At 62.0% G+C, this 226,120-nt stretch carries 209 protein-coding genes, 5 tRNA genes and 4 pseudogenes (2 of these 218 cut by a window edge); 113 read left to right on the top strand and 105 right to left on the bottom strand.

Translation table 11 applies throughout. The features are described 5' to 3' along the window. The 5 genes from C8C93_RS10725 to serB all read right to left on the bottom strand — a co-directional run. Positions 1–603, bottom strand: partial view of a helix-turn-helix transcriptional regulator gene (locus C8C93_RS10725; protein WP_121506884.1) — the 5' portion only. 432 nt of this gene lie to the left of the window's left edge; the window shows 603 of its 1,035 coding nt (coding positions 1–603); it begins with the start codon at positions 601–603; the stop codon falls past the left edge of the window. A gap of 195 nt (positions 604–798) precedes the next feature. Continuing rightward, on the bottom strand, positions 799–2,907 hold the full coding sequence (locus C8C93_RS10720; protein WP_121506883.1) for a xanthine dehydrogenase family protein molybdopterin-binding subunit: 2,109 nt from the start codon (positions 2,905–2,907) through the stop codon (positions 799–801). Then, complete coding sequence (locus C8C93_RS10715) at positions 2,904–3,368, bottom strand: (2Fe-2S)-binding protein (RefSeq protein ID WP_121506882.1); 465 nt, start codon at positions 3,366–3,368, stop codon at positions 2,904–2,906. The genes C8C93_RS10720 and C8C93_RS10715 overlap by 4 nt, the downstream gene beginning before the upstream one ends. A gap of 166 nt (positions 3,369–3,534) precedes the next feature. After that, positions 3,535–4,122: a redoxin domain-containing protein gene (locus tag C8C93_RS10710; RefSeq protein WP_121506881.1), complete on the bottom strand. Its 588-nt coding sequence runs from the start codon at positions 4,120–4,122 to the stop codon at positions 3,535–3,537. Between the two features lie 26 nt (positions 4,123–4,148). After that, positions 4,149–4,862: a phosphoserine phosphatase SerB gene (gene serB, locus C8C93_RS10705; RefSeq protein ID WP_121506880.1), complete on the bottom strand. Its 714-nt coding sequence runs from the start codon at positions 4,860–4,862 to the stop codon at positions 4,149–4,151. Between the two features lie 230 nt (positions 4,863–5,092). On the opposite strand from serB, the gene C8C93_RS10700 reads away from it, so the two are divergent. Together C8C93_RS10700 and C8C93_RS10695 are read left to right on the top strand one after the other, a co-directional pair. Next, positions 5,093–6,751, top strand: coding sequence for a serine hydrolase (locus tag C8C93_RS10700; protein ID WP_121506879.1), 1,659 nt, complete (start codon positions 5,093–5,095; stop codon positions 6,749–6,751). 417 nt (positions 6,752–7,168) lie between these two features. After that, positions 7,169–7,387, top strand: a pseudogene (locus tag C8C93_RS10695) (hypothetical protein). 201 nt (positions 7,388–7,588) lie between these two features. On the opposite strand, the gene C8C93_RS10690 reads toward C8C93_RS10695, so the two are convergent. From C8C93_RS10690 to mfd, 3 genes are all read right to left on the bottom strand, one after another. After that, positions 7,589–7,777, bottom strand: a complete 189-nt coding sequence (locus C8C93_RS10690; RefSeq protein ID WP_055393653.1) for a DUF3149 domain-containing protein — start codon at positions 7,775–7,777, stop codon at positions 7,589–7,591. A 94-nt stretch (positions 7,778–7,871) separates the two neighbouring features. Further along, positions 7,872–8,531, bottom strand: coding sequence for a hypothetical protein (locus C8C93_RS10685; protein WP_121506878.1), 660 nt, complete (start codon positions 8,529–8,531; stop codon positions 7,872–7,874). Positions 8,532–8,604: 73 nt separating this feature from the next. After that, positions 8,605–12,069 carry a transcription-repair coupling factor gene (mfd, locus tag C8C93_RS10680; RefSeq protein WP_121506877.1) on the bottom strand — a complete coding sequence of 1,155 codons (3,465 nt, stop codon included), beginning with the start codon at positions 12,067–12,069 and terminating at the stop codon, positions 8,605–8,607. Positions 12,070–12,165: 96 nt separating this feature from the next. Between mfd and C8C93_RS10675 the strand changes: the two genes are divergently transcribed. Beyond that, a complete protein-coding gene (locus C8C93_RS10675) occupies positions 12,166–13,080 on the top strand; it encodes a 2-C-methyl-D-erythritol 4-phosphate cytidylyltransferase (RefSeq protein WP_121506876.1) in 915 nt (304 codons plus the stop codon). Between the two features lie 110 nt (positions 13,081–13,190). Next, the gene (ispF, locus tag C8C93_RS10670; protein WP_055393645.1) at positions 13,191–13,670 is read left to right on the top strand and encodes a 2-C-methyl-D-erythritol 2,4-cyclodiphosphate synthase; all 480 of its coding nucleotides are present in this window, start codon (positions 13,191–13,193) and stop codon (positions 13,668–13,670) included. 214 nt (positions 13,671–13,884) lie between these two features. On the opposite strand, the gene C8C93_RS10665 is transcribed toward ispF, so the two are convergent. Together C8C93_RS10665 and C8C93_RS10660 are read right to left on the bottom strand one after the other, a co-directional pair. Beyond that, on the bottom strand, positions 13,885–14,880 hold the full coding sequence (locus C8C93_RS10665) for a tripartite tricarboxylate transporter substrate binding protein (RefSeq protein ID WP_233559333.1): 996 nt from the start codon (positions 14,878–14,880) through the stop codon (positions 13,885–13,887). A 14-nt stretch (positions 14,881–14,894) separates the two neighbouring features. Beyond that, on the bottom strand, positions 14,895–15,935 hold the full coding sequence (locus C8C93_RS10660; RefSeq protein ID WP_233559331.1) for a porin: 1,041 nt from the start codon (positions 15,933–15,935) through the stop codon (positions 14,895–14,897). 210 nt (positions 15,936–16,145) lie between these two features. Here C8C93_RS10660 and C8C93_RS10655 point away from each other — a divergent pair, with 210 nt between their 5' ends. Beyond that, on the top strand, positions 16,146–17,495 hold the full coding sequence (locus C8C93_RS10655; protein ID WP_233559329.1) for an adenylosuccinate lyase family protein: 1,350 nt from the start codon (positions 16,146–16,148) through the stop codon (positions 17,493–17,495). Here C8C93_RS10655 and C8C93_RS10650 read toward each other — a convergent pair whose 3' ends face one another. The 4 genes from C8C93_RS10650 to C8C93_RS10630 form a co-directional block, all read right to left on the bottom strand. Beyond that, complete coding sequence (locus C8C93_RS10650; RefSeq protein WP_121506872.1) at positions 17,496–18,650, bottom strand: GntR family transcriptional regulator; 1,155 nt, start codon at positions 18,648–18,650, stop codon at positions 17,496–17,498. It abuts the gene before it with no gap. A gap of 86 nt (positions 18,651–18,736) precedes the next feature. After that, positions 18,737–19,717, bottom strand: a complete 981-nt coding sequence (locus tag C8C93_RS10645; RefSeq protein WP_121508742.1) for a LacI family DNA-binding transcriptional regulator — start codon at positions 19,715–19,717, stop codon at positions 18,737–18,739. A 169-nt stretch (positions 19,718–19,886) separates the two neighbouring features. Beyond that, positions 19,887–20,138 carry a hypothetical protein gene (locus C8C93_RS10640; RefSeq protein ID WP_055393637.1) on the bottom strand — a complete coding sequence of 84 codons (252 nt, stop codon included), beginning with the start codon at positions 20,136–20,138 and terminating at the stop codon, positions 19,887–19,889. A gap of 541 nt (positions 20,139–20,679) precedes the next feature. Continuing rightward, positions 20,680–21,234 carry a hypothetical protein gene (locus tag C8C93_RS10630; RefSeq protein ID WP_147433763.1) on the bottom strand — a complete coding sequence of 185 codons (555 nt, stop codon included), beginning with the start codon at positions 21,232–21,234 and terminating at the stop codon, positions 20,680–20,682. Between the two features lie 363 nt (positions 21,235–21,597). Between C8C93_RS10630 and C8C93_RS10625 the strand changes: the two genes are divergently transcribed. Then, positions 21,598–22,572 (top strand): tripartite tricarboxylate transporter substrate binding protein, encoded by a 975-nt coding sequence (locus C8C93_RS10625; protein ID WP_121506869.1) that lies wholly within the window; start codon positions 21,598–21,600, stop codon positions 22,570–22,572. A 50-nt stretch (positions 22,573–22,622) separates the two neighbouring features. Beyond that, on the top strand, positions 22,623–23,975 hold the full coding sequence (gudD, locus tag C8C93_RS10620; protein ID WP_121506868.1) for a glucarate dehydratase: 1,353 nt from the start codon (positions 22,623–22,625) through the stop codon (positions 23,973–23,975). Positions 23,976–24,078: 103 nt separating this feature from the next. Here gudD and C8C93_RS10615 read toward each other — a convergent pair whose 3' ends face one another. Together C8C93_RS10615 and ompR are read right to left on the bottom strand one after the other, a co-directional pair. Then, entirely contained in the window at positions 24,079–25,620 is a 1,542-nt protein-coding gene (locus C8C93_RS10615; RefSeq protein ID WP_233559328.1) for an ATP-binding protein, read from the bottom strand. A 19-nt stretch (positions 25,621–25,639) separates the two neighbouring features. Next, positions 25,640–26,371: a two-component system response regulator OmpR gene (gene ompR / locus C8C93_RS10610; protein ID WP_010460834.1), complete on the bottom strand. Its 732-nt coding sequence runs from the start codon at positions 26,369–26,371 to the stop codon at positions 25,640–25,642. 217 nt (positions 26,372–26,588) lie between these two features. Between ompR and C8C93_RS10605 the strand changes: the two genes are divergently transcribed. Next, positions 26,589–27,302: an SIMPL domain-containing protein gene (locus C8C93_RS10605; protein WP_121506866.1), complete on the top strand. Its 714-nt coding sequence runs from the start codon at positions 26,589–26,591 to the stop codon at positions 27,300–27,302. A gap of 121 nt (positions 27,303–27,423) precedes the next feature. Here the strand turns inward: C8C93_RS10605 and C8C93_RS10600 are convergent, their stop codons facing one another. Further along, the gene (locus C8C93_RS10600; protein ID WP_121506865.1) at positions 27,424–28,206 is read right to left on the bottom strand and encodes a 3-hydroxybutyrate dehydrogenase; all 783 of its coding nucleotides are present in this window, start codon (positions 28,204–28,206) and stop codon (positions 27,424–27,426) included. A gap of 115 nt (positions 28,207–28,321) precedes the next feature. Here C8C93_RS10600 and C8C93_RS10595 point away from each other — a divergent pair, with 115 nt between their 5' ends. From C8C93_RS10595 to C8C93_RS24995, 4 genes are all read left to right on the top strand, one after another. Next, positions 28,322–29,293 carry an alpha/beta fold hydrolase gene (locus C8C93_RS10595; protein WP_121506864.1) on the top strand — a complete coding sequence of 324 codons (972 nt, stop codon included), beginning with the start codon at positions 28,322–28,324 and terminating at the stop codon, positions 29,291–29,293. Continuing rightward, positions 29,290–31,506 carry a bifunctional (p)ppGpp synthetase/guanosine-3',5'-bis(diphosphate) 3'-pyrophosphohydrolase gene (locus tag C8C93_RS10590; protein ID WP_121506863.1) on the top strand — a complete coding sequence of 739 codons (2,217 nt, stop codon included), beginning with the start codon at positions 29,290–29,292 and terminating at the stop codon, positions 31,504–31,506. Before C8C93_RS10595 ends, C8C93_RS10590 begins: the two co-directional genes overlap by 4 nt. Before the next feature lie 114 nt (positions 31,507–31,620). Beyond that, positions 31,621–31,697 (top strand) — tRNA-Val (locus C8C93_RS10585). Between the two features lie 45 nt (positions 31,698–31,742). Then, positions 31,743–32,186 (top strand): hypothetical protein, encoded by a 444-nt coding sequence (locus C8C93_RS24995; RefSeq protein WP_147433762.1) that lies wholly within the window; start codon positions 31,743–31,745, stop codon positions 32,184–32,186. Positions 32,187–32,273: 87 nt separating this feature from the next. Here the strand turns inward: C8C93_RS24995 and C8C93_RS10580 are convergent, their stop codons facing one another. Next, a complete protein-coding gene (locus C8C93_RS10580) occupies positions 32,274–33,362 on the bottom strand; it encodes a mechanosensitive ion channel family protein (RefSeq protein ID WP_121506862.1) in 1,089 nt (362 codons plus the stop codon). Between the two features lie 236 nt (positions 33,363–33,598). Between C8C93_RS10580 and phaR the strand changes: the two genes are divergently transcribed. After that, on the top strand, positions 33,599–34,159 hold the full coding sequence (gene phaR / locus C8C93_RS10575) for a polyhydroxyalkanoate synthesis repressor PhaR (RefSeq protein WP_121506861.1): 561 nt from the start codon (positions 33,599–33,601) through the stop codon (positions 34,157–34,159). 182 nt (positions 34,160–34,341) lie between these two features. Beyond that, positions 34,342–35,733, top strand: coding sequence for a 30S ribosomal protein S12 methylthiotransferase RimO (gene rimO / locus C8C93_RS10570; RefSeq protein ID WP_121506860.1), 1,392 nt, complete (start codon positions 34,342–34,344; stop codon positions 35,731–35,733). A 133-nt stretch (positions 35,734–35,866) separates the two neighbouring features. Here rimO and efp read toward each other — a convergent pair whose 3' ends face one another. From efp to C8C93_RS10555, 3 genes are all read right to left on the bottom strand, one after another. Continuing rightward, positions 35,867–36,421, bottom strand: a complete 555-nt coding sequence (efp, locus tag C8C93_RS10565) for an elongation factor P (protein WP_008906801.1) — start codon at positions 36,419–36,421, stop codon at positions 35,867–35,869. A gap of 140 nt (positions 36,422–36,561) precedes the next feature. Continuing rightward, entirely contained in the window at positions 36,562–37,716 is a 1,155-nt protein-coding gene (gene earP / locus C8C93_RS10560) for an elongation factor P maturation arginine rhamnosyltransferase EarP (protein WP_121506859.1), read from the bottom strand. Further along, positions 37,713–38,615, bottom strand: coding sequence for a LysR family transcriptional regulator (locus C8C93_RS10555; protein ID WP_121506858.1), 903 nt, complete (start codon positions 38,613–38,615; stop codon positions 37,713–37,715). The genes earP and C8C93_RS10555 overlap by 4 nt, the downstream gene beginning before the upstream one ends. Before the next feature lie 405 nt (positions 38,616–39,020). Between C8C93_RS10555 and C8C93_RS10550 the strand changes: the two genes are divergently transcribed. The 12 genes from C8C93_RS10550 (at position 39,021) to C8C93_RS10490 (ending at position 50,300) form a co-directional block, all read left to right on the top strand. Further along, complete coding sequence (locus tag C8C93_RS10550; protein ID WP_121508741.1) at positions 39,021–40,226, top strand: CaiB/BaiF CoA-transferase family protein; 1,206 nt, start codon at positions 39,021–39,023, stop codon at positions 40,224–40,226. After that, positions 40,223–41,203 carry a hydroxymethylglutaryl-CoA lyase gene (locus tag C8C93_RS10545; protein WP_121506857.1) on the top strand — a complete coding sequence of 327 codons (981 nt, stop codon included), beginning with the start codon at positions 40,223–40,225 and terminating at the stop codon, positions 41,201–41,203. Before C8C93_RS10550 ends, C8C93_RS10545 begins: the two co-directional genes overlap by 4 nt. A 46-nt stretch (positions 41,204–41,249) precedes the next feature. Continuing rightward, the gene (locus tag C8C93_RS10540) at positions 41,250–42,230 is read left to right on the top strand and encodes a tripartite tricarboxylate transporter substrate binding protein (RefSeq protein WP_055402157.1); all 981 of its coding nucleotides are present in this window, start codon (positions 41,250–41,252) and stop codon (positions 42,228–42,230) included. An 85-nt stretch (positions 42,231–42,315) separates the two neighbouring features. After that, on the top strand, positions 42,316–43,296 hold the full coding sequence (locus C8C93_RS10535) for a tripartite tricarboxylate transporter substrate binding protein (RefSeq protein ID WP_121419688.1): 981 nt from the start codon (positions 42,316–42,318) through the stop codon (positions 43,294–43,296). A gap of 97 nt (positions 43,297–43,393) precedes the next feature. Further along, positions 43,394–45,385, top strand: coding sequence for an excinuclease ABC subunit UvrC (uvrC, locus tag C8C93_RS10530; RefSeq protein ID WP_121506856.1), 1,992 nt, complete (start codon positions 43,394–43,396; stop codon positions 45,383–45,385). Positions 45,386–45,427: 42 nt separating this feature from the next. Further along, positions 45,428–45,994, top strand: a complete 567-nt coding sequence (pgsA, locus tag C8C93_RS10525; RefSeq protein WP_055400785.1) for a CDP-diacylglycerol--glycerol-3-phosphate 3-phosphatidyltransferase — start codon at positions 45,428–45,430, stop codon at positions 45,992–45,994. Positions 45,995–46,362: 368 nt separating this feature from the next. Next, positions 46,363–46,635, top strand: a complete 273-nt coding sequence (locus C8C93_RS10520) for an HU family DNA-binding protein (RefSeq protein ID WP_008906675.1) — start codon at positions 46,363–46,365, stop codon at positions 46,633–46,635. 15 nt (positions 46,636–46,650) lie between these two features. Beyond that, a tRNA-Val gene (locus C8C93_RS10515) sits at positions 46,651–46,726 on the top strand. 60 nt (positions 46,727–46,786) lie between these two features. Continuing rightward, entirely contained in the window at positions 46,787–48,718 is a 1,932-nt protein-coding gene (locus C8C93_RS10510; protein WP_121506855.1) for a SurA N-terminal domain-containing protein, read from the top strand. A gap of 48 nt (positions 48,719–48,766) precedes the next feature. Further along, positions 48,767–48,842: transfer RNA gene (locus tag C8C93_RS10505), tRNA-His, on the top strand. A 192-nt stretch (positions 48,843–49,034) separates the two neighbouring features. Then, positions 49,035–49,238, top strand: a complete 204-nt coding sequence (locus C8C93_RS10500) for a hypothetical protein (protein ID WP_010460906.1) — start codon at positions 49,035–49,037, stop codon at positions 49,236–49,238. Between the two features lie 378 nt (positions 49,239–49,616). Then, positions 49,617–50,300: an IPTL-CTERM sorting domain-containing protein gene (locus C8C93_RS10490; protein ID WP_121506853.1), complete on the top strand. Its 684-nt coding sequence runs from the start codon at positions 49,617–49,619 to the stop codon at positions 50,298–50,300. Between the two features lie 312 nt (positions 50,301–50,612). Here C8C93_RS10490 and C8C93_RS10480 read toward each other — a convergent pair whose 3' ends face one another. Together C8C93_RS10480 and C8C93_RS10475 are read right to left on the bottom strand one after the other, a co-directional pair. Continuing rightward, on the bottom strand, positions 50,613–50,891 hold the full coding sequence (locus C8C93_RS10480) for a hypothetical protein (RefSeq protein ID WP_147433761.1): 279 nt from the start codon (positions 50,889–50,891) through the stop codon (positions 50,613–50,615). 317 nt (positions 50,892–51,208) lie between these two features. Further along, entirely contained in the window at positions 51,209–51,691 is a 483-nt protein-coding gene (locus C8C93_RS10475; protein WP_147433760.1) for a hypothetical protein, read from the bottom strand. A 243-nt stretch (positions 51,692–51,934) separates the two neighbouring features. On the opposite strand from C8C93_RS10475, the gene C8C93_RS10470 reads away from it, so the two are divergent. Then, positions 51,935–52,276: a hypothetical protein gene (locus C8C93_RS10470; RefSeq protein ID WP_199727014.1), complete on the top strand. Its 342-nt coding sequence runs from the start codon at positions 51,935–51,937 to the stop codon at positions 52,274–52,276. Positions 52,277–52,436: 160 nt separating this feature from the next. Here C8C93_RS10470 and C8C93_RS10465 read toward each other — a convergent pair whose 3' ends face one another. The 17 genes from C8C93_RS10465 to C8C93_RS24985 form a co-directional block, all read right to left on the bottom strand. After that, positions 52,437–53,129, bottom strand: coding sequence for a hypothetical protein (locus tag C8C93_RS10465; RefSeq protein WP_233559321.1), 693 nt, complete (start codon positions 53,127–53,129; stop codon positions 52,437–52,439). Next, a complete protein-coding gene (locus tag C8C93_RS10460; protein WP_121506849.1) occupies positions 53,126–53,416 on the bottom strand; it encodes a hypothetical protein in 291 nt (96 codons plus the stop codon). The genes C8C93_RS10465 and C8C93_RS10460 overlap by 4 nt, the downstream gene beginning before the upstream one ends. A gap of 191 nt (positions 53,417–53,607) precedes the next feature. After that, complete coding sequence (locus C8C93_RS10455) at positions 53,608–56,019, bottom strand: DUF3987 domain-containing protein (protein ID WP_121506848.1); 2,412 nt, start codon at positions 56,017–56,019, stop codon at positions 53,608–53,610. Continuing rightward, positions 56,012–56,305, bottom strand: coding sequence for a helix-turn-helix domain-containing protein (locus C8C93_RS10450; RefSeq protein ID WP_121506847.1), 294 nt, complete (start codon positions 56,303–56,305; stop codon positions 56,012–56,014). The genes C8C93_RS10455 and C8C93_RS10450 overlap by 8 nt, the downstream gene beginning before the upstream one ends. 11 nt (positions 56,306–56,316) lie before the next feature. Beyond that, a complete protein-coding gene (locus tag C8C93_RS10445; RefSeq protein ID WP_121506846.1) occupies positions 56,317–56,601 on the bottom strand; it encodes an AlpA family transcriptional regulator in 285 nt (94 codons plus the stop codon). A 10-nt stretch (positions 56,602–56,611) separates the two neighbouring features. Beyond that, positions 56,612–56,815, bottom strand: coding sequence for an AlpA family transcriptional regulator (locus C8C93_RS10440; protein ID WP_121506845.1), 204 nt, complete (start codon positions 56,813–56,815; stop codon positions 56,612–56,614). Between the two features lie 551 nt (positions 56,816–57,366). Then, positions 57,367–58,611 carry an integrase arm-type DNA-binding domain-containing protein gene (locus C8C93_RS10435; protein ID WP_121506844.1) on the bottom strand — a complete coding sequence of 415 codons (1,245 nt, stop codon included), beginning with the start codon at positions 58,609–58,611 and terminating at the stop codon, positions 57,367–57,369. Positions 58,612–58,786: 175 nt separating this feature from the next. Then, a tRNA-Arg gene (locus tag C8C93_RS10430) sits at positions 58,787–58,863 on the bottom strand. Between the two features lie 88 nt (positions 58,864–58,951). Then, entirely contained in the window at positions 58,952–59,959 is a 1,008-nt protein-coding gene (locus tag C8C93_RS10425) for a tyrosine-type recombinase/integrase (protein WP_121506843.1), read from the bottom strand. 2 nt (positions 59,960–59,961) lie between these two features. Next, positions 59,962–60,186 (bottom strand): DUF4224 domain-containing protein, encoded by a 225-nt coding sequence (locus C8C93_RS10420; RefSeq protein ID WP_121506842.1) that lies wholly within the window; start codon positions 60,184–60,186, stop codon positions 59,962–59,964. After that, on the bottom strand, positions 60,183–60,401 hold the full coding sequence (locus C8C93_RS24990) for a hypothetical protein (RefSeq protein WP_147433759.1): 219 nt from the start codon (positions 60,399–60,401) through the stop codon (positions 60,183–60,185). The genes C8C93_RS10420 and C8C93_RS24990 overlap by 4 nt, the downstream gene beginning before the upstream one ends. A 64-nt stretch (positions 60,402–60,465) precedes the next feature. Next, positions 60,466–60,966 (bottom strand): DUF1643 domain-containing protein, encoded by a 501-nt coding sequence (locus C8C93_RS10415; RefSeq protein ID WP_121506841.1) that lies wholly within the window; start codon positions 60,964–60,966, stop codon positions 60,466–60,468. A gap of 56 nt (positions 60,967–61,022) precedes the next feature. Continuing rightward, complete coding sequence (locus C8C93_RS10410; RefSeq protein WP_121506840.1) at positions 61,023–61,520, bottom strand: hypothetical protein; 498 nt, start codon at positions 61,518–61,520, stop codon at positions 61,023–61,025. Positions 61,521–61,562: 42 nt separating this feature from the next. Continuing rightward, on the bottom strand, positions 61,563–62,090 hold the full coding sequence (locus C8C93_RS10405) for a hypothetical protein (RefSeq protein ID WP_121506839.1): 528 nt from the start codon (positions 62,088–62,090) through the stop codon (positions 61,563–61,565). Positions 62,091–62,125: 35 nt separating this feature from the next. Continuing rightward, a complete protein-coding gene (locus C8C93_RS25140) occupies positions 62,126–62,263 on the bottom strand; it encodes a hypothetical protein (RefSeq protein WP_158603266.1) in 138 nt (45 codons plus the stop codon). 211 nt (positions 62,264–62,474) lie between these two features. Continuing rightward, the gene (locus C8C93_RS10400) at positions 62,475–62,726 is read right to left on the bottom strand and encodes a hypothetical protein (protein WP_121506838.1); all 252 of its coding nucleotides are present in this window, start codon (positions 62,724–62,726) and stop codon (positions 62,475–62,477) included. After that, entirely contained in the window at positions 62,726–62,998 is a 273-nt protein-coding gene (locus C8C93_RS24985; protein WP_147433758.1) for a hypothetical protein, read from the bottom strand. Before C8C93_RS24985 ends, C8C93_RS10400 begins: the two co-directional genes overlap by 1 nt. Here C8C93_RS24985 and istA point away from each other — a divergent pair. From istA to C8C93_RS10285, 23 genes are all read left to right on the top strand, one after another. Next, positions 62,997–64,529 carry an IS21 family transposase gene (gene istA, locus C8C93_RS10395; protein WP_108500128.1) on the top strand — a complete coding sequence of 511 codons (1,533 nt, stop codon included), beginning with the start codon at positions 62,997–62,999 and terminating at the stop codon, positions 64,527–64,529. The genes C8C93_RS24985 and istA overlap by 2 nt on opposite strands. Next, positions 64,522–65,418: an IS21-like element helper ATPase IstB gene (gene istB / locus C8C93_RS10390; protein ID WP_121506336.1), complete on the top strand. Its 897-nt coding sequence runs from the start codon at positions 64,522–64,524 to the stop codon at positions 65,416–65,418. The genes istA and istB overlap by 8 nt, the downstream gene beginning before the upstream one ends. A gap of 376 nt (positions 65,419–65,794) precedes the next feature. Further along, positions 65,795–66,079, top strand: a complete 285-nt coding sequence (locus tag C8C93_RS10385; RefSeq protein WP_147433757.1) for a hypothetical protein — start codon at positions 65,795–65,797, stop codon at positions 66,077–66,079. Beyond that, positions 66,076–66,225: a hypothetical protein gene (locus tag C8C93_RS25135; protein WP_158603265.1), complete on the top strand. Its 150-nt coding sequence runs from the start codon at positions 66,076–66,078 to the stop codon at positions 66,223–66,225. Before C8C93_RS10385 ends, C8C93_RS25135 begins: the two co-directional genes overlap by 4 nt. Before the next feature lie 112 nt (positions 66,226–66,337). Continuing rightward, complete coding sequence (locus C8C93_RS10380; protein ID WP_121506836.1) at positions 66,338–66,745, top strand: hypothetical protein; 408 nt, start codon at positions 66,338–66,340, stop codon at positions 66,743–66,745. Between the two features lie 10 nt (positions 66,746–66,755). Further along, positions 66,756–67,754: a hypothetical protein gene (locus tag C8C93_RS10375; protein ID WP_121506835.1), complete on the top strand. Its 999-nt coding sequence runs from the start codon at positions 66,756–66,758 to the stop codon at positions 67,752–67,754. A 3-nt stretch (positions 67,755–67,757) separates the two neighbouring features. Further along, the gene (locus tag C8C93_RS10370; protein WP_121506834.1) at positions 67,758–68,444 is read left to right on the top strand and encodes a hypothetical protein; all 687 of its coding nucleotides are present in this window, start codon (positions 67,758–67,760) and stop codon (positions 68,442–68,444) included. Continuing rightward, on the top strand, positions 68,438–69,601 hold the full coding sequence (locus C8C93_RS10365) for a hypothetical protein (RefSeq protein WP_121506833.1): 1,164 nt from the start codon (positions 68,438–68,440) through the stop codon (positions 69,599–69,601). The genes C8C93_RS10370 and C8C93_RS10365 overlap by 7 nt, the downstream gene beginning before the upstream one ends. Then, positions 69,598–71,577 (top strand): hypothetical protein, encoded by a 1,980-nt coding sequence (locus tag C8C93_RS10360; protein WP_147433756.1) that lies wholly within the window; start codon positions 69,598–69,600, stop codon positions 71,575–71,577. Before C8C93_RS10365 ends, C8C93_RS10360 begins: the two co-directional genes overlap by 4 nt. Positions 71,578–71,579: 2 nt before the next feature. Beyond that, a complete protein-coding gene (locus C8C93_RS10355) occupies positions 71,580–72,017 on the top strand; it encodes a hypothetical protein (RefSeq protein WP_121506831.1) in 438 nt (145 codons plus the stop codon). Between the two features lies 1 nt (position 72,018). Further along, on the top strand, positions 72,019–73,839 hold the full coding sequence (locus C8C93_RS10350) for a hypothetical protein (RefSeq protein ID WP_121506830.1): 1,821 nt from the start codon (positions 72,019–72,021) through the stop codon (positions 73,837–73,839). 50 nt (positions 73,840–73,889) lie between these two features. Continuing rightward, positions 73,890–74,327 carry a hypothetical protein gene (locus C8C93_RS10345; RefSeq protein ID WP_121506829.1) on the top strand — a complete coding sequence of 146 codons (438 nt, stop codon included), beginning with the start codon at positions 73,890–73,892 and terminating at the stop codon, positions 74,325–74,327. Between the two features lie 1,301 nt (positions 74,328–75,628). After that, positions 75,629–76,486, top strand: a complete 858-nt coding sequence (locus C8C93_RS25405; RefSeq protein ID WP_233559614.1) for a hypothetical protein — start codon at positions 75,629–75,631, stop codon at positions 76,484–76,486. Continuing rightward, positions 76,483–77,055, top strand: a complete 573-nt coding sequence (locus C8C93_RS10330) for a DUF4376 domain-containing protein (RefSeq protein ID WP_121506827.1) — start codon at positions 76,483–76,485, stop codon at positions 77,053–77,055. Before C8C93_RS25405 ends, C8C93_RS10330 begins: the two co-directional genes overlap by 4 nt. Beyond that, on the top strand, positions 77,018–77,344 hold the full coding sequence (locus tag C8C93_RS10325; protein WP_199727013.1) for a hypothetical protein: 327 nt from the start codon (positions 77,018–77,020) through the stop codon (positions 77,342–77,344). Before C8C93_RS10330 ends, C8C93_RS10325 begins: the two co-directional genes overlap by 38 nt. Positions 77,345–77,384: 40 nt before the next feature. Continuing rightward, a complete protein-coding gene (locus tag C8C93_RS10320) occupies positions 77,385–77,696 on the top strand; it encodes a hypothetical protein (protein WP_121506825.1) in 312 nt (103 codons plus the stop codon). Further along, positions 77,693–78,241, top strand: coding sequence for a lysozyme (locus tag C8C93_RS10315; protein WP_121506824.1), 549 nt, complete (start codon positions 77,693–77,695; stop codon positions 78,239–78,241). The genes C8C93_RS10320 and C8C93_RS10315 overlap by 4 nt, the downstream gene beginning before the upstream one ends. Further along, positions 78,238–78,444, top strand: coding sequence for a hypothetical protein (locus C8C93_RS10310; protein ID WP_121506823.1), 207 nt, complete (start codon positions 78,238–78,240; stop codon positions 78,442–78,444). Before C8C93_RS10315 ends, C8C93_RS10310 begins: the two co-directional genes overlap by 4 nt. After that, positions 78,444–78,626: a hypothetical protein gene (locus C8C93_RS10305; protein WP_121506822.1), complete on the top strand. Its 183-nt coding sequence runs from the start codon at positions 78,444–78,446 to the stop codon at positions 78,624–78,626. The genes C8C93_RS10310 and C8C93_RS10305 overlap by 1 nt, the downstream gene beginning before the upstream one ends. Positions 78,627–78,672: 46 nt before the next feature. Next, on the top strand, positions 78,673–79,194 hold the full coding sequence (locus C8C93_RS10300; protein ID WP_233559318.1) for a hypothetical protein: 522 nt from the start codon (positions 78,673–78,675) through the stop codon (positions 79,192–79,194). A gap of 8 nt (positions 79,195–79,202) precedes the next feature. Then, positions 79,203–79,826 carry a hypothetical protein gene (locus C8C93_RS10295; RefSeq protein ID WP_121506821.1) on the top strand — a complete coding sequence of 208 codons (624 nt, stop codon included), beginning with the start codon at positions 79,203–79,205 and terminating at the stop codon, positions 79,824–79,826. Positions 79,827–79,911: 85 nt separating this feature from the next. Then, a complete protein-coding gene (locus C8C93_RS10290) occupies positions 79,912–80,163 on the top strand; it encodes a hypothetical protein (RefSeq protein WP_121506820.1) in 252 nt (83 codons plus the stop codon). 5 nt (positions 80,164–80,168) lie between these two features. Then, entirely contained in the window at positions 80,169–80,357 is a 189-nt protein-coding gene (locus C8C93_RS10285; RefSeq protein WP_121506819.1) for a hypothetical protein, read from the top strand. A gap of 44 nt (positions 80,358–80,401) precedes the next feature. Here C8C93_RS10285 and C8C93_RS10280 read toward each other — a convergent pair whose 3' ends face one another. From C8C93_RS10280 to C8C93_RS10270, 3 genes are all read right to left on the bottom strand, one after another. After that, positions 80,402–80,710, bottom strand: a complete 309-nt coding sequence (locus tag C8C93_RS10280; protein WP_121506818.1) for a hypothetical protein — start codon at positions 80,708–80,710, stop codon at positions 80,402–80,404. A gap of 10 nt (positions 80,711–80,720) precedes the next feature. Continuing rightward, positions 80,721–81,314: a GspH/FimT family pseudopilin gene (locus tag C8C93_RS10275; RefSeq protein ID WP_121506817.1), complete on the bottom strand. Its 594-nt coding sequence runs from the start codon at positions 81,312–81,314 to the stop codon at positions 80,721–80,723. Between the two features lie 189 nt (positions 81,315–81,503). Then, on the bottom strand, positions 81,504–81,782 hold the full coding sequence (locus C8C93_RS10270; protein WP_121506816.1) for a hypothetical protein: 279 nt from the start codon (positions 81,780–81,782) through the stop codon (positions 81,504–81,506). Positions 81,783–82,217: 435 nt separating this feature from the next. Here C8C93_RS10270 and ybaL point away from each other — a divergent pair, with 435 nt between their 5' ends. Next, positions 82,218–83,972 (top strand): YbaL family putative K(+) efflux transporter, encoded by a 1,755-nt coding sequence (gene ybaL, locus C8C93_RS10265; protein ID WP_121506815.1) that lies wholly within the window; start codon positions 82,218–82,220, stop codon positions 83,970–83,972. A gap of 210 nt (positions 83,973–84,182) precedes the next feature. On the opposite strand, the gene C8C93_RS10260 is transcribed toward ybaL, so the two are convergent. The 4 genes from C8C93_RS10260 to C8C93_RS10245 all read right to left on the bottom strand — a co-directional run bounded on the left by C8C93_RS10260 (position 84,183) and on the right by C8C93_RS10245 (position 89,817). Then, positions 84,183–86,057, bottom strand: coding sequence for a M14 family metallopeptidase (locus C8C93_RS10260; RefSeq protein WP_199727012.1), 1,875 nt, complete (start codon positions 86,055–86,057; stop codon positions 84,183–84,185). 132 nt (positions 86,058–86,189) lie between these two features. Then, positions 86,190–87,305, bottom strand: coding sequence for an endonuclease/exonuclease/phosphatase family protein (locus tag C8C93_RS10255; RefSeq protein ID WP_121419697.1), 1,116 nt, complete (start codon positions 87,303–87,305; stop codon positions 86,190–86,192). 33 nt (positions 87,306–87,338) lie between these two features. After that, entirely contained in the window at positions 87,339–87,839 is a 501-nt protein-coding gene (locus C8C93_RS10250; RefSeq protein ID WP_233559316.1) for a nucleoside-diphosphate sugar epimerase, read from the bottom strand. Positions 87,840–87,987: 148 nt separating this feature from the next. After that, positions 87,988–89,817: a DEAD/DEAH box helicase gene (locus tag C8C93_RS10245; protein WP_121419699.1), complete on the bottom strand. Its 1,830-nt coding sequence runs from the start codon at positions 89,815–89,817 to the stop codon at positions 87,988–87,990. A 243-nt stretch (positions 89,818–90,060) separates the two neighbouring features. On the opposite strand from C8C93_RS10245, the gene ettA reads away from it, so the two are divergent. Together ettA and C8C93_RS10235 are read left to right on the top strand one after the other, a co-directional pair. Beyond that, the gene (ettA, locus tag C8C93_RS10240) at positions 90,061–91,722 is read left to right on the top strand and encodes an energy-dependent translational throttle protein EttA (RefSeq protein ID WP_055400762.1); all 1,662 of its coding nucleotides are present in this window, start codon (positions 90,061–90,063) and stop codon (positions 91,720–91,722) included. A gap of 60 nt (positions 91,723–91,782) precedes the next feature. Beyond that, positions 91,783–94,221, top strand: a complete 2,439-nt coding sequence (locus C8C93_RS10235) for a DUF1631 family protein (protein WP_121506813.1) — start codon at positions 91,783–91,785, stop codon at positions 94,219–94,221. 115 nt (positions 94,222–94,336) lie between these two features. Here C8C93_RS10235 and C8C93_RS10230 read toward each other — a convergent pair whose 3' ends face one another. The 11 genes from C8C93_RS10230 to C8C93_RS10180 form a co-directional block, all read right to left on the bottom strand. Further along, on the bottom strand, positions 94,337–95,659 hold the full coding sequence (locus C8C93_RS10230) for a TAXI family TRAP transporter solute-binding subunit (protein ID WP_121508737.1): 1,323 nt from the start codon (positions 95,657–95,659) through the stop codon (positions 94,337–94,339). Positions 95,660–95,793: 134 nt separating this feature from the next. Beyond that, complete coding sequence (locus C8C93_RS10225; protein ID WP_121506812.1) at positions 95,794–96,324, bottom strand: EF-hand domain-containing protein; 531 nt, start codon at positions 96,322–96,324, stop codon at positions 95,794–95,796. A 10-nt stretch (positions 96,325–96,334) separates the two neighbouring features. Next, positions 96,335–97,132: a lectin gene (locus tag C8C93_RS10220; RefSeq protein ID WP_055400756.1), complete on the bottom strand. Its 798-nt coding sequence runs from the start codon at positions 97,130–97,132 to the stop codon at positions 96,335–96,337. Positions 97,133–97,274: 142 nt separating this feature from the next. Continuing rightward, entirely contained in the window at positions 97,275–98,282 is a 1,008-nt protein-coding gene (locus C8C93_RS10215) for a P1 family peptidase (protein WP_121506811.1), read from the bottom strand. A gap of 66 nt (positions 98,283–98,348) precedes the next feature. Next, positions 98,349–98,705 carry a copper-binding protein gene (locus C8C93_RS10210; RefSeq protein ID WP_121506810.1) on the bottom strand — a complete coding sequence of 119 codons (357 nt, stop codon included), beginning with the start codon at positions 98,703–98,705 and terminating at the stop codon, positions 98,349–98,351. Then, the gene (locus C8C93_RS10205) at positions 98,702–99,241 is read right to left on the bottom strand and encodes a DUF411 domain-containing protein (RefSeq protein ID WP_121506809.1); all 540 of its coding nucleotides are present in this window, start codon (positions 99,239–99,241) and stop codon (positions 98,702–98,704) included. Before C8C93_RS10205 ends, C8C93_RS10210 begins: the two co-directional genes overlap by 4 nt. A gap of 18 nt (positions 99,242–99,259) precedes the next feature. After that, positions 99,260–99,757 (bottom strand): plastocyanin/azurin family copper-binding protein, encoded by a 498-nt coding sequence (locus C8C93_RS10200; RefSeq protein ID WP_121506808.1) that lies wholly within the window; start codon positions 99,755–99,757, stop codon positions 99,260–99,262. Between the two features lie 21 nt (positions 99,758–99,778). Beyond that, positions 99,779–101,161, bottom strand: coding sequence for a multicopper oxidase family protein (locus C8C93_RS10195; RefSeq protein WP_121506807.1), 1,383 nt, complete (start codon positions 101,159–101,161; stop codon positions 99,779–99,781). Position 101,162: 1 nt separating this feature from the next. Beyond that, entirely contained in the window at positions 101,163–102,614 is a 1,452-nt protein-coding gene (locus C8C93_RS10190) for a TolC family protein (protein ID WP_233559590.1), read from the bottom strand. A gap of 14 nt (positions 102,615–102,628) precedes the next feature. After that, positions 102,629–103,045 (bottom strand): hypothetical protein, encoded by a 417-nt coding sequence (locus tag C8C93_RS10185; protein ID WP_121506805.1) that lies wholly within the window; start codon positions 103,043–103,045, stop codon positions 102,629–102,631. A gap of 163 nt (positions 103,046–103,208) precedes the next feature. After that, complete coding sequence (locus C8C93_RS10180; RefSeq protein ID WP_121506804.1) at positions 103,209–103,691, bottom strand: hypothetical protein; 483 nt, start codon at positions 103,689–103,691, stop codon at positions 103,209–103,211. A 198-nt stretch (positions 103,692–103,889) separates the two neighbouring features. Here C8C93_RS10180 and C8C93_RS10175 point away from each other — a divergent pair, with 198 nt between their 5' ends. Next, positions 103,890–107,438: an EAL domain-containing protein gene (locus C8C93_RS10175; RefSeq protein WP_121506803.1), complete on the top strand. Its 3,549-nt coding sequence runs from the start codon at positions 103,890–103,892 to the stop codon at positions 107,436–107,438. 13 nt (positions 107,439–107,451) lie between these two features. Here the strand turns inward: C8C93_RS10175 and C8C93_RS10170 are convergent, their stop codons facing one another. Further along, complete coding sequence (locus C8C93_RS10170; protein ID WP_055402949.1) at positions 107,452–108,111, bottom strand: YitT family protein; 660 nt, start codon at positions 108,109–108,111, stop codon at positions 107,452–107,454. Positions 108,112–108,433: 322 nt separating this feature from the next. Between C8C93_RS10170 and C8C93_RS10165 the strand changes: the two genes are divergently transcribed. The 4 genes from C8C93_RS10165 to C8C93_RS10150 are packed head-to-tail and all read left to right on the top strand — an operon-like array spanning position 108,434 to position 113,166. Further along, complete coding sequence (locus C8C93_RS10165; protein WP_121506802.1) at positions 108,434–109,249, top strand: DUF3348 family protein; 816 nt, start codon at positions 108,434–108,436, stop codon at positions 109,247–109,249. Continuing rightward, a complete protein-coding gene (locus C8C93_RS10160) occupies positions 109,246–111,924 on the top strand; it encodes a DUF802 domain-containing protein (RefSeq protein ID WP_121506801.1) in 2,679 nt (892 codons plus the stop codon). The genes C8C93_RS10165 and C8C93_RS10160 overlap by 4 nt, the downstream gene beginning before the upstream one ends. Next, positions 111,921–112,580, top strand: a complete 660-nt coding sequence (locus C8C93_RS10155) for an OmpA family protein (RefSeq protein WP_055393450.1) — start codon at positions 111,921–111,923, stop codon at positions 112,578–112,580. Before C8C93_RS10160 ends, C8C93_RS10155 begins: the two co-directional genes overlap by 4 nt. Then, complete coding sequence (locus C8C93_RS10150; protein ID WP_121506800.1) at positions 112,573–113,166, top strand: DUF2894 domain-containing protein; 594 nt, start codon at positions 112,573–112,575, stop codon at positions 113,164–113,166. The genes C8C93_RS10155 and C8C93_RS10150 overlap by 8 nt, the downstream gene beginning before the upstream one ends. 11 nt (positions 113,167–113,177) lie before the next feature. Here the strand turns inward: C8C93_RS10150 and C8C93_RS25650 are convergent, their stop codons facing one another. Beyond that, positions 113,178–114,053 (bottom strand): DUF3703 domain-containing protein, encoded by an 876-nt coding sequence (locus tag C8C93_RS25650; RefSeq protein WP_370108731.1) that lies wholly within the window; start codon positions 114,051–114,053, stop codon positions 113,178–113,180. Between the two features lie 3 nt (positions 114,054–114,056). Next, positions 114,057–114,704, bottom strand: a complete 648-nt coding sequence (locus C8C93_RS10140) for a cation transporter (protein WP_121506799.1) — start codon at positions 114,702–114,704, stop codon at positions 114,057–114,059. Between the two features lie 71 nt (positions 114,705–114,775). On the opposite strand from C8C93_RS10140, the gene C8C93_RS10135 reads away from it, so the two are divergent. The 4 genes from C8C93_RS10135 to C8C93_RS10120 all read left to right on the top strand — a co-directional run bounded on the left by C8C93_RS10135 (position 114,776) and on the right by C8C93_RS10120 (position 118,047). Further along, the gene (locus C8C93_RS10135) at positions 114,776–115,237 is read left to right on the top strand and encodes a Cd(II)/Pb(II)-responsive transcriptional regulator (protein WP_121506798.1); all 462 of its coding nucleotides are present in this window, start codon (positions 114,776–114,778) and stop codon (positions 115,235–115,237) included. A 196-nt stretch (positions 115,238–115,433) separates the two neighbouring features. Further along, positions 115,434–116,234 (top strand): ABC transporter permease, encoded by an 801-nt coding sequence (locus C8C93_RS10130; protein ID WP_121506797.1) that lies wholly within the window; start codon positions 115,434–115,436, stop codon positions 116,232–116,234. 59 nt (positions 116,235–116,293) lie between these two features. Next, positions 116,294–117,331 carry an MlaD family protein gene (locus tag C8C93_RS10125; RefSeq protein WP_199727010.1) on the top strand — a complete coding sequence of 346 codons (1,038 nt, stop codon included), beginning with the start codon at positions 116,294–116,296 and terminating at the stop codon, positions 117,329–117,331. Positions 117,332–117,366: 35 nt separating this feature from the next. After that, a complete protein-coding gene (locus C8C93_RS10120) occupies positions 117,367–118,047 on the top strand; it encodes a hypothetical protein (RefSeq protein ID WP_121506796.1) in 681 nt (226 codons plus the stop codon). A gap of 11 nt (positions 118,048–118,058) precedes the next feature. Here C8C93_RS10120 and C8C93_RS10115 read toward each other — a convergent pair whose 3' ends face one another. The 3 genes from C8C93_RS10115 to C8C93_RS10105 all read right to left on the bottom strand — a co-directional run bounded on the left by C8C93_RS10115 (position 118,059) and on the right by C8C93_RS10105 (position 119,282). Then, complete coding sequence (locus tag C8C93_RS10115; RefSeq protein WP_228894763.1) at positions 118,059–118,436, bottom strand: hypothetical protein; 378 nt, start codon at positions 118,434–118,436, stop codon at positions 118,059–118,061. A 126-nt stretch (positions 118,437–118,562) separates the two neighbouring features. Beyond that, complete coding sequence (locus C8C93_RS10110; RefSeq protein ID WP_055393434.1) at positions 118,563–118,745, bottom strand: hypothetical protein; 183 nt, start codon at positions 118,743–118,745, stop codon at positions 118,563–118,565. A gap of 210 nt (positions 118,746–118,955) precedes the next feature. Further along, positions 118,956–119,282 carry a hypothetical protein gene (locus C8C93_RS10105; protein ID WP_121506795.1) on the bottom strand — a complete coding sequence of 109 codons (327 nt, stop codon included), beginning with the start codon at positions 119,280–119,282 and terminating at the stop codon, positions 118,956–118,958. A 406-nt stretch (positions 119,283–119,688) separates the two neighbouring features. On the opposite strand from C8C93_RS10105, the gene C8C93_RS10100 reads away from it, so the two are divergent. Then, complete coding sequence (locus C8C93_RS10100; protein ID WP_121508734.1) at positions 119,689–120,957, top strand: integrase arm-type DNA-binding domain-containing protein; 1,269 nt, start codon at positions 119,689–119,691, stop codon at positions 120,955–120,957. 64 nt (positions 120,958–121,021) lie between these two features. On the opposite strand, the gene C8C93_RS10095 is transcribed toward C8C93_RS10100, so the two are convergent. From C8C93_RS10095 to C8C93_RS10065, 7 genes are all read right to left on the bottom strand, one after another. Continuing rightward, a complete protein-coding gene (locus tag C8C93_RS10095) occupies positions 121,022–123,208 on the bottom strand; it encodes an SNF2-related protein (protein ID WP_121506794.1) in 2,187 nt (728 codons plus the stop codon). Next, the gene (locus C8C93_RS10090) at positions 123,208–124,929 is read right to left on the bottom strand and encodes a hypothetical protein (protein ID WP_158603263.1); all 1,722 of its coding nucleotides are present in this window, start codon (positions 124,927–124,929) and stop codon (positions 123,208–123,210) included. Before C8C93_RS10090 ends, C8C93_RS10095 begins: the two co-directional genes overlap by 1 nt. A 65-nt stretch (positions 124,930–124,994) precedes the next feature. After that, a complete protein-coding gene (locus C8C93_RS24975; protein ID WP_147433754.1) occupies positions 124,995–126,002 on the bottom strand; it encodes a hypothetical protein in 1,008 nt (335 codons plus the stop codon). 371 nt (positions 126,003–126,373) lie between these two features. Continuing rightward, a complete protein-coding gene (locus C8C93_RS10085; RefSeq protein WP_121506792.1) occupies positions 126,374–127,366 on the bottom strand; it encodes a YafY family protein in 993 nt (330 codons plus the stop codon). 1 nt (position 127,367) lies between these two features. Next, positions 127,368–128,903 carry a DUF2779 domain-containing protein gene (locus C8C93_RS10080; protein WP_233559312.1) on the bottom strand — a complete coding sequence of 512 codons (1,536 nt, stop codon included), beginning with the start codon at positions 128,901–128,903 and terminating at the stop codon, positions 127,368–127,370. 10 nt (positions 128,904–128,913) lie between these two features. After that, the gene (locus tag C8C93_RS10075) at positions 128,914–131,004 is read right to left on the bottom strand and encodes an ATP-binding protein (protein ID WP_121506790.1); all 2,091 of its coding nucleotides are present in this window, start codon (positions 131,002–131,004) and stop codon (positions 128,914–128,916) included. Between the two features lie 736 nt (positions 131,005–131,740). After that, positions 131,741–132,445: an SOS response-associated peptidase gene (locus C8C93_RS10065; RefSeq protein WP_121506788.1), complete on the bottom strand. Its 705-nt coding sequence runs from the start codon at positions 132,443–132,445 to the stop codon at positions 131,741–131,743. Positions 132,446–132,481: 36 nt separating this feature from the next. On the opposite strand from C8C93_RS10065, the gene C8C93_RS10060 reads away from it, so the two are divergent. From C8C93_RS10060 to C8C93_RS10050, 3 genes are all read left to right on the top strand, one after another. After that, the gene (locus tag C8C93_RS10060) at positions 132,482–132,931 is read left to right on the top strand and encodes a LexA family transcriptional regulator (RefSeq protein ID WP_121506787.1); all 450 of its coding nucleotides are present in this window, start codon (positions 132,482–132,484) and stop codon (positions 132,929–132,931) included. Between the two features lie 27 nt (positions 132,932–132,958). Further along, entirely contained in the window at positions 132,959–134,257 is a 1,299-nt protein-coding gene (locus C8C93_RS10055) for a Y-family DNA polymerase (RefSeq protein ID WP_121506786.1), read from the top strand. A 133-nt stretch (positions 134,258–134,390) separates the two neighbouring features. After that, positions 134,391–135,353: an IS5 family transposase gene (locus tag C8C93_RS10050; protein ID WP_121506761.1), complete on the top strand. Its 963-nt coding sequence runs from the start codon at positions 134,391–134,393 to the stop codon at positions 135,351–135,353. Between the two features lie 336 nt (positions 135,354–135,689). On the opposite strand, the gene C8C93_RS10045 is transcribed toward C8C93_RS10050, so the two are convergent. The 4 genes and pseudogenes from C8C93_RS10045 to C8C93_RS10035 all read right to left on the bottom strand — a co-directional run bounded on the left by C8C93_RS10045 (position 135,690) and on the right by C8C93_RS10035 (position 138,404). After that, the gene (locus C8C93_RS10045) at positions 135,690–136,817 is read right to left on the bottom strand and encodes a hypothetical protein (protein ID WP_121506785.1); all 1,128 of its coding nucleotides are present in this window, start codon (positions 136,815–136,817) and stop codon (positions 135,690–135,692) included. 48 nt (positions 136,818–136,865) lie between these two features. Next, the gene (locus tag C8C93_RS10040) at positions 136,866–137,525 is read right to left on the bottom strand and encodes a hypothetical protein (protein ID WP_121506784.1); all 660 of its coding nucleotides are present in this window, start codon (positions 137,523–137,525) and stop codon (positions 136,866–136,868) included. Positions 137,526–137,813: 288 nt separating this feature from the next. Beyond that, positions 137,814–137,885 (bottom strand): annotated as a pseudogene (locus tag C8C93_RS25645) (IS3 family transposase); the annotation flags it as partial. Next, the gene (locus tag C8C93_RS10035; protein ID WP_121506783.1) at positions 137,886–138,404 is read right to left on the bottom strand and encodes an IS3 family transposase; all 519 of its coding nucleotides are present in this window, start codon (positions 138,402–138,404) and stop codon (positions 137,886–137,888) included. 333 nt (positions 138,405–138,737) lie between these two features. On the opposite strand from C8C93_RS10035, the gene C8C93_RS10030 reads away from it, so the two are divergent. The 13 genes and pseudogenes from C8C93_RS10030 (at position 138,738) to C8C93_RS09975 (ending at position 153,445) form a co-directional block, all read left to right on the top strand. Next, on the top strand, positions 138,738–140,177 hold the full coding sequence (locus C8C93_RS10030) for a hypothetical protein (RefSeq protein ID WP_121506782.1): 1,440 nt from the start codon (positions 138,738–138,740) through the stop codon (positions 140,175–140,177). Beyond that, entirely contained in the window at positions 140,177–140,989 is an 813-nt protein-coding gene (locus C8C93_RS10025; protein ID WP_121506781.1) for a hypothetical protein, read from the top strand. Before C8C93_RS10030 ends, C8C93_RS10025 begins: the two co-directional genes overlap by 1 nt. Positions 140,990–141,000: 11 nt before the next feature. After that, entirely contained in the window at positions 141,001–142,791 is a 1,791-nt protein-coding gene (locus C8C93_RS10020) for a hypothetical protein (RefSeq protein ID WP_121506780.1), read from the top strand. A 20-nt stretch (positions 142,792–142,811) separates the two neighbouring features. Continuing rightward, the gene (locus C8C93_RS10015) at positions 142,812–143,924 is read left to right on the top strand and encodes a hypothetical protein (protein WP_121506779.1); all 1,113 of its coding nucleotides are present in this window, start codon (positions 142,812–142,814) and stop codon (positions 143,922–143,924) included. After that, positions 143,924–144,490, top strand: a complete 567-nt coding sequence (locus C8C93_RS10010) for a thermonuclease family protein (RefSeq protein ID WP_233559311.1) — start codon at positions 143,924–143,926, stop codon at positions 144,488–144,490. The genes C8C93_RS10015 and C8C93_RS10010 overlap by 1 nt, the downstream gene beginning before the upstream one ends. A 449-nt stretch (positions 144,491–144,939) precedes the next feature. Beyond that, positions 144,940–147,153 (top strand): hypothetical protein, encoded by a 2,214-nt coding sequence (locus C8C93_RS10005; RefSeq protein ID WP_121506778.1) that lies wholly within the window; start codon positions 144,940–144,942, stop codon positions 147,151–147,153. Positions 147,154–147,352: 199 nt separating this feature from the next. Continuing rightward, positions 147,353–147,919 (top strand): annotated as a pseudogene (locus C8C93_RS10000) (DNA/RNA non-specific endonuclease); the annotation flags it as partial. Between the two features lie 193 nt (positions 147,920–148,112). Next, the gene (locus tag C8C93_RS09995) at positions 148,113–148,445 is read left to right on the top strand and encodes a hypothetical protein (RefSeq protein WP_121506777.1); all 333 of its coding nucleotides are present in this window, start codon (positions 148,113–148,115) and stop codon (positions 148,443–148,445) included. A gap of 104 nt (positions 148,446–148,549) precedes the next feature. After that, the gene (locus C8C93_RS09990; protein ID WP_121506776.1) at positions 148,550–149,524 is read left to right on the top strand and encodes a DUF932 domain-containing protein; all 975 of its coding nucleotides are present in this window, start codon (positions 148,550–148,552) and stop codon (positions 149,522–149,524) included. Between the two features lie 141 nt (positions 149,525–149,665). After that, positions 149,666–150,694, top strand: a complete 1,029-nt coding sequence (locus C8C93_RS09985; RefSeq protein WP_121506775.1) for a YqaJ viral recombinase family protein — start codon at positions 149,666–149,668, stop codon at positions 150,692–150,694. Between the two features lie 110 nt (positions 150,695–150,804). Then, positions 150,805–151,827 (top strand): phage capsid protein, encoded by a 1,023-nt coding sequence (locus C8C93_RS09980; RefSeq protein ID WP_121506774.1) that lies wholly within the window; start codon positions 150,805–150,807, stop codon positions 151,825–151,827. Between the two features lie 352 nt (positions 151,828–152,179). Further along, on the top strand, positions 152,180–152,716 hold the full coding sequence (locus C8C93_RS24970; protein ID WP_147433753.1) for a hypothetical protein: 537 nt from the start codon (positions 152,180–152,182) through the stop codon (positions 152,714–152,716). Between the two features lie 363 nt (positions 152,717–153,079). Continuing rightward, the gene (locus tag C8C93_RS09975) at positions 153,080–153,445 is read left to right on the top strand and encodes a hypothetical protein (RefSeq protein WP_147433752.1); all 366 of its coding nucleotides are present in this window, start codon (positions 153,080–153,082) and stop codon (positions 153,443–153,445) included. 102 nt (positions 153,446–153,547) lie between these two features. Here C8C93_RS09975 and C8C93_RS24965 read toward each other — a convergent pair whose 3' ends face one another. The 4 genes from C8C93_RS24965 to C8C93_RS09965 all read right to left on the bottom strand — a co-directional run bounded on the left by C8C93_RS24965 (position 153,548) and on the right by C8C93_RS09965 (position 156,448). Then, on the bottom strand, positions 153,548–154,444 hold the full coding sequence (locus C8C93_RS24965) for a hypothetical protein (RefSeq protein WP_147433751.1): 897 nt from the start codon (positions 154,442–154,444) through the stop codon (positions 153,548–153,550). Between the two features lie 194 nt (positions 154,445–154,638). Next, on the bottom strand, positions 154,639–155,184 hold the full coding sequence (locus C8C93_RS09970) for a hypothetical protein (protein ID WP_121506772.1): 546 nt from the start codon (positions 155,182–155,184) through the stop codon (positions 154,639–154,641). 551 nt (positions 155,185–155,735) lie between these two features. After that, positions 155,736–155,897, bottom strand: coding sequence for a hypothetical protein (locus C8C93_RS25130; RefSeq protein WP_158603262.1), 162 nt, complete (start codon positions 155,895–155,897; stop codon positions 155,736–155,738). 11 nt (positions 155,898–155,908) lie between these two features. Then, a complete protein-coding gene (locus C8C93_RS09965; RefSeq protein WP_121506771.1) occupies positions 155,909–156,448 on the bottom strand; it encodes an SHOCT domain-containing protein in 540 nt (179 codons plus the stop codon). Positions 156,449–156,737: 289 nt separating this feature from the next. On the opposite strand from C8C93_RS09965, the gene C8C93_RS09960 reads away from it, so the two are divergent. Beyond that, positions 156,738–156,971: a helix-turn-helix domain-containing protein gene (locus C8C93_RS09960; protein ID WP_121506770.1), complete on the top strand. Its 234-nt coding sequence runs from the start codon at positions 156,738–156,740 to the stop codon at positions 156,969–156,971. A 293-nt stretch (positions 156,972–157,264) separates the two neighbouring features. On the opposite strand, the gene C8C93_RS09955 is transcribed toward C8C93_RS09960, so the two are convergent. The 5 genes and pseudogenes from C8C93_RS09955 to C8C93_RS09935 all read right to left on the bottom strand — a co-directional run. Then, positions 157,265–158,716 carry a nuclease PIN gene (locus C8C93_RS09955; RefSeq protein WP_121506769.1) on the bottom strand — a complete coding sequence of 484 codons (1,452 nt, stop codon included), beginning with the start codon at positions 158,714–158,716 and terminating at the stop codon, positions 157,265–157,267. After that, positions 158,716–160,605, bottom strand: coding sequence for an SIR2 family protein (locus C8C93_RS09950; RefSeq protein ID WP_233559310.1), 1,890 nt, complete (start codon positions 160,603–160,605; stop codon positions 158,716–158,718). Before C8C93_RS09950 ends, C8C93_RS09955 begins: the two co-directional genes overlap by 1 nt. Before the next feature lie 195 nt (positions 160,606–160,800). Continuing rightward, a complete protein-coding gene (locus C8C93_RS09945) occupies positions 160,801–162,063 on the bottom strand; it encodes a YiiX/YebB-like N1pC/P60 family cysteine hydrolase (RefSeq protein ID WP_121506768.1) in 1,263 nt (420 codons plus the stop codon). Positions 162,064–162,065: 2 nt separating this feature from the next. Then, positions 162,066–162,461 (bottom strand): GNAT family N-acetyltransferase, encoded by a 396-nt coding sequence (locus C8C93_RS25125; protein ID WP_233559307.1) that lies wholly within the window; start codon positions 162,459–162,461, stop codon positions 162,066–162,068. Positions 162,462–162,484: 23 nt separating this feature from the next. Next, a pseudogene (locus C8C93_RS09935) lies at positions 162,485–162,957 on the bottom strand (transposase); the annotation flags it as partial. Between the two features lie 102 nt (positions 162,958–163,059). Here C8C93_RS09935 and C8C93_RS09930 point away from each other — a divergent pair. After that, positions 163,060–164,214: a PIN domain-containing protein gene (locus tag C8C93_RS09930; protein WP_121506766.1), complete on the top strand. Its 1,155-nt coding sequence runs from the start codon at positions 163,060–163,062 to the stop codon at positions 164,212–164,214. A gap of 424 nt (positions 164,215–164,638) precedes the next feature. Here the strand turns inward: C8C93_RS09930 and C8C93_RS09925 are convergent, their stop codons facing one another. From C8C93_RS09925 to C8C93_RS09910, 4 genes are read right to left on the bottom strand one after another with little or no spacing between them, the layout of a single operon-like run. Further along, the gene (locus tag C8C93_RS09925; protein WP_121506765.1) at positions 164,639–167,782 is read right to left on the bottom strand and encodes a type I restriction endonuclease subunit R; all 3,144 of its coding nucleotides are present in this window, start codon (positions 167,780–167,782) and stop codon (positions 164,639–164,641) included. Between the two features lie 28 nt (positions 167,783–167,810). Next, complete coding sequence (locus tag C8C93_RS09920) at positions 167,811–168,677, bottom strand: GIY-YIG nuclease family protein (RefSeq protein ID WP_121506764.1); 867 nt, start codon at positions 168,675–168,677, stop codon at positions 167,811–167,813. Next, a complete protein-coding gene (locus tag C8C93_RS09915) occupies positions 168,674–170,002 on the bottom strand; it encodes a restriction endonuclease subunit S (RefSeq protein WP_121506763.1) in 1,329 nt (442 codons plus the stop codon). Before C8C93_RS09915 ends, C8C93_RS09920 begins: the two co-directional genes overlap by 4 nt. After that, positions 169,999–171,744 carry a class I SAM-dependent DNA methyltransferase gene (locus tag C8C93_RS09910; protein WP_121506762.1) on the bottom strand — a complete coding sequence of 582 codons (1,746 nt, stop codon included), beginning with the start codon at positions 171,742–171,744 and terminating at the stop codon, positions 169,999–170,001. Before C8C93_RS09910 ends, C8C93_RS09915 begins: the two co-directional genes overlap by 4 nt. A 156-nt stretch (positions 171,745–171,900) precedes the next feature. Here C8C93_RS09910 and C8C93_RS09905 point away from each other — a divergent pair, with 156 nt between their 5' ends. Both C8C93_RS09905 and C8C93_RS09900 read left to right on the top strand, forming a co-directional pair. Beyond that, positions 171,901–172,863: an IS5 family transposase gene (locus tag C8C93_RS09905; protein ID WP_121506761.1), complete on the top strand. Its 963-nt coding sequence runs from the start codon at positions 171,901–171,903 to the stop codon at positions 172,861–172,863. Positions 172,864–173,366: 503 nt separating this feature from the next. After that, on the top strand, positions 173,367–173,957 hold the full coding sequence (locus tag C8C93_RS09900) for an inovirus-type Gp2 protein (RefSeq protein ID WP_121506760.1): 591 nt from the start codon (positions 173,367–173,369) through the stop codon (positions 173,955–173,957). A gap of 337 nt (positions 173,958–174,294) precedes the next feature. Here the strand turns inward: C8C93_RS09900 and C8C93_RS09895 are convergent, their stop codons facing one another. The 4 genes from C8C93_RS09895 to C8C93_RS09875 all read right to left on the bottom strand — a co-directional run bounded on the left by C8C93_RS09895 (position 174,295) and on the right by C8C93_RS09875 (position 178,009). Then, a complete protein-coding gene (locus C8C93_RS09895; RefSeq protein WP_121506759.1) occupies positions 174,295–175,719 on the bottom strand; it encodes a YfjI family protein in 1,425 nt (474 codons plus the stop codon). A gap of 724 nt (positions 175,720–176,443) precedes the next feature. Next, positions 176,444–176,533: transfer RNA gene (locus tag C8C93_RS09885), tRNA-Ser, on the bottom strand. An 80-nt stretch (positions 176,534–176,613) separates the two neighbouring features. Next, positions 176,614–177,531 carry an SPFH domain-containing protein gene (locus C8C93_RS09880; RefSeq protein WP_121506757.1) on the bottom strand — a complete coding sequence of 306 codons (918 nt, stop codon included), beginning with the start codon at positions 177,529–177,531 and terminating at the stop codon, positions 176,614–176,616. Positions 177,532–177,583: 52 nt separating this feature from the next. Continuing rightward, entirely contained in the window at positions 177,584–178,009 is a 426-nt protein-coding gene (locus C8C93_RS09875; RefSeq protein WP_176885629.1) for an NfeD family protein, read from the bottom strand. 146 nt (positions 178,010–178,155) lie between these two features. Between C8C93_RS09875 and C8C93_RS09870 the strand changes: the two genes are divergently transcribed. Both C8C93_RS09870 and C8C93_RS09865 read left to right on the top strand, forming a co-directional pair. Further along, complete coding sequence (locus C8C93_RS09870) at positions 178,156–180,525, top strand: arginine/lysine/ornithine decarboxylase (protein WP_121506756.1); 2,370 nt, start codon at positions 178,156–178,158, stop codon at positions 180,523–180,525. Between the two features lie 180 nt (positions 180,526–180,705). Then, on the top strand, positions 180,706–181,266 hold the full coding sequence (locus C8C93_RS09865; protein WP_121506755.1) for a fasciclin domain-containing protein: 561 nt from the start codon (positions 180,706–180,708) through the stop codon (positions 181,264–181,266). A gap of 89 nt (positions 181,267–181,355) precedes the next feature. On the opposite strand, the gene C8C93_RS09860 is transcribed toward C8C93_RS09865, so the two are convergent. Both C8C93_RS09860 and fabI read right to left on the bottom strand, forming a co-directional pair. Continuing rightward, positions 181,356–182,201, bottom strand: a complete 846-nt coding sequence (locus tag C8C93_RS09860; RefSeq protein ID WP_121506754.1) for a DNA ligase — start codon at positions 182,199–182,201, stop codon at positions 181,356–181,358. A gap of 77 nt (positions 182,202–182,278) precedes the next feature. Next, positions 182,279–183,079, bottom strand: a complete 801-nt coding sequence (fabI, locus tag C8C93_RS09855; protein ID WP_055401808.1) for an enoyl-ACP reductase FabI — start codon at positions 183,077–183,079, stop codon at positions 182,279–182,281. A gap of 104 nt (positions 183,080–183,183) precedes the next feature. Here fabI and C8C93_RS09850 point away from each other — a divergent pair, with 104 nt between their 5' ends. From C8C93_RS09850 to C8C93_RS09835, 4 genes are read left to right on the top strand one after another with little or no spacing between them, the layout of a single operon-like run. After that, positions 183,184–185,010 (top strand): extracellular solute-binding protein, encoded by a 1,827-nt coding sequence (locus C8C93_RS09850; protein WP_121508730.1) that lies wholly within the window; start codon positions 183,184–183,186, stop codon positions 185,008–185,010. A gap of 18 nt (positions 185,011–185,028) precedes the next feature. Then, entirely contained in the window at positions 185,029–186,060 is a 1,032-nt protein-coding gene (locus C8C93_RS09845; protein WP_121506753.1) for a microcin C ABC transporter permease YejB, read from the top strand. 22 nt (positions 186,061–186,082) lie between these two features. Beyond that, positions 186,083–187,129, top strand: a complete 1,047-nt coding sequence (locus tag C8C93_RS09840; RefSeq protein WP_121508729.1) for an ABC transporter permease — start codon at positions 186,083–186,085, stop codon at positions 187,127–187,129. 11 nt (positions 187,130–187,140) lie between these two features. Then, positions 187,141–188,760 (top strand): ABC transporter ATP-binding protein, encoded by a 1,620-nt coding sequence (locus C8C93_RS09835; protein ID WP_121419725.1) that lies wholly within the window; start codon positions 187,141–187,143, stop codon positions 188,758–188,760. 257 nt (positions 188,761–189,017) lie between these two features. Here the strand turns inward: C8C93_RS09835 and C8C93_RS09825 are convergent, their stop codons facing one another. Then, entirely contained in the window at positions 189,018–189,614 is a 597-nt protein-coding gene (locus C8C93_RS09825) for a lipocalin family protein (RefSeq protein WP_121506751.1), read from the bottom strand. Between the two features lie 527 nt (positions 189,615–190,141). Continuing rightward, the gene (locus tag C8C93_RS09820; protein WP_233559305.1) at positions 190,142–191,125 is read right to left on the bottom strand and encodes a PhnD/SsuA/transferrin family substrate-binding protein; all 984 of its coding nucleotides are present in this window, start codon (positions 191,123–191,125) and stop codon (positions 190,142–190,144) included. A gap of 221 nt (positions 191,126–191,346) precedes the next feature. Between C8C93_RS09820 and C8C93_RS09815 the strand changes: the two genes are divergently transcribed. From C8C93_RS09815 to C8C93_RS25400, 5 genes are all read left to right on the top strand, one after another. After that, positions 191,347–192,219, top strand: coding sequence for a hypothetical protein (locus tag C8C93_RS09815; RefSeq protein WP_121506750.1), 873 nt, complete (start codon positions 191,347–191,349; stop codon positions 192,217–192,219). A gap of 23 nt (positions 192,220–192,242) precedes the next feature. After that, positions 192,243–192,713: a hypothetical protein gene (locus C8C93_RS09810; RefSeq protein WP_121506749.1), complete on the top strand. Its 471-nt coding sequence runs from the start codon at positions 192,243–192,245 to the stop codon at positions 192,711–192,713. Between the two features lie 127 nt (positions 192,714–192,840). Then, positions 192,841–194,061, top strand: coding sequence for a hypothetical protein (locus tag C8C93_RS09805; protein ID WP_199727009.1), 1,221 nt, complete (start codon positions 192,841–192,843; stop codon positions 194,059–194,061). Continuing rightward, positions 194,046–195,029, top strand: coding sequence for a hypothetical protein (locus tag C8C93_RS25640; protein WP_370108681.1), 984 nt, complete (start codon positions 194,046–194,048; stop codon positions 195,027–195,029). Before C8C93_RS09805 ends, C8C93_RS25640 begins: the two co-directional genes overlap by 16 nt. 71 nt (positions 195,030–195,100) lie before the next feature. Beyond that, positions 195,101–196,249, top strand: coding sequence for an ATP-binding protein (locus tag C8C93_RS25400; RefSeq protein WP_370110818.1), 1,149 nt, complete (start codon positions 195,101–195,103; stop codon positions 196,247–196,249). Positions 196,250–196,292: 43 nt separating this feature from the next. Here the strand turns inward: C8C93_RS25400 and C8C93_RS09795 are convergent, their stop codons facing one another. Further along, positions 196,293–196,718 carry a hypothetical protein gene (locus C8C93_RS09795; protein WP_147433749.1) on the bottom strand — a complete coding sequence of 142 codons (426 nt, stop codon included), beginning with the start codon at positions 196,716–196,718 and terminating at the stop codon, positions 196,293–196,295. A 174-nt stretch (positions 196,719–196,892) separates the two neighbouring features. Between C8C93_RS09795 and C8C93_RS09790 the strand changes: the two genes are divergently transcribed. Next, positions 196,893–197,426: a 2'-5' RNA ligase family protein gene (locus tag C8C93_RS09790; RefSeq protein WP_158603259.1), complete on the top strand. Its 534-nt coding sequence runs from the start codon at positions 196,893–196,895 to the stop codon at positions 197,424–197,426. A gap of 82 nt (positions 197,427–197,508) precedes the next feature. Here C8C93_RS09790 and C8C93_RS09785 read toward each other — a convergent pair whose 3' ends face one another. After that, positions 197,509–198,402: a LysR family transcriptional regulator gene (locus tag C8C93_RS09785; RefSeq protein WP_121506745.1), complete on the bottom strand. Its 894-nt coding sequence runs from the start codon at positions 198,400–198,402 to the stop codon at positions 197,509–197,511. 105 nt (positions 198,403–198,507) lie between these two features. On the opposite strand from C8C93_RS09785, the gene C8C93_RS09780 reads away from it, so the two are divergent. The 3 genes from C8C93_RS09780 to C8C93_RS09770 are packed head-to-tail and all read left to right on the top strand — an operon-like array spanning position 198,508 to position 201,287. After that, a complete protein-coding gene (locus tag C8C93_RS09780; protein WP_121506744.1) occupies positions 198,508–199,872 on the top strand; it encodes an acyclic terpene utilization AtuA family protein in 1,365 nt (454 codons plus the stop codon). 14 nt (positions 199,873–199,886) lie between these two features. Next, complete coding sequence (locus C8C93_RS09775) at positions 199,887–200,249, top strand: hypothetical protein (protein ID WP_121506743.1); 363 nt, start codon at positions 199,887–199,889, stop codon at positions 200,247–200,249. A 45-nt stretch (positions 200,250–200,294) separates the two neighbouring features. After that, entirely contained in the window at positions 200,295–201,287 is a 993-nt protein-coding gene (locus C8C93_RS09770) for a tripartite tricarboxylate transporter substrate binding protein (protein ID WP_121506742.1), read from the top strand. Between the two features lie 263 nt (positions 201,288–201,550). On the opposite strand, the gene C8C93_RS09765 is transcribed toward C8C93_RS09770, so the two are convergent. Beyond that, on the bottom strand, positions 201,551–202,444 hold the full coding sequence (locus C8C93_RS09765; RefSeq protein ID WP_121506741.1) for a LysR family transcriptional regulator: 894 nt from the start codon (positions 202,442–202,444) through the stop codon (positions 201,551–201,553). A gap of 124 nt (positions 202,445–202,568) precedes the next feature. On the opposite strand from C8C93_RS09765, the gene C8C93_RS09760 reads away from it, so the two are divergent. Genes C8C93_RS09760 through C8C93_RS09750 form a run of 3 tightly spaced genes read left to right on the top strand, consistent with a single transcriptional unit; the run spans position 202,569 to position 204,409 of the window. After that, a complete protein-coding gene (locus C8C93_RS09760) occupies positions 202,569–203,435 on the top strand; it encodes an MBL fold metallo-hydrolase (RefSeq protein ID WP_121506740.1) in 867 nt (288 codons plus the stop codon). A gap of 53 nt (positions 203,436–203,488) precedes the next feature. Next, positions 203,489–203,761 carry a hypothetical protein gene (locus C8C93_RS09755; RefSeq protein WP_233559301.1) on the top strand — a complete coding sequence of 91 codons (273 nt, stop codon included), beginning with the start codon at positions 203,489–203,491 and terminating at the stop codon, positions 203,759–203,761. A gap of 3 nt (positions 203,762–203,764) precedes the next feature. Then, on the top strand, positions 203,765–204,409 hold the full coding sequence (locus tag C8C93_RS09750) for a DsbA family protein (protein WP_121506739.1): 645 nt from the start codon (positions 203,765–203,767) through the stop codon (positions 204,407–204,409). A 256-nt stretch (positions 204,410–204,665) separates the two neighbouring features. On the opposite strand, the gene C8C93_RS09740 is transcribed toward C8C93_RS09750, so the two are convergent. Then, complete coding sequence (locus C8C93_RS09740; protein ID WP_121506738.1) at positions 204,666–205,556, bottom strand: LysR family transcriptional regulator; 891 nt, start codon at positions 205,554–205,556, stop codon at positions 204,666–204,668. Positions 205,557–205,691: 135 nt separating this feature from the next. Between C8C93_RS09740 and C8C93_RS09735 the strand changes: the two genes are divergently transcribed. The 4 genes from C8C93_RS09735 (at position 205,692) to C8C93_RS09715 (ending at position 211,496) form a co-directional block, all read left to right on the top strand. After that, on the top strand, positions 205,692–206,690 hold the full coding sequence (locus C8C93_RS09735; RefSeq protein WP_121508727.1) for a DMT family transporter: 999 nt from the start codon (positions 205,692–205,694) through the stop codon (positions 206,688–206,690). A 181-nt stretch (positions 206,691–206,871) separates the two neighbouring features. Continuing rightward, the gene (locus C8C93_RS09730) at positions 206,872–207,240 is read left to right on the top strand and encodes a hypothetical protein (protein ID WP_147433748.1); all 369 of its coding nucleotides are present in this window, start codon (positions 206,872–206,874) and stop codon (positions 207,238–207,240) included. A gap of 584 nt (positions 207,241–207,824) precedes the next feature. Continuing rightward, positions 207,825–209,168, top strand: coding sequence for a sorbosone dehydrogenase family protein (locus C8C93_RS09720; protein WP_199727008.1), 1,344 nt, complete (start codon positions 207,825–207,827; stop codon positions 209,166–209,168). 159 nt (positions 209,169–209,327) lie between these two features. Beyond that, positions 209,328–211,496, top strand: coding sequence for a TonB-dependent receptor (locus C8C93_RS09715; RefSeq protein WP_121506734.1), 2,169 nt, complete (start codon positions 209,328–209,330; stop codon positions 211,494–211,496). Positions 211,497–211,570: 74 nt separating this feature from the next. On the opposite strand, the gene C8C93_RS09710 is transcribed toward C8C93_RS09715, so the two are convergent. The 5 genes from C8C93_RS09710 to C8C93_RS09690 all read right to left on the bottom strand — a co-directional run bounded on the left by C8C93_RS09710 (position 211,571) and on the right by C8C93_RS09690 (position 215,786). Further along, complete coding sequence (locus C8C93_RS09710; RefSeq protein ID WP_121506733.1) at positions 211,571–212,116, bottom strand: AAA family ATPase; 546 nt, start codon at positions 212,114–212,116, stop codon at positions 211,571–211,573. Positions 212,117–212,324: 208 nt separating this feature from the next. Then, complete coding sequence (locus C8C93_RS09705; protein ID WP_121506732.1) at positions 212,325–213,311, bottom strand: dienelactone hydrolase; 987 nt, start codon at positions 213,309–213,311, stop codon at positions 212,325–212,327. Next, positions 213,308–214,183, bottom strand: a complete 876-nt coding sequence (locus tag C8C93_RS09700) for a GyrI-like domain-containing protein (protein WP_121506731.1) — start codon at positions 214,181–214,183, stop codon at positions 213,308–213,310. Before C8C93_RS09700 ends, C8C93_RS09705 begins: the two co-directional genes overlap by 4 nt. A 192-nt stretch (positions 214,184–214,375) precedes the next feature. Continuing rightward, positions 214,376–215,320, bottom strand: a complete 945-nt coding sequence (locus C8C93_RS09695; protein ID WP_121506730.1) for an NAD(P)/FAD-dependent oxidoreductase — start codon at positions 215,318–215,320, stop codon at positions 214,376–214,378. Then, positions 215,298–215,786: an Rrf2 family transcriptional regulator gene (locus C8C93_RS09690; protein ID WP_121506729.1), complete on the bottom strand. Its 489-nt coding sequence runs from the start codon at positions 215,784–215,786 to the stop codon at positions 215,298–215,300. The genes C8C93_RS09695 and C8C93_RS09690 overlap by 23 nt, the downstream gene beginning before the upstream one ends. A gap of 247 nt (positions 215,787–216,033) precedes the next feature. On the opposite strand from C8C93_RS09690, the gene C8C93_RS09685 reads away from it, so the two are divergent. The 8 genes from C8C93_RS09685 to C8C93_RS09650 all read left to right on the top strand — a co-directional run. Continuing rightward, positions 216,034–216,777, top strand: a complete 744-nt coding sequence (locus tag C8C93_RS09685; protein WP_121508726.1) for a class I SAM-dependent methyltransferase — start codon at positions 216,034–216,036, stop codon at positions 216,775–216,777. A 184-nt stretch (positions 216,778–216,961) separates the two neighbouring features. Beyond that, positions 216,962–218,668, top strand: coding sequence for a trypsin-like peptidase domain-containing protein (locus C8C93_RS09680; protein WP_121506728.1), 1,707 nt, complete (start codon positions 216,962–216,964; stop codon positions 218,666–218,668). A gap of 130 nt (positions 218,669–218,798) precedes the next feature. Continuing rightward, positions 218,799–220,049: an ROK family transcriptional regulator gene (locus C8C93_RS09675; RefSeq protein ID WP_370108663.1), complete on the top strand. Its 1,251-nt coding sequence runs from the start codon at positions 218,799–218,801 to the stop codon at positions 220,047–220,049. After that, positions 220,046–221,536, top strand: a complete 1,491-nt coding sequence (locus C8C93_RS09670; RefSeq protein ID WP_121506726.1) for a sugar ABC transporter ATP-binding protein — start codon at positions 220,046–220,048, stop codon at positions 221,534–221,536. Before C8C93_RS09675 ends, C8C93_RS09670 begins: the two co-directional genes overlap by 4 nt. Further along, on the top strand, positions 221,517–222,533 hold the full coding sequence (locus C8C93_RS09665) for an ABC transporter permease (RefSeq protein ID WP_199727007.1): 1,017 nt from the start codon (positions 221,517–221,519) through the stop codon (positions 222,531–222,533). The genes C8C93_RS09670 and C8C93_RS09665 overlap by 20 nt, the downstream gene beginning before the upstream one ends. Positions 222,534–222,726: 193 nt before the next feature. Then, positions 222,727–223,704, top strand: coding sequence for a substrate-binding domain-containing protein (locus tag C8C93_RS09660; RefSeq protein WP_121506725.1), 978 nt, complete (start codon positions 222,727–222,729; stop codon positions 223,702–223,704). Between the two features lie 331 nt (positions 223,705–224,035). Further along, entirely contained in the window at positions 224,036–225,046 is a 1,011-nt protein-coding gene (locus C8C93_RS09655) for a sugar phosphate isomerase/epimerase (protein WP_121506724.1), read from the top strand. A 57-nt stretch (positions 225,047–225,103) separates the two neighbouring features. Beyond that, a protein-coding gene (locus tag C8C93_RS09650; RefSeq protein ID WP_121506723.1) for a Gfo/Idh/MocA family protein crosses the window boundary here: on the top strand, positions 225,104–226,120 show its 5' portion. Its footprint extends 168 nt past the window's final position; the window shows 1,017 of its 1,185 coding nt (coding positions 1–1,017); its start codon is at positions 225,104–225,106; its stop codon lies beyond the right edge, outside the window.

Raw genomic sequence — 226,120 nt, 5'->3', positions numbered from 1 at the left:
CCAGTGCAAGGTCCAATGGCCTAGCAACCTTCGCGCGGCCAGCGGTGCCAGTTGCGCGTGCAGTTCCGCCGGGGTGGCGACAGGGGCTTCCATCCGCAGGTTCACGCGGTGGCCTGCGGCCTCGGGCGCGCCGATCTCCACCCGCACCCCGCGCACGCCCAGGGCCTGGCTGGCACCCACCAGCACGCCCAGCACGGCCAGGCTTTCGGTGGGGTGGGGTTCTTCCGGCACACCGGGGCGCGCGTGGTGGCGCAGTGCCAGCGTGCCCGGGGCGCTGGCGGTGACGCTGACCTGGTGGCGCGAATGCACATATCGCTCCAGCCGCTGCCAGCGCGCCAGTAGCTCTGGCGGGTGGGTGGCGCCCAGCAGCGCACGGTGCACCGGGTCGCCCGCCAGCAGGTCCACCCGCTGCGCCAGCTGCAGCAGTGTGCCCAGGCCGCCCTGGTGCAGCACGGCTTCGACCACGCTGCGTTTGTAGGCCAGGGGCACGTGGCTCGCGGCCAGCCCGTCGGCACCCGGTGGGGGCGGTGGCGGCACCAGCCCGTGCGCGGCCATGGCGCGCACCAGCAGGCGGACCATGGCGGCGCTGGCAAAGTCTTGCATGGGCGGATTGTGCCGTTGGTGCTGCCCCGCTAGGGATGTCCTGCATAACCCTCGCGAGTCGGTGGTAGTGCGGATCGGGATGGGCCGCAAGGCGTCTTTTCGCAGCCAATAGCCCGGCTATTGGCAAGAAAAGCAACGCAGCGGATCGCCCGAGGCCGCGCTATCACGGACCGCAGGGAGTTATGCAGGACATCCCTAGTCCCGCGTGCTCAAGGCCTGCAGCACATCCGCGCTGCGCACCGGCAGGCGGGCAAAACGCACGCCGGTGGCGTCGCGCAGCGCGTTGGTGATCGCTCCAGCCCCGGCCACCATGGCGGTTTCTCCGGCACCGGTGGGCGGCGCGCTGCTGTCGATCAGGTGCACATGCAGCGGCGGCACGTCGCCCATGCGTGGCAGCGGGTAGTCGGCAAAGCTGGCAGCGGCCACGCCCGAGCGGGCCACGGGCAGTTGCTCGTGCAGCAACATGCCCACGCACCACACGAGGTTGCCCTCGGTCTGCGCACGCACGCCGTCAGGCTGCAGCACCAGGCCGCAGTCGTGCGCGCACCACAGCGCCGTTACGCGCACCTGGCCGGTGGCGCGTTGCACCTCCACGTCGGCCACGGCGGCGGCGTAGCTCACGCCCTTGTAGATACCGCCTGCGATGCCGCGCCCGCGCAAGGTGGTGGCGTCGCTGGCGGGGCGCTCTGGCCAGCGGGCCTCGGCGGCGGCGCGGCGCAGCACCTGGGCCAGGCGTGCATCGGTGGTGTGCTGCAGGCGCCAGTCCAGCGGGTCGGCCCCAACGTGGCGCGCGCATTCGTCCATGGCGCTCTCGACCACCAGGGTGTTGGGCCCCGCACCCAGGCCGCGCCAGGGGCCGGTGTGCACGGGCAGGCGCTGGGCGGTGAACTCGATGCGCTGCTGGGGCACGTCGTACGGCATGTGTGCGCCGCGCGCCACGCCGCTGTCGCCCGCCAGGTCGGCCAGGGTCTGCATCCACACCGGCATGGCGGCGGGTGTGAACAGGATGTGGCTGCTGGCCAGCGCATGCCACCAGTGGGTGATGCGCCCGCCCTGCACCCGTGCCCGCACGCGGTGGCTGGAGGGTGGGCGCTGGAAGCCCTGGGCAAACTCCTGCGCGCGGCTCCATTGCACCTTGACGGGCGCCCCCACAGCCTGGGCGAGCACGGCGGCCTCCAGCTCCACCGTGCACAGCGTGCGGCCGCCAAAGCCGCCGCCGATGCGGCAGGCCTGCACCTCGATACGTTCGGCATCCAGGCCCAGCTGGCGAGCGAGCACGTCGCGCATGTAGAACAGGTCTTGGGTGCCCGCCCATACCTTCAGGGCGATTCCTTGGTCTGCGGCAGCCAGCCAGTGCGCCGTTGCGCTGCGCGGCTCGATGGGCGCGTGGGCGGCCAGGGGCACGTCCATGCGCAGGTCCAGCGTCCATGCTGTGTCTGTGGGCAGCTCGTCCTTGCGCAGCCGGTGCTGCAGCGCGCCCCGGCGCAGGTGGGTGTCGATGTCGATGCGCTCGTCGATGGCGGCCTGCTCGAACGCACTGCCATCGTCCACCTGCCACTGCACGGCCAGCGCGGCCTCGATGCGGTCGAGCGCCGAGGGCGTGCGCGCCACGATGCCCAGGCCCAGGCTGCCCATCTGCGCGAGGCGCGGGTGCTGCACCACGGCCACGCAGGCCGGGTCGGCGCGGGCGGCCGCCGCGTCCCACGCCTGTGGGCGCGAGGTGATTTCGGCCGACACCGGTGCGCGCAGCACGCGGCCATAGAGCAGGCCGGGCAGGCGCGTGTCGCCCGCAAACAGCGGCTGGCCGGTGACGAGGGCGTGCAGCTGGCCAGGTGCCGCCGCAGCTTCTTTGGCGGCCCCCGTGCGCGCCTGCAGGCTGCGCAGCGCGCTGGCCGGGATGTCGCGCGGGGCCAGAGTTCCCGTGGTCTGGCCTTGCGCCAGGGCCTCGCGCAGCGTGGCGCAGGCGCGGGCCAGGGGCAGGGCAAAGTCCTGCACGCTGGCGCTGCCCACGGTGGCGCGCACGCGGGCGATGTGGCGGGTGCTGGGCAGTTGCAGGTGCACCTGTGCGGGCGGCACACCCAGCTCGGTAGCGGCCAGGCCCTGCATGGCGGCGCTGATCTGCTGGCCCATTTCGGCGCTGGGCAGCCACAGGGTGTAGCGGCCGTTTTCGTGCCGTATCCAGCCCAGCGCGTCGTCGGCGGTGGAAGTGGGGCGCTTGGGGATCACCGGCACCAGGCTGCAGCCCGCCAGCGTGACGGTGAGTACCCCGGCGCCTGTCGCTGCCAAAAACTGGCGGCGCTTCATGGCTTCGCACCTTCAGCAGCCTGGTGGATGGCCGCGCGCACCCGGTGCTGGGTGCCGCAGCGGCACAGGTGGGCCGACATGGCGGCGTCGATCTGCGCATCGCTCGGGCGGGGCGTGGCGCGCAGCAAGGCCACGGCGCCCATGATCTGGCCGCTCTGGCAGTAGCCGCACTGGGGCACGCGCAGGTCCAGCCAGGCCTGTTGCACGGGGTGCAGCGTGCCGTCGGGTGTCGCTAGGCCTTCGATGGTGGTAATGGAGCGCCCTTGCAGCCCGCGCGCCGTCTGCAGGCAGGCGCGTTGCGCTTGGCCGTCGATGAGGACGGTGCAGGCGCCACATTGGCCCATGCCGCAGCCAAAGCGGGTGCCCGTGAGGCCTAGGGGCTCGCGCAGCAGCCAGAGCAGGGGTTCGTCCTCCCAGCCGGGAGGCACCGGCTGGGCTTGTTGGTTCAGGGTGATGTGCATGGGGCATCCGTGGGTGTGACGGGGCCAGTGTGCAAAGGACGGGGGGAGCGCGTCTTGAAGATTTGCGCCAGACGCAGCGCGGGGCGCATCAGGGCATAGGGCGCCCGGTGGAGCAAAAAATAGTGGTCAAAATGGCCGTCTGCGCGCGTCCATAAAGCGCAAGCAGCTATTGTTTTGGAAGCAATGCTTTCCACTGCGGCATGGTCTGCGCCCACCACAGCCGCAGGCGCATGGCCCATTCGGGCGTGTAGCCCGAGGTGGCAAACCGCACCTGGCCGTGCGCGTCGATCACCACCAGCGCGGGCACGGAACGCACGCCCCAGCTGCGCGACAGGGTGCCCTGCGGGTCCACCGCCGTCTGCCAGGGCATGCCGCGCTGGCGCTGCACCTGGGCCACCTTGTCGGCGTTGCCCGACTGCATGGCCACACCCAGCACGGGCCAGTCGGTGGACAGGCTGGCGATGCTGGGCTCCTCCAGCTTGCAGATGGAACACCATTCGGCCCAGAAGTGCACGGCCACGGCCTGGCCTGGATGCTGGGCGCGCCAGGCGGCCAGGGTGGTTGCGGGAGGGGTGCCAGCGGCGGCTGCGGCCATCACCAGCACTGCATCGGGCGCAGGGCCCTGGGGCAGGTCGCGTGTGCGCCAGGTGTCCACCGCCACGATGGCGATCCAGGCGAGTGCGAGGGTGGCCAGGTGCTGCTTCCAGCCCCGGCGCAGGGCCTGTGCGGCGCGGGTGATGCGGGCTTTCAGCATGACTGGATGGGCGATGCCGTCGTGGATCAGCGCAGCACTTCGAGCAGCCGATCCAGCCCGCCCTGGTTGATGGCCACCTTGGCCTGCGCGCGCACGGCGGGCTTGGCGTGGTAGGCCACCGACAGGCCCGCCGCGCCCATCATGGGCAGGTCATTGGCGCCATCGCCCACGGCAATCGCCTGCTGGGGCGAGATGCCCATGAGCGAAGCCACTTCCAGCAACGTGCGGCGCTTTTCGGCGCCATCACAGATGTCGCCCCAGGCCTGGTCCACCATGCGGCCGGTGAGTTGGCCATCTTGCACTCCGAGCATGTTGGAGCGGGCGAAATCAATGCCCAGCCCGGCCTTCACGCGGTCGGCAAAAAAGGTGAAACCGCCAGAGACCAGCAGCGTCGTCAGGCCTGCAGCCTTGGCGGCGGTGATCAGCTCCTTGGCGCCTGGGTTAAAGCGCAGGCGCTCGGTGAACACCTGTTCCATGTGCTGCACCGTCACGCCCTTGAGCAGGGCCACGCGCTGGCGCAGGCTTTCCTTGTAGTCGGTGATCACGCCTTGCATGGCCGCTTCGGTGATGGCGGCCACCTCGGCCTTGCGGCCTGCGGCGTCGGCGATTTCGTCCACGCACTCGATGTTGATGAGGGTGGAGTCCATGTCAAACGCGATGAGCTTGTAGCTCGACAGGGACAGGGGGGCTTCAATGCCCTGGACAACAAGGCCGGGCGCGAATTCGGTAGCGTGGGTCATGGCAGAACGTGGGAGTCGATTTTTTGGGGGAGCACAACCTGCAATGGTATCGCTCGCGCCTGCGTACTCGACAGCCCCAAACCGTATCGCCCCGCAGGGCATAAATTCCGCGGCTCGCGGCCGAGAGCGGTTGCTTCCAGCTCTTGGGTTTGCCTTGGATGCGGACGATGTGCAGTACGGGCCCCTGGGCGCATATGATTTCTGCACAACATGCACTGAGGGTACTGACGATGGCCATGCACAGAGACGGCAACGCGGGAGAGAAAGTCTCCGCGACATGGATCAACCGCAGGCAGGCCACGGCCGTACTGCTGGCCAGCGCGGCGGTGCCTTTTACCCCAGCGGGAGCGCAGGATGCAGCGGCCCCCGCATCACCTGCCGCATCCCCCGCTGCATCGGCTGCCGAAGCCCCTCTCGCCGCTATCTGGCCTGCTGACGACTGGGCAGAAAGCACGCCCGAGGCGCAGGGCATGGACTCCGCAGCGCTGGCCAAGCTCGTCGACTTTGGCGCAGCGCAGGGCATGGACAGCCTGCTCGTCACCCGACACGGCAGCCTGGTGGCCGAGGCCTTCTATGCCCCGTACCGCGAGGGGCTCAAGCATGCCGTCAACTCCACCACCAAGGGTGTCGTCGCCACGCTCACCGGCATGGCCATCCAGGACGGGCTGATCGCCTCGCGCGATGCGCCCGTGCTCGACTTCTTTGCTGACCGCAAGGTCGCCAACGCCGATGCCTCCAAGAAGGCCATGACTGTGGGCCACCTGCTGGACATGACCTCGGGCCTGAACTGGATCGAGCCGCTCAGCGACGCCGTGCCCGAGACCATGCTGCAGCTGACCCGCACGCGCGACTGGCAGGGCTTTGTGCTCGACCGGCCCATGGCCCAGGCGCCCGGCACGGGCTTCAACTACAACAGTGGCAACACCCATCTGCTCTCGGCCATCCTGGCGCACAAGACCGGCGGCAGCACCCTGGCCTATGCGCAAAAACGCCTGTTCGGCCCCCTGGGCATCACCGACGTCCGCTGGCGCAAGGACCCGCAGGGCCTGGAGGTCGGCGGCTGGGGCCTGTACCTGCACCCACGCGACATGGCGCGCATCGGCTACCTCTACCTGCGCAAGGGCCAGTGGAACGGCCGCCAGCTGCTGCCCGCCGCCTGGGTGGAGCAGGTCTTCAATCCCGTGGTGGACATGGGCTTTGGCACCAGCAACGGTGCGCCCGCCTTCAAGTACGCCAACGGCTGGTGGAGCATCCCGTCCAAGCGCGCGTACTTCACGGCCGGCTTCAACCGCCAGCTCATCGTGGTGCTGCCCGACCTCGACGTGGTCGTCGCCGTGACCGGCCGGCGCCACTACCCGCTGCCCCTGTTCATCGACCACATCACCGCCGCCGTGCGCTCGCGCGAGCCCCTGCCTGCTGACGCTGCCGGGCAGGACCATCTGGCCGCCCGTATCCGCGACGCCGGGGTGGAAAAGCCCAGCGCCATCCCCACCACCACGCCCGAACTGGCCGCCACCGTTTCGCGCAAGGCCTGGCTGCTGGAGCGCAACGGCATGGGCATCCAGCGCCTGGTGCTGGATCTCACGCCTGCCAACCCGCGCTATGAGGTCACCTTCGACAGCAGCCGCCCCGATTTGCCGCGCGAGCCGGTTGCCGGCCCGCTGGGCCTGGACGGGAAGTACCGCACCGCGCAGCAGGGACCCAATGCGGTCATCGCCATCAAGGGCCACTGGCTTGATGCGCAGACCTTTCAGCTCATCTCGCGCTCGGTGGCGGATGGCGAGGTCACCGTGGTCACGCTGAAATTCGAGGACGGCGGGAAGGCGGTGAATGTGGGGTTGGAGAACAACTGGGGGTTCAGGGCGCAGGTGCGGGGGCGCGGGGAGTAGCGTTTCGGCATTGCAGGGCCGTGGGCAATGACGCTGCCAGGTTCACCACCACGGCGACCAGCCCGGCTCTGGCCAGGTTCTTCCATGATCGTGGCTGGATGGTCGCGTTTCCCGAGCGCCGTGGGCTCGCCATGCCCCGGTTGTTATTGGCGCTCTCGGCCGCATGTTGATGGTTGTCAGGTAGCCTTGGGCTTCCACTCCCCAGCGCCAGCGGGGCATTCGCCAGCTAGGAGGCTGTCGGACTTGGAGCGTCGAAAGCGAAAATCGGCCCCAGCGAGGACAGTTTTTGCCGGATTTGCAGCCCCATAGCCCGGCTATGGGGCAAAAAGACGGTAAAAAATGGACCGCTGCGGTCGATTTGCAGCCGACGATTTCCAAGTCCGACAGCCTCCTAGACCCGTCACCGATAGACCACCGATGAAGACCATTGACGAAATGCTGCACCTGGACTTGCTCACCGCCGAGCAGCACGTTGACATCAGCGCATGGATTGCGCAGTCAGCCTCTCCCGAAGAAATACTGCAGATGCCTGCGCCCCTGTGGCAGGCCCTGTAGCGCGCCAGCAAAGTGATGGGCATCGACGAGGACCTTTTGCGGCCACCGTCGTTCGATGCGGACAGTCTGGCGCTGGGCTAAGACGTTTGTGCCGCTGGCGGCAAGCTTGGCTGGGTGTCCGGGTCGAAAAGGGCGGCATGCACTGCGCGCTGGAGTTTGTCGGCAACGGGCCGTGGACCATGGCAGAACGTGGGAGCCGTTTTTAGGGGCTACGGCCCGCAATAGCATCGCCTCCTCGGCTTCCCAGTGCCGGGCTACGGCGCTCAGACCGTGCGGGCCGGATCAGCGCGAAGGCGGCAGGCTCTTGCCGTTGCCCGCGCGCCCGGCGGTGGCGGGGTTGGGCGTAGGTGGTTCGTTCATCTTGACCAGGAACATGCGCAGGAAAAACGCGGCCATGCACAGCATGAACCCGATGCCAATGATGCTCATCAGCCCGTAGTCGGTAGAGAAAAGATCGTTCAGCAGCTTCATGGTGGGGCACTCCTTGTTGGTGTGATGTCCACTATCGCGCTGCAAAGGCGGATACCCCTTGCGCTGTGTCAACCATCGCTGCAGCAGCCGAGGCTCAGTCCGGCCGGGGCAAGTACAGCCGGTCCGACCATGTGGCCAGCCACTCGGGCTTGAAGGCTACAAAAATCGCCGCGAGCATGCCGGTGACAAACCCATCGCCCCAGGCCATGAGCCAGCGCGCCACCAGCGACAGCTCATCGCCCACGCCGGGCAGCAGGTGGCCGCTCCACTGCGACAGGACACCCGCCGCAAACACGCAGACCACCGTGCCCAGAAACGCACGGCCCAGCACATAGACAAACGGTTTGGTGCCGGTGTAGCGCCGCAGCAGCGCACCCAGGCCCAGCGCCAGCGTGGCAGGCACCACGCCCAGCCACACCGTGGCACCCAGCGCATCGGCCCAGGCCATCGCTGGGGAGATCAGGCAGGCCACGATGCCCACGCCCATCAGCACCGGGATCGCCAGCGGCCAGCCCAGCATCAGCACCACTAGGCAGGCGCCCGACCATTGCAGCTGCAGCGGCATGGCGTGCAGTGTGGGCAGGGCCCACAGCCAGGGCAGGAAGACCAGCGTGGCGAGTAGTGGCGTCCACAGCGCAGACGGCGCGCCCTGCGTCTCGTGTGCCAGAGGCTTGCGGTTGGCCAGCATGCGCCAGGGACGGGCCGCCAGAGCGGCAACCAGAGCGACGAGGACGAGGGCGGCTTCCAGCCACATGGTTCTGTTTGCTATGCTATTAATAGCTGCTAGCGATTGCCAGATAAGCGCTAGAGGCCAATTTCATTAAAAATCAAGCAACCACCAGTGGCTGCCCCAGGCTGCGCAAGATGTCCCGCACCATCTGCGCCCGGTCCTTGGGTTCTTTCAGCTCGCGCTCGATGCGCAGCTTCTCGTTGCCCGCCAGCTTGATGTGCTTGTTTTTCTGGATCAGCTCGATGATGCGCATCGGGTCGATGGGCGGCTGGGGCTTGAAGGTGATGTTGATGACGCCAGGGGCCGCATCCACCTTGACCACTCCGTAGGGCTGGCTCAGCACGCGCAGGCGGTGCACGTCAATCAGGGTCTGGGCCTGCGGCGGCAGCTTGCCGAATCGGTCCACGATCTCTTCGAGCAGGCCGTCGATCTGGTCGGGGTTCTTGGCCGTGGCCAGCTTCTTGTAGAACGACAGGCGCAGGTGCACGTCGCCGCAGTAGTCGTCGGGCAGCAGGGCGGGGGCGTGCAGGTTGATGTCGGTGGTGACGGACAGGGGCGACAGCAGGTCCGGCTCCTTGCCGGCCTTAAGCGCCTTGACGGCTTCGTTGAGCATCTCGTTGTACAGCTGAAAGCCCACCTCCAGCATGTTGCCGCTCTGGTTCTCGCCCAGCACCTCGCCCGCGCCGCGAATCTCCAGGTCGTGCATGGCCAGGTAGAAGCCGCTGCCCAGTTCTTCCATCTGCTGGATGGCTTCGAGCCGCTGCTGCGCTTGCTTGGTCAGTCCTTCCACGTCGGGCACCATGAGGTAGGCATACGCTTGGTGGTGGCTGCGGCCAACGCGCCCGCGCAGCTGGTGCAGCTGCGCCAGGCCGAACTTGTCGGCGCGGCTCATGATGATGGTGTTGGCGGTGGGCACGTCGATCCCGGTTTCGATGATGGTCGAGCACAGGAGGATGTTGTAGCGCTGGGCCACGAAGTCGCGCATCACGCGTTCGAGCTCGCGCTCGGGCATCTGGCCGTGGGCCACGGCGATGCGCGCCTCGGGCAGGATCTCCTCGAGCTTCTGGCGGCGGTTCTCGATGGTCTCCACCTCGTTGTGCAAAAAGTAGACCTGCCCGCCGCGCTTCAATTCGCGCAGCACTGCCTCGCGGATCACGCCCGTGCCCTCGTTGCGCACGAAGGTCTTGATCGCCAGGCGCCGCTGCGGCGCGGTGGCGATGACCGACAGGTCGCGCAGGCCTTCCAGCGCCATGCCCAGTGTGCGCGGGATGGGCGTGGCTGTCAGCGTCAGCACGTCCACCTCGGCGCGCAGGGCCTTCATCTGCTCCTTGTGGCGCACGCCGAAGCGGTGTTCCTCGTCGATGATCAAGAGGCCCAGGTTGTGGAACTTGGTGGATTCGGAGAGCAGCTTGTGCGTGCCGACCACGATGTCCACCGTGCCGTCGCCGATGCCCTTGATGGCCGAGGTGATCTCCTTGCCGGAACGGAATCGCGAGACCTCGGCCACCTTCACCGGCCATTTGCTGAAGCGGTCCACCAGCGTCTGGTAGTGCTGCTCGGCCAGCAGCGTGGTGGGCGCGAGGAAGGCCACCTGCTTGCCGCCCGTCACGGCCACGAAGGCTGCGCGCAGCGCCACCTCGGTCTTGCCGAAGCCCACATCGCCGCAGACCAGGCGGTCCATGGGGCGGGGGCTGATCATGTCCTGGATCACCGCGTGGATGGCGGCGTTCTGGTCGGCCGTTTCTTCAAAGCCGAAGTCGTTGGCAAAGGTCTCGTAGTCCTGCGGGCTGTAGCGGAAGGCATGGCCCTCGCGCGCGGCGCGGCGGGCGTAGATGTTGAGCAGCTCGGCCGCGCTGTCGCGCACCTGCTCGGCCGCCTTGCGCTTGGCCTTTTCCCACTGGCCGCTGCCCAGCTTGTGCAGCGGCGCCTCGTCGGCGCTCACGCCGGTGTAGCGGCTGATGAGTTGCAACTGGCTCACGGGCACGTAGAGCACGGCCTTGTCGGCGTATTCCAGGTGCAAGAACTCCTGCATGGCGGGCGTGCCGTCGGGGTTCTTGTTGCCCACGTCCATGTTGACCAGGCCGCGGTAGCGGCCGATGCCGTGGGCGCTGTGCACCACGGGGTCGCCCACGTTGAGCTCGGCCAGGTCCTTGATCAGGGCCTCGACGTCGCTCACCTGCTCCTGCTTCTTGCGCCGGCGCGTCGTGGGGCCGGCGGCGAGCAGCTCGGTCTCGGTGACGAAGTCGATGCCGTCCTCGATCCAGCTGAAGCCCACGGTGAGGCCGGCGGTGGCGATGCCCACCTTTTCGTCGGCCGTGCCCTGGAACTCGGCCAGCGAGTCGAAGGCCGGCGGGTTCACGCCACTGGCACGCAGGAAGTCGAGCAGGCTCTCGCGCCGGCCATCGCTTTCGGCCAGCAGCAGCACGCGGTGCTGGGTGTTGCGGATGTGGGCGTGCAGGCGGGCCAGCGGGTCCTCGGCACCGCGCACCACCGAGAGGTCGCCGAGCTTCTGGAAGTGGGGGTTGTCGGCAATGTCCTCTACCCCGGGGCGGATGGACAGCTGGGCATGCTCCTTGGCGCGCGTGTAGAACTGATCGGCCGACAGGAATAGCGATTCGGGCGGCAGCGCCGGGCGCTCGGGGTCGCCCTGCACCAGACGGAAGCGGTCCTTCGTGTCCTGCCAGAAGCGCTGGAAGGCGGGTTCCAGGTCGCCATGGAGCACCACGGTGGCTTCGCCGCCCAGGTAGTCGAACACCGTGGCAGTTTCGTCGAAGAACAGCGGCAGGTAGTACTCAATGCCGGCCGTAGCCACGCCCGCGCCCATGTCCTTGTAGATGCGGCTCTTGGTCGGGTCGCCTTCGAGCATCTCGCGCCAGCGGCTGCGGAATTTCGCGCGCGCGTCGTCGTCCATGGGGAACTCGCGGCCGGGCAAGAGGCGCACCTCGGGCACGGGGTACAGGCTGCGCTGGCTGTCGGGGTCGAAGGTGCGGATGCTGTCGATCTCATCGTCGAACAAATCCACCCGGTAGGGCACCAGCGAGCCCATGGGAAACAGGTCGATCAGCCCGCCGCGCACCGCGTATTCGCCAGGGCTGACCACCTGGGACACGTGGCTGTAGCCCGCCAGCGTGAGCTGGGCCTTGAACTTGGCTTCGTCGAGCTTTTGCTTGACCTTGAAGTGGAAGGTATAGCCCGCCAGGAAGGAGGGCGGCGCGAGGCGGTACAGCGCTGTGGTGGCAGGCACCAGCACCACGTCGGCTTCACCCTGGGAGATGCGCCACAGCGTGGCCAGCCGCTCGCTGATCAGGTCCTGGTGCGGCGAGAAGGTGTCGTAGGGCAGCGTCTCCCAGTCCGGGAACAGCGCGCAGCGCAGGCCAGGCGCAAAAAAGGCCATCTCGTCGATGAGCCGCTGCGCATCGGTGGCGTCGGCCGTGACGATGGCGGTGGTGCGGCCCCCTGCCTTGTCACGTTCGGCCAGACGGGCCAGTAGAAGGGAATCGGCGCTGCCCACGGGGCGGGGCAGGGTGAAACGTTTTCCGGGGGAGAGTTTGGGCAGTTCCATGCGGACGGTGTCGTCTGGGCCCACCGCATCCCCAGGGGCGCGAAACACGCACGGGCTGGATCGGAGGGCAACGGAGGATTTTAGAATGAGCGCTTCATGATTGCTCCCTTGCTCCAACCCCCGCTCGCCCCTTTGTCTGCCCATGGGCGATTCTGGGCGCTGGTGCCCTGTGCCGGAATGGGCTTGCGGGCTGTTGCGGCGGGCGCTGCTGCCCCCGCGTCCGCCTCCGGCAATGCTGCGCCATCGACCTCGACCGTGGCTGCGTTTTCGGATGTGGGCGTTGCTGTGCCTCTGCCCACAGCCCCTTTGCCCAAGCAGTACCACCTGGTGGCGGGCCAACCGATGGTGCTGCACACGCTGGCGGCCTTTGCCGGTGTGGGGCGGCTGCTGGGCACCCTGGTCGCGGTGGCCCCCGGGGACCGGTTTTTGGACACGCATGCGCACCCCACCTTTTTTGTGGTGGAGTGTGGCGGCCCTACGCGGGCCGATACGGTGCTGGGCGGCCTCAAGGCGCTGCTGGAACGGGGCGCGCAGCCGGATGACTGGGTGCTGGTGCACGATGCCGCGCGTTGCCTGGTCACGTCCGAGCAGATCGACTCCCTCATCGACCAGTGCGCTGGCGACAGTGTCGGGGGCCTGCTGGCGCACAAGCTGGCCGACACGCTCAAGACCTCCATCGACGGCCCGGGCGGCGTGCGTGTGGCCTCCACGGTGGATCGCAGCGACAAGTGGCTGGCCCAGACGCCGCAGATGTTTCGCATCGGCCCCCTCATGGATGCCATCGACAAGGTGGGTTCCAACGTGACCGACGAGGCCAGCGCCATGGAGGCCATGGGCCTGCACCCGCGCCTGGTGCCGGGTGGGGCGCAGAACTTCAAGGTCACCTACCCGGACGATTTTGCGCTGGCGGCGGCTGTACTGGCTGCGCGTGCGCACGGCACGACGCTGGAGCGTTTTGGGGGCGACCGTGGCCAGGTGACCACCGCACCGGGCAAAAAGAATCTGTTCTAGAACCGTTTCCTTCAGTGCTTTAACCCCGGCCTCACGGCGCCGTGGATGAGTGCGGCGGGGGGCGCAAGGCAATACAACGCCGCAAGGCACGCAACAACAAAGGCAAGCGGATGAATTTCAGGATTGGTGAAGGTTGGGACGTGCACGCCCTGGTGCCCGGTCGTCGGCTGGTGATTGGTGGCGTGGACATTGCCCACCCCACGGGGCTGCTGGGCCACTCGGACGCCGATGTGCTGCTGCACGCCATCACCGATGCGCTGCTGGGCGCAGCTGCCCTGGGCGACATTGGCAGCCATTTCCCCGACACCGACGCTGCCTTTCGCGGTGCCGACTCCGGTGTGTTGCTGGCCGAAGCAGCGCGGCGCGTGCGTGCGGCGGGCTATGAGATCGGCAACATCGACAGCACCGTGATCGCGCAAGCTCCGCGACTGGCTGCGCACATTCCCGGCATGCGCGCCGCCATTGCACGGGCCGTGGGCATCGCTGAGGGGCAAGTCAATGTGAAAGCCAAGACGGCCGAGCGCCTGGGGCCCGTGGGGCAGGGACTGGCGATGGAGGCTCGGGCGGCGGCGCTGATCTATGCGTCCTGAATTTTTGCGCTGACCGGGCCGGGCGGCATTGTCTGTTCGCAGCCTGCGCGGCATCCCCCGTCCGGGGGGATGCCTGTCTTGCCCACGCTGCGAGGAGTGCGGGGCCTGAACCACCAGGAGAGGGCCACACACTTCGCAATCCGGTATCCAGAGCAAAAAAGAGCGTTGGGGGCCGCGCTGCGCCCCATGGTTCTGCCACGCTTGCCGCGCGACTTCACTCCATCGTGATCTGGGATGTCGTCACGATATCGCGGTACAGCTTCGCCTGCGGTTTGATGAATGTCTTGAATTCAGGTCCGTTCAAGGGGGCGACCGTAATGCCTGCTTCCTGCAGCTTCTGCCGCAGCTCGGACTGCGCAAGCGCTTCCTGCAGTGCCTTGTCGGCGGCGTTCACAGTCGCGGCGGGCGTGCCCGCCTTCATGAAGAGGCCTTGCCACAATGGCAGAGCCATGCCGGAGAAACCCTCCTCCTCTCCAATGCGCTTGACGTCAGGCAGCTGCTGCACCCGTGCGGTGTCGGAGACCGACAGCGCCCTGATCTTGCCGTCCTTGAGAAATGGCATGGCCGTGGAGAGCACCAACATGGCGCTGTCCACCTGTCCGCCGACCAGGTCGTTGGTGATGTGGGTGCCACCTCGGTAGGGTACGTGCAGCATGGACACCTTCGCCTGCTTGTTGATCAGCGCGCCGTACAGGTGCTGCATCGTCCCGATGCCCGGCGTGGCGAAGTTGATGCTGTCCTTGCCACCCTTGCGCAGCGCGGCGACAAGATCTTGCAGGTTGGCGTAGGGAGACGCCTTGCGCACGGCAAAGATCATCGGGACGGTGGTCATGCGCCCCACCGGAACGAAGTCATTCTCCCAGTCGAGCTTGACCTTGGGGTTGACCATGGGCACGACCACTGTGTCGGTGCCTCCCATGTAGATCAGACTGCCATCGGCCGGGCCGTTGAGCACCCGCTGTGCGGCCAGCATGCCGCTGGCGCCCGCCACGTTCTCGATGATGACGGTACGGCCTAGGCGCTTGCCCAGCTCGGTCGCAACAATGCGCGCGACAAGATCTGCGCTTCCGCCAGCGGAATAGCCCACGATCAGTGAGATGGGTTTGGTATTTCCGCTGTCGCTCTGCGCCTGCGCGGTGTGCGTGATAAGAGTGCCCGTGCTCAGAACTGTCATCGCGGCGGCCTGACGGAGGAGTTGTCTGCGTTGCATATGGTGACTCCTGTTCAGAACGTGTGCTTCACGCCAAAGTCGATGGCTGTGGTGCGTGTGAGGCCGTAGCGCTTGGCGGTGCCGAGGTTGGTGTAGAGCAATGTGCGTTTGCTCAGGTCGTACTGAAGACCAGCGCCGATCATCTGCGAATCGAGTTGGGTGGCGGGTTTCAGGTGCCCAACCATGAGGTAGGTACGACCAAAACTCAGCGGCACCATGGCCGACACGCTGTAGGCCGTGGCATCGCCATTGACCCCGCCTTTGGCGCGGCTGTAGCTGGCCTTGGTGTGAACCATGCCGAAGTCGTACCCGCCTGCCACCAGAGCCAGGTGGGTGCTGGAGTCAAGCCGATCGAACGCAGCGCCCACCCATACAGGCCCGTTCTTGTACTGCAGGTTGCCCGAGGTGGCGTTGCTGCGCACTCCTTCGCCAAAAGCGCCTGCAATCTCCATGCTCACGCCAGAGATCACGGGCGATTTGTAGCCTACGGCGTTTGCCCAACGGATGTTGGATGCTTCTGCGGGAGCCGCCACTGGCGTGTAGTTGGCATAGGTGTAGGCAGAGCCCAACTGGCTCACGTAGCTCCAATAGGTGGGGTCTGCGTTGAGAGCCACTGTGTAGGCAGCCGAGTATTCGCGCCCCGCATACACCTCGCCCCACTGCTTGCTGCCTACTGCCACCACCGAGCGGCCCAGCCAGTAGATGCTGGGATTGCTTGGCGCGCCCGTGTCAGCGGCAAAGCGGTGCTCGATCTGAAAGCGCGAGTAGAGACCGCCGCCCATGTCCTCGCGGCCCATGAACCCCAGGCGCGACGTGTTGCCGGCCTTCATGGTCCAGACCCGCGGCGCCACGCCGCGCCCGGGTAGCAGGGCGCCGGGGGTTGTGCCCCCATTGGCACGGGCCAGGCCCTGGTCGACGATGCCATAAATGGTCAGCGAGGACTGGGCCTGCGCTGTACCGCAGGCCCCGAGGCTGGCCAAGGCGACGCACACAAGTGCGGAGTAGGGCGCTGAAGAGGTTGGGCAAGCCGTGCTTGCCAGGAAATGCCGTGTCATGGATTTGTCTCCGTGGATTGTGGTTTGGCGGTTGCATGTGAATTGTATGTATTGAATTTTCTTAATGCAATACAATGCAATCAGTGGGTGGTCGCAAATTCGCTGGCACTTGGCGTTTGGAATGCGGCTTGCCCTCGATGGACAACGCAATACAACACAATCTACGGATATACCCGTAGTTGTATGGATGGAGCACACATGGCGATCGGTATGTTCGAATCTTTCATCACGGGTCACTGGTTCAGTGCACCTGCCAAGGCCATCTGGAGCGATTCGGCCACTCTGCAGGCCTGGCTGGACGTGGAGGCGGCCTTGGCCCACGCCCAGGCCGGGCTGGGCGTGATACCTGCCGAAGTGGCACCGGTGATCGCTGCCCATGCTCGGGCAGAACTGTTCGACCTGCCGCATTTGGCAAAGGCCATCGCTTTCGCACAACACCCGCTGGTGCCAGTGCTCCACCGGTTCGAGGAGCTGTGCGGTGAGCCTGCGGCTGGCTTCATCCACTGGGGCGCGACCACGCAGAACATCTTCGACACGGCCAGCGCACTGCAGATGGTGCGAACCCACAGGCTGCTGGCAGGGCACCTGGATGCCGCCATAGCAGCATTGGCCGCGCTGGCGTTGGAGCACCAGGCCACGCCCATGGCAGGTCGCACGCATGGCCAGCACGCGTTACCGATGACCCTGGGCTTCAAGCTCGCGGGCTGGGTCGATGAACTGGACCGTGGCCGCCGTCGCCTTGCCGAGCGGCTTGCCTCCTCGTTTCCAGCCAGCATGGGGGGCGCCATCGGCACCTTTGCTGCCACCGGGCCGCTCGGGCCCGCAGTGCAGGCGCTGATGGCGCAGCAACTGGGCCTGCTGTCGGCCGACATGCCGCTGCGGTCGTCCTATGACCGGGCCAGCGACTATCTGGCCGCACTGGGCCTCCTGGCGGGCACGGCACAGAAGATCGCGCAGGACGTGGTCTTCCTGCAGCGCACCGAGGTCGGTGAAGTGGCGGAAGCCTTTCACATCGGGAAGGTGGGCAGTTCCACCATGGCGCAAAAGCGCAACCCTTCCTTGGCACTGCTGCTGGTCAGTCTGGCGCGCATGCTGCGTACGCGCACCCAGGCCGCGCTGGAGACCATGGTGCGCATGGACGAGGGTGACTCATCGGCCACCAACGTGGCCGATACGCTGCTGCCCGAGATCGCCATCATCGCCACCTCGGTGGCCGAGACGCTGGCGCGGCTGGCGCAAGGCCTGGCGGTCAACCCGCAGGCAATGTCCCGCAACCTCGCAATGACGCGGGGGTTGATCGCCTCTGAGGCTGTGATGATGCGGCTCACCCGCCTTATGGGCCGGCATGAGGCGCATCGCCTGCTCTACGCGGCGGCGCAGCGCTCGCAGTCTGAGGGCGTGCCTTTCATCGACGCGATCCGCGCACAGCCGCCGTTCAATGGCGGTGCCTTGCCGGATGACTTGCTGCAGGCGCTGGATGCACAAGCCTATGTCGGCGAATCGGCGCGGCTCGTGGTGGACACCGTGGCGCGCGTGGCACCCGGCTGCGTGGAGCCATAGCTACCGCGCAGGGGCTGCTACCGATGTGCCCGCACGGTGCGTGACCGGCGTCAGGTGCACGCCGTAGGGTGTCCCTGCGTCAGCCCAGCGCGCCGTGATGGCGCGGTGCAGGGCATCGACCTGGTCAGCCACGCTGCAACCGATCACCTCGAAAAAGTCCGCATGTTCGCTGGCCAGGTCCGTGCGGCCGAGCAATACCACGCTCAGCTGCGCGGGCACCGAAATCCCGCTGTGGGCCAGCAGGCGCTGGAAGAGGGCGCCATCCTCGATGCCCCAGGCCACCAGGGCTGTAAAGGGCAAAGCGCTCGCGCTGTCGGCGCCCTTCGCGCGGACCTGGATCTGTTCCACCAGTCGGGCGGTGTAGTCCTCGTGCGGCAGCATGTCCAGCGTGATTTCCTGCAGCACCACATCGGACAGCGTCGCTTGCAAATACTTAAAGCGCCGACGCCCGAGCTGAGTGGCCAGAAAGGGGTGCGAGGTGCATGCGTAGGCAATGCGCCGGTGGCCTTGCTCCATCAGCAGGGCAATGGCGGCTGCCAGCGGCTCGCCCCACTCGGTGCCCACGGCCTCGACGTCGGCACCCACCAGCGCCGCCCCGTCCACGGCCAGCACGTCGCACTTGTCGCGCAGAGCCGCCAGAAGGGCGATGGGAATGGCCTTGAAGGTGGATTGCACCACGCAGGCATCGAAGCGCGGCAGGCCCTTGAGCACCGTGAGCGCATGGTCCGGGTCGTTGTACGACAGCTCCAGCACCCGGTGCCCGTCGGCCGCCAGGCGGTGCTGCAGACTTTCGATCAGCACGCGCCCGCGCGCAATGCTGATGGAGCGGCGCAGCAGCAGCACCGATTTCACAGTGGAGGTGACTGCCGCAGGGGCTTTGGGATGCGGGCTTTTGCTGGGTAAGGGACTCGTTTCAGTCGTCGTCACAGGTTGCGAACCTGCGCCCAGGAAGTAGGTGCCCCGACCCACCTGGGCATCAATCAGCCCCTTTTCCTTGAGGCCTTGGAAAGCCCGCTGAACCAGCATTTGCGATGCGCCAAAGCGCTTCATCAATTCGCGGATGGTGGGGAGTCGGTCGCCCGGGCGGGCTTCGTGGGCGAGTTGTTCCAGGAATTGCTCGAGATCTGGCGAGGGGCTGCTGCGCATGGTGTTCATACAATACACCACAAATTGAACGGTATTGGCCTGTAGAGGTATGCCCGTGCGTCCGGCCCGGATCTCTGGTGGTGCCGGGCTACCCGCTATGCGCTCTCGCGCTCCATGATCGAAAAGCCGATATCCACCACCGGCTCCGCCACGGTCTTTCCCTCCGCGCGGTCGGCAATGAAGCCTGCCGCCGTCTGGCCCATGCGCGTGCCATCGATGCGCACGGTCGTGAGGCTGGGGATCACGGTCTGGGCGAACTCAATGTCTCCGAAACCGACGACGGCCAACTGGTCGGGGACCGCCATGGCGCGCGCCCGCGCCTCGGTGAGGACCCCCAAGGCCAGCATGTCGGAGCTGCAGAACACGGCATCGATGTCTGGCTGGGCGGCCAGCAAGGCCGCCAGACCCGCACGCCCTTCGGTGTGGGAGGTGGGTGATTTCTCCAACTGCAGGGCGGGCTCGCGCAAGCCCAGTCGGCCCGCTTCGGCATAGAAGCCTTTTCGCCGCCGCGCGGCGCGCTCATCGTCGCCGCTGAGCAGCGCCAGCCGGCACCGACCTTTGGCATGCAGGTGCTTGCACACGGCGGCGCCCAGTTGTTCGTGCGACAGCCCGACCAGCATGTCGATGGGGTTGGGGGTGAAGTCCCAGGTCTCCACCACAGGGATGCCAGAGGCCTGCAGCAGCCGCCGCCCTTCGGGCGAATGCATGATGCCAGTGAGCACAATGCCGTCGGGCCTGCGGCCCACGATGGCGCGCAGCAGCTCGTCTTCGCGCGAATGTGCATAGCCCACCTGGCCCAGCATCACCTGGTACCCGCGCAACTCCAGCGCGTCGGTGAGCGATTGGACCATCTCGCCGAACAGCTGCCCCGTGGTGGTGGGCACGAGGGCCGTGACCAGGTGGCTGCGCGCCGAGCGCAGGCCCCCCGCAATGAGGTTGGGCACATAGCCCAAGCTGGAGATGGCCGCCTGCACCCGGGTGCGTGTGGGCTCGGACACCTGGCCGGGCGTATTGATGGCGCGAGAGACGGTGATCATCGACACCCCCGCCTGCTCGGCCACTTCGCGCAAGGTCACCACCGGTCGGTTGCGAATAGGTTCCGGTGTCTCTGGCAGGGTACTTGGGGGAGGGCGCGGCATCCGCCGAGTCTATCCACGAAGCGATGATTCCTCAGGACGGGCGCCTCGCTGTTGGTGAGAAACCGCCCAGCAGTCCATCCTGTGGGCGCCCGGCGAACCAGTCCTGCTAGATGGCGTACACGTTGATAACGATAGCCCCGGCAGCATGTCCAATCATTGACTGAAATTTGACCGAAATATCGGGCGTGCCAGCGCCGTTGCTCAACTTGTAGATTTCCTCTGTGCTGAATACCGGGATGCCAGGAACGAGCGTCACGTTGGTGAGGCGGTACTGGCCAGGTTGCAGGGTGTCGTAGTTGTTGGGGCTGTTTGCCAAAATGCCTGTCTGGCCAAAGCCGGTAGAGAGAGTGCTGGGCATGGTGCTTCCTTGAAAGTGAATAAGTAATGCGGAGACAGCAGTCAAATGCAATTGCATTGACTCTTGTGTACTGCAGGGCCTTTGAAAAAGAGGCCCTTGAGGATGACCTGCACAACTCCCTGCGGTCTGTGATGGCGCGGTCTCGGGCGGTCCACTGCATTGCTTTTCTTGTCAATAGCGCGGCTATTGGCAAGAAAAGACGCCTTGTGCCCCATCCCGATCCGCACTACCACCGCCTCGCAAGGGTTATGCAGGTCTTCCTCAACAGCACGACTTCAGAATATCGAGCGGGTTGGGTGTAAGCGATTACAGTCCATTACGCAGGCTGGAAATCCACGCGCGCGAGCGCAACCATCTGGACGGCGGCAAGCTGCGATGCTGTGTACACCCACCCGGGTGCGATGGGCCGCGAGCCTCTTTTTTTTTGCACAGTGGGCGCAGATGGCTTTGGCTGAGGGCCACAGGTTCAAAGAAGCGCGGTCCGCTGATACCGCTGCTACCGGTTCCGCCTTTTCGCTGATAAGCGAAGTAGGGCGTGTAGTTACCCAGCCTCAGGTAGATATGCCTTGAAAAGCTGCTCGTGCAAGGCTGCCGGGGAGGGCGTGACCTGCGGATTGCCGAGGTCATAGGGGTAGGCGGGCAGGGCGGTCAGCCCCAGGCGCAGAAACCATTGGCGGGTCTCGTCGAACGTTCCGCCGTAGCAACACTGGGTCAGGATGGCTCCCGCGATGTTCGCGGTTCCGCACACCGAGAACTGCGCTTCGTTGCTCAGTTGCACCACCACACTGTCGGCAATGGGTGTTGACGACGGCCCGCGCCAGTAGCCAAAGTAATTGCCTTCATCATCGGCCACCACAAAAGCAATATGGCGGCAGACCTCGGCGATGGCCCGAAGGTTCGCAGCAATCTCGGGGTCGGCCCGCTCGGCTTCGCTCAGGTCGCTGGTGTCCAACCAGGGGGCCCAGTCGGCCGCTGTGCCCATACAGACGCCGGTGCGGCGTTGCAGCTCTTCCTGGTGATGGAGAAGGACTGCAAGGTCCTGTGGCAGAGGCTCGCCCTGCAATCGGAGAAGAGAGAACTGTGTTTGGATGCTCATGGGCTGGTTAGGCGGGTGGATGCCTAGCGTAACGCAGACTGCAGGCCAAACGCTCCGGGGCTTCCAAGCGCTTTTCCCATCAATGGGTTGGTGGTCCTATAACTAAGGGTTTTCCATGGTCTTTGATGCGACTGTTAACGTTAACATTTGCCCATCCCGACATTCAGAATGCGCCTGTTAATAGGTGTTTGAGGCTTGAATCCGGGTTGATTGAATGAATAGCTGCTTGTATGACCTCTTGCTTTTGGTGAGTGGATGTTCACGTTGGTGCCAGCTCGTCGTCAACCTGGGCACACCCCGGTTCACTTTCCCCAACCAAGGCCCCGTAGAAGGCCCTTCCACAACTGTTCAGGAGACCTCCCCATGTTCAAGAAACTGCTGCTGATTGCCAGTACCTGCACCATCGCTCTGGCTGCATCGGCCCAGACCGCCGCCACCCCCTGGCCCGAAAAACCAGTCACCGTCGTCGTGCCTTTTCCGGCAGGGGGCTCCACCGACATGGTGGCCCGCGCCATGGCGCAGCACATGGGCGACAAGCTGGGCCAGAACTTCGTGGTGGACAACCGCCCCGGTGCCACGGGCACGCTGGGGGCCGGTGCGGTGAAGCGCGCCGCACCCGACGGCTACACGCTGCTGGTGTCGTCGCTCGGTGCGTTTGTGGTGGCGCCGCACTTGCTCAAAAGCGTGCCGTACGACGCCCTCAAGGACTTTGACTACATCACCGTGCCCGTGCAGGCACCCAACGTGCTGGTGGCTGCCCCCAATCAGAAGGCGCGCACCGTGCAAGAGGTGATTGCCCAGCTCAAGGCCAATCCTGGCAAGGTGAGCTTTGCAAGCTCGGGCAACGGCTCGTCGGACCACCTCTCGGCCGAGGTCTTTTGGCAGCAGAGCGGCACCGAAGGCCTGCACATCCCCTACAAGGGCGGAGCACCGGCCATCAACGACCTGCTGGGCGGGCAGGTGGAGTTCTCGTTCCAGAACGTGAACGCCGTGCTGCAGCACATCCGGGCGGGCAAGCTGCACGCGATTGCCGTCACCGGCGACAAGCGCAGCCCCGTGCTGCCCGACGTGCCCACCTTGGCCGAGGCTGGCGTGGCCGGTGCCGAGGTCTACTCGTGGCAAGGCATGGCCGCGCCCAAGGGCCTGCCCGCCGCCGTGAAGAAGAAGCTTTCGGACGCAGCCATCGCCGCCATGAACGACCCCGCCGTGAAGAAGCGCATGCTCGACCAGGGCCTGGAGATCGTGGCCAGCACGCCCGAAGCCTTCACTGCCTACCAGGCGCGCGAATTCGCGCGCTGGAAGACCGTCATCGAAACCCGAAAAATCACTGCCGATTGAGCCTTGTCACGGGGCGCCTTTGCCCGCCCCATCTTCGTTTCCAGACCACCATGACCACCTCCTCCATCCCTTCCGTCGCCAGTACCCCCGTTGTCACCGAGCTGCGCGTGGTGCCCGTGGCGGGCCACGACAGCATGCTCATGAACCTGAGCGGCGCACACGGCCCCTTCTTCACGCGCAACCTGATCATCCTGCGCGACAGCGCGGGCAACACCGGGGTGGGTGAGGTGCCCGGCGGTGAGAAGATTCGCCAGACCATCGAGGACGCGCGATCGCTGATCATGGGCCGCCCCATCGGGCACCACAACGCCGTGCTCAACGCCATGCGCGCGCAGTTTGCCGACCGCGATGCAGGCGGACGCGGCCTGCAAACCTTTGACCTGCGCATCACCATCCACGCCGTCACGGCCGTGGAGTCCGCCTTCCTGGACCTGCTGGGCCAGCACCTGGATGTGCCCGTGGCCGCGCTGCTGGGCGACGGCGTGCAGCGCGAGGCGGTGCAGATGCTGGGATACCTGTTCTACGTGGGCGACCGCGAAAAGACCGACCTGGCCTACCGCACCGAGCCCGGTGCCGACAACGACTGGTTCCGCCTGCGCAACGAGAAGGCGATGTCGGCCGACGGCATCGTGCGCCTGGCCGAGGCGGCGTACGAGCGCTATGGCTTTGCCGACTTCAAGCTCAAGGGCGGCGTGCTGCGCGGCGAGGAAGAGGTCGAGGCCATCCGCGCGCTGCATGAGCGCTTTCCCGAAGCGCGCGTCACGCTGGACCCCAATGGCGGCTGGTTGCTGAAAGATGCGATTCGCCTCACGCGTGATCTGCACGGCGTGATGGCCTATGCCGAAGACCCCTGCGGTGCCGAAGGCGTGTTTTCGGGCCGCGAGGTGATGGTGGAATTTCGCCGCGCCACGGGCTTGCCCACCGCCACCAACATGGTGGCCACCGACTGGCGCGAAATGGCGCACAGCCTGGCCCTGCAGTCGGTGGACATCCCGCTGGCCGACCCGCACTTCTGGACCATGGCCGGGTCGGTCCGCGTGGCGCAGATGTGCCAGGCCTTCGGCCTGACCTGGGGTTCGCACTCGAACAACCATTTCGACGTCTCGCTGGCCATGTTCACCCACGTGGGCGCCGCCGCCCCTGGCCGCGTGACGGCGATTGATACGCACTGGATCTGGCAGGACGGTGAGCGGCTGACGAAGGAACCGTTCCAGATCAAGGACGGCTTCATCCAGCTGCCCAAGAAGCCCGGCCTGGGCGTGGAGCTGGACATGGACGAGGTCGAGCGTGCCCACCGCCTGTACTTGCAGCATGGCCTGGGCGCACGCGACGACGCAGTTGCCATGCAGTTCCTGATCCCAGGCTGGAAGTTCAACAACAAGGCGCCCTGCATGGTGCGCTGAGGGCTCTTGCGGTCTGGTCGCCGCCACCTTCGGATGCCGAGAGGATGCGCCAAAAACAAAGCCCTCCAGGTGAGGGCTTTGTACATGGGGCAGTGCGGGGCGATCACGCCATCCGGTCTTCGGCGCGACGCCGCGGCAGCTGGCGTTTGACGGACGGGCGCTGCAGCCGCTGCTTGGGGTCTGCACCATCGGGCAGATCAGTGGCCCGCTGCAACTGCAGGTGGGCTACCAGGCCGCCGGTGCTGGAGTTGGCCAGTGCAAAGATGCCGCCCATGCGCTGCACGGTTTTGTCCACGATGGAGAGCCCCAGCCCCGCGCCTGCCGCTGCGGTGCGCGCAGAGTCACCGCGAAAGAAGGGCTTGGTCAGATTCGACAACTGCTCGGGTGGCACGCCGGGGCCATGGTCGCGCAGTTTGACCAGCACCCAGTTCTCACGGCCTTTGGCGGCAATGTCCACGTTGGTGATACCGGTGTCCTCGGCCTTGCCGTAGCGCCGCGCGTTTTCGAGCAGGTTGGAGATCACGCGGGCCAGTTCCACTTCGTCGGCCAGCACGTTGAGGTCTTCGGGCACGGACATCGTGATCTGCAGTTCGCGATGGTCTTGCACGGCATAGACGCAGGACGACACCACGGCATGCAGGTTGACCGGTGTCAGCGTGACATGGTCCGGCCGAGCGTAGTCGAGGAACTTGTCGATCGTGGCGTCGAGCTGCACGATGTCTGCCACCATGTGCTCGCGGGCCACTTCATCGGTCACGCTCATCTCGGTTTCCAGCCGCAGGCGCGCCAGCGGCGTGCGCAGGTCGTGCGAAATGCCCGCCAGCATCACAGCGCGGTCCTGCTCCAGCTTAGCAAGTTTTTGCGCCATGCGGTTGAAGCCGATGTTCACTTCGCGGATTTCGCTGGTCACCACTTCCTCGTCGAGGTGGCTCGCTGCGAAGTCGCCGTCCTTGACGCGGTTGGCCGCGTAGGAGAGTTGCTTGAGAGGCCGGTTGATCAGCCGCGCAATGGCCGCCGCACCGGCCAAGGACAACGCCCCTGCCGTGATCAGCCAGATCAGCCAGGTGCGGCCGCCCGCCGGGCTGAAGCGCGAGCGGTCCATCAGCAGCCAGTTGGGATCGCCATTGATGTTGAAGCCGACCCACAGGCCGGTTTCCCCATTCACGTTTTGCGCCACGATGGTGTCGGGCCCCAGGCGCTGGGTGAGTTCGTCGGTCAGGCGGTTGCCCAGGGCCGTGCCCTCCAGAAGCTCGAACTTGTCGCGCGGCTCGCGCGGCAGGATGCGCACGCCTTCCTGGTCGGCCATGGTCTTGATGAGCGACACACGAGCAATGGCGTCGGAATGCACCAGCGCCGCGCGGCTCAGGTTCACCAGCGATGCGATCTGCTGCGCGGTGTGCAGGGTGCGCGGCTCGAACTCCAGCGCCCGCAAGGTCTGCAGCCACGCCAGAATGCTCCCCACCAACAGCAGCGCCAGCAGGAAGAAAGTGCGCCAGAAGAGATTGAGGCCCACACGCGCCCGCTGCTCCCGGGCCTGTCGCAAGGACTCCAGGGGGGCGGGGCTGGTGGCGTCGGGGGAAGCGGTCACGGACTGCCGGACCGATGATGAAGATCTCGACCTCGAATTGCCGTCGGAATTGTGCATACAGGCAAGGAAAGAGGGGTCAGCTGGTTCCGTCCGGCACGAACACGTAGCCTACCCCCCACACGGTCTGGATGTAGCGCGGGGCGGCGGCATCCACCTCCACCAGCTTGCGCAGGCGCGACACCTGCACATCCAGGCTGCGGTCAAACGGCTCAAACTCGCGGCCACGGGCCAGCAGGGCCAGCTTTTCGCGCGAAAGGGGCTGGCGTGGGTGGCGCACCAGCGCCTTGAGCATGGCAAATTCGCCGGTGGTCAGGGGCAGTTCTTCGCCATTGCGCTGCAGTGCTCGGGTGCCCAGGTCGAAGGTAAAGGGACCAAAGGTCACGACCTCGTTGTCGCCCGAGGGGGCGCCAGGCGCTTCCTGTGCGGGGCGGCGGCGCAGCACAGCGTGGATGCGGGCCAACAGTTCGCGGGGGTTGAAGGGCTTGCCAAGGTAGTCGTCGGCGCCCACTTCCAGGCCCACGATGCGGTCCACGTCCTCGCCTTTGGCGGTGAGCATGATGATGGGGGTGCGGTCATTGGCGGCACGCAGGCGGCGGCAGATGGAAAGCCCGTCTTCGCCCGGCATCATCAGGTCGAGCACGATGATGTCCACGGTTTCGCGCAGCAGAAGGCGGTTAAGCGCCTTGCCGTCTTCGGCGACCATGACTTCAAAGCCTTCCTGCGTGAGGTAGCGGCGCAGCAGATCACGGATTCGTGCATCGTCGTCCACCACCAGAACTTTGTCGGTGCGATTGGTTGTTGTGGCCATCTTGATCCCAAGTCCAATTTGTAACAGAGCCGATTCTGACCACTTGGAACGCCGAAGTTCGGGTTTTGGGGCTGGGTTTGACCAACTGTTACAAGTTTTGCCCAGCTTCGCACGCGCGGTGGAGGGGCTTCATCGCAACGCATGGGCAGTGCGGTTAAGGTGGTGCCCCGCATGGCCCGGCCCCGGGCCGTGCACCGATATCAAGGACACCTTTGTGATGAAAATTACTACTAAATTGATAGCTGCTGGCGCTTTGATTGCTTGCGCTGGTGCCTCTTTTGCTCAAAATTCTCCACCCCCCGAGCTGCGCAATGTCGTGCAGCTGTCGGCCACGGGCACGGTGGAGGTGCAGCAGGACCTGCTGGTGCTCAACCTTGCCACCAGCAAGGAGGCTGCCGACGCCGCCACGGTACAGACACAGCTCAAGCAGGCGCTGGACGCAGCCCTGACCGAAGCCAAGCGCAACGCCCAACCCGGACAGCTCGATGTGCGTACCGGCCCGTTCGGGCTGTACCCGCGTTATGGCAAGGACGGGAAGATCAACGGCTGGCAGGGTCGTGCCGAGCTGGTGCTGGAAGGCCGCGACTTCGCGCGCATCACGGCCACGGCCGGCAAGATCCAGACGCTGGCCATCAGCAATGTGGCTTTCGGCCTGTCGCGCGAGGCCCGGGCCAAAGTGGAGGGCGAAGCCCAGACCCAGGCCATCGAACAGTTCAAGGCACGCGCGGCCGAACTGGCCAAGGGTTTTGGCTTCAGCAACTACAGCCTGCGCGAGGTGGCGGTGAACAGCAATGAGATGGTGCCCGGGCCACGTCCGCGCATGATGGCCATGGAGGCCAAGGCGGGCTCGTTCTCTGATTCCGCCGTGCCGGTCGAAGCGGGCAAGGCCCAGGTCATCGTGAACGTGTCGGGTTCGGTGCAGATGCGCTGATTTTTTAGGAAATATTGGCCGCCAGCGCTTATCTGGTAAGCGCTGGATGCTATCAATTTTGCAGTTTACCGGGCGCCTGTGCTGGCATGCCACCAGCGATCAGACGCTCGCGCATGCTTTCTCACTGCGCTGCCCAGCCGCCATCCATGTTCCATGCCACGCCACGCACATTGTTGGCGGCGGGGGAGCAGAAGAACACAGCCAGCTCGCCCAGTTCTTCGGGCGTGGTGAACTGCATGGACGGCTCTTTTTCGCCCAGCAGCAGCTTCTTGGCGTCTTCGTTCGACAGGCCGTGTTCGGCCGCCTTGGCATCCACCTGTTTTTGCACCAGGGGCGTCAGCACCCAGCCAGGGCAGATGGCGTTGCAGGTCACGCCGCTGGTGGCGTTCTCCAGCGCCGTCACCTTGGTCAGACCCACGATGCCGTGTTTGGCCGCCACGTACGCAGCCTTCTGTGCCGAGCCCACCAGGCCGTGCACCGATGCCACGTTGATGATGCGGCCCCAGTTGGCACTCTTCATGGCCGGCAGCGCCAGGCGCGATGTGTGAAAGGCGCTTGTGAGGTTGATGGCGATCACTGCATCCCAGCGCTCCACGGGGAAGTCTTCCACATTGGCCACGTGCTGGATGCCTGCGTTGTTCACCAGGATGTCCACGCGCCCGAACTGCGCGGCGCTGTACTTCATCATGTCCTCGATGTCGGCCACCCGGCTCATGTCTGCACCGTGGTAACCCACTTTGGCGCCAGCGGCTTCGCCAGCTGCCAGCACTTCGGCGCGGGGGCCATCCACATCGCCAAAGCCATTGAGCACGATGTTGGCACCTTGGCGGGCCAGCGCCTTGGCGATGCCAAGACCAATGCCACTGGTGGAGCCGGTGACGAGGGCGGTTTTGCCTTTCAGCATGTGAGTCTCTCCGAATGAATTACGATGCAACGCAAGAAAAAGTCGGCACGCATGAACGAACAATGGGTGCCGACGGCTCCTGCATTATCGAGCGCTGCCCCCGGATTTCGCACCCATGATTGAACCTACGCTGAACTACGTACTGTGCCCTGGCCCGGGGGCGCCTGTGGTGTCTTCCGGTAACTCCTCCGCATCTGCGGCTACACACCATCGCATGGCGTATTGGGAGTGGAATGCCACGGGCAACCCGGCGCATCCCCATGTGGTGGTCTGTGTGCATGGCCTCTCGCGCCAGGGGCGCGACTTCGACACCCTGGCCCGTGCGTTGAGCCAGCATGCCCGCGTGATCTGCCCCGACGTGGTCGGGCGCGGCCAGAGCGACTGGCTGGCTGACCCCATGGGCTACCAGATTCCCCAATACGCCGCGGACATGCTGGCCATGCTGGCCCAGGTGCACCAGCAGGCACCCATCACCACCCTCGACTGGGTGGGCACCAGCATGGGGGGGCTCATCGGCATGGGCATTGCGGGCCAGCCGGGGCTGCCTTTGCCGGTGCCTGTGCGCAGGCTGGTACTCAACGACGTGGGCCCCGTCATCCAGTGGGAGGCCCTGCAGCGCATCGGCTTGTACCTGGGGCAACAGGCGCGGTTCGAGTCGCTCCAGCAGGCCGCCGACGCCATGTGGGCGATTTCCACCAGCTTTGGCCCCCATACACCCGAGCAGTGGCTGGACTTGTCGCGTGCCATGGTGCGCGCGTTGCCGGAATCTGCCGGTGGTGGCATCACGCTGCACTATGACCCGGCCATCGCGGTGCCGTTCAAAACACTCACGCAAGAGTCCGCAGTGGCTGGTGAGGCCATGCTGTGGCAACTGTATGACCACATCACGGCCCGCACCTTGCTGTTGCGAGGTGCACAGTCTGACCTGCTCTTTCGCGAAACCGCGCAGGCTATGGCGCAGCGCGGGCCCCGGGCACACGTGGTCGAATTTGAAGGCGTGGGGCATGCTCCCACGCTGGTGGCGGGCGATCAGGTGGCTGTGGTCACCGGCTTTTTGCTTTCGGCGGAAGGTGTTGTGGCCGGATGAAAACCTACCCTCCCGCACAGGCGTCCCACACCCCCCAGGCCGACGCTGTCCCCCAGCTCATTGCCGCTACCGCACACACCCTGCCTGAGCAGGTGAACGCGCTGGCGCGTGCGCGCGCGTTTGCCGAGCCCTTGATGGCTGGCGAAACGCTGGATTCCGGCGAAAACACGCTGGCCCACGCCGATGCCGTGGCTGCCATCCTCAAGGGCATTGGCGGCTCCGAGGCCATGCAGGCCGCCAGCTACCTGGTGCATGCGTGCATTCATCTGAACAAGCCTGAAGAGGTGATCGCCAAGGCCTTTGGTGCCAACTTTGCCGCGCTGGCGGTAGAGACCACCAAGCTCATGCGCGTGCAGCAGCAGGCCCGCACCGCAGAGCACCTGGAAGACCCCGCCGTGCAGACCGAGAACGTGCGCAAGATGCTGCTCGCCTTCTCGCGCGACCTGCGTGTGGTGATGCTGCGCCTGGCCTCGCGCCTGCAGACGCTGCGCTTTCATGCGGCCAGCAAGCGCCCCGTATCGCCCAGCCTGGCGCGCGAGTCGTTGCAGGTGTTTGCACCGCTGGCCAACCGCCTTGGTATCTGGCAGGTCAAGTGGGAGCTGGAGGACCTGTCCTTTCGCTTCCTGGAGCCTGACACCTACAAGGAAGTGGCCCGCCTGCTCGACGAAAAGCGTGGCGAGCGCGAGGTCTACATGGAGCAGCTGCGTGGGCGGCTGGAGGCCGATTTGCGCGCGCGCAGCATCAGCGCCAGCGTGCAGGGGCGCCCCAAGCACATCTACAGCATCGTCAAGAAGATGCGCGGCAAGTCGCTCAACTTCGATCAGGTGTTTGACATCCGCGCGCTGCGCGTGGTAGTGCCCACGGTCAAGGACTGCTACGCGGCCCTGAGCTGGGTGCACGAGCAGTTCAAGCCCATCGTGGAGGAGTTTGACGACTACATCGCCAAGCCCAAGCCCAATGGCTACCAGTCGCTGCACACCATCGTGCGCGACGACAACGGCAAGCCCATCGAGATCCAGATCCGTACCCAGGCCATGCACGACCATGCGGAGCACGGAGTGGCGGCGCATTGGGCCTACAAAGAGGCAGGCAGCAAGGGCTATGCAGGGGTTTCGGCCACGGGTGAATACGACGCCAAGATTGCGGTGCTGCGCCAGTTGCTGGCCTGGGAGCGCGATCTGTCGGGTGCCTTGCCCAACCGGGGCCTGTTTGAAGACCGCATCTATGTGCTGACCCCAGATGCTGCTGTGGTGGAGCTGCCCCAGGGCGCCACACCGGTGGACTTTGCGTATGCCGTGCACACGAGTGTCGGGCACCGTTGCCGGGGCGCCCGGGTGGACGGGGCGATGGTGCCGCTCAACACACCGCTGCAAAACGGACAGACGGTGGAGATATCCACCGTCAAGGAAGGCCGCCCCTCACGCGACTGGCTCAATGCTGAGCTGGGCTACCTCACCAGCAACCGCGCCAAAGCCAAGGTGCGAGCCTGGTTCAACGCCCAGGCCACGCACGAAACCGTGGCCCGTGGGCGTGAGGCGGTCGAAAAGCTGCTGCAGCGCGAGGGCAAGACTGCCATCAAGCTCGACGATCTGGCGGTGCAACTGGGCTTCAAGTCCGCCGATGCCTTGTTCGAAGTGGTGGGCAAGGATGAATTCTCGCTGCGCAACATCGAAACGGTGCTGCGACCGCCCGAGCCGGTTTTGCAGCCCGACGACTATTTGTTGCTCAAGAAAACACGCACCAACGATGCCGCACCCAAGGGCGGCGTGCTGGTGGTGGGCATTGACTCGCTGATGACCCAACTGGCCAAGTGCTGCAAGCCAGCCCCGCCGGACCTGATCCGTGGTTTTGTCACGCGGGGCAAGGGCGTGAGCGTGCACCGGGCTGACTGCGGCAACTTCCGCGAAATGGCCGCACGCAGCATTGAACGGGTGATCGATGTGGAGTGGGGTTCCACCTCCAAATCGGCTGCACTGGCTGCCGTGTACCCCGTGGACGTCGCCGTGGAGGCCGCCGACCGTCAGGGCCTGCTGCGCGATATCTCCGAAGTCTTTGCGCGCGAGAAGACCAATGTGATCGGCGTGCAGACGCAGTCGGTGAAAGGCACGGCGTGGATGACCTTCACGGTGGAGGTTGCCGATTCGGGCCGGCTGAACAAGGTGTTGGGCATCGTGGCCGGCGTGCCCGGTGTGCGCTCCGCGCGCAGACGCTGAGTGGCGGGACGGTAGGCATGGAACAAGAGCCACGAACATCTCTTTGCCGTTTGCTGTGCTGTTTTGATCGAAGCACCCGATTTTTATGGCTATAATCGTGGTCTAAACAACGACAGGCGCGTAGCTCAGCTGGTTAGAGCACCACCTTGACATGGTGGGGGTCGTTGGTTCGAGTCCAATCGCGCCTACCAAGTTTTTCCCTGAAAGAAACCAGCTTTCAGACCACTGAAAAACTTGTGGAAACCTTGACCAGGTTTCACAAAGCACAAAGCCACCTTTTTACAGGTGGCTTTTTCTTTGGTCGCGCTCGAATCAGTCCTCTTTTTTATGCGATGTCGGGCGTCGCGGTCGTTCATCGCCCTGGGGATACCGACGAACTTCTTTGTTGGCTCCTTGCACCCATTGGGTTCACCGAGGGTGGCGGCGCCTGCGTGTCTGGCGGCAAATCAATGAATTGGTTTTTGTCTGACACGAAGACGCACGGGGTCGCGATAACTTTGGTGCCTTCAAAGAGAAGGGATGCCACCATGAACACTCCATCCAATTCTTCAAGTGTCCATCAGGGTTTTGTGGACACTGATCCTGAACTGGGTCTGTACGACATCCGGATCTTCTGGCTTGCTGCTCTCGCCGCCATCGTTGCGGTGCTTGCCGTGGCGTACTTCAAGATGGGCTATTGAGGAAGAATGCCCATGTTCCGGCATGGTTGCTACCGTGGAGAAATCCGGCGGGGCTTCTTGTGGGTGCACCCATAGCGCTGCCTTGGCTCAGGCCTTCAACAGGGGCTCTTGCTCGAGCGGTCTCGTCGGTGCTTCAGCCCCCTGTGCAGGCAAACGCACTTGTGGAAGGCAGTCCGGGTATTCGCGTTGGATGAAGGTCACAAGCGCTTCGCGCACCCGGCACCGCAGGTCGAACGCCAGGCTGGATGATCGTGCGGAGACCAGCACGCGGATCTGGATGGTGCGCTCGGTCACATCGGTGAGCTGCAGCACGTTCACTCGCCTGTCCCACTCTGGTGCGGTTTCCAGCACCCGCTGCAATTCGGCCCGCAGCGGGTCCAGCGGCAGGCGATAGTCGGCAAACAGGAAAACGGTTCCCAGGATTTCAGAGCTGGTGCGTGTCCAGTTTTGAAACGGGTTTTCTATAAACCACTGCAGCGGGATGATCAAGCGCCGCTCGTCCCAGATGCGCAGCACCACATAGGTGCTGGTGATTTCTTCTACCCGCCCCCATTCCCCTTCGACGATGAGCACATCGTCGATACGGATGGGCTGGGCCAGTGCGATCTGCAGGCCGGCGATCATGTTGCTGAAGACCGGGCGCGCTGCAATACCCGCCACAATCCCCACCACCCCGGCCGACGCGAGCAAACTGGCACCTACTTGCCGGGCCCCTGGAAAAGTCATGAGCATGAGCGCGAGGCCCGCCATCACCACACCGGTCATCGCCGTGCGCGACAGCACGCGTGCCTGGGTGGCGATTCGTCGGGCGGTCAGGTTGTCTTCCACATCTGCGGGGTGTTGGGCAATGACGCCATTGGCCAGGCCGCCAATTGCGGCAATCAGCAGCCAGCAGGCCCCGCCAATCACCGCCAGGCCATTGAGATGGCGGATACCGCCGATGTACGGCAGATCATCGCTGGCGGCTTGCCATACCAGTTGCAGCGCGATCAACGGCAGCAGAATCCGCATGACCGGTATGCATGCCAACACCACGGTCTGCACCACGGGGAGGGGGGTTATTGCGCGGCGCAGAATGATGGCGACCATCCGATGGGCGATGGCTGCCAAGGTCGTGGCAAACAAGGCCGCTACCGCCGTAGCGAGCCAGGGGGAGAGCTGCAAACTTTCGAGCATCGTGTGGAAAGGAGGGCAAACGCCCACTATCGCACCGGCAAACGTATTCAGCTGTCAGACGGTGCGCCGCACCGGTTGATGGGCTGGTGCAGGCCTGTGACGGCTGCGCCTAGCGTGGTGACGCTACCGGGTCTGGCAAGTGTCACCCCGGCGACAGTGGCGCGCAGCTAGTCATCAGGGTATTCCTTTGCTGGTGCCGGGCTGCCCGTTCCCTAGAATGTGCTGCACTGCAATACATGGGCTTCCAGCCCGAGGAGTTCGTCGTGTCCGAACAGAAAAGTGCCGCGCCCAAGTCGGCGCAGCGTGTCATCAAAAAATACCCCAATCGCCGTCTGTACGACACAGACACCTCCACCTACATCACCCTGGCCGAGGTGCGCCAGTTGGTCATGTCCAACCAGCAGGTGGTAGTGCGCGACGCCAAGACGGGCGAAGACCTCACGCGCAGCATTCTGCTGCAGATCATTCTGGAAGAAGAGGCCGGTGGCGCACCCATGTTCACCGAGGCGGTGCTGGCCAACATCATCCGTTTTTATGGCCATGCCATGCAGGGTTTCATGGGCGCGTACCTGGAGAAGAACGTACAGGCGTTTACCGACGTTCAGGCCAAACTGGCCGAGCAGTCGCAGAGCGTGACGCCAGAGATGTGGGCCCAGTTCATGAGCCTGCAATCGCCCATGCTCAAGGGCATGATGGGCAACTATGTGGAGCAGTCGCAGTCCATGCTCACGCAGATGCAGGAGCAGATGCAAAAGCAGACGGAGCAGATGCTGGGCGCGTTTGGACTCAAGCGGTAGCCCCCCCGGAGCCGCTTCGCGGCTTCCCCCCAGGGGGACGCCGCCAGCGCGGCGGGGCGGCCCTTGCGCGACGGCCGCTGGCCTAGGATCGCGCCAGTTTCATAGGTCGCGGCGAGTCGCAGGCATTGCAGGCAATTGCCCGTCCCACCGGTCTGACGCCGGAACTGGGACAATACGGGGATATGAGCGAAGCAATTGCCCCCACCAAAACACCCAAAGTCGGATTCGTCAGCCTGGGCTGCCCCAAGGCGCTGACCGATTCCGAGTTGATTCTCACGCAGCTGAGCGCGGAGGGTTACGAAACCTCCAAGACCTTCCAGGGCGCGGACCTGGTCATCGTCAACACCTGCGGCTTCATTGACGACGCCGTCAAGGAAAGCCTGGACACCATTGGCGAAGCCTTGGCCGAGAACGGCAAGGTCATCGTCACCGGCTGCCTGGGCGCCCGCACGGGCGACGACGGCGGCAACATGGTGCGCCAGATGCACCCCAGCGTGCTGGCCGTAACCGGTCCGCATGCCACACAAGAGGTCATGGACGCCGTCCACCTGAACCTGCCCAAGCCGCACGACCCGTTTGTGGACCTGGTGCCGGGCAGCTTTGGTATTGCGGGCATCAAGCTCACGCCCAAGCACTATGCGTACCTCAAGATCAGCGAAGGCTGCAACCACCGTTGTACCTTCTGCATCATCCCGTCCATGCGCGGCGACTTGGTGTCGCGGCCCATTGGCGATGTGCTCAGCGAGGCCAAAGCCCTGTTTGAAGGTGGCGTCAAGGAGTTACTGGTCATCAGCCAGGACACGTCGGCCTACGGTGTGGATGTGAAGTACCGCACCGGCTTCTGGGACGGCAAGCCGGTCAAGACGCGCATGCTGGAGCTGGTGCAGACGCTGGGCGAGATCGCCGAGCCCTACGGCGCCTGGGTGCGGCTGCACTACGTGTACCCGTACCCCAGCGTGGACGAGGTGATCCCGCTCATGGCCACGGGCCGCGTGCTGCCCTACCTGGATGTGCCTTTCCAGCACAGCCACCCCGACGTGCTCAAGCGCATGAAGCGCCCGGCCAGCGGCGAGCGCAACCTGGAGCGCATCCAGCGCTGGCGCGAGGCCTGTCCCGAGATCGTGATCCGCAGCACCTTTATCGCTGGCTTCCCTGGCGAGACGGAAGAAGAGTTCCAGCACCTGCTCGATTTTGTGCGCGAGGCGCAGATCGACCGTGCGGGCTGCTTTGCCTACAGTGATGTGACGGGTGCTGCTGCCAATGAGCTGCCGGGCATGTTGCCTCTGGAAGTGCGCGAAGAGCGTCGTGCCCGCTTCATGGCTGTGGCCGAAGAGGTGTCGATTGCCAAGCTGCAGCGCCGCGTGGGCGCCACCATGCAGGTGCTGGTGGATTCGGCTCCCGGCCTGGGCCGCAAGGGCGGTGTGGGCCGCACCTATGCGGATGCGCCCGAGATCGACGGCACCGTGCAGCTGCTGCCGCCCGAGAAGATCAGCAAAACCATGAAGGTGGGCGAGTTCACCAAGGCGCGCATTGTCGGCGTGCGCGGGCACGATCTGGTGGCGCAACCCATTTGATAGCTATGTAATTGATAGCTATCAGCGCTTTGTAGATAAGCGCGGGCGGCTAAAAATACCATGAAAAAAGGCTTCCCGAGGGAAGCCTTTTTTTGTGGTCGTTCTCCCGCAAGGGAGAACAGCGCAGGGCAGCTTACACGCGCTTGCGGTATTCGCCGGTGCGGGTGTCGATTTCGATCTTGTCGCCTTGGCTGACAAACAGGGGCACGGGCACTTCAAAGCCGGTGGCGATCTTGGCAGGCTTCATGACCTTGCCGGAGGTATCGCCCTTGACGGCGGGTTCCGTCCAGGTGATTTCACGCTCGACGCTGGTGGGCAGTTCGACCGAGATGGCCTTGCCGTCGTAGAACACCACTTCCACGGTCATGCCGTCTTCCAGGTAGTTCAGCGAGTCGCCCATGTTTTCGGCTTCCACTTCGTACTGGTTGTACTCGGTGTCCATGCACACGTACATGGGGTCGGCGAAGTAGGAGTAGGTGCACTCCTTCTTGTCCAGGATCACGTTGTCGATCTTGTCGTCGGCCTTGAAAACGACTTCGGTGCCGAAGTTGCCGATCAGGCTCTTGAGCTTCATGCGCACGGTGGCTGCACCGCGGCCGCCGCGGGCGTATTCGGTCTTCAGGACCACCATGGGGTCCTTGCCGTGCATGATGACGTTGCCGGCGCGGATTTCTTGAGCGATTTTCATAGCAAGTTGCTTGGGTTGGGGCCGCTCAACGCGCGGGCTGGCAAACCGCCTGGTTTGCGCGCCGGTGCATGTTCTGCGGCGAAAGTGCGCGGGGTGGTGGCACTGCTGTGCCGTACCTGATTTGCGCAAAGCCTCGGATTTTACCGTTTTTCGGCGACAAAGCCCAAAAGTTGTGCGACGAGGTTGTCCTGTGTCAGCAGGCGCGCACGGGCGGCCTGGGTGCAGGCCGTCCACTCGGCCAGGGTGTCGTCGCCGGGCCATTGCAGCGGCTCGGCGTCCAGCCCGTTCCAGGTCGCGTGGAACTGCCGCAGCGATGCAGGGGCCCGCAGCCAGTCCAGAAACGCCCAGAGCTTGTCGTGGTGCGCGTTGTCATGCTGCGGGTAGATCTGCCACACAAACGCCTGGCCCGCCCACAGCGCCCGCACCAGCGAGTCCTCGCCGCGTACGGCGTTGAAGTCACAGGCCCAGAGCATCTCGTCAAACGCAGGCTGGGGGCGGTGGGGTAGATATGAAATTGATAGCTGCTCGCGCTTGTCAGATAAGCGCTGGAGACCCTTTTGAGCGATATTTTGATCACAGCCCTCAGCCAATGCAGCCCGCACGGCGGCCGTGGGGCGGCCCGGAGTCACCAGCAACTGTGTGGGCCGCGTCTGGCTGTGCCGCAGCAGCTCCGGCAAGGCGGCGGGTTCGTAGCAGAACAGCGAAACCCAGCGCTGCTCGGCGCAACCATCGCCCAGCCCGAAGGCGGCGGCGTGTTCTGCACGCCAGGCGCTGCGGTCAAACGCCTCGCGCCGTGCCATCAGGTCGGGTTCGCGCAGCAAGCCGCCCGTGCCGGGCGTGAAGCCAGGGTAGAAGAACCAGCGCGTCCACCCTGCGGCGGGGCCGGACAGGATGGGCGACGGCAGCCTGTGGTTGCGCTCCACGTAAGCTTCTGCCGACAGGTATTCCAGGTTGATCCAGACTGGTTTGGCGGATTTTTGGCCTCTAGCGCTTGATGGATAAGCGCTATAAGCTATGAATTCAGGAGCAATATCGCAGCCGAAGGCCTCCACCATCACATCGGGGGCTGGTTCCTCAGGGCTCGGTGGTGGCGAACCCCAGACGCGCAACTCCACGCCGGGGTAGCCTTGGGGCGCCATCCACTGCAGGGCCGAAGCGTCGTCCACCCACAGGCGCACGCGGTGGCCCAGCGCGGCCAGTTGCGCCACGAGGCGCCAGCACACGCCGATGTCGCCAAAGTTGTCGATCACGCGGCAGAACACATCCCACTGGAGCGGGGGCAGAGCGCGGCTCATGGGGATGGCCCCGTTGGCTGCGCGCGCAGGTGCTCCACCAGCAGCCGGGCAACGCTGGAGAGCGATTCTTCAGACCGTACACACAGCGCCAGCCGCCGCTGCGCCCAGGTCTCGTTCAGCGTGACGGTGCGGATGGCCAGCGTGCCCCGGTACAGCGCGGCGCTGCCACGGGGCATCACGCCCACACCCAGGCCCGCGTTGACCATGAGGCACAGCGCGTCGTAGCTCGTCACCTGCATGCGCAGCCGTAGCGGCAGGCCTGCCTCGGCGGCTGCGCGGGTCAGCTGGTTGTTGATGGCGCTGCCCGGGTGTGCACCTACAAAGTCAAAAGGCAGGGCGTCTGCCAGGCGCACGGACTTGCGCCGCACCAGCGCGTGGCCGGTGGGCACCACCAGCACCAGTTCGTCGGTGCGGTAGGGCAGCAGCGTCACGCGTTCGCCGTAGCTGCCTTCGTTGAGGATGCCCACGTCGGCGGCGTTCTCGGCCACGGACTGGGCAATCGCGGTACTGATCTGCTCCTGCAGCCGCACATCCACCTGAGGGTGTTGCTCTAAAAAGCTTTGCAACTCGGCGGGTAAAAACTGCGTGATGGCCGAAATATTGGCCACCACACGCACATGGCCGCGCACGCCCGTGCCGTAGTCGCGCATCTGCGTGGCGATGCCGTCCAGATCGTTCAGCACACCGCGCGCCAGGTTCAGCAGCGCAAACGCGGCGGCGGTGGGCTCGGTGCCTTTGTTGCTGCGGGTGAACAAGGCCACCTGCAGCGCGTCTTCCAAGTCGGCCAGGCGGCGGCTCACGGCCGATGCGGCCAGATGCTCGCGCGCGGCTGCAGCGGCGATGGTGTTTTCTTCCATCACGGCAACGAACAGGCGCAGGGAGACGGGGTCGAGTTTCATGGGGCACCGATGGTAGCAAGCAGCGTAGTCCACTGAATCACAGAAATCGGCGGTGCGTGAGGGGCTGGCAAGGCTGCAATCTAGACGCCGGGCGGAGCCGGGTTGCACACCCGGCGAGCACGGCAACGACGAGTGCGGCCTTGCCAGACACTCACCCTGCGGGCCGGGGTTGCAGCGAGCGCGCGCCGGCGTTGCCTGGCTTGCCAAGGCGGCCTGCCTTGGCTGCCCCAGGCGCCTTGCCGCGCATCCCGCTGCAACCCCGGCGCACCGCTGATTTCTGTGATTCAGTGGACTATTGCCATGCCGGATTGCGATGGTGGCTTGTTGCTTGAGCGTTTTGCAGGAGGGCCGCAGGTGCGCATCATTCCGGCCCAGCATCACCGCCCGCAGGAGACACACAGTTCCATGGATTCCATCGCTTCCCCCGCCGCACTGCAAGGCGTGCGCGTCATCGAAATGGGCCAGCTGATTGCCGGGCCGTTCTGCGGCAAGACGCTGGGCGAGTTTGGCGCCGACGTGATCAAGATCGAAGCGCCCGAGACCGGCGACCCGCTGCGCAACTGGCGCCTGATCAAGGAAGGCACCTCCGTCTGGTGGCAGGTGCAGTCGCGCAACAAGCGCTCGGTGGCGCTGGACCTGCGGCAAAAGGAGGGGCAAACAATAGCCCGCCAGCTGATCGCCGAGGCCGATGTGCTGGTCGAGAATTTCCGCCCCGGCACGCTCGAAGGCTGGGGCATGTCGCCCGAGGAACTGCACGTGCTCAACCCCGGCCTGGTCATTCTGCGTATCTCGGGCTACGGCCAGACCGGGCCGTACCGCGACCTGCCGGGCTTTGGTGCCATCGGCGAGGCCATGGGCGGCCTGCGCCACCTGACGGGCGAGCCCGGTCGCGTGCCGGTGCGCGTCGGGGTGTCGATCGGCGACACGCTGGCGGCGCTGCACGGCACCATCGGCGTGCTCACGGCGCTGTACCACCGCAAGGTCAACGGCGGCAAAGGCCAGGTGATCGACGTTGCGCTGCACGAGGCGGTGTTCAACGTGATGGAAAGCCTGATCCCCGAATACAGCGCCTTTGGCGCCGTGCGCGAGGCTGCGGGCAGCGCGCTGCCGGGCATTGCGCCGAGCAACGCCTATCCTTGCACGGACGGCTGGGTGCTGGTGGCGGGCAATGGTGACAGCATCTTCAAGCGGTTGATGGACGCGATTGGCCGCGCTGACCTGGGCGCAGCGCCCGACCTTGCCAACAACACCGGCCGTGTGGCCCGCGTGGAAGAGATTGATGCCGCCATTGGCGCGTGGAGCGCCCAGCGCACCGTGCAGCAGGTGCTGGACGCGCTGGGCGCCGCCCGCGTGCCGGCGGGCAAGGTCTACACCGCCAAGGACATCGCCGAAGACCCGCACTACCGCGCCCGCGACATGCTGCTGACGCAGCAGACGCGCGACGGCTACAGCGTGGAAGTGCCGGGCATCGTGCCCAAGCTCTCGGGCACGCCCGGAACCATCCGCAGCAGTGCTCCGCACCTGGGCGATGACACCGATGCGGTGCTTGCCGACGCGGGTTTGACGGCCGAACAGATCGCCCTGCTGCGCAGCAAGGGGGTCATTCAATGAGTGCATCCAACACCGTGTGGCAAGGCGCGAACCGCCGCATCCACATGCAGGAGGTCGGCCTGCGGGACGGCCTGCAGATGGAGAAGACCTTCGTTCCCACTGAAGACAAGATCACGCTGTGCAATGCGCTGTCGGCAGCGGGCCTGTCCAAGATCGAGGTGACTTCGTTCACATCGCCCACCGCCATTCCCGCGCTGAAAGACGCCGAGGTCGTCATGCGCGAGATCACGCGAAGCCCGGGCACCGTCTACACCGCGCTGGTGCCCAATCTGCGCGGCGCCGAGCGCGCCATCGAGTCGCGCACGGATGAGCTGAACCTCGTCATGTCGGTGAGTGCCACGCACAACCTGGCCAATCTGCGCATGACGCAGGAACAGTCGTTCGCAGCGTTGGCGCAAGTGGTGGCGCTGGCGCAGGGCGCCAACGTGGCGGTGAATGTGTCGCTGTCCTGCGTGTTCGGCTGCCCCATGGAAGGTGATGTGGCCCAGGCCGACGTGTTCGGCTGGGTGCAGCGTTTTGTGGACCTTGGGGTGTGTGGCATCACGCTGTGCGACACCACGGGCATGGCCTACCCCACGCAGGTGCACCAGCTCACGGCGGCGGCCCGCGCGCGCTGGCCGGGTGTGGAGTTCACGCTGCACTTTCACAACACGCGCGGCATGGGCCTTGCCAACGTGCTGGCAGCCATCGACGCGGGTGCGGACCGGTTCGATGCCTCGCTGGGCGGCCTTGGCGGCTGCCCCTATGCGCCGGGCGCCAGCGGCAATGTGTGCAGCGAAGAGATCGTGCATGCGCTGGCGCTGATGGGCTACGACACGGGCGTGGACCTGGCCCGGCTGGTGGCAGCGGCGCAGCAGTTGCCTGTGCTCATCGGCCACGACATTCCGAGTCAGATCGCCAAGGCGGGTCCGCGCCTGGCGCTGCATTCGGTACCTGCGGATTTCGACGCCATCCGCGAAAGAGCGCTTTCGCGTTGAATGCGGGCGAGCCTGCATTCATTTACAACCACAGGAGACAAAAGCCATGACATTTCAAACGATGCTGTCCCGCCGACTCTTCACGGCTGCTATGTTGTGCTCTGCTGCCTTGGCCGCAGGCGCGCAGGACAAGTACCCGTCCAAGCCCATCACCGTGGTCGTGCCCCAGGCTGCGGGAGGCGCCAATGACGCCATTGCGCGCGTGGTGGCGCAAAAGCTCGGCGAGCAATTGGGCCAGAGCGTGATCGTGGAGAACCGCCCTGGTGCGGGAGGCACCCTGGCCACGGGCACCACGGCCCGCGCGCGCAACGATGGCTACACGCTGCTGCTGACGGCCGACAGCGCCCACGTGATCGGCCCCGCGCTGTACAAGAACCCCGGCTTTGACCCGGTGAAAGATTTTGCCCCCGTGGCCCCTGTCGCCACGGCCGGTTATGTGCTGGTGGCGCACCCGTCTTTTCCCGCCAACAACGTGGCCGAGCTGGTGAACTTGGCCAAGGCCAGCCCTGGCAAGTATTCGATTGCCTCGGCGGGCAACGGCACGCTGAACCACCTGATCGGCGAGATGCTGCAAAAGGCCGCTGGCATCCAGCTGCAGCACATTCCGTACAAGGGCTCTGCCGCAGCCGCCACCGACGTGGTGGGCGGGCAAGTGCCGCTGTCGGTGCAAAGCCTGCCGTCGGCCATTGCCTTCATCAAGGCGGGCAAGCTCAAGGTGCTGGGCGTGGTCAATGAAAAGCGCGTGGCTGCGCTGCCCGATGCGCCCACCATTGGCGAGACGATCAAGGGCTTTGGCCAGGCGCCCTGGTACGCGCTGTTTGCCCCGGCCGGCACGCCCGCGCCCATCGTGGCGCAACTGCAGGCCGAGGTGGCCCGGGCGCTGGAGCACAAGGACGTGGTGGACAAGCTGGCTACCGTGGGCTGTGAACCCTTCAAGGGCACGGCAGCCCAACTGGCGGCGCTGGTGCAGTCCGACCTGCCCAAGTGGAGCCGCGTGGTGAAAGACACCGGCGCCACCGTGGATTGAGCGCCTGAGATGGCTATGGCGGGTGCTGGCTGCCCAGCCGCCGCCCCGGAACGACATTCAACAACAGAGAAAGCGGAGACATCGCATGAACCTGCATCGCAAGCAATTCACGTCCCTGGCCCTGGCGGCCATCGCCACCGGCTTTTGGGGTTCTGCCCTGGCGCAAGGCGCCTACCCTACCAAGACCGTGACCATGGTGGTGCCCACCGCCGCAGGTGGCACCACCGACCTGTCGGCCCGGATGCTGGCCCAGGCCCTGGCGCCGGTGCTGGGCCAGTCGGTCATCGTGGACAACAAGGGCGGTGGCAACGGCAATATTGCCGCCAGCATCGTCAAACGCGCCGAGCCCGATGGCTACACCGTGTTCATGCAGTACTCGGGCTACCACGTCATCTCGCCCCACATCACCAAACAAAAGCAGTGGGACCAGGCCGACTTTCAGCCCGTGGCCAACGTGATCTCGGCCCCGCAGATCATCGTGGTGCGCAACGACCTGCCCGTGAAGACGCTGCCTGAGCTGATGGCCTATGCCAAGGCCAACCCTGGCAAGCTCAACTACGCCTCGTCGGGCAATGGCTCGCTGCAGCATGTCACGGGCGCCATGCTGGAGCAGCAGGGCGGCATCAAGATGGTCCACGTGCCCTACAAAGGAACGGGCCCTGCGCTGCAGGACCTGCTGGGTGGGCAGGTGGACCTGACTTTTGGCACCGCGCCTCCGTTCATGCCCCACATCGCCAGCGGCAAGCTGCGCGTGCTGGCCGTGACGGGCAAGCAGCGGCTGCCCAGCCTGCCCGATGTGCCCACCACGGCCGAGGCGGGTTACCCCAAGGTCGATGCCACGTCGTGGTTCGCGTTGTTTGTACCCGCTGCAGTGCCCAAGCCGGTGGTGGACAAGCTCACTGCCGACATCCGCACCGTGGTGCAAAGCGCGGCCTTCCAGCAAAAGGCGCAAGAGCAAGGCGCCACGGCCGACTACCAGACCCCGGCGCAGCTGGGTGACAAGGTCAAGGCGGACCTTGCCAACTGGGCGCAGGTGGTGAAAAGCTCGAAGATCGAAGCAGAATAGTGGTCAGATTGGCTGCTAGCGCTTGATGCGTAGGCGCTAGTAGCTATTTTTTTCATAGTACACAGGCCAGGCTGCGCGCGGGGCCACAATACGCGCCATGTCCCATTCCGAAGAACTGCTGGCGCAGGTGGCTGCGCTGCCCGCGCTGCCGGGCGTGTACCGCTATTTCGACGCCCAGGGCGCGCTGCTGTATGTAGGCAAGGCGCGCCACCTCAAGCGGCGCGTGTCGAGCTACTTCACCAAGAACCATGGCGGCACGCGCATCGGCCACATGGTCAGCAAGATTGTGCGCATGGAGACCACGGTGGTGCGCTCCGAGGCCGAGGCGCTGCTGCTGGAAAACAACCTCATCAAGACGCTGAACCCCAAGTTCAACATCCTGTTCAGGGACGACAAGAGCTATCCCTATCTCAAGATCACAGGCACGCCCACGGCCAGCGGCAATGCGCCCGCTCAAGTGTTTCCGCGCATGGCTTATTACCGGGGTGCGGTCGATAAGAAGCACCGCTATTTCGGTCCGTACCCCAGCGCCTGGGCGGTCAAGGAAACCATCCAACTGCTGCAAAAGGTGTTTCGCCTGCGTACCTGCGAAGACACGGTGTTTGCCAACCGCACCCGGCCCTGCCTGCTATTCCAGATCAAGCGCTGCACCGGGCCTTGTGTGGACTTGATCTCGCCCGAGGCCTATGCCGCCGACGTGCAGCATGCCGAGGCACTGCTGCGCGGCGAAACGCAGGAGGTGCTTAAGGCCATGGAGGTGCGGATGATGGCGCATTCCGACAAGCTTGAATTTGAGCAGGCCGCCGATGTGCGCAACCAGATCCAGGCGCTGTCGCGGGTGCTGCACCAGCAGTCCATCGAGATTGCGGACGACAAGGATGTGGACATCTTGGCCGTACGCGTGCAAGGCGGCCGCGCCTGCGTGAACCTGGCCATGGTGCGCGGGGGGCGGCATCTGGGAGACCGGCCGTATTTCCCGGTGCATGTGGAAGACGCTGCCGCCGTGTTCGAGGAAGAGGGCGGTGATGGCACCGATGAGAATACTCCGGCCGCGCCCATTCGCCGTGTCGAGGTGCTGGTGCTGGAAGCGTTCATCGCCCAGCATTACATCGGCGTGCCGGTGCCGCCGGTGCTGGTCACCAGCGAACCCGTGGACAAGGCGTTGCTGGAGGCACTGGGCGACCAAAGTGGTGTGCGCGTGACCGCCATCCACCAGCCGCGCGAACAGCGCCGCGCCTGGCTGGACATGGCGCAAAAGAACGCCGATCTGCAGTTGGCCCGCCTGCTGGCCGAAGAGGGCTCGCAACAGGCGCGCACGCGTGCCCTGGCCGAGGCGCTGGATCTGCCGCCCGAAGATCTGGACCAACTCACCATCGAGTGTTTTGACATCTCGCACACGGCGGGTGAGTCCACCCAGGCATCGTGCGTAGTGTTCCATCACCACAAGATGCAGAGCAGCGAATACCGCCGCTACAAGATTGAAGGCATTACGGGCGGCGACGACTATGCCGCCATGCGCCAGGTGCTGACGCGCCGCTACAGCAAGGTGGCCGAGGCCGCGCGCGAAGCTGGGGGCATCGACTTTGCGGCCAACCCCGCGCCCGGGGGTGAAGAGCCCACCAAGCCCAAAGGTGTGGCACGCCTGCCCGATCTGGTGCTCATCGACGGTGGCAAGGGCCAGGTGGGCGTGGCGCGCGAGGTGTTCACCGCGCTGGGGCTCGATCTGACTCGCATCGTGGGCGTGGAAAAGGGCGAGGGCCGCAAGGTGGGCCTGGAAGAGCTGGTGTTTGCAGATGGCCGCGAGAAGGTCTACCTGGGCAAGGACTCGGCGGCGCTGATGCTGGTGGCGCAGATCCGCGACGAGGCCCACAGGTTTGCCATCACCGGCATGCGCGCTGCACGGGCCAAGGTGCGGGTGGGGGGTGGTCAGCTCGAAGAAATTGCGGGGGTGGGCCCCAAGAAGCGTGCACGGCTGCTGCAGCGTTTTGGCGGGGTGCGCGGTGTGGCTGCGGCCAGTGTGGAGGACCTGGTCACCGTGGACGGCATCTCGCGTGAGCTGGCCGAAGAGATCTATCGCGCCTTGCGTTGAGTCCCCGGCCGGACTGCTCGCCTGCCGTGACACAATCGACCCATGTTCTGGACTATCCCCACCTTGATGACCTGGACGCGCATCGTCGCGATACCTTTGATCGTGGGGGTGTTCTACGCGCCGCTGGACCCGGCCACGCGCAACCTTATTGCCACCGTGATGTTTGTGGTGTTCGCAGCCACCGACTGGCTGGACGGCTACCTGGCCCGCAAACTGAACCAGACCTCGTCGTTTGGCGCCTTTCTGGACCCGGTGGCCGACAAGTTTCTGGTGTGTGCATCGCTGCTGGTGCTGGTGCATCTGCAGCGCGCCGATGTGTTCGTTGCGCTCATCATCATCGGCCGCGAGATCGCCATATCAGCCCTGCGCGAGTGGATGGCGCAGATCGGCGCGAGCAAGAGCGTTGCTGTGCACATGATCGGCAAGGTCAAGACTACGGTGCAGATGGTGGCCATCCCCTTCCTTCTTTATGACGGGCGCCTGTTCGGCGTCATCGATACCGGCGTGTGGGGCACCTGGCTCATCTGGGCCTCGGCTGTGCTCACGGTCTGGTCGATGGTGTACTACCTGCAAAAGGCATTGCCAGAAATCCGGGCGCGTGTGAAGTAGCAGGAGTGGGGCGCGCGCATCCCGTCGGTGGTTTTGTGGATGAATGCGAGGGACTGTGGCCTGCGCTGCATTGTCGGAACTGGGGTGTCAATACGGAGTGCTGCCCATACGGCGTGTTTGAGACAAAAACGCCCCACAAGCCCTGTCGCAGCGTGAAATACGACTAGAATTCATCCCAACGCTGCGCCAAACCAGCGTGTTGTATTGACACCCGGAAACTCGATGGCTTTAATCTGATGCAGCAGCCACTGCTGTGTATGCCAGTCATTCCCCCGTCTGTTTTCAACCAGCCTCCGGCTGCGCTTTCGGACGTGTGAAGACCAGATATCCGCGAGACATTCCATCAACTCTTTTCCGAGAGGCTTCTTGTGAACAAAACCGAACTGATTGAGCACATCGCTACCAACGCCGACATCTCCAAGGCCGCCGCTGCTCGTGCCCTGGAATCCACGATCGAGGCCGTCAAGAAGACCCTGAAGAAGGGCGGCACCGTTTCGCTCGTCGGTTTCGGTACCTTTGCGGTCGGCAAACGCGCTGCTCGCACGGGCCGCAATCCCCGTACCGGCGCTACGATTAAAATCAAAGCTGCTAAAGTTCCAAAGTTCCGTCCTGGCAAGGCATTGAAAGATGCCTTGAACTGAGGATCAGTTTAGGTGGGGTCCTTAGCTCAGTTGGTAGAGCGGCTCCTTTACACGGAGTAGGTCGGCGGTTCGAGACCGTCAGGACCCACCACCACCGAACAAAGGCGAACGCAAGTTCGCCTTTTGTTTTTTGCCTTCTGAAAGATCGACCATGTTTGAATCCATCCGCAAGCACTCCAAGATCGTGATGATCTTATTGTTCTTGCTGATCATTCCATCGTTTGTGCTGGTAGGCATTGACAGCAACTACTTCTCTGAAAAGAGCCCAGTGGTGGCGCGCGTCGATGGCGACAAGATCAACCAGACTGACTGGGACAATGCCCATCGCATGGAGACCGACCGCATGCGTGCGCAGTCTCCCTCGGTCGATCCCAAGCTTCTTGACTCTCCCCAGGCCCGCTACGCCACGCTCGAGCGCCTGGTGCGCGACCGCGTGCTGGCAGCTGCCGCCAAGGAAATGCACCTGGTGACGAGTGATTCGCGGCTGGCACGCAGCCTGCAGGAGATTCCCGCCATTGCAGGGCTCAAGCGCGCTGACGGTACGCTGGACGCAGAAGCCTATCGGGCCCTGGTGGGTACGCAAGGTTTGACGCCGGAAGGCTTCGAGGCCAATGTCCGCCGCGATCTGTCGATCAATCAGGTCATTGGTGGTGTGATGGGTACCGCCTTCAGTACCAACGCCCAGGTCAAGCTCGCGCTGGACCCGCTCTATGAGCAGCGAGAAATCCAGGTGGTGCGCTTCAAGTCTGCAGATTTCTCTGCCAAGGTTGCGCCCACGGATGCAGATCTGGAGTCCTACTACAAGGCAAATCCCGCAAAGTTCCTTCAGATGGAGCAGGCTTCGGTGGAGTATGTGGTTCTGGACCTCGACAGCGTGCGTTCCGGTATCACCCTCAATGAGGACGACTTGCGCACCTACTACAAGGAAAACGTGGCGCGCATGGCCGGCAAGGAAGAGCGTCGCGCCAGCCACATCCTGATCAATGCCTCCAAGGACGCATCGTCTGCCGACCGTGAGAAGGCCAAGGCGCGTGCGACGGAACTGCTGGCCCAGGTGCGCAAGGCGCCAGCCACGTTTGCGGATGTGGCCAAGAAGGCCTCGGACGACAAAGGATCGGCCACCGCAGGTGGCGATCTGAATTTCTTCGGACGGGGCGCCATGGTCAAGCCGTTTGAAGACGCGGCCTTTGCCCTCAAGAAGGGTGAAATCAGCGATTTGGTGGAAACCGACTTCGGTTACCACATCATCCAGCTGACCGACATCAAGGCACCCCGCCAGCCTTCCTTTGAAGAACTGCGCCCCACCATGGAAGCCGAACTCAAGCAGCAGCAGGCGCAGCGCAAGTTTGCCGAGGTGGCGGAGTCATTCACGAACAGCGTGTATGAACAGGCAGACAGCCTCAAGCCGGTGGCAGACAAGCTCAAGCTCAAGGTGCAGACCGCGTCTGGCCTCACCCGCACGCCAGCTCCTGGCGCGGTGGGACCACTGGCCAACCCCAAGTTCCTGGAAGCACTTTTCTCTTCGGATTCGGTGCAGAACAAACGCAACACCGAGGCCGTGGAAATAGGTCCCAGCCAACTGGCTGCTGGCCGTGTGGTGCAGTACACCCCCGCCAAAACCCTGCCGCTGGAAGAAGTGCGAGCCCGCGTGCGCGAACTGTATGTGGGGCAGAAAGCCTCTGAATTGGCGCGCAAGGATGGCGAAGCCAAGCTGGCTGCGTGGAAAGCGGCCCCGGCAACCGCCAGCGGCCTCGGTGCCCCCATCCAGATTTCGCGTGAGCAGGTCCAGAACCTGCCCCGTCCTCTGATTGATGCAGCGTTGCACGCGCCGACAGCCGACGCTCTCCCAGCCTGGGTTGGTGTGGACCTGGGGAGCGAGGGTTATGCTGTGGTCAAGGTGAACCGTGTGGTGCCTCGGCCGTCTCCAGAGGGCCAGCGCGCGCAACAGGAGCGGCAGCAATATATGCAGTGGTGGGCTTCGGCGGAAGGCCAAGCGTACTATGAGATGCTCAAGAAGCGTTTCAAGGCAGAGATCAAAGCGCCGCGACCCTCGGCCACTTTGCAGGCCGCTGCAGAAAATTAAGCAAATTGGTCTTGGGGCTCAAATCCCAGGCTATAATACAAAGCTACGGTGGCTGTAGCTCAGTTGGTAGAGTCCAGGATTGTGATTCCTGTTGTCGTGGGTTCGAGCCCCATCAGCCACCCCAAATCAGAAAAAGCGCCGCAACAAATGTTGCGGCGCTTTTTTGTTTTGGGCCTCCAGCATGTGAGGGGCAGTCCGGAGCCATTGCTTCTGCCCACTCTTCGAACAGTCTTTCTTGGCGGGATTTGGGTAGTGCCGGGATGGAGCGCGTCGTATGCAGCGCATACTGCGTCTTTAGCTTTTTCTGGAGTCTTCCATGAGCCTTGTGATCCGCGACGCGTCGCCCAGCGAAAAACGTGGCAACGCCATGTCAGCAGCCCTTGCCAAGGAGCAGCTGGAGTACGCGGTCCAGATCGTTCGGGAGGTTTTGCCTCAGAGTGCGAGCGATGGCGCGCTCATTGGCGCAGTGGTCCAGGCCATTGCCATGAACTACGCTGCGGTCCCGCAGCCAAACCGATAGTGCTCCGAATGTTTTGATGGAAGGGAGTGTCCCTTCAGGCATCAGTGCATGAAATGTCCGTGCCGAAGTAGAACTGAGCCACCGCGCCGCTGGAATCGTGAGCCAGGGGTGGAAGCCGACGCTGTGATGGCCGGCTTGGACCGCATTCCACGCTGTGGCTGTGCGGTCTCCTGATCCATTGAACGCTGATGATCCTGACGCTGAGAATCGACAAGATAGAACCCGGGAACTACCGGGCCCAAGTATTTGACGGCCGTGAGGAGCTGGGTGAGTTTGGAGCCCCGGGAGGACATAGGCAAATTCACCAGCTTGGCGCCTTGCATCGCCCTTCGGGAGCTGGAGGGGCCGACCTCTTCACCACCCCAAAACCGACGTTACATGGGCCGTGCCCGCAACTTTGGCTTAGGCTGGATCAAAGACATCCTCTACACTTCAAATGATACGTATTCTTATGAAGGGGTGGAGATGAATTTGCGAGACGTTGGCGTGGGCTTGATTTTCTTCCTGGGAGCGAACCTAGCTCAGGCTGTTTACACGATCAACATCAATCAGGTGGGTCCTGATGTCGTGATGAGTGGCTCAGGCTCGATAAACACCAGTTCTTTCTCCTCCGTGGGCCTCATTGGACCGTGTCTTCTTGGTGATGGATTCATCGGTACAAATGCCCTCTGCATTGGCTCAGACACAAACGGAGATTGGTATCCTGGGGCGCTGTCGCCTGGCATTTCGCTGCCTGCTGTAGTGCCGACCGCTGGGTCAAGCTCTTCGGGGCCCAACGTGTTTCTCCTGGGAACTGAGCTGTACCTACCGGAAAACTATGTTTCTGCGTCTCCGATCGTCAATCAAACGATTTTTGCAGGCACGACGTTGGCAGCGATTGGCCTTAACGTGGGGACTCAAACGTTGTTCGTGCCATCTGGCGACGAGATCATCATCAATGTGGGGCTAGCGCCACCCGCCGCTCCAGCTAGCATTCCCACGCTCGGTGAGTACGCCTTACTTGGACTGTCGTCATTGCTGGCTATGCTGGGCATGGTAGCTATGCGGCGTCAGCGGGGCTAAGGGACGTCCGCAATCGGAAGAAATCTGGTCCTGGGCGACGGGCCCACAGGATCTGCACCTTCATCCTCAATTTCGCCAACGTAGTCCGGCCCTGATTGGGGGAGCTGGGGCTGCGGGGGGATAGTCGGCGTCTCGGTACTGGGCGGCAGGTCGCCCGGGGGAAGGGGATAGGTCTCGGGGACCTTGTGGGCTGGGTGTTCGTTCGGGTCGGTGGCCATGGCGAGCTCCTTGTGGAAAGAGTCCATTGGGACACTCGCCTGTGTCGGCCGTCGTAGGAGGTCATCCATATAGAACGACCGTCCAGAGCTGGCTTCAGGCGTGAGCTAGTTGGTAAAAGTCCGCCAGCGGCATCTCGGTGCCATCGTGGGCCACAAGAACGCCAGCAGTGGCATCCGATACCTCTATCGGGCTGCCATTGAATTTGCCTTGCTCTGGCTTCACGCCATTCATTGGCACGCAGCCATAGAGGCGGCACAGAAGCAGATCGTCGGCCTGGGCCCTGGTCAGGACCAGCTTCTGCGGTTGCGCTGTACCGTGTGCGCGCCAGTGTGCGCGGAATGCGTTTGTCGCGCGGCGGTGGGTGTCTGCCATGCCTGGGCGGCAGGGTGGGAGGTCTACGATGTTCTGGGCGGCCATGCCTGCGATTTTGTCAGGATGGCGGAGCATCAATCGAAAATTCCTCCCCGATTCTTCCCTGGCGCAATGCAGAAAAGGTGTTTTTCAGAGCCCGGAGGAGTTCACAAAGTGCCTTGAAAACCGCATGAGTGCTGGGTTTCATGTTTTCGATTTAGAAAAGTACCGTCAAAAGTACCGTCATTGGCGAAAGTGTCCCCTTTCCGTTGCAGAAAGTCCACGCCGGATTCGGTGTCGCTCTTGTCTTCCCTTCGCCCGCGTACCTACACGCGCGCTTATCGCGGGAGCAGGTCGAATCGGATTGGATCGCATAGTCCGACCATTACGCTGCTTTTCTCCACTGCAGCTTGTGGGCCTGTTCTACTGGTGAGAACGCTGTACCTATTTCGACCGTCTTTTTCCTGAAAGAACGAATAAATTTCCGTGGTCGCACCTGGGTAGTGCACAAGAATCGAAATTGACCTGTCGGATGACCTGAGCAGTACAAGCTTTGCGCCGTCCTGCGTCATGCTGATAGGTTTGTTGCGAACATCGATGAATAGCATGTCCAGCGTCCCGGTCGGTGTCCGCACGAGCGTCAACACGCCCTCCGAGATTTTGTCATCTGACCACCCCGCATCCGCCTTTTCTGCGGTGCCGCTGAAATGTCGGTACACCTTGCCCGCAGGACTTCTACACGCTGCGATGTCCGCTTGTTGCGAATGTGCACCCGCTGTTGCGAGCAATGCGCTCAGTGCGCAGATGGCTTTGAAGTACACGTTTTTTCTCAATCTGCGTAGGCTCATCAGCGGTGTCTATCGTTGATTGGCGAATTTTCGTTTGATTGTTTTCAAACGGGGGATTTTTTCTGCGAGTGAGGATCGGTGGGGTGTCATCAAAGCCGCGAGTTCAGACTTTGCACGCCCCCCCGTGTGCGTTTCCTCTCGCACGCAAATGAGTACGAGCTCAAATAGCTTGTGTATTTGAAACGTTCCGTTACGATCTGTCGAAGGAGAACTTTCATGACCCCTTCAAAAATTGTGCTGTCAGCCGCTGTTGCAATCTTGGCTTTCGGTGCCCAAGCGCAGACGTATCAACAGATTGGTAATACGACGTACGGGAGCAATGGAACTAGCTACCAACAGATCGGAAACACCACTTACGGCAGCAATGGGACCAGCTACCAGCAGATCGGAAACACTACCTACGGTAGCAACGGAAATAGCTATCAGCAGATAGGAAACACCACGTACGGGAGCAACGGAAGCAGTGCCAGCACGATTGGCAACTCCACGTACATCAACCATGGGAATGGCAAGACTTCCACTTGCAACCGCATTGGGCAGTCGGTGTATTGCAACTAGGTTTTCAAGCGGTGGAACTGTTGAGCCTCTTGCATTCTTGAAGAGCTGTTCTCAGTGTCTCGGCTTCTTTTCGTTCAACGTATCGCGCTGCGACCGCAGCGCTTCGCGCAGCTCTTTGATTGCCCTTCGCATGGCATCCCGCTGCCCACCACGGTCAGCATTACGCGCTGCCACCGCTTTTCCTTCTAGGCTTACGGGGCCTGTGGACTGATTCCAGGGCTTCCACCGCTGGATGGCCTCGCGCTGGCGTTGTCGTTGCTCCTGCGTCCATGTGCGTGCTGCCATGCCCTGAATCCTCTAATAGTTCGTTCTGCAGTGTTTCGGTTTTTCTCACGCGCGTGCTGGTGTTTCTTGTTGTCGTTTTGTTGTTGATCTGTTGCGGCCCGTGGGCAATGTTGGCTTGCTTGGCAAAGATCACCGGCGGGTTCTTGATGGCGGCCAGTGTCTCCAGCGTGGCGCGGCACTGGCCCTGGGCCTTGAGTGCCAGCCGCATATAGCGCTCGGTCGCGTCCAGATACTCGCCCATGTTCAGCGCTGCCCGCCGGGCCATCTCGTTGAAGATGGCGTCCAGCGTTGCGGCCTGCGCCGTGAGGGTGGTTTCTGCGTGCTTGAGGTCGCCGTCGTGGGTGGTGTCCACGCGCTTCTTGAGCGTCATCACGCACTCGGTCACGTCCAGCGCACCAAACGTGCCCTTCGCAAACGTGCGTGCAGTCATTGCGTTGGCTGCAACGCTGCCCAGCGCCATTGCCGCGATCTGGGCGGCGTCAGTCTGCGCTGGGTCTTTGTGTAGCTGCAGGGTGTTGGGGTCGGGGTTGCCACTTGGCGCCGCCGGGGCCTGGGCCTTCTTCTTCATCGTGCTTGCTCCTTGAATCCTGTGCATTGCTGCAGCATCACCACCAGCCCATGCGCCAGCCCTGCGTCTGCTGGGCGGGTGCCGATGGTCGCCTGCTTCCAGTTGCCGCAGCTCCAGCGGTCCACGCCTTGCAGATGTGCGCACTCCAGGCACTGTCGGCGGTGGTCGCCGTCCCTGTCACGCAGTACCAGCTTGTCGGCCAGGGCTTCGGCATCGTCCAGGGTCAGCCCCTTGTCGGTGAAGCGCGCCAGCCGCTCCGTGAAGGTGTCAATCTCTGCCGTGTTCATCGCAGCGCCATGGGGCCAGCACCAGCGGTCAGGGTCTGCGTTTGCTTCGTTGGCCGGTGGCTGTTGTGGGGTTTTGAGGTTTTCAGAAACCCCATCGGGGCACGCTACAAAACCTACGAAACCCGGTTCTGTAGGTTTCGTAGCGTCGGCGTTCGGGGTGGGTGCCGATTTCAGGCGCTGTAGCCACTTCATCACGCGCCCCCTTTCGCCAGAGCAGGGTGCAATGCGTATCGCTCGCTGGGCCTGCCGCCCGTTGTGCCGCTGGGTGTTGCCTCGCGTTCCAGCCAGCCATAGTCGACCAGCAGGTCGGCGGCCTTGCGCACAGCGTCTGGCGTCCCAAGTCCTGCCCAGTGTTTCACCGCAATCTGTCGGGGCGTGAAGGCATCCGGCAAAGCGCCGTCGCTGTCGGCCAGTTTGCCCGCCTTGATCTTGTCCAGCAGCTGCTTGGCTGCGCTGGTTTCCGGCATCACCGCTGCGGCATACAGGCGTTCGGCATGGGTGCGCAGGTAGTCGGCCCATGCCAATGCGCGCATCAGCTCGCGCCCATGGATCAGGTGTCCACTGTCGGGTGTGTCTACCAGGGCAAAGATCAGCGCCAGGGCGGGAACCAGCTTTCGGTATTTGGCTAGGTGAGACACCAGCGCCGGGTGTAGTTCTTCACCGCGCAGCTCGGTTTCAAAAGGGATCAGCCATTCTTCAAACAATGCCTGTGCATCGGAGGTAAAGCGCCATTCCTGTGCATCGCTGTCGGTGACTGGCTGCAGTTGATTCAGGCGCTCAAACACCGCCCATGCAGCTTGTTTTGCGGGGGTGTCGGGCCACCGATCCACATAGACGAATTCGCGGTTCACATCAGGCCACACCGTCAGCCCAAAGCGCTGCAGCAAGCCGTCATCACCTGCGCCACCCGCCACGGCGTCGCGCACGTAGCTTTGCACCTTGCCGGGCTGGATGCCGCCCAGCATTGCCAGACACACGCGGGGCACAAACGATTCACCGCGCCCGATGCGGTCTACAGCATGGCCTTGGTTGCCGTCATAGCCCGTCAGGTAGAAGCCGCGTGCGCCTTCCTGCCCTTGCTTGTCCATGCTGCAAAGCAGGCCGTGGATTTCATCGCGGTAAACCAGCGTGCCCCACGGGTTCACGGTCAGCAGCTCGGCCAGTTTCTCCACCGTGGCATCGTTGACCACATAACGCCGCATGGTCGGCTCTGGTGTCATGTTGTCCGCTGGCTGCAGCAGCGCCCGCGCTTTGGCTGGGTCTTTGGCGGCTTGGGCTGCAGCCTGCTTTTCGTTGGCCTTGGCGGCCAGCTCGGCCACCTTGCAATCGAGTTGCCAGGCTTCGTGCGCAGCCTGCCATTGTTCCCGTTCTGTTTTTTCAAGGCGCTGCAGGGGCTTCAATACCTCGCTGAGTGCGGGCGACTTCATCACGCCGGGTCGCCCCACGATGGCGCCCCACAGGTTGGGGGTCACTGCCCAATCGTCGCGGGCCTTGGGCTTGACCACTGCACGCGCGCCGACCAGGCTGGATAGAGCCACCACAGCCCCCACCGCCGTAAAGTCGGGCGGGCACTGCATACGGTCTGCAATGTCTGCCACCCAGCCGCGCAGGGCCTCGGGAAGTAGCTCGGCATCAAACGGCGCCACGGGTGGCAGGCCACTGGGCAGGGGCGTGGGGTCAGGCCAGCCGCTGTCGGTGGGTGCCGTCGCTGCACTATCAATGCACGCCTTCACCGCATCCAGCCCCAGCAGTTGGTGCAGGTCGTTAAAGTCCGTCGCCTTCTCTGGACGGCTGTCGCCAAAGTCAGGTTTTGACAGGTTGCCGCCCACCGCCTGCGCCGCCTCGGCGGCTTTGGTCAGGCCGGGGTTTCCATCGGTGCGCCTGTCATCGTCGGCTGCCACGATGATGCGCAGCGCAGGGTACTTGCCGTGCAGTACCTGGGCCACGGGCAGCAGGTTGCCCGCGTTGAAGGCCACCGCCACCGCGTGCCCCGTGGCCTCATGGATACTGGCCCCGGTGGCGAAGCCCTCGCACACCACCAGCACGCCCTGGGGCTTGCCCATGGAGTGGTAGCAACCCGCCACACGCCCGCCGGGCATGAATCGCTTGTCGCCATCGGGTGCAATGGTTTGCAGGCTGTGCAATGTGCCGTCCACATCGCGCAAGGGGATCACCAGCCGCTGCCCATCACACCGTGCGCCGTGGGGCTGTATGCCCTTGCGTGCCAGGTACTCATGGTGCATGGCGGGTGCTGCGGCCTTCCACAGCGCCGCCGCTGTCTGGCGCGCCTGCTGCTGGCGTTGGGCCTGCTCTGCATCGCGCTGTGCCTTCATGGCCTTGATGCGCTGGCGGTGTGCATCGCGCTCTGCCTGGGTCATGGCTGTGTCGGGCTTGCTGCTCCAGGTCTGTGACCAGCCATTGCGCCAGCAGCCAAACACGCCCGCTGCGATGCCGTCCGGGTGCAGGACATACCAGCCCGAATCGTCGCCGCGCTTGCCGCTGGTACTGAAGCGGTGCAGGCTGCCATCGGCTTCGATGGTGGGTGGGGGTGGCAGGCCCGCCGCCTCCATCGCAGTGCTGAATCCATCAATGGCGCTATGCATGGTTACCCCCCTTGGGTTCCAGCACGTAGAGCCCCACGCGGTGTTTGCCGCCGCCTTCGGTTTCCACCGTCTGCCAGTGTGTGCGGATCACATCACCGGCATGGCGCAGTTGCATCACCCGTGCGCGCGGGTCGTAGCAGTCCGGATAGCGTGAAGCCTCAAACGTGGTGAGTGCAAAGCGGGCCAGCGCTGCCCGGATGCGCGCGCATTGCGCCGTGGTGTCGGTGCCCGGATGCGCGGCCAAAATCTCGGCCAGTGCCTGCCGCTTGGTTGCGTCGGTGTGCATGGTGTGCCCCCTTACGCATCGGCGGTGTGTTGGTTGATCCACGCGCGCACGTCGCCCACCTTCCAGGCCGTCACGCGCTCAGACAGGCGGTGCGGTTTTGGGAACGTGCCCGCCTTCACTTTGCGCCACAGGGTGGGGGCGCTGAAGGGCAGGGGAGCTAGGCTGTCGGGGCGCTTGGGGCTCTGCACCAGTTGCGCTTCGCGGATAAATGCGCTGTCGGGCAGCGCGTCGAAGCCCGTTGCACATGCTTTGGACGTGTCGCGTCCTGGCTGTTCGCCATAAGTAATTTTCTTCATGGAGCGCCCTTTACTTGCCGATAGAGGCAATGAGCGCGTCGATTTCGCTGGCTTTCCAGACGGTCACGCGGGGGGAGAGTTTGATCCCCGGTGAGAACTTGCCATCTTTCACGCCCTTCCACCAGCTGCTGCGGCTGATACCCATGCGTTGGGTGATGTGGGGTTCTACGCGGAGTAGGCTGTCAGGCTGCGTTAGTGCGGCTGTCGCTGGCATGGTTGGTCTTTCATAGCTGCGTTACAAAAAACCAAAACCCCACTAACACGCCTGTTCCACTGAACAGGTCGGTCGTGATACCCTCAAAGTCCCGTCGCTGGGAGACTTTCAAGGCCCTCGGGTTTTGGCGGTCTAGAAGGCTCCATGTGCTCGAACACTTGGGGCCTTCGCCTTTTCTGGCTTGGGCCTTTGCCTTCTGTGGATTTTCTCAAGTCCACGCAATCATCATATTTGTCTTTGCACGGCTTGCTCTATCCCCTCCGTTAGTGTCTCGGCGGTTTTGCGCCAAAGAATCGGATGGGCTACCGTTCGCTGGCGCCTCATATCGTGCATTTGCTTGCGCTATGGGCTGTTCTTTCCCTGTGCAGTCCTTAAAACGCGGGGGTCAGTTGACACAAAGTATTACTTCTGAACCCTATGAAGAAGTCGAACAGCATGTCGTCTCCGAAGTTGCTGTGAATGTCGTGGTCTTTATCGTCGGATTTGCTTGTTGAACTTGTCGAGGAAATGTTGCGAAAATATTTGCGATCCAGTGTGGGTTGCCGGGTGTTTCATGCCGTGTACCTAAGAGGGACCACGTCTGCCCCTTTGCGCAGCTTGTCCAGATAGTCCGCCCACTCTTTCATCATCCTGCGCCGCTGCTCCATGAATTCCGCCCGGTCGTAGGCTGCCCCCAGCGGCCCCGATTTGCCGTGCGCCAGTTGGGCTTCGATCACATCCGCAGATATGCCATGGATGCGCTCAATCATCAGCGTGCGCGCCATCGCCCGGAACCCGTGGGCGCTCATCTCGTCGGAGGCAAAGCCCATGCGCCGCAGGGCTGCATTGATGGTGTTGTCGCTCATGGCCCGCTCGCCCGTGCGCAGGCTGGGGAATACATAGCGGCCATGGCCGGTGAGGGGCTGTAGCTCTTTCAGGATGGCGATGGCCTGCGGGGCCAGGGGCACAAAGTGCGGCCTGCCGTTGAGCTTCTGCGCCAGCCGCCGCTTCATGTCTTGGGATGGAATGGTCAGCAAGGCCTTGTCAAAGTCGATCCACGCCCATTCCATCTGCCGGATGTTGCCGGGGCGCTGAAAGAGCAGGGCAGAAAGCGCCAGCGCCGCCTTGGTCATGGGCTGGCCGGTGTAGCCATCAATGGCCCGCAGCAGCTCGCCCGCCTTGGCAGGCTCCAGCACGGCAGCCATGTGCTTGACCAAGATGGGCTTTAAGGCGCCGTGCAGGTCGGTCACGGGGCTGCGCTCGCAGCGCCCGGTCTGCACGCCGTAGCGGAACACCTGCCCGGCGGTCTGGCGCAGGGTGTGGGCGGTTTCGTTGGCGCCGCGCTTCTCCACCTTGCGCAGTGCGTCCAGCAACACGGGGGCGGTGATGGCTGGCAAGGTCAGCTTGCCGATGTGGGGGAACAGGTCTTTCTCCATGCGCTCGATCCACCGTGCCGCGTAGCGGGGGCTCCAGCCGCTGGCCTGGGTGGCGTGGAATTCGCGGGCCACGGCTTCAAAGGTGTTGGCTGCGGCTACGCGGGTTGCCAGCTTCTCGGCCTTCTTGGCTGCGCTGGGGTCGAGTCCTTCGGCCAGGAGTTCGCGGGCGTCGTCACGGCGCTTTCGGGCTTTGGCTAGAGAGACTTCGGGGTACACGCCTAATGCAAGTGTTTTGCGTTTTTCTGCGTGGGTGTAGTCCATGCGCCAGTACCTGCCGCTGGCCTTGACCAGCAGGTACATGCCCCCGCCATCGGCGTACTTGTCTCCGCTGGCTTTGCCGCTGTGCTTCACCTGTCTAACGAATGTGTCTGTGAGTGCCATTGCTTCCCCTGCTAACGGTATCTGGGGTGCGGTACTTCAGAGATACCGTCAGAGATACCGTTTTTTTGACGGTATCTCATGGTACGTAGTGAAATGGCCTGAGACAACAAAAAACCCGCGATGCTAGGAAACATGCGGGCTCTGAGAGGTTGTGAGACTGTCTGAAATGCTACTTTGGCCTGCCCGGAGGGACTCGAACCCCCGACCTATAGCTTAGAAGGCTATTGCTCTATCCAGTTGAGCTACGGGCAGTAATGTTTTCAGCGATAGCGCTTACTAACTTATTGCGTATTGCTACGCAAATTCACCTTATGCAGGTGCCGAATCATACCTGTTGCGCCTACCTGGTCGGACCAACAACACGGCCTTTTCGCAGGTAGTGGCGCTGGGTGGTTGTCACGCTGTCGTGGCCTAGGAGCTCTGCCGCCGCCGCCTCGCCCCGCACTTCCGACACATCGTCTGCAGCCTTGGCCCGCAGGTCGTAGAACCGCATGGTTTTGATCTGGTCTGCAAGCTTTGGATTCAGCTTGGCCGCCTTCTTCCGAGCCCGCTTGTAGACCTCTGCCAACGCCTTCTGAGAAAGCGCTTCCCCGGCCTGGTTCACCACAAGCGCAGAGCTCCACATCTTGCAGGCATCCTTGCGGGCCTTGATGCGGTCCAGCAATACAGCCAGTTCTCCTTCTATCCGGATGCGCAGCTTCGCCCCGGTCTTCCCTTGGGTGACTTTCAGCCGACCGTCTTCAATGTCGCCGTCCGTCATGCCCACGGTGTCGGCGGGGCGCTGGCCAGTGAGGTAGGCCAAATCCATCGCGTCTCGCAGCGGCCACGACGCGACGTTCCACACCGCACGGAACACCTCGTCGGTGATGTACTGCTCGCGCTTTTTTACCGGCAGGCCCTTGATCCCCATGCATGGGTTTGCTTTCTCGGTGTAACCCCAGGCCCTTGCCATGTTGAACATGTGCGAGAACGTGCGCTTGAGCCGGTTTGCCGTGGTGGGCTGGTGCTTCTTCCACTGCAGCAGGGCATGGATGTGGCTGGGCTTGATCTCGTCCAGTGGCGCAGGGGATGGCAAGCAAAATAACTCACGAAGCAGATTGATGTCGGACGACTGCAGTACCTGCGTGCTTTTGGCCTTCAATGGCACCACCTCGCGTTCGTACTTGTCCGCCAGGGATGCAAAGTTTGCAACGGCTGCTTTCTCGGTGGTCGCGATCAATTCGGACCACTTGCGCACGGCCAGCACGTAGTCTTTCCCAAGGGGGATCTCCTTGCGAGGCTTCCCGCCCTTGTCGAAGTAGTAGTACGTGATGCCCGAGCGATGGGTTCTTGAGCGGAAATATTGCATGGTCAGGCCAAGGCCGGTTCCCAGCCCTTGTGTTGTTGTGGTGGTTGTTGGGCCCCGCCCTCGATGACGGCGCGCGCCACCACCGGGCAGCCACGGGCGTTGACGAAGTGGGGGATTTTCATGCGCTTGAGCTCGGCAACTTGCAGCTGCTCACGGATCTTGCCGCCTTTTCCGATGCGGACCCCGGTAAGGTCCGCGATCTCGCGCTGATTCAGGAATGTGCTCATGGTGCTACCACCTCCAAAGAATTCCAACGGTCGCAAATTGCCTGCGCCCTGGTTTGGGTTGTGAACTTCGCCCCTGGCTTGTGCGCGAATGAGAGGACGTTGAACCCGTCTGCATTGCAAACGCAGGAGCCGATTGAATAGGTCTCAACGCTGTATGGCGATTTGGCGAGGCCTGGGGAGATCCGCGCGCCATCAATGGCCTGTTGTTCTGTCATGGTGTCTTTCTCCTGTGTTCTCGTTCCGGCTGGCCGCCGTAGTAGATGCGGGCGATTCCGGCTTTCATGGCGCGTACTCAGTGCACCAAGGGACAAGTGGTGTGTCGTACCCGAGCATCAGAGGGTGCAGTGGGTCGCCCGCCTTTGTGAGGCCGAAGCAACGCACGGGCTTGCCAGACGACAGCAGCGCGTCCGCCAGCACGTCGAAGAAATCCTGCAACGCGGGCGGCACCTTCGATGTGTTGCCCCAGCACGGCACAAGGATGTCGGCCTCCGTGATGATGTCGGTGATGTGGTCGCCGATGTCGGGGCCGTGAGGGTCTTCAACTTTGGCAAGTTCCTTCACGTCTGTGGCGCGGTAGGCGAACACGTTGCCCACGACGTAGCGCGATGCGCCCCAGCGCTTGCAGAAGCCAGTCCACTTGCGCACAGTGGCATCGTCAAGGCTGGCATCAGCGGTGCTTGGATTCACGCCGAAAAACGCATAAACGGGGCCATCGCCCATGGTGAGCTGGCGATCCAGGCGGTAGCGGTACAGACCGCAGGGGGACAGGATTGCACTCATGTAGATCTCCAAAAAAATAGGCCCCTCTCGGAGCCCTGGTGTGGTGTGTTTGCCTGTTAGGCGGTGGTGGGTGGTTGATCCTGTGGGGCCGCTCTGAGAAACGGAATCCCGTGCTCACGATGCCAGCCCTCAATTACTGCATCGATGTATTCCTCTGGGACAGCAAGGCGCCCATTGCGGTGCTCCAAAGTCGGCGGCAGCCGCATGTTGTTGCGTGCTGCGTGGTCGCACTCGCTGCGCAGCATCTGGATCAGGCTTTCCTCGCGCTGAGTGATTGCGGGATGGCTGGGCGTTGGTGGCTGAACCCGGTAGCGCTCCGGCATCTGCGAAACCGTCTTGATTTCGTTCAGTGTGTGGCTCGGGTGCTGGTAGGTCCACGTACCCTCTGGCGCTTGCCATTCGACGGGATGACCGTCAGCAATCGCCCGCAGGATCTCCGCATAAGCGACGTATGCGCGTGGGCCGTGTGAACAGGCTTCGGTGTAGGCGTCAAGGGCGGCTTGGTCTTCCACCCTGTAGATCTGCACGCCTGGGATCTTTGAAAAATCATCCATATCGTTCTCCAAAAAATAAAGCCCCTTAGAGGGGCGGTGTGGTTAAGCGGCCTGCTTTTCAAGCCGTTCTAGTTCGGCACACAGTCTGTTGATTTGCGTCTCCGCTCGCGCTTTGGCTGCGTCAATTTCTGCCTTCTTCGCTTCCTTCTCTATCTGAGTCGCTTCCGCTTCCGTCATCAGGCCCGCTGCTACAAGGTCTGCCGGGTTGAGGTAGTCGGCCAGACCCTTTGATGGTGGGCCCCATGCCCGCATGGTGTCTACGCTGATGTAGCTGTCATCGACATCGCGCTGTGATTCAAGCGCCAAGAATGAACCATCAGCGCAAAGGATGACAACTTGCGCGCGGCGCAGATCAGAATCAAAAACATGGCTCACTGTTCTGCCAACCAGGCCGTCAATGCTGCTGAGCTGGGCGCCGCCCGGTTTTCCGACGACCGTGTGCACCTCAAGTGCTGCTCTAGCCTCTCGCATCAAAGAGTCTGGAAGGTGGCTCCTTGCATCAGTCCGGCGCAATCCCTCAACCTCGTCAATGATCGCGCCAAGAATTTCGATTGGTCCGCGCTCTTGCATCTCGCTTCTCCAATAAAAAAGCCGCTCAGTGGCGGCTAGTGAAAAGTGTGAATCGGTTCCGGTTCCTCCGGCTCCGGTGGTGGCTTGTCGGCTTCATCCCGCTGTTCCTGCCAGCGCTGCGCCTCCCAACGGTCGCGCTTGTCGTCTCGGTTATGTTTGTGTTGATGGCTCATTGGATCCACTCCTTAACGTTGCTTGGATCGGTCGATGCATACACTGCGTCAAACTGCGCATCGCCATTCGGATTGCAGGCGCAATTTGCAGCGGGAGCGCCGCAGTTACAGCCGCCCCTTGTCGTTACGGCTGATGGCTGGCCCGGGTGCGCCTCGCATACCCAGCCGGAATCGGCGCAGATTTCACAGGGCTTGGATTTGGCTGCGGATCTCATGGCTTCGCCTCGTCATCAAGATCAATGGTGAACTGCTCACCTGTTTTCGGGTCCGTGCAGTCCACCCCGGTAATGACTCCGGGCCGGTTGTCGTCGCGCCACACCAACCCAGTTGACTCACCGCCAGCAGCTTCGAGCAGTTTGCTGTAGACATACCATGTGTATAGATCAGGAAGCATCCTCGCGAACTGATCCTCTGTCAGCTTGAGCATGTCGGTCACATGGTTCAGTGTGAATTCTTCGTCCATCACTCGCCTCCTTTCTGCGCCGTAGTGGCGTCATTTCCTTCTCCTTTGACTGGGTGTGCGGTTTCGTTTGCTCGCGCATCGCACTTTTCACACCATGTCGGGCGCTTCGGGAAGTGATCGCCAAAGGGCTTGCGCCAGTCGTCCAGAGGTATGGAAGTGTTGGTGCCGATGCAATCTTGACCAGCTAAACCGCAAAGTGCCAATCCAATATTGACCAGGGTGTTCCACTGACCTGCTGAGAATTTCAGCAGGGGATTCAAGGTGATCACCATGGACATGATTGGCAAGGTCAGGCGCATGAGGCTGCGCGACCAACTCTCTCTCAGCGAGATCGCAAAGCGCACAGGCCTGTCGCGCAACACGGTCAAGAAGTGGCTCAAGGCGCCCGGCGATGTTGTGCCGAAGTACGAGCGGGTGAAGCTCGATGGCAAGCTAACTGCGTTCGAGCCGATCCTGCATCAAGCGCTCACGACCGACAGCCATCGCCCCAAGCAGGGACGGCGCAGCGGCCGAGCTTTGTTTGCTCAGATACAGGCCCAGGGCTATCGCGGCGGCTACAGCGCCGTCACCGACTACATCCGGCGCTGGCGGGTGGAGTCCGCAGCCAGTCCGGCCAAGGCGTTCGTTCCGATGAGCTTCGAGCTGGGCGAGGCCTTCCAGTTCGACTGGAGCGTCGAAGCCATGCTCGTCGGCGGTGTGTTCTACAACGTGCAAGTGGCGCACCTGAAGCTGTGCGCCAGCCGGGCCTTCTGGCTGGTGGCCTACCCCAGCCAGGGTCATGAGATGCTGTTCGACGCGCACACACGCTCGTTCCAGGCACTAGGTGGCGTCACCCGACGCGGCATCTACGACAACATGCGCACCGCTGTGGACAAGGTGCAGCGTGGCAAGCAGCGCACCGTCAACGCGCGCTTCGCAGCCATGTGCAGTCACTACCTGTTCGATGCCGACTTCTGCAACGTCGCCTCGGGATGGGAGAAGGGGGTGGTGGAGAAGAACGTGCAGGACAGCCGCAGGCGCATCTGGATCGAAGCCGCGACCCGTCGCTTCGGCTCGTTCATCGAACTCAATGCCTGGCTGAGCGAGCGATGTCGTTCGGTGTGGAGCGACACCACGCACCCGATCCATCGGCAGTTCACCGTGGCCGAGATGTGGGAGTTGGAGAAGCCTCACCTCATGTCCATGCCGGCCCCCTTCGACGGCTACGTCGAACGGTTGGCCCGGGTCAGCAGCACCTGCCTGGTGGCTGCCGCTCGCAACCGCTATTCCGTGCCGTGCGAGTGGGCCGGCCACATCGTCAGCACCCGCGTCTATCCCGAGCGAATCGATGTGGCGGCCGCGGACGCCGTCGTCGCGAGTCACGCCCGGCTGCCGGGCAGCGGCCAGACCAGCTACGATTGGCAGCACTACATCGACCTGGTGCAGCGCAAACCGGGCGCCTTGCGCAACGGCACGCCGTTCCTGGACCTGCCGGCGCCGTTGCTGCGTTTGCGCCAGTCGCTGCTCAGGCACCCTGGAGGAGACCGGGTCATGGCACAGGTGCTGGCCGTGGTGCCGCAGGCCGGGCTGGAAGCGGTGCTGGTGGCCATCGAGCTGGTACTCGAAGGCAGGACCCCCAGCGGCAGCATTAGCGTGGAACACGTGCGCAACGTGCTGGCCCGCTTGAACAACCCGGCCACGCCGGCGCAAGCGCAGACGTCCTTGCAACTCACCCAGGCGCCCAAGGCCGATACCGCGCGTTATGACCGGCTGCGCCCCACCCACCAGGATCATCTAGACGGGCAGGAGGTGGGCCATGCGTGAGACCTCCATCGATGTACAGGCCCAACTGAAGGCGCTGCGGCTCAACGGCATGGCCACGGCTTGGGCCGATCTGACGGAGCAAGGCGGCGATACGGCCTTGGCTGCATCACGCTGGCTGGTGGAGCACCTGCTGCAGGCTGAAGATGCTGATCGGGCGATGCGTTCCATCGCCCATCAGATGAAGGCGGCACGCTTCCCGATGCACCGCGACCTGGCTGGGTTCGACTTCACCGTCGCGCCGGTCGACCGCGCGTTGATCCAGAAACTGGCGGACCTCTCGTTCACGCAGGATGCGCAGAACGTGGTGCTGGTCGGCGGCCCAGGCACCGGCAAAACCCACCTGGCCACGGCGCTGGGAATTGCTGGGCTCACCCGGCACGCCAAGCGAGTGCGGTTCTACTCCACGGTCGATCTGGTCAATGCCCTGGAGCATGAGAAGAGCCAGGGCCGTGCCGGACGCATCGCCATGAGTCTGGTGCGCATGGACCTGGTCGTGCTCGACGAGTTAGGTTACCTGCCCTTCAGCCAGGCCGGTGGTGCCTTGTTGTTCCACCTGCTGTCCAAGCTGTACGAGCACACCAGCGTGATGATCACCACCAACCTGACGTTCGCGGAGTGGTCCACGGTGTTCGGCGATGACAAGATGACCACCGCGTTGCTGGATCGCTTGACCCATCACTGCCACATCATCGAGACCGGCAACGAGTCCTACCGCTTCCGCCACAGCACGCACGAAGCCAAGGGGCGCATCAAGGCTCGTGAGCAGACCAAGAAGGCAGTGGCCGCCCAGGTTAGCGAGACCGCGGAGGAAGGGGCCTCGCCTGACGGCTCGGCAATACCAACCACCAGTTCAAAAAAAGGAGGCCCTACCGAAGCATCCACCCTATAGTTATCCACAGCTGGTTTCTAATGGAACCAGCTTTAGCCCCTGGTCAATGTTCGACTGGCACTGCTGATCACGTTTGCACTGGCACTAACAGAGCATGGCTTTCTGGAGGAGCGCGAGCGCCCATCCTCCAAGGGTGGAATGAAGAAGTTCAAGGTGTGCACCGACATGGAGTACGGCAAGAACCTCACTAGCCCGAACAACCCACGCGAGACGCAGCCACATTGGTACGTCAGCAAGTTCTCTGAGTTGTTGGACTTGGTGCTCCCTGCAAAGCCGCGCGCGGTTGGCGCATGACCTCCACAAAGGCGAAAGCCCCGACGCTTGGACCCGTCGAGGCTTTCTGTGATACCCGAACCAGAACAGAACGGATTTCGCTATGGAACATACGTCAAACAGGACACTTACGCAAGTGTGCGACATCATGAGCGTATTCGCGTGCGCGCAGGCTGACACAGTGCGTGAGTATGTGCACGTACTGCCGAAAGATCGCATTGATGAAATCAAGCGTCTTGGCAGTGAAATGTTGGAGATGATTCAGGGCCTCAAGCAAGAGGCTGCAGCCACGGAGTCTGCACTGAGTGACCCTGCGTTTGTCGCCTTCAAGGCGCAGCTGCTGGCAAAACCAAAGCGCGTGCGGAAGTCTAGAAAGGTTGCAGCATGAGCGCCGCCACCATCAAGCGCTGCGTCATCTTCAAGCGCTCCGGCGTGGAGATGACAACGCCCTGGTACACCAGCATGGATCGGGCGCAGCGGGCTCTGAAAGTGATCCGTCGCCGATACGGCGCGGCTGTGCTCTACCGAGATTGAGTCCTAACCAGCAGCCCGCTTCGGCGGGCTTTTTTGCGCCCCCCAGTAGGGTTCGCGCCTTTCCCCCATCCCCGGAACACTGCAATGCATCCACCTTGCAGGAGTACCGGCCATGGCCAACACGTTTTATCCCAAAGGCGCCGAAAAAATGCTGACGGCCGCCATCAACTACAGCAGCGACACGATCAAGGTCGGCATCGTTTCTGACGCCTACACCTACAGTACCGCACACGAATTCCTGTCCGATGCCGGTACTCTGGTTGGAACAGCCCAGACGCTGGGCTCCAAAGCCATCACTGGTGGTGTGTTCGATGCCGCCGACCCGGCATTCGGCGCCATTGCCCCTGGTAGCACGGCCAAGGCGCTAATCATGTGGAAAGACACCGGCAACCCGGCAACATCGCCGCTGCTGGCCTACCTCGACCAGCTCACCGGCTTCCCATTTGCCACCAACGGCGGTGCTGTCACCGTCCCCTGGTCCAACGGTGCCGGGAAAATCTTCTCGCTGATGCCAGCATAAGGAGCGCGCCATGACGGAGCGCTTCACGGATAACGCGGTAGCAACGCTGGCTGCGGGGATTGACGACACCGACACCATTATTGAAATGATTGTGGATGCCGGGTCTGCGCGTTTCGCGACGCCCTCCGGCAGTGATTTTCAGCGTGCGACGCTCTACTCGGCAGACGATCCTGATTCCTTCGAGATCGTGCGCATAACTGCGAACGACGGCACCAATCTCACGGTGCTACGCGGCCAGGAAGGCACGACAGCTCTGGCGTGGGCCGCAGGCGCAAAGATCGGCGCCCGGATCACTGCGGACATGCTCGAGACCTTCGTGGCAAAAAGCCGCACGACGGTGGAGGGCACTGTTTTGCAGTTTGCCGGATACCCCGTCCTGCCGCTGCTCACGGCCTCGCCCACTACATCTGCAGGCGCATCGTTCCCGCAAGACATCAACTTGTCGCACGAGGTGGTGGGTGGATCGCTGCCAGTTGATCTTGGCGACGCTGTCCCAGACTGGGTTTCGGATGCCTCCTACCCAAATGGCAGCATCGTCGCGCCCACTACACCCACGGGCTTCCACTATGTCTTTCAGGCGGCCGATGGCTGGCAGAGTGCCCAGTCCACCGCAGAGCCTGCGTTTGATAACACCGGCAGCTCTATAGACGCACTGGACAGCAGCGCCAACGTCGTGGGTCTGTGGGTTCCCATCCCGACGCCGCTTGCTTTCGTGATGACATTTCCCAGCAGCCGGGGCCTGGTTGTCACCGAGGTAGGGTTCATCTGCCTGGATCATGACGCGACCACAGACCCTGTGGTCCGCATTGGGACCAGTGCCTTGCCAACGTTGTTCGCCAACGATGTGACGCTGACCCAAATTGCTGGGCCAAGCCAAGTGCACCGCGTCCCGATCACTGCTGGCGGCCCGATGGTGACGGATGGCTTGCGGTTTGCCGTGCAGACGGCGGCCACTGGGCGCTTCATCGGGCGGTTTTACTGGCGCGGCTTCTTCGTACAGACGAGCTGATCGATGAGCTATCCACTCATCAACGGCGCGGCCATCAACGACGACGAGGACTCGGGCGCCACGCGCAGCCTGCGCCCTGTTTTCTTTGGCGTGCCAAGCCTGCTGATGAGCTTGCCAGCGCAGAGCTTGCAGCCGGTCTGGTTCGGGCCGGGCAAGATCCAGCTGGGTGAGGATGTTTCAGCGCAGGCGTACAGCCTGCAGCCTGCATGGTTTGGGCCAGCCCAGATCTTGGTGGGCCAGCCTCCTGACAACGCATCGTTTCCAGCTGCCAGCTTGCGGCCCGTGCACTTTGGCGTTCCGTCTGTTGACATTGGGTCTCCAGACATTGCCGCCGAGAGCCTTGCGCCTGTTTACTTTGGCGTGCCATCGCTTTCACTGGAACTGCCTGCAGAGAGTTTGCAGCCGGTGTACTTTGGCACTCCTGGCTTTGCCATCGACTTCGCGGCGCAGAGCCTGCGCCCAGTTTGGTTTGGCACTCCATCGTTGGGCATGGAGTTTGAAGCCGCAAGCCTGCAGCCGGTGCACTTCGGCACGCCGGGCTTGTCCCTTGGTGGTGTTTCCTTCCCCGCAGAGAGCCTGCAGCCTGTGTGGTTCGGCACATCGGACCCCTTGGGCTGGAGCTTCCCGGCGCGATCCCTTTGGCCCACAACCTTCGGCATTCCATCGCTGGACAGGGGTGATTCATGCTGACGTTTGAGAGCTTCACCGGTATCAACAACGTCTTGCCGGAGCGCCGCATGAGTGGCGCTGACCTGATCACCGCGCTGGACGTGAACATCGGATTGACCGGTGAAATCACGCGCCGCTACGGGTTCACCGAGGCCAGCGACACCTGCCACAAGAACATCTGGCAGTCTGCCGGGTACATGCTGGCCACTCAAGGCAGCGAGCTGGTGGCGCTGCACCCAGGCGGGGCCCGGAATGTCATCGACCCGGCAATCGGTCACTCGCGTATCTGGTACTGCAACCTACCGGACGGGCGAACCACCTACACCAACGGCCTGATCCAAGGTGTCACCGATGGCGTGACGGGCGTTGATCGCACCGTTCGTGCACCGGACAGTTTGGGTGCCCCTGATGTTGCGTTTGGCAGCCTGTTTCCCGGCCAATACCGCTACCACCTGACGGCCGTGCGCCTGTCAGACGGCGCAGAGAGCCCAGCCATCAGCTCGGAGCCCATCGCCATCAATGGCGGGATCAGGCTGGAGAGCCTGCCCGTTCGCGTTGGCCATGCCATCAACGTCTACCTGAGCGGCCAGGACGGGGAGGGCGCTTATCTGGCGGGGTCAACCACTGGGAGCACCTTCGAGTGGGGCGGCGCGAATCATGACCTGGTGCTGCCTTGCCGCACGGTGGGCGCGCAGCCTTTCCCCGTGGGAACCATCACGGCTTGCTGGCGCGGGCGCGTCCTGACTGCTGTTGGTGATGCGCTGTGGGCATCCCGGCCAATGGCGCCACACCTTGCGGACTGGCGCGACTTCAAGCCAATGGGCGCCAGCATCACTGCCATCCAACCCGTGGACGGCGGGATCTATGTGGGCACCGACAACGACTTGATCTGGCTGGCTGGCGACACCTTCGACCAACTGGCCTTTATGCCTACCAAGCGCGGCCCCGTGGTGCTGGGCTCTGGCATAGCCGCCCCTGGCGACCGCCTGAAACTGGGCGATGGCACGGGCGGCGGTGCGGCCATGCTGTGCATCGCAGGCGGCGAGATCGTGGCCGGTTTCAACGGTGGCCAAACCTCCAGCCTGACAGCCGACCGCTACAAGACCACGGCCACAGAGGTGTGCGCGACCTTCCGCGAGGTGGACGGCATCCCGCAGTATATGGCGGTGCCGCAATGACCTTGTGGGATGCATTCACCAGAACGCCGACTGGCGAACTGCTGCCGGGGGCAGTGCCTCCGGCATTGCGGGTCATGGGGCCGGTACAGGCCACCCCGCAACAGTTGGCAGACGCCCAGGTGGTGTTTCACCGCTTCCTGGCCATGGCCCGGCTGTCAGTGGTTCCAAACCCCACGGCGGCCGGTGAGTTGCCCGACGGCTCGCGCTATGAAATCAGCGTGATAGGCCGCGTTAAGACCATGCTGCTCTGGCCGGTGGGCGGCGGTGTTGCTGGTGGTCCATTCATCGCATGGACGGCATTCTTCAACACCATGCACTTCCCCATCTGGGAGCGTCCTATCGTGGACTTCCCGTATGACGATCTGCCTCCGAAGCCGGAACCGCCAGGGCCGGAGCCCGCGTATCCGCCGCTTGCAGAGGCATATTTCACTGCGGTTGGTACGGGCCTGCCCGTCACATTTCCTGTGGGTTATCACCATGTCGTCAAGCTGTATATCGGCTGGGGCTTGCTGACTGACGAACCAACCCTCGTTGTTGAAGGGTCATGGATCATCACGGAAATTGGCCGGGTTACCAACGAATCTGGGAGCTATGGGTACTACCAGCATGTCCGCAATAACTATTACTCTGGGGGCGATTTCTACGAGTCTGTGACAGTTCGGAATCTTAACGGTGGGTCCGTGGATTATTCCAACACGGATATAGACGGCAGTAACAGCGTCCCCGTCACACCTACGCTTACAAGCATAGTAGGTCTGTACGAAGCAGCAGCAGCCTCAGCAGCTGCCTACAACGCAGCCGCCATATCGTCCTGGACTGCAGCCCACGCAGCATGGGTAGAAGAATCCCTGACCTACGCCGACCGCCTTGCGGAATGGAATGCCCTGCGCGAGGAGCTGCTGGCCCTGCAGCGTCCATGGTGGCCCGTGCTGGACATCCGCAAGGCGGCACGCCCGGTGCAGGTGCAGAACGTCAAAGAGCATTTGCTCACCGGCATTGGCGACCGCCACTTGACGGCGCGCATCCTGTCCTTCCCCTACAACGTGGCGTTCCGCACGGTCCCGCCCGTGGGCAGTGGCGGCAGCATCACGCACGAATGGGTTGTGGAGCCCACGCAGCGCGGCTACAAGACCACGCTGGTGAACGCCGAGCCGTACACCACCTGGCCGATTTTTGAAGAGGCCAGCGCGGAGACCTATCCAGCGCACCCGCTGCGCCGCGACTTCATGCCGCCAGAGTGCCTGTTCGGATGGAAGGTGACGGGCGAGATGAAGAGCGTGGACCGCTTCTACGCTGAGCAGCGGGCTGCAGAGAACTTCATGGTCGAACCAACGGGGTTTGCGGGGCTGTTCCCGAGCTACCCGGCCGACTATTTCACCTACACCCGCGTGACGAGCGACCCGACCCCGGGCCTGGTTGTCGCATCGGATGCCTTCGTTCCAGTTGGGTCAACGTTCACCGTGGTGTTCTTTGAGTACCTGACGATTGACCCACGTGGCGGGGAAGAACACTGGGTTATCTGCCCCGAACTGATGCAGCGCGACAGCATTTGGATTCGCAACGGCGGGACCTACGTGGACACCCCACGCTTTGTGGACGAGCTTTTCACGCAGCGAGTGCGCCTGGCTGGCGCCATCACACAACGGCGCACGGGGCAAAGCACTTGGTCCACACCCAAGGTCACATCACGCGCCGGGCTCACGCAGGGAAATTGGGAGGCGGACTTTGTGATCGAAGTGCCTGCCGCCACACCTTGCAAGGCCCCTTCGGCCGTGGTGATTGCCAGCAACCTAAGCCCAGCGGCCAAACCCTCTGCTGTGCAGGACGGAGGTTTTTACCTGGATGCCGCTCACCTTTGGAGTGGTGGCCGCGATGCCCTGAACGCCGCGCGGGCAGCCCCTTGGAATGCAGACGGGGCCACGGCTCCACAAGAGCAATTCATCATCCGCGCGCTGATCGCGGCCGGGAGGATTTAGGCATGAACGCCATCGTCTGCAACACCATCAGCGGCGCCGTGTCGGAATACACGCGCTTCACTTTTCAGAGCATCACCCACACGCATGGAGGGTCCGCGACGGGGCTCTATGCGTTCGGCGGCGATACCGACGACGGCCTAGCCATCGTGTCAAAGATCCGCCTGCCGTCCACGCTGCGTGAAACCACGCTCAAGCAATCGCTGGAAATGGTCTACCTGTCCATGGCTGGAACTGGCTGCGCGCGCCTCACGGTGTATGGCGCTCACCAATCTTGGGACTACAGCTTTCCCCTGCGCTGCAGTGGGCAGACACGGTGCCAGGTGGGCCGGGGCATCCGTGAGAACTACCTTGGCTTCGGCCTCACGACACCCGCCGGACAGGCGTTTACGCTGGATCGCGTGGAGGCCATGAACAAGGCTTCAACAACTAGGAGGGTCTGACATGGCCTCGATTGACGATTTCGACTTTAACGGCCCCGCCTCGATTGTTGAGGACAAATACACGCGCTCCGTGGACCTCGCCGCCGAGGCACGCGCCCGGGTCAATGACTTGCACGATGCGCTGATCAACGGCATTTACCCGGCGCCCACCGTCAATGTGCGCTGGGATTCCTTGCCCGCGCCAGTGCTGCCCGACCTACCGGACCAGCCAGAGCTGCCTGTCGTGGCATTCACTGAGCCTGACAGCCGCCCAACACCCTTGGCTGAATCGCTGCCGTCTGTGCCGATTGATGATTTTGACGTTGAGATGCCAGAGATGAACTTCGGCACCGCGCCAACGCTGACCATCGGCCAGGCCCCGGCGCTGCCAGAAGTCCGGGATGTGGAGGTGCCAGACGCGCCGGACGTTGTGCTGCCCGATGCCCCGCAATTCCTGACCCTGCAGACCCACAGCTTCGGCGGCGTGAATCTGCGCGAGGAATGGCTGGACAAGCTGGACGAGATCCCAGAGCTGTCGATCATGGAGCCCACGCGCTTCGAGTACACGCCCGGCGCGCGCTATGCGTCCCAGCTGCTGGCCAATCTGCAAGCCCAGTTGAACGCCCGCATTCAAGGAGGCACCGGCATTGCACCGGCTGTCGAGCAGCAGATTTTCGACCGTGGTCGCGACCGCGAGACGCAGATTGCCCTGGCGCGGGAGCAGGAGGTGTTGCGCGGCGCCGAAGCTCTTGGATTCCCGCTGCCATCTGGCGTGCTAGCCGGTCAACTGGCCGACGCCCGCCGCGAGTATTACGACAAGGTGTCGAGCCTGTCGCGCGACATCACCATCAAACAGGCCGAGCTGGAACAGCAGAACGTCAAGGACAGCATCCAGGCCGCCCTGCAGCTGGAAACGGTCCTGATGGACAACGTCTACAAGCTGGAAATGCTGGCGTTTCAGGCTGCGAAAGAAGCCGCAGACAACGCCATCGCAGCGCACAACGCCGCGCTGGAGCACTTCAAGGCATTGCTGGACGGCTACCGCACTTACGCGGCGGCGTATGAAACCGTCATCAAGGCAGAGCTGAGCAAAGTTGAAGTGTTCAAGGCACTTCTGCAGGCCGAGCAGACCAAGGCCGACATCAACAAGTCCCTGGTGGACCGTTTCAAGGCAGAGATCGACGGAGCCATGGCGGCGGTCGAGATTTACAAGGTGCGCGTCAGTGCTGCGCAAACATTGGTCGAACTGGAGCGCACACGCATTCAGGCTGGAGCAGAGCAGGTGCGGGCCTTCGTTGCCACCGTCAATGCAGAGACCGCCAAAGCGGACCTGTACAAGGCCACCATCAGCGCAGAGGCCACCAAGGCAGAGGCATTCGGATCACTGACGCGCGCCTACAGCGCAAAGGTTGGGGCACAGGCAGAGCAAGCCCGGGTCTACATCGCCCGCTATCAAGCGCAGATCGCCGCGAAGGGCCTGGAGTGGGAAGGCTGGCGGTCCCGGCTGTCTGCGGAAAGCTCCAAGATGGAGGCTGCGGCCCGGCAGTCGTCCATCATCATGGATGGCTACCGCATGAGCGCCAGCGCCATCGAGGCAAAGGCGGGAATGTTCAGTCGCCAGTGGGAAGCCGGAATCAAGCAATACGAGGCGGCGACTCAGATCACATTCTCTGCAGCAAAGCAAAATGCCGACGCTTTCATGCAAGCAGGGGACGCGCGCCTTGATGCAACGAAGGCAGCACTGACGACTGAAGCACAACAAGTGGCTAGCGCGTGGGCGATGGTTTCTGCCGGTGCGTCTATCTCGGGAAGCTCGTCACTGAGCATTACCCAGTCGGTCTAAGCCCCCAGTAGGGTTAGCGCGCGACGGGCATGGCGGGAACACTGCGTGGCATGACGATCACGCCCGCCATCCTCAACCTGCCCATCATCCAAGGCGCCACCTTCGATGAGGCGTTGGAGCGCAGCTTTTTCCCGTACGACACCGAATGGGTGTGCGGCCAGCTTGTCCGGGCTGACACGGGAGCGCCAGTCGATGAGGCTGACCGCGTGCTGGAGGACTACACGGGCTGCTCTGCGGAGGTGCAGCTGCGGCACCCTGAAACCAATGCGCTGATCAAGACACTTTCGACGGCCAATTCAGGCATCGTGCTGGACGCTTACACGCTGCGGCTGCTCATAAGCCACACCGACACCGCAGCGCTGGTGTACGGAGAAACAGCACCGGCGTGGACGTACGCCGTTGGGCACGTCGAAGTCACGCGCGCTGACGGCACCCGCGAGCGCCAGTATTCGATCACATTCCCCCTGAACCCGGAGCTGACGGTGTGAGCACGGTAGTCGAGCCGTCGCCTGATCCAGTTGTCATACGGCAAACCGCATCGGTTGTCGTTGTGGTGGTGCGCACCCGTGCGGTTGTGGTGACGCCGCAGCTCGGCCGTGGTTCCGTGGTGGTATCGCGAGGGGCTCCCGGCCTGCGTGGAGCTACAGGCGCGACCGGGGCCACAGGGCCAACCGGTGCGACAGGCGCATCTGGCACTGGCATCAACCTGCTGGGCGAACTTGCAAACACTGGGCTTCTGCCGCCAACAGCAAATTTTGGCGACGCCTACATCATTCAGGAGAGAGTCTGGGCTTACACCGACGACGGATGGATTGATGCTGGCCCTATTGGCGCGCCGGGTGAGACGGGAGCAACCGGACCCACGGGCGCCACAGGAGCTACCGGAAGTGACGGCGCAGCAGGGGCAACCGGAGCGACTGGGGCCACTGGCGCCACGGGGCCTACCGGGTCAACGGGCGCGACTGGAAGCACGGGCGCGACCGGCGCGGATGGCGCAGTTGGCCCAACCGGCAGCATAGGAGCGACAGGTCCCACCGGTCCGACTGGACCCAAGGGCGACACGGGCGCGGGCCTTACTGTGCTCGGGGAACTGGCAGACCCTGGCGACCTTCCGGTGTCTGGTGATCTTGGCGACGGATTCCTGATTGCAGGCCATTTGTGGACGTGGAACGGTTCCGCGTGGGTAGATGCTGGAGAGATTCAGGGGCCTCCTGGCGCAGATGGAGCAACAGGGGCCACTGGCGCTACAGGACCTACCGGCGCAACTGGTGCTACGGGCAGTGACGGTGCCGATGGCGCTCAAGGCGCTACGGGAGCCACCGGAGCAACTGGGCCTACCGGACCCACAGGGGCAACCGGCGCAGATGGCGCTGCAGGTAGCGATGGCGCCACGGGCGCAACTGGTCCGACTGGCGCTACAGGGGCCGATGGTGCAGCTGGAGCCACGGGAGCAACAGGAGCCACGGGCCCAACCGGGGCCACCGGCAATGATGGTGCGGACGGCGCTGATGGAGCGACCGGCCCAACTGGCAGTACCGGCGCCACCGGGCCTACTGGTGCGACGGGGAATGATGGCGCAAATGGCGCAAATGGCGCTACAGGGGCAACTGGTCCAACAGGTGCGACCGGCGCAACGGGGGCAACAGGTGGCACCGGCCCTACGGGTTCGACAGGCGCCACGGGGGCTACAGGAGCCACTGGAGCCACGGGTGGCGCTGCAGACATAGCTGCAGAGATTCACGCCGCAACCAGCAAGGCAACCCCGGTCGATGCCGATGAGCTTGGCCTGGTGGATAGTGCGGCCGCGAACGGTCTCAAGAAGCTGACCTGGGCGAACCTCAAGGCAACGCTGTTTGCGTATTTCCAAGGACTGTTCCGCGAAAAGCTCACGGCTGCCCGCACCTACTACGTGCGCACGGATGGCAGCAACAGCAACGATGGGCTGAGCAACACCGGCGGAGGGGCATTCCTCACCATCCAGAAAGCCATTGATGTAGCGAGCGCCCTGGACAACGGCGGCTTCGCGATCACGATTCAAGTGGCGGATGGCACTTACACAGCAGGAAACGCCCTCAAATCGTTTCTTGGGTCTGGAACGATTTCTATCGTTGGCAACGTCTCCACGCCGTCAAATTGCCTAGTCTCCACTACAGGATCATGCTTTGTGGCCAACGGAGTGGTTGGCCGATATAGCCTTTCAGGCTTCAAGGTGCAGACCACTACTAGCGGCTTTTGTGTGGCCGCAATTGGCGGGGTTACATACATTGCACTAGGAGTGATGGACTACGGTGCTGTAGCGGCCAATTTTGCCCATCTGTATTGCGAAGGCGGGGCCAGCATTGCGCAATCGTCAACAAGCTACACCATCAGCGGAGGCGGAGCCGCTCACATTCAATCGGTGCACGGCGGCGCTATCACGCAAAACGTGAACACCGTAACGATCACCGGAACTCCAGCTTTCAGTATCGCTTTTGCTCAAGCTGACAACATTTCTCTTATCCGGGCTGTCAGCAACACCTACAGCGGCTCTGCCACAGGGCCGCGCTACTCCGCAACCGGCAATGCCGTGATCGACACGGCTGGTGGCGGCGCCAGCTATCTCCCTGGTAATTCAGCCGGGTCGGCTCCAAGCGGGCTCTACAGATGACAACCTATCAGCTCACCCATGAAGGCTACGTCATCAAGGATGGCGAAACCAAGGTGCCAACGGCAAAGGTTCCGGGCATCGATGTCCACCCAGAAACCCTGGCGTACTGGGGGTGGCTTGATGCTGGCAATGTGCCGCTTCCTGCAGAGCTGCCACCAATCGCAGAACGCCGCGCTGCAGTGTGGGAGCGCATCAAAGCCGAGCGCGACCGCCGCGCCGCCCTGGGAGTGAAGGTTGGCGCGCATTGGTTCCACAGCGACCAAAAAAGCCGCACGCAGCAACTTGGGCTGGTGCTGCTCGGGCAGGGCATCCCTGCTGAGCTGAAGTGGAAGACGCTCACTTTCACGCCGCCACCTGTCTTTGTGACCATGACCCCGGCCCTGGCTGTGGGCATCGTGCAGAGCACGGCCGCCAGCGACACCGCCATCTTCACCGCAGCCGAAGTGCACCGCATGACCATGGAGGCCAGCGCCGCGCCGCAGGACTACGACTTTTCCACGGGCTGGCCCGTGTCTATCGAGGAGGAAGCCAATGAAGCGGGTATTCAGTTTGATGCGAGCGTACTTTGAGCAAGTCTTTCTGGCGATCGACCAATTGGTCAACGCGCTGATTCCCCCGCTCGACGGCACGATCAGCTACGCCGATGAAACGCTGTCAGCGCGCAGCTACCGCGCGTGGCGCGACGGGAAGATTCTGGGCAGGTTGACCATGAAGCCAATCAACCTGCTGTTCTTCTGGCAAGGGCCGGATCACTGCAAGAACGCCTACACCAAGGAGTTCGACCGCAAGAACTACCCGAGCGAGTACCACCCGCCCAACGGGCCGCGCTACACGTCGCGAAACAACGCCCCCCAGTAGGGTTCGACCCTCGGCGCCACGCCCGGAACACTCCGGGCTCATGGATCAAGCACAGACTCAAGGCGCCCCAGCGGCCCACTCGGAAGAAATTGCCGAGATCAAAGTGCGCCTCGATGCTGGTGATGCCCGCATGGGGCGTATCGAACAGGATCTTGCCGCGAACACAGCGGCCACACAGCAGACAGCGGCAAGCACCGCCGAGCTGGTAGACCTGTTCACATCCTTCAAAGGCGCGTTCCGGGTGTTTGAGTACATCGGAAGGCTCGCCAAACCCCTGGGGTACATCGTCGGGGCCTGCGCATCAGTCGCGGCTCTCTGGACGGCCTGGAAGTCTGGGGTGAACCCAAAATGAAAGAGGCGGTCCGCAAGGTCGTTATCAAGTTTGGCGTGCCGCTGGTGCTCGCCAGCTCGGGCCTAGCGACATTCCTCCACGACTGGGAAGCCGATAAGAAGCAAGCCACCAAGGTCTATGCCGACCGACTGGCGCGCGGCATCCCCACCGTCTGCGACGGCATCACCCCGGCAACCAGTCCTTACCCCGTCATCGTGGGGGATGTTTGGAGCCAGGAGCGGTGCGACGAAGTAAACCGCATGGTGGTCGAAAAGACCCAGCTCAAGCTGCTGGACTGCGTCAAGACCCGCATCAGCCAATACACCTTCGACGCCCTGAGCAGTCACGCGCACAACGTCGGCGTGGGCAACACCTGCGCCAGTAAGGCCCTGGGCCTGATCAATGCCGGGCGACTTGCCGAGGGCTGCCGCGCTCTGGCCTACACGCCATCCGGAGATCCCAACTGGTCGTTCGTGACCGAGAACGGCAAGGCCGTCTATGTACCGGGCCTGCACAACCGGCGCAAGGCTGAAATGGTCATGTGCAGTCGAAAGGACTTGCTATGAAATCGCTAGCTTTTGCCGTGATCGCTCTGGCCATCACCGGCTGCGCCACTACCAAGGGCCTCGAAGTCTCTGCCGACGACGCCAAGGAGTGCGCCGAAGTTGGGTGCACGCCGTGGTCTGAGCGTCAGCTGGAAGGCTTGGCCAAGCACTTCTTCAGCCTGGGCGTGAAGGCTGGCATCCAGCGGCAGAAGGGGAGCATCTGATGCGCGCCCTGGCTCTGGTCATCTTCGCGCTGCTGCCCGGTGCTGCCCTTGCCAGCGGCTTCTATCTGCCATGGTGGGGCGAGGCGTTGCTATTCCTGGCGATCAACCCATGGGGCTGGGCTCTGCTGGCCCTGGTGCTGGCGGTAGTTGGCGGCCTGATTTACAAGGCGGTCCGCAAATGAACCCCATCCTGATCGCAATGTGGTGGTTCTGGTGGAGGGCTTGGCGATGATCTTCGCCCAACTCAAAGCCTATGGCTGGATGGTCGCAGCAATTGCGGCTGGCGGGCTTCTGCTGGTTCAGACCGGCCGCCTGCACTTCGAACAGCTTGCGCACCAGAAGCTGATCACCACCACCACACAGGCCAGCCTCAAGCGCTCCGAAGCCGCGCGCGCCGACGAGACCAAAACGGCAGGCAAGGAATCCACCCACGCCACCGCCACACAGGAGAACTCCGATGCCTTCACCACTTCGCAACCTGTGCGCGATGCCATTGCTCGCGCTGACCTTGCTCGCGTTGAGCGGCTGCGCCTCGACGCAGACCGCAGAGCCGCCACTTATCGCGCGCAAGCCCAAGCCGACGACGCTGCCCGCCGCGATCTCGCAGATCGACTTGAAGCCTTCGACCGACACATTGTCGAGGGGGCAGGAGTGGTTGCAGAACACCGAGAAGCTCTTGCCCGGCGCGACGCAGAAGTAGTGCTGCTGCGCGGACAGATTGATGCAGACCGGGCGCTGATGGCGCCGTAAAGGGAAATATGAACCTCTGGAAACACGAACTCATCAAGCGGGGCTTTGAAGTCATTCAGGCGATAGAAGCCTGCGGCGCATCGCCCGCGATCACCGAAGCTTGCACCAAGGCATCAGCCTTGACAGAAGCAATCGAAAAGTTAATTGATGCCCAAGGCATAGGTAACGAATACATCGACCCAAGCGAGTTGATGGTTATCTATCGCAGATATGCACCACCAACGAAAGATGACCCGCTAGGTGCGACGGAATTGGAAAACGTAGCGGCACCTCTGCGCCGCTTCAACTGCCGAGACGCAGACCAGCTGCAGCCAAGCCGTCAATCCATGCAAGTGATGACCTACGCGGAGCTGCAATTCAAGTACCCGCGTATGCCGGTGATTCGGCCAGATGGGCATTCCACTCCCATGAAACACATCCGTGTGGATGTCAGTGCTCTCAGTGACCACGCGTCTGCAGTGCTGTACCCAGCCATCAAGCGGGCGATGGATGACCTCGATCTGGACCCGCTTTCTTGCAGTGTCAATGTGAACCGGGCCTACAACGATCTGTTCGATGCTTTCTGGAGTGAAACGCCAGCACCGGCATCCGAAGTCGCAAAAAGGCGCCATGTAGTTCGGCCCCGCACCTGATCACGTCGGCAAGGCCCGCCCCGGTGCGCCGGGATGGCCAAGTGGTTCGCCCAGCCAGGCCGACACCAACTCTGAACCAGCTCAAATGCAAAACCAAACCCCATCCCAACACGCGATAGGCGATATCGCGTATTTCCAGCCGGTGCTGTCACGCATTGACGGCAGCACCATGGTTGCCGATGACACAGCCATCCCGTGCAAAGTGGTCCGGGTGTCATTCGACCCAGGCAAGGTGCTGTATGACCTCGCGCTGCCAGACGGGGAGGGCGGCTTTTATGAGGTCTACCCTCTGCGCTGTGTCGATTCCTACTTTGTGCAGAAGGCGCCGAAGGAATAGGCACCATGGCTTGGCTTGTCGCCTCCACCGACGACGGAATCCACGTCACGCCGATGGACGACTACCGCCCGCACGACTACACAAGCAAGTGCTGGTGCAGGCCGGATGAAGACCCGACAGAGCCTGACGTCTGGTTTCACAACAGTCTGGATGGGCGCGAAGCGTTTGAGACGGGCGAGCGGCTTGTGTCGTGACGCAAAAAAGCCCGCACGCGGCGGGCTTCTTGGAGCTGTGGGGCTTAGTCTTTCCGCATGAACGACCATGCAAAGAAAATCACCGCCGACAGAAGCAAGGCGCTCTGCAGAATCACCACACCCATAGCCAGATGGAGACCATTTTTCACCTCGGACAGGTCAGCAGGCAGGAAGTTTGCGAAAACGTTGAACCTCGGCAGCGTCAGATTCATCAGCGAATTCATTGCAAGCTCGCTGCCCAATGCCGCACAGATGAACAGCATGAATGCGCCAATCGCGCTGACGGTGACGGCAACCAGCACGGACATTTTGGCCCGGTTGATGGGGTTTGAGAAATCGGTTTCTTGAATCATGGTGAACTCCTTAGCAGGACTCAGAGCCTTTGACTTGCTTGTATCTCCCCGGCCCAAAGATACAAAGCCGCCTTGAGCTGAGATCAGTCAGCATTCTGTCTTTTGCGACTATATCCATGGAAAGATTATTGAAGACCACCCCGGCTTTATTTGTGATTCGGCCGCTGCCGTCCATAAAAAGACGGCCATTGTCATTGGGGGCGACAACCAGAAGTGTGTTCGGTGCGGCGGTGCTTTCCTGAATAGTGCATTCGGTCGTGTCGGCAGGGGTGCACGCGGCTTGATTGCCGTCTCTGTTCGCATCGAAATAGATCCGCCAGCCGCAAGTCCAATCGTCATTCCCGGTAGAAACGCAACTGCCGAAAACGTCGTTCTTGGCGAGTACGATGTTGCCGCCGTTTGTGATCGCCCTGGACCTAGCGAAATACAGGCTGCTCTGCAGCTCTTCAACGGTTGTCTTGACTCGCCAGCGTTCGATCAGTGGCTGGAAGCTTGGAAGCGCCAGGGCGGCCAATATGCCAAGAACGCTAACAACGACCAATACCTCAATGAACGTGAACCCGCTCTGTCTGCGTGTGTGGGATAGCGATGAAGTGTGAAGCATGGGTCACCCTTGAAAAGAGTCAGCGTGTGCTGGTTTGGTATGCGGGCGCAGGAAGTCCGGCGCAATCCAGCACCAAAGACTTGATTCTGCCCAAAAATAGGCCCGGCGAGTGTGTGGAATAGCGCACACCGGGAGGAACGTGCCGTCTACACGGATCAGCGGTAGGCGGCAGGGGGATGGATGGCCGCGTCAGGCTGGCGGCAGCTGATCGAAGTCCGCCAGCGGCATCTCGGTTCCATCGTGGGCCACAAGAACGCCCGGCGTGGCGTCCGATACCTCTATCGGGCTGCCGTTGAATTTGCCTTGCTCAGGCTTCACGCCGTTCATTGGGACACAGCCGTAGAGGCGGCACAGGTGCAGGTCGTCGGCCTGCTGCTTGGTGAGGACCAGCTTCTTCGGAAGCGCTGCGCCATGGGCGCGCCAGTGTGCGCGGAATGCGTTTGTCGCGCGGCGGTGGATGTCTGCCATGCCTGGGCGGCAGGGCGGTAGGTCTACGGTGTTCGGGGCTGACATGACGATGGATTGTCCATCCGAAACCGATACGCAACGGCCTATCAGGCAACGAAAGAATGCGGCCTAGATCGCTGGTTAAACATACAGGATTGCGAATCGGAAAACGTCTCGCAACCCGCATGAATCCTTGATTTTCCGAACAGCTTAGAAGGCTATTGCTCTATCCAGTTGAGCTACGGGCAGTAGACAAGCTTTTTGCAGAGAAGCGCCTACTTGCTTGTATTGCAAAACATTTCGCAACTGCGCTGTAGCGCAGACCGGGAATCATACCCTGCGTACGGAGCTGGCCCGAAGATGGCGGCTCCGATGTTGGTAGTAGCAAAAGCCCTATGGATGCGGGTATAACGAGGTCACTTACCCGCTAACGCATTCCCCCACCCCGCCTGCACCATGCCGCACAGCGTCACGCTCATACACACCATCGCTGCCGCGCTTGGGCTGGCCCTGGCGTTGGGTTTTGTGGCTACGCGGTTGCGGTTGCCAGCGTTGATCGGGTATCTGCTGGCGGGCGTGGTCATCGGGCCGTACACACCTGGTTTTGTGGCAGATGCGGCAATGGCCAGCCAGTTGGCTGAAATCGGCGTGATGCTGTTGATGTTTGGCGTCGGCCTGCATTTCTCGTGGGGTGATCTGCTGGCCGTGCGCAAGATTGCGGTGCCCGGGGCGGTGGTGCAGATGATGGTGGCCACGGCGCTGGGCATGGCTTTGGCCACCTGGTGGGGCTGGGGCTTGGGTGGGGCTTTGGTGTTTGGCTTGGCGCTCTCGGTGGCTAGCACGGTGGTGCTGTTGCGTGCGCTGGAGACCCTGGGCATTCTGGACAGTCACACCGGGCGGATTGCCGTGGGCTGGCTGGTGGTGGAAGACCTGGCCATGGTGTTGGTGCTGGTGTTGCTGCCGCCGCTGGCAGGCTGGCTGGGTGGCGGCAAAGGGGGGGAGGGTTCCGCCGCCCAGGGCTTGGATGGCGCGGCGCTGTGGCAGACCTTGGGATGGACGTTGCTGCAGGTTGGAGGGTTTGTTGCGCTGATGCTGCTGGTGGGGCGCCGTCTGTTCCCTTGGGTGCTCTGGCAGGTGGCGCGCACGGGTTCGCGGGAGCTGTTCACGCTCTGTGTGGTGGCCGCTGCGGTGGGCATTGCGTTTGGGTCTGCCGCGCTGTTTGGGGTGTCGTTTGCGCTGGGGGCTTTTTTTGCCGGCATGGTGATGCGCGAGTCGGAATTCAGCCACCGGGCTGCGCAAGAGTCCTTGCCGCTGCGCGACGCTTTTGCCGTGCTGTTTTTTGTCTCGGTCGGCATGTTGTTCGACCCCTCCGTGCTGTGGAGCCGGCCAATGCAGGTGCTGGCGGTGGTGGCGATCATCATGCTGGGCAAGACGCTGGCTGCGGCAGCCCTGGTGCTGGCATTTCGCTACCCGCTCAATACGGCGCTCACCGTTTCGGCGAGCCTGGCGCAGATCGGGGAGTTCTCTTTCATTCTCGTGGCGCTGGGTTCGTCACTGGGGCTGCTGCCGCCCGAAGGGGCCAGCCTGGTGCTGGCGGGGGCGCTGATCTCGATGGCGCTCAATCCGATGCTTTTTCATGCCATTGCTCCGCTGCAGGCCTGGCTGCGTGCCCGTTCGGCGTTGGCGCGGCGGCTGGAGCAGCGCGACGACCCCCTGGCCGAACTGCCCATGAGCACCGACGCCCGCTATCTCGCGCGGCAGGTGGTGCTGGTGGGATACGGCAGGGTGGGGCGCCGCGTTGCCAATGTGCTGGTGGCCAACGACATCCCGTTCGTGGTTGCAGAGCAGAACCGCGAACTGGTGGAGTCATTGCGGGAGTCCGGCATTGCAGCAGTGTTTGGTGATGCGGTGGACCCTGCCGTGCTCATTCAAGCGCACATTGCCCGCGCCGCCATGCTGGTCATTGCTACGCCGGACACCCTGAATGTGCGGCAGATCATCACCACCGCGCGCACACTGAACCCCCATATCGAAACCGTGGTGCGCAGCCACAGCGGCGATGAAGCGCGGCGGCTTGCGCAGGAGTGCGACAGCACGGTGTTCCTGGCCGACGAGGCGCTGGCCCAGGCGATGGCCCGCCATGTGCTGGAGCGTACCGAAGCACGCCTTGCGCGGCATACCCGCCCTGCATCGCTGCACGGTGGGGTCTGAATATCAGCGTTTTTGGCTGCTAGCGCTTGATGGATAAGCGCTAGCAGCTATTATTTTTATAGTATTTTCTCTGCCGGGGCACTGGTTGCAGCCTCGTTGGGCTGCTTCTGCGCACTGCCTCCTGCGCCTTGGCCCGTATTTCTGCTGCCTGGACCCACAAGACCTTGCGTTGTTCGGCAGTGGTGGGTTTCAGGCAGGCGCATTCAAGCGCTAGTTGATGTCTTCAAACACCAGGGCAGGGGGCGACATGATGCGCGCGGTATTTCCCAGTTCGTCAATCAGGTGGTTGGCGAAATAGCTGTTCTGCGTGTCGGGCTCCAGGGCGGCCACTGCCAGGTTGGCGCGGGGCTGGTTCAGTGGCACATAGAAGCTGCCCGCAGGCACGTCGATGGCACTGCGCACTGGCGATACCTGCACGCGAACAATGCCTTTGCCGCCAGCGATGGTGCCGATCACGTCTTGCCGGTCGCCGGACTCACGCGCTGTTTCGCGGTAGATATCGGCCAGTGCCGATCCAGATTCGGCCACGCGCATCACCTGCAGGCCGAGCATTTTCAAGCGCTCAACGGCGGCGGTGGAGCCGGCCGACAGCCAGTAGCCGCAGGGGCGGGCGCGGGTTTTGGTGGGGCGCAAGGTGAGGGATGAGTTCCAGTCCACCCGGATGGCGCGGTCTGCACCCGTTTCGGGGTCCAGGAAGTCCAGCTCCCGCTGGGTGGGAGTGGCAGCTGCTTCGATTACCACCTGGTCTCGGCAGGCCTGGGCGCTCACGTCGCGCACGACGAAGGATCGGACCTGCTCCAGGTTGGCCGCCCGCTCTGCGGTGCTGCGCAGTGCACTGGTGATGGCTGTGACCTGCGAATGCACGCGGCGCTGGATGTGCATCCGCCCGATGCCCACGCCCCGTGTTTCGATCAGCAGGCTGACGGTGTTCTTCAGGCCGTTCACATTGCGGCCGGTGTCGGGTTGGGTGCCCCCCATGGAGATGCGCTTGTCGTCCGGGTTCGTCGAGGTGGTGTAGTACCAGTCGCTGGTCAGGCCCTGGGCCTTGAGGGCCGCCACCATGGGCTGGTGGTACCACTCTTGCGAGGCCTTGGTCAGAAACTCGGGGTAGTTCGCGGTGGTGGTGTACTGCAGCAGGGCGTCATAACGCTGGATGGCGTTGAATTTCTGCAGGTAGCGGCCCACCACCGTGTATTCATGGGCATCCACCACCAGGATGGGGCGGTAGTCGTTCACCACCTTGGCCAGAGCGCGGGCCTCGGGGGTGTTCAGCAGCAGGTGGTCGCGGTTCATGTCCACGCCATTGGCCGTGACGCGGGTGCCAACGGCGGCGCCATCGGGGTTGGCGCGCGGCACTATCACCACGTTGATGCGGTCCAGCAGGGGTTCCAGCAGGCCGTGGGCCAGTTCACGGCTGATCACGAGCAGCGCCTCGCTGCCTGCGGGCTCGTCGCCGTGCTGCTGGCCGACGAGCACTACGGTGGGCCGCCCGCTGGTGTCCAGGTTGGCGGGTTCCGTGCCCGCAGCGCGGGTCACCAGCAGGCCAAGGATGGGTTCACCGCGCTGCGACATGCCCAGGTTGAGCAGCTTGGTGCGCGTGGGCCCACGGGGAGCCGGGTCTGCCAGTGAATGCAGCCACTGGCCCAGCTCCGCGTTGGTGGTGAATGCCCTGCGGTCCGGCCCCAAGCCGGGCGTGCTGTAGGCCATGGGTGGATCAGGGAACCGGGCCGCCACGGCCGCACCGTAGGGTGGCGCCATGGGGCCTTCGTTTTGCACAACCAGCGGAGCGGGCGGTGGCAGCGGGCTGGCGATCGCCCCTTGGCGCGGGGCCTGCGCCTGTGGGGCCTGGCCCAAGGGCGCTGGCACCACCGTACCTGGCTGAACGCGGGGCAAGGGGGCCGGCGCGCTGGTTCGCGTGGCTGGCGCTGATGGCCAGGGTGGCAGCGGGGTGCTGGAGCACGCCGTCAGCAGCACGGCTGCCAGCAACGCCGAGACCTTCCAGGGCATGCGCTGTGGGCGAGCCGGTGGCGGCAGGGCCGATGACGCTTCTGGTGGGGTGCGGTGAGGGTTGGAGTACATGTTCATGGTGGTATCTGCCTTCTGAGGCCTGACCGGGCGGCTTTGTTACGGCGATGTTACCTGCCCGTCACTGCCATGCCGTGTCAGCGTACATCCCGTTGCAAACCCGGGGTTGACGCGCCAAAGCCCTGTGCGATGTCACAGTTTTGGGGCCGATGGGACTGGATTCGAGGCCAGCGAGGTGCCGGCGGATGTGGATGGTGCAGGTGAGGGCTCCGTCTGCTGTGCCATCTTCAGCCGCAGCAGTGCGCGCACAAAACCGTGGTCCGAGCGGGTCCTGTCACGTCCTTCGTGCAGGTGGTCGTTGAAGTAGTCCACTCGCCGCACGTCGCCCATGCTGTTCCTGCCGTTGTGCACGAACTCCTCGCTCACCAGAATCTGGTCCAGCACGCTGGGCGAGCCTTGGTGGATGTGTGAGTACGCGACATCCTTCTTCAGCGCCGCATCGCCCTGCAGGTCGTAGGCATTGAACAGCGCGACATCGCGTGCCGAGCGGTCGTAGGCGATCTCATTGGTGGCGCAGATGAGCTGTGTGGTGACGCTGTCCGGGGTGTCATTGAAATCGCCCAAGACCACCAGCGGCACGCTGGTGCGGTGCAGCAGGTCGATGACCAGGCAGCGCAGCGCCATGGCTTCGGCGCCCCGCATGATCAGCGAGCGCAGCGATGCCAGCGCCATCACCTTGCGGTCGTCCCGGTCTTCCGTGGGGTTGCCCTGTGCATCCTGCAGGAACTTGGGCCGCTTGGATTTGAGGTGGGCCGTCAGTACGTTCAGGCTCTGTCCGTGTTTCATGCGCAGTGTTGCAACCAGAGGCGGCCGTTCAAAGCGCGTGTGCAGGCCCAGGCCCGGTATTTCTACCTGGAAGCCCGGGGGAAATTCCGCAAACGACTGCAAGGCATCCACCTTGAGCCGTGTCGCAATGCCGACCCGGGGCGTGCCTTGTGCTCCAGTGTGCGTCGCATCGTTCTCCGCCCCGGGTACCGCCACGAAGTCGTAGCGCAGGCCGCTGCGGCCGAGGGCGCCCTTGAATGCTGCGTCGTCCCACACCTCCTGTACTGCCAGCACGTCGGCATTGAGCATGCGAAACCGGTCGCCCAGCCAGGTGAGCTTGCGATCAAACTCCGTCTGGCTGTAGGGGTCTTGGTTCTCGTAGAACAGGCGGCCAGGATTGGCCAGGTTGAGCACATTGCAGGTGGCCACCATCAAAGTGGCCAGGGGCTGGGGGAAGTCGTTGGGGCGCATAGGCCACAGCATCGCACAGGCAACTGCAGTGGACTGGGGAAGAGGTCAGAAGACCTGCAGCGCGTTGCCTGACAGGACGTGCAGCCCCGAAGGCCGCGTTTGCACAGCATGGACAAGCGCTCGCGCCACATCGGCACCGGGGCGGGCGCGGTAGCTGGCGGGGATGAGCGGGTCCAGCAACTTGAAGGCCTTGATGGACAGGGACTCGGCGGGGCGCGCGGCCTGGCCCAGAGCCCGGCGTTCACCCAGCAGCAAGGATGGGCGTGCGATCACGAGCGTGTCAAAGCCCAGGCTTTTGAGCGCCTGCTCGACCTCGCCTTTGATACGGTTGTAGAAGATGCGGGAATTTGCGTCTGCGCCCATGGCGGTTACCACCCCGCAGCGGGTGGCACCGGCCGCCATCGCTGTGCGCGCGGTGGCAATGACCGCGTCGTGGTCCACCGCGCGAAAAGCCTGCTGGCTTCCGGCCGCTGCGATGGTCGTCCCCAACGTGATGTAGACATCATCTACATGCGGCAGGCCCGGGACCGCGGGCCGGGCGCTCAAGGCCGCAAAATCCACAGCGTGCAGGTGCAGCCGTGGATGCGTGATCTCAGGCGTGCGCCGACCAAGGGCATACAGCGCATGCACCTCGGGTGGCAGCGCTTCGCCCGGCGCTGTGCCGGTATGGGCTGTGTTTTTGCCTACAGACGGATCAGCGGCCAAAAGAGCCGCGAGAACCGCCCGGCCCACGAGACCCGTTGCCCCGGCCACCAGAACCACCCGTGCCTCCGCCATAGCCGCCACCTCCACCGTTGTTGCCACGATAGCCACCGCCACCACGGCGACCGCCGCCGCCCAAGCTGTCCACGCTGGTGCGCATGGGATCTGGCTGGCCGCCAGCGCCGCCGCCTGCATGGCTGGAGTTGCGATGGCCTGGGTTGGCGTGGCCCATGTGCGTGCCCAGGTGGGCATTCGCGCGTGGGGGTTGCGAGTCGTCGTAGCGATTGCCGCCTTCGTAGCCGCCGCCTCCGCCACCGGCGCTGCCGCCGGAACGGCCGCGTGCAGGTGCCTGGCCGCCAGCGCGTGCGCCGCCGCCCTGGGCGCCACCGCCACCACCGGCACGGCCACCGCGCGGACCATTGCCGCCACCGCCCGCTGCAGCAGGGGCACCACCGGCGCGGCCACCACGGGCACCACCGCCGCCGCCACTGCGGGGGCCGCGGTCACCGCCACCGCCGCCGCCAGCACCCTGGCCGGCCTTGTTGGTGCGGATGCGGTCCATCATTTCGCTGCGGGCTGCCTTGGCGGCTGCCTGCATCACGTCACGGCTCGGGGGCTTGCCTGCACCGCCCCAGATGGTCTGGCGGCCCATGGCGATGGGCTCTGCCTTCTCGCCCGCGTCGGGGCCGAAGCCTTCGATGATCTGGACCGGGATCTGCTGCTTGGTGAAGCGCTCGATGTCCATCATGAAGCCTTCTTCGTCCATGCAGACCAGGCTCACGGCTTCGCCGGTAGCGCCAGCGCGGCCCGTGCGGCCAATCCGGTGCACGTAGTCTTCAGAGACGTTCGGGATTTCGTAGTTGACGACGTGCGGCAGGTCGTCGATGTCAATGCCGCGCGCTGCAATGTCGGTGGCCACCAGGGCGCGGATTTCGCCGCTTTTGAAGCCTGCCAGTGCCTGGGTGCGCGCACTCTGACTCTTGTTGCCGTGCAGGGCCATGGCCTGCACGCCGTTCTTGGTCAGGAACTCGGCCACATTGTTGGCGCCAAACTTGGTGCGGGTGAACACCAGCACCTGGCTCCAGTTGTGCTGCTGGATGATATGCAGCAGCACCTGCTTCTTCTTGCCACGGCCCACGGGGTGAATCACCTGCGAGATGCGCTGCACGGTGGTGTTGCTGGGGGTGACCTGGATGCTCTGAGGGTTCTTGAGCAGGGTGTTGGCCAGGTCGCGGATTTCATCGCTGAAGGTGGCCGAGAACAGCAGGCTTTGCTTGTCCTTGGGCACCAGGGCCAGCACCTTCTTCACGTCGTGGATGAAACCCATGTCCAGCATGCGGTCGGCCTCGTCGAGCACCAGCACCTGCACGGTCGACAGGTCCAGGAAGCCCTGCTGCTGCAAGTCCAGCAGGCGGCCGGGCGTGGCCACCAGAATGTCCACCCCGCGCTTGACGCGGTCGATCTGCGGGTTCATGCCCACACCGCCGAAGACGACGGTGGAGTTGATATCTAGGTATTTGCCGTATTCGCGCACGGATTCTTCCACCTGGGCGGCGAGTTCGCGGGTGGGCGTCAGCACCAGGGCACGGATGCCCTTGCCACCGAACTTGTTCTTGGGGGCAGCGCTTTGCGAAAGGCGGTGCAGCATGGGCAGGGTAAACGCGGCGGTCTTGCCGGTGCCAGTCTGCGCGCCAGCCAGCAGGTCGTGGCCTGCGAGCACGGCGGGAATGGCCTGGGCCTGAATGGGCGTGGGGGTTTCGTAGCCCGTTTCGTGCACGGCCTTCAGGATGGCAGGAGCCAGGTTCAGTTCGTCAAATGTCATGTCTTTGGATGCGCCCGTCCGGGGCGCTGGGTATCGGCCTGTCGTGCAACCGGGAGGTTGTCGAGCCAGTCTCAAGCCGATGAGGTTCAAGAGTGGGAGCCTGGAAGTTGATGCTTCCTTCGTCCCCAGCAGTGTGCTGATGTGGCGGGCAACTGGAGCCCGCTACGGTGGGTATTGTCGCATGGCCCGATAATCTCGGTTTGCACGCAGAATTTCTGCTCATTTTTGCAGGTTTGACACTCAATGGCCCAATACGTTTTTTCCATGAATCGCGTCGGCAAGATCGTGCCGCCCAAGCGGCAGATCTTGAAAGACATCTCCCTGAGCTTCTTCCCGGGCGCCAAGATTGGCGTATTGGGGACTAACGGTTCGGGTAAGTCCACCCTCCTGAAGATCATGGCGGGCCTTGACAAGGAAATCGAAGGCGAGGCCATCCCCATGGCCGGTCTGAACATCGGCTATCTGCCCCAGGAACCCCAGCTGGACCCGACACAAACCGTGCGGGAGAGCGTGGAAGCCGGCATGGGCAAGGTTTTTGCCGCCAAGGCCCGTCTGGAAGAGGTCTACACCGCCTATGGCGCTGAAGATGCCGACTTTGACGCGCTGGCCGCCGAGCAGGCCGAGCTGGAAGCCATTATTGCAACGGCGGGTACCGACTCCGAGCACCAATTGGAAATCGCAGCCGATGCGCTGCGCCTGCCACCTTGGGATGCCAACATTGGTGTGCTCTCCGGCGGTGAAAAGCGCCGCGTGGCCCTGTGCCGCCTGCTGCTGTCCAAGCCCGATATGCTGCTGCTCGACGAACCGACCAACCACTTGGACGCCGAATCGGTGGACTGGCTGGAGCAGTTCCTGCAGCGCTACTCCGGCACCGTGGTGGCCATCACCCACGATCGCTACTTCCTGGACAACGCCGCCGAATGGATTCTGGAACTGGACCGTGGGTCCGGCATCCCCTACAAGGGCAATTACTCCGACTGGCTGACCCAGAAAGGCGCCCGTCTGGAAGCCGAACAAAAGGGTGAGGAAGCCCGCGCCAAGGCCCTGAAGAAGGAACTTGAATGGTCGCGCCAGAACCCCAAGGCCCGCCAGGCCAAGAGCAAGGCCCGTCTGGCCCGCTTTGAGGAACTGAGCGATTATGAATACCAGAAGCGCAACGAAACGAACGAAATCTTCATCCCCGTGGCGGACCGTCTGGGCAGCCAGGTGATCGAGTTCAAGAACGTCACCAAGTCGTTTGGCGACCGCGTGCTGATCGACAACCTGAGCTTCAACATTCCTGCAGGCGCCATCGTCGGCATCATCGGGCCCAACGGCGCCGGTAAGTCCACGCTGTTCAAGCTGATTGCGGGCAAGGAAAAGCCGGACGCGGGGGAGGTCGTTATCGGCTCCACCGTCAAGATGGCCTTTGTGGACCAGCACCGCGATGACTTGTCGAATGACAAGACCGTCTGGGAAGACGTATCGGGCGGGCTCGACATCCTGAACGTGGGCAAATTCCAGATGGCAAGCCGCGCCTACTGCGGTCGCTTCAACTTCAACGGCGGCGACCAGCAAAAGAAGGTTGGCATGCTCTCCGGGGGGGAACGCGGTCGTTTGCACCTGGCCAAGACCCTGATTGCCGGCGGCAACGTGCTGATGCTGGACGAGCCGTCCAACGATCTGGACGTGGAAACCTTGCGGGCTCTCGAAGACGCGCTGCTGGAATTTGCCGGCACCATGTTGGTAATCAGCCACGATCGCTGGTTCCTGGACCGGATCGCCACCCACATCCTGGCGGCTGAAGGTGACAGCCAGTGGACGTTCTTTGACGGCAATTACCAGGAGTACGAGGCCGACAAGAAGAAGCGCCTGGGTGAAGAAGGGGCAAAACCCAAACGAATGAGGTTCAAAGCCCTCAAATAAGGCGTCAGGTCAAGTAGCATTGCATCTGGAAACCTGTTGTCCGATCGATTCCTCCCCACCATGTCCCAGACTGCTTCTCGTTCGAGAACTGTTTTCCGCGCCTGTGTCGTCAACGCCGTGCGCGGCAGCGAGGCGTTGATGCAGGAATTGGTCAAGGTCACGCAAGGGGCCCTGACGGGTGAGGAGTCTGTCGTCCGCAATATCCAGCAGCGCAATCTGGTCAGTGACAGCCTGCGCTTGCTGAACCAGCATGAAGCTGCGCTGGTCAAGGGTTATCCCATGGCCCTGCTGGAGATTTTTGCCGAAGGTCCCGCTGCCAAAGGCCGCAGTTCTGCCGAGGACACCGGCATGGACTTCGGTGAACTCTCGCTCATGGATGAGAACGAGATGCAGGCGCAGGTGGAGCTGTCCAAGGCGCAGCAATCGGCGCTGCATGCCACTGATGCGGTGCTGGCCGAACTCAACACCCTCGTCAGTTCCGCACAGGGCTTGCGCAGTGTGCAACCCGAGCGCAACCCGCTGCGCCCCGAAAGTTATATCCGCGCTCTCCAGCAAGTGGTGGGAGACACTGGCGTATCGCCCGAAGTGCGCCAGCTGTGGATGCAGCACATGCGCGACCTGTTGGGTAAGCTGCTGGTGGATGAATACAAAAAAACGGCTGCCAGCCTGCGCGAACATGGCGTTCAGCCCGTGGGATACGCGGTGCTCGGCACGCCCAGCGGCAACGCGGGTCGTGGGGGTGGCTACGGTGGCCCTGGCACCAACACCGGCATGGGTACCGGCTATGGTGGGGGGTACTCCGGCTATGGCAATTCGATGGGCGCGCCCATGGGAGACTATGGCAACACCGGCTATGGCCGTGGCATGGGGCCCTCCACTGGCTGGAGTGGCGATTCCCTGCAGTCGCCGATGGCGCCAGCCGCAGAAGAAGCATTGTTGACGGTGGGCATTCTGCGCCAGATGTTGGCTGGCGGAGATCCTTTTGATCCACGCGCATATGGCGTCATGCCTTCGCAGCCGGTGGCTTTGCAGCCTGCGTGGGGTGTGCCTCCTGTCGGCGGGGTTGTGGCGGGTGCCCAACCCATGCCGCAAGGCGGTGGTTACTACCCTGTGGGTGCAGCGGCCGAGGCCATCGAGGACATGGCCCAGCTCGAACGCTTGGTGGGAAGGCTCGCCAGCGGCAGCCAGGCAGCTTCGCTGTCGGCGCCTTTGACGGGGTGGCGGGGCCCGGGTGTGGCTCCTGTGGTGTACGCGGCTATGCCGATGGAGGCGGCCACCCAATCCCCGGCCATGGCCATTGAGGTGGTTGGCCGCATGATGGAGAACATTGCCCAGGATGCTCGCCTTCTGCCGCCCGTGCAGAAGGCTGTGAAGAGTTTGGAGCCCGCACTCAAACAACTGGTGACACACGATGGGCGTTTTTTCACCGATGGCACCCATCCCGCGCGCCGTTTGCTGGATGAGCTGACGCAACGCAGCCTGGCGTTCACCGCAGAAGCAACGCCGGGGTTTAGCAGTTTCATGCGCTTGGTGCAAGGGGCGGTGGAGCACCTGACTGCCAACGAAATCAAAGATGCAGGGCCTTTTGATACCGTGCTCAAGGCCCTGCAGTCTGCCTGGGAGACTCAGGAGCAGAAGATCAAGGCCCATCAGGAAGCGCAGCAAAAAGCCTTGCTCCAAGCGGAGCAGCGGGAAATGCTGGCCGAAAAGACTGCTGCCGACATCCGCAGGCTGCCTGATCTGGAGAACGTGCCTGCCGACGTGCTCGATTTTGCCGCCGGCCCATGGGCGGATGTGATCGCCTTGGCGCAGGTGCTCAAGGGCGGAGATGGGCAGGATGAGGACCCCGGTGGCTACTTGGCGCTGGTACCTGTGCTGCTATGGAGCGCCCAACCCGACCTGACCCGCCAGGAACCTGAGCGCCTGAACGAGGCCATTCCCGGCCTGCTGGCCAAGCTGCGCAAGGGGCTCAAGACCATCAATTATCCCGCTGTGCAGACCAGCGCTTTCTTGCAGCGTTTGGTGGGGCTGCATCAGTCGGCCTTTGAAAAGCCAGCGCCCGCACCTGTGGCGGCGCCTCAGCCAGAACCCGAGCCGGTGGCCCAAGAAGTAGCCCCTGCTGAAGCGCAAGCCTCCGCTGTGGCCCCCGAGGACAGTGTTCAGGCGCCCGTGGATGCGCCCGATCCCTACGCTGACTTTGTAATTGGCGCGTGGGTCGAGCTGGTCACCAACGGCCGGGTCGTCCGCACGCAACTTACCTGGGCCAGCCCACACGGCACTCTGTTCCTTTTCACAGCACCCGATGCGAGCACGCAATCCATGACCCGGCGGATGCGCGACAAGCTGGCTGCGGACGGCTCCTTGCGGGTGGTTCCGGCAGTGTCCTCCACGGTCCGTGTTCTGGACGCTGTCTCAGCGGGGTCGTCCCGGAAGGTGACCAGCAGCGCCCCTTCCTCCAAAGTTGCCCCGTTGGGCTCCAAGTCTTCCAAGACACGCTAGCTCAGCACCCCGCGCTTCCCACGCGATTCGCCATCGCTTTGAGCCTTGGCCTCGCGTGCTCCATGCAACAAAGGGCGCTCAATTCACAGATGTACCCTGAAGCGCCAGGGACAGCTCAGGCGCGGAGCAACTTTTTGCGCACCAGGTGAATGTGATTGCGCAGCGCGTACAACTCGTCTGCGTAGGACAATGGTACGCTCACTTTTTCAGCCTGCGCCTCCAGCGTATTGAGGGCCTTGAGCAGCTCGGCGGCGTCAATGTTGCCAGCCTCCATGTCGTTTTCAATCTCACGAAGCCGGCCATACCAGCGGAAAACGCGTGATCGCACCCTGAACTGGTACAGCGGCGGCACGACGCGCGACAGCGGGAGCATGATCGCCAGCAAAATGCCCAGTACCAGCCACATGCGCTCAATCAGGTTTGCCATCCAGAACGGCAGGTAGCGTTGCAGCATCGGCACCGGCTCGTTCATGGCCCGGTCGCCTTCTTTGGCAATCGGAAGTTCGCTATTGCGTGAGTTGGGGAACTCGCGGGCCCGGTTGAACCAGCCCGATCCGCCGTGCAGTTTCTGCGCGTTCTGCGCAAACAGGGTGAGCAGGGCAGGGTGCGTGGCATCGCGCGCCAGCAGCGAGGTGGTGGATGCCACCAGGCGCACATCCCGCGTGGGCACGTTGGCCGCCAGGTCCACCACGCCGCGCGGCAATGTGACCGGAGTCAGGAACGGAAACCGCCGCGCATAGGCCTCGTGCTGGGCAAAGTCCAGCAACTGCACGCCGGGTGTCTGCAGCAGCATCTGCACCATCAGGGATTCGGGGGCCGAGGCGAACACCAGCGCATCAAGTCTGCCCGCCAGAAATTCCACGGTGGCTGGCGTCTGCTCCAGCCGGGACATCTGCACCGCACCAGGCGCCACCTTGTTGGCGTCGAGCAGGCGCTCCATCAGCTTGGGCACGCCACTACCGTCTGAGCCTACATTGACCCGCCAGCCACGCAACTGCCGCAGGCTGTCGATGCGCGGCGTGTTGTACACACGTTCTGCAGTCTCCGCACGGTAGAACAGCCACACGGGCTCCACAAAGAGACTGCCCAGAGACACCAGCTCGTCGGCATCATCGGGTTGCAGTTCGGCCGTGCCACCCTGGACAAACGCCACATCGGCCTTGCCCTCACGCAACAGCTGCAGGTTGTGCGAAGAGCCATCGCTGGGCAGCAACCGGACTTCGATGCCGTCCACCGCCAACGCCTTCTGGTAGCGCTTGCCAAACTCCTCGTAAGCGCTTTGCGCCGGGCCTGTGGCCAGCGTTACGGTTTTGGGTGGGTTGGGGTTGAGCCACCAGTACGCCAGGACCAGCAGTCCCACCGCCAGAAACGCGAGAGGACCGGCCGACACGATCAGATCGCGCAGAGAAAGCAGGGTATTGCGGAAAGCCTGGGACATGGAATAAGTGCTGAACATGGGGTGGAGCAACCACGAGGCCTCTGCGACCGTCCGAGGCCCCGTGGTTGTTCATGTGGCTGTGGCGTACGCCCTCCAGGCACATGGGGCCAGGAGCGACAAGGAGTTCCTGAGATCTATGGCTTGCTGCCGCGCCGCTGGCGCTCGTAAGCCACACATTCCGGAAGGGAGAGCTGGTCGTCCTGATCGGTATCCGCCGCGTCGAAATAGGCCATGCGGCTTTCAACGACTTCCTTGAACGACAGCTTGCCGTCGCTGTCCGTGTCAACGGCTGCAAGTCGCTTCAGGCGGCCTTTGCCCATGCGCGGCACCTGGGCCAGGTCGGAGAGCTGGACATGGCCTGTCGCATCGGGCGAGAGGTTGTGCCAGCCTTGCACGATGTCCCGGTGAAACTCCTCCAGAGACACCTTGCCGTCGTGGTTCAGGTCAGCAGACGAGCAGATCGCCTGGAGCCGGTTGGCGCGCGATGGTGCTGCTGGCTTCTGGGCCGTGGTGGTCACCTTGGGTGGGGATGTGGGGGAAGACACCGGGGCATCCGCTGCCTGCGCGGCGGATGCACATGCCAGAGCGAAGGTGCCTGCCGCCGCTGCACTGCACAGCAAGCGCATGGTGCGCAGAGCGTGTGGGGATTGGGTTGTGATCATCATTGGGCCCTCCTTACCACCACCAGCGTTGGCTGGGGCTGCGGTTGCAGGGCCAGACCATGGTGTGTGCGCCCTGGCGGACCCGGCCATCCTCCACGTCCAGGCATTTTCCGGTGAGCTGGCTCACGATCTGGCCGCCCCGGGTGGCCCAGCTTTGGCTGCGCGAGCCTGAGCACGACCACAGCACCACCCGTGCGCCATCGCGCGGGTCGCCACGGTCCACGTCCACGCACAGGTCGCGTACCCGGATCTCACCCCCGCGCCCCACAGCAAACCGCTGGGACGCGGTGCCGTTGCATTCATACACCTGCAATGTGGTGCCTGGCTGGAACTTGCCACCCCGCACGTCCAGGCACAGGCGGCCGTCCACGCGGACTTCTCGCCCCCAGTCGCCACCTTGGCCGGGATAGTCCGGGTACTCGGGTCGCCGGTCGTTGTCGTGCCGGTTGTGGTTGGCCAGCAGCGCAAGGCCCGCGATGGCAGCCACCGCGGCCACAGCTGCGCCAGCGTTGGACCCACTGCTGTTGCCAGAGGCGTAGCTGCGGGTAATCTGGAAGCGGCCGCCACACCCCCCGTTGGTCCACAGTTCCCGGTTCGTCAGGTCATAGCCCCAGGTGCGATTGAAACGGCAAGCCCCCTGTGTCTGTGCGCTCAGGTCCACCTGTGTGGTGTCGTCCGGCAGGCGATAGGACGTGTAGCCACCGTTGGATTGCAGGTCCACGAACTGGTCCTGGGCGATGGCGGCTTGGGTATTCAGGAGCAAAGGCAGGCACAACAACCAGCTGTGCCGCAGACGGTTTAGGTCTTTCATGAATTCTCCTTGTCGCGATTGATAGGGTGGCAAGACTGGCGCGTGGGGGCCGAGGTGCGCTGCGGGCGTGTTCTGGCGGCTGAGCCCTGCGCGCGGTATGGGCATCATATGGGCTCATGGGCCATGGCCCCATGACCATGGTTTACCCCAACTCACCAGCCCACGGTAAGTACAAACCTTCCGCCGTGGTGATGGACCGCGCCGCGCGTGCCGCGCGTGCCGTGGCAATGGCCGTGGCCTCGGCCGCCATGGTGGCCAGCACCATCATGCCCAGGCTTTTGCCTGCGCGGCCAGTGCCCAGGCTGAAGAGCGTGTCGCCGTCGGACATGGTGTGCACCGGGTTGATGCTGCGCGCCAGGCCGTCGTGGGCGGCCACGGCCAGGCGGTGGGCCTGTACCTTGGTGATGACGGCGTCGGTGGCCACCACGCCGATGGTGGTGTTGGTGCCCGCCAGCAGGGGCTGGGGCGGGTCGCCACGCAGCAGGGCGCGGCGCGTGTCGCGCAAACGCAGGCCGTCGTCGGTGCGGGCGCCTGCAATCACTTGTGCGGTGTCGGGGTCGATCACGTCACCCAGGGCGTTGCAGGCGATGAGCGCGCCCACCGTGACGCCATCCACCGTGACAGAGGCGGTGCCAATGCCGCCCTTCATGGCACGCTGGATGCCGTAGATCTTGCCCAGTGCCGCACCCGTGCCCGCACCCACATTGCCCTCGGCCGGGTCGGCGGTGGATGCCGCATCGCACGCCGCGTAGCCCGCCGCAGCGTCGGGGCGAATGTGCATGTCGCCCACCAGCAGGTCAAACAACACGGCGGCAGGCACGATGGGCAGGCGGCCCACGGCCACGTCAAAGCCGATATTGCGCTCTTCCAGCCAGCGCACGGCGCCAGTTGCGGCATCCAGCCCCCAGGCGCTGCCCCCGGCCAGCATGATGGCGTGCACCTTGTCCACCAGGTTGGAGGGGTGGAGCAGGTCCGTCTCGCGGGTGCCGGGTGCTGCGCCCCGTACATCCACACCGGCCACGGCGCCTTCGCGGGTGATGATGACGGTGCAGCCCGTGGGACGGCGGGTTTCGGTGAAGTGACCGACCTCGATGCCCGCCACGCGGGTGATGCTGCCAGCGCTGCCGGCCAGAACGTGTTGAGAACTCATGGCCGTCGATTATGGTGCCCGGGCGCACGAGCTGGTTTGTGCGACGTCAGTCAGCCGGCAGGGGGATCACGGGGCCTTTTCGATCTGCTTGACGTGGTAAGCGCCATTGACCTGCTCTGCCCGAAAGCGCACCTTGTCGCCCGGTTTCAAGTCACCCACCACGCTGGCGTCCGCCACGCGGAACACCATGGTCATGGGCGGCATTTCCAGATTCTTGATCTCGCCATGCTTCAAGGTGAGGCGCAGTGTGCGCGGGTCCCAGCGGGTGATTTCGCCTTCGCTCAGTTCCGCTTGGGTCGCCGACGGGACCGGATGGTGGCTGTTGTGGCTATCGGAGGCTGCAGCGGTGGGGGCTTGCGCCAGAGCGGGCCCTGCGCTTAGGAGAAGCAGGCTGGCGACCAGTGGGATGGAAAGGATTTTCATGTCGATGCCTTCTTGTTGTAGCTTCTGAAAACACGGGTGCTGCCGTCGCGCGCCACCAGCAGCACGTCGTACGGGTCACGCCGGTCGCCATACGCAGGGCCGTCCATGCCGGGCGAGCCCACGGGCATGCCAGGCACCGCCAGGCCCAGGGCCTTGGGCTTTTGCTGCAGCAGCGCGCGCACGTCGCTGGCAGGCACATGGCCTTCCACCACATAGCCGCCGACGAGGGCGGTGTGGCACGAGCCCAGCTTTTGCGGCAGGCCCAGCCGTGCGCGCACGGCGTTGTTGCCGGTGGCGTGCACCTTCACGGCAAAACCGTTGGCTTGCATGTGGTCCACCCAGTCCTGGCAGCAGCCGCAGTTCGGGTCTTTCCACACCTCCAGTGGTGTGGGGGTGTTGGTGGCTGCTCGGGACAGGCCGGGCAGCAGGGCGACGGCCACACCCGCACCCAGCAAAGGCAGTGCGGTGGTGAGCCATTGGCGTCGTGCAGGGTGGGCTGCGGTGGATGCGGAGCGTGGATTGCGTGAGTTGGTCATGGCGTGTCTCTCCTGGCGTTATGGGTTGCGCGGCAGCACAGTGATGGTGCCGGTCATGCCGGCCTGGTAGTGGCCGGGGATCAGGCAGGCAAAGTCAAAACTCCCGGCGCGGTTGAAGTGCCACACGATGTCACCGGTCTTGGCCGCCGCCACGTGGGCCATGTAGGGCTCGTCATGTTCCATGCCGGGGTGCTTTTTCATCATCTCGGCGTGCTGGTTCAGCTCGGCCTTGGTGCCGATCACGATCTCGTGCAACACCTTGCCTTTGTTCTCGGCACGTAGCCGCACGGTGTCGCCCTCACGCACTTCGATGTGATTCGGCGCAAAGCGCATGTCGTCGGTCATGCGGACGGTGATGGTGCGGCGCACGGCCTTGGCGTCGCCTGCGATGCCCCAGTCCTTTTGCTCCTTGACCACCGGGCTGTTCGATGCGGTGTGATGGGCGTTTTCATGGCCAAAAGAGGTGCTAGCGCTTATCCATAAAGCGCAAGCAGCTATCAATTTAATAGTTTTCATGGTGTGTGCTGATGGGGAGGTTCAGTGCTGGTGGCCGCTGGCAGCGGGCTTGCGTGCGCTGGCTGCGCCGGGCGCGGTGCCTGGGGTGTCTGCGCGGGCGGGGCGTGGTGTGCTGGCGGGGGCACCCTGCCATTCGTAGGCCACCGTGCCCGCAGGTTGCTTGAAGTCTCCAGGGTCGCGGTAATCGCCCGCAGGCTGGTCGGCGCGCACCTTGAGGGTGGTGAACATACCGCCCATCTCCAACGGGCCGAAGGGGCCGGTGCCGGTCATCATCGGAAAGGTGTTGTCGGGCAGTGGCATCTCCATGGCACCCATGTCGGCCATGCCGCGCTCGCCCATCACCATGTAGTCGGGCACGATCTTCTGGATCTTGCCCACCAGGCCCCGGTGGTCCACGCCGATCATGGTCGGCACGTCGTGCCCCATGGCGCCCATGGTGTGGTGGCTCTTGTGGCAGTGCAGGGCCCAGTCGCCCAGTTCGTCGGCAATGAACTCGACCTGCCGCATCTGGCCCACGGCTACGTCGGTGGTCACCTCGGGCCAGCGCGCACTTTTGGGTACGGGGCCGCCGTCGGTGCCGGTCACTTCGAATTCGTGGCCGTGGATGTGAATCGGGTGGTTCGTCATGGTGAGGTTGCCGATGCGCATGCGCACGCGCTCACCCTGCCGCGCCACCAGCGGGCTGATGGCGGGGAACACGCGGCTGTTCCAGCACCAGATGTTGTGGTCCAGCATGGTGTTGACCTTGGGGGTCATGCTGCCGGGCTCCACGTCAAAAGCGTTGAGCAAAAACGCGTAGTCGCGCTGCACCTTGGCGATGTGCGGGTGCGCGGCCTTCGGGTGGGTGATCCACAGGCCCATCATGCCCATGGCCATCTGCACCATCTCATCGGCATGCGGGTGGTACATGAAGGTGCCGGGGCGGCGCGCCACAAACTCGTACACAAAGGTCTTGCCGGGCTGTATGGCGGGCTGGGTGAGTCCGCCCACGCCGTCCATGCCGTTGGGCAGGCGCTGGCCGTGCCAGTGGATGGTGGTGTGCTCGGGCAGGCGGTTGGTGACAAAGATGCGCACGCGGTCGCCTTCAACCACCTCGATGGTGGGGCCGGGGCTTTGGCCGTTGTAGCCCCACATGTTGACCATGAAGCCGGGCGCCACCTCGCGCACCACGGGCTCGGCCACCAGGTGGAACTCCTTGACGCCTGCGTTCATGCGCCAGGGGGCGGTCCAGCCATTCAAAGTGACCACCGGGTTGTAGGGGCGGCCCGTGGGCGGGTGCAGCGGCGGCGCGGTGTCGGCGCTGGACTGTATGGCGGGCTCGGGCAGCGCGGCCAGGGCCACGCGGCTGACGGAGGCTGCGGCCACTGCCGTGGCGGCGCCGGAGAAGAAATTGCGGCGGTTCATGTCAGTGGACTTGTGGGGTGGTGGAGGCTGCGGCGCCGGATGCGAGGCCCTGCAGGGCGCCTGGCGATGTGCCAGTGAGTGCGAGCTGCAAATCGGTCTCGGCCAGCCAGAAGTCGCGCTGTGCTTCGATGGCGTTGGCCACGGCCTGGGTGCTGTTGCGCGCTTCGGTCAGCATGTCCCACACGCTGGCCAGCATGCCGTTGTAGCGCAGGGTGGTCTCGTCGCTGATGAGCTGGCGCAGGGGTACCACCTCAGCCTGCTGCTGGCGTGCCAGGTCGAGCGCGGTGCGGTAGGTGAGCCAGGCGGCGCGCACCTCGCTGCGGGCGCGCACGGCGGTGTCCTGCAGCTGGGCGGCACTTTGCTCTACCTCGGCTTGGGCGCGGGTACGGGCTGCGCCGCCCCAGTCGAACAGGGGCAGGGGCAGCTCGATCTCCCAGCCGCGTGTGGTGTCGCGGTGGCCACTTTCGCGCTCGGTGGCGGTGTTGCGGCTGTACGCCAGGCCGATGTCGCCAAACACCGCGCCCGCGCGGCTCCAGCCCTGCCGGGTGGCCTGGGTGTCGAGTTGGCGGCGGGCCGCCTGCACATCAAGCCGTTCGCGCAGGGCGGTGGCTTCGATGCCTTCCGCGGGCAAGGCGCTGGCGGGCAGGGGCGGCAGCTGGTTGGCCAGCTGGTAATGCGTCTGCAGCCCCCACACGCCCATGCGGCGGTTGAGCTGCTCGCGTTCGGTGGCTGCGGCAAGGCGGGCGCGGGCGCGCTGGCGGGTGGCCTCTTGCAGCACGGCCTGCTCGCGGGCCTGCTGCAGGCGGCTCCAGTTGCCCACCTGCACCATGCGGCGGGCCAGCTCGGCACCGGCCTCGGCCGCCTCGACCATGCGGTCGTGGGTGGCGGCTATTTGCTCCGCGGCCACGGCACGCAGCCAGGCGCGGCGGGTGTCGGCAGCAAGCGTCACCACGTCCTGCGCGGCTTGCAGCGTCGCGATCTGCAGGCGCTCGGCCTGGCGCGCGGTGCGCCAGGGCAGGGTGATGAGGTCAATCAGGCTGAAGGCCAGGGTGCGCTCGATTTCGCGCTCGTGGCTGTTGGTGAATCTCCCCAGTGCAAGGTGCGGGTTGGGCAGGGTAATGGCCTGCACGCGCTCAGCGTCGGCCACGCCCAGTGCGGCCAGGCGGGCTTGCAGGCCGGGGTTGTGGAGCAGGGCAATGCGCACGGCAGCGTCTTGTGTCAAGGGCTGTGCCAGCCAGCCTTCGACGGATTTTGCTGCAGAGGCGCGGGCGGCAGGGTCTGCTGCAGGCAGGCTCGCTTGCACGCCCCCGGTGCGGCCCGCAGCGAGAGTGGCGACGTCACCGCGCAGGCCATCGGGCGAGACACTGGCGCAACCGGCCAGTACGGCTACAGCGGCCAGCAGGCAAAGGCGCGGAGACAGGCGTGGGGAAAGGTGTGGAGAAATGTGCGGCATTTGGGCGGGGAGGTTCATGGCTTGCCTCCCGGTGCGTGGTGGCGTTGGTGCATCGGCGTGGGTGAAGCGGACTGGCCGTTGCTGCTGCTGCTGCTGCTGCTGCTGCTGCCGTGGTGCCCGTGGTGATGACGGTGGGGGCTTTTTTGCTCTTCGACGGTGGACGGGGGTGTGGCGGGTTGGGCGCTCTGCCGAGCCTCCCAGGCGACGATGTCGGCATGCCCCCTGGGAAAGGCAGCCACCGCCTCGTGCGCCTCGCGCCATGACCGGGGCGATGGGGTCGCACCGGGCAATGGGGGTTGTGGGACGAGGGCGGGGTGGGCCAGTGGAGCCGTCGAGGCCGCAACATGGGCAGCGTCGGCAGCCGGTGCCAGAGGATGGCTGGGGGTGGGAGCAAGGCCCTGGGCCAGCGAAAGCAGCGGTGCCAGCAGCACAAGGCAGACGGTTCGCGGGGGTGATGAAGAGGGATACGGAAATGAAGCAGGCGCGCGCATGGCGATCTCCAGACAACGGACGAAAAAGGTGTTGCGCTACCGCCCGGGCCACCCTGTTTCAGGGGTGCTCAGGCTGGGGCAGACGCACTTCGGGCGTTGGAGATCAGGCGATGGGTGGTTTGATGGTCAGTGCGGGAGGCGCACTGTCAAACCGTGCAGACGCCGTGGGCAGCGCGGTGCCCAGGCGGCGGAGAGTGCAGGACGCTGCCGGGGCGGCGTCGAGCATTGCCGAATGGCAGATTTCGCAGGCGGAACATGCGGCAGAGTGGTGATCGTGTGCAGCACACCCCACCAGTTCACCATCACACGCGGATGCCGCAGCAGCATGCACGGCATGGTCATCGTGATGGGCGATGGTGTGACTGCCTTCCTGCATTTCTGCAGCCATGGCCTGTGCGGCTTGGTCAGTCGTGTGCTCTTGTGAGGTAGTGTATGCCGCTTCGGCTGCCACCAGGTGGCTGTGCTCCTGCGCATGCGGCGCGCTAGCAGGAAGCAGGGGCGGCAAGACCCCGGCGGCCATGGCGGTGCCGGTAAGTCCCCGCAGGACCAGCACCACCATCAACACGAAATAGAGGCCGCGACGCATGTCCCAATGATACGGCGGCACGCCTCAAGGTTCCCAAAAGGTTACATCTCCGGCACCCGGCCCTTGGGGCGGCCACCAGGCACTGCGGGCAAATGGGGGTGCAGATGTAGGGCGGTTCGGCTTACGATGTAACAATGCGTTCGGTGCATCTCCTGGCCCTGCGGTGCCTGGAATGACTGTGCAAGACGAAAGGTCGGTATGCCTTCCTGGCTGGTGGGAACCTGGAGTACGTTGTCTGCGCGAATCCGCTGGCTGGTTCTGGTGGCGACCCTGCCCGCCGTGCTGCTGGCGGTTTACCAGGCACGGTCGCACCGCATGGACGCCATTGCCGCCGCAGAGAACCAGGCTTTGGGCACGCTGCGGGCCGTGGCAGCCAGCCAGCAGCGCCTGATTCAGAACACCCGCGATTTTCTGCAGAAGCTTGCTGCCATGCCCTCGGTGCACCGGCCGGCGGAACCCGAGTGCGGAAGGTACCTGGCCGAGGTGCTGTCGCTCAACGCCACTTACGTCAACATTGGTGTGCCACAGGCTAGTGGCGATCTGCTGTGCAATGCCCGCCCGTTGAAGGCGCCCGTGAACGTGGCGAACCGGCCCTATTTCCAGCACGCCATCACCACCCGGGAGTTCTCGGTGGGGGCTTTTCAGATCGACCGGGCTGCCCAGGTGGCGAGCGTCAATTTTGCGGTGCCTGTAGTCCCGCCGGGCAGCCAGGAGGTGGTGGGCGCTGCAGTGGCCGTGGTGTCGCTGGAATGGTGGAGCCTGCGGCTTGCCGACCTGGGCTTGCCACCCGGGGCTGTGGCGCGTGTGACCGACGCCGATGGGCGCGTGGTGGCGCGTTTTCCGCCCGATGGGGCCGAACTCGGAACCCAGTTGGCCGATGCAGATTTCAGCGCGGCGCTGCAGCGCTCTGCCGAAGGGGTGCTTCAGCGCAGCAATGCGGCCGGATCACACCAGTTGATGGTGTTTCAGCCGCTCATAGAGTCGGGTGGAAAAACGGTTGCCACCATGAGTCTGGCTGTGCCACTGGACCAGCTCTACGCCACTGCCAACCGCAACATGTGGACCGAGGTGGCCTTCTTGCTGGCTGGCCTTGCGCTGTCTTTTCTGCTGGCCCAGCAGGGCGTGCGGCGGGGCGTGATGAAACCATTGCGGCGCCTGTTGGACGCCACCGACGAACTGGCCCAGGGCCGTTATGCCCCCCAACCCCTCGCCACCGGCCTGGCAGAGTTGACCGAGTTGGGTCAGCGTTTTGACCGCATGGCGCTTACGCGCCAGAGCGCCGAGGCCCAGTTGCGCCAGAGTGAGGAAAACCTGTCCATCACGCTGCATTCCATTGGTGATGGGGTGGTGGCCACGGATGCGCAGGGCCATATCACACGCATGAATGCAGTGGCCGAACGCCTGACAGGCTGGCCGTTGCCCGAGGCACTGGGCAAGCCGCTGACGGACGTGTTTCGCATCGTCAATGCCAGCACGCGGGAGCCGGTGGTCGATCCGGTGCGGATGGTGGTGGCCAAGGGCGAGGTGGTGGGGCTGAGCAACCACACGACCTTGCTCGCGCGGGACGGTGCCGAATATCAGATTGCGGACAGCGCGGCGCCCATTCGCAATGCGCAGGGGCAGATTGTCGGTGTCGTGCTGGTGTTCAGCGACGTGACCGAGGCCTACCGCGTGCGCAAGCAACTGGAAGACAACGAAGCGCGCTTTCGCACCCTGACCATCTTGTCGTCTGACTGGTACTGGGAGCAGGATGCCCAGTTCCGCCTGACCCATGTGGACGGAAGCGACAAAGACCGTCTGCTGCAGGAGGCGGCTGCGTACATGGGCAAGACGCGCTGGGAGTTGGCAGGCCCTGGGGTGAGCGAAGCCCGCTGGCAGGAGCACCGCGAGCTGCTGGAACGCCATCAGGAGTTCCGCGATTTCGAGTTCCAGCGCAAAGACCGTTCGGGCCAGTTGCACTGGCTTTCGGTGAGCGGCACACCCATTTTTGACGTGAACGGCACATTTTGCGGTTACCGGGGCGTGGGCAAGGACATCACGGCGCGCAAGCGCGATGAAAACGAGCTGCGCATTGCGGCCATCGCGTTTGAGTCGCAGGAGGGCATGATCGTCACCGACCGAGAGACCGTCATCCTGCGCACGAACAGGGCCTTCACCAAAATTACGGGCTACAGCGCGGAAGATGCGGTGGGCAAGCGTTCCAGCCTTCTCGCGTCGGGCCACCATGACAAGGCCTTTTTCGACGCCATGTGGGGCAGCCTCTCGGACACCGGTGAATGGAAAGGCGAAATCTGGAACCGCTGCAAAAGCGGGGCGGTCAACCTCCACTTCATGGGCATCACCGCCGTCACGGATGATGGGGGCGAAGTCACCCACTATGTCGGCACGCTCAGCGACATCACCCAGCGTGCCCAGGCCGCGCGCGAGATCGAGCATCTGGCCTTTTATGACCCGCTGACACACCTGCCCAATCGCCGCCTCATGCTGGACCGTCTGCAGCAGGCGTTTGCCACCAGCGCGCGCACCGGCCTGCATGGGGCGGTGTTGTGCCTCGATCTGGACCACTTCAAGACCCTGAACGACACACTGGGCCATGACATGGGCGATGTCTTGCTGCAGCAGGTTGCGCAGCGTCTGGCGGGATGTGTGCGCGAAGGCGACACCGTGGCCCGCCTGGGCGGCGATGAGTTTCTGGTGCTGCTGGAAGACTTAGATGCGCTTGCCACCGACGCGGCTGAGCAGGCACAGAATGTGTCCGAGAAAATACTTGCCGCCCTGAACCAGCCTTACCAGCTTGCCTTGCACCATGTGCACAGCACGACCAGTGTGGGAACCGTGCTGTTCAGCGGCCAAAGCCAAACGGTGGAAGACGTCGTCAAACACGCCGACCTGGCCATGTACGCCGCAAAAACAGCGGGGCGCAACGCGATCCGGTTCTTTGATCCGATGATGCAGGCGGCGGTCTCTGCCCGTGCTGCACTGGAAAACGACCTGCGCACTGCGTTGGCTGCCGGGCAGTTTTTGCTGCACTACCAGATCCAGGTGGGCTGTGGTGTACGCCCTGTCGGGGCCGAGGCGCTGATCCGCTGGCAACACCCGGAGCGCGGCATGGTCCCCCCTTATGAGTTCATCCCTTTGGCCGAAGAAACGGGGCTCATACTGCCCATAGGCCTGTGGGTGTTGCAGACCGCGTGTGCTCAGTTGCGCCGCTGGCAGGGCAACCCCGCCACGGAACAGCTGCAGTTGTCCGTGAACGTGAGCGCGCGGCAGTTCCGACAGCCCGATTTCATGGAGCAGATTCGCACCGTGTTGCTGCAAACCGGTGCGCGGCCCGACCGTTTGAAGCTGGAACTGACGGAAAGCCTGGCGCTGGACAACGTGGACGACACCATCGCGAAGATGAACGCATTGCGCGCCCTGGGTCTGCGGTTTTCTCTGGACGACTTTGGCACGGGGCAGTCATCGCTGTCCTACCTCACGCGTCTGCCGCTGGACCAGCTCAAGATCGACCAGAGCTTTGTGCGCAACATCGGCATTCAGCACACCGATGCGCTGATCGTGCAGACCATCATCGGCATGGCGCAGAGCCTGGGAATCGACGTGATCGCCGAAGGCGTGGAGACGGACGCGCAGCGGGCGTTTCTGGAAAAGCACGGCTGCACGCTCTTTCAGGGTTACCTGTTCAGCCGCCCGGTGCCTATCGGGGTGCTGGAGCAGTACCTGCAGGCACGTGCAGCCTCTGTTTGAGTTCTGGCCCGGCTTACACCGCCATGTAACGCCCGGGCCGATGGTTCATCGCCAGGACCAGGTTGAGCGCCACGGCCCCGGCAATGGACCAGGCAACGCGCAGGGGCTCCACCGTCCACAGCGCCAGCAGCACGATGCAGCAGTCCACCGCCATCTGGACCTTGCCGGCGCGCCATCCGTACCGGTCCTGCAGGTACAGCGCGGCAATGCCCACGCCCCCCAGGCTGCAACGGTGCCGAAACAGCACCAGAAACCCCGTGCCCGTGATCAACCCACCTGCCACGGCCGCATACAGCGGCTGCAACTGCGCAAACTCCAGAAATTGAGTCTGCAATTCGGTCAGCAGCGACAACAGCAGCACGGCAATAAACGTCTTGACCGTGAATGCGCGCCCCAGCTTGCGCAGGGCGAGCCAGTAAAAGGGCAGGTTCAGCACAAAGAAGATCTTGCCAAAGCCGATACCCGTGGCGTAGTGCAACAGGAACGCAAGGCCTGCGGTTCCCCCGGTCAGCAGGCCTGCGCTGGTGAAAAAAGCAACCCCTACGGAAATGAGCAGCACGCCAGTGAAGATGGCCACAGCATCTTCCGTGAGCGTATGTGGCACCACCACAGGAGCGACCACTTGCGCAGGGTTTGGCAGGGAAGGGGCGTGGGGTGCAGGCGGGTTGGACATGGTGAGCGCAGGCGGGCAGGGCGGCGGGTGCCGGTCAGGGGAAAGAGTCGCAGATTGAAGCATGCAAGCCCTGTGCCGGACTTGTCCGCCGTCAAGAAGCGGCGTGTCTGTGGGGGCTTCGGTCCTGGAAAACTGGTCGCTCCTTGGCTGTTTTTTGGCCGATTCTTGCAATCTGCTTTAGATGTAACACCTGCAACGCACAGCGATGTGGGGCTGGGGCGGCAGCGTTCCTGCGAAAATAGCGGGCTTTGCCCATTGCGGGGACCTACTCCCTGACGCCCGCCACCCTTCGGGGGGCCGGTGCCATGGACGCCTCAGATTGATGTACCAGCCCCACCGACTCAACAACTCCAGACTTGTGCTTTTGCTCCAGCAATGGACGCAGCCACAAGGTGGATCGGCGCGCCAGGATGTGGCGGAGCAACTCAGCCAGTGGCTCAGTACCGTGGATGCGGTCAAGCTCAGCCGGGCGCTGCATGCTCTGGAGTCCAGCCAAACCCCGGCTGTCACTACGCTGGGGCGGGGGACGGTGGATGTGCGCGCATTGCAGGCCAGCCTTCAGTCCACCCGGGCCGAGTTGACGGACTTGGTCACGGCCAAGGCCGCGCCCGCCAAGCCCGTGCGCGAGCGTGCCGACAACACCCCTGTCGACGGCCCGGACCCCGAGGCCGGGGCAGATTTTGCAGTCCACGCGGCGCGTTATCTGGCGCTACAAAAGCAGATGGACGCCAGACTGGCTGCCTTGCGCGCGTTGATTCGGCAGAGCTTGTCGATGGGCCCCGAGGGCCTGCGTCGGCTGGCCCTGCTGGATGCGGTGATGGACCAGATGCTGGGTGCGCGTGAGCAAAGGCTGTGGGCGTCGCTACCCGGCCATCTGGAGCGGCGGATGGCGCATTTGCGCGCAGCCCACCAGCAGCAGCTGGAGGCTGCAGGGCGAGACGATGAGCCGCAGCGCTGGGCGCTGCCGGGCGGCTGGCTGTTTGCCTTTGAGCAGGACTTGCGGGCGCTGCTGCTGGCCGAGCTGCAGGTGCGGCTGGAGCCCCTTGCTGGTTTGCTGGAAGCGGCGCAGAGCCATGACTCCCACCGTCCCCCCACAACCACGAAGACCTCGGAACCGGTAACAGGAATGATCGAATGAACAAGAGTGTGATGGCCGCCATCTTTGCGGTGGGCCTGGCGATGGTGGGCTGGGTGGGATGGGGTTTTGTCGGGTCTAGCCCCCTGGCGCTGGCCATGACGGTGGTGATTGCTGCCGTCTACGTGCTGGGAGCCTATGAGCTGATGCAGTTCCGGGCCGCGACTTCGTCGCTGTCCATTGCGCTGGCCGGGCTGGGGCAGCAGCCCCTGGTGGACCTGGGTGGCTGGCTGGAGCGCATGCATTCGTCCTTGCGCAACCCGGTTCGCCAGCGGATCGACGGGGAGCGTGTGCCCCTGCCGGGGCCTGCGCTGGCGCCGTACCTAGTGGGGCTCCTGGTCATGCTGGGCATGCTGGGCACCTTTCTGGGCATGGTGGTCACCTTCAATGGCGCGGTTTTCGCACTGGAGGCCTCGTCCAGCCTGGAGTCGATCCGGGCGGCGCTGGCCGCGCCCATCAAGGGGCTGGGCCTGTCGTTTGGTACCTCGGTGGCCGGGGTCGCAGCGTCGGCCATGCTGGGGCTGATGTCCGCCCTGTGCCGCCGCGAACGGCTGGCAGCGTTGCGCATGCTGGATGCCCGCATCGCTAGTGATCTGCGCCCCTTCTCGGCGGCCCACCGGCGCCAGGAAATGTTCGAGGCCCTGCAGGCCCAGGCGCAGGCCATGCCGCTGATTGCAGAGCGCCTGCAAGGCCTGATGGAAGGGCTGGAGCGCCGCCACGAGCAGTTGAACGGCCAATTGCAAGACCAACAGCAGGTGTTTCACCGCGAGGCGGCTGCGGCCTACACCCAGCTGGCCACCACCGTGGGGGCATCCCTGCACGACAGCCTGGGTGCCAGCGCCCGCATGGCGGGTGAGACGATCCGCCCGGTGGTGGAGCAGGCCATGGCAACGCTGGCGCAAGAGGCTGAGCGCTCGCACCAGCGGCTGCGCGAGGCCACTGGCGTGCAGATGCACGCCCTCACGGCCCAATGGGAGAGCACGGCCCGCCAGGTGGCGGACACCTGGACGGAGGCCTTGGACCGCCACACGCAGACGCAGGAGCAGCAGGCGGTGCAGTTGGGCAGCGCGCTGCAGTCCATCACGCAGACGCTAGAGCAGCGCACCACAGCGCTGCTAGCCACGTTGCAAGAGACGGTGGCCCAATCACAGGCGGCCCAACTGGCGGCCGACCAGCAGCGCCTTGCTGGCTGGAGTCAGTCCATGGAGGGCATGGCCGACCGACTGGCGGAGCAATGGCAGCTTGCGGGTGAACAAACGGCGCAGCAGCAGCGCGGCGTCTGCCAGGCGCTCGAAGGCGCTGCCACCCAGCTCGACCAGTCACTGCAGACGGCATCGCAGGCCTTTGAGCAGCGCACCACGGCGCTGCTGGCCTCATTGCAAGAGACTGTGGCCCAATCACAGGCGGCCCAGTTGGCGGCCGACCAGCAGCGCCTTGCAGGCTGGAGCCGGTCCATGGAGGGCATGGCCAGCACACTGGCGGAGCAATGGCAACAGGTGGGCGAGCAAACCGCACAGCACCAGCAGGGCGTGTGCCTGGCGCTGGAAGGCGCTGCCACCCAGCTCGACCAGTCGCTGCAGACGGCATCGCAGGCCTTCGAGCAGCGCACCACGGCGCTGCTGGCCTCGCTGGAACAGACGGTGGAGAAAACGCAGGCCGACCAGGCAGTGGCGGATCAGCAGCGCCTTGCGGGCTGGAGCCAGTCCATGGAGGGCATGGCCAGCCGACTGGCGGAGCAATGGCAGCAGGTGGGCGAACAAACGGCGCAGCAGCAGCGCGGCGTGTGCCAGGCGCTGGAGGGCGCTGCGGCGCAGCTCACCGAACGCATGACCGAGCAGGTCCACCAGGCCCTGGGCGGTGCCGCCCGATTGATGGACCAGTCGGACGCACTGTTGCACACCCGCATCGAGGCCGAAGCCCAATGGGCCGAAACCCAGGCCCAGCGCATGGATGCGCTGGCGGGCGTGTGGCGCACGGAATTGGTGGCGCTGCGGAATGCCGAGGCGGCACGCGGCCAGGCCGCAGTGGAGCGGCTCGATGCGCTGCAGGCCGCTGTGGCCGGGCACCTGGCCACCCTGGGTTCTGCGCTGGAAGCCCCGCTCACGCGATTGCTGCAGACGGCGTCGGATGTACCGCAGGCCGCGGCTGAGGTGATCACCCAGTTGCGCCAAGAGATGACCCACCTGAGCGAACGCGACAACGCGGCCCTGGCAGAGCGCACGGCCATGATGGAGCAACTGGGTGTGTTGCTCCAATCGGTGAACGAAGCCGCCGGGCAGCAGCGTGCGGCCATTGAATCGCTGGTGGGGTCTGCGGCCTCGGTGCTGGAGCAGGCGGGGCAGGAGTTTTCCCAGGCGCTCGGCGCGCAGGCGGGCAAGGTCGATGAAGTGTCGGCACACGTGGCCGCCAGCGCGGTGGAGCTGTCGAGCCTGGGTGAGTCCTTTGGCCATGGCGTGGAGCTGTTCACGGCCAGTAACGAAAAGCTGATGGACAGCCTGCAGCGCATCGAAGGCGCTATTGGCCAGTCCATGAGCCGCAGCGATGAGCAGCTTGCCTACTACGTGGCACAGGCCCGCGAGGTGATCGACCTGAGCATTTCTTCGCAGCAGGGCATCGTGGAAGACCTGCGCCGCCTCAACGGGCAGATGGCCGCAGCGGTGCAGGGAGTCGCCGCGTGACCGGCCTGGACGACACGCTGGACGATGCCACCGAACAGACGGCCCCGGTGTGGGCCGTGTTTGGCGACCTCATGGCGGGCTTGCTGGGTGCGTTTGTGCTGATTCTGGTGGGCGTGCTGGTGGTGCAGATCGACCTGGTGGCCAGCCTCAAGCAGGAAGTGGAAAAGCGGCAGATGGAAGAAAAGCGCCGCATGGCGCTGGAAAAAGCACTGGCGATTCCGCTGGCCAGCGGCCGCGTCACGGTCAATGAAGGCCGTATCGGCATCAGCGGCAGCGTGCTGTTTGCGGCGGGCTCTGCCGAGTTGCGCCCTGAAGGCCGGCAACTGCTCCAGAGCCTGGTGCAGCCGCTGCAGGTGTACCTGCGCGAACGTGACGAGATGCTGATGGTGAGTGGCTTTACCGACAACACCACGCTGCTGCAAGGGCGCCACCAGCGTTTTGCCGACAACCTGGAGCTGTCGGCCCAGCGCGCGTTGACCGTGACCCGCGCCCTGATCGAAGAGGACATGCCCTCGTCCCAGGTGTTTGCTGCGGCCTTTGGCGCCGAGCAGCCGGTGGCAGACAACGCCGACGAAAAGGGGCGGGCACAGAACCGCCGCGTGGAGATGGCCCCCGTACCCCGCGCTGCCCAGGCCAAGCCCGCCCGCAATGAGTGAGCCCACCCTGGAGTCCCTGCGGGCCGAAGGCGCGCAGCACCACGACCCGGTGCGCTTTCGGTACCTGGAGGTGCTGACCGCGCGCCTGCCTGCGCAGCCCCCCGCCGTACAGCAGGTGCTGGCCCGCAGGCTGCAGGCCGCCTTGGTGGACTACGCCAGGCGCACCCGGACACCTCCCCGCCAGCCACTGGCCGCCACAGCGCCAGCCGGTGCACCATCTGCACTGGCGCAACTGAACCGCGATCTCAGTACCCGCGCCCAGGCCGACGCAGACAGCGTGCTGGTGGGCGGTGGCGCCAGTGTGTCGGACATGAAGAGCGTGCGCCGCTTCAGCGAAGTCTGGTCCAAGATTGCTGCGGAACAGCAGGTGGCCCAGGCCTTCACGCGTGGGCCGGAAAACGCCGGACCCTTGAATGCACACCGCCTCATGCTGCGCTCCCTGGCCTTGATGCGGTCGCTGTCGCCGGACTACCTGCGGCATTTTTTATCGCAGATGGACAGCCTGCTGTGGCTGGAGCAGGCCGCTGCAAAGCCAGCCAGGGCTCCCCTCAAGCCTGCTCGCGTGGCTCGCTCCTCCAAGCACTGAGTGCGCAGTTTTCAGACGCCGTGGTCGTCGGGCTGCACGGGGCGGATCGCCGTTTCTTCCAGCGCCTGGTCCATCAGCACAGTGACTTCTGCCGCTGGCACCATGGGCCGGAAAGCACTCACGTGCGAGCGCCCGATGTTGCCCAGCGGCAGCCGTGCTAGCAGGTGCCCCAGGGGCACCAGGGCCAGCCGCAGCAGCTGGCCGGTGGCCTCGCGCGCATCTCCCAGTGCGAGGGCGTAGCGCAGCATGGCGGTGTGTGACCGCCAGTGCAGGGGCAATGAGGTCTGTCCCAGCGCGTGGGCGGCCTCCAGCCAACGCCAGCGCTGGGCGGGGGGAGCGTCAGGCTGGCGGGCAAAGCTGGCCAGCAGGTGGTTGAACGCGGCGCGCCTGTGTAGCGCGGTGGGGGCGGCGCCCCCGGCGGCATGCTGCGCGGCCAGTTGGCGCCAGCGCCTTTGGCGGTGCCGGTAGAACACCTGGGCAAACAGGGCGCTCAGCGGTGTCATCAGCCAGGGCAGGTGGCGCGCAATCACCTCGATGTCATCGGTGTACAGCGTGCGGCCATCGGGCAGGGGCTGCAGGGTGATGCGGTGGTCCCAGCGGCGCATGAGCACGCCTTCTCCGTTGTCGCGCAGCGTGGGCCAGCCGCCCCTTTGTGCAGCCGGCTCGATGGAGATGCGCACGGTTTGCGGGCCCATGGGCAAAACGCCCAGCAACCGCATGTGCAGCGCCAGCTCGCCGGGAGCCCAGTGCGTGGGCCATTCCGTGCCCCGTGCGGGGTGAAACTGGATGAGCGGCGCGGTGATGTGGCGGAACACAGCGGTGCTTTGCAGCTGCGCAGCCACCCATTCAGGCGGGGCGCTCAACGGAGTCGATAGGTGCACGCGCATGGATCAGTGCCCTTGCGGTTGTGGCTGTGCGGTGGTGCTGACCAGCTCTTGCCGCGCGTGGCGTATCACGCTCCAGCCGCCGCTGATGGCCAGGCCTGCCATGATGGCCGCCACCGCCAGATCGGGCCAGGCGGTGCCGGTGCCCAACACGCCCAGGGCAGCGCCCATCACCGCCAGGTTGCCCAGCGCATCGTTGCGGGTGCACAGCCACACGCCGCGCATGTTGGCGTCGCCCTCCCGGTAGGCATAGAGCAGGGCGGCCACGCCCAGGTTGGCCGCCAGCGCCAGCAGGCCCACGCTGCCCATGGTGAAGGGCTCGGGCGGTGTGCCTTGCCACGCACCCCAGGCCACGCGCCCAATCACGAACACGCCAAACGCCAGCATGCTGGCCCCCTTGACCAGGGCGGCGCGCGCGCGCCAAGTGAGGGCCATGGCCAGCACCCACAGCGACAGGCCGTAGTTGGCGGCATCCCCCAGAAAATCGATGGCATCGGCCAGCAGCGATGCCGAGCCCGAGCGGGTACCCGCCCCCAGCTCCACCACAAACATGGCAGCGTTGACGACAAGTGCTATCCACAAGATGCGGCGGTAGCGCGGGTCGGCGGCGGCAGGGCCAGTGGCGCAATGGTCGTCGTGGCAGTGGGCAGACATGGGGGGTTCTCCGTGCAGTTTTGAAAGCGATGGCATGATTGGAAACCTTGAAGTCACTTGAAGGTCAAGCCATGGATCAGAACGCTGTGCAGTTTCGCATTGGTGAGGCCGCCCTGCAGTCCGGGGTGTCTGCCGCCAACATCCGCTACTACGAGAAGGAGGGGCTGTTGCCCCATGGCGTGCGGGGCGACAACAGCTACCGCCTGTACAGCGGCGCGGACGTGCACCAGCTGCGCTTCATCCGCCTTTGCCGGGCCATGGACATGTCTCTGCATGAAGTGCGCACCCTGTTGGCACTGGACTGGAGCCGCAAAGAAGACTGCGACGCCGCACGCGACACGCTGGATGACCATCTGCAGCATGTGCGTGCCCGTCTGGCAGAGCTGCAGACCCTGGAGGCCGACCTGCTCGCGCTGCGCAACCGCTGCGATGGGACGGATGCCCACTGTCACATCATCGAAGCCCTGCACGCGCGTGCGGATGCGCAGCCCGCTGTGCCGTTCGCCACCGCTGCGGCAAAGCGGCATGTGTAGCCCGGTCTGCCGTGGGCGCTTGCAAGCACCAGCTTTCGCAAGGATGTGAGTAGCTGTTTCTTCTGCGTTTGAAAATGCTATAAAAATAATAGCTGTTTGCGATTGTCTATCAAGCGCTAGATGCCAAAAACATCGAAAAATTTCTATGGCAGTCCACCGTCAACGCTCTCTGTGAGTGCCCCGCTATGATCCGACCATGATTTCGCGCTTGCCCGGCCTCTCCCTGCCCGAACGTGTGTGGAACACCGCGCGGCGCTGGGCGGTCGCCTGGTGGCGCATCTTGTATCTGGGGGCGGTGGTGCTGGTGCTGGTGTTGTCGCCGTCCAGCTATGGCAAGGGCACGCGCAAGGCGCTGGCGCGCCACCTGTATCTCGACACCGCCCCGGTGCTGCTCGGCTTTACGGTGCTGGCTGCCCTGATCAGCCTGGTGCTCACGCGCATCGTGGTGGTCACGGCGCTCAGCTATGGCCTGTCGCGCTATGCGCTGGAGATGGTGATCCGCGTGCTGGTGCTGGAGCTGATCCCGCTCACGGCGGCGCTGTTCGTCGCCATGCGCTGCACCATCCCCAATGGCTCGCAGATCACGCGGCTGCGGCAAACCGGACGGTTCGACGCGCTGCGCGCCCACGGCTCGGACCCGGTGCGCATCGAGCTTCTGCCGCGCGTGATCGCTGGAGTGTTCGCCTGCATCACGCTCGCCGCGCTCAGCTGTGTGGTGGCCCTGGTGCTGGCGTACCTGGGGGTGTATGGTTTCAACTTGGCGGGGTTGCCCAGCTACACCCGCATGTTTGGCCAGGTGTTCACGCCCAGCGTGACGATGGTGTTCGCGCTCAAGACCGTGTTCTTCAGCCTGGCCGTAGCGCTGATCCCCATGGCGGCAGGCCTGTACGACACGGGCGATCGCACCCAGCCCGATTCAGAGCTGGGCGGCCTGGCCCGCATGTTTGCCGTGCTGCTGATGATCGAGGTGGCCTCGCTCATGGGCAACTACTACTGACCGATGTCTGCTGACACCCGACTACACCATCCCTTTACGGCGACCCACCTTCCGGCACCATGAACGACGAGAACCACAACGCCCGCCAAACGCCGCCCCCGGGGCCAGCCCCGGCTTCTCCCGCCACCGGCGTGCCGCCCGTGGAAACCCTGCGCCCGGTGGCCTACCTGGAGATCAAGGCGGCGGCGTTGCTGCTGTTCACGGTGGCCCTCATCGTCGGGTCGGGCCTGTACCTGATGTATGCGCGTGGTGCGTTCGAGCCCACGCAGACCCTGGTGTTGACGGCCGACGACTCTGAAGGCGTGGTGGTGGGCATGGACATGACGTTCTCGGGTTTCCCCATTGGCCGCGTGCGCCGCATCGAACTGGCCGAAACCGGCAACGCCCGCATCATCGTGGACGTGCCCCGCAAGGACGCGCACTGGCTGCGTGAATCCAGCGTGTTCACACTGGTGCGGGGCATTGTGGGTGGCACCAACATCCGCGCCTACACCGGCATGCTGAACGACAAGCTCCTGCCCGATGGTGCCGTGCGCCCCGTGCTTCGTGGCGACGCCACCGCCGAAATCCCGCAGCTCATGGCCTCGGCCCGCGAGTTGCTCGCCAACCTCAACGCACTCACCGCTGAGGATGCCGCCCTGGGCGGCAGCCTGGCCAATGTGCGGGCGCTCACCGAACGCCTCAACGGCCCCGGCGGCATGCTGGGAGTGCTGATGGGCAATGAGGCCGATGGGAAGAAAATTGTTGCCACGCTCGACCGCACCAATGCCCTGCTGGCGCGCCTGGATGGCATGGCGGCGCGGGCTGACAAACAGGTATTTGGCGCCGAAGGCAGCAAGGAAGCGCTGGTACCTGAGGTGCGCGCCACCGTGGCCCAGCTCAATGGCTTGTTGGCCGACACCCGCACCAGCCTGAAAAAGGTGGATGCGGTGCTGGTGGAAGCCCAGGCCATTGGCGCCAATGCCCGCGAAGCCACCACCGACCTGGGGGCCTTGCGCGCCGAGGTGGAAAGCAATCTGGGCAAGGTAGAAAGCCTGGTCAACGAAATCAACCGCAAATGGCCTTTTGCGCGGGATACGGAACTCAAGCTGCCATGAAGCCCTTTTCAGTTTCTGCATTCCCTTCGAAGCCCATGCACCTGGCCAGGCCACTGCGGGTGTCATTGCTGGGAGCTGTGGTCGTTGCGGCGGCGTTGTTGTCAGCATGCTCCAGCAAACCTCCCGTGCCCGACTGGCAGATGAACGCTCAAGGCTCAGCCCAGAAGGCCCTCGAAGCCTATCTGTCGGGCAACCCCCGCGTCGAGCAGCTCGAATGGGACCGCGCCCGGGCTGAAGTGGCCCGCACGGGGCGCCCAGACTTGCTGGCCCGTCTGGAACTGATGCGCTGCGCTGCGCAGGTCGCCAGCTTGGTACCTGGCCCCTGCGAGCGCTTTGACCCGCTGCGCGCCGACGCCGCCGCGCCCGAGCGCGCTTATGCCGACTATCTGGGGGGGCGAGTACAGCCCCAGGACGTGGGCTTGCTGCCCGAAGCGCAGCGCAAGGTAGCTGCATCGGGCGATGCATCTGCATTGCCCGCTTTGGAAGACCCGCTGTCGCGCCTCGTGGCGGCTGGGGTGCTGTTTCAGTCGGGGCGTGCCAGCCCGGCGGTGATCGCTATCGCTGCTGACACAGCCTCTGCCCAGGGCTGGCGCAGACCGTTGATGGCCTGGCTCAGTGTGCAGGTGCAACGCACTGAAGCTGCGGGCGACCAGCAAGCCACTGCAGCGCTGCGTCGGCGCATTGCCATCGTGGAGCAGGGTGCGCCGCAGCGCTGAGGCGCGAACGGCTAGCGCAGGCGTGCCTGCAATTGCGTTTCGATGTGTTCCCGCTCCAGCGCAAACTGCTGGGCGGTGATCTCATTGGCTTCGTATTTGCGGGCGGTGGATAACAGCAGCACTGTGTTTTCCAGGCGCGTGTCTTGTTGCAACGAGGGCGGCAGGGCGGTCAGTCGGTCAAAACTCTGCTTGTAGAGTTCGCTCCAGCTCAGCGCCCCGGCCTGGGCCTGGGCGCGCGCACCGTCATGCCAGCGCGCGAATTCTTCAAGGGAGCCATCCCTCGGGCTGGTGCATCCCCCCATCGCCACCAGCAGCGCTGTCGCCGCCACAGGCCGCGCGAAGAAGCGAGCAGAAAAAAGACTTGCAGAGATTCGAAAACGTGTGGTCACGATCGTCCTCCATTCTGGATTGCCACCGAAAATCCCGGTGCGCAGCGCCAGATGGTACTCCGATGCTATGCTTTTTGCTACCCATGGCGAGTAGGCGTGCTAAACCACTCCACCTCATGCACAAGTTCACTCAAACAGACTGGAGGGAAAGATCTGGTCCAGCCCACTGGGCAAAAGCGGCATCGAATCCACCGACTGCACAGTCACATCGGGCATCAACAACGATGCCGCCGCCAGTACCGCAAGCACAACCGTGCCGGCAAACGCAGCGAGGGCGCGGGTTCCGGGTGTCAAGGGGTGGCGCTTCATGGCGGATCCTTTGTCAAAAAGGTGGGAGTCCCAATGAGCTCCCGGGTCAGCCTCAATGGCTGGTGAGAAGAATTTCAGCAAAACGCGCGGTCAGCGTCTGTCAGACAAGTGCGATATCCGCAGATGACCCCGGTTTGTTGCCTTTGGTTGCAAGTCATTCAGAAGCTTGGTTGTGCTCAGATGTTCCGTAGAGCGAGCATGCACATGACACTAGGAGTCCAGCGTGGTCCTTGTCCCACCGCGCTGCACCTGGCAGGAGTCCAAAGACGGAAGCCAATCGGCCGAAGCCGGCGCTGGCGCAGAGCGCATGGGCGCGAACTTGAATGGGTGACGGGGGTAGGTTGTTGCCAGCGCTGCCCGCCCCTGCGGCGAAATGGCAAGAACCTCTGCTTTTTGCTCCTTGGCACGCACATCGGGAAGCTGCACCTCTACGAGCTGAGCCGCCGCCAGCACCCGAAGCTTGTCAACGTCGCAGGGCTCCTCGATCATCATGGGCAGCTTGCTCTGTGCAAGAACGAACAGTAGCTCCATGGGCATGAGCGCACTCCTTTGGAGGTGGAGTCATTTATTGTGAATAGTGCGCCGCGGCGTGACAACCAATCACACGTTTTGCAACAAATCGGCGGGCTTGGCCCCACCGCTCCCGACATTTCGCGAGGCAGGAAGGAGGCGCTGAAAGCGCTCCGTGTCACTTGAGAGGCCGAAACGAAAAAAGCGCCCCGAAGGACGCTTTTTTGATTTTTGGCGGAGAGGGCGTCTACCTCCGCCATATCCAAGGGCGTCCAGTAGTGATCGGTGGGATGCTGTAAGTCATTGAAATGTATGGATTTGTTCTGCATTGATTGTCCATTGGCGTCCAATAAAACCTTGCTCTATCCAAACTAAAAAGGCATACAAAAAGGTATACTAAAAATCATCGAAATTGGTATACAGAGGGCTCATTGTGGGATCGCACACGCCCGGCAAACTGCCGGCAATTGTTCTAAACAAACTGAAGGATGGTTGGCACGGAGACGGCGGGGGGCTGTACTTGTTTGTCCGAGGTACTTCCCGATCCTGGGTTTTTCGGTACACGGGCGCTGATGGCAAGCGTCGAAACATGGGACTGGGTAGTCTTGCCGCAGTCGGGCTTTCGGAAGCCAGGAAGTTGGCGCTTCAGGCTAGGCAGCAGGTTCATCATCCAACAGAGACGGTGGATCCTGTTTCCGTACGGCGTGCCCAAGTGAACGAGCGCCGCCTGGTAAAGGCCCGTGAAATGACGTTCGAGGAATGCGCGACGGCCTGCATTGAGGCCAAGCGCCATGAATGGAAGAATCCCAAGCACATTGCGCAGTGGATGAGCACACTGGAAACCTATGCCTACCCATTGATGGGCAAGCTACCGGTGAACTCGATTGATACCGATCTGGTGGTGAAGTGCCTGCAACCCATTTGGACCACCAAGACAGAGACGGCAGCCCGCTTGCGAGGTCGTATTGAAACGGTTCTGGCTTGGGCCACCACCAGTAAGTACCGGCAGGGTGACAACCCAGCACGCTGGCGGGGGCACTTAGACACTCTTCTTGCAAAGCCATCGAAGATTGCCAAGGTAGAGCACTTTAGCGCCCTGGCATATCAGTTATTGCCAACCTTCATGGTGGAACTCCGCGCGAAAGAGGGTCTGGGGGTCAAAGCCCTGGAATTTGCGATTCTGACCGCCGCTCGCTCTGGTGAGGTTCGGATGGCAACCTGGTCCGAAATCGATATTGACCGCAAAGAGTGGGTCATACCAGCGGGGCGAATGAAAGCGGGCAAGGAGCACACGGTCCCACTTTCCAAGTCTGCACAAGATCTGCTTTGCAACCTTCCAAAACTGGAAGGTTGCGAACTAATATTTCCAAGCGCCACAAAGGAAAACAAACCGTTGTCCGATATGACGCTCACCTCGATTCTCCGAAGGATGGGTCAAAAAGACATCACGGTGCACGGCTTTCGCTCCAGTTTTCGCGACTGGGCTGGTGATACGACACACTTTCCTAAAGAGGTAATCGAAAACGCACTTGCTCATCAACTTAAAGATAAGGCGGAGGCCGCATATGCGCGCAGCACGCAGTTGGCGAAACGGCGTGAGTTGATGGATGCCTGGGCGGTTTATTGCTCGACAGCTCCAGTTAGTGCTGAATTGAAAAATTCGAAGTACGCTGGGATAGCTGATTTAATCAAGAAGAATTGAGTGTGAATGTGGCGTGGAGGTATCACAAAAATTGGATTGCTTCGCCACTATTGACGAACGTTTTTCAGCTGACAACAAGCCTCCTGTTGAGCTCTTTGAGCTTCCTTCCAGCATGCCGTAGCACAGCGTTCGCGAAGCTCGGATCACCAACATCTTCATCAGCATCCAGGGAGGGTACGCCGCCGAGCAGCATCCCGAAGGCATCGATTCGCTGCCTCATGATGGCAACAGCCTTCTCGTCGCGTGTGCCACCAAAAGTTGGGTATGCGTATTTGAGTGGCTGCTTTGAGATGGCCGCCCATGACCCAACTCTTCGAACCCGGCCATTGCGCTGCAGGGTGCGTACAGGACTGGGATCGAGTTCGTAGTGGATGAGATGTCGGCACCAACGGTGCAAATCAACGCCCTCGCTGAGTCGGTCAGTTGCGACGAGAACATCTGGCCCGAACGGACTATTGAAGAGAGCGATAACTACATCAGGCGTTCTTGTGTAGAGAGTTGCGGGTGCATCACTATGTCCGTCATGGCTCCACGACCCCATCACACGAAAACCTTCATCAAGCCTTCCCGGAAGGTGAGATGCCGTACCGGCGAAAGTCCGTGCTCCCGAGCTGATGTTCGTCAGCAGCTTGCGCGTCGATGTAGATTGCTCGTCGAGCAGTACCTTCACCAAGCTCGTCGCTGACTGAAGTATCGACGGAGTGCCCTCCTTTGCGTTGCGCGGGCGAATGTCTGAGAGCTGTTTTGCGAGAGCTTCGGCGGAGGACGCCGGATCATCAATCCAGCTACTGATCTGGGCCCGCAGACCCGGAGTACAAAACCAGTCAAGAATTGGACGAATGAGGTTTTTGTTTCTCTCGCGTTTCTTTATGAGGTCGGTATCGTCATGTCTCAATCCAAGCTGCTTCCATTTTTCATCCTCGGACAATTGCTTCCAAGCAGCTCGCCATACGAACTCGGGCGGACCACCTTGGACAACATCCTTGGCCTTTGAGGATCGCTCCAGCGCTGCAAGAAGCTCGGCCGCCGTAGCGCGGTGGTGACAAAACACCAGCACTTTTTCACCCGCGTCGAGTACCGGTCGAATTGCGTCGCTTACCGCTGCGACCTTTGGATGTGCTGTGGTGCGTCGCGCAGTAAGCGCTCTCTGAGCCTCTTCGATATGGCGAAGCGCGATCTGGTTGCCTCGATCGGTGCATCGCTCTGCCACTCGTTTGACCTCGGTTTCAACATGCTGCCAGCCAATGTGGAAGCGGGGATCGTTGCGCCGCGCCCCTCTCCGCGCAGGTGCGATTTGAAGTAGGCGGTCCATTCGCAACAACAATTGGATGTCTTCTGACGACGCTGGTGGTGTGGCGATATCCCAGGGCGTGGCCGCGACGTCACCGAAGTGCTTTCGTTCAGCTTCTGAGAGATCGTCGATCCCGTGGCGTATCAGGGATAGCTGTAGCTGGTCGATCGCGGCTTTCGCAGCGTCGACGAGACGCTTGGATTCGGCTGCGACGTCGTGTCCATTGCCAAGTGTGTAGAGGCGTTTCAGATCGGCGGCATAGTGTGTGACCGCTTTGAATTCCGTTGCGCCCACGAACTGGAGGAGCTGTTCCAACTCGGCAAGTCGAATGCTGAAGGGCGTTGCAGTGAGGATCAGCTTCCGTTTTGCGCGGGAACCAAGTTTATGAAGAGCTTCGTTGAACGCGCTGCCCTCACCTTTGGCACGGTGAGCTTCGTCAATAATCATCAGGTCGCAATCAGGGGCTCCGCTTGGTGCTTTTGAGCCGTTGTCCGGCTTGGCATGTCGCTTCGATTCCTTGTCTTCTTTAAGCTTAATCAAGGTGTGATGGGTGGCGACCTGGATCTGACCAGCATCTAGCCGGGCTACGATTCCTTGCTTGATTCTTTTCGTATGGACATCCTTGTAATCTCCACCGCGCTTTTGCAGCATAGGTACATGACGCTCTAGCTCCTCAGCCCAGCGCCGGCGCAAGATATCGTTCGGCGCGTAGATACGAACCCGCTTGCCCTGACAAGCAAGGACCCATGCAACGAGTGCACCGACAGTGGTCTTGCCGAGTCCGACATCATCGGCGAGGATCACTCCACGGCCGTCAGCGAGGCGCGCGAGAATCTCACTGGCAGTGTTGAACTGCCGTCTCAGCGGCTCGACTTGCAGGTCACCAGATCCCTGCTCGATATAGCGATCCGGGTTCCCGAGGAAGCGCCACCGGCGAGCGTCGATCTGGAAATCATTCATCAGGCTTCCTCCTCAATTCGCCAGCCGAGCTCCTCAACCACAAGGCCAGCAGCTGGGCCCTCGCGCCGTGCGTATAGTCTGCAGAGTTCCTGACCATCCCAACGGACGCGATCAAGCAAAGTCAGCTCAGCCTTCGCCTCATCTAGCGCATGGCACCATCGATCAATGACACGAAATGCGGCCCGCGCGTCCACCCATTCCTGCACTGAGTAGTCTGCAGAGGGTGCTGCTACAACGGGTCTAGACGCACTGTTGAGACCGGGGATGGAATCAACATCCACGACTGGCCCTCCATAACGCTGAAGTAGGAACGCCTCGCGCAATGCGGTCGCAAGGTCTGGATCGATTTCTGGCAGCGACGTTTTAGAGAACTCGGACGGTACCCGAAGGTCTATGACATCAGCTTCTAGGGCGTCATACGCCTGAGTGAACCGGACCACAATAGGCGTACGCTGGGCATCATTCCAGGGGCAAATGGCAAATCTGCCTATGACCGAGATTTGCTTCTGAGTGCCGTCTGAGAACCTGATAGTGGCATCGATCAACGTAGTGTCGTCGGCGCTGCGTGCATGCAGCTCAATGTGTTTTCCGTCCCACGTCGCCTCAACCCATTGAAGTTGAGGATCATCAGAAGTTCTTGGTTCTGTGCAACTGCAATAGGGGACGGAGCTTGCCACAAACTTTTGGCCGACATCTTCCAAGCCTCTCCAGTTCGTCTCGAACACAACGCCCAGCTCAAAATTTCTCGGCGGCAATTTTCCAGCGCCCCAGGCGGAGGCACTCCAGTTCGCCGACGTCACGAGCAGATAGCGCCTCCTTCGGCTGACAATCAGGTACAACTTGGCATGGCTCCAGCGGTTATCACCATCTTGATGCTCCGCGATAAAACGTGGCTTTGGCTGCAAACAATCAAGTCTGACGCTCCGGTTGGCTAACACCTTTAGTGCAGACTTGGAAAGCGACCACCAGTTGGGGTTCGCCCAAGAGTGTCCTTCGGGAATCCACTTGAGACGCAACTTGCTGGGATCGACTCCCACGTCTTTAGACCAATTCATCAATGTCCCATCATTCCACTCGCCGATGGTTGGCGCCAACATGTGCATCTGTGACGGTTCGAACTGCTTGAGTTGGCGGGCTGCACTCGTGGTGCCGGGGATGCTAGCGATAAACGTAGTCTCCGCAGGACATTGGACGCAGCCCAGAAGTCTGACGAGACGTTGGACGCGATCAGATGCGACTGTGCCAGCAGAAACACCCAGCGCATCAAGAAATGGCACGAGATTGCCCCACGTTCTTCTGCGTCCCTCTGAGGGAGGGTGACACAGATCCAATATCGCTCTCCAGCCTGCCTGGACCTGCCCCTTGAACGCTGATGCCGTGAGGTTCGTCGACGACACGTGAAGCTCCAGCACTTCGGCTCCGTCAACTTGCCAATGGAATGCCCAAAGCTTCGCATGCTGCACAGCACGCGAGTTCGCACCAACTGTGAAGTGGCTCACATATCGCCAAAGCCAGGGGTACTGACACACATCTCGTTCTTCTCGTGCTGGGGAAGAAATGACGTTCAGGCGTCCATGAAGGGCTTCTAACTCCGTGCTGAGCTCCCCGAAGAACAAAGTCCGCTCTTGCATTTCCTGCGAGAACAAGCGATTGAGACCAAGCAGAGAGGGAAGCAGGTGCTCAACTAGGAGCCCTGCGTCTGGCGGCTCGAAACTGGTCATCCACGCCTCCTTCAGACGGCCTCTGAGCGGCGGACGAGGAAGGACTTCTCTCCAATCTGGCGCACTCACGCCAAATCTCCCTTGGTATTTTCTTCGAACGCTTGCCGCGCGGCTATCAATGCACGATCCATGTTTCCAACGCCACATTGAGCGGCCAATAAGCAGATAGAGCGCAGTCTGAAACGGTAGTCACTCGCAGCAACACCCGTGGCTGGGACTAGAGGTTCAACCTTTCCAGCCTTTTCGTGAAACCATAGGCGTCCACCGCCATGTTCATGATGATGTTTCGTCAACGCTTTTATCTGATCGGTCAGCGAACCTGCATTCAGCTGGGCCTGCGCAAGCTGCGTAGCAACTCGTTCATGAGGGAAGGCTTTTCGATCGGCGACTGCTAGCCACACCCGACTCGCGTCGTTGAGTAGCTTGAACTTTTTTGGAAGTGCATCTAAGCGAGTGAGCTTTTCGAAAGTCGGGGCTTGATCTTCGGTGTCCTGATTGATCTCATTCCAGAGCGTACGCATAACATCCATTGCAGCGTCAGCAAGGCGAGTGAAAGCGGGTAGCGGAGCGAGCGAAGCAGGCGCGATCTTTGCAGCAAGCCTGCTTGAGCTCGCCAAAATGTCGCAAAGTTCGGCATGCGATTTCACGTCTTTGGCCCCAGCCAACACCTCTGCGGTGACCCGCCGCGTGGAATCTGCGCTGAACAACACAAGTTCAAGCAAGCTGCGCTCTTCCTCAGGCAGCACCTCATCAATTGCGTCATCGGGGGTGGGCAGCATGTGGTAATTGTTCTTCCGGTCAGCCCTCTCTACCGCAGACGACCACCCATGTTCCACCCAAAATCGCGCCTCCATATCGGCCCAGTGACCCCATTTGGTACCGTTTTCAAAGCTCTCTTGCTTGAGACGTACCTCGCGTGGCAGACTCTTATTTACAAGGTCAGCAAGTTGATGCCCGGTCTGAGTGAGTGTCCATCCATCGCCTGTTGTCAATCCTGAAATAGAACGGAAGATCACTCGGTAGGCGCCGTAGGTACCCACCTGCCTGTAGCGGCGAAACTGGTCATCACTCATATCGAAGTTCACAGACTTCCGCCCTGACTTGCGCCAGCGCTCAACGCTTCTTCGTCCCCGGAGCTGCCCCGTCGTTTGTCCGGATGCCAACGTCCGGTCCACCCAAAGAAGCTCTAGAGGTCGAAGCCACGCGTATCTAGTACGCTGTGCGTCCCGCCCAGAAAGGTCACCGCCACCCGATTGGTGCCATGCAATGTGTGACCACTTGAGGCACCACGAGAGCAGTGTTATCCACCGACCATCGGAAGTCCCATTACTTATCCCTGGAGCGATGAGATCGGCGAAATAATCCGACCCCGCACGAAAGCCGAGCGCGTCGCCGCGTCGTTCAGGTATCGGATTCCAAGGGGCAGTAAAGTACCAGCCTACGCTCATAGCGAATTTCCCCGTTCTTTCTGGTGTTCACCGATTGGGTTGCGTTGAACATCAGAGATCTGATTACCAAACCCCCTCAGCCACCACTCCAGCATTTCGCTATCGACGACTGTGGCTGTAATTTCGAGGTGCCCATCTTCGTGCTCAACCACTTGCTGGTCAGTGGACAAAGGAGACTCCATCAGGTGCATCCCCGCGCTGCGTTTGATGCGGAAGATTAGACGCACCTTTTCGCCCTCACCGAACCCAAAACGCCCGTCATCGTCATAGCGCTTGAGGTCAAAAGTCTTGGGCCGCTCGAAGGTGAGCGTTGACACTTCGGCTGCCGCTATGCGATGTAGTGCCAGGTTGCGTTCATTGTCAAAGCCCTGGAAACGGCAAACGAGATACAGCCGGGATCCCTGTTGCACTAGTCCTAGCGGCATCACGTCCGCGCTGGTGCGTTTGCCGCCTGCGTTCTTGTATTCAATGTGCAGCCAGTGATTGCTGTATAGCGCTTCGCTTACGGCCTCAAACACACCAGCAACAATTTTGGGAGGCAGCAAAGGCTGGCTCGTCGCCACCACGCGCACTTTTTCTGGCCATTCGCGCTCAAGGCGTGCACTGCTCACCGAGCCCAGATTGCGTCTCGCTTGACTGAAGAACGCATCCATGGACTTCATGAGTCGGGGCGGAAGGAGGTTCTTGAGGTGCTCCTCTGCCAATTGCAGTAACAGGGATTCCTGTGGCGTGAGGTTGGGCATGGCCAGTGCTTTGGCCTGCTCAAGCCATCGATAGCCATAGGGTTTGCTGCGGTCGTCCCGCTCGATTTCAAAGTGCTCGCTGAGCATTTCCAGCTGGCGTTGGATGGTGCGCAGTTCACGCTCCATCCCAGCATCCTTGAGCTGCTGGTGCAGTTCGCTGGCAGTGACCTTGCGGCCACGCGGAATGCGGCGCAGGAGTTCGACGGCCAGCTTGACCGTTTCGAGGGTGTCGGGTCGTTTCGCCATGTCAGATCTTCAAGGATGAGTTGGAGAATGCGGCCCACAGGCGGACCATGGCGTAAGTGTCGAGCGCGCAGTAAGCCAGAAGTTGTTGCTCAATCTCAGCCTTGCGTGCCGCCGAGGTTTGCGGCGACATCGCCTCCAAAAAAACCTCCATGGCCATGCCACCATCCTGGACACCATGAAGGTCCGCGTAATTCAGATCAGGGCAGAGCGCTGGGAGTACCGCCTTGATGCTCCAGCTCCCTTGCTGGCTTGGGTGGTAGTAGTGCTCACGCGCCACAGGCAGCAGATCCACCACGCGCTCGTTCAGCGCCAGGAGGGCTTCAGACAGGCGTGGAAAACGTTGCGCCAAATCGCGGATCCTGGCCGTCTCAAAGCCAGAGTTGTAGACAAAGATGGGACTACGCTCACCGCACGCAATGATCAATGCTTCAGCAAAGGCTCTTGAGGGGTCGCCACCCGAGAGATCGAGAAAAGCCTGCTGTTCGAGCTTCCCGGTGCGCGCGAGGCGATGCACACTGAACTGAAACGGGATCTGCTGGTAGGGGCGTGTGCCTTTCCAGATCGGTATAGCGAACTGGATAGTTTCGAAATCCATGAAATACGCAGGCAGCTTGTGCTGGGCCAGATCACTCTGTGCGCTCTTTTGATCAAAGTACGTTTGACCCGTGAGCGTGACCACCTTCACGCGCCTCTGCTTTTCATTTAGCAACGCATCCGGCACATCGCGCAGTTCGTACAGCCCGTGGGTCTCAACATGTACTTTCAGCCCTTTGCTTTGGGCTCCTGGCAGCCAATGCAAGGGCTGCTCAGCTTGGGGCTCCTTGCTTTGGCAGTAGGAAAAGAAGCCGCACTCATAGGGAGCGCTGCACTGTTCGCCCGTTGAAACCCGCGGCTCCTTCTTCTTGGCAACGATCCCGTGGGATTCTTCGATCCAGCTGCGCACCTCGGTCCCGCGTGAAAACGCTTCATCGGTCAGATCGTTCTCGACCAGTAGCCCACTGTAGTCACCACCGCCTGGATAGACCCATGAACTGTCGATATGAGCCAGCGCAATCCCAGCCAGGGGCACCCCGGAGGAGCGAGCCAGAAATGCTTGCACGGCTGCATCGTCCCGGTGGTAGTCCTTGACGGAGGTGGACGACTTCACCTCCACCATGCGCCAAGCCCGTTTGCCGCCTCGCTTGACCGGCAGCATCACATCGGCAAAGGCCAGGGCTCCTTCGGCGCGGAATCCAGCCTCGAAGATCGGCAGGTTTCCCTGCAAGAGCGCTTGCGTCCGAGCAAAGGCTGCTTCGAAGCCTCCCACTTTGAAATCGATCAGCGCGCCTTTGCCCTTGGGGTCATAGACCTGCCTGGCAATGTCGCCAACCTGATGACCGGCCGTAAAGCTGGCCTGGGTGGCCGAGGAGTCTTCTCGCAGGTCCGGGCGATGCACCTCCAGCCACAGCCTCTTGGGGCACTGCCGAAACGCCAGCAGCTTCGATTTGGAAAGCACACGCAAGGCCGACTCCCTCTTGTTTGAAAGAAATTCTCCCATGGGTTTGTGCTCACAAAAACCCGATGGCGCGATTCGTGCCATGTTTCACCGCACATTCGGCTTCGAGGGCCGAAACGAGGGCGGCAGGAGATGCAATGGGCCGGAATCGGTGCTGGCGCACCACGGTTGCAAAATCGCCCGGCGTCAGCGAACCCAGTCGTGAAATCCTGGCCTGCTCCTCCGACTGTGGTTGTGGCAATCCGAGTCCCTCGCAGTGACGCGACAGCAATTGCCACGCTTGTTCAGCACGCAGAAAGTCGAACTTCACTTTGAGGTCAAACCGGCGCAGGGCAGCCTGGTCCAGCCCTTCCATCAGGTTGGTCGAGACCACAAACACCCCTGGGAAAGACTCCATCTGGGTCAGCATTTCGTTGACCTCGCTCACTTCCCAGTTGTGCTGGGCACCCCGTCGATCCTGCAGAAAGCTGTCCACCTCATCGACCAAGAGCACCGCCCCTTCGTTTTGCGCTTCGCGGAAGGCTTTGGCGATGTTTTTTTCGCTCTCACCCAGCCATTTGGATTTCAGATCGGAAGCGCGTTTGACGAGCAGAGGAACGCCGAGCTGCTGAGCGAGCCAGCGTCCGTAGGCAGTCTTGCCGGTGCCAGGTGGTCCGAACAGACAGAGCCTGCCAGAGCGTGCAGCGACGAGGCCTGCGGCTACGGCGGCCAGATCCACATCGGCATGGATGAAGCGTGGGTCGTAAACCTCCGGCAGTCTGTTTGGATCATGCGAGAGCAGCGGACCGTGCCCCTGGGCTTCCATGGTGCTGGAGATCAAACGCTCCAACGCAGCTGCCGTCTTTTGAGGGCCAAGGTCGTCCCGGATCAAGCGAATGACTGAACTCGCCTTTGCGACTACCGCTGGAGCAAGGCTTTCGGCCTCTGCAATGTAGGAAATCCGTTTGGCATCGAGCAGATCGCCACAGCTGCTTTGAAGAATCCGTTCGCGCTGCGTCTTGGGTGGGATGGGCAGCTCAAACACCATGTCAAAGCGACGGATGAAAGCGGGGTCGAGACCTCGCATGGAGTTTGACATCCACAGCGTGGGCACTGGGTTCTCCTCCAGCATCCGGTTGATCCAGGCCTTGCGCAGCTGGGCGGTGCTCTTGCTCCCGAAGAAGCTGTTGCCATCGTTGAAAACGTCTTCTACCTCGTCGAACGCGATCAGTGCTTGCTGTTGGCAGAAGAAACTCTGAGCGGCACGAAAGGCTCGCAGACGATGCTCTCCATTGATCGGGTCGCCATCTGCGTCTTCGCTGGCGACTTCAAACAGCTCATACCCCATCTCCTTGGCCAAGGCTCGCGCGAGCTGGCTCTTGCCTGTTCCTGGTGCGCCGTGCAGGAAGATGTTTACGCCACGCCGGCCAGTGGCCATTGCATTACGCAGATAGGGGCACAGAATCTCCAAGGAGGACTGGATGTGGCCATAGTCGGCCAAGCTCAGTTGAGCGGGGCCTGCCGCAGACACGGTGCCGCGCAACAGGCTGATAGGGTCGGCTTTGGAGGCAGCCATCTGGTCAGCGAACCCTTCGGAGAGCAGATCCAGCTTGTAGCGCAATGCGCCACGCCCACTTCGGTCCATCATGACCAACCCCGACCTGGCAAGAATGCCTGTGGCACTCAGCGAGGCGCGAATGTCTGGCTCGGGCAGATCAAGAATGATGGACAAGGCATGAAAGACTTTGATGGACGACAGATCTCCCAGCCATTCAGTTGCGTCGTCGAGAAGACGCTCGTTGTGAATGGACACCGTGAACTCCAACACCTTGCAATCGGTAGTGCTCAAGCCCACCAAGCCAGACAACTGATCGATGTTGTGACGCAGGAAGGTTGACTGACGCTCCCCGCTCCACTGCCTCTCCGCCTTCTGGTGCAATTGGCGCAGCTCGGACTGCACGGCTTTCTGATCGAAATCTCGTGCTTCGGGCTTGTTCCAGTGAGCCAGTCCGATCACTTCTGCCAAAGTGTCGTTATTGAATCTGTGTTGATTCACAAATTCGCGATATCCCCCCAGGGGAACCAGGATCCGCAGCAACCACAGACGGATGATCGGTTCAACACTGGCTGGATTGCATGAGCTGTAGGCGGTACGTCTTGCCATGATGGTGGTCTCTCCTTGTCGATGAGATCCATCATCCGGGTGGCTGCGACGTAATGTGTCGCATGCAATGTGGTGGGGTGGCTACTGCGTTCTTATACAACTGCAACTAACCGCCTCTCAACGGTGGGGAAGTCCACCAACAGAGACAACCGGATCTGTTCGCCCATCTCCGGCGCGTGGACAGCCCCATATGTCCATTGTTTTTGTTCCATGACTCGGCTAATCGCAGCCCAAACTCTCTTGAGTTCAGCCAAGCCTAGTAAACCAGATCGTCCTGAGACTACAGTAGCCAAGCTCGTGACCGAGTTGCCTCCCGCAGAGAGCTCAGTCGCGACCTGTTCCAGGGCGCTGTTCAATTGGTCCGCTGGGAATATGTATGTGCCGTACCAGACAGGTCTGCCGGACTTGAACATCATCCGAATTTGATCGCCGTCCACGTTCACATAGGCGCCAGACCGGTGGCTCCTCGTGAGGTCAGCCTGCACCACGGCCCACTCGGCTTCACTCCTAGCTCCGCGCAAATTCCTCAACATCCGGGTTCTGACTAATGGCAGGTCATCTTCCAAGGTCTCCATGGCTAAACCCTCCTGTGCAATATGAAGGGAGAATACTGGAGAGCCTTGATTTTTAAGCAGACTCCCCTGGAAAAATGGAGGGGAGCAGATCACCAGCGCTACTTTCAGCGAATGCTGCTCTCATCCGCAGGAGGCGAGCGCGCTCTGGCAACGCAAAGATGTCAAGTAGCTTCTTGCTGTGGGTTTGGCAGTTGCATCTCGATGGTGGAGTCCAAAGGGCGGTGCAAAAGTCTTTCCAGTAGTGGGATCCTGATCAACGTTTCGGCTTGGTCAGCGGCACCGTGCAACCAGATATCCCAGTCAGACTGCTCCAACGGCACCACCGTACGCTTGTCCTGCATGTTCGGCGGACGTTTGGGGTCTAGCCGGTGCATCAGATTCAGCACCGGTGTGTCATCGCAGTTCTGGGTGATCATGGTGTAGCTGGCCAGTACCTCACCCGTTGCGGGGTCGGCCCATTCACTCCAAAGGCCTGCCAGTCCCCAGGGCTCGCCATCAGCTCGTGAAAACTGCCAGGGAATGTGTTTGCCTGTGCCCCAGTAGGGTTCGACGTATAGCTGCGCTGGGATGATGCAGCGCTGCCCCTTGCGCCAAGGGCCCCCGTAAGTCCATGACTTGGCCATGCCCTCTCGGCGGGCATTGACCGTGCTTAGGCGCTTTCCCTCTTTGCTGGTCGGAATGTGCGTCTTGGAATGCGGTGGGATCATGCCCCACTGACCCACAACCAACTCACGCCCTTTGTTTTGAGCACGCATGAAAGGGCCTCGGTACAGCGGACTCATCTTGTCGCGCCACTCATCCCCGGGCACGTCTGCAAAGTGCAGAACCAGCTGCTCGCGGTTCGGGACCTCGTAATAGGTGCACATGGCAACATTCTGGCAGCAGGAAGCTATACTGTAAATATGCACAGTGTTTTGGATTCACCTTTTCCCGTTCCGTTTGATACGGCGGCAAGTCGGTTCACGCTGCCCATCTGCGGCGTAAGCGTTCGCGCTGGGTTTCCATCACCAGCAGATGACTTTGTTGTGGATCGGCTAGACATCATGCAGTTGCTGGTGAAACACCCGCAGGCCACCTATTTCTGGCGCGTGCGTGGCGACTCAATGCGTGAGGCGGGCATTGATGATGGAAGCATCATCGCGGTGGACCGCGCCGTTCGTCCCAAGCACGGCTGCATAGTAGTGGCACTCGTCGATGGCGAATGCACAGTGAAGTACCTGCACCAACGTGCCGGACGCATGAAGCTGAAGGCCGCCAACCCCACCTATCCCGACATCATCCCGCGCGACAGCCAGACCATCGAGGTCTGGGGTGTTGTACGGGGCTGCGTGAAGCTGTTCCTCACGTCCTAAATTCAGGGCACCAGCGAGTGCATTGGTATGTATGCCCTTGTCGATGGGAACAACTTCTATGTGAGTTGTGAGCGCGTGTTCCGGCCCAGTCTCAACGGGCGACCCGTGGTGGTGCTGAGCAACAACGACGGCTGCGCCATCGCCCGCAGCAATGAAGCCAAAGCCCTAGGCATCAAGATGGGGGCGCCATGGTTCCGGATCCGCCACATGGAGGAAACCCACGGCCTGGTTGCACTGAGTGCGAATTTCACTTTGTACGGCGACATGAGCGACAGGATGATGAGCCTGGCAGCGGGCCTGGGTCCCACGCAGGAAATCTACAGCATCGATGAGTCGTTCATAGGTCTGCAAGGAGTACAGGGCGACCTGACCAAACGCTGTCACGCCATTCGTGACCGCATCAACCAGTGGGTGGGCATCCCCTGCGGAGTCGGCATCGGCCAGACGAAGACGCTGGCCAAGCTGGCCAACTACATCGCCAAGACGGCTGAACGCAAACCGGGCAGCTATCCTGCTGAGCTGGCCCAGGTGTGCAACCTTGGTACTTTGTCTGCCCAAGATCTGGATGATGTGTTGAAGGCTACGCTGGTGGAGGAAGTGTGGGGCATAGGCCGCAAGATTGCCGCACAGTTGCATGATGGGGGCGTGCACACCGTTCTGGACTTAGCCCGGTTGGATCCGGCCACTGTGCGCAGACGCTGGAGCGTCGTGCTGGAGCGCACCGTGCGCGAGCTGCAGGGGATGCAGTGCATCGACCTGGAAGATGCCCCCGCCCCCAAGAAAGAGATTGCGTTCACTCGGTCATTCGGCCACGCAGTGACCGAGCTTCCCCCACTGGTGGAAGCCGTGAGTGAATTCGCCAGCCGTGCAGCCGAAAAGCTGCGCAAGCAGGGTAGTCTGACCAGCCAGCTGCTGGTGTTTTCTCATACATCACCTTTCCGCCCAGGACCGCGCTTCAACAAATCGGTGGTGGTACCGCTGCGCCGGCCCACCGCTGACACCAGCAAGCTTGTGTGGGCCGCTGCAGCGGGCATGCGGCATATTTATGAGCCCGGCTACAAAATGGCCAAGGCTGGAGTGATGCTTCTGGATCTGGTGCCTGGCAGCGTGGTGCAGGGCGAACTCAACTTGGAAGAGGAGGACCAACGGGACAGGACAAAGTTGATGGTGGCGTTAGATATGCTCAACCAGCGCTACGGAAAAGGCACCGTGCATTCGGGCGCCACAGGCGGAACCAACAAGGGCAAGAACTGGGGTATGAGGCAGGAGAGGCGCACACCTCAGTACACGACGAGGTGGGAGGATATGCCGGTGGCGCGTGCCTAAGGCAGTGGCTGTGCGCAAGCGCAAGATCAATGACAGATTTGACATCATTGATGTCTCTTATATCTAAGGAAATCCTGCAAAACCTCGTGGTCAGTCTGATAGATCAAGGTGAGTCGTGGCATCCTCGCAAGCCATGAAGCAAAGCAGCCTTGACCTGAACCTGAGCACCAAGAAGACGCGCAAGCAGGAGCTGCTGGCCCAGATGGATCGGGTGGTTCCCTGGGCTGCATTGATCGATCTCATTGCCCCGTATTACCCAGAGGGCAAGAACGGCCGCCCACCCTTTGCACTGGAGAGCATGCTGCGCATCCACTGCATGCAGCAATGGTTCACCTTGTCGGATCTGGCGATGGAAGAAGCCTTCTTTGACACCCCGATCTACCGGGAGTTTGCAGGCCTTGATGTCCATGGGCGAATGCCTGACGAGAGCACCATCCTGAGATTCCGCCATCGGCTGGAGAAACACAAGCTGGCCGAGCAGATTCTGGCCACGGTCAACGAACTATTGGCAGCCCAGGGCTTGTTGCTCAAGGCGGGCACTGCGGTAGACGCTACCTTGATTGCAGCGCCCAGCTCTACCAAGAACAAGGACAGAAAGCGCGACCCAGAGATGCACTCCAGCCAAAAGGGCAACGAATGGCACTTTGGCATGAAAGCCCACATTGGCGTGGACGCAGACTCAGGACTGGTGCACACCGTCATTGGCACCTCTGGCAACGTGGCGGACGTTGTAGAGGGCAACAGCTTGCTGCACGGGCAGGAGAAAGACGGGTTTGGCGACGCGGGCTATCAGGGCGTGCACAAACGCCCGGATGCCCGGGCTGGCGTGACGTGGCACATAGCGATGCGTCCGGGCAAACGCAAAGAGCTGAACAAAGAGAACAACCCCGTTGACGCGCTCATAGACCAGATGGAGAAGATCAAGGCAAGCATCCGGGCCAAGGTGGAGCATCCCTTCAGAGTGATCAAGCGGCAGTTTGGATATGTGAAAGTGCGCTACCGGGGGGTGAGGAAGAACACGCTGCAGCTCAAGACGCTGTTTGCGCTGTCCAATCTGTGGATGGTGCGCCATCAATTGCTGGGGGCGCAGGGATGAGTGCGTCTGAACACAGGCAAGGGGCCGCGAAAGCGGCGCAGATGGCCCAAAAGGGCGTGAAAAGTGGTGCGAAGACGCAGGCTAAACGGCATCCATCGCACTATCTGAAAACGTCGGCCTTGTAGCACTCATGGATCCGAGTTATTCAGGACATCCCTAAGGACTGGATGACGGTACTGCCCAGGCCCGTTAGCCGGGCTGCTTACGGTCATTAGGGTCAAGCGTTTATTGGCTATGCGACAAGCACTCTCGCCCAAAGCTGCCGTGAGAGGAGTTGCGATGGTAGTTAGGACACTGGCCACCAGCCAGTTGGCTGCTAGCATCAAACAAAGATCACTACTGTAGAAATTGCCCTCGTTTTACCCGCCCACCCTCCAGTACCAGCAGTAAGCGTGGGTTCTGAGCGAGCACTAACCTTTGCTGCAGTTCGCGGACCTGCTTAACATCTTCATCGAGCTGCTGCTGAACTTTCGATAGTTTGGCCTCCACTAGGACAGCATTAGCCTGTGTGCTTTTAGCAAGCTCGAAGACCGGTTTCATCTTGCTTAAATGCCAACTCACACGTCGCTTGGTAGCGTTCCACTGATTCATCAGGCCGTCCTCGCTACTGAGCTCCGCCAAATAAGTATCGCCTGCAATCAAAAATTCCTTATTGCCTCCATGTTTGATAAATAAAATCAAATTGGCCATCACTAAGCATTGCATGCCCAGCAAGTACTCACGCTGAAGATGATTAATTCGCCAAATTTTACCCTGCAGCGCCTCTCGCAAATTATCAGAACCAAACCAGCTGCTTGAATCGAATGCTCTGACCTTCGTATGTGCATCCTCTAAGTCGCGGCGAATGTGATTCACCTCTGCACGTACTTCTTGAGCCCTTTGCGCTAACACTTGCAGCGAATCAGCAAGCACCGGCTCGCCCTGCGAAATAAGTGCACCTAACCGCTGCAAATGCTCCTGAAAGACCTCAATCTTGGCAAACCGCGATCGCTCAAGGTGCTCCTGAATGCTCTTCACCTGCTGTTCAATAGATTTCAAGCGCTCGTTGATATCGGCCAGGTGCTTTTGTGCCAGCACCTGCGAGGCGATGTTTAAGACCAATCCTGTCGTCACTACCGACTTGAGATCCTTGGCCTCGTGAAAACGTGCCTGTGCCCCAAATTTTTCTGAACCCTCTTTGTACACAGCTCCGATAGCACCACTGCCGTCCTTGGCCTGCACCAACTTGCTGTATTCGAAAGTGCACGTCATCAGTTGCGAGGAGTTGCCAGATACCGATGCAGCGGAGCATGGCACCAATCCCAGCAAGTGGTTGAATTGAGACACGCTGCTCGCGTCAAGCTCCGAAGTCTGAGATACGAGGCTTGAATGCGTTTCGTCAGCTTGATGAAACTCTACCAAGGCGCGGCCATGCTCATCCTGGAGTTCTATGCTTGGCACAACTTGCAACCTTATATCGTTCATATCTGCTCCTCTTCTTCAATTTCAATTGAATTCGTGGCTTGACGCGAACTAAGCCTTAACCGCTAGCATTTTTATGCGCGCAACTTGCGCAATGAACGGAATCGTGACACGGTAAGCTTGACTAGCAGACTGAAAAGCCAAACTTAGAGCACTTACAACGGCAGCGGGGGGAAACATTCTCAGCGCTAAAAAAGTAGCGGCACTTGCCGCTGCAGACAAGCCAAGAACAATGCCCTTTTCATCGACGTTCAAGTTTTCCTGCATATCGAAGAATCCGCTCACCACCTTCGCCTCAGTACAACGTGCCCAACGCTCGTGATCAGTCATTTTTTGCCAATTTTCGCCAAACAGGCTAAGGACGATTTCTCGCTCCTTCTGCCAAGAAGATTTTGTTTTGCTGTCCTTTCCATTAAGTTTCTTGTGCACATCGGTTAACAGCTCATCATAAGAAACGGGCTCCTTGCGCAACAAGTTCATCGCGGAATGTCCGCCGTATTCCTGCAATTCGTGCAGCAAGTTACGAAGCCCATCCTCGCTGTAATTTTTCTCTGCCTTTTGATCTAATAGCAAATCCTTGATGGACGATGACAGTGCGACACGACCCGCACCATCATCAGTTAGAACATCCACTAAAAAATCAATATCTTCTATATTGCTGTGCTGCAAAACTTCCAATAACACTGCATCACATTTCACGATCTTCTGCATCGCTGTATATACTTTCTTTTTGATTGGCTGGTGATGGTTTTATAGGTATACGTAGTCGAGCTTCGTTCAGATGCCACTTTCAGGTCCGGCCAGTTCTCCGGCACAACAGACGGTGGTTTGCTCCATGGCTTTTTAACTAGCGCATCCTGGAATCATTTGCCCCGTGGATTCGCGTGTTCGATCACGATAATTTGGAAACCAGGTACTTCCTTGTTGGTGTAATTCAATAGTGAATCGCCCCGATTTTGAACTGACCCCCCAGAAGTTGGATGGTCACGATTCCGCCGATTAGGCGGTGCTTCTCAATCGGTATTCCACCGGACTGAGCCCCTGCAGCCGGAGCTTGATGCGCTCTTGGTTCTAGTAGTGGACGTAATCATGCACGCCCGCTTCGAGCGTATCAATGCTATCGGGCCTTTCGAGATGGAAGTACTCGGCTTTCTGGGGGCCGAAGAAGCTTTCAATCGCCGCGTTGTCGAAGCAGTTGCCCTCGCGGCTCATGCTTTGCTCGACTCCGCGTCGCACGAGCATCGCTCGGTAGGGCTGCATCTTGTAGTGCCAACCTTGGTCGGAATGCACGATCAGGCCTGCGAAGCAATTGGTCCGCGAGAGCGCGGCCTCAAGCATGCTGGATACCATCTCGAAGACCGGCCGCCTTGCCATGCGGTATGCGACGATCTCGCCGTTGTACAGGTCCATGCAGGCCGACAGGTAGAGCTTTTGGCCGCTTACATTGAACTCGGTGACATCGGTCGCCCATTTCTGGTTCGGCGCGGTCGCGCAGAAGTCGCACTGCAGAACGTTGGGTACGTGCGCATCGCTCGCGCCCGGGACATACCAGGAGCGCTTCTTCGCCCGGATCAACGCACGTAGCCCCATCTTTGCGGAGCGCTTACTTTGCGGAGCGCTTGAACGGGGATCAGTGGAAGGAATTCGATCGCGCCGAGGATGGGTACGAGAGCTACAAGGACACAATGGCCAGTGGCCTGGTTGCGCTGCGATAGATGACCTCTGACCTGGATGTGGGGCCGAGACGGGAGGTTGATCAACGTGACGCCCAGCAGGGCCAACCCCAAGTCCCTGTTCACCCGGCACCGCCCGATGCGGGGGAGGATGCTCCGTCTCTGAGGTCGGTTGCATTGTGTAATGATTGCGATATGAATGTTACGTGCGCGGATTGCATTTCGAATACGACACAAAGGACGAGGCAAATTGGGAATCCTGCATAGGTTCAAGAACTGGCTCACGGCATCAAAACGGCCAATTGAAGCGCTGGGTCACCCCGACCTTTATCCGATAGATATAGAGCAGATCACAATTGAGCTCGACCTCTTGGAAAAGGCTAAGGACCTGGGTCAAAAGGGCCTCCCCGCACCGGACGCAAAGATGCTCACGGGTTCGGAGGCAGACATTGTCCGGACGATCGAGCGGCATCGACAGGGCAACGTGAACTGGGCAGTCAGGCGCTTGGCTGTTCTCAGCGAAGCAATGTCGAAACAGCAGATGACACTGCAAGTCAACCAAGCACGTCAGGCGGATGAAGAGTTCAACCGAAAGGCAAACCTGCGTCTTGCCGACTTTGAAGCGCGCTTGAGAGCGTCAGGCATGCAGGCGAGGGTTCATCAGGAGGAGCTCGAGAGTTTCAGAGCCCTAAACCGGCTTACCCGGCAGTCGCGACACCAATCTGCATTGCGTTCCATCCTTGCGCTCGCCATCGTAGGCATCTTCATCCTCATTGAGGGGGCGGCTAATGCGACCCTATTTGCCCAGGGCCTCGACGGGGGGTGGCTCGAAGGCCTGGTTATCGCGATGCTGTTTGCCGCCGTTAACGTGGTGCTTGCCTTTGTAGTTGGGAAGTACTTATTGCGTCAGCTGTTTCACCGAAGCTGGCCCAGAAAGTTCGTTGGTATTGCAGGAGCCGTACTGGGCCTTCTGTCAGTTGGGTGCATGGCGCTCCTTACCACGCACTACCGCGACAGTCTTACAGCGGGCGTCGAGAACGCCGCCACCGTGGCTTTCCGGTCGGTGGTCGTGCAACCGTTGATGTTTTCGGACATTTTCTCTGTCATTCTTTGCGTACTGAGCGTTGGGTTTGGCGTGGCGGCGATGGTGGACGGCCTCTTCAGTGACGACCTTTACCCTGGCTATGGCTCCGCGTCCCGCAGGGCACAAAAGAGCCTTGAAGAGTACGAAGCAGATCTCGCAGAAGCCCGTGAAGAATTAGAGCAGCTCAAGGAAGGAGCGCTCGCAGAGTTTGACGGGATAGTCAGTCGTTCAAGGGGGGTCATTGCGAGTCTCCAAAATTGCATTGAAGACAAGCGCACCACTGCTTCCCGACTCTCAACCGCGATGCATGACGTAGACCATTCGCTGTCGGCACTCCTGCGTCGATTCCGGACTGAAAACGAAAAACATCGCGGCGGAGTACCCAGGCCTGCCTACTTCGACGAGTACCCAGCCCTTACTCAGGTACCGCTCCCCAACTTTGACATTGAGCCCGACCTAGCATCTTTGGAGACCCGGAGGAACATGGTCGAAGCGCTTGTGGCGGAAGCTCAGGACATAAGGGCCCGAATCCAAGCGTCGTTCAGCCAGCAATTTGATTCGCTTAAAACCTTGGACGCGAACTTCACAAACAAGGAGGGAACATAGTGGCCAAGCTTGGACGACATGCCCGCAGGCAGCGCAACACAACTATCGCTTGGATTGCTGCCCTATTGCTGCTGATAGTAGTAATTGTGGCAAGCGTGGGGTACAAGATGCTCAACGCAGAACCTGGTCTTAACAAAGTGACGCTTTGTCCTAACGACGGTCCGCGGGGGCACTATGTGTTGCTGGTAGATAAGACCGACCCGCTTAATTTCACCCAGAAGCAGGCGTTCTCCGTCACCTTAAAAGAAATCATTGAAAAGCGGACCCCAGAAGGTTATCTGTTGTCTATTTTCGTGCTGGGTGAAGACTTCAAGGCGAATGCGGAGCCTCTCGTTGAGCTCTGTAACCCCGGCACTGGCGCCGCCAAAAGTGCCATGACGGCCAATCTGAAGAAGCTGCGACAGCAGTATGAACACAAGTTCGTCGAGCCCATGCGTAAGCAGTCCGAAGCCCTTTTATCCACCACTGCGGCCAAGACTTCGCCCATCCTTGAAATGGTGCAGCTAGTCGGCATTAACGGCTTTCGCAAGCATGACATTAAGGGTGAACGTCGCTTCATCGTGCTTTCCGACATGCTGCACAACACGCCCCAGTTCTCGATGTTTCGCAGTGCAGCTGAATATGACTACCCTGCTTTTGCTGCAACGTCGTACGGCAAGAAGACGCAGGTCGACTTGGGCGGTGCAGACGTTGAACTGCTCTATCTCCTACATACGCCGCAGCTTCAGACCAGAAGAAATCTATTGTTCTGGGAGGAGTACTTCAAGAAGTCTGGCGCTCAGGTAGTCGCCGTGCAACCTTTGGAGGGCTGAGGCCCAGATTCATGCGCAATATCAACGTCCGTAATCTCTTCATCCTCGCTTGCGCTCTCAAGGTAGTGTCTGCGCTCGCCGGTTGGTATTTCCGGTCCCCGTGGATTCTGGGTTTCACCTTCCCGCTCCTAGTGATGGTCGCGTACATGTGGCTCGGAGCTATCCGGCGCAACGATGAGGTGAGCGATGAAAAATTCGCGGACAGTTGCTACTACTTGGGCTTCATCTTCACCATCGCGTCCATATCTGTCGCACTGATTGACCTGCCTAACATCGGCACCAATATTCAGGATATAGCGGTGCGGTTCGGTGCAGCTATGCTGAGTACGGTTCTGGGGCTATCAGTGCGGGTGGCTATGGTTACCTTCCGCAAGGACTTGGGAGATGCCATCCACAATGCAGAAGAGGGCGTGGTGGAGGCTTCTCTCAGGTTCCGCGACCAGCTCGGCGCTGCACTTGACCGTCTCAACGCTTTCGAGACTGCGGTCGACCAAGCTGCACGTCTAAGCGTGGAACGCGTTAATTTGCAGGTAGAGAACCTTTCAAAGAACCATGCGGAACGCTTGGCGCAGTTTTTTGTTGCTCTCATGAAGGGCAACCGGGAAGCCTTTACTCAGGCTCTGGATGAGGTGAAAGGAGCTAGCGCGCGTCTGTCTGAATCGGTGGACGGGTACGCGCTGGGTATGCGTTCAAACCTTGAAAGCATAGAGTCCAAAGTAGTTGCTTTCACCGATGCGGTCACCGACCGACTCAACACTACTACTTTCCCAGATGACTACTTCGCTAAGCATCTGGAGCATCCTCTCGGACAGCTCAAGTCCGCGGCTGACGGGATTCGTGGACACATCGTTGACGCATCCGAGGCCGTGGGCGAAAGCACTACCGCGCTTACCCTCAGTCTTAGAAAGCTTAGAGAGCGGGCGTCGAAGACAGAATCTGCACTTGAATCGGTCGAAAAGCTTGCAACGCAGCAGCAACTCATCATGGACAGTGCTCAAGGGCAACTGGAAAAACTCGAAAGCTTGGGTGCAACTCTCCAAACCCTCAACAACGTTTTCGAACGCGCTGTACAGGGCTTTGAAAATGTTAAAGGCAACGATGCTGAACTCAGGGACGCTATTCGCAGCGTCGTTTCTGACAGCGAGGCCGTCCGCCAGGAAGTACGTGACCGTCTTAAAGAGGTTGCTGACGAACTCATGGCCGCCACGGCTAGCCAGCACAAGAGCGTCGACCAAGCACGGGCATCGCTGGAGTCGGCTGCGCAAACCTACACAGCTTTCGCTACGCGTCTGGAGTCGGCGGCCGAGTCTACCGCTGACAAACTGCTTCAAGGTGCCAATGCGAACCTGCAAGCTGCCGACCGATTGGCAACCTCTGCCGCTGCTACAGAGGTGGCCGCTAGCAAGCTTGAGTCTGTGGCCGCGGCTGATGTTCAGGTTACGCGTACCCTCTCAGCACTCGGCGAAACGGCTACTGCAAGCATTAAGCGCGTAGATGCTGCGGTCGAGCAACTCAGCTCGCTCACGCGCCATTTGAGCGAGAGGGCCTCAGTGGCTTGGCGTGCGGAGCCGGTGGACGGAAGCCGACCACTCGCACCTATGCAGACAGGTCCGGTGGAGGTGGCGTCGTCCTTGGCTGCTTATCCCACTCCGTCGATAGGCACGCAGATGGTTGAGTCGTTGAGGGCCACCGTGCAGCGCGCGCACCCGGACCAGGCCCACAACTATTCGCCAATTGAGGTTGTACCTGCGGCAGGCGCAGGCCCCCGCCCGCAAACGGATGCGGACGTTGAGGTCCGCTAACCTCCTACCGGTACACAAGCGTGGCGCAAAGAAACGACCAAATATTCCAGCTTTCCCTCACCGAAATAGCTTTCTGCATTGTCTTCATTCTCCTGTTGCTGCTTGGCTATCTGGTGATTAAGGAGCAGGAAGAGCGAAAACGGGCTGAAGAGACGTTGGCGCAGCTTCATTCGGCTGAAGTATTGAAGCAGCATTTGGACAATGCCCGGGCGGCGCTGGTGACCGAGTTGGCCAACGCGGGGAAGGCTTCGCCTGACGATGTGATTACAAAGCTCGTTGAAGCACAAAAACTCCGCGAAGAGCGCGACATGCTTCAAAAGCAGGTTGAGGACTTAGACGCGAAGTTGACTGCGCTTACGGAACTGAAAAAGCTGATTGAGCAGAGTGCGGGCGACAAATCCGAAATCGCCAAATCTGAAGTAACCAACGCGCTCGCTCTCCAAGCTGTTGTTCGAAAAGAACTTTCCGAACCGAAAGCAAATCCATCCAGGAAAATAGGCGACCCAAGCGACCCAAGCGACCCAAGCGACCCAAGCGACGCAACGTCTTCGTTGGATGCGGTCAAGCAGGCAATTGCGACAACGAAAGTACTTCGAGCGGAACTGAAGTCCAAGCTCGGCTTAGAACCGAATGCGCTGACCGAGAAACAGGCAGTTGTGGATATTGTGGCCGCCGCCAAAAGCTTCGGGCAGATGACGCAGGGTGGGGTTACCCCAGGAGGCTTGCAAAAGGAGAACTCAGACCTCCGCGGCCAGGTGGCGTTCCTAAAGAAGCGCCTCGATGCCCGCGGCGGTCGTGATTACCCCCCCTGTTGGGCCGACGAAAGCGGCAAGGTGGAGTTTCTCTATGCCATTGAGCTTCGCGCGGATTCGGTTGTTGTGACGCCGGCATGGCCTGCTAACAGAGACGCAGACGCAAAAGGGCTGCCTGGACTTACGGCGACACTCGCTGAACCGCATTCATACAGCAAGTTCGTTTCTGCAATCCAGGGCGTTTTCAACTGGAGCAAGGCGCAGACCACGGAATGCCGACACTACGTCCAGCTCAAGAGCTTGATTCCGGACGCAGTGCAGTCGGACCGCGCTCGCCTGATGGTGGAGAATTATTTCTACAAGGTTGAGGTGCGTCGATAGTGCAGCGGCTTCAGATGGTTAAACATGGGAAAGAGTTGCTTCTCGTGGCGCAACGTTGCGCTCTCCAGGCAGGCCGGGCTTACGCCGTATACGTCTTTTTATTGGTCTTCTTTCTCGCGACCAATCCAGCTATTGCAGCGACACTCGCAGGGCGGGTCGTAGCGCTCAACGATGGGGACACTGTGACCGTGCTCGATGAACGGAACGTACAGCACAAGATTCGGCTGGCAGGAATTGACGCTCCGGAAAAGCGGCAAGACTATGGAAACAAATCTCGACAATACCTAGCGGCGTTGGTATTTGAGAAGCATGTGCTGGTTGAATGGGACAAGCACGACAGGTATGGACGCATTCTGGGCAAGGTAGTTGCCAACGGTAGAGACGCTAACTTGGCGATGGTTTTGGCCGGGCTGGCCTGGCACTACAAGCGGTACGAAAAAGAACAGTCAGTGATTGATAGGAAGCTCTACGCTGAAGCCGAATTGCAGGCGAGAGCTGTGAGACGCGGCCTTTGGCAAGCACCAAACGCCGTACCCCCTTGGGATTTTCGGCGCGGCTCGCGCTAGGCCGAAACCATGACTCACGTAAGCGCTGCAGAAAAGTGACCAGATGCCATGGAGGCAACGCGAAAGCTGTCGCGCTTCTATGACGACAGAGCCCGCTGGAGCGAAGTCGGGCCCTACAGACAGTGCCCGTTAGAACTGGCGGATGAGCGCAATAAATCGTCACAAGGAGAGCCCTACCGCCGCCGCCGAGAGCGTAGTGGAGGCGATTTTTCCCCCGCCCTCACTGAGGATGGGGCAGTGCCACCGGCTTTCACGCACCCAGTTTGAACGCTGTGGCAATGCGTCTCTTCCACGCCGCGCAAGAGGGAGCCTGGCCAGATTCCCACTTGCGGCAGTGAGCGCACGGCGACTGTTCTTTTTTCGGACTAGTGCCGAGGGCTGTGTAGTTCTTGATCAGTTCTTCGCTTCGTATTGAGATTACCGCGATCTCAGCCAGATAGCATGAGGTGATGAACGAGCATTACTACGAGACATTGTTTTCAGCGGCCCGCGAGAAAGGCTTGACGATCTCAGCCGCAGCGGACGAAGCGGCGATAGCATTTCTAGACGGAAAACCGGCGGGTCAAGGTAGGCATAAGTGGAGTGGCGGAGATCGACAAGCAGCCTTCTGGAACTCGGAGTTTTTGAACGACCTACCCGCAGATGTTTGGCGCCAAGAACCTCTTGGCTTGTCCTTAACGCGTTACCTTGGCCAAGACCGGTTGGCATTCCCTGAGATCGTGGCGCAGGTAGCCAAAATTGCTCCCGACGTGCTTGTGTGGGCTGCTCGCCACTCTGGCCTTGTGATGCGACAGGATTCACCGCGTTGGTTGGAGATCAGCGGGCTCGATACAAGTCAGCATGAAGCGATCGCTGAACTGAAGCGCGTGTTTCACATATTCCGGGAAGCCCATCAAGTACGGCAAGAGGAAGTGGAGCGTCTTCGAAAGCCCTTGTCCGAGCTTGCTCCTCTGGATCTGCTGATTTATGCCAGCCTTTTCGCCTTTGAGCACCAAATACCAGACTTGGTCTATGGTCGGTCCCAACCGGAGATGCCCGATGCTCGGGAAGCGTGGGATGCCATCGACGACATATTGGCCTGGAAACTTTCCAACTGCGATCCGTCCGATGTGCAGTTGACTGAAATGTCTATCGCCTCGTCAATGAGGCAGCATCTGATCCCATTTCTATTCCCGTCTGGGGAGAGGCCGCGACACGATTGTTATCAGGCATTTCTCGAATTACTGGGCGCGCAGGTCGAACTGAACGCATTCGAAGATAGATCTGCAGACGCCTTCAGTTGCGACGACTCCATTAGATTTGAGCGGAATGGAGATAGCGTTGAGATCGTCGAGGCGGATGCCGACGCCCGGACTGCGTGGCGTCGAGATGGCAAGAAGTTCGACCTCTTGCACCAGTACTGGTTGTACCGGGGAATGGATGCCGTCATGGCCGATCCTGACCTGCTAGCCCGCGTAAGTCCTGCGCACCTTGAGGCCAATCTTCAGGCCCTGGCCAAGGCGAAAGGCACATGGCTTCGCTTGCAAGAGGTCTATGGCATGGCCGAGCAGGTGCGAACAGACGCGGGCTCATCTGCAGCGCTCTTTCATGTGCTGATGGCGACCGAGCTGATGACGGCCTTTTTCATTGAAGACTACCTCAGGCCCTATCAGCAGTACCTTTCCGAGACAGGAAATTCTTTTCTCGCCTTGGGTCGGTTGGCATTTGGCGGCTTGCTTCAGCCCGACATGCAAAACCGCTTCCCGCTCACCTGGTCGGATCGAGCGGCCAAAGTTGATCGCATTAAGCCTTGGACGGCTACGGCAGAGCATCCAAGTGGCTCCGCACGATCTGCAGAGGCAATCCTGGACTTCATGACATGTGACTGGGCTGCGATGGCGAAGCAGTTGCGCGAAAGTGATGCAACGTTGCGTCCCCGCTGGCAAGAGCGTCCCTTGTTCAAAATGGGGCGACTCTCGCTCCAGCTGCCCTGGATGATGGCTGTACAGAACAACTCTGCGGCAGTCATCAATAACCTTCGACGGTTGGGTGCCCGAAGAAATGAAGCCAAGGAAGAAACCCGTCGAATTGAAGAACGGCTCGGAGCTCTTTTCAGAGAGCGTGGATTCCACGTGGTTGTCGGGTACGAGATCCCCGCACTGGGTACAGAGGATGCCAACGCAGGGGAAATCGATTTGATTTGTGCCCGAGACGGGCATGTGTTTGTCTTGGAGCTCAAATCAACCTACCAACGCCGCTCAGTGAAGGAGGCGTGGGCACATCGAACTTCTACGCTGCGAAAGGCAGGTCTGCAGTTGAGCAGGAAGGTCCCCGCTGTCCAGCGTGCGCTTGGACGGGACATGGAATTGACGGCTGCGCTCGGTCTTGTGGACAGCCCGCCCACGGTCACGGCTTGGATTGTTGATACATCGATCGAGTGGGATCACCAACTGTTCCGAGGTTTCCTCAAGGTCTCTCTGGAAGAGGTGCTGATTGCACTGCGAGACGACAGGCGGCTTCTAAATGACCCGCATGGGCTGTTTGCTGGACATGCCACTCCTGATCCTGGGGCGGAGGAACATGCGGAACCAGGCACAGACAACACCCTGTATCCAGATGGGTTCTCTGCCGGGCGGTTTTTTGAGGTAATTCAGACGGCTGCCGTATGGACAGGCAGCCTTTGAAGGGCTCATTATTGTTGGATCGCGCAGGGGGAGGTAGCACGCTGCGCGGAACGCCTTTTGAGCTGCGACCTGTCTCCTGGAAAGACTGGAGTTGCACGATTCCTCGAGTTTTCTGGCGCCGATCGGGGTTACGCATATTCCGGACACACCTGAACACTGAATCCATTTCACTCTGACCACGCCACCAGCCGCGATTGCAGCGTTGCTGCACTCAGGCACGACCAAGACGCCCGTGTATGTAGCCCAGCGCTTGAACCGCAGGCTCATTGAAGAAGCGGATGAAAAGCGGGCCAAACGCTTCTTTGCAGACACGCGTTTGCGCAGTGCTGAACGCGCGGAACTGGAGGACTACAAGCACTCGGGCGACAGCCGAGGCCAAATGGCGCCTGCCGGAGACATGCATACACCGACGGCCATGGTCCAAAGTTTCAGTCTGGCCAACATGGTTCCCCAGATTGCCCAGCACAACAGTGGCGCCTGGAGCAAGATCGAACAGGACACGCGGCACTATGTGAGACGTGCCAAGGGAGATGTGTTTGTGATCACGGGGCCGGTGTTCACAGATGCAGGTCCTCGCATAGGCGCCAACGGAGTGAAGGTGCCAACTTACCTTTACAAGCTGGTGTATGACGCCACCACCCAACGAGCTTGGGCACATTGGCAGCAAAACCGGGAAGGTGAGACAGTGGGGCGTCCAATCAGCTATCAGGAGCTCGTGAACCGTACAGGTGTGGAGTTTCTGCCAAGAAACGCATTCCAGCACTGACCATCAGCTCTGCAAGCAGCCCAGAGCTGTATCCAGCTGCATTTGAATTCCCTTGAGTTCCACATATACCTATTGCCATCCAGGTAACCCCACCCAGACCAGCCTCGCGTTGGTCTGATCTCACACCCACCCTCAAGCCCGGTGCACGTTCTCGTGCCCCGGGCTTTTTTGCGTACATCGCAAGGAGCTTTCCATGACTGTTTGTCCCATCTGCAAATCCACCCACGTGACCACCCGCCAAGTCGGTCGCGATGCCGGAAGAACCCTTGGCGGTGTCGCCGGAGCGGCCAGCGGCGCTGCCAGCACGTGGTCTGGTGCCCAGGTCGGAGCTTCGTTCGGCGCTGTTGCTGGCCCCGTTGGCATCGCCCTCGGAGGCATCGCTGGCGCCCTGCTGGGCGGCCTGCTCGGCGCCACTGCGGGCTCAGTTGCAGGCAGCCGGTTGGGCGATGTCGTTGACGCGCACTACCTCGGCAATTGCGAGTGCCAGGACTGCGGGGCGGTGTTCACGGGCTCCTCCCGTTCTTGACCCTGTTTTCCCCCAACTGCCTCGGCTGAAGGCCATTGCTCTTTCCTTCATTCCTCTCTCGATCTCTCTCCATCTCTGTCCATCCCCATTTCGAAAGACTCCTCATGTCCCACCTTATCGAAACCATGGCCCATGTCGGCCAGACCCCTTGGCACCAACTGGGCAATGCCCTGCCCAAGAAACAACCCATCGACGTATGGGCCCAGGCCGCTGGAATGCAGTGGCACATCCGGGAGACGCCAGTGCGCTACCTGGCCACGGACGACAGCTCCAACCTCTACGGCGAAGCCATGGAGTTTCCCGACCAGAAGGTGCTGTACCGCAGCGATACCAAGGCGCCGCTGTCCGTGGTGTCGGGCCGCTACCAGGTGGTTCAGCCCAAGGAAGTGCTGGAGTTCTACCGCGATCTCACGGAGGTCTCTGGCTACGAGCTGGAAACCGCAGGTGTCCTCAAGGCCGGTCGCAAGTTCTGGGCGCTGGCCCGCACCGGCAAGACCTCGGCCCTCAAGGGCAACGATGTGGTCAACGGCTATCTGCTGCTGGCCACCTCTTGCGATGGCAGTCTCGCCACCACCGCCACGCCCACCACGATCCGGGTGGTCTGCAACAACACCCTGTCCATTGCCCTAAGTGGTGCGACCAGCGCCATCAAGGTGCCCCACAGCACGACCTTCGATGCCCAGGCAGTCAAGAAGCAATTGGGTATTGCAGTCTCCCAGTGGGACAGCTTCATGTACCGCATGAAGACGCTCTCGGAGCGCAAGGTCAAGAGCCACGAGTCCATGAACTACTTCCTCAAGGTGCTGTGCCAGACGGATGCCCATGCCGATCAGGCCATGGGTCTCACGAACGAGCGTGCCCTCAAGAAGGTGCAGGCGATGTACGAGGGCCAGGGCCGTGGTGCTGAACTGCAGGCCGCCAAGGGTACGGCCTGGGGTCTGCTGTGCGCCGTCACCGAGTTCGTGGACCACGAGCGGCGCGCTCGCAGCCAGGAATACCGGCTGGACAGTGCCTGGTTCGGTCAGGGCGCAGCCCTCAAGCAGCGGGCGCTGGAGCAGGCGCTGCAGTTGGCATCGTGAGCGCCGGGTTCAACGGTCCAAAGCGCCGAAGCAAAAGAGCCTTCCTTCCATTCTTTCCACCCCTTCCGCAGCAAAGCCCCGGCCCTTGAATGGGACCGGGGTTTTTTGTTGTGCGGGAGTTTCTACATCCAAGGAGTCACCATGTCTCAACCCTTTGTTCATACGGATTCCGTTTCTGCGCCGTCTTCCTCGGCAACCACCAAGGCCCGGCCTGCTTTGAAGCTGGTCAAGACGAACACCCTCAAGCGCGAGGATTGGTTGGAAGTCCGCAAGGGCGGTATCGGCAGCTCCGACGCTGCCGCTGCTGTCGGCCTGCATCCCTACAAGTCCCAGTTGCAGCTGTGGATGGAGAAGACCGGGCGCGATGCCGGTCTGCCGGTGGTCGATCCCAACGACGACCAGAGCCCTATTTACTGGGGCACGCTGCTTGAACCCATCGTGGCGGCGCACTACACCCGGCGCACGGGCAACCGGGTGCGGCGCGTCAATGCGGTGCTGCAGCACCCTGAACATCCCTGGATGCTGGCGAACCTCGACCGGGAGGTCATGGGTGCTCCGTACGTCCAGATCCTGGAATGCAAGACGGCAGGCATTAACGGGGCCAGGCTGTGGCGCGATGGTGTGCCCGAGTATGTGCAACTGCAGGTCATGCACCAACTCGCCGTGACCGGCAAACAGGCCGCCGATGTGGCCGTGCTCATGGGTGGGCAGGAACTGCAGGTGTTCCGCATCGAACGGGACGCCGAGATGATCGCGCAGCTGATCCAGTTGGAGCAGCAGTTCTGGGGCTACGTGGAGCGGGACCAGGAGCCCCCGGCCGATGGCTCCGACTCTGCGGACCTGGCACTGCGTTGTCTCTATCCCCGGGACAGCGGAACCAAGCTGGATCTCTCGACCGACCTGGAGATGTCGGGGGTGTTTTCTGACCTGCTGGCGGTGCGGGAGGTCATCACCATCCAGACCGCATTGGAAGCTCAGCTCAAGCAACGCATTCAGCAGCGCATGGGCGAAGCCACACGGGCTCTGTTCGAGACCGGGGAAGTGTCCTGGAAGCGCAGCAAGGACGGAACCGCCCTGGATACCGCGCAGTTGCTCAAGGACCGGCCTGAGCTGGCACAGGCCTATTCACTCACCAAGCCGGGCAGTCGGCGGTTTCTGGTGCAGCAGTAGCTGGGTCAGGCTGGCACCAGAGCCCCACACCCCATATCCATTTACTACTCACAGCGGACCTCCACCAGATCGGTGCGGGTCCGCTTCTTTTTGTCTCGAAAGGAATCACCATGCTCAAAGGTTTGGCATTGACACCCCCGGTCATTGGCCGGATATCGATTGGTAAAGTCGTGGAGAAGAACGGCAAGCGGTTGCCGGAGAAGGATGACGAATTCACCATCACCAGCCAGGTGCAAAACCGCGATGGCTGGGTGAACCATCCGCTCGATGAGCAGTTGCGCAAGGACAAGAACACCAAGCTGCGCAGCATTCCCGTGCGCCTGCTGTTCGACGATCCCGACCTGAGCCTGCGGGCAAACTACACGATGTTTGACCGGACCACAGGACGGCCCCTGTGTGTGGGCAACGGGGAGACCTGCAAGCGGGCCACGCTGTCCGGGATGCAGAGCTTTGCATGCCCGTCACCACAGGCATGCCCCTTGGCCGAAGGCGGCAACTGCAAGCCCTATGGACGCCTGAATGTGCGTATCGACGTGGAGGGAACAGGAACTGATGAACTGGGCAGCTTTGTGCTGCGCACCACCGGGTTCAACAGCATCCGCACCCTCTCTGCACGGCTGCGGTACTTCCATGCGCTGTCAGGGGGCTTGTTATCTACCTTGCCACTGGAGTTGCGCTTGCGCGGGAAGTCCACCACGCTGTCGCACCGCACGCCGATCTACTACGTGGACCTCACGCTCAGGGCGGAGACTACGCTGGCGCATGCCATCGCGAGTGCCCGGGCCGAATGGGAGGCACGCAAGGCGGCGGGGATGGACCAGACGGCGCTGGATGAAGCGGCCATGGCCGGGTTTGCGCTTGGGGAGTTTGAGGAGTCCGAGGAGGATGGGGCTGCCGTGGTCGAAGAGTTTTATCCGGACGTGGAAGGGAGCTCAGGAGACGGACTGGACCAGGGCTCTCAAGATGTCGGGCACGGGTCCTCGCAGCCGCAGAGCGCACGACAAAGGCCATCTGGACCCCACCGCAATCTTGGCCAGAAGCTGGGAGAGCGGCTGAAGGCCCAGGGCATGGCGCCCGTCGGCGCGCGCTCGGGATCGGTTGTGGATGCAGGGGTGGGCCATGGCAGCGGCTGACAAAGCAGGAAGGTCGCGCGCCAGCTTCCCTGCATCGTTGGTGCAGGTGTACACGGCGGGGCTACGGTGGGAGACAGAGCCGATGGTCATGGCCTGGCCCTCGCTGCAGGATGCTGCGCCCAACACTTCCATGTTCCGCTTGCCGATGGCATGCCCTTTGGAAGAACCACCAGACGCTCACCACACTTTGTGGACGGCGCTTTGGCAGGCGGCATGTCTGTTGCGTCCTGAGGTCTCTCCGGCTCAGTGGCGGCCCCGGGTGCGACGCTTGGCACGCGTAGCGAATGCACTGATCCACGAGGGGGACACGGACGTTGACGCACCGGGGGCGCATGAGGCAGCACAGGCCACTATGAGAACTCAACTGGATGAGCGAATCACGGAGTGGGTTCGTCGCCTGCTGCAGTCTTCCCGGAAGCCAACGGCAGGTCACTTTCGTTCAGAGATCTCTTTTCTGGAGAGTGCGGAACTGGATCTTGATGCGATGGAAGCCTGTCGCAAAGAGGGAGGCATCACGCTGCTGGCTTGGCGGCGCCGAAGGGATTCCGTGTTCAAGCCGAAGTCTGAACTCAGTGGAACAAATAGACTTCCCGAGCCGGATCACTGGCAATGGCGTGTGGTGGCCGGGCTGGAGGGATTGGAAGGTCCCGGAAACAGAGGGGGTTCGGCAAAACCAGGCGGCAGATTTGAGCCACGGTCGGTGTTGCTGTTGCCTCAGGAGCTGGAGGCGGTCTGGGGATGCGGGTATGGGATGCGACTGGGTCCGGCTGCATCCTTGGAGTCCGCCTCACCGGTATCCAGCGGTCATCGGCAACTGCGCAGCCTGTATGGCAGTTGGACTGCTGTGGAGGTGGTGCGGGTGCTGATGCTCAGGCTGAACCCTTGGTGACGGGCTTGATGACCTCGGACAACCATCGTCTTAGTGACCATCCCTGGCTTTGGCTGGGGTGGTCTTTTTTCTTTTCTAAGTTGCTGGGCCTCAGTCCCCGCATCTGCAATCAAGTAGTCCATCTTGACGGTTTGGATGCTTGCGGAGGCTCGGGATTTTTACTGGACCAGGATTGCGCGCGATCGATCAAGAGGCTGCTCCACCGGGGTATCTGAGCAGCTTGTGCCCAGGTGGCTTGTCACTACGACTATGTTGGTCAAGTCGCAGCGCGACACCTTCTGGTCTTTGGACATAATATTCGCATGTGAGCCTTACGGTCACTCCAATTCGAAAGATGAGTTTGTGAAGAATCTAAAGTTTGCAGTGCATTCACTGCTCAGCCTAGTGTTGCTGTTCATGGTGGGGGCGCCAGGCGCTCAACAGAGCCAGCGCACAGAGGACGTGATGAGGGAAAAGCTAGCGGATATTTCGAAGTCGTGCGAGGAGCACGGTAGGATCCTTGCCGAAGCGAAATTCAATAAATGGAAGAAGATGGGGCGGGATACTGATCGACTCGGAGAAAACGCCTTTGCTGTGGTCTCCAGGGTCATGAAGCAGCAATGCGTGAGCATTCAGCACGTGGCCCTCTTGAGCATGATGAAATCCCTCATCACCACGGAAGAGGCGCGCCGCCTGGATATCGATGGCGAGATTGCCCGCCAAATGGAGATCATCGAGAAGACGCTCTGAGCGTTCACACTGGTGCCAAAACGCGGGCGTTAGGGGCAGGAAAACCCGTCTAAGCCCGTTCCGTGCCGCCTGTGGAGCGCCCCACCACAATTGAACCTCCTTTTAGAAAGGATATTCGGATTCAATGGAGTCATCCTTTTCTGGCATTTCATGGGAGTCGAACAACTCCTCCCACTGTTGGGTCACAAAATCCATTTTATTGATATTGAAAGAATTTGGATTGCTAAATTCACCTTCAATGGCACACAGAAAATTACGGAGCAGAATGATGGGGTCGTTGTATACAGGCTGTATTTTTGATTTATCTCGAATAATTGTATTGTCAAAGATGATTTCATGATGATATTTGCTGGGCGAATAGCAAACATGACCTCTTCCCATCGTAAGCACTAAGCTAGAGAATCCAGTTGGGGTCGATTTTTTATTTTTTATAATATTTTCAAATAACTTTTCGGAAAAATAATTGGCTGGCTTCGGATTGCAGACGGATGCCTTTGCGATCTGCACTCCATCCAGAAACAAAGCACCGCCATAGATCCATCCATATTCTTTATCAAGTGCTCCTGTAAGCACAAATCCTCGTTCGCAAAACGATTTCGCCCATTCTTTAGAACTGTACTTGGTGAGCTCCTTGAACTTTTTTACTGAGTCTGGGCCGATAACACCCTCACGATTGCTGATCTGGCGCTTGTAGTCTGCGATTACAGCCCGTCTTTCTAGAGAATCATCGTCTGTCCCCACGTGGTGAAGGAATGGTGCGTAGTAGTCGGCAAATTGGCCTACTCTTAGTATTCTGCTTTCCTTGTGAAACAACATGAAATTCGGATTGAACCTATCCATGAGGGGAGACGCGTCTGGATACTTGAAGGCAAACTCATCAAATGCGTTCTTTCTGAAAGAGTCGATTACTCTTCGTCGATCTTTGTGGCATTCCTCGTATTCGATTTTCTCCAACGCCAGAGTACGCTTTTCTTTATTGAAAATATCAAGAATTCCCATTTTTTCTCTCTAGTGGTCAATCGGGTGTGCGCTAGTATTCGCCGTGGGGCTAATCCTGCGGTTTTGTGCATTTCACTGCTATTTCTTGTCACTTCGCGCCACTGGCTCATATCCCGACTGCCAGTGCTGGTCACTTAAGCTAGGTCTGAGCATAGAGGGCTAGATCTGGGCTGTTCGGTCAGCGCATGTTGCGACTATGTTTTCGCTCGGGGCCCGGTCGGGCCATCTGAAAACTCTGCTCCTTTAAGGATTGCCTCATAAGTCAGTCCGTAGAACGAATCGGTTTTCACTTCGACGAACCAGACAGCCTTAATGCATGGTTGCCGGAGATGCCAAGCCATGCCGCGACACCACGAACGCCACACATTTCGAGGGATGTAGCCCAGTTTGAAGTAGTGGTACTCCTCCGCACACAAGTTGAAGTAGTCAACAACAAAGCCACGCTGAAGAGGCAACAGTGGCTCAACCCCGCCAAGTGCTTCATTCTCGATAAGCGAGGCGAGCTTGCCATTGAGAACGTCGTAGCGTGCGTTGAAGGCCGTGAACAGTTGGTGGAAGAGCACAGTTTCCGCAAGCTTCTGTTGGTGGACGAAGTAGCAGAACCCCAGTGTGCCAGCGATTGCGGAGGCCACTAGCCCCATGCGGTCGGAGCCTCCGAACAAGATTGCAAGCAGGATGGCCAAGCCTCCGAGGAGGAGCGCGATCCACCAGTAGTTGCGAAAAATGAAGTGACGGTCCATTGGTGGCAATTTGAGTGGTTGGTGCGCCCAGAGCCAGACTTAGCCTATTCTCCACTAGGCCGCATAAATCCATGGTTTAAAAATAGAGGCGTTGAACGGGGAACACGTACGGTATGAGGTATCCAATGCTGCGTGGATGAGTATCTCAGCGCCATCGAAGCCGGTTCACACAGGAGGATCGCTCGCTGTGGACCTCGGTACTGCTCGCCCAGATCAGTTTGGAAGTGATACAGGCCCTCCATACGGCCGCAAATCAGGCTGGCCTCATGTCTACCATGTGGTCAGCCTCGTTGTCCATCAACTGAGCACAGCCATGAGTGAAGGCGTTGGGTAGTGCATGGAATTCTGCCGTAGCGTCGGTGTCACCCGCTTTCAAGAGCCCGATTCCTGCCCAAGACTAGGATGACGTACCTTCTGATCGGAGTTTGGTTGACTGACATGATGACCTGTGCCGGAGCTCCGGCACAGGTCATCTAGATACGGGCATGGGGCGCGGCATGTTACGTTGCTGCACGTCGCCAGGGCTTTGAGAATCAGCGTACCCAGGGGCGCTATTTCCGCAGGTAGAACACGTAGTACACCAGGGGGGCGAACGGGTTCGAGAAGATCAAGATCAAAAAGCCAATGGGCTTCTTTTTGACGACGCAGTGACCAAAACAGATCAACCACAGCAGGGCGTAGATGGGGATTAAGAGCAGCAGGAGGGCTTTCATCGAGATGACTTTCAGATTTGCGCTACCAGGACCTGGCGCTTTTGGGTGTATTCCGCCTCTGTCAGGAAGCCTTCATCGAAGAGCTCTTTCAGTTCCCGAAGCGACTCTTTGGCGCTTTGAGAAGGGCAGGCATTCGACGCATGCCTTTTGACGGTGTCAACGATGGCGGTCAGCATTTCTGCGAAGAGTGCGACGTTGGAGCTCTTGGGTACGTTCGACCTGAAAACGTAGGTGCCGTTGATCGTTAACACGCTTTCCAGTCGGCCCCCTTGAAACTGCACATCCTTGATGTCACTGAGGAGCAGATGGAAAGGCGCCTCCAGCATGTTGTGCACATGCAGGGCTGATCGGGTCAACAGCAGTCCGTCCTTGGCATTGCCAAAGACAGTGTTGTCGATCAACGCCAGTACATCGTCCACGCCGTCGTTTCCACCGAACTCGGAGACGGCGTTTGTCAGCTTCTTGGGTGGGATGTGGGGAGAGAAGAGGATCTTGTCGTCGTTGATGCTGGACCGGTAGGTCGCGAGGATTTCTTGGATTTGTTCTTCCATTGCATTGCTGGCAGTTCGATGCTGCGTCTTGAGTGAATAGCGTCGCGTTTACCGCGAGTTGAGTAATTGGTCGGCTTTGCGGCGGCAGGTGGGTTTCTCATCCGGCCCCCGGTGGAAAGTGCGGGGTCGATACAGGCGACGCGAGCTCCAAGCAGAGCACAGGCACGCTCCCTGGCACACGTTCCTGGAGTCGTTTTGGAAAGTTATATGTGAAGCAAACACCGTAGATGCAAATTTATCAGAAAAGCATCCTCACTCGGTGTCCGCTAAACCAAAAGCTCCCACTTCGATGCCCGATCCCAACAATCTTCGGGACGTGCTGGCCTATTGGATGCGCCTCAAACGAGTGGAGAAGGGGTGGTCGCAAGAGCGGCTTGCGATGGAGTGCGACCTGGACAGGACGTATGTGTCAGCAGTGGAGCGCTCACGCTGGAATGTGTCGCTGTCGAACATCGAGCGCTTTGCGCAGGCACTCGATGTGGAGCCGTGGATGTTGTTAAGGCCGCCGAACGGGAGTGAGTGACCTGAGCAGGTTCGGCTATTCGGTTGGTATGGCGGCGGGGCGTCTACTCTGCAGCGGTTGCAGTTAGTCGCTTGCTGCGGACAGAATGACGCTATAGGAAGATAACGGTCATTCGTTAGTTCGGTGAAACCTCATGCGGACAAAAAATAATGTGTCCACGGAACCGGGTCAACACCATATCCTTGACGGCAATGCATGCGGCTAAAGGCCCCTGCTTTGGCTAGATTCCCCAGCTCAGCCTTATCTAGAGGCTGCTTCCCGCAGGCCGTAAAGCCAACTTCTCGCCGCCTTGCTTACATGAAAAGTCGGTAGGGATAGACATTGCCCGGCAACTCCGGCACGTTGGCGATAGTCCGTGCCAGTCTCTGGGAGTACCGGATACTTACAGGAACGGGGTCGTACAGGGCATCATTGTTCCAGTCCATCTTCGTCAGGGCCAACGCTTCATGGGCGATTAGCTCTAGTGACCCACTACCGGCATGTCGAATCAGTTGCAGCGGCTTCGGGATGCTTTTACCGCCCTGGTAGTAGTCCCCTTTTGGAGAAGCTTGCGGGGCGTTTCCAGCCACCCAAACGAGCGCTGAATTCCCCGAGCGAATGACCATAGTGCCTCGAGGCACCGGGTACCCGGATGGCTTGGTAGGTGCATTTCTCTGTCCCGACTCAATTAGCCACACACCTCTCCAGCATGAGGCCGCCCCTACTTCGATGCACTCAATTTCAGGCACACCGGCCAAGGCATCAAAGGCGCCGTCTATCTCCTGCTCTTTAAAGGCAGTGGTCTTGTGGATCACCAGTCGTTTTGGCAACTGTCCACCGTTCCTGCCTTGGTAGAGACCCAAGCTTCGAGCTATGACGGCGCGCATGTCATCACGGCTCAGAAACGGGTTCCTGCGAGCTTCGGCAAGGTCCACCACGGGATCGCGCGCTTCAAACGCCACGAACTGCATGCCACCACCGTCCATGTCGAAGACTTGGGAGCAACAGGTAACAAAGTGCGCATCTCGCTGGTCACCCCTCAGCGCGTATGCAAGTCCTATGTATGCGGTGTCCTTTGGCACGCCCTCAAGCGGCACAAGCTTCCAGGGCGTACCCGCCGCCTTAACGTAGAGCGCAATGCCAAGGCGCCAAGCAAGCTGAGCCTTGTATGGGAAGGTAAAGGCTCGGTCATTCAGAACCTGAGTCGGGATGTTGTACTTCGCCCCCAGGGCCTTGAGCACATCATGCGCGTCAAATGTTTTCGTGCGTGTCGCCTGCGCCCAAGAGTCAGGAAAGTGGACCAAAGCGACGTCGAATCCGTGGCGTGCGGCGTCGAGTTGCCGTAAGGCCGATTCCATCGCCTGAACCAGCCGCGATTGAAGATCGCCCGAGCCCGGAAGCTGGCTGACCGCATCCGGCCACTTAATGTGCTGCGCAGCCGGAGCCGACGCCAACCTCACTCCAAAGAGCGGTTCAAAGCCTGGGTAATCAGGAACGTACTCGGTGCGGTCAATTGGCCGATGCAGATTGCGCAGCGACGCCATCAGTTCGCCACGGCGGCGGAAGGCGCTTTCGGGTCCAACGGTCGCGATCCGCACTTCCGAGGTGTAGCCGCTGAAGGAGCCCTTAGAGTAAGGCCCAAACTTTGCCAAGCCACGAAGCGGATGTACGTGTCGCTGCTGCGTGTCAGATGGCGAGAAGGAGAGCAACGGCTCATCCAGGAGCGTAAATGGCGGGAGCTGGGATGCTTGAGCACGGCTTGCCATCACTTGGTCCTGTCAAAGTAGTCGTGCTGGTGAGCCGGCCGGCTCCAGCCCGTAAACGTAGAGAGCGAAAAGGCAGCATCTACACCCTCGCCATCTCCAAGATTGAACGCACGTACTGAACCATCCCTCGTGGTGGTCAGTAGTTTGGTCCATGCATCGATGATGGACGCCCAGTTTTTGTTGTACTTCTGTGCCCAGCGCTCTCTACGCCAATCACCAGCGGGATCGCCTCCTCTCGCGTCGAAGGACCGGCCCAGCGCATCGCGCTCTGCAGTGGCCGCCTCGCCATGCGCACCTTTATGCGCCTCCGGAGTTCGCGGAATGTCAACGAACGTGTAGGGCTCGAAGCCGCACCACCAGCGCCCCTCGATTTGCTCGAGCTTCAGGAAAATGCCCTCTTGGAAAGGGAAGCCGAGCTTCTGTACAGTGCCTGAGACAGCGCCCCCGTATGCGAACCGCAACTGAGCGAGGTCTTGCTCTTGCCGACGAATGCGCTCGGGGTCACCCCCCTCCCTCTGCGTCGCCACGACCAGTGAGTGACCTGACCTCTTGTAACGAGGGATGAGAGGGCGGTATCGCGACAACGCCTTTACCAACGCATCGTAGATGAGACCCATTACCCAGCTGTCTCGGGTGGGATCGAGAACGATGGCTCCATCGAGCTTCGCGCCATCAGGGCCGAGTATCGCCATCACCTCCTCGTCGCTCCCGAATACAGCTAGCTCGCGGCCGTTTGCGGCTACGACGGCCTTGCATCCATGGGCCCTTAGAAGGGTACGCACAACCGGCGTTGTAGTGGGCTGAGCAAGGGTAATTCGCCGAGCAGCTCTTGGTATGGATTCAATCAGGACAGCGGAGTACCTGAGCACCGGAAACTGCAGCGCGGTTATTTCTGGAAGCACCACAGGAACCAGGCGTGGCTCCGGGTGCGTCTGCATGACATGGTCCATGAGGACCTTTGGCAGATCGACCCGCTTGATGACATCCGCAGCGAGCTCATCGAAAGTATTGCACTCAACTACAGCGACGTCCACGCCAGCGATATGCGCGGCCTCCAGGAACTGAGTGACTGCAGGCATTAACTTCGAGGCGGAAGAAGTCACCCAGTACAAGCCGTTGGGAAAAGCATCGGGCTCCCGAAGCACCGACGTCAAGGCCTCCATCACGGACGAGTCACGGCCACTGTACCCCACGAACACCATGCCGAAGCGCTGGCTGGCCTCTACCAAGACATGCCTCATTCGGTCATCTTGCTGCTCAAGCTCAGACCCTGTGTTCTTGATGGTGATGGACTGGTAATCACCATGGAGTTTGGCCACAAGCGGCCAATCAGATTCCCTCAGACATCGCGACGCCCGTTCGCCTGAGTCAATGCCAGCAACCGTTGGACGCGCGCGGTCCTCGACAGGCAATAGGCTGTTAGCTGCACCCGCAGCATCCTCGACCAGTGGGTCAAAGTTGGTGGTGAAAACACAGTCGACCTTCTGGGCAGCGATCAGGCTGCCAAGCACACGATGTCCAAAACACGGAGTGCCCTTGGAGATAGCGTCGTCGATGAACTGGCGACGGTGCCGTGGCTGGGGATACACCGCTTCGAAGGCTGCAGCGTACTCATTTGGATCGCCATCCAGTGGAAGGATGGAGGTCTGACGAAAGAAGCGGTCGATCCGCTCAAGCCAAACTTGGTCGCCTGTGTCGATTTCTCTGGGGGATAGGTTGTTTTCTCGGCAGAAGATTTCTGCTTTGAAGTTCCGGATCATGTCGTAGCCGGTGGGGATTCCGGAGGCGGCGGAGCCTCCAGCACCAAGGAACCAGGCCACGAGGTTGGGCCGCAAGGCAAGAGCAGTGGAAAACTGTGCGGCTGAAATGCTCGGGAACGACTGCGTCACAACACCTCATTCTGGAATAGAGACCGCAACCTCACATTACGCGGCGTGCCGATTTGATGAGCTTTCAATATAGCGTAGATAACGCCGCATTTTTTAGCCAGATACCGCATAGAAGTGGCGAAACATCGCGCAACCGTTTACCGAGGCTGCGACGTAGCCCAACCAAGTCGGCCGGTGGCCGCCTCAGTTTGCAACTCAGAAAGGCCTCATCGGCCCGTCGGCCGAACGGCGCTTGAAACAGAAATCGCACAACCGGATAGTTCCGGGGCCAACGCGGACAATGCTGACAAGCTCGTAGTCGAGGGCAGGGTCATCGGCGCAGACTGTGCATACATCTGCACTGCCCGCGACCTGGATTGACGCTTCGGCCTGCGCAGCATGCATTGGGTTCCATGCGCGAAGCGATTCGAACCACTCTGGAGTGTGTGGCCTCAAGAGCTCTTGAACAACAGGTTCAATCAACTCTCTCCGTTCAAGCCATTCCGTCGCCGCCTTGACGCGCCGAGCATGAAGCGACGCCAGGAGGTCATACAGGTCAACCTTCAAGGCGAAGTATTGCCGCGGGTGGGTGGCGTTGAGCGTCACGTATCCGGCATGGTTCTGGACAAAGCGGTTTTGCCCAAGCTTCTCGTCCTCCAGAAGCTCCTCGCAGTACCGACGCTTTCGCTCGGTCGAGCCGTCGTGCCCTTCCATCAATGCAACGTTGTACTGCCAAGCATTCCGTTCAAATTCATCGCGCCAAAGTTCAAGGTACCTTGATGACTTCAGTGCTTCGACAAGGTGATCGTCCGACTCGAGATGCTCTATTAGGTAGGCATCAATGTCGTTGAGCGACTCAATGGAAGAAGACATCTCTCGAGCGCACCTGAGAAGCGCGTTGGTCGATTCGCGCATGGCCTCAACATGATCCATGGCCTCACGTCGATACGCCTCCTGTTCTGCCGTCAGTTCTCGCAAAACATCGGGCACCTCTACGAGCAGTGGACTTCTCAGAAGTTCGCCGGGATGACAAAAGTCTGCATCGGACACAAGGTGCACATCAGCTTCCCGATAGGCTTGCGCGACCAATCGAGAGCAGAACTGCCTCCTCCCAGCAACGAACCCAGCAAGCACGCTTTTGCCTGCTTCCAGCATCGTATATCGCGTTCCCACCGCGGCTCGGGCCCACGAGATGACGGTGCGCAACTGGTCGGCCGTCAATGGCGTCAGCGGTCGCAGCACATGGCCAGCACAACCGGCTTCAAGGACAATGCGTTCGAGATTTCGGGCATGAACGCCATCGCCCGTGGAGTCAATGACACTCGACTTGGTTACGCAAACCATTGCGTGGGAGATGTTCGCACCAGTAAATGCCCGAATCTTCCGGCTCATCCTTCCGGGTGTGGTCGTCAGGACAATGTCGCCTGGTTGGATGAGCTGAGGGACGAAGGCCCTGGGGCGCGGCTCTGACTCGGTCATGGTCACAGCTCCGACTGCGCTTCAATGAGAGGCAGGTATTGAACGATGGGATCACCGGAATTTTTGTCAGTGCTCTTGCTGGCGGGCGGAGAAATCACCCTTTCGGCCAGCTTCTGGGAGGTGATGTTGTCCTCCCCGACGATTGCTTCCACCCAGAACGCGTTCATCCCCGCTCGGGTGAATCCATTTCGCATTTCCCTCAAGGCAGCAAGCACCACTTCGCGGGCCTTCCCCTGACCTCGGTGGGTTTCCTCGACAGCCCATCCAATGTTGAAGCATGGGTCACCCTCGATAGGATCGCACGGGATGAACTGGACTAGAGCGACCATGGTGCGCCCATCCATACGGGCATAGCTCAACCGAGTCTCGCCAATGGGTCGGTACATGTGCAAAAACATCTCTCGATCCAACTCGCCTCGCTGCGATAGCCGTAGACACCACCACTCTCCAGCCACGCCTGCTTGAGCAAACCCAGCAGGCGCTGGTCGTCCTTGGCACGCGGGCTCTGCGGTTCTGCCCTCCATGCGTAATAGCCGTTGGGGTGGACCTGCATCACCTTGCACATGCGCCGCACACTGTGTTCCGGCTCGTGCTGTCCATGAACGCGTACCTCACCCGGACTGCTTGGCAAAGTACCCGGCGGCCATTTTTTAGGATGTCGCGCTCCTCTGTCACACGCCTGAGTTCGGCCTTCAAGCGCCGCAACTCCTCGGCCTGGGACGCCTGGGCCTGCCGCTCAGGTGCAGGCACCTCTAAGAGCTTGATCCACTTGTAGAGGCTGTGCTGGCTGACGCCTATTCGGGCTGAGACCTCGGCCACGCGGTGGCCCCGCTCCGTGATCTGCTTGACCGATTCGATTTTACATTCTTCCGGGTATGGCTGTTTGCTTGTCATGGCACCTTCTATTGGGCCTCAGGTTTGAGGCTCGAAGGTGTCTAGAAAACCTGGAGCGATTCATCAAGCTTGTTTATCATGTGCAGTTTAACAGGAGGATTTATGCCTATCATTTCAGCAGCGGACCTCAAGCACCAAGTGATTAGCGGTAATGTCAAAGCCATCACTCTTGACACTTCCACCGTAGAGAGCTTCAAGTTTGGATTTGAAGTTGGAGTTCTGGCGAAGATGGAACAGTTTAGCAAAACCGATGCTGACCATTTGGTATTGGATATTGTCTTGCATGAAATTCGCACCCATTTGACCAGTCAAGCCGAGCTTGATTATGCGCACGTTAAGAATGCCCTCAAAACGCTTGGGAACTCTTGGGGGGTTGACAAGGCTGAGCGCGATAACGCTCTGGCCAGCATCTTTCATAATCAAACTGCAGCTCAGGCAACATCCCAGAGACTTGAGGCGTTCTTGTCAGACAGTGCGGCAGTTCAGATTAGTTGCGGAGACTATGCGGATATAAAGAAGATCCTGCCGCTGTACTATGCTGGCCATCCTCCATTCGGAGCGAAAGAAGCCAAAAAGCGTGAGTTTCCTGATGCTGTTGCATTGTTGGCACTGGAAGCATGGGCGGAAGAGAAAAGCACTAAGGTAGTTGCTGTGTCATCCGATGGTGACTGGAAAAGCTACTGCGCTAATTCACCAAATATCTTTCTGATTGAAGAGCTTTCTACGGCTCTATCGGCATTTCAAGGTGATGCTGATGATGCGGCAGAAACGTTCAGAAGCCTTCTCAAGGCTGGTGATGTTGCAGACTTAGTCGATACAATTTATGACGAACTTACGACTGAGGTTGACAGGATTGATATTGACTTTGAGGCTTCGTCTAATTGGTACTTTGAGCAAGAGCTCGTTAGTTCCAAAGCTACTTACATCGGCGATGCGGCTGAAGAACTGGCAAAATTTGAAGTGATCGCCTTTAAAGATGGTTCGCTATCTTTAAAAACCACACTGTCTATCAAGTTAGAGGCAGAATTTAGTGTTGATTTTCAGCATTACGATTCCATTGATAAGGAGTACATGGGTTTTGGAAGCACAAATGTTTCAGGCGAAGAAGATATTCAGGTTGATGCTGTTGTCACAGTGAGCTTTAGTGAGGGAAAGGCGCAGATTGAAGAGTTTCAGCTCTTGCCTTGCGGCTTGATCATGGATTTTGGAGACTTGGAACCGGACTGGATGTCTGATCCTGATGAAGAGGGAAACTAGGAATAATTGCTATCGGGGCTGACTATGTGAATTCAGATAAGTTGTCATGACTATTCCAAAAATATGGCGCCCAAGGGGTAATTTATTTTAGTTTGTTGTGCTCAGTATGGTGTTCAATACATTGTTGTCAACGCTTTTGCACACATGCAGTCCGCACTAAAAATCTATACTTCGGTGTGCCCCCGGCCGCAATGGGTCATGTCCATTGCCAAGGAGGTGTGGATTGGTAATTCAAATTGCTCTTGAAATTGGAACTAGCTCCGGGCTTGCTTCCAGCGCCACTCCGACGGTGTCGCACCAAACCGTGTCTTGAACAGTTTGGTGAAATCCGACGGGTCACATTGAACCCACACTGCCACGCCATCATTCCCACCTGCAGTTACGGGCTACCTTCGATCAGGCGGCGCGCGCGCAACAGTCGCATCTAGGATGCACCACGCTCCCTGAGTGCCTCATACAACCCCGCTGGCCCCAGCAAAACATCCTTGAGCCCCGATCGCACACGGTCTGACCCGAGAGCCTGCTTGCTCATGCTTCCGTGGGCTGCCAGTGCATCCATGATGGCATTCATGATCTCGCTGGCCAGGTCCGGTGAATTCGCAAATTGCTCCTTGGTGTTGTTCATCGCCTGCTGATGGAGCAGGTCGGATTCGAGCAACTTGCCCTTGAGGACGTTGTTCACATAGACGAGCTTGTCGTCGTCCGTGAGTTCTCCCTCAAACAGGTCGTTCACCTTGGACAGGATTTCAGAGAGCTTCACCTTCAGGGGCTCCTGCACCTCGCCGCCGCCTGTGTCCGTCAGCGGCTTGAGCTTCGTATCGGTATCGCTTTCCTCGTCCAGCGGCAGGTCGCGCTTGCCGAGCTCTTTGAGCTTGTGGTGGGTGAGGACGACTTTGGATAGGTCAACTCCTTCGCGCTCGCGGCCAAAGTCCAGCAGGGGCAGCAGGCGTTTGAAGAAGATGGCCCGCTTCTCTATGGCGGTGTTTCCATAGTCAAACATTTGGCTGAGGAACGCGTACACGCGCACGAAGGTTCCCAGGTCGCGCTTGAACAGGGTCAAGGCGTTGAGTTCATCTTTGGCTGCTTTGGCCTCTGCACTGCCGGGCTTCTTGGACTCTTCAGTGACGAAAGTTTGGTGCGCAGTCTTGTACCGCTTGAGCAGTCTGTCCGCCACAGGCTCGATGGCTGCGACCAACATCGATTGCGACGCGTTGGGGTTGAGCTCCACGACGGCCACGCGGTCCACCTCATATTCATCGTAGTGCCCGCTGCCGTCCAGTTTGGCGCGCAGGTCGTAGATCAAATGGGGGTCTGTGACGTCTGACAGCTCGGCTGTTTCGTAGTACGTCTGAAAAGCGGCGAGAACTTCATCGGGGTCATTGACGAAGTCGAGGATATAGGTTGTGTCTTTTAGCCCATGGGGACCGTTGTAGGCGCGATTCAACCTGCTCAAAGTTTGCACCGCCTGGATGCCCGCCAAACGCTTGTCCACGTACATGCCGCACAGCAGCGGCTGGTCAAACCCCGTCTGGAATTTGTTCGCGACGAGCAGGATCTGGTATTCGTCTGTGGCGAAGGCATCGCGGATATCCCGCCCCTTGAGATTGGGGTTGAGTTTGGCACTGACTTCGGTGACAGGATCGGGCGAGCATTCCGGGTCGTTGACCTCTCCAGAGAAGGCAACCAGCGAGTCGAGTTTGTAGCCGTAGTCGTTGATGTACTTGTCTATCGCTAGCTTCCAACGCACAGCTTCAACGCGGCTGCCTACCACCACCATCGCTTTGGCATTTCCATTCAGGAGAGGCTGTACGTTTTCACGAAAATGCTCCACCACAATCGCGACCTTCTGGCTGACGTTGTAGGGGTGAAGCCGCACCCAGCGCATGAGGCCTTTCATGGCCTCATTGCGCTCTACGGATTTTTCATCCCACTCTTGGCCGTTGTGGGCCAGCTTGAAAGCCAGCTTGTAGGGGGTGTAGTTCTTGAGGACATCGAGGATGAAGCCCTCTTCGATGGCCTGGCGCATCGAATAGACGTGAAACGCAGCAGGTAGATTGCCCGGGCCAGCGGGTTGGTCCGGATTCGGTCTGCGTCCAAACAACTCCAGTGTCTTGGCCTTGGGCGTGGCGGTAAAAGCCACATAGGTGATGCCTGCATCCTGCCCAGCTCGTGCAGCCATCTGAATCGCCAGCAGGTCTTCCGTACTGACTTCGCCGCCATCAGCCAGCTCCTTGAGCTCCTCAGAGCTCAGGAGCTGTTTGAGCTTGGACGCCGCCTCGCCAGTCTGGCTGCTGTGCGCTTCATCGGCTATGACGGCAAAGCGTTTGCCTTGGGTCGCGGCCAGTTCCTGTACCGCCTTGAGTGCAAAAGGGAAGGTCTGGATGGTGCAGACCACAATCTTCTTGCTACCCGAAAGGGCTGCAGCCAGTTCGCCGCTTTTACTGGCACTCTCTCCCTTGATGGTGGCCACCACGCCAGCCGTCCGCTCAAAATCAAAGATGGCCTCTTGCAACTGGGCGTCGAGCACGTTGCGGTCGCTGACAACCAGCACTGTGCTGAACACTTTGTTGTTCTGGGCGTCGTGCAGATCGGCCAGGAAGTGTGCTGTCCAGGCGATGGAATTGGTCTTGCCCGAGCCCGCGCTGTGCTGGATCAGGTACTTATGGCCGGGACCTTCGGCGATCACAGCCCGAACCAATGCCCGCGTCGCATCGAGTTGGTGGAAGCGTGGGAACAGAATGGCTTTGATCTTTTTCTTGGCATCCCGTTGGGTCACAAGGTAGCGCCCCAGAATCTCCAGCCAACTGTCTCGCTGCCATACCTGCTCCCATAAGTACGCCGTGCGGTGACCCTGGGGGTTGGCCGGATTGCCCGCGCCACCTTGGTCTCCCAGGTTGAAGGGCAGGAAATAGGTGGCAGGCCCTTGCAGCTTCGTGGTCATCATCACCGTGCGGTTGCTGACCGCAAAGTGCACCAATGCGCCACGAGGGAAGTCCAGCAAAGGTTCTGTGGTGTTCTTGCCTTTGGGCTTGGGAATGCGGTCAAAGCGGTACTGGTCTACGGCCGCATTGATGTCCTGCGTAAAGTCGGTTTTGAGCTCCGCCGTGGCCACAGGAATGCCGTTCAGGAACAGCACCAGGTCAATGATGTCGTCGTGGTTGGTGCGGCACTGGCGAACCACGCGAAGGCGGTTGGCTGCGTAGCGGGACTGCAAATCAGGGTTCATTGCCAACGCAGGCTTGAACTGGGCGAGCTTCAACGGGACCTTGAGACCCAGCATATCGATACCCACCCGTAGCACTTCCAGGGTGCCGCGTTCGTCCAAAGCCTTGCGCAGGCGGTCAAGCAGCATGGCCTCAGCAGAGGCACCATGGGTCTTCGAAAGTGCATCCCATGCGGCAGGCTGCGTGGCTTGAATCCAAGACAGCAAGTCGGCGGGGAAGAGGGCGCGAGGGGTGTCGTAGCCACTGGCATCGCCTTCGTTGCCTGGTGCTCCATACAACCAGCCATTGGCGGCCAAGTGGTTGCAAATGTCGAGCTCGAACTGAATTTCGTTGTGCAGTGCCATCCCTTACCCTCAGCCGCTTTCGTTGTTATCAGGTGCCTATCGCTTGGCGCTTCAGGGCGTCCAAGGTTTTTCCGTCTTTGTCTTTCCAGACGTTCCAGCCGTTGGCAGTCGTACCGAGCAGCGCCACCGCCGCCATGCTGGGAGATCGGAACAGGTGGTTCTTAGTGAAGACCACGGCATCGCCGTTCACACTGAGCGTACCGTTGGCCACCAGCTTCTCTCTAAAGCTCGCGTTGCTCGTGCCTGCGATGGACTGCATGTTCTCTTTGCGTCCTACCGAGCCAGCCAAGACAACGAATCCCTCTTGCGTGTACAGGCCACGGCCATCCACTCCACTGACCGTACAAAAGAGATAGTCTTGCGATGGTGTATCTTGAGGCGCCCCTGCGACAGGGTCAAACATTGGATGACCCAGGGTTGCCAACAGGGTCCGAGCCGTCTCAAAGACTTCAAGGCAATCGGCTTCCATGGGAGCGGGGGTGTGCGGGCGCGATCCCCCGTTTCCGTTGAGATCCGTGTACCGTTTCACTTTCCGAATGGCCTGCAGACTGCACCATTCCAAAAACAGGCCGTGTGTTTGGGTGAGGGATTTGGTGCGAGAGATAAGCACCAAAGCGCGCTCCCAGAACGGCTTGTCCGCGTCGTGCTTTGCAAGGCGCTTGCGCAGATCGCCCGTCTGGCCCACGTACACATTCAACTCGGTCCCGTCGTCCGACTCGCCCACGAGGAAATAGACCGCGACTTCATCGCTCTCCGGCATTTCCAAGAAGTCCGAGAGCAGCTTCCGAGGTACGTCTACGACCTGGACGATGCGGGTGGTGATCTCTGCCACTCGGATGCCGGTGGGACTTCCGCCCGGCAGGAAGATCTGGATGGTTTTGGGCGTGATGCTCATGCGACCTCCCGGGAGGCAATGCCGCGCGCATCGATCTGGCCAGTGACGGCGGCGGAGATCAGGGCGGTGCGGCGTTCTCTCAAGAGTTTTTGTGCCTGTTCAGCGGCATCGATCAGCGCTTGGAATTGTTGGTCTTGATCACTGACCCATTTGGCAATTCTGAGTTGTTCTTCCAATGGGGGCACAAGAAAAGGTGTCTTGCGAAGCGTCTCCAGCGTGATCTCTTTAAAGGTAGCACCCTTGGCCTTGGAATCCAAGTACAGCTGAATGGGCTCACTGCTGATGAATGGCAACATGAACGCGGCCGGTGCTTTACCGCCGGGAGCAATCTTGGCTGTTCCTTGCGTGAGGTTTGCGCCATCCAGTTCTGGCGGAACGGGAAGGCACTTACCTACGGAAGCCCGGATTGAAATGACCAAATCACCTGCATTCACTTTTGAGCGTGCGTACGAGGCGTCAATTTCGAGGGAAGTTTTCGGATAGCCTGTAAGCGGTAACGCGTTTCCTGACATATCGCTCGTACGTATATACGGGACACCATCTTCGACTTCTGGTCCTGCCTGGACGATTCCGTACGTGATGGAAGTGCCTTCACGAACTACATACCGAAGTTGTGATACCTCCCAATGCCCCGGCACCTCCCCCAGCCACTCCACGCCCGAGTCCTTCATCGGCACGTTCAGGTCCAGCCCCTTGGTTACGGCGTGGGAGATGACGGCCTGTCGCTTTTCCTGCAGCAGGGTGATCAGCTTTTCCTGCTCGGCCACCAGCGCGTCGATCTTGGCGGTTTCGCGGTCGAGGAAGATGGCGATGGCCTGCTGTTCGTGGATAGAGGGAACGGCAACTGAAGCCGCCTTGATCAGCTCTTGGTTAAGCAGCTTTGCCCCGTAGATATTCTCCGAAGCGTTTTGCACCACGTAAAGAGGCAATGCGTAATAAGCAAACGCGAGGTTCAGCCGTTCGCTTGGAGGGAATGTTGCGATAGCTTCATTGGTGTACATGTCTCGTGCGGCAAAGGAGACCTGACCTATCGAGAGTTTGAAGCTGAATAAGAGGCTTCCCGTTGGGCTCAGCCTGATGCCTGAGTGACCCACGGCCTCATCACTTATGCGCTTACTCGGTTCTGCAAGCCACTTCGGGCCAAGATCAGAGATGTTTGCCCATGGGTTTTCGCCCTCGTAGAAAGCAGCGTTGCCGGTTGGTGGTGTCCAGCCAGTGAAGAAGGAGGTGATGTGTTTCACCTTGCCCACGAACCAATGCGCCGGAACCTCCCCCAGCCACTCCACCCCACTGTCCTTGTACTCCGGGTATCGCGGAAAACTCATGCCGACAGCCCCTTGATCATGTCCAGGATGCGGTCGGTGGTTTTCTTCAACTCGGCATCAATCTCGGCCAGCGGGCGCGGAGGCTTGAAGACATAGAAGTGCCGGTTGAACGGGATTTCGTAGCCCACCTTGGTTTTCTCGGGGTCGATCCAGGCGTCGGGCGCATGGGGCAGCACCTCGCGTTTGAAATACTCGCCCACATCTTCGGTGTAGGGCACGTTTTCGGTGTCGCGCAGGGCGCTGTCGGGCTGGGGCTTGCCCTTCTGCTTGCCCTTTTGACCCAACACGATGTTGCCCGCTTCATCGCGCAGAGGGCGCTCGACGGTGATGCTGTGGTAGCCAAAGGCTTCGTTGTCGAAGATGCGGCTGATGGGGGTGCCGTCGTCTTCGTGGGCCTCCACAAAGTCGCCAAACAGGCGGGTGATGCGGTCGATGTGGGCGTCGCTCAGTTCCTTGCGCTTGGAGCCGAGGCTCTTGCGCATCTTCTGCCACATGCCGCTGGCGTCGATCAGCTGCACCTTGCCCTTGCGCGCCACTGGCTTGCGGTTGCTGATGATCCAAACGTAGGTGCTGATGCCGGTGTTGTAGAACATGTCTGTGGGCAGACCGACGATGGCTTCGCACAGGTCGTTCTCAAGCACGTAGCGGCGGATTTCGGATTCGCCACTGCCCGCGCCGCCGGTGAACAGCGGCGAGCCGTTGAGCACGATGCCGAAGCGGCTGCCGCCCTCTTGCGCCGGGCGCATCTTGTTGAGCAGGTGCAGCAAAAACAGCATGGAGCCGTCAGACACGCGGGGCAGGCCGGGGCCGAAGCGACCGTTGTAGCCCTGCTGCTCGTGCTCCTTGCGCACTTCCTTCTCGACCTTCTTCCATTCCACACCAAACGGTGGGTTGGAGAGCATGTAGTCGAACTTCTTGTGCCCGTGGCCGTCATCGCTGAGGGTGTTGCCAAAGGCGATGTTGGCCACGTCCTGGCCCTTGATCAGCATGTCGGCCTTGCAGATGGCGTAGGACTCGGGGTTGAGCTCCTGGCCAAACACGGTCAGGCGTGCCTGGGGGTTGTGCTCGGCCAGGTACTCACCCGCCACGCTGAGCATGCCGCCCGTTCCCGCCGTGGGATCGTAGATGGTGCGCACTACACCAGGCTTGCTCAGGATGTCGTCATCTTCAATGAAGATGAGGTTGACCATGAGTCGGATGACCTCGCGCGGGGTGAAATGCTCACCGGCGGTCTCGTTGCTGATTTCAGCGAACTTGCGGATCAGCTCCTCGAACACCAGACCCATCTGCATGTTGCTAACCACCTCGGGGTGCAGATCGATCTGGGTGAACTTCTCTGTGACCTGATACAGCAGACCAGCTTTGGCCAACCGCTCAACCTGAGCCTGAAATTCGAAGCGCTCGAACACATCGCGCACAGCGGGCGAAAAGCCTTGCACGTAGGTGAACAGGTTGTGGGCAATGTTGTCAGGGTCCCCCAGCAACTTGGGCAGGTCCAGCGGGCTCTGGTTGTAGAAGCTCTGCTTTGACTTGCGCAACAAGAAGGGCTCCGGATTGATGCCCTGCGTCTCTTTTTCCGCCAACTCCGACAAGACGGCTTCCTTGCTGGGCTCCAGTACGCAGTCGAGGCGCCTCAAAACGGTGAAGGGAAGGATGACTTTGCCGTAGTCGGACTGCTTGTAGTCTCCACGGAGAAGGTCGGCGACCGACCAGATGAAGGCGGAGAGGGATTGTTGGTTCATGCGCTCAGGAAACTGACATTTGCTTACTGGGCGCAGTATGCCTCACGGACTTCATCTGGCACGCCGGCGCTCTGCTGATGGGATACCTAGGGAAATCCTGCAAAACCTCGTGGTCAGTCTGATAGATCAAGGTGAGTCGTGGCATCCTCGCAAGCCATGAAGCAAAGCAGCCTTGACCTGAACCTGAGCACCAAGAAGACGCGCAAGCAGGAGCTGCTGGCCCAGATGGATCGGGTGGTTCCCTGGGCTGCATTGATCGATCTCATTGCCCCGTATTACCCAGAGGGCAAGAACGGCCGCCCACCCTTTGCACTGGAGAGCATGCTGCGCATCCACTGCATGCAGCAATGGTTCACCTTGTCGGATCTGGCGATGGAAGAAGCCTTCTTTGACACCCCGATCTACCGGGAGTTTGCAGGCCTTGATGTCCATGGGCGAATGCCTGACGAGAGCACCATCCTGAGATTCCGCCATCGGCTGGAGAAACACAAGCTGGCCGAGCAGATTCTGGCCACGGTCAACGAACTATTGGCAGCCCAGGGCTTGTTGCTCAAGGCGGGCACTGCGGTAGACGCTACCTTGATTGCAGCGCCCAGCTCTACCAAGAACAAGGACAGAAAGCGCGACCCAGAGATGCACTCCAGCCAAAAGGGCAACGAATGGCACTTTGGCATGAAAGCCCACATTGGCGTGGACGCAGACTCAGGACTGGTGCACACCGTCATTGGCACCTCTGGCAACGTGGCGGACGTTGTAGAGGGCAACAGCTTGCTGCACGGGCAGGAGAAAGACGGGTTTGGCGACGCGGGCTATCAGGGCGTGCACAAACGCCCGGATGCCCGGGCTGGCGTGACGTGGCACATAGCGATGCGTCCGGGCAAACGCAAAGAGCTGAACAAAGAGAACAACCCCGTTGACGCGCTCATAGACCAGATGGAGAAGATCAAGGCAAGCATCCGGGCCAAGGTGGAGCATCCCTTCAGAGTGATCAAGCGGCAGTTTGGATATGTGAAAGTGCGCTACCGGGGGGTGAGGAAGAACACGCTGCAGCTCAAGACGCTGTTTGCGCTGTCCAATCTGTGGATGGTGCGCCATCAATTGCTGGGGGCGCAGGGATGAGTGCGTCTGAACACAGGCAAGGGGCCGCGAAAGCGGCGCAGATGGCCCAAAAGGGCGTGAAAAGTGGTGCGAAGACGCAGGCTAAACGGCATCCATCGCACTATCTGAAAACGTCGGCCTTGTAGCACTCATGGATCCGAGTTATTCAGGACATCCCTAGATTCAAGAATGGCGGGGCTTGGAAGTATTTCAACGCTACCTTTATGTTCCGCAAAGGGAGGTGGAATTTATATTTCTATTTGTGCGTAACTTTGTATATTCGTTGCAACTTTGAATGCGAGGTTGGGTTCGAAAGTTGATTTCGGATGTTTAGATTATGTTTGTGGCTAATTTTGTTATTAATATAGGTTATTAATACAATTAAATTGAGTATGCCGGCTGTAAATATTGATCGTTGCAAGGTGGGGTGGCCTATGTTGTCATTCTATTTTGACTATGAGTAAACATCTTCGTATATCGTGTGATTGCAAATGGTTGCAATCGTATTCATGTGAGGTGTTTTGATGTCTAAAGTTAAAAGAGCAAGCGGAAGAAATCTGGAAAGCGTCACTAACTACTGCCGAGAGTTGCAGGACGAATATTCAAAGCTTCTGGCCGTAAGGATTGATTTTGGCTATAAAAAGGATCATGCCGGTGTGTGTAGCTTGGAGGAGATAAAAAAAGATGTCAAACACATGCTCGACAATCGTAGGGCAAATCATTCACTGTTTCGGGATCAGGTTGGCTATATATTCAAGTTCGAAGACGCGGAAGAAAAAGGTCCCCATGCACATGGGCTGTTATTGTTCAATGGTCAAAAGGTGTGTAAGGATGCTCACCTCGGAGATCAGATTGGCAACTATTGGAATGAAAAGATCACCGCTGGGAATGGGGTTTTTCATAACTGCAACAAGAATCGCTATGACCAATGTGGCATAGGTATGATTGATCATTCAGACTTTGCCAAACGCGCAGTTCTCGAAGAAAAAGTCATAGGCTATATGCTAAAAGACGAGCAGAGCATCGACGGCATCAAGCAATCTGGGCGTGAAAAGTCTGTGACTAAAGGGGTGTGCACCCGCAAAAAGAGCAACGCCGGGCGACCACGAAATTAGGTGCGCGTAGCAGCATCCGCATGCCTTGGAGAGGGCCGGGTCCCTTGGCGACGTCAACGTCGCCAAGGGCTTAAGTGGTCGTGTAGAGGCCGCTGTTTTCGCTAATTTCAGCGGAAATTAGCGTTGGTAGCGTGGTCGCGTTGCTTGGTTCTGTTTTCTCTCGGATGGCTCGCACTTCTAACACGCCTAATTGCTACGGATCAAGAGCCTGCTCCTATAGTCATGATCTTACCGTAAGGTGTTTTAAGCTTGTCCCCTTGAACGCCCGGGGGCTATAAGAGCACAAAAGAGATCGCCCGAGAAATTCCGGGCGGTCTTGAAGATGCTGGATTTTTATCTAGACTTGGTTGGGGTTAAAGCGAGGTCGAGCTATGTTGGGAATGACAGGATAAATATATTTTTTATTTCTTTCAATAGAAATTCTTATTTTATTGTGTGATAAAAGTATCCCAAGTAGTGTGTCCAATTTTGCTTTTTGGCGGAGGCGGTTGGGTCCATATTGCATGAGGTGCGATTTTGGTATGTAATCCATTTTATTGTTGCATGCGCATGCTAGCAGCCAATTTTCCAGATCCATCAAATCCCGCTGCTCCTCATCGGCTGGATTGGAGGCCCCAATGATTTTCAAATACCGCTGCCCATAAGTGGCTATCAAATTGATGGCATAGTTCAGTGTTTCGCAGGTAATTTCGTCGCTGTCATCGGTGAAAAACGCATGGAAAATTGCAGCGAGTCGTGCAATGTTTTCAGTAGCCTTGGAGGCAAAATCCTTTGCAGAATAATAGATTCCATCGGGCTGCATGCAAGATTCATAGAAATTGGCGATATTAATCAACTCGGTGCGGGCTCGTGGCGAGAACTTCAATAACCGTGGGCTATTTTTGTGCAGCAGCTCTTTGCATCGGTCATAAAACCAGTCTAAGGTTGGGCAATCTACTTTGACTCCATCTTCTACTCTACTGCCTTGCGTTGATGGCGGATAAGCGATTAAAAAACGTGCTAAAAAACCGTTTCCTCGTGCTTGGTTTCCTTGCTTATCCAAAAACCGTTTGAAGACGGAAGGCTGTGCCAGAAGAACTGCGGAGAGCTTGGCGTCTTCCAGTACAAAGTTGCCACTGGTCTTTCGATGAACGGGAATTTCGGTGCCACTCCACAGTGCATTCATCGTTGGCTGATGTCTTGCCATCGGTCCATCGCAGAATTGCCCAAACTCGTCATGTAGAAGTACTGCGGACTTTCCACAGCTTTCGTGCAGACCTACAAGAAGCGCTTCAATGGTGGTGTCCATGTAGATGAGCTTGCGCTCCAAGCCGAGTGTTGGCTCAGCTTCAAGGATGATGCCGAGCTGTTTTTCGATCTCATCTGTCGGCTCTCCCTTGAGCATGGCTCGCCGCAAAACATCGCTTTGAGCGTTGAGCTTCTTGCGCCAGACAGCGTAGAGCATCTTGTGTGCGACTGCGTTCTGCAACGCGTCCTTTCTCCACTGGCGCTGAGTTTCAGTGATAGCTCTGAACACAAGCGACTGAACTGTGCTTTTACGTTCACCTGAATCAGCAATCGTCAATAAAAAAAGAGAGATAGGTGATGGCGAGTCTGGGATGTGCTGAACGCTGCAGTTGTGTTGAAGGCATGAAACCATGCAACCCAGCGTGGTGTTGACCACCATTGCATAGGGAGCCTTCGTCGCGCGGACAATTTCGAGGACTAGCTGTTCAAGTCGTTCTGGGAGGTAGCTCGGGGGCCGGTATGTAGGAGCATTCATTGCTCACCCCCTTTAGATGGTTGTGTGGAGGCTTTGCAGATCTCAAGATAAGCCTGTAGATCTGCCAAGCTATATACGACCGAGCGTGGACCCAAATGGATCTTGGCAGGAAACCTAGGGTCAAACCTTGGAGACCTTGGGTTCTGAAGCTCATGGAACGCAGCGAGAGAAATGCCTAGGGCCCTGGCCGCCCCCTTGCCTCGCAGTGACAAACTTAACGAATTCATGACCAATTCCTTACTTCCCTCGGGAAGAACCAACGACTGGTCGGCTGCTGTGTAGGCGCGCTACAGCCGACGCAGCCAGGAGTTTGGTGCGCTAGGTGGTGACGGCATATGCGGTGTCACCTGAGAAAATTCGTACATGTTGCGCAGTAGTAAAACCTGCGCTAAGTCACCCCAGAGACGGGGTTTTAAGAGGCGCCGCAGAAGCGGGCTAAGAGAGTGGGCGCGATGGTCATCGTGCTCGCACTAGAGAGTAGATCTCCCGTGCCGCAAGTGTACCTAATCAGCACCGGCAGAGCAAATCACATTCGAAGCTTCTGCGGTGACAGAGTGAACGCGAGTAGTTCTTCTCCATTGGAACAACCGCGTGCGGCCTTACTGGCACGTCTCTGAGATCCAACCTGTTCCAGATACGTGCGATGCCATCCACGCAAAAAAGGTATACCAAATGGCATACAAAACAAAAAAGCGCCCCGAAAGGCGCTTGTTTGCTTGCTTACTGGCGGAGAGGGCGGGATTCGAACCCGCGGTGGGGATTAGCCCACACACGCTTTCCAGGCGTGCGACTTAAACCGCTCATCCACCTCTCCGAAGCCTTCGATTATAGCCATAGGAAAAGGGATATCTGGGCTGACAGTAGCCGTTGCCTCGAAAAAAGCTTTGCTTGCGCTCAGGCCGCTTTCTGTGAAGCTTGCACCATCTTCATCGCGGACCCGATCAGCGCAGACACCTCCGTCATGTTGCTCGGCACGATAAGTGTGGTGCTGGAGTCTGCTGCCACCTGGCTGTAGGCCTCCACGGCCTTCTCGGCCACCTTGAGCTGTACAGCCTGTTCGCCACCGGGTTGACGGATGGCCGAGGCCACACGCTCGATGGCCTGGGCGTTGGCTTCGGCCACGGCCTTGATCGATTCTGCCTCGCCTTGGGCCTTGTTGATGACGGCCTGCTTTTCGCCCTCGGATCGGGCGATGAAGGCTTCGCGTTCGCCGGTGGCGATGTTGATCTGTTCCTGGCGGCGGCCTTCAGAGGCGGCGATCAGCGCGCGTTTTTCCCGTTCTGCAGTGATCTGGGCCTGCATGGCGTGCAGGATTTCCTTGGGTGGTGTCAGGTCCTTGATTTCATAGCGCAGCACTTTCACGCCCCAGTTGAGGGCAGCTTCGTCGATGGCCTGCACGACCTGGGCGTTGATGATGTCGCGCTCTTCAAAGGTTTTGTCCAGCTCCAGCTTGCCGATGACCGAGCGCAGCGAGGTCTGCGCCAGTTGCGTCACGGCCATGATGTAGTTGCTGGAGCCGTAGCTGGCGCGCATGGGGTCGGTCACCTGAAAGTACAGGATGCCGTCCACTTGCAGCTGGGTGTTATCGCGCGTGATGCAAACCTGGCTGGGCACATCGAGCGGGATCTCCTTGAGGCTGTGTTTGTAGGCGACCTTGTCGACAAAAGGCACCAGGAAGTTCAGTCCCGGTGTGAGCGTGCCCGCGTACTTGCCCAGGCGCTCTTTGACCCAGGCATTTTGCTGGGGCACGACCTTGACGGACCGCGCGATGAAAATGACGGCAATGATGAGAATGACGATGGCAATTTCCATGAGAAGCCTCTTTTTCGTTGTTGATCTGTGAAGGTGAGCGACAGCGGGATTTTTAGAGAGGGTCTACCAGCAGGCGATTACCCACCAGTTCAGCAACCCGGTGCATGCCCGTGGAGGGGGTGACTCCGGGACGGTGGATGGCTGTCCAGGTGGCCCCCCGGTACTTCACGGTGGTGGTGCCATCAGCGTTCCAGCCCTCGATGAGAATGGTTTCGCCCACGTCCATGTTCACACTGCGATCCGCACGGGCCGAGGGGTCTCCGGGCCGCTTTTTCTTGAGGTAGTACCAGCCCACCACTGCGCCACCGCCCACAACAGCCGCTGCCACGATCTGCGCGGTAATTGGCAACCCCAGATGGGCCGCCAGGGCCGCTGCCACCAGGCCAATGGCCACCATGAGCAGATAGAACGTACCGGTGAGCAGCTCTGCAACGACCACAGCCCCCGCTGCGAGCCACCAGATGGTGGATTCCTCCATAGCCAACTCCTTGTTGTGGTTGTGTTTAGTGCACCACATTCTGGGACAAAAGGGTTGCAGTTCAAAGGCGCGTCAAGGTTATTCCTTACACTTCGCGCCTATTTCGTTTTTTGGCCGGGCAGGGCACGGTTGCACGGAGGCTGCGCATGAAGTTTCGCTTTCCCATCATCATCATCGATGAAGACTATCGTTCCGAGAACACCTCGGGCCTCGGTATCCGCGCGCTGGCGCAGGCTATCGAGTCTGAGGGTTTCGAGGTGGTTGGCGTCACCAGCTATGGTGACCTGTCGCAGTTTGCCCAGCAGCAAAGCCGCGCCAGCGCATTCATCTTGTCCATCGACGATGAGGAATTTACGGTGGGTGAGGGGCTGGACCCCATCGTGTTGAGCCTGCGCAACTTCATCGGTGAAGTGCGGCGCAAGAACACCGAAGTGCCCATCTATGTGCACGGCGAGACCAAGACCAGCCGCCACCTGCCCAACGACATCCTGCGCGAGCTGCATGGCTTCATCCACATGTTCGAGGACACCCCCGAATTTGTGGCGCGCCACATCATCCGCGAGGCCAAGAGCTATCTCGAAAGCGTGCAGCCTCCATTCTTCAAGGCACTGCTCGACTACGCTGAAGACGGCTCGTACAGCTGGCACTGCCCCGGCCACTCCGGCGGCGTGGCGTTCCTGAAGAGCCCTGTGGGCCAGATGTACCACCAGTTCTACGGCGAGAACATGCTGCGTGCCGACGTGTGTAATGCGGTGGAAGAGCTGGGCCAGCTGCTGGACCACAACGGTGCCATTGGTGAATCGGAGCGCAACGCCGCGCGTATCTTCAATGCCGACCACTGCTTCTTCGTGACCAACGGCACGTCCACATCGAACAAGATGGTGTGGCACCACACGGTGGCGCCGGGCGACGTGGTGGTGGTGGACCGCAATTGCCACAAGTCCATCCTGCACAGCATCATCATGACCGGGGCGATCCCCGTGTTCATGAAGCCCACGCGCAACCATTTCGGCATCATTGGCCCCATTCCGCAAAGCGAGTTCGAGCCAGCGGCCATTCAGGCCAAGATCAAGGCCAACCCGCTGCTCAAGGGCGTGGACGCCAAGAAGGTCAAGCCGCGCGTGCTCACGCTCACACAGTCCACCTACGACGGCGTGCTCTACAACACCGAGACCATCAAGGGCATGCTCGACGGCTACGTGGACAACCTGCACTTTGACGAGGCCTGGCTGCCACACGCGGCCTTCCACCCGTTTTATGGCAGCTACCACGCCATGGGCAAGAAGCGCACGCGCCCCAAGCATTCCGTGACGTACGCGACGCAGTCCATCCACAAGCTGCTGGCCGGCATCAGCCAGGCTAGCCATGTGCTGGTGCAGGATTCGCAGACCACCAAGCTGGATCGCCACCTCTTCAACGAGGCCTACCTGATGCACACCAGCACCAGCCCGCAATACAGCATCATCGCCAGCTGCGACGTGGCCGCCGCCATGATGGAGCCTCCCGGCGGTACGGCCCTGGTGGAAGAAAGCCTGCTCGAAGCGCTGGACTTTCGCCGTGCCATGCGCCAGGTGGAGCACGACTTTGGCAAGAACGACTGGTGGTTCAAGGTTTGGGGCCCTGAAAAGCTCGTGGACGAAGGCCTGGGCCGCGCCGAGGACTGGATCATCCGCAGCGATGGCAAGGGCAAGAAGAACGCCAGCAAGTGGCACGGCTTCGGCCAGCTGGCCGACGGCTTCAACATGCTGGACCCGATCAAGTCCACCATCGTCACACCGGGCCTGAACCTGGACGGCAAGTTCGACAAGACCGGCATTCCCGCGTCCATCGTTACCAAGTACCTGGCCGAGCACGGTGTGGTGGTCGAGAAGACCGGCCTGTACAGCTTCTTCATCATGTTCACCATCGGCATCACCAAGGGCCGCTGGAACACGCTGCTGACGGCGCTGCAGCAGTTCAAGGACGACTACGAGAAGAACCAGCCCATGTGGCGCATCCTTCCCGAGTTCTGCCAGCAGCACAAACGTTACGAGCGCATGGGCCTGAAGGACCTGTGCCAGCACGTGCATGAGATGTACGCCAAGTACGACATCGCGCGCCTGACGACCGAGATGTACCTGTCAGACCTGACGCCCGCCATGAAGCCCTCGGACGCCTACGCGCACATCGCCCACCGCCAGACCGAGCGCGTGGAGATCGACCACCTGGAAGGCCGCATCACCGTGGGCCTGGTCACGCCCTACCCACCGGGCATTCCGCTCTTGATTCCTGGCGAGGTATTCAACAAGAAGATCGTGGACTACCTCAAGTTCGCCCGCGAGTTTGCCAAGCTGTGCCCGGGCTTTGAGACCGACATCCACGGCCTGGTGGAAGTGGAAGACGAGAACGGCCAGGTGCGCTACTACGCCGACTGCGTGGCAGAGCAAGGCAAGAACGGCAAGAACCCCAAGCCGCTGGCGACCGCCCAGAACCTGGTGCAGGTGGGCGACGACGGCCCGTACGGACGCAACGTGTAAGCACGTCTTCGCGCTGGTGTGTGGGTGCACCAGCGTCTCAAAAATCGCTCCCCCGGCATGGCTGGCGGAGCGATTTTTTTGTGCATTTGAATCCGCTGTTGTGGTGCTGCCGTATTGACTGTCAGCCGCGTGGTTTTCATGCGGTGACGACTGTCTTCACACACCTCTCAGGAGATTCTCATGACCCTTCGATTCAACGCCCGCCTCGCCACCATCGCCTTCACCGCAGCCATGGCCGCTGCCGCAATGCCTGCCATGGCGCAGGTCATGGTGGGCGGTGCGCCCATGCTGGCCAGCAAGGACATCATCGACAACGCTGTGAACTCCAAGGACCACACCACGCTGGTGGCCGCTGTGAAGGCTGCGGGCCTGGTCGAAACGCTCAAGGGCCCCGGTCCCTTCACCGTGTTTGCGCCCACCAATGCGGCATTTGTCGCATTGCCCGCCGGCACTGTGGACACGCTGCTCAAGCCCGAGAGCAAGCCCACCCTGACCAAGGTGCTCACCTACCACGTGGTCGCGGGCAAGTACGACGCTGCTGCGTTGTCCAAGATGATTGCAGACGGCAAAGGCATGGCCAGCCTCAAGACGGTGGCGGGCGGTACGCTCACGGCCAAGGCCAGCGGCAATGCTGTCATGGTGACGGACGAAAAGGGCGGTACGGCGACGGTGACGATTGCCGACGTGTACCAGTCCAACGGAGTGATCCACGTGGTGGACAAGGTCCTGTTGCCCAACTGATTGAGCAACGGATGGGAGGGGCTGTCCGTCCGCTGTGCATGGCCGCCGCATCGCAGGGCCGGGATCGGCCAGGGGTTGCTGTGGCCCCGTCAGCGGACCGGCGGCATATCGTCCCGCACACGCACAAAACTCGCGAAGCGCGGCAGGCCCCCGTCATGGGTGCCGCGAAACCGGTACGTCACCCAGCTGCCCACAGGTGGCGGGTCAGCCCGCTGCGCATCGCTGAAACCCGCCCCCAGCCGGAAACGCTGGCCCGAAGGCATTTCCACCAGCAGGGCTCCCATGCGACCGGCGTGGCGGCCCTTGCCAGGCAGGTGGGCGACCACGCGCGCTTCCGTGTCTTCGTGGGTCTTGACCTTGACCAGGTCGTCGCTGCGGCCAGACTGGTAGAGCGAGCTGCCCCGGTGCAGCATCAGGCCTTCGCCGCCCGCCCGCACCGTGCGTTGCAACAGGGCCTGCAGGGCAGCATCGTTGTCGATGCGCTTTTGGGGCACCGCCTGGACCCAAGGCTGGTTGATCTGCATCACCAAGGCATTGAGCGACCGCAGCCGTTCGGCAAACATGCCGCCGTGCCGGGGCAGGTCAAACACCATGAAGCGCATCTGGCGCCAGGCCGCCTCATGAGGCTGCTGTTGGCGCGTGGTGGATTGGGCGTGCGCAAAGCGCCCGCGTCCAGCCCACAGCTCTCCGTCCAAGGGGGTGTTGGGCCACCCGGCGGTGAACCAGGCGGGAGCCATCACCGTTTCGCCGCCCCGCGTGCGCAGCGTGTGGCCGTCCCAGTAGCCCCGCACACCGTCGTATTTTTCGCTGACCCAATAGTCGGCCAGCGGCATGCCGGGCCGGTACACATTGGCCAGCAACAGGGCAGGGGCGTCTGCTGCGTGCGTGGGCAGCGCAGTGAAACTCAGCCACGCCAGCCAGTGCCTGCGAAGCATTTGCTATTAAATTTATAGCTGTCGGCGCTTGTTCAATAAGCGCTAGGACCTGTTTTGATCTGAATTTTTAACGACAATCAGACCTGGTCTGCGCTCAGGCCCGCAGTCTGGCTGAAGCCGCCGTCCACGTAGGTGATCTCGGCCGTCATGCCCGAGGCCAAGTCCGACAGCAGGAAGGCTGCCACATTGCCCACGTCTTCGATCGTCACGTTGCGGCGCAGGGGCGATGCATCGGCCACGCGGCTCAGCAGTTTGCCAAAGTCCTTGATGCCGCTGGCGGCCAGGGTCTTGATAGGGCCGGCGCTGATGCCGTTGGCGCGGATGCTGCGGCCGTCTTCGGTGCGGCCAACGGCCTCGGCCAGGTAGCGCACGCTGGCTTCCAGGCTGGCCTTGGCCAGGCCCATGGTGTTGTAGTTGGGGATGGAGCGCAGCGCGCCCAGGTAGCTCAGCGTCAGCAGCGACGACTTGTCGTTCAGGTAGGGAAGGGCGGCCTTGGCCATGGCGGGAAAGCTGTAGGCGCTGATGTCGTGGGCGATGCGGAAACCCTCGCGCGAAAGGCCTTCGAGGAAATTGCCGGCAATTGCCTCGCGGGGGGCGAAGCCGATGCTGTGCACAAAGCCGTCGAATTGGGGCCAGGTCTGCGACAGCTCGGCAAACATGCGCTCGATCTGCTCGTCGCTGCCCACGTCACAGTCAAAGATCAGCTTGGAGTCGAACTCGGCCGCAAAGTCGGTGATGCGGTCCTTGAAGCGCTCGCCCACGTAGCTGAACGCCAGTTCGGCGCCCTGTGCGTGGCAGGCCTTGGCAATGCCGTAGGCGATGGAGCGGTTAGACAAAACACCCGTGATGAGCAGCTTCTTGCCGGTCAGAAAACCCATGTTCAATCTCCTTTTGGAATGGCGAAATGTCGGCGGGCGGCCTGGCGCATGTGGGTATGCGCGATCTGCAGCGGGGCCCGGCGAACGTAGTGCAGAATTGTCGCATGCGGTTTTGGCTGACTTTTTTGCTGATGGGGTGTGCGGTTCCTGCATGGGCTGCACATGGGTATGCCCTGTGGGGCGAGCCGCGTTATCCCGCCGGGTTTGCGCATTTTGCGTATGTGAACCCAGATGCGCCGAAAGGCGGCGAGCTGCGGCTGGTCAGCAACCTGCGGGTTTCCACCTTCGACAAATACAACCCGTTCACCATCAAGGGCAACGCGCCAGCATATTTGTCGTCGCTGATGTTCGATTCGCTGCTCGCCGGTTCGATGGACGAAACCGCCACCGGTTATGGTCTGCTGGCCGAAGATGTGGAAGTTGCCCCCGATGGTTTGTCCGCCACCTTCCGCCTGCGGCCGGAGGCGCGTTTTCACAACGGCAAGCCCGTGCTGGCGCAGGACGTGAAGCACAGCTACGACACGCTGGTGGGCCCCTTCACATCCCCTGCCTACAAGACGCTGCTGATCGAGGTGGCGGGCGTGGATGTGATCAACGACCGCACCGTGCGTTACCGCTTCAAGCTGCCCAATCGCGAGCTGCCCCTCACCGTCGGTGGCCTGCCGGTGTTCAGCCGCGACTGGGGCGTCGAGAACGGCAAGGCCAAGCCGTTTGACCAGGTGGTGATGGATATTCCCATCGGCAGTGGCCCCTACAAAATCGGCCCGGTGCGTTTTGGCAAGGACATCACCTATGTGCGCGACCCGCAGTACTGGGCGCGCGACCTGAACGTGCGCAAGGGCACGGCCAATTTCGACAACATCCTTGTCAAGATCTACAAGGACAACACTGCGCGGCTGGAGGCCCTCAAGGCGGGCGAGTTTGACCTCATGCGGTTTTTCAGCGCGGGCGACTGGGCCCGACGTGTTACGGGCAAGAAGTTCGATACGGGTGAACTCGTCAAGGGCGAGTTTGTGCACAAGCTCCCCTCGGGTTTTCAGAGCTATGTGCTCAACACCCGCCGGCCTTTGCTGCAGGATGCGCGCGTGCGCCAGGCCCTGGGCCTGGCCATGGACTACGAGTGGATGAACCGCCAGATGTTCTATGGCGCTTACCAGCGGGTGAACGGCCTGTTTGGCAACACGGCGTGCGAAACCAAGGGCAGTCCCTCGCCCGAGGAGCTTGCGCTGATGGAGCCCTACCGCAAGGACATTCCGGCTGCCGCGTTTGGCCCGATGACGGTGCCCCCGCGCACGGATGGCGATTCCTCACTGCGGGCCAACCTGCGGCGGGCGCAGGCTTTGCTCAAGGAAGCCGGCTGGGAGGTGCGCGACGGTGCCCTGCGCAACGCCAAGGGCGAGGCCATGGTGCTCGAATACATGGACAGCAATGAAGGCGGCGTGCGCACCATCACCCCCTGGATGCGCAATCTCGAAAAGATTGGTGTCACCTTGCGGTTTCGGTCAGTGGATTTTGCGTTGTACCAGCAGCGTCTGCAGAAGTTCGACTTCGACATTACCTCGATTGCCTACCAGGGCACCAACAACCCGGGCCAGGAGTTTGCCGACATGTTTGGCAGCCAGGCGGCCGACGTGGAGGATTCCGGCAACTTTGCGGGCGTCAAGAACCCGGCGGTGGACGCGATGATCAAGGCCATGACCTCTGCCAAGACCGAGGCGCAACTGCTTCCCGCCTGCCACGCCCTGGAGCGCATCATTGCGCACAGCCACTACCTCATTCCGCAGTGGACGGCGGGCACACACCGCATGGCCTACAACGCCTGGCGGCTGGCACGGCCGGCCACGGTGCCGCCTTACGCCAGCGGCGAAGGGTGGGTCATCGACACGTGGTGGGCGCGTATTCCTCCCCAGACCGCGCCAGACAAGAAATAGCCATAAGACCGCCCACCCATGTTTGCCTATATTCTCAAACGTGTCTTGCTCATGCTGCCCACGCTGCTGGGCGTGCTCTTGCTGACCTTTGTGGTGATCCAGTTCGTGCCGGGCGGCCCGGTGGAGCAGTACATGGCCGAGGCCAAGGCCGGTGTGGGCGGTGGCGGCGCCGAGGGGGGCGGCCTGAGCTACCGGGGCGCGCAGGGCGTTGACCCCAAACGGCTGGAGCAGATCAAGGCGCTGTACGGCTTTGACAAACCTGCCCATGAGCGCTTCCTGCAGATGCTGGGACAGTTCGCGAGGTTTGATCTGGGCAAGAGCTTTTTCCAGAACAAGGATGTGTGGCAACTGGTGAAGGAGAAACTGCCGGTTTCCATCAGCCTGGGCCTGTGGACATTTTTCATCAGCTACCTCGTCGCCGTGCCATTGGGCGTGGCCAAGGCGGTGCGCGCCGGGTCACGCTTTGATCTGGTAACCACGCTGCTCATTTTGGTGGGCTATGCCATTCCCGGCTTTGTGCTGGGCGTGGCGCTGCTGGTCATTTTTGGTGGGCAATTGCAATGGTTTCCATTGCGCGGGCTTACTTCAGCCAACTGGGATGAAATGACATGGGGCGCGCGCATCGTGGACTATCTGTGGCACATCGCGCTGCCCGTCACGGCCATGGTGCTGGGCAGTTTTGCGGTGACGGCCATGCTGACCAAGAACGCGTTCCTCGAAGAAATCCGCAAGCAGTATGTGCTCACCGCCCGCGCCAAGGGCTTGAGCGAGCGGCAGGTGCTGTGGAAGCATGTGTTCCGCAATGCCCTTATTCCCATCGTCACTGGCTTCCCGGCTGCGTTCATCGGTGCTTTTTTTGCGGGCTCGCTGCTCATCGAAACCCTGTTCTCGCTGGATGGGCTGGGCTTGCTCAGCTATGAGAGTGTGATCCGTCGCGACTACCCGGTGGTGCTGGGCACCTTGTATTTGTTCACACTGATCGGGCTGGTGACCAAGCTCATCAGCGATCTTTGTTATGTGTGGGTGGACCCGCGCGTGAAGTTTGACTAGCCCGAGCGAATCCATGGCCCTGATGAGTTCTGCTTCCGCATCGCCTTCGCTCTCCCCCTCCCGCCGTGCCTGGCTGCGCTTCAAGCGCAACCGCCTGGGGTATTGGAGCCTGCTGATCTTCTGCGCCCTGGTGCTGGTGAGCCTGTGTGCCGAGCTGGTCAGCAACGACAAGCCGCTCATGGTGCGCTATGAGGGGCAGACCTACTTTCCCATGCTCAAGGACTACTCCGAAAAGACCTTCGGGGGAGACTTCGAAACCCCCACCGATTACCTCGATCCCTTCATCAAGGAGCGCATTACCGCAGGCAGCAACTGGGCGCTGTACACCTTGAACCCCTACGGCCCCAACACGCTGAACTACTTTGCCAAATCGCCCAACCCGTCGGCCCCCACGGCCGACAACTGGCTGGGCACGGATGACCGGGGGCGCGACCTGCTGGCGCAGCTGCTGTACGGATTTCGTGTGAGTGTGCTGTTTGGTCTGGCACTCACCATCACCGGCGTACTGCTGGGCATGCTCACCGGGGCCATCCAGGGGTTCTTTGGCGGCAAGACCGACCTGGCGTTTCAGCGCTTCATCGAGATATGGGGCTCCATGCCCGAGCTGTATCTGCTCATCATCTTCAGCGCCGTGTTCGCGCCCAGCATTGCGCTGCTGCTCATCCTGCTGTCGCTGTTTGGCTGGATGGGTTTGTCCGACTATGTGCGCGCCGAGTTCCTGCGCAATCGCCAGCTCGATTATGTGAAGGCCGCGCGGGCCCTGGGGGTGAGCAACAGCCAGATCATCTGGCGCCACATCCTGCCCAACAGCCTGACGCCGGTGGTCACCTTTTTGCCCTTCCGCATGAGTGGTGCCATCCTGGCGCTGACCTCGCTCGACTTCCTGGGCCTGGGGGTGCCGCCGGGCACGCCGTCGCTCGGTGAACTGCTGAACCAGGGCAAGAACAGCATTGACGCGTGGTGGATTTCGCTGTCTACCTTTGCGGTGCTGGTCACCACCCTGTTGCTGCTGACCTTCATGGGCGATGCGCTGCGCGATGCCCTGGACCCCCGAAAGGCCGACCAGTGACCCCTACGGCCATGACCCCTTTGTTGCAGGTTCAGGACCTTCACGTTCGCTTTGGCCCCAAAGAAGTGGTGCGGGGCGTCAACTTCAGCATTGCCGCAGGCGAAAAGCTTGCGCTGGTGGGCGAGTCCGGTTCCGGCAAGACCATCACCGCGTTAAGCCTGCTGCGCCTGGCGGGCAATGCCGCCATCACCGGGCAGGCAACGCTGCAAGGGCGGGGCGACCTGCTGGCGCTGACAGAGCGCGAGATGCGCGGCGTGCGTGGTGGCGACATTGCCATGGTGTTCCAGGAGCCCATGACCGCGCTCAACCCGCTGATGACCATCGGCCTGCAGATTGCCGAAATCCTGCAGCTCAAAAAAGGCCTGACCGGCGCCCAGTGCGCGCAGGCTGCCATCGAGCTGCTGGCCCAGACCGGCATCCCCGAGCCTGCACGCCGGGCCAACAGCTTCCCACACCAACTCTCAGGCGGCCAGCGCCAGCGCGCGATGATTGCCATGGCCCTGGCCAGCAGCCCGAAGCTGCTGCTGGCCGACGAGCCCACTACCGCGCTGGATGTGACCTTGCGCGGCCAGATCCTGGACTTGCTGAGTGATCTGCAACGCCAGACGGGCATGGCCGTGCTGCTCATCACGCACGACCTCAACCTGGTGCGCCGCTTTGCCGACCGCGTGGCCGTGATGGAGCAGGGCGTGCTGGTAGAGCAGGGCCCCGTTGCCGAGGTTTTTGGTGCACCCCAGCACGCCTACACGCGCCGCCTGATTGCCAGCCAACCCCGCCGCGATGTGGTCGAGTCCGATCCGCCCGCAGGCACTGCCCCGGTGGTGAAGACGCAGGATCTGCGCGTGGTCTACCCCACGCCGCTGCCCGGCATCAAGGGCTGGTTCAAGAAGGGCGAGTTTGTGGCTGTGCAGGGCGCCACGCTGCAGTTGCTGCCGGGCCAAACACTGGGGGTGGTGGGCGAGTCCGGCTCGGGCAAGTCCACGCTGGCGCAGGCCATCCTGGGGCTGTTGCCTTACGCCGGCCAGTTGCAGGTCGGGGGTCAGGCGTGGCAGCAACCAGCCATGCGCAATACCCCCGCCAACCAGCAGCTGCGCCGCCGCGTGCAGGTGGTATTTCAAGACCCGTTTTCGTCGCTGTCCCCGCGCCTCACGGTCGAAGAGATCGTGGGCGAGGGCCTGAAGGTGCACGAGCCCACACTGACCGTGGCCCAGCGCCGCATGCGCGTCGAGGCCGCGCTGGAAGAGGTGGGACTGGCCGAAGCACAGTACCCCCGTCTGCTGGAGCGTTATCCGCATGAATTTTCAGGCGGCCAGCGCCAGCGCCTGGCCATCGCCCGGGCTCTTATTGTGCAGCCGCAGGTGCTGGTGCTGGACGAGCCCACCAGCGCCCTGGACGTGACCATCCAGCAGCAGGTGTTGGGTTTGCTCCAGCGGCTGCAAAAAGAAAAGGGCCTGAGCTACCTGCTCATCACCCATGACGTTGATGTGATCCGCGCCATGGCGCACGACGTGGTGGTGATGAAGGACGGCGCGGTGTTGGAAGGTGGCAGCGTGAACGACGTGCTGGATGCACCACAACACCCTTACACCCAGCGCCTGGTGGCGGCGGCCACCGTGCCGGGTATCGGCTGATATTTGAATAGAAATGGCATCAAGGGACCCTCTGCACGAATCACCGCGCCGCGTGCATCTGCGGGCTCGGGCGGTCTGCCGCGTTGCAAATACTCGCAATAGCTGCGGCTATCGCTGCGTTTTGCGCCTTGCAGCCCCTCCCGATCCGCAGCGCACACTTGCCGCTCGATTCGTGCAGAGGATCCCTGGCGCTTATTAGGTAAGCGTGAGTAGCTATCAAAAATATAGCGATTTGCGCTTGCTGGTGTTGAAGCTTTTCAGGTCATCACGGCCCGCTTGGCGTGTTGCTCGCTGGCGGCAGGCATCCACAGAATCTTGCGCACATCCACACCCATCGTCTGTGCCCGCTCCATGAGGTGCTCGCGCACATGCCAGGGCAGGGTGGGCGTGCGTGACAAGATCCACAGGTAGTCGGTGCTGGAGCCCACCACCATGGCCCACTGGTAGTTTTCATCGAGCGCCACCACGTTGTAGCCGCCATAGAACGGCCCGAAGAACGACACCTTCAGGGCCGCCCGCGTGGGCTCGTCCACAAAGCGCGCCGTGCCCTCGGCCTGCTTCCACTCCTTGCGCACTGGGTCGTAGCCTCGGTTGACCACCTTGATCGTGTCGTCGGCGTTGCGGCTGTAAGTGGCGCTGGTCTGGGTCAGGCCGCGCTCAAAGGCGTGGTCGATGCGTGCCACCTCGTGCCAGTGGCCTGCATAGCGGTCTGCGTCAAACCCCGTAACGGGCTGAATGCCCTCGGGCGCGCGGGGCGTGGAGCAGGCCGTGAGCGCCAGCAACGCCATCATTGCGGCAGCGCCGACGATCAGCGGCCAGGGCGAATGGGCACGGGGTGGGGTGTGAATGCGCATGGGGCTTGCTCCTGCTGGGGTTGCTGCCGGGGCTGCCGTTGCACCTGACGTCACCTTATGGCACCTGACGGAATGTGCACTGCGCAGCGGCTGTTCGTGCGATCCACTGTAGGCTCTGCAAGGGGGTCGGTGTGTAGGCGCGCGCTGGCAGCGGCTGTCGGCAGGATGTGCATCGGTGTGGTGGCGCTGCCGTGGTTCCGTACCTATCCAGGCCACCATTCTGGAGCGCTGTCGGAGATGGAGTTGATGGCATTTGCCGCGGCGCACTTCTCGCAATGCGTCCCCCCTGAGTGGCCGCATTCAGACAAGAGTGTTGATGGCTTCCACCAGGCCAGGGGTACGACGGCCTTCCGGTACCGGCGATGCTTTCGTGTTTGCATCCCTGCTTGCCAGGGTCTGCTGGCGCCGGGCGGCCTGTTCTTCCTGGCTCTGTCTTGTTATGGCGGCACTCTGTTGCTGCACCATCTGAGCCCGCAAACCAGAGTCCGGCTTGCGGGCGCGGCGATAGACGCTTTTGACACCGGGACTTATTTGGCGGCAGCCTTGGCAGCCTGCGCCTTCTGCGTCTTGGTGTAGACCTCCATCACCGTCGCGAAGTCGCGCTCGAAATTGATGGGCAAAAAGGTGTCATTGCCTGGCAGCAACTGGCGCAGCTTGGGCGAAAAGCTGTAGCTGTACGAGCACTTCTTCACGCGGGCCTGCAGCTCGGGCGATACGTCCTTGCCCAGCGTCCAGGTCTCGGTCATGAAGGGCGGGCTCTCCCACAGCGTGCGGATGCTGGAGCCCTTCACATCGCCCTTGACCACCATGCGTTGGTACAAATCGCTGGCCACGGCTGCGGCGGGGTAGAAGCCGTGCATCACGCCTGTGACCGAGCGCTCGTGGCCGTTGGAGAACACCACCTCGTAGTTCTGGTCCGGCACCAGCCCGATCGCCGGGAACAGCGCGCGCGGCGCGAGGTTGCCGGAGTTGGAGGTGGGTGTGGAGTGGGCAATCTTCTTGCCCACCAAGTCCTGCGGCTTGGTGAAAGGGCTGTCCACGCGCGAGATCAGGATCAGCGTGTAGGAATTGCGTTTGCCGCTGGCCTTGTTGCCGGGCACACCAAACGGGGCAGGCTGGCCAGCGCCCACCAATTGGGGCACCAGGCCGGGGTTGACCTGCGCCAGCTGTGCCTTGCCGCTGAGGAGGCTGTCGATCAGCTCCTTTTCGCCCAGCACATCGATGTTGGTGCTCTTCTCCAGCGATTCGCCTTGCAGATTCTGCAGATCAATGTTGCCGCAGCGCGCCAGGTGGTTGAAGTAGTCCCCCCACAGCAGCATGGTTTCGCTTTTGGCATAGGTCTTGGGCATGGCCACCACCAGTTTCTCGCGTGGGCTGCCTGCGAAGCTCGTGGCGGCCGGGGTGGCTGCGGTGGCGCGGGCAGGCGCGGCCCGGTCGGTCTGCGCAGCTACCGGGCCCAGCATCAGCGCGGAGCCAGACAGCAGTGCAAAAAAGCGGGTATCGAATCGCATCGTTGTTTTCCCTCCAATTGTGGTGAAAGCGCGCTCTGCGCGCGAGTCGGCCAGTATGCATGAACGTTTTGTGACAATCAGCGCCTTGGTGACCCGTGCGGGTGGACGTTTTGTCAACCTCGCGCCGCCCCGGCATGGACAAGCCTGCAGGGGACATGCGCGGGCCTGGTCCACACAATCCCAATCCATCGCAATGCCTACCGCTGTGAACAGCGTTTCCCATGTCGCAAAACACCCTGACCTTGCAACTGTTTTTCGAAGACCCGATCAAGCTGAAGCTCGCACAGCTCACGTACCAATACCTGTGCTCAGACAACACGGAACAGGCCCAACGCTGGGCGGACAAGCTGGGGGCCGCAAACCTGGAGTCCCTGTGGGATGCGCAATGGTTCAATGCGTCGGCATCTGCCGCTTCCACGCACCTTCTGCTCCAGTTCGACACGGGTACGAGCGACCCACCACCGCTGCGCCAGCTCGAAGCCCTGATTGACCAGGGCCTGCGGGCTGCAGTGCTGGAGATCTTCTACGACCAGGTGGGGGAGACCGAGCGCATGCACTTCGACCGGGGCCAGTGGGTGTCGCGCAAGGCATTCATGGACGCCAACCCGCAGTGGCGCGCAGTGGCAGAGCCTGCGCAGCATGGTGGCGAAGGCCAGGGCAACGGCGGCGAGGAGGGTGGTGAGGCAGATGACCCCTATGCCTGCTCCAAAGACCCGGCCAAGCCCCTTGCCGTGGCCAAGCTGCGCCAGCAGGAGGAAAAGCGCATGCGCGAGGCCCGGGAGGCGGCTGAGGCCTTCGTAGAAATGGCGCAGGCCATGGGCAAAAGCGGCAAATCGCCCATGCAGGGCCTCATTGCCGTGCTGCTGCTGCGCGCCGGGCTCAAGGGGCTGGTGCATGCGGTGGCATTCACGGTCGTCACCGTGTTGCTGTTCAAAGGCTTCTGGCTGTGGATGGGCCTGGGGCTGGTTCTGGCCGTTGCGCTGCCGCTGTACTACATGGTCACTGAGCAAAAGGAGCTGCGCGGGGACGACGGAGACGATGACGCCGACCCGCCTGGCGACGATGGCCCCGCCACGGTGATGGCATCCCAGTAAAAGAATCTCCGGAGAACAACAATATGCTGACGCAAATCGAATGGTGGGGTGGGGTGATCTTTGTGCTGGGGGCGCTGACCTACCGCATGGTCATGGGGGCGCTGGAAAGGCCGGCGGACGGTTTTCCCTGGTACAGGCTCATGATGCACGTGTTCTTTCTGGCCCCGGCCGCGCTGCTGGCGGGCTATTTCTATCCGCTCACGCAGCCCGCGCTGCAATACGGCTACCTCGCGCTGCTGGCCATCTCGCTGCTGGTGGTGGCCGTGATGCTGGTGCAGGAGATGACCGGCGATTCGGGCGAGGGCCAAGAAGAGGGGCGCAGCAAGGAGCCCTTGAAGGAGGGCGCGACAGCCAAGGCCGACGATACCGACGAGTACGAAGAGCCCGGCTGGCTGATGTCGGTGGTCGGCGCCATGGTGCTGTACAGCCCGGTACTCACGGCCTGTGGCCTCGCCAGCTACAAGGCCTGGCCCATGGTGCAGCGCCTGGCGTAGTGCATCCGCAGTGCGCAGTGGGATGGCGGTGGTCTGGCAAGGCTGACAATGCCTGCCCACCATCCCCATGTTTTTCGCTGCCCTTGGTTTTGGCTCGGTGTACCAGCCTTCGTTAGTCCACAACTCCATGTCCCCTGATTCCTTTGCCGATCTTCTGTCGGTCTACATGCGCCGCATCCGCGCCAGCGCCTCCGGCGTGGCCACCGAGATCGGCCTGAGCCGTGAGGCGGTGAACAACTGGCGCAACGGCATCTCGGTGCCCAACCCGCGCTCGCGCGACAAGCTGGTGTCCTGCACCCGGTACCTGCGCCTGACGGAGAGCGAGGCCAACCGCCTGCTCTGCGCCGCCGGGTTTGCACCAGAATTTCCCCTGCAGGCCGAATCCACCGGCGCGCAGCCGTTTGCCGCGTTCCAGGACAAGGTGTTTGCGCAGCTGGCCCAGGCGGTGCCATACCCCATCTCGCTGCTGCTGTCGCCCGCGCACTGGGGGCAGCCGCCGTTCCGGCACGAGCTGCTGCAGCGCGCCCGCGCGCAGTACGGCGAGGGCTCGGTGCTGCACATCCAGCCGCCTTACAGCGTGAGTACGGTGCCCGCCGAATACTTCGCCGCCATCGGCCGCCAATGTGGCCTGGGCGATGTGGCGTCGGACTACGAGTTTGAATCCGCGCTGGAGCGCCGCCTGATGGCGGGTGAGCGCATCTTCTGCCTGGTCAGCCGCTTTGAGCAGGGAACGCCCGCACTGCGCGAAACCCTGGCGGGCATCTTGCGCAGCCTGAGCGAGATGCACAGCGGCCGCCTGCACCTGCTGCTGTGCGGCGGGCAGGCGCTGGCCGACCTCAAATACCGCAGTGGCGATCTCTCCCTGCTCAACATTGCGCAGGTCCACCACTGGCCCGACCCGTCGCTGGACGACCTCACGCAACTGGCCCGCCACCGCTGGCCCGAGCACACCTGGACCGAGCTTGTGGTGGCCGACTTGCAGGCGCTCAGCGGCGGCCATCCCGCGTTGTTTGAAGAAGGGTTGCAGTGGCTGGTAGACCAAGGGGTGGGTGATGGTCATGCATCGTCTGCTGCGTTGCGCACCCACCTGACCAGCAGCCCGCGCCTGTGGCAAACCTTTTTGCCGCTGGCCCAGGCGCCCGCCACGCGCACGCGCTTGCAGCAGCTGCTGCAGGCCGACGATCTGGGCCGCGCGCGGCCCTATCTGCAGGACGACGAACTGCGCAGCCTGTTCTGGGGCAACCTCATCCACGTGCGCGGCACGGGCGATGCGGCGCGGCTGCACTGGCGCTGCGCCACCATCCGCGATGCAGGCTTGATGGTGCTGGACGCATGCTCGAACGCTTGAGCCCCTTTTTCTCCAGGGCCGTGGTGCGTGCCGTGGTCATTGCGGTGGTCACGCTGTTCGTGGCCAGCGCGCTGTTCACGCCGCAGCTCAACCCGGTCACGCGGGGCTCGTTCCTGGCGTCGGTCAATGTAGGCCCGGTGTGGGGCGAGCTGGTGCAGTGGCGCGTCGCCATGATCGAGGCGCGCAACGAGCTGGATGGCTGGCCCAAGGACATCCACCAATACGCACCGCGCATTGCCAACCCGCAGCTGCGCGTAACGTCTCCGCGCCCCAACGTGCTGCAGGCCGACATCGCCCACAACCCCGAGCTGGGCAAGCTGGCGGGCACCCAGGTGGTGGTGGAGCTCAAACCCGGCACCCACACCTGGACGTGCCGCCCCGGCAACCCACCCATTCCACCGGGCTACCTGCCCATCAACTGCCTGGAAGGCAGCTCCGACGACTTCGAGCCCGTCAAACCCGCACCCGACGCAGACCCGTTCGGCTGGCTGCGCTCGCTCATCCTGTGGTGCGGCGTGATCTTTGCCGCAGGCGCCGTGGTATGGGTGGTGCGCCACCCCATGATAGGCGCCGGGCAGCTGCGGCCCGCGCGCCTGCGCCGCACCCCGCTGGCGCGGCTGCCTCAGATCGACCGGCTGCTGCGCTGGCTGCGGCGGCTGGAACCCACGCTGCTGGCTGCCGACATTCGCATGGTGGACTGGCGCCGCGCCGTGGCCTGCGCCCAGGCCACGGGCGGCGAGCGCGCCCCGGCATTGGCCCGCGCGCTGGCCGAGCGCGTGTCGGCCCGCTGCCAGCCCAGCACGGATTGGGCGCTGCCCGGCCAGGTGTTCGAGTGGCAGTTTCCGCCCGACCTGCCCGTGTCGCTGGACCGTTGTTTGGTGTTTGTGCCCACCCCGGCATCGACGAAGCCACCGTGCTGCGCCAGCTGCGTGCCACGCAGACGGGCAGCGATGTGCTGCTCATTCTGAGCGAGCACAGCGTGGATACCCCCTGGCCGCTGCTGCGCGCCCATGCCGACGACCGCGCCAATCTGCATGTGATGGTGGACAGCGCCAGCCAGACCGAATGGCTGATCGGCGGCGAGGCGCTGCAAGCGCTGCTGCGCCAACTGGCCGCGCAGCTGCGCATCACCCGCATCTCGCCGTACCAGACGCGCGGCGGCGTCACGCGCGAAGGCGCCTTCTTCGGCCGCGCCCAGCTGCTGGCGCGTGTCATCAACCGCGAGCCCGCCAACTACCTGGTGGTGGGTGGGCGCCAGCTCGGCAAAAGTAGCCTGCTCAAGGCCGTGCAGCGCCGCATGGCGGGCCACCCGCATACCGTGTGCCATTACGTCTCGCTGCGCGATCACCGCCTGGCGCCGCGCATGGCGCTGCAGTTTGGCCTGTCGGCCGACACGCCGCTTGAAGCCATCGTGGACCATCTGCAGGCGCAGTACCAGGGCAAGCGCCTGGTGCTGCTGATCGACGAGGCCGACCTGTTCTTCCGCGATGAATCGGCCAACGGCTACGTGCAGCTGTCCACCCTGCGCGCGCTCAGCGAAGAGGGGCGCTGCTGGTTCATGCTGGCGGGCTTTTGGGACCTGTATGCCACGGCCGTGCTCGACTACCAAAGCCCACTGCGCAACTTTGGCGAGGTGCTGGCCATTGGCGGCCTGGAGCGCGCCGCTTGCCGCGAACTGGCCACCGAACCACTGCGCAAGCTGCGCCTGGGCTTTGACAACGAAAAACTGGTGGATCGCCTCATCGACGCCAGCGGCCAGCGTGCCAACCTGGTGGCCATCCTGTGCCAGGAATGCCTGGAGGCGCTGTTGCCCGGCGAACGCGTGATCGAAAAGCGCCATCTCGACCAGGCCCTGGCCTCGCAGGCCGTGCAGGACGCACTGGCCGGCTGGGGCCGCCTGAGCCACGACGAAGCCGCCTGCCGCCTCGACCGCATCGTGGTCTACCACACAGTCCAGGCCGGGCAGACCAGCCTGGTCACCCTGGCCCAGCTGCTGCAAAGCCACGGCATCGCGGGCGACGCGCAGGCCCTGCGCCAGTCACTGGCACGCCTGCAGCTGGCCTATGTGCTGCGCAAACATGAGGCAGGCGAATACCGCTTTGCCATCCCGCTGCTGCAGGACCAGTTCGAGCCGACTGAGGTGGAGTTGCTGCTGCACCAGGAGCTGGCGGTGCTGGGTCGCGCTTAGTCCACACAGCCCAGCCCACATCGTTGCCGGTTCCTGTTTCCGCTCACTGGTCAGGTGGGCGGGCCGCCAATCGTCTCAGTACTTCGAGCTCCGTGGGCATGTGTAAAACGCGAATGCCTGTCAGTGCCCCGATGGCCTTTCGTTTTGACCAAATATCTGTTTTGTCACTGGTTATGAAGATGGAGCATCCGGCTTTGATAGCGGAGTCGAGATGTTGCGCGTCAACGCGTTTTCCAATGAGTTTTCGCAGCGGCTCAAAGTGAGCTGTTGGTGCATCGTCGTCCCAGCTGCCGGTATCCTCAGCCCAGCTCAAATGGGCTTGTTCCCAGGTGGAAGCCGAACCAGGGGCGAAATTGGCCACCTTCCGGCTGCGTTGTTCAAAAGGGAAATAGTGGGTTGCGATCAGTCCCGAGGCTTCAAGCTCTGCGATCTCTTTCAACATGCCGCCTGTATCAACATAAACTTTCATCAACCCCTCCTGAGGGCGATTAACCAGTTGCGTTCGTTGTGGGATCTTAATGTTGGACGTCTTCAATCGTCGCGCCGTAGGGGCTCAGTACAACAACGAACGGCCTTTCCGAAAACTGGCTCTCAGGCCTAGCCAACAGCCGTAACTTTTCAGATGCAGCGCGGAGTTTTCCCCTTGAATCCCACCCTCTACACCGTCGCGTACCCCGAGTGTGACGCGGGAGATCTGCAGACCATCGACACCTGGCGCGCGGCCAACGACCCCACCGGCCATGCGCTGGTGCGCCCTCACTTCACGCTGGTGTTTGCCAGCAACTCGGTGGACGCAGCCACCTACCTTGCCCATGTGGCGGCGGTGGCAGCGCGCACGGCACCCATCGCGTTTCACTGCCGCTACGCCATGCTGGGCACCGACGCCCACAGCCCGCGTGCCCATGCCTACCTGGTGCCGGATGAAGGCTACGCGGCGCTGTCACTGCTGCACGACGCGCTCTACACGGGCCCGCTGGCCGATGCGCTGCGGCTAGATTTACCTTACACCCCACACATCACTGTGGGCACTTTCGAGTCCGCGCCTCTGGCGCGCGCGTGGTGCGCTGCGCGCAACCAGGCGGGCGTGTCGGTGCCGGGCCAGGTGGCCGCGCTGTGGGTGGGGCAGGTGGTGGACGGGCGGTTCGAACACCGGGGGCAGTTTGAACTGATCGGCTAGTTTCTTGAAGCGAAAAAGGCTGTTACCGCTCGTCCATCAAGCGCTTTAAGCTATCAAATGTGTAGCTTTCTTGGGGCGCCACTCAAGGCCGCTGCGCCATCACCTGCGCATACAGCGCCTGCGCCGCCACAGACAGGCTCTCGTCCCGTCGCCGCACCAGGTAGATCTGCCGCGTGAGCCCCGGCAGCGACAGCGGCCGCGTGACCAGCCCCGGCTGGTCAAAGTGGAACAGCGTGAGCGCCGGTACCACGCTGATGCCCAGCCCCGCGCGCACCATGCCCATCACGGTGGCGAGTTGCTCCACCTCCATCAGTGTGTGCATGGCCTGCGGGTGCAGGGCGGCCTCCAGGTACTGGCGCACGCTGCTGGTGCGCGCCAGGTGGATGAAGGGCCACGCCGCCAGGTCCTGTGCGGTGATGGCCTTGCGGCGGCGCGCCAGCGGGTGGTCGGGGGGGCACACCACGTAAAAGTCATCACTGCAGAACGGCTCGGCCTGCAGCGCGGGCGTGTTGGCGCGGATGGCGGCCAGCGCAAAGTCGGCATGGCCGCTGGCCACGCGCTCGATGCAGGGCTCGGACAACACATCGGCAATATCGATCTCGATGCCCGGGTGCGCCGCGCGGTACTGCGCCAGCACGCCCGGCAGCCAGCCTGCGGCCAGTGACGGCAGCAGCGCTACGGCCACACGCCCGCGCTGTAGCGTGGCGGCACTGCGCACGGCGGCCAGGGCGCCGGTGATTTCGGCGCGAATGCGGCGGGCCGACTCCAGAAAGTTCTGCCCCTCGGGCGTGAGGTCCACATGCCGTGTGCTGCGGTCAAACAGACGCAGGCCCAGGTCGTCCTCCAGCGCACGGATGAGGGCGCTGAACGCGGGCTGCGACAAATGGCACAACGTGGCGGCGCGTGTGAAGCTGCGCTGCTCGGCCAGCGCGAGAAAGGCATCGAGCTGGCGGCTGGAGAGGTGAGGAGCGCTCATGCGGGGTTGATGTGATTCATCCGGACTTCAGATGGATTCATCGTAACAATCGATTTCACAGAATACCGCAGCCTGCCTACAGTGGGCGCAGGAGACAACGATTCCATGGCGAACAACGCTGACAAAAAACTGCTGGTGGGCTGCGCCGCCGGCTTCTCGGGCGACCGCACCGACGCGGCCCTGCCCGTGGTGCAGGCGCTCATCGCCAGCGGCCAGCCTGCGGTGCTCATCTTCGAGACGCTGGCCGAGCGCACGCTGGCGCTGGCCCAGCTCGCCCGCCGCACCGATCCCGATACGGGCTACGAACCCCTGCTGGTGGACCTGCTGCGCCCCGTGCTGGCGCAGTGCCTGGCGCACGGCGTGCGCATCGTCAGCAACTTTGGCGCGGCCAACCCGCACGGTGCCGCGCGCCGTATCCACGCGTTGACGGCCGAACTGGGCCTTGCCCGCCCGCGCATCGCCGTGCTGCAGGGCGACGACCTGAGCGGCCCTGACCACCGTGCGCTGCTGCAGGGTGCACTGGGCAGCGCGATGCCCACCGAGCCCATCGTCAGCGCCAACGCCTACATCGGTGCGCAGGCCATTGCCGATGCGCTGCGCGCGGGTGCCGACATCGTGGTGTGCGGGCGCGTGGCCGACCCATCGCTGGTGCTGGGCCCCGCGCTGGCGCACTACGGCTGGGCGCTGGACGACTGCGACCGGCTGGCCCGCGCCACCATGGCAGGGCATTTGCTGGAATGCGGCGCACAGGTCACCGGCGGCTACTTTGCTGACCCCGGCTACAAGGACGTGCCGGGCCTCGCCCAACTGGGCTACCCCATCGCCGAGATCGGCGCCGACGGCCACTGCACCATCACCAAGCCCCCAGGCACGGGCGGCTGCATCACCGAGCGCACGGTGAAGGAACAGCTGCTGTACGAGCTGCACGACCCGGCGGCGTACCTCACACCCGATGTGGTGGCCGACATCACCACCGCCCGCGTGACCACCGTGGGCGCCGACGCGGTGCGGCTGGAGGGCGTGCAGGGCCACGCGCGGCCCGCCACGCTCAAAGTCAACGTGTGTTTTGAATCGGGCTGGTTTGCCGAGGGCGAAATCTCCTACGCCGGCCCGCGCGCTGAGGCCCGTGCCCGACTGGCGGGCGAGGTGCTGCGCGAGCGCCTGCAGGGCCTGGGCCCGCTGCGCATCGACCTGATTGGCGTGACCAGCATCTTTGGCGACGACACCAGCCGCTGGCTGGATGCCCCCCACAACGATGGCAATGACGCTCGAGATGTGCGCCTGCGCGTGGCCCTGCAGCACCGCGACCACGCCAGCGCCCAGCGCTTGGTGCGCGAGGTGACCGCGCTGTACACCTGCGGCCCCGCGGGCGGTGGTGGCGTGCGCACGGCGATGCGGCCGCGCCTGGGCACCGTGTCGTGCCTGGTGCCGCGCGAGGCCGTGGCCGTGCGGTTTGAGATGGTGGATTGAGGAGTGCCCACACCATGACAACCACCATCACCGTGCCCCTGTACCGCTTGGCCCACAGCCGCACTGGCGACAAAGGCAACCGCTCCAACATCAGCGTCATCGCCTGGCACCCCGCGCTGTGGGATGTGCTGGTTGAACAGGTCACCGAGGCCGCCGTGGCACAGCAGTTTGCCCAGCGCCGCCCGCGCCAGGTCACACGCTACCTGCTGCCCCAGCTGCAGGCCATGAACATCGTGCTGGACGATGTGCTCGACGGTGGCGTGAATGATTCGCTCAACCTCGACAGCCACGGCAAGGCGCTGAGCTACCTGCTGCTCGATATGCCCGTCACGGTGCCCGCGCACCTGGCGCCGCACTTTGGCGGTCCCACGGCCTAGACCTCCCTTTTCGCTTTTTCATCCATACCAACACCAGGAGACAACATGACCCATTCATCCCCCCGCCGCGCTCTGCTCGCCACTGCTGCAGCACTGGCGCTGGGTGCACTGCACGCCCCAGCGGCCTTGGCCCAGGCGGCTGGTGCCTATCCGACCAAGGCCATCACCTTTGTCGTGCCCTTTGCTGCGGGCAGCGCCACCGACCAGCTGGCACGCGCGCTGGGCCAGTCCATTACCAACGACACCAAGCAGCCCGTGGTCATCGACAACAAGGCGGGCGCCAGCGGCATGATCGCCGCGTCGGCCGTGGCCAAGTCGGCGGCCGATGGTTACAGCGTGCTCATCACCACCAACACCACCCACGCCGCCAACGAGCACCTGTACAAAAAGCTCTCGTACGACCCGGTGAAGGACTTCGCCCCCGTCACCGGCCTGGGCAAGGGCGGCCAGGTGCTGGTGGTCAACGCCAGCGCGCCGTACAAAAACGTGGGCGAGTTGCTGGCCTTTGCCAAGAAGAACCCCGGCAAGCTCAGCTTTGGCAGCGGCAGCTCATCGAGCCGCATGGCGGGCGAAATGCTCAAGCAGCTGGCGGCCGTGGACATCCTGCACGTGCCCTACAAGAGCAACCCGCTGGCCATCACCGACCTGCTGGGCGGGCAGATCGATTTGATGATCACCGACACCTCCACCGGCGTGCCCCAGGTCAAGGCGGGCAAGCTGCGTGCGCTCGGCTATTCCACCCAAAAGCGCAGCGCGCAATTGCCCGATGTGCCCACGCTGGACGAAGCGGGCGTGAAGGGCTACGACATGGGCTACTGGTTTGCAGCCTACGTGCCCGCAGGCACGCCCGCGCCGGTGGTGGCGCGCCTGAACGAGCTGCTGACCGCCGCCACCAAGAGCGCAGCGGCCAAGAGCTTCTTCGAGAACGCGGGCTCCGAAGCCTGGACCACCACGCCCGATGAACTCGCCAAGTTCCAGGCTGCAGAGACGCAGAAGTGGGGCAAGGTGATCAAGGCGGCGGGGATTGAGGCGGAGTAAATCGAAGGCCTGGTAGCGGCGGGGGGTAACACGCGCTGCGCCGGGTCTTCACTCCCTCTCCCCTCGCGGGAGAGGGCGGGGGAGAGGGGGCTCTTCTTCCGAGCGCCGCGCCCCATGCTCCCCCTCTCCCCCACCAGGGGAGAGGGAGTGTCAGCGCGCTTTCAAAGGGTTGTGAAAAATCAAGCCAAATAGGCCTCTACCGCCTGATGGATAAGCGCTGGCAGCTATTAAATTGGTAGTAATTCAGCCGAGGCGACCATCCCTCACCACGGCACCCCCGCAAACCGGGCCACCAAAAAATCCAGCAAGGCCCGCACCGCAGGCGACAAGTGCCGGCGCGACGGGTACAGCGCATAGATCGTCATCACCGGCAAGTCCCAGTCCGGCAGCACGGCCTGCAGCTCGCCACGATGCAGGTAGGGGTTGACCAGATACGTCGGCTGCATCGCAATGCCGCCGCCCGCCAGCGCCGCGCGCATCAGCGTGGTGGCCTCGTTGGCGCTGAAATGGCCGCTCACGCCCACGCGCTCCACCACCTCGCCGCGCGTCAGCTGCCACACGCTTTTGCCAAAGTTCGCATAGCTCAGGCAACGGTGCTGCGCCAGGTCGGCAGGCAACTTGGGCACGCCGTGCGCGGCCAGGTAGGCGGGCGATGCCACCAGCGCCGAATCGCACCGCGCCAGCGGCCGGCCGATGAGCAGCGGGTCGGGCTCGGCGCTGATGCGGATCGCCAGGTCGATGCGCTTTTCCACCAGGTTCAGCGATCCTTCGCTTGCGTCCAGGTCGATCTTTAGCTGCGGGTGCTGCGCCAGAAATTCCGCAATCGCCGCACCCATCTGCGCAAACGCAAACGACACGCTGCAGGTGATGCGCAGTTGCCCGCGCAGCGCGCCCTCGGTGGTGGTTGCGGTTTCTTCTTCCAGGTCTTGCGACAGCGCCAGCATCTGCTGGCAGCGGCGCAGCGCGTGCTCGCCCGCGTCGGTCAGCGTCACGCTGCGGGTGGTGCGCTGCAGCAGCCGCGCCTGCAGCCACTGCTCCATCTCGCCCACATAGCGCGTGACCATGGCACGCGACATATCAAGCTTGTCGGCCGTGGCGCTGAAGCTGCCGCTGGTGGCGACCTCGGCAAACACATGCATGGCGGTCAGGCGGTCCATAAGGGGTTATTTGATCGATTCGTGAAACAAATATGCGCGAATTATCGGGTTTATTGGATCGATTTGCGCAAATAAACTTCATTCCGTCATCTGCACAACCTCTCAAAACCCTGGAGAAACCACCATGTTCCGCACCACCCTCATCGCCGCCACCCTCGCCGTTGCCTTCACCGGCGCCCAGGCCGCCCAGCCACTGCAGGTCAAGGTCTACAACGCCGACGGCAACAGCTTCAACGTCAACTCCACCCTGGTCTATGGCGAGAAGGAAGCCATGGTTATCGATGCAGGCTTTACCCGCGCCGACGCGCTGCGCATTGCCGCCAACGTACTCGACACGGGCAAAGAGCTGAAGACCATCTACGTGAGCCAGGCCGACCCCGACTATTACTTTGGCGTCGAGACGCTGAAAGAAATTTTCCCCAAGGCCGACGTGGTGACCACGCCCGCCGTGCTGGAGAAGATCAATGCCAAGCTCGCTACCAAGCTCTCGTTCTGGGGCCCCAAGATGGGTGCCAATGCACCGCGCACGCCCGTGCTGCCCAAGGCCATCGCGGGCAACACGCTGAGCGTGGACGGCCAGGCGGTCGAGATCCGTGGCACCACCGGCCTGCTGGCGCACCGCCCGTATGCGTGGATCCCGTCCATCAAGGCCATCGTGGGCAACATTGGCGTGGTGGGCACCAACACCCATGTGTGGACGGCCGACACACAAACCGTGGCCGAGCGCAGCGCCTGGGTGGCCCAGCTCGACGAAATGGCCGCGCTTCAGCCCACGGTGGTGGTGCCCGGCCACATGCCCGCAGGTGGCGCGCTGGACGCCGCCAACATCAGCTACACCAAGGGCTACCTGCAAGCGTTTGAGAAAAACGCCGCTGCCACCAAGACGAGTGCGGAACTCATCGACGCGATGAAGAAGGCCTACCCCGCAGCGCCCATGGGCCTGTCGCTGGACATCGGTGCCAAGGTCAACAAGGGCGAGATGAAGTGGTGAGATGACGTGCTGAAAGCTGTCAAAGCAAGTTGTTGAAAGAAAGGAACCAGATCGTGACTACGCACCCGCTCCAACAAGTCCTGCAGCACCTGCACGCCGGGCGCTGGAACGCGGCGCACGATCTGGTGCAACACGACGGCTCCATGCTCGGCGCGTGGCTGCACGGCATCCTCCACCTGCAAGAGGGCGACCTGGAAGACGCCGAAAACTGGTACGACCGCGCCGCCCGCCATTTCCGCAGCCGGGGCACGCTGGCCGAAGAGATTGCGGCGTTTGAAGCCGCACTGATTGCGTCCGAAACATCAGACCCTCAAGAAAGAACCTGACCCATGCCCAACGTCACCGTGACCTACTTGTTTGACCCCTTGTGCGGCTGGTGCTATGCCGCCGCGCCCGCGCTCAAGTTCCTGCAAGCGCAGAAGGATGTCGAGGTGGTGCTGGCCCCCTCCGGCCTGTTTGCGGGCGCAGGCGCGCGGCCCATGGACGCGCAGTTTGCCGCCTATGCCTGGTCCAACGACCAGCGCATCCAGCAGCTCACAGGCCAGCCCTTCACGCAGGCCTACCGCGACCAAATTTTGGGTGCTGCGTCCGGCCGCTTTGATTCAGGCCCTGCCACCCTCGCGCTGACTGCCGTGGCGCAGACCGCGCCTGCGCATGAACTGGGAGCCTTGCACGCACTGCAGCACGCGCGCTATGTGGAAGGCCGCGACACCGCAGAACCGGAGGTGCTGGCAGACCTGTTGCGGGCTTTGGGCCTGGCCGATGCCGCCGCGTTGACGCTGGCACCCGACGCCGCACTGCACAGCGTGGTGGCCGAGCGCGTAGCCCGCGCCCAGGCCACGCTGCGTGCCGTGGGTGCCCGGGGCGTGCCGCAACTGGTGGTGGCGGGGCAGGGCGGTGCGCTGCGGTTGATCGGAGGCGATGCGCTGCTGGGGCCGCGCGAGAAACTGGTAGAGCACATCCTGGCGGCCTGAGGCCCTGAACCCATGGAGGGCTCAGAACCTGTTCAAGATCTTTTCGCGGTCGCACAAGGTCCTTGCCGGGATGGGATGCAAGCGCAGCAACGCCGCAGACCGCCCGGCAAGGCACTTGCCCGAAGGGTTGGAGTGAAATCGGGCGATTGGAAGCCCCGGCTGCTTGCATGGGCACGAGCCCATGCGGCGCATCCGAAGCATCCACTCCTCCCGATTGGACTCCAATGCGATCCCCGAAAAGATTTTGAACAGGTTCTCAGGCCTTGGGCAGGAGTTCGCCCCGTCGGCCCAAGGTCCGCACCATCTGCTCGTACATCGCATCCACAGCCGGTGAGCGCAGCGACACCTTGCTGCGCAGCACCGCCACGTTCATCGAAGCCAGCGGCGGCAGGTCAAACTCCGCCGGCAGGTTCTGCAGGATTTGCAAATGGGCCGGGGCGCTGCACCGCGTGAGCACCGCCACCGCCAAACCGCTCTCCACAGCAGCCAGCTGGCCCGCCAGGCTGGAGCTGTGGTACACGATGCGGTAGGTCCGCCGCCGCGTGCCCAGCGCGGCCAGGGTGGCCTGCCGGGCCATGCTGGCCGATTCATACACCGCAATCGGCAGCGGGTCGCGCCGCCAGGCCTCGAACTGGGCGGCCCCCACCCACACCAGCGGCTCGCCGAACAAGAATCGCCCGCGTTGCGGCTTGTCCTGCGAGACCAGCGCCAGGTCCAGCTCGCCCTTCACCACACGCGGGATCAGCGACGTGGACTGCTCGCACGTCAGCTCAATCTCCACCCCCTGGTAGCGGTGCGAAAAGCTGCGCAGCACTGGCGTGAGGTAGGCCGACGCATAGTCGTCGGGCACCCCCAGCCGCACCCGGCCCGCCAGCTTGGGGCCAAACAATGCGGCATGTGCCTCAGCCTGCAAATCGAGCACGCGGCGCGCATACGACAGCAGTTCGGCGCCCGCTGGCGTCACCTCCAGGTGGCGCGGCCCGCGCAGCAGCACCGGGCGGCCCAGCGCGGCCTCCAGTTTCTTGATCTGCATGCTCACGGCCGACTGTGAGCGGTGCACCAGCGGCGCCGCGCCCGAGAGCGAGCCTGCATCCACCACGGCCACAAAGGCACGCAGCCAGTCGATCTGAAAGTCTGGATAGTTCATGGAGGCCTTTATCGGTCGGACCAGTGACGAAGGTGGTGGGGTCATCCCCAGTGGGTTGGTAGATTCGTTTATCGAATGGTAGCTGTTCGATTTATCCGTTTTACAGGATGCCTGTAAAGCGTGAGCATCGGCGGCATGAACCACTCCAAAGCCAGCACCGTCGCATCGCCTTCCTTGGCCACCACACCGCTGCCCGTCAATGCCAATGCCATCACCCGCGAGCGCGACGGCCAGTGGCTGCTCGTCGCCGGTGGCGTGCTGCTGGGCACCATCGGCGTGTTTGTGGAAGAGGCGGGCCAGCACCCGCTGGTCACCGTGTGGTTCCGCTGCGTATTCGGTGCACTGGCGCTGCTGGCCTGGTGCCTGGCCACGGGGCGGGGACAGCAACTTTTTCTGCACGGCCGTGCCTGCTGGGTGGCCTGCGCTACGGGCGTGCTCATGGTGCTCAACTGGGCGCTGTTTTTTGCAGCCATCCCACGCACATCGATTGCCGTGGCCACCGTGATCTTTCACATCCAGCCCATCTGGGTCATCGTGTTTGGCGCGTTGTTCTTGCGCGAGGCCGTGTCGCCCACGCAGTGGCTGGCCACACTGGCCGCGCTGGGCGGGCTGGTGCTGACCACGGGCTTGCTCGACGGCACCGCAGCCGCCGCAGCGGCCAGCAGCACCGGCGGCGGCAGCTATGTGGCTGGCGTGCTGATGTGCCTGGGCGGTTCGCTCTGCTATGCGGGCGTGACGCTGCTCGCCAACACACAGAAAACCATCAGCCCCTTTGCCATGGCGCTGTGGCAGTGCCTGGTGGGCGCGGTGGCGCTGGTGTGGGCGCCCTTTGTGCTGGGCTGGCCGCAGCAGGGCGCCGCGTGGGGCTGGCTGCTGGGCCTGGGCGTGCTGCACACCGGCCTGGCGTATGTGGTGCTGTTTGCCGGCATGTCGCGCCTGGGGTTGGGGCGCATTGCGGTGCTGCAGTTTGTGTACCCGCTCACGGCGGTGCTGGTGGACTGGGTGGTGTATGGCCGCACGCTCAGCCCCATCCAACTGGGCGGCGTGGGGCTGATGGCTGTGGCGCTGTGGACGATTCGGCGGCCCCGCTCGAAGGGGGTGGGTACTCCGGGCTCCATCACCGCAAGTCGCTGATCAGGCCCGCTCCCACGCTCAATGTGTGAAATGCGCCAAACGTTTGGGAGCAGCTTCGCTGTAATTTCCTGTAATCGCCAAACCGCTTTGGTGGCGCCACCATGCGCTCACTTCATCAACACGTGATGAAGCCGAGGGCGCCGAAAATCGTCACAGAGTAGGCATGAAGGGGAACTTGGCAATGAAAAAATTCATGACTGCGGTCTGCGTGTTGCTGCTGTGCGGCACAGCCTTTGCGAGGCCGACCTATGTATTCCAGCCTCAGTGGAATCAACCCAACAACAACGATGTGAACAACGGCGCCACCGGGCAGCCCTACACCCAGACTCAGATTGAGGCGTTCCTCAACAATGCGAAGGACCGCCGTTCCAGCGCACCCCTGGCCAGCCAGATTCTGGACTCGTGTGGTGTGGTCGAGGTCGAAAAAGGCTGCCATCAGGCCACGGATCCGCACATCACTATTTGGGTGGATAACCGGGTCAAATCCAACCAGGTCAAAGCGTGCCAGAAGCTCAACCCAGGCACTGCCGTGCACGCGAACGGCTGTTGACGGCACCACAACTTACCCCCGCCGGGAACGTCGTGCTGGATGGGGGTAGATGGCGCAAATCCGTTCGGGCCGCGCCTGTCAATGGCCCACCAGGTGATTGGGCAGGCTCAGCGTGAACGGCCCGTTGTGCTCGCAGGCCGTAGAGGAACGCCTCCGCAGAAATTATGCCGAAAAAGGCATCCAGCGCTTGATGGATAAGCGCTTCAAGCTATCAAATCAGTAGTATTCGGGTGGTGTGCACTACAGCGATTCCGTCAGTTGCACCACCACCGACCGATGATCCGAACCCAAGTCCGGCCCGAGGTCAAAACGCACCTCCCGCCAGCCCGTTCAAGCCAGCACAGGGTCCGGCGGCAGCACCGACAACCCTCCCCACGCGCTGGGCCAGTTGGCCACCATGCCCTTGGCGCGGCGCAGGAGGGCATCCAAGGCTACAAAGACAAAAATCGACGCGGCATTGTGTGTGCCCGCTGCCTCTATGTGGGTGCACGGTGCGCACGCCGCCGTCACACGCCGCCATCACATGCGGAACTGACGGCACTGGCCTACAGCTGCCCGCAAATCGGGCCGCCCATACTGCGTTGATGAAAATGCACCTCTGCTCCCACCGCTTCACCCAGGGGCCGCTGGCGGTGGTCCTGGCAGGGTCCATGGCTCTGGCCCTGGCCCAGCCGGCCACCCTTGGCCCCGGCCTGGGTCCGAACCCGCAATTGCCTGCACCCGAAAAAAGTGGCCTGGTGCCCACCTTCAACATCGCACCTGCACAGGGTTGGCCGCAGGGCACCCAGCCGCAGGCCCCTGCGGGGTTCAAGGTCACGGCGCTGGCGCGTGGGCTGGACCATCCCCGTTGGGTCTACACCCTGCCCAATGGCGACGTGCTGGTGGCGGAAAGCAACAAGCCACCGCCTGCAGAGGGCGCCAAAAACGTGCACTCCGACGGCCTGCGTGGCCTGGCCATGGGCCTGGTGATGAAACGCGCTGGTGCTGGCACGCCCAGCGCCAACCGCATCACGCTGCTGCGCGATACGGACGGTGACGGCGTGGCGGATGTGCGCACCGCCTTTATGCAAAACCTGCTCTCGCCCTTTGGCATGGCGTTGGTGGGCACCCAGCTCTTCATTGCCACGGCCGACGGTGTGGTGAAGGTGCCTTACGAAGCCGGGCAGACCTCGGTCAACACGGCACCCGTCAGGGTCACCGATCTGCCCGCCGGGGCCAACCACCACTGGACCAAGAACATCATCGCCAGCCCCGATGGCCGCAAGCTGTATGCCACCGTGGGCTCCAACAGCAATGTGGGTGACAACGGCATGGCGGCGGAAGAGGGCCGCGCCGCCATCTGGGAGGTGGACGTGGAGACTGGCAGCAAGCGGCTGTTTGCCACCGGCCTGCGCAACCCCAACGGCCTGGGCTGGGAGCCGCAGAGCAAGCTGCTCTGGACGGTGGTGAACGAACGCGACGAGCTGGGCAACGAGCTGGTGCCCGACTACCTCACCTCGGTGAAGGATGGCGCCTTTTACGGCTGGCCCTGGAGCTACTGGGGCCAGCATGTGGACACCCGTGTCAACCCGCCCAACCCCGACATGGTGGCCAAGGCCATCGCGCCCGACTTTGGGCTGGGTTCACACGTTGCGCCGCTGGGCCTGGCGTTCTCGGACGCCCGCATGCCAGGCGCCTACGCCAGCGGCGCGTTCATCGGCCAGCACGGCTCGTGGAACCGCAAGGAGCTGACGGGCTACAACGTGGTGTTCGTGCCTTTTGCCGACGGGCGCCCCTCGGGGCCTCCCCAGGCGTTTCTGACGGGATTTTTGAGCAAGGACGGCGATGCCTATGGCCGCCCCGTGGGCGTGGCGCTGGACGGCAAGGGAGCGTTGCTGGTGGCCGACGACGTGGGCAACGTGGTCTGGCGCGTGGTGCGGTCTGAATGACGTCTGCGTAGGTGCTCGGCCCTTCGTTGCGGTGGTTCGCATGACCGTCACGGGGCCACAGCAGACTATCCTGCGGCTTGCGGGGCTTGGCCCCTGTGCCCGCCACGCGACGCTCCGTAGAGCCCCGTTCAGAAATTCCCCAACCAGGAATCGGCACCCATGTCTTTTGCAGCCACCCATTGGCCCCACGCCGCCCAAGTTACCCAGGTTGCCCGCATCCTGGCCGGTTGCGCGTGTGTGGTGGCGCACGCCCATGCCCATGCGCAAGATAGCCCGGCCGATCCCGCCCAGTCACTGCCCACCACGCCCCCCACACTTGAAGCCCAGCAGGTCACCGGCAGCGCGCAGGCGCAGCGCCAGTTTGACAGTGCCGCCAGCCACAGCAGCGTGGCCGTGGATGCCTTCACGGCCCCCACGCCATTGGTGAACCTGTCGGAGCTGCTGGCCGGGCAGGCTGGCGTGGTGGCCACAGACCGGGGCAACTACGCGCAGGATCTGCAGATCGCGGTGCGGGGCTTTGGCTCCCGCGCCACCTTTGGTGTGCGGGGCGTGCGCATTTTGGTGGATGGCATCCCCGCCACCATGCCCGACGGCCAGGGCCAGGCGGCCACCGCGCACCTGCCTTCGGCCAGCCAGATTGAAGTGCTGCGCGGCCCGCTCGCGCAGCTGTATGGCAACGCGGCAGGGGGCGTGGTGCAGGTCACCACCCGCGCGCCCCGGCCCGGCGGTGGCGCCCAGGCGGGGGTGGCGGTGGGCGCGTCCGGCCAGCGGCTGGCGGACGCATCGGTTGACTTTGGCGACCAGCACCTGGGCGGGCTGGTGGGCATGTCGCACTTCGAAACCGAGGGCTGGCGCGGCCACAGCGCCGCGCGGCGCACGCACCTCAACGCCAAGCTGCAGGCCCAGCCCGACAGCCGCACGCGCATCACGGCCCTGGTCAACCTGTACGACCAGCCCATGGCGCAAGACCCACTGGGCCTCACGCGCGCGCAGTTCGATGGCGACCCGCGCCAGGCCAGCGCCCTGGCCACCACCTTCAACACCCGCAAGTCGGTGGGCCAGAGCCAGCTGGGCCTGGTGCTGGAGCGCCAGCTCAGCGACACCGACAGCGTGCGGCTGCGCGCCTATGGCGGTGGGCGGCAGCTCACGCAGTACCTGTCTTTCAGCGGCGCGGCGGCCAACAGCGCAGGCGGGGTGGTGGACCTGGACCGCAGCTACCAGGGCGCGGCCGCCACCTGGACGCGGGCCGTGCGCCTGCCCTCGGGCCTGCCGCTGACGTGGACGGTGGGGGCAGAGGCGAATCGCCTGTCCGAACACCGCCAAGGGTTCGTGAACAACGCGGGCACCAGCGGTGCGCTGCGGCGCGACGAGCAAGACAGTGCCGCCAACACCGATGTGTATGCCCAGGTAGACACCTGGCTCTCGCAGCGCTGGCGCGCCATCGCCGGGCTGCGCGCCAGCCAGGTGCGCGTGCAGGTGGATGACCGCTACGTCACCCCCGCCAACCCCGACGACAGTGGCGCGCGCAGCTGGCGCCACACCAGCCCCGCGTTGGGTCTGGTGTGGGCTGCCACCGACCAGCTCAACCTGTACGCCAATGCAGGCCAGGGCTTTGAAACCCCCACGCTGGCCGAGATGGCCTACAGCACCGGCAACACCGGCCCCAATTTCGGCCTGTCTGCCGCCCGCAGCCGCCAGTGGGAGGTGGGCGCCAAATGGCAGGGCGCCCACCAGCAGCTGGAGCTGGCATGGTTCGACACCCGCAGCCAAGGCGAGATCGTGCCCGTGGCCACGGTCAATGGCCGCTCGGTGTTCCAGAACGTGGACAACGTGCGGCGCCGGGGGCTTGAAGTGGGTTGGCGTGCACAGTGGGGCACCTGGGCCCCGCGCGCCAGCTACACGTACCTGGATGCCCACTTTGGCAGCGCCTACGCCGGGGCAGGGGGCGCCAACGTCGCCGCAGGCAACCAGTTGCCGGGCACAGCGCGGCACGCTGCGCAACTTGCCATCGACTACGCGCCCACCGCACGCTGGCAACTGGGTGCCACGGCGAACGTGTCGGGGCCGGTGTTTGCCAACGATGTCAACAGCGAGCGGGCCGCAGGCTTTGTCGTGCTGGGCCTGCACGCGGCCTACGGTTGGGGCGGCCAACAAGCAGGTGCAGGTGCAGGTGCAGGCACGACGCGCTGGCAGCTCTGGGCCCGGCTCGACAACGTGTTCAACCGCCACCACGCAGCCACCCTCATCGTGAACGACGCCAACGGCCGCTACTTCGAGCCCGCCGCGGGCAGGCGCCTCATGGTGGGGCTGCGCGCGCAGTTCATGTAGTCGAGGTGGTCTGGCCCCGGGGCACTTCCATCGCCACGGAAGGGCCTGCGTGCAGGCACAGCTGCAACCACGGCCTACCGCTCCGCCAACGGCACAAACACCACGGTGCGTTCCGCGCACTCCACATCGCCGGGCGGTTGCCACAGGTCGCTGGCCAGCTCAAAGATGTGCGGCGGCACCACCATCGAAAACGTCTCTCCCTGTTCGGCATTGCGCCGCAACACACGCTCGCGGCGCACCTCGCGTTGAGCATCGAGCACATACACGACCATGGCGTCGGCCCACGGCCCCATGCGGGCATAGAAGGCGTCGCGCTGGTGCTGCTGGATCAGTCCCACCTCCAGCACCACATCGTTGCCCGCATCCAGCACGGCCTCTGCGGTCTTCCAGATTTGCGCCAGGCAGCGCAGCGTGCGCGGCACATACCAGGCCATCACATCGGCCATGTCAGCCGTGTCGGGCCGGTCGGGCGAGAACAGCGTGGCCATCCAGTCGTCCAGGTTCAGCGGCACGGCGCGGTGCTGCTGCACCAGGTGGCGCACAAAGGTGGACTTGCCCGCTCCCACCGGGCCGATGACCAGGTGAATGCGGGGGGCGGGGTGGGTTGAAGCGGTGTGCATGAGAAAAAGGCTCCAGAAATGCAAAAAGCCCTCTCTGCAAGCAGGGAGAGCTTTCCATAGGGCGGACGAAAAAAAGCCCTCAACGGTGGTGGAGGGCTTTGCGGTCGCTCCGATCCCAAGGACCAGATGCGAGGTTGGCAGTGTAGGTGGCAGGCGCTGGCTGCGTCAACCCACGGGCAGCGTGGGCGCGACGAATGCCGAACTGCGCTCAGGGCGGTTTGGCTGCCGCGATGTGCCGCTGAAAGAACGCCAGCACCTGGGCATTGAAACCCTGGTGAAAAGCCGCCCGGTCAAACCCCGGTGCATCACGGCAAATCTCCGGTGCCACGTCGGCCAACGCAGGCGAACAAGGCGCCAGAAAGGCGAAGTGCCCGGCGTTGGCCGCCAGATGCCAGTCGGGCGCGCTGGGCAGGCCCTGGCGCACGGTCTCCACGCTTTGCAGCGTTACGCCATCACCACCCAGCGCCGAGGCCCACAACTGGATGGGGGTTTTGACGTGCCCCAGGCCCTTGGCATCGAAGACGCTCAAGGGGTCGACGATGACTGCCGCCCGAATGCGCGGGTCCGGCGCAGGAGTGGCGGGGATTTCTTTGCGCCGGATCTCGCCGCACAAGGGCCGGGTGGATAGCGGCGAGCACAGGTCTTGCCGTGACGTCCAGTCCGGCACGGCGCCGATGGCCACCAGGCCCGTGTAGCCGCCGCGTGAAAAGCCAAAGAAACCGACCTTGCCCGCGTCCAGCTGCGCGCGCTGGGGCCAGGCGCCCAGCATGTAATCCGTCAGCCGCTTCATGTCCACCGGCCGCGTGGCAAAGGCCGACAGGTAGCCCTGGCGGCTCAGGTCTTGAAAGTTGTCGCCCGGGTGGCTGATGGCGGCCACCACATAACCTGCGTCGGCCAGCGCGGCCGCCGTGTCGTGGTGCCCCAGGGCCGATCCGCCCGCGCCGTGCGACACCACCACCAGCGGCAGGCCCTGGCCAGCTACGGGGCAGTCACGCGTGCCTTGCAGCACCAGCGGCGCCAGGTCAATGCGGCCCGGCGGCGTGCTGCAGGGCGACCACACGGCGCCCCGCAGCGCGGGCCCGTCCTTGTCTGCAGGCACCTCGACAAAGGCAAAGCCTGCAGCGTGGGCCAGGGTGGCGGCGCAGCACAGCGCTGCGGGCAAAAGGGAACGAAAGAGCCAGCGAAAACGGGTCATAGGGAGGTGGTGGGACGGATGGGAATCAGCAGGTCGGTGCGCAGGTCCGCCTGCGCGGCGTTGCGGGGGGAGTTGAGGTAGTGCTCCAGCGTGGGGCGGTCGTCCGGCTCGTAGCCGCTGGCGGGGAGCCAGCGCGTGTGGATGGCCGCCAGTGCCGCGTTGATGCGCGTATAGGGGCCGGTGAGCGTGTGGCGTGCGTACAGCCCTGCGGGGATGTCCAGCCGTTCCAGCCCGTTGTCTGCCTCCGAGGGCGCGTCGGGGAGCACCACGGCCGCGTAGTAGCGAAAGCCGCCGCCCACGTCCTGCGGGACTCCGCACGATGCGCCCAACCGGTGGGCTGCGCGCTGCCCGCACTGCAGGTACAGCCGCCGCTGCGTGTGGGGGATGGTGGATGGCGGCCCCTGGTGGCGCAGCGCATGCAGGCGCTGTGCCGGGCGCTCGACGATCTGCACGGCCAGCGTTTGCTCGGCCTTTGTATGCGCGTTTGCGTGCTCGTTTGCGGCGCCTGAATCAAGGATGAGGCGGTGCATGTCCCGCTGGAACGCCCGTGGCGACTGCCCGGTGAACTGGCTGAACGCACGGGTGAAGGCCTGCGGGCTGTCGTAGCCCACCTCCAGCGCCACCTGCGTGATGCTCTGCCCACCTTGCTCCAGCAGCCGCGTGGCCAAGGCCAGGCGCACGCGGCGCACCGTGGCGGCCACGGTTTCACCCGCAATGCTGCTGTAGACGCGGTGGAAGTGGAAAGGGGAGAAGTGGGCAATGGCGGCAAGGTCCTCCAGCCGATGCGCTGCCAGCGGGTGCGCCACGATGTGGGCGACCACGCGGGCCACGCGGTCGCGGTAGTGCTGATCGGCGCTCTGGTCCAGTCTCATGGCCGCAGAGTGTGCCGCAGCTTGCGCCCCGGTACTTAGCCGATCTTGCTACTTTGTGGCTTGGTGCCGCGGCAGCGCTGCGCTACTTGGAGCGGCTGACAAAAATCAGCGAAGCGGTTCTGGCTAGGCGCTGCGTCGCAGGCAGTACGACAAGACGCGGCAACAACGCCAGAAGAGTTTTGTTAGCTGCTCTTATTGCCCAAACACCAGCGCCTGGTGTGCCCCCACACCCGCTAGCACGCCTTCGGCCGAGGCCAACGTGGCGTTGTGGCGCATTAGCGTCAGGTCGCCTGCGGCATACACGCCGGGCACCGTGGTCATCTTGTTCGCATCGGTGCGGAGGTACGGGCCCATGGGCCCATCGTCGAACGCGCAGCCCAGCTGCTCGGCCAGCGGGCTGGCTGGGCGGGTGGTAGCGGCCACATACAGCGCATCCAGCGGCACCACGCGCGCATCTCCGCTGCCGGTGGCCTGCAGGCGCATGCCCTGCAGCGCCTGGCCTGGGCCTTCCAGCGCGGCGATGGGTGCGGGCTCGATGGTTATGCCCAGCGCCAGCAGCCGCTCGCGCTCGGCGCTCTCCAGCGTGGTGTCGCCGTTCAGGAAGAGGGTGGTCGGGCCCCAGTCGGCAATCAGCTGCGCATGCATGGCCGAGCCTGCCGAGTGGTACAGCACGCCCAGCCGCTGGCCCGCAAATTCGTAGCCATGGCAATACGGGCAGTGCAGCACCGATGCGCCCCAGCGCTCGCGCAGGCCTGCAATCTCGGGCAAGCCATCCTGCACGCCAAACGCCAGCACCAGCTTGTGCGCCTCCATGTGCGTGCCATCGTCCAGCACCACTTCAAACCCGTTCTCTGGTGACCCAGCGCGTTGCTGCGCCGTGGCCGACACCACCGTGCCCTGCACAAAACCCACCGTGGGGTAGGCCGCCAGCTTGCGCCGCGCCTGCTCGATCATCGCCAGCGGCGGCTCGCCGTCTTGCCCGAAGAAGCCGTGCGACGCCGCCGCAAACCGGTTGCGCGGCTGGCCTGCGTCCACCACACACACCCGCCGCCGGGCGCGCGCCAGCTGCATGGCGGCCGACAGGCCGGCAAAGCTGCCGCCTATCACGATCACCTCATACGCCTGGGTGGTTGTCATTGCCGCTGTCGCCATGCTGAATCTCCTTGTGACCGTGGCACCCGGCCACCATGCGTTCATGAAACTCGGCCGACAGCTGCGCCAGCGTCACCGCGCCCAGCCGCGCCAGCAGCGCTTCTTCGGCCGCCTGGTAGGCATCGGTCAGCGCGCGGTTCACCGCTTGCTCCACGATGCAGCCGGGGCTCTCCACCCTGTTGCCCACCGCCAGCAGCGTGGGCGCGCCCAGCGCCTCGTAGATGTCGCGCAGCGTGATGTCCGCCAGCGGGCACGACAGCACCCACCCCCCGCCATGCCCCTTGGCCGACGACACAAAGCCCGCATACCGCAGCCCCGCCATCAGGCGGCGCACCACCACCGGGTTGGTCTGCATGGCCTGCGCCATCGCCTCAGATGTAGCGGGCCCCTCCATCTCTGCCATGTGCAGCAGCGCGTGGAGAACATTGGAAAGTCGGCTATCTCGTTTCATGCAACATTTAAAGTTGCGTGATGCTAGCATGCAACCAGAAACAGTGCTGGCGCACGAACAGAAAACTACTGAATTGATAGCTGCTAGCGCTTGATGGATAAGCGCTAGAGGCCAATTTGGCTTGATTTTTTCAGACGTTGCCCACCCCTGACCGTTCGGGTTGAGCCTGTCGAAACCCTGCGCTGACCTGGCAATGCCGTTGGACAAGCTCAACGCAAAAGCGCGTATCCACCACACGCAACACACCATGACCCAACCCACCGCCTCCCCCTTCACCGACCCCGCCGCCGTCGCCCGCTACGCCGAAGGCCCCCGCCGCAACGTGCCCGGCTACGACAGCCTGCTGCGCATGTCCCGCATCCTGCTGGCCGAGCGCGTGCCCGCCAACGGCCGCGTGCTGGTGGTGGGCGCAGGCGGCGGGCTGGAGCTGGAAGACATGGCGCTGGCGCAAACCGGCTGGCGGTTTGATGGCGTGGACCCCAGCAAGCCCATGCTGGACCTGGCCGCGCAGCGGCTGCAGAGCGCGGGTGTGTCGGGCGACCGCGTGGCGCTACACCACGGCACTATGCAGAGCGCACCGGCCGGGCCGTTTGATGGCGCTACGTGCCTGCTGACTTTTCACTTTGTGCCGCGTGAGCAGCGCGTGCCCATGGCGGCGGAGATCCGGCGGCGGCTCAAGCCCGGCGCGCCGCTGGTGGTGGCGCATTTGAGTGTGGCGGATGAGGTGGGCGCTGGCGGCGAGGGTGGGGAAGGGGAACGCGATCTGTGGCTGTCGCGCTATGCCGCGTTTCAGGTCGCGTCCGGCGTGCCGCCGGAGCATGCGGCCCGGGCGCGGGACAAGGTGGCGGCGGAGCTGGCGGTGCTGACGCCGGAGGAGGATGAGGCGGTTATACGTGAGGCGGGGTTTGGTGATGTGCGGATGTTTTATATGGGTTTTGCGTTTAGGGGGTGGGTCGGTTTGGTTGGGAGTGAATGTGAGGTTAGTAATTAATCTTTGTCATTTCAATAAACTGTCTGTTACACTGAGCCGCCACCTCGATGGAGCTTAATTTGGCCGCGTTAACGCAGCTGATGGTGTAAAAGTAACCCTCGTACTAGTGTTTTCCGCGCGTTGCAAGTATTCCGCGCTGGGTAGATGAGAAAGAAGTCGAGGTGGCACCTTTTGTGAGATTTCGATGGCAGATGCATTTGATGAAATGGTGCTGGCAATAGATGTTCGTTATTTTGCATCTACTGTTCTTCTGGAAGATTACAAGAAGATTGCAGCCCTAATTTATCCAAAGCCACGCTATCGGGAATTCAATATTCCAAAGAAGTCAGGTGGAAAGAGGGCAATTGCTGCTCCTCGTAAAAAACTCAAAATCCTGCAGCAGAGATTGTTGAGTTATTTAGTTGCAAAGATCGATCCACCGAAGGCCTGCGTTCATGGCTTCGTTCCTGGGCGAAATGTTGTAACTAATGCTTCAAAGCATTCCGAGAGAAATCCTAGATTTATATTAAATGTGGATTTGGAGAACTTTTTTCCAACAATCACATTTTATAGGGTTCGTGGGGTTTTTCTCAAGCGTCCATTTAATCTTTCGTACTCAGTTGCCTCAATGTTGGCGCATTTGTGTTGCCATAACGGGGTTCTTGCTCAAGGTTCTCCCACTTCTCCCATCTTGTCAAATCTGGTCTGTCGAAAGCTAGATAATGATTTGAGTGCGTTAGCAAGAAAATATCGGGCTGTCTATACGCGATATTGTGATGATATCACCATGTCCTTTGTGGCTAAGATGGCGGACAATCTTCCTGCTAATATTTGCAGTTTTAATGGGGAGGCTGTAAACATTGGCGATGAGTTGAAGGCTGTAATTGCTGCAAATGGGTTTGCATTAAACGATGAGAAGTCTAGGCTGAGTTCATCTTCTCATCGTCAAGAAATTACTGGGCTCACTGTTAACGATTTCCCGAACGTCCGTCGTCAATATATTGACTCTATCAGGGGCGCGCTGCACAGTTGGGAGGTGCACGGATACAAGTTGGCGGAGGCTAGGTGGCAAGAGACCCCTTACAAAAGAATTAGGGTTTCGAATACTGTTCCGAAGCTATGTTTCAATTTAAAAGGACGCCTCTTGTATCTTAAAATGGTGCGAGGTGGGGATGACGAAATTTATGGGCGTTTAGCAAGCAAGTTTAATAAACTTGTCGCGATAGGGGTGGTGGGAGAAGTCCCCCCTTGTAAACCTCTGCCAATTGATTATTCGGTTACCACTGCAAATGGCGCTAGGCATGCTGTGTTTGTTCTTCAGGCTCAGTGGTTCGAAAAAAATGAATTGATTTTCGAAAGGCAGGGCACTGCATTTTTTGTGGGGCAAGGTTATTTGCTCACTTGTGAGCATGTGGTCTCAAATGAGCTTTCCTCTGATGAAAAAGATGATGCAATGGGTGAGCTGGAGCAAGCAAGGCACACTGTCTTGATACCTGGAGGGAAGGAGTATCCTGTTGAGCTTGTTGCGGTACATGAACACTATGATGTTGCATTGCTAAAATTTAGTGGCGACGGTCCTGAATATATTCGGCGATTCAAGCTTTCTCAGGCTTCTGCAACTGTTGGGCAAAAAAGTTGCCTTTTGGGTTTTCCCAATTGGTCTAACGGTAGGCCTGTTACTGTGGTTAATGGTGAGGTAACTTCAGTTTATTCGCGAAGCGCTACTCAGAAGTTGGAAACTAGTCAGCAAATTCGTAAAGGAAATAGCGGCGGGCCTTTGCTCAATGCAGAACTCGAAGTTGTGGGAATGGCTACTGATGGGGCAACCTATGAGAAAGGGAACAACGAATGCCTGACGTCTGGACAAATTAGGCAATGGCTCATTGACATCAAAGCAGAGGTCCAGCTTTAGCTTAAAGCGCTATGTTTGACCTGAAGTGGGTCGAAGTTCAGTCTTGCCCGGCCAAAGTAGACCGCATAGCATCCCTGTCAAGCACCCACCCCCATGAGGCGCTGCACAACAAAATGACAGGAGACAAGCCTTGCCATCCACCCGCTGGAGTCACTGCGGCACTGAAGACTTGAGCGTCTTGCAGACCATCTTCTGGTCCGCCGGCGCGTCGCGCAACGCGCTGGCGCAGCGCCTGGCCTATTCCAAGAGCAAGGCCAACGCCATGGTGGCGGCGCTGCTCGATGAAGGCCTGCTCGACGAGGTGGGCCTGCAGGAATCCTCTGGCGGCCGGCGGGCCGAAACCCTGCGTTTAAGCGAAACCCTGGGCGTGGTGATTGGCGCCGACCTGGGCGCGACCAGCATGCAGGTTGCCGTGATGCGGCCCGACATGACGGTGCTGGCGCGGCACCGCGAGCCTATTGATGTGCGCCAGGGGCCGGGCGTGATCCTGGCGCGGGTGCGGGGGCTGATGCGGGAGCTGCTGGCGCGCTGCGGGCTGGCCGCCCACCAGGTGATTGCCATTGGCATGGGCGTGCCGGGGCCGGTGGATTTTGAAAGCGGGCAACTCGTCAACCCGCCGCTGATGCCCGACTGGGACGGCTTTTCGATCCGCGACTACCTGCGTGAGGCGTTTGCCGCGCCGGTGTTTGTGGACAACGATGTGAACCTGATGGCGCTGGGCGAGATGTACCGGCTGCAGCGCAATCTGCCCAACTTCCTGGTCATCAAGGTGGGCACGGGCATTGGCTGCGGCATTGTGTGCCACGGGCAGGTGTACCGGGGCGCCAATGGCTCGGCGGGCGACGTGGGCCACATTTGTGTGGACCAGCACGGGCCGCGCTGCCACTGTGGCAACCAAGGCTGCGTGGAGGCCATGGCTGCAGCGCCCGCCATGGCGCGCATGGCGATGGAGGCCGCGCAGCGCGGCGAAAGCGCCATGCTGGCCGAGCGCCTGCAAAGCACGGGCACGCTGACCATTGAAGACGTGGCCCAGGCCAGCCGCACGGGCGATGTGGCGGCCAACGCCATCATCCAGCGCGCGGGCAGCCTGGTGGGACAGATGCTGGCGTCCATCGTCAACTTCTTCAACCCGTCGCATGTGTTCATTGCGGGGCGGGTGACGGACATGGGGCCGCTGTTCCTCGCGTCGGTGCGGCAGAGCGTGTACCACCGCTCGCTGGCGCTTTCTACGCGGCACCTGGAGATTCAATACGCGCCGCTGGCCGACGATGCCGGTGTGGTGGGCGCGGGTGTGCTGGCGATGCAGGAGAGCCTGTCGCGCGCGGGCTCGGTGGTGGGTGCGGGCGTTGGAGCAGTTGTAGGAACAGGGGCAGCGCGATGAGCGTAGCCGTCGAGTTCCGCAATGTGACCAAGGAGTTTGGCCCCGTGCGCGTGCTGCACGGCGTCGGCTTTGCGCTGCAGCCGGGCCGGGTGTACGGCCTGCTGGGCGAGAACGGCGCGGGCAAGTCCACGCTGATGAAGATTCTGGCGGGGTACGAGAGCCCCACCACTGGCGAGGTGGTGGTGGACGGTGCCGTGCGCGCCCCGGGCGGCGGCTCGCGCGCGGCCGAGGCGCAGGGCATTGTGCTGATCCACCAGGAGTTCAACCTGGCGGACGACCTGACGATTGCGCAGAACATCTTTCTGGGTCACGAGATCAAGAAGGGCCCCTTCCTGGATGACAAGGCGATGCGCGAGAAAACGCGCGCTGCTTTGGCACAGGTGGGCCTGCCGCTGGACCCGGACACGCGCGTGAAGAAGCTCATCGTGGCCGAAAAGCAGTTGGTGGAGATTGCCCGTGCGCTGGCCCGCAATGCGCGCCTGCTCATCATGGACGAGCCCACCGCCACGCTGACACCGGGCGAAACGGAGCGCCTGTTTGCGCTGATGTCCGGGCTGAAGGCGGCGGGCGTGACCATCATCTATATATCGCACAAGCTCGATGAAGTGGAGCGCACCACCGACGAGGTGGTGGTGATGCGCGACGGCCTGCTGGTGGCGCGCGAGGCCACGGCCAGCGTGACGCGGCGGCAGATGGCCAACCTGATGGTGGGCCGCGAGCTGGCGGATTTGTTCCCGCCCAAGCTGCCTGCGCCTGCGGGTGGAGAGCCGGCCATCAAGGTGCGCGGCCTCACGGTGCCGGGCTGGGCCGAGGAGGTGAGCTTTGACGTGCGGCGTGGCGAGATTCTGGGCTTTGCCGGGCTGGTGGGCGCTGGCCGCACCGAGCTGTTCGAGGGCTTGCTGGGCCTGCGCCCGCGCTCGGCCGGCTCGGTGGAGCTGGCGGGCAAGCCGGTGAATTTGAAAAGCCCGCGCGATGCCGCGCGCCACGGCCTGACGTATCTGAGCGAAGACCGCAAGGGCAAGGGCCTGCATGTGCACTTTGGCCTGCGGCCCAACCTGACGCTGATGGCGCTGGAGCGCTATGCCAAGCCCTGGCTCGACCCGGCAGCCGAGCAGGCCGCGCTGCGTGGTGCGGTGCAGGAGTTTGGCATCCGCACCGGGTCGCTGGACGTGCGCGCGTCGTCGCTATCCGGCGGCAACCAGCAAAAGCTGGCGCTTGCCAAGGTGCTGCACCCCGGCCCCAGCGTGGTGGTGTTGGACGAGCCCACGCGCGGCGTGGACGTGGGCGCCAAGCGCGAGATTTATCACCTGGTGCAGCGCTTGGCAGAGCAGGGGCTTGCTGTTGTGGTGATTTCGTCCGAACTGATGGAGCTGATCGGCCTGTGCCACCGCGTGGCGGTGATGCGCGCCGGGCGGCTGCAGACCACGCTCCAAGAGCCTAATTTGACCGAAGAGGAGTTGATTGCCCATGCCACAGGTACCCGCTGAAAACGCCACCACCGCAGCGGGTCGCCACGGCGGCGCCACGGCCTGGTGGGGCAAGCTGCACGGGCTGGGCCCGGTCATCGGCCTGGTGCTGCTGTGCATTGCGGGCACGCTGCTCAATAGCAATTTCGCCACCTACGACAACGTGATGAACGTGCTCACGCGCACGGCCTTCATCGGCATCATCGCGGTGGGCATGTGTTTTGTGATCATCTCGGGCGGCATCGACCTGTCGGTGGGGTCGATGGCGGCGCTGATTGCGGGCTCGGTCATCCTGTTCATGAACGCGATGGCGCCCGTGCTGGGCTCGCCCATGGCGGCCGTGGTGGTGGGCATGCTGCTGGCGGTGGTGCTGGGCGCGGTGTTCGGGCTGGTGCACGGCCTGCTCATCACCAAGGGGCGCATCGAGCCTTTCATCGTCACGCTGGGCACGCTGGGCATCTTCCGTGCGTACCTCACGTACTTCTCCAACGGCGGCGCCATCACGCTGGAGAACGATCTGTCGGACATCTACAGCCCGGTGTACTACGCCAACCTGCTGGGCGTGCCCATCCCCGTGTGGATCTTCCTGCTGGTGGCGGTGGTGGGCGGCGTCATCCTGAACCGCACGGCCTATGGCCGCTATGTGCAGGCCATCGGTTCCAACGAGCAGGTGGCGCAGTACGCGGCGGTGGACGTGCACAAGATCAAGATCCTCACGTACATGCTGCTGGGCGTTTGCGTGGGCATTGCCACGCTGCTGTACGTGCCGCGCCTGGGTTCTGCATCGCCCACCACGGGCCTGCTGTGGGAGCTGGAGGCGATTGCCGCCGTCATCGTGGGCGGCACGGTGTTGAAGGGCGGGGCGGGCAGCATCACCGGCACGGTGGTGGGCGCGATCCTGCTCTCGGTCATCAGCAACATCCTCAACCTCACCAGCATCATCAGCGTGTACCTGAATGCGGCGGTGCAGGGGTTCGTGATTATTGCCGTGGCCTTCATGCAGCGCGGTAAGCGGTGATGGAGTGGCTGGAACAACTCTCCTGGCGTTGTTGCAGTGTCTTGCCGTGCTACTCGCACTGTCTGCGACACAGCGCCTAGCCAGGACCGCTTCGCTGAGTTTTCCAGCCACTCTTTGCGTGCATTTGTTTTTCGAGGTGTTCCCCAGCCGGCCAGCTTCCATGGCCATATTCCAAAGCAACAGGAGACAACGCATGAACAGCCAACTTTCTTTCACCCGCCGCCTGGCCCTCTCGGCCGTGGGCGCCGCCGCCTTCGCATTGGCCGCCCCTGCCATGGCGCAGGCCAACAAGACGGTGGTGGGTGTGGCCATTCCGTCGGCCACGCACGGCTTCACGGGCGGTATCGTGTACTGGGCTAACCAGGCCAAGAAGGACCTGGAAAAGGCCCACCCCGGCCTGCAGGTCATCGTGAAGACCGCAGGTGGTGCGCCCGAGCAGGCCAACCAGTTGCAAGACCTGGTGACGGTGAACAAGATCAATGCGCTGGTCATCTTCCCGTTTGAATCGGCCGCGTTGACCAAGCCCGTGGCGCAGGTGAAAGCCAAGGGCGTGTACGTGACGGTGGTGGACCGGGGCCTGACCGACACCAGCGCGCAGGACGCCTATGTGGCCGGTGACAACACGGCGTTTGGCAAGATTCCGGCCGAGTACATCGCCAAGGCGCTGGGCGGCAAGGGCAATGTGGTGGCCATGCGCGGCATTGCGACCACGCTGGACAACGAGCGCATGGACGCGTTCAACAGCGTGCTGAAGAACCACCCCGGCATCAAGCTGCTGGACGCCAAATACGCCAACTGGAACCGCGACGACGCCTTCAAGGTGATGCAGGACTACCTGACCCGCTTCCCGCAGATCGACGCCGTGTGGGCCGCCGACGACGACATGGCCGTTGGCGTGCTCAAGGCCATCGAGCAGGCCAAGCGCAAGGACATCAAGCTGGTGTTTGGCGGCGCAGGTGCCAAGGGCATGATCAAGACGCTGATGGATGGCAGCAACCCGCTCATCCAGGCCAACGTGTCGTACAGCCCCAAGTTCATCTACGACTCGATCAAGCTCACGGCCGAGGCGCGCATCAAGGGCGAGAAACTGCCCGCCAACACCATCATTCCGTCGGTGCTGATCACCAAGGAAACGGCCAAGGATTTCTACTTCCCGGACTCACCGTTCTGATGGCGTCAATGTGAGTCAAGTTGCCTGATCAGGAACATCCCTCAGATGAGGACATCAGCCCCCGCACCCTCAGCGGCGCTGGGGATTGACTCCCTCTCCCCTCGCGGGAGAGGGTGGGGGAGAGGGGGGGCTGCACCCGCGCCGTGCCCGTTTCACTCCCCCCTCTCCCCGGCCCTCTCCCACCAGGGGAGAGGGAGTGAGGGGCGATCTGAGATGTGTGAAAAATCAAGCCAAATTGGCCTCTAGCGCTTATCCAGTAAGCGCTAGCAGCTATTGAAAATATAGCTTATAGCCGCTTCGAACCTGCAACCCAACGTCCCTTGGAGCCGCCATGCCAAGACCCGTCACCCTCTTCACCGGCCAGTGGGCCGACCTGCCTTTGGCAGAACTTGCGCCCCTGGCCAAAAGCATGGGCTACGACGGCCTGGAGCTGGCCTGCTGGGGCGACCATTTCAACGTGCAGGATGCGCTGTCTTCGCCCCAGTACGTCAAAAACAAACATGCGCTGCTGGCCCAGCACGGCCTGCAATGTTTTGCCATCGGTAACCACCTGGTGGGCCAGGCCGTGTGCGATCTGATCGACGAGCGCCACCAGTCCATCCTGCCGCCCCATGTGTGGGGCGATGGCGAGCCCGAGGGGGTGCGCCAGCGCGCAGCTAGCGAGCTGGCAGACACGGCGCGCGCTGCCGCGAACTTTGGCGTGAAGACGGTGACGGGCTTTACCGGCTCGTCGGTGTGGCATTCGATCTATGCCTTTCCGCCCACCACGCAGGAATACTGGGACAAGGGCTTTGCTGATTTTGCGAAGCGCTTTGGCCCCATCCTCGATGTGTTCGAGCAGCACGACATCAACTTCGCGCTCGAAGTGCACCCTACCGAGATCGCGTTCGACATCGCCTCCGCCGAGCGAGCGATTGCAGCTGTGGGCGGCAACAAGCGCTTCGGCTTCAACTACGACCCGAGCCACCTGGCCTACCAGGGCGTGGACTACATCAGGTTCATCCGCCAGTTTGCCGACCGCATCTACAACGCCCACATGAAGGACGTGTGGTGGGGCAAGGGTGACGGCACGGTGGGCGTGTTCGGCGGGCACACCAGCTTTGGCGACGCGCGGCGGAACTGGGACTTTCGCAGCGTGGGGCGCGGGATGATCGACTTCGAATCCATCATCGTCGCGCTCAACGACATCGGCTACCAGGGCCCGCTCTCGGTGGAGTGGGAAGACAGCCGCATGGACCGCGTGCACGGCGCTACCGAGAGCGCGGCGTTCTGCAAGCGGCTGGATTTCAAGCCGGCAGCCGGCGCATTCGACGCCGTTTTTGCGCGCGACAAGCAGGCCTAACCGCACTCCGTCCATAAAACCGATAACTACAACACACAGCGAGCAAAGGCGTTTCGTATGTCCAGTCCCCAAAAGCTCCGCTACGCCATGGTGGGCGGCGGCCATGGCGCCTTCATCGGCGCGGTGCACCGCAAGGCGATGGCGCTCGACGGCCAGTTCGAGCTGGTGGCCGGTGCGCTCTCGTCATCGCCTGAGCGGGCGCGCGCATCCGGCGCCGAGCTGGGCCTGGCGGATGACCGCAACCACGGCAGCTGGCAGGACCTGCTGGCCGACGAACTGCGCCGACCGGCGCATGAGCGCATAGACCTGGTGAGCATCGTCACCCCCAACCATGTGCACCACCCGGTGGCGCTGGCGTTTGTGCAGGCGGGCTTCCATGTGGTGTGCGACAAGCCGCTGGTGCACACCCGCGCGCAGGCCGACGAGCTGGTGGCCGCCGTGAAGAAGGCGGGCACCGTGTTTGGCGTCACGTACAACTACACCGGCTACCCGATGGTGCGTGAGGCACGCCACCTGGTGCACAGCGGTGTGCTGGGCCAGCTCCGCAAGATCACCGTCGAATACAACCAGGGCTGGCTGGCCACAGCCGTGGAAGAGGGCGGCGCCAACAAGCAGGCCGACTGGCGGCTGGACCCGGCGCGCAGCGGCAGCGCAGGAACCCTGGGGGACATCGGATCACACGCCGAAAACCTGGCCGCCACCGTCACCGGCCAGCACCCCGCCTGGGTGTGTGCCGACCTCACCACCTTTGGCGCCGGGCGGCGGCTGGACGACGACGCCCAGCTGCTGCTGCGCTACGACAGCGGCGCACGCGGCTTCATCGTGGCATCGCAAGTGGCAGCGGGGCTGGAGAACGACCTGCGCCTGCAGGTGTCCGGCACGCTGGGCACCATCACCTGGCGGCAGGAGGAGCCCAACCAGCTCATCCACTCCCCGGTGGACGGCCCGCGCCGCATCCTCACGCGCGGCTCGCCGTGGCTGTGCGAATCGGCGCGGCGCGCCGGGCGCATCCCAGCGGGGCACCCCGAGGCGTTCATCGAAGCCTTTGCCAACATCTACCTGGGTGTGGCGGCC

Source organism: Acidovorax sp. 93 (assembly GCF_003633835.1).
Taxonomy (GTDB): domain Bacteria; phylum Pseudomonadota; class Gammaproteobacteria; order Burkholderiales; family Burkholderiaceae_C; genus Acidovorax; species Acidovorax facilis.
The sequence above is the reverse complement of the archived record's forward strand: the minus strand, read 5'-3'. Positions and strand labels throughout refer to the sequence as shown.

Excerpts from the sequence above, each read along its gene's own strand:
- C8C93_RS09820 (WP_233559305.1), bottom strand. The coding sequence starts at position 191,125 with ATGCGATTCGATACCCGCTTTTTTGCACTGCTGTCTGGCTCCGCGCTG.
- C8C93_RS10180 (WP_121506804.1), bottom strand. The coding sequence starts at position 103,691 with ATGCGTCGCGGCCTCTATTTCGTGTTGATGGTGGTGCTGGTCCTGCGG.
- C8C93_RS10085 (WP_121506792.1), bottom strand. The coding sequence starts at position 127,366 with ATGGCGAAACGACCCGACACCCTCGAAACGGTCAAGCTGGCCGTCGAA.
- ybaL (WP_121506815.1), top strand. The coding sequence starts at position 82,218 with ATGCCGCACAGCGTCACGCTCATACACACCATCGCTGCCGCGCTTGGG.
- C8C93_RS09770 (WP_121506742.1), top strand. The coding sequence starts at position 200,295 with ATGACCCATTCATCCCCCCGCCGCGCTCTGCTCGCCACTGCTGCAGCA.
- C8C93_RS10235 (WP_121506813.1), top strand. The coding sequence starts at position 91,783 with ATGTCCCAGACTGCTTCTCGTTCGAGAACTGTTTTCCGCGCCTGTGTC.
- C8C93_RS10055 (WP_121506786.1), top strand. The coding sequence starts at position 132,959 with ATGTATGCCCTTGTCGATGGGAACAACTTCTATGTGAGTTGTGAGCGC.
- C8C93_RS09845 (WP_121506753.1), top strand. The coding sequence starts at position 185,029 with ATGTTTGCCTATATTCTCAAACGTGTCTTGCTCATGCTGCCCACGCTG.
- C8C93_RS09840 (WP_121508729.1), top strand. The coding sequence starts at position 186,083 with ATGAGTTCTGCTTCCGCATCGCCTTCGCTCTCCCCCTCCCGCCGTGCC.
- C8C93_RS10720 (WP_121506883.1), bottom strand. The coding sequence starts at position 2,907 with ATGAAGCGCCGCCAGTTTTTGGCAGCGACAGGCGCCGGGGTACTCACC.
- C8C93_RS10345 (WP_121506829.1), top strand. The coding sequence starts at position 73,890 with ATGACGATCACGCCCGCCATCCTCAACCTGCCCATCATCCAAGGCGCC.
- C8C93_RS09685 (WP_121508726.1), top strand. The coding sequence starts at position 216,034 with ATGACCCAACCCACCGCCTCCCCCTTCACCGACCCCGCCGCCGTCGCC.
- C8C93_RS10660 (WP_233559331.1), bottom strand. The coding sequence starts at position 15,935 with ATGACACGGCATTTCCTGGCAAGCACGGCTTGCCCAACCTCTTCAGCG.
- C8C93_RS09880 (WP_121506757.1), bottom strand. The coding sequence starts at position 177,531 with ATGGAAATTGCCATCGTCATTCTCATCATTGCCGTCATTTTCATCGCG.
- C8C93_RS10205 (WP_121506809.1), bottom strand. The coding sequence starts at position 99,241 with ATGACCAACTCACGCAATCCACGCTCCGCATCCACCGCAGCCCACCCT.
- ompR (WP_010460834.1), bottom strand. The coding sequence starts at position 26,371 with ATGGCCACAACAACCAATCGCACCGACAAAGTTCTGGTGGTGGACGAC.
- C8C93_RS25130 (WP_158603262.1), bottom strand. The coding sequence starts at position 155,897 with ATGAAAGCCCTCCTGCTGCTCTTAATCCCCATCTACGCCCTGCTGTGG.
- C8C93_RS09960 (WP_121506770.1), top strand. The coding sequence starts at position 156,738 with ATGCCCGATCCCAACAATCTTCGGGACGTGCTGGCCTATTGGATGCGC.
- C8C93_RS25135 (WP_158603265.1), top strand. The coding sequence starts at position 66,076 with ATGAGCGCCGCCACCATCAAGCGCTGCGTCATCTTCAAGCGCTCCGGC.
- C8C93_RS09740 (WP_121506738.1), bottom strand. The coding sequence starts at position 205,556 with ATGAACTATCCAGACTTTCAGATCGACTGGCTGCGTGCCTTTGTGGCC.
- C8C93_RS10355 (WP_121506831.1), top strand. The coding sequence starts at position 71,580 with ATGAACGCCATCGTCTGCAACACCATCAGCGGCGCCGTGTCGGAATAC.
- C8C93_RS10230 (WP_121508737.1), bottom strand. The coding sequence starts at position 95,659 with ATGTCCCAGGCTTTCCGCAATACCCTGCTTTCTCTGCGCGATCTGATC.
- C8C93_RS10080 (WP_233559312.1), bottom strand. The coding sequence starts at position 128,903 with ATGGGAGAATTTCTTTCAAACAAGAGGGAGTCGGCCTTGCGTGTGCTT.
- C8C93_RS10270 (WP_121506816.1), bottom strand. The coding sequence starts at position 81,782 with ATGGCAGACATCCACCGCCGCGCGACAAACGCATTCCGCGCACACTGG.
- C8C93_RS10150 (WP_121506800.1), top strand. The coding sequence starts at position 112,573 with ATGAGTGAGCCCACCCTGGAGTCCCTGCGGGCCGAAGGCGCGCAGCAC.
- C8C93_RS10170 (WP_055402949.1), bottom strand. The coding sequence starts at position 108,111 with ATGTCCAACCCGCCTGCACCCCACGCCCCTTCCCTGCCAAACCCTGCG.
- C8C93_RS10290 (WP_121506820.1), top strand. The coding sequence starts at position 79,912 with ATGCAAAACCAAACCCCATCCCAACACGCGATAGGCGATATCGCGTAT.
- C8C93_RS10510 (WP_121506855.1), top strand. The coding sequence starts at position 46,787 with ATGTTTGAATCCATCCGCAAGCACTCCAAGATCGTGATGATCTTATTG.
- C8C93_RS10415 (WP_121506841.1), bottom strand. The coding sequence starts at position 60,966 with ATGAGTGCAATCCTGTCCCCCTGCGGTCTGTACCGCTACCGCCTGGAT.
- C8C93_RS09850 (WP_121508730.1), top strand. The coding sequence starts at position 183,184 with ATGCGGTTTTGGCTGACTTTTTTGCTGATGGGGTGTGCGGTTCCTGCA.
- earP (WP_121506859.1), bottom strand. The coding sequence starts at position 37,716 with ATGAGCCGCGCTCTGCCCCCGCTCCAGTGGGATGTGTTCTGCCGCGTG.
- C8C93_RS10045 (WP_121506785.1), bottom strand. The coding sequence starts at position 136,817 with ATGAACGATATAAGGTTGCAAGTTGTGCCAAGCATAGAACTCCAGGAT.
- C8C93_RS10310 (WP_121506823.1), top strand. The coding sequence starts at position 78,238 with ATGAAATCGCTAGCTTTTGCCGTGATCGCTCTGGCCATCACCGGCTGC.
- C8C93_RS09760 (WP_121506740.1), top strand. The coding sequence starts at position 202,569 with ATGTTCCGCACCACCCTCATCGCCGCCACCCTCGCCGTTGCCTTCACC.
- C8C93_RS10330 (WP_121506827.1), top strand. The coding sequence starts at position 76,483 with ATGACAACCTATCAGCTCACCCATGAAGGCTACGTCATCAAGGATGGC.
- mfd (WP_121506877.1), bottom strand. The coding sequence starts at position 12,069 with ATGGAACTGCCCAAACTCTCCCCCGGAAAACGTTTCACCCTGCCCCGC.
- C8C93_RS10295 (WP_121506821.1), top strand. The coding sequence starts at position 79,203 with ATGAACCTCTGGAAACACGAACTCATCAAGCGGGGCTTTGAAGTCATT.
- C8C93_RS10110 (WP_055393434.1), bottom strand. The coding sequence starts at position 118,745 with ATGAAGCGCCACCCCTTGACACCCGGAACCCGCGCCCTCGCTGCGTTT.
- C8C93_RS09895 (WP_121506759.1), bottom strand. The coding sequence starts at position 175,719 with ATGAATGCTCCTACATACCGGCCCCCGAGCTACCTCCCAGAACGACTT.
- C8C93_RS10370 (WP_121506834.1), top strand. The coding sequence starts at position 67,758 with ATGAGCTATCCACTCATCAACGGCGCGGCCATCAACGACGACGAGGAC.
- C8C93_RS10445 (WP_121506846.1), bottom strand. The coding sequence starts at position 56,601 with ATGAAGAAAATTACTTATGGCGAACAGCCAGGACGCGACACGTCCAAA.
- C8C93_RS24985 (WP_147433758.1), bottom strand. The coding sequence starts at position 62,998 with ATGGTGATCACCTTGAATCCCCTGCTGAAATTCTCAGCAGGTCAGTGG.
- C8C93_RS09860 (WP_121506754.1), bottom strand. The coding sequence starts at position 182,201 with ATGCTTCGCAGGCACTGGCTGGCGTGGCTGAGTTTCACTGCGCTGCCC.
- C8C93_RS10690 (WP_055393653.1), bottom strand. The coding sequence starts at position 7,777 with ATGAAGCTGCTGAACGATCTTTTCTCTACCGACTACGGGCTGATGAGC.
- C8C93_RS09825 (WP_121506751.1), bottom strand. The coding sequence starts at position 189,614 with ATGCGCATTCACACCCCACCCCGTGCCCATTCGCCCTGGCCGCTGATC.
- C8C93_RS09980 (WP_121506774.1), top strand. The coding sequence starts at position 150,805 with ATGCTCAAAGGTTTGGCATTGACACCCCCGGTCATTGGCCGGATATCG.
- C8C93_RS10300 (WP_233559318.1), top strand. The coding sequence starts at position 78,673 with ATGATCTTCGCCCAACTCAAAGCCTATGGCTGGATGGTCGCAGCAATT.
- C8C93_RS09670 (WP_121506726.1), top strand. The coding sequence starts at position 220,046 with ATGAGCGTAGCCGTCGAGTTCCGCAATGTGACCAAGGAGTTTGGCCCC.
- C8C93_RS09775 (WP_121506743.1), top strand. The coding sequence starts at position 199,887 with ATGACAACCACCATCACCGTGCCCCTGTACCGCTTGGCCCACAGCCGC.
- C8C93_RS10455 (WP_121506848.1), bottom strand. The coding sequence starts at position 56,019 with ATGCATAGCGCCATTGATGGATTCAGCACTGCGATGGAGGCGGCGGGC.
- C8C93_RS25640 (WP_370108681.1), top strand. The coding sequence starts at position 194,046 with ATGCTCGAACGCTTGAGCCCCTTTTTCTCCAGGGCCGTGGTGCGTGCC.
- C8C93_RS10385 (WP_147433757.1), top strand. The coding sequence starts at position 65,795 with ATGGAACATACGTCAAACAGGACACTTACGCAAGTGTGCGACATCATG.
- C8C93_RS09870 (WP_121506756.1), top strand. The coding sequence starts at position 178,156 with ATGAAGTTTCGCTTTCCCATCATCATCATCGATGAAGACTATCGTTCC.
- C8C93_RS10065 (WP_121506788.1), bottom strand. The coding sequence starts at position 132,445 with ATGTGCACCTATTACGAGGTCCCGAACCGCGAGCAGCTGGTTCTGCAC.
- C8C93_RS10195 (WP_121506807.1), bottom strand. The coding sequence starts at position 101,161 with ATGAACCGCCGCAATTTCTTCTCCGGCGCCGCCACGGCAGTGGCCGCA.
- C8C93_RS10190 (WP_233559590.1), bottom strand. The coding sequence starts at position 102,614 with ATGCCGCACATTTCTCCACACCTTTCCCCACGCCTGTCTCCGCGCCTT.
- C8C93_RS10140 (WP_121506799.1), bottom strand. The coding sequence starts at position 114,704 with ATGTCTGCCCACTGCCACGACGACCATTGCGCCACTGGCCCTGCCGCC.
- C8C93_RS09695 (WP_121506730.1), bottom strand. The coding sequence starts at position 215,320 with ATGACAACCACCCAGGCGTATGAGGTGATCGTGATAGGCGGCAGCTTT.
- C8C93_RS10125 (WP_199727010.1), top strand. The coding sequence starts at position 116,294 with ATGAACGACGAGAACCACAACGCCCGCCAAACGCCGCCCCCGGGGCCA.
- C8C93_RS10675 (WP_121506876.1), top strand. The coding sequence starts at position 12,166 with ATGATTGCTCCCTTGCTCCAACCCCCGCTCGCCCCTTTGTCTGCCCAT.
- C8C93_RS09720 (WP_199727008.1), top strand. The coding sequence starts at position 207,825 with ATGAAAATGCACCTCTGCTCCCACCGCTTCACCCAGGGGCCGCTGGCG.
- C8C93_RS10075 (WP_121506790.1), bottom strand. The coding sequence starts at position 131,004 with ATGGCAAGACGTACCGCCTACAGCTCATGCAATCCAGCCAGTGTTGAA.
- C8C93_RS10305 (WP_121506822.1), top strand. The coding sequence starts at position 78,444 with ATGCGCGCCCTGGCTCTGGTCATCTTCGCGCTGCTGCCCGGTGCTGCC.
- pgsA (WP_055400785.1), top strand. The coding sequence starts at position 45,428 with ATGTTCTGGACTATCCCCACCTTGATGACCTGGACGCGCATCGTCGCG.
- C8C93_RS10535 (WP_121419688.1), top strand. The coding sequence starts at position 42,316 with ATGAACCTGCATCGCAAGCAATTCACGTCCCTGGCCCTGGCGGCCATC.
- C8C93_RS10350 (WP_121506830.1), top strand. The coding sequence starts at position 72,019 with ATGGCCTCGATTGACGATTTCGACTTTAACGGCCCCGCCTCGATTGTT.
- C8C93_RS09815 (WP_121506750.1), top strand. The coding sequence starts at position 191,347 with ATGTCGCAAAACACCCTGACCTTGCAACTGTTTTTCGAAGACCCGATC.
- efp (WP_008906801.1), bottom strand. The coding sequence starts at position 36,421 with ATGAAAATCGCTCAAGAAATCCGCGCCGGCAACGTCATCATGCACGGC.
- C8C93_RS09965 (WP_121506771.1), bottom strand. The coding sequence starts at position 156,448 with ATGGAAGAACAAATCCAAGAAATCCTCGCGACCTACCGGTCCAGCATC.
- C8C93_RS09990 (WP_121506776.1), top strand. The coding sequence starts at position 148,550 with ATGTCCCACCTTATCGAAACCATGGCCCATGTCGGCCAGACCCCTTGG.
- C8C93_RS10130 (WP_121506797.1), top strand. The coding sequence starts at position 115,434 with ATGATTTCGCGCTTGCCCGGCCTCTCCCTGCCCGAACGTGTGTGGAAC.
- ettA (WP_055400762.1), top strand. The coding sequence starts at position 90,061 with ATGGCCCAATACGTTTTTTCCATGAATCGCGTCGGCAAGATCGTGCCG.
- C8C93_RS10315 (WP_121506824.1), top strand. The coding sequence starts at position 77,693 with ATGAAAGAGGCGGTCCGCAAGGTCGTTATCAAGTTTGGCGTGCCGCTG.
- C8C93_RS24975 (WP_147433754.1), bottom strand. The coding sequence starts at position 126,002 with ATGAGTGATGACCAGTTTCGCCGCTACAGGCAGGTGGGTACCTACGGC.
- C8C93_RS10470 (WP_199727014.1), top strand. The coding sequence starts at position 51,935 with ATGACCCCTTCAAAAATTGTGCTGTCAGCCGCTGTTGCAATCTTGGCT.
- phaR (WP_121506861.1), top strand. The coding sequence starts at position 33,599 with ATGGGCTTCCAGCCCGAGGAGTTCGTCGTGTCCGAACAGAAAAGTGCC.
- C8C93_RS10615 (WP_233559328.1), bottom strand. The coding sequence starts at position 25,620 with ATGCACAATTCCGACGGCAATTCGAGGTCGAGATCTTCATCATCGGTC.
- C8C93_RS10365 (WP_121506833.1), top strand. The coding sequence starts at position 68,438 with ATGCTGACGTTTGAGAGCTTCACCGGTATCAACAACGTCTTGCCGGAG.
- C8C93_RS10160 (WP_121506801.1), top strand. The coding sequence starts at position 109,246 with ATGAACAAGAGTGTGATGGCCGCCATCTTTGCGGTGGGCCTGGCGATG.
- C8C93_RS09925 (WP_121506765.1), bottom strand. The coding sequence starts at position 167,782 with ATGGCACTGCACAACGAAATTCAGTTCGAGCTCGACATTTGCAACCAC.
- C8C93_RS10400 (WP_121506838.1), bottom strand. The coding sequence starts at position 62,726 with ATGGACGAAGAATTCACACTGAACCATGTGACCGACATGCTCAAGCTG.
- C8C93_RS09700 (WP_121506731.1), bottom strand. The coding sequence starts at position 214,183 with ATGAGACTGGACCAGAGCGCCGATCAGCACTACCGCGACCGCGTGGCC.
- C8C93_RS10665 (WP_233559333.1), bottom strand. The coding sequence starts at position 14,880 with ATGCAACGCAGACAACTCCTCCGTCAGGCCGCCGCGATGACAGTTCTG.
- C8C93_RS10425 (WP_121506843.1), bottom strand. The coding sequence starts at position 59,959 with ATGCAATATTTCCGCTCAAGAACCCATCGCTCGGGCATCACGTACTAC.
- C8C93_RS10005 (WP_121506778.1), top strand. The coding sequence starts at position 144,940 with ATGAACGAGCATTACTACGAGACATTGTTTTCAGCGGCCCGCGAGAAA.
- C8C93_RS10020 (WP_121506780.1), top strand. The coding sequence starts at position 141,001 with ATGCGCAATATCAACGTCCGTAATCTCTTCATCCTCGCTTGCGCTCTC.
- C8C93_RS10210 (WP_121506810.1), bottom strand. The coding sequence starts at position 98,705 with ATGAAAATCCTTTCCATCCCACTGGTCGCCAGCCTGCTTCTCCTAAGC.
- istA (WP_108500128.1), top strand. The coding sequence starts at position 62,997 with ATGGACATGATTGGCAAGGTCAGGCGCATGAGGCTGCGCGACCAACTC.
- C8C93_RS10435 (WP_121506844.1), bottom strand. The coding sequence starts at position 58,611 with ATGGCACTCACAGACACATTCGTTAGACAGGTGAAGCACAGCGGCAAA.
- ispF (WP_055393645.1), top strand. The coding sequence starts at position 13,191 with ATGAATTTCAGGATTGGTGAAGGTTGGGACGTGCACGCCCTGGTGCCC.
- C8C93_RS10175 (WP_121506803.1), top strand. The coding sequence starts at position 103,890 with ATGCCTTCCTGGCTGGTGGGAACCTGGAGTACGTTGTCTGCGCGAATC.
- C8C93_RS10490 (WP_121506853.1), top strand. The coding sequence starts at position 49,617 with ATGGGCCGTGCCCGCAACTTTGGCTTAGGCTGGATCAAAGACATCCTC.
- C8C93_RS10260 (WP_199727012.1), bottom strand. The coding sequence starts at position 86,057 with ATGAACATGTACTCCAACCCTCACCGCACCCCACCAGAAGCGTCATCG.
- C8C93_RS10220 (WP_055400756.1), bottom strand. The coding sequence starts at position 97,132 with ATGAAAGACCTAAACCGTCTGCGGCACAGCTGGTTGTTGTGCCTGCCT.
- C8C93_RS10595 (WP_121506864.1), top strand. The coding sequence starts at position 28,322 with ATGATTGAACCTACGCTGAACTACGTACTGTGCCCTGGCCCGGGGGCG.
- C8C93_RS10035 (WP_121506783.1), bottom strand. The coding sequence starts at position 138,404 with ATGGGGCTACGTGCGTTGATCCGGGCGAAGAAGCGCTCCTGGTATGTC.
- C8C93_RS09930 (WP_121506766.1), top strand. The coding sequence starts at position 163,060 with ATGCCTATCATTTCAGCAGCGGACCTCAAGCACCAAGTGATTAGCGGT.
- C8C93_RS10135 (WP_121506798.1), top strand. The coding sequence starts at position 114,776 with ATGGATCAGAACGCTGTGCAGTTTCGCATTGGTGAGGCCGCCCTGCAG.
- C8C93_RS10550 (WP_121508741.1), top strand. The coding sequence starts at position 39,021 with ATGGATTCCATCGCTTCCCCCGCCGCACTGCAAGGCGTGCGCGTCATC.
- C8C93_RS09690 (WP_121506729.1), bottom strand. The coding sequence starts at position 215,786 with ATGAAACGAGATAGCCGACTTTCCAATGTTCTCCACGCGCTGCTGCAC.
- C8C93_RS10375 (WP_121506835.1), top strand. The coding sequence starts at position 66,756 with ATGACGGAGCGCTTCACGGATAACGCGGTAGCAACGCTGGCTGCGGGG.
- fabI (WP_055401808.1), bottom strand. The coding sequence starts at position 183,079 with ATGGGTTTTCTGACCGGCAAGAAGCTGCTCATCACGGGTGTTTTGTCT.
- C8C93_RS10555 (WP_121506858.1), bottom strand. The coding sequence starts at position 38,615 with ATGAAACTCGACCCCGTCTCCCTGCGCCTGTTCGTTGCCGTGATGGAA.
- C8C93_RS10060 (WP_121506787.1), top strand. The coding sequence starts at position 132,482 with ATGCACAGTGTTTTGGATTCACCTTTTCCCGTTCCGTTTGATACGGCG.
- C8C93_RS09905 (WP_121506761.1), top strand. The coding sequence starts at position 171,901 with ATGAAGCAAAGCAGCCTTGACCTGAACCTGAGCACCAAGAAGACGCGC.
- C8C93_RS10420 (WP_121506842.1), bottom strand. The coding sequence starts at position 60,186 with ATGAGCACATTCCTGAATCAGCGCGAGATCGCGGACCTTACCGGGGTC.
- C8C93_RS09715 (WP_121506734.1), top strand. The coding sequence starts at position 209,328 with ATGTCTTTTGCAGCCACCCATTGGCCCCACGCCGCCCAAGTTACCCAG.
- C8C93_RS10605 (WP_121506866.1), top strand. The coding sequence starts at position 26,589 with ATGAAAATTACTACTAAATTGATAGCTGCTGGCGCTTTGATTGCTTGC.
- C8C93_RS10285 (WP_121506819.1), top strand. The coding sequence starts at position 80,169 with ATGGCTTGGCTTGTCGCCTCCACCGACGACGGAATCCACGTCACGCCG.
- C8C93_RS09920 (WP_121506764.1), bottom strand. The coding sequence starts at position 168,677 with ATGAGCATCACGCCCAAAACCATCCAGATCTTCCTGCCGGGCGGAAGT.
- C8C93_RS25650 (WP_370108731.1), bottom strand. The coding sequence starts at position 114,053 with ATGCGCGTGCACCTATCGACTCCGTTGAGCGCCCCGCCTGAATGGGTG.
- C8C93_RS09865 (WP_121506755.1), top strand. The coding sequence starts at position 180,706 with ATGACCCTTCGATTCAACGCCCGCCTCGCCACCATCGCCTTCACCGCA.
- C8C93_RS10120 (WP_121506796.1), top strand. The coding sequence starts at position 117,367 with ATGCACCTGGCCAGGCCACTGCGGGTGTCATTGCTGGGAGCTGTGGTC.
- C8C93_RS10245 (WP_121419699.1), bottom strand. The coding sequence starts at position 89,817 with ATGACATTTGACGAACTGAACCTGGCTCCTGCCATCCTGAAGGCCGTG.
- C8C93_RS09970 (WP_121506772.1), bottom strand. The coding sequence starts at position 155,184 with ATGGACCGTCACTTCATTTTTCGCAACTACTGGTGGATCGCGCTCCTC.
- C8C93_RS09900 (WP_121506760.1), top strand. The coding sequence starts at position 173,367 with ATGTCTAAAGTTAAAAGAGCAAGCGGAAGAAATCTGGAAAGCGTCACT.
- rimO (WP_121506860.1), top strand. The coding sequence starts at position 34,342 with ATGAGCGAAGCAATTGCCCCCACCAAAACACCCAAAGTCGGATTCGTC.
- C8C93_RS09805 (WP_199727009.1), top strand. The coding sequence starts at position 192,841 with ATGTCCCCTGATTCCTTTGCCGATCTTCTGTCGGTCTACATGCGCCGC.
- C8C93_RS09705 (WP_121506732.1), bottom strand. The coding sequence starts at position 213,311 with ATGACCCGTTTTCGCTGGCTCTTTCGTTCCCTTTTGCCCGCAGCGCTG.
- C8C93_RS09710 (WP_121506733.1), bottom strand. The coding sequence starts at position 212,116 with ATGCACACCGCTTCAACCCACCCCGCCCCCCGCATTCACCTGGTCATC.
- C8C93_RS10360 (WP_147433756.1), top strand. The coding sequence starts at position 69,598 with ATGACCTTGTGGGATGCATTCACCAGAACGCCGACTGGCGAACTGCTG.
- serB (WP_121506880.1), bottom strand. The coding sequence starts at position 4,862 with ATGACCCACGCTACCGAATTCGCGCCCGGCCTTGTTGTCCAGGGCATT.
- C8C93_RS10460 (WP_121506849.1), bottom strand. The coding sequence starts at position 53,416 with ATGAACACGGCAGAGATTGACACCTTCACGGAGCGGCTGGCGCGCTTC.
- C8C93_RS10685 (WP_121506878.1), bottom strand. The coding sequence starts at position 8,531 with ATGTGGCTGGAAGCCGCCCTCGTCCTCGTCGCTCTGGTTGCCGCTCTG.
- C8C93_RS09765 (WP_121506741.1), bottom strand. The coding sequence starts at position 202,444 with ATGGACCGCCTGACCGCCATGCATGTGTTTGCCGAGGTCGCCACCAGC.
- C8C93_RS09985 (WP_121506775.1), top strand. The coding sequence starts at position 149,666 with ATGTCTCAACCCTTTGTTCATACGGATTCCGTTTCTGCGCCGTCTTCC.
- C8C93_RS24965 (WP_147433751.1), bottom strand. The coding sequence starts at position 154,444 with ATGGGAATTCTTGATATTTTCAATAAAGAAAAGCGTACTCTGGCGTTG.
- C8C93_RS10440 (WP_121506845.1), bottom strand. The coding sequence starts at position 56,815 with ATGCCAGCGACAGCCGCACTAACGCAGCCTGACAGCCTACTCCGCGTA.
- C8C93_RS10095 (WP_121506794.1), bottom strand. The coding sequence starts at position 123,208 with ATGAATGATTTCCAGATCGACGCTCGCCGGTGGCGCTTCCTCGGGAAC.
- C8C93_RS09735 (WP_121508727.1), top strand. The coding sequence starts at position 205,692 with ATGAACCACTCCAAAGCCAGCACCGTCGCATCGCCTTCCTTGGCCACC.
- C8C93_RS09910 (WP_121506762.1), bottom strand. The coding sequence starts at position 171,744 with ATGAACCAACAATCCCTCTCCGCCTTCATCTGGTCGGTCGCCGACCTT.
- C8C93_RS09955 (WP_121506769.1), bottom strand. The coding sequence starts at position 158,716 with ATGGCAAGCCGTGCTCAAGCATCCCAGCTCCCGCCATTTACGCTCCTG.
- C8C93_RS10590 (WP_121506863.1), top strand. The coding sequence starts at position 29,290 with ATGAAAACCTACCCTCCCGCACAGGCGTCCCACACCCCCCAGGCCGAC.
- C8C93_RS10545 (WP_121506857.1), top strand. The coding sequence starts at position 40,223 with ATGAGTGCATCCAACACCGTGTGGCAAGGCGCGAACCGCCGCATCCAC.
- C8C93_RS10710 (WP_121506881.1), bottom strand. The coding sequence starts at position 4,122 with ATGCTGAAAGCCCGCATCACCCGCGCCGCACAGGCCCTGCGCCGGGGC.
- C8C93_RS10450 (WP_121506847.1), bottom strand. The coding sequence starts at position 56,305 with ATGCACACCGACGCAACCAAGCGGCAGGCACTGGCCGAGATTTTGGCC.
- C8C93_RS09660 (WP_121506725.1), top strand. The coding sequence starts at position 222,727 with ATGAACAGCCAACTTTCTTTCACCCGCCGCCTGGCCCTCTCGGCCGTG.
- C8C93_RS10465 (WP_233559321.1), bottom strand. The coding sequence starts at position 53,129 with ATGAAGAAGAAGGCCCAGGCCCCGGCGGCGCCAAGTGGCAACCCCGAC.
- C8C93_RS09945 (WP_121506768.1), bottom strand. The coding sequence starts at position 162,063 with ATGACCGAGTCAGAGCCGCGCCCCAGGGCCTTCGTCCCTCAGCTCATC.
- C8C93_RS10050 (WP_121506761.1), top strand. The coding sequence starts at position 134,391 with ATGAAGCAAAGCAGCCTTGACCTGAACCTGAGCACCAAGAAGACGCGC.
- C8C93_RS09780 (WP_121506744.1), top strand. The coding sequence starts at position 198,508 with ATGGCGAACAACGCTGACAAAAAACTGCTGGTGGGCTGCGCCGCCGGC.
- C8C93_RS10280 (WP_121506818.1), bottom strand. The coding sequence starts at position 80,710 with ATGATTCAAGAAACCGATTTCTCAAACCCCATCAACCGGGCCAAAATG.
- C8C93_RS24970 (WP_147433753.1), top strand. The coding sequence starts at position 152,180 with ATGAGAACTCAACTGGATGAGCGAATCACGGAGTGGGTTCGTCGCCTG.
- gudD (WP_121506868.1), top strand. The coding sequence starts at position 22,623 with ATGACCACCTCCTCCATCCCTTCCGTCGCCAGTACCCCCGTTGTCACC.
- C8C93_RS25400 (WP_370110818.1), top strand. The coding sequence starts at position 195,101 with ATGGTGGACAGCGCCAGCCAGACCGAATGGCTGATCGGCGGCGAGGCG.
- C8C93_RS10640 (WP_055393637.1), bottom strand. The coding sequence starts at position 20,138 with ATGCCCAGCACTCTCTCTACCGGCTTTGGCCAGACAGGCATTTTGGCA.
- C8C93_RS10410 (WP_121506840.1), bottom strand. The coding sequence starts at position 61,520 with ATGGATGATTTTTCAAAGATCCCAGGCGTGCAGATCTACAGGGTGGAA.
- C8C93_RS24990 (WP_147433759.1), bottom strand. The coding sequence starts at position 60,401 with ATGACAGAACAACAGGCCATTGATGGCGCGCGGATCTCCCCAGGCCTC.
- C8C93_RS10325 (WP_199727013.1), top strand. The coding sequence starts at position 77,018 with ATGAAGCGGGTATTCAGTTTGATGCGAGCGTACTTTGAGCAAGTCTTT.
- C8C93_RS10700 (WP_121506879.1), top strand. The coding sequence starts at position 5,093 with ATGGCCATGCACAGAGACGGCAACGCGGGAGAGAAAGTCTCCGCGACA.
- uvrC (WP_121506856.1), top strand. The coding sequence starts at position 43,394 with ATGTCCCATTCCGAAGAACTGCTGGCGCAGGTGGCTGCGCTGCCCGCG.
- C8C93_RS09995 (WP_121506777.1), top strand. The coding sequence starts at position 148,113 with ATGACTGTTTGTCCCATCTGCAAATCCACCCACGTGACCACCCGCCAA.
- C8C93_RS25140 (WP_158603266.1), bottom strand. The coding sequence starts at position 62,263 with ATGAGCCATCAACACAAACATAACCGAGACGACAAGCGCGACCGTTGG.
- C8C93_RS10500 (WP_010460906.1), top strand. The coding sequence starts at position 49,035 with ATGAGCCTTGTGATCCGCGACGCGTCGCCCAGCGAAAAACGTGGCAAC.
- C8C93_RS10165 (WP_121506802.1), top strand. The coding sequence starts at position 108,434 with ATGTACCAGCCCCACCGACTCAACAACTCCAGACTTGTGCTTTTGCTC.
- C8C93_RS09810 (WP_121506749.1), top strand. The coding sequence starts at position 192,243 with ATGCTGACGCAAATCGAATGGTGGGGTGGGGTGATCTTTGTGCTGGGG.
- C8C93_RS10405 (WP_121506839.1), bottom strand. The coding sequence starts at position 62,090 with ATGCAAGAGCGCGGACCAATCGAAATTCTTGGCGCGATCATTGACGAG.
- C8C93_RS09750 (WP_121506739.1), top strand. The coding sequence starts at position 203,765 with ATGCCCAACGTCACCGTGACCTACTTGTTTGACCCCTTGTGCGGCTGG.
- C8C93_RS09835 (WP_121419725.1), top strand. The coding sequence starts at position 187,141 with ATGACCCCTTTGTTGCAGGTTCAGGACCTTCACGTTCGCTTTGGCCCC.
- istB (WP_121506336.1), top strand. The coding sequence starts at position 64,522 with ATGCGTGAGACCTCCATCGATGTACAGGCCCAACTGAAGGCGCTGCGG.
- C8C93_RS10320 (WP_121506825.1), top strand. The coding sequence starts at position 77,385 with ATGGATCAAGCACAGACTCAAGGCGCCCCAGCGGCCCACTCGGAAGAA.
- C8C93_RS10380 (WP_121506836.1), top strand. The coding sequence starts at position 66,338 with ATGGCCAACACGTTTTATCCCAAAGGCGCCGAAAAAATGCTGACGGCC.
- C8C93_RS09875 (WP_176885629.1), bottom strand. The coding sequence starts at position 178,009 with ATGGAGGAATCCACCATCTGGTGGCTCGCAGCGGGGGCTGTGGTCGTT.
- C8C93_RS10275 (WP_121506817.1), bottom strand. The coding sequence starts at position 81,314 with ATGCTTCACACTTCATCGCTATCCCACACACGCAGACAGAGCGGGTTC.
- C8C93_RS09655 (WP_121506724.1), top strand. The coding sequence starts at position 224,036 with ATGCCAAGACCCGTCACCCTCTTCACCGGCCAGTGGGCCGACCTGCCT.
- C8C93_RS10040 (WP_121506784.1), bottom strand. The coding sequence starts at position 137,525 with ATGCAGAAGATCGTGAAATGTGATGCAGTGTTATTGGAAGTTTTGCAG.
- C8C93_RS10480 (WP_147433761.1), bottom strand. The coding sequence starts at position 50,891 with ATGGCAGACACCCACCGCCGCGCGACAAACGCATTCCGCGCACACTGG.
- C8C93_RS10600 (WP_121506865.1), bottom strand. The coding sequence starts at position 28,206 with ATGCTGAAAGGCAAAACCGCCCTCGTCACCGGCTCCACCAGTGGCATT.
- C8C93_RS10200 (WP_121506808.1), bottom strand. The coding sequence starts at position 99,757 with ATGAAAACTATTAAATTGATAGCTGCTTGCGCTTTATGGATAAGCGCT.
- C8C93_RS10090 (WP_158603263.1), bottom strand. The coding sequence starts at position 124,929 with ATGACCAGTTTCGAGCCGCCAGACGCAGGGCTCCTAGTTGAGCACCTG.
- C8C93_RS10625 (WP_121506869.1), top strand. The coding sequence starts at position 21,598 with ATGTTCAAGAAACTGCTGCTGATTGCCAGTACCTGCACCATCGCTCTG.
- C8C93_RS10650 (WP_121506872.1), bottom strand. The coding sequence starts at position 18,650 with ATGAACACCATGCGCAGCAGCCCCTCGCCAGATCTCGAGCAATTCCTG.
- C8C93_RS10630 (WP_147433763.1), bottom strand. The coding sequence starts at position 21,234 with ATGAGCATCCAAACACAGTTCTCTCTTCTCCGATTGCAGGGCGAGCCT.
- C8C93_RS09795 (WP_147433749.1), bottom strand. The coding sequence starts at position 196,718 with ATGAAAGTTTATGTTGATACAGGCGGCATGTTGAAAGAGATCGCAGAG.
- C8C93_RS10580 (WP_121506862.1), bottom strand. The coding sequence starts at position 33,362 with ATGCTCGAAAGTTTGCAGCTCTCCCCCTGGCTCGCTACGGCGGTAGCG.
- C8C93_RS25125 (WP_233559307.1), bottom strand. The coding sequence starts at position 162,461 with ATGTTTTTGCACATGTACCGACCCATTGGCGAGACTCGGTTGAGCTAT.
- C8C93_RS10540 (WP_055402157.1), top strand. The coding sequence starts at position 41,250 with ATGACATTTCAAACGATGCTGTCCCGCCGACTCTTCACGGCTGCTATG.
- C8C93_RS09665 (WP_199727007.1), top strand. The coding sequence starts at position 221,517 with ATGCCACAGGTACCCGCTGAAAACGCCACCACCGCAGCGGGTCGCCAC.
- C8C93_RS09680 (WP_121506728.1), top strand. The coding sequence starts at position 216,962 with ATGGCAGATGCATTTGATGAAATGGTGCTGGCAATAGATGTTCGTTAT.
- C8C93_RS10655 (WP_233559329.1), top strand. The coding sequence starts at position 16,146 with ATGTTCGAATCTTTCATCACGGGTCACTGGTTCAGTGCACCTGCCAAG.
- C8C93_RS10105 (WP_121506795.1), bottom strand. The coding sequence starts at position 119,282 with ATGCCCATGGAGCTACTGTTCGTTCTTGCACAGAGCAAGCTGCCCATG.
- C8C93_RS09730 (WP_147433748.1), top strand. The coding sequence starts at position 206,872 with ATGAAAAAATTCATGACTGCGGTCTGCGTGTTGCTGCTGTGCGGCACA.
- C8C93_RS09915 (WP_121506763.1), bottom strand. The coding sequence starts at position 170,002 with ATGAGTTTTCCGCGATACCCGGAGTACAAGGACAGTGGGGTGGAGTGG.
- C8C93_RS10215 (WP_121506811.1), bottom strand. The coding sequence starts at position 98,282 with ATGAGTTCTCAACACGTTCTGGCCGGCAGCGCTGGCAGCATCACCCGC.
- C8C93_RS09785 (WP_121506745.1), bottom strand. The coding sequence starts at position 198,402 with ATGAGCGCTCCTCACCTCTCCAGCCGCCAGCTCGATGCCTTTCTCGCG.
- C8C93_RS10225 (WP_121506812.1), bottom strand. The coding sequence starts at position 96,324 with ATGATGATCACAACCCAATCCCCACACGCTCTGCGCACCATGCGCTTG.
- C8C93_RS10255 (WP_121419697.1), bottom strand. The coding sequence starts at position 87,305 with ATGCTGTGGCCTATGCGCCCCAACGACTTCCCCCAGCCCCTGGCCACT.
- C8C93_RS10715 (WP_121506882.1), bottom strand. The coding sequence starts at position 3,368 with ATGCACATCACCCTGAACCAACAAGCCCAGCCGGTGCCTCCCGGCTGG.